The organism is Pantoea sp. LMR881, from assembly GCF_027157825.1.
Taxonomy (GTDB): domain Bacteria; phylum Pseudomonadota; class Gammaproteobacteria; order Enterobacterales; family Enterobacteriaceae; genus Pantoea; species Pantoea haifensis.
This window is the reverse complement of the sequence record NZ_JAPVOK010000002.1, coordinates 1902747-2133432: the sequence shown is the minus strand read 5'-3', so window position 1 is coordinate 2133432 and position 230686 is coordinate 1902747. Positions and strand designations below refer to the sequence as shown.

165 protein-coding genes, 8 tRNA genes, 6 rRNA genes, 34 pseudogenes and 2 riboswitches (2 of these 215 only partly in view) are annotated in these 230686 nt (G+C 52.0%); of the genes and pseudogenes, 139 read left to right on the top strand and 74 right to left on the bottom strand.

Annotated features, from left to right (window positions below):
• The 10 genes and pseudogenes from O3W44_RS11830 to O3W44_RS11790 all read left to right on the top strand — a co-directional run.
• A protein-coding gene (locus tag O3W44_RS11830) for a class I adenylate cyclase (RefSeq protein WP_269293225.1) crosses the window boundary here: on the top strand, nucleotides 1-974 show its end. Its footprint begins 1585 nt before the window's first position; the window shows 974 of its 2559 coding nt (coding positions 1586-2559); its start codon lies beyond the left edge, outside the window; it ends in the stop codon at nucleotides 972-974.
• 147 nt (nucleotides 975-1121) lie between these two features.
• The gene (lptM, locus tag O3W44_RS11825) at nucleotides 1122-1325 is read left to right on the top strand and encodes an LPS translocon maturation chaperone LptM (protein ID WP_269293224.1); all 204 of its coding nucleotides are present in this window, start codon (nucleotides 1122-1124) and stop codon (nucleotides 1323-1325) included.
• A gap of 28 nt (nucleotides 1326-1353) precedes the next feature.
• Nucleotides 1354-2177: pseudogene (gene dapF, locus O3W44_RS11820) on the top strand (diaminopimelate epimerase).
• The gene (locus O3W44_RS11815; protein ID WP_269293223.1) at nucleotides 2174-2878 is read left to right on the top strand and encodes a DUF484 domain-containing protein; all 705 of its coding nucleotides are present in this window, start codon (nucleotides 2174-2176) and stop codon (nucleotides 2876-2878) included. Before dapF ends, O3W44_RS11815 begins: the two are co-directional and overlap by 4 nt.
• Nucleotides 2875-3780 (top strand): tyrosine recombinase XerC, encoded by a 906-nt coding sequence (gene xerC / locus O3W44_RS11810; protein ID WP_269293222.1) that lies wholly within the window; start codon nucleotides 2875-2877, stop codon nucleotides 3778-3780. Before O3W44_RS11815 ends, xerC begins: the two co-directional genes overlap by 4 nt.
• Nucleotides 3777-4493: a 5-amino-6-(5-phospho-D-ribitylamino)uracil phosphatase YigB gene (gene yigB, locus O3W44_RS11805; RefSeq protein WP_269293221.1), complete on the top strand. Its 717-nt coding sequence runs from the start codon at nucleotides 3777-3779 to the stop codon at nucleotides 4491-4493. The genes xerC and yigB overlap by 4 nt, the downstream gene beginning before the upstream one ends.
• Before the next feature lie 167 nt (nucleotides 4494-4660).
• A pseudogene (uvrD, locus tag O3W44_RS11800) lies at nucleotides 4661-6822 on the top strand (DNA helicase II).
• Between the two features lie 67 nt (nucleotides 6823-6889).
• The gene (gene ysgD / locus O3W44_RS24975; RefSeq protein ID WP_419776112.1) at nucleotides 6890-6946 is read left to right on the top strand and encodes a YsgD/CorL family protein; all 57 of its coding nucleotides are present in this window, start codon (nucleotides 6890-6892) and stop codon (nucleotides 6944-6946) included.
• Nucleotides 6947-7134: 188 nt separating this feature from the next.
• Nucleotides 7135-8088 carry a magnesium/cobalt transporter CorA gene (gene corA, locus O3W44_RS11795; RefSeq protein ID WP_269293219.1) on the top strand — a complete coding sequence of 318 codons (954 nt, stop codon included), beginning with the start codon at nucleotides 7135-7137 and terminating at the stop codon, nucleotides 8086-8088.
• Nucleotides 8089-8185: 97 nt separating this feature from the next.
• Nucleotides 8186-9237, top strand: a pseudogene (locus O3W44_RS11790) (AbrB family transcriptional regulator).
• On the opposite strand, the gene rarD reads toward O3W44_RS11790, so the two are convergent.
• The gene (gene rarD / locus O3W44_RS11785; RefSeq protein WP_269293218.1) at nucleotides 9208-10107 is read right to left on the bottom strand and encodes an EamA family transporter RarD; all 900 of its coding nucleotides are present in this window, start codon (nucleotides 10105-10107) and stop codon (nucleotides 9208-9210) included. The pseudogene O3W44_RS11790 and the gene rarD sit on opposite strands and share 30 nt — an antisense overlap.
• Before the next feature lie 42 nt (nucleotides 10108-10149).
• Nucleotides 10150-10620, bottom strand: coding sequence for a thioesterase family protein (locus O3W44_RS11780; RefSeq protein ID WP_269293217.1), 471 nt, complete (start codon nucleotides 10618-10620; stop codon nucleotides 10150-10152).
• A gap of 184 nt (nucleotides 10621-10804) precedes the next feature.
• Here O3W44_RS11780 and pldA point away from each other — a divergent pair, with 184 nt between their 5' ends.
• The 3 genes and pseudogenes from pldA (at nucleotide 10805) to rhtC (ending at nucleotide 14169) form a co-directional block, all read left to right on the top strand.
• Complete coding sequence (gene pldA, locus O3W44_RS11775; protein ID WP_269293216.1) at nucleotides 10805-11683, top strand: phospholipase A; 879 nt, start codon at nucleotides 10805-10807, stop codon at nucleotides 11681-11683.
• 24 nt (nucleotides 11684-11707) lie between these two features.
• Complete coding sequence (gene recQ / locus O3W44_RS11770; RefSeq protein ID WP_269293215.1) at nucleotides 11708-13534, top strand: ATP-dependent DNA helicase RecQ; 1827 nt, start codon at nucleotides 11708-11710, stop codon at nucleotides 13532-13534.
• Nucleotides 13535-13546: 12 nt separating this feature from the next.
• Nucleotides 13547-14169, top strand: a pseudogene (gene rhtC, locus O3W44_RS11765) (threonine export protein RhtC).
• Nucleotides 14170-14316: 147 nt separating this feature from the next.
• Here the strand turns inward: rhtC and rhtB are convergent.
• Nucleotides 14317-14940 (bottom strand): homoserine/homoserine lactone efflux protein, encoded by a 624-nt coding sequence (rhtB, locus tag O3W44_RS11760; protein WP_269293214.1) that lies wholly within the window; start codon nucleotides 14938-14940, stop codon nucleotides 14317-14319.
• 115 nt (nucleotides 14941-15055) lie between these two features.
• Between rhtB and pldB the strand changes: the two genes are divergently transcribed.
• From pldB to O3W44_RS11745, 3 genes and pseudogenes are all read left to right on the top strand, one after another.
• The gene (gene pldB, locus O3W44_RS11755) at nucleotides 15056-16048 is read left to right on the top strand and encodes a lysophospholipase L2 (RefSeq protein WP_269293212.1); all 993 of its coding nucleotides are present in this window, start codon (nucleotides 15056-15058) and stop codon (nucleotides 16046-16048) included.
• A 56-nt stretch (nucleotides 16049-16104) separates the two neighbouring features.
• Nucleotides 16105-16904, top strand: a pseudogene (gene yigL, locus O3W44_RS11750) (sugar/pyridoxal phosphate phosphatase YigL).
• Between the two features lie 226 nt (nucleotides 16905-17130).
• The gene (locus tag O3W44_RS11745) at nucleotides 17131-17991 is read left to right on the top strand and encodes a carboxylate/amino acid/amine transporter (protein ID WP_269293211.1); all 861 of its coding nucleotides are present in this window, start codon (nucleotides 17131-17133) and stop codon (nucleotides 17989-17991) included.
• Nucleotides 17992-18201: 210 nt separating this feature from the next.
• Here O3W44_RS11745 and O3W44_RS11740 read toward each other — a convergent pair whose 3' ends face one another.
• Both O3W44_RS11740 and metR read right to left on the bottom strand, forming a co-directional pair.
• Nucleotides 18202-18681, bottom strand: a complete 480-nt coding sequence (locus O3W44_RS11740) for a DUF1456 family protein (protein ID WP_269293210.1) — start codon at nucleotides 18679-18681, stop codon at nucleotides 18202-18204.
• Nucleotides 18682-18763: 82 nt separating this feature from the next.
• Complete coding sequence (gene metR / locus O3W44_RS11735) at nucleotides 18764-19690, bottom strand: HTH-type transcriptional regulator MetR (RefSeq protein WP_269293209.1); 927 nt, start codon at nucleotides 19688-19690, stop codon at nucleotides 18764-18766.
• Here metR and O3W44_RS11730 point away from each other — a divergent pair.
• Entirely contained in the window at nucleotides 19689-19829 is a 141-nt protein-coding gene (locus O3W44_RS11730) for a hypothetical protein (protein WP_269293208.1), read from the top strand. The genes metR and O3W44_RS11730 overlap by 2 nt on opposite strands.
• Complete coding sequence (gene metE, locus O3W44_RS11725) at nucleotides 19826-22096, top strand: 5-methyltetrahydropteroyltriglutamate--homocysteine S-methyltransferase (RefSeq protein WP_269293207.1); 2271 nt, start codon at nucleotides 19826-19828, stop codon at nucleotides 22094-22096. The genes O3W44_RS11730 and metE overlap by 4 nt, the downstream gene beginning before the upstream one ends.
• Nucleotides 22097-22144: 48 nt before the next feature.
• On the opposite strand, the gene O3W44_RS11720 is transcribed toward metE, so the two are convergent.
• Entirely contained in the window at nucleotides 22145-22981 is an 837-nt protein-coding gene (locus O3W44_RS11720) for a dienelactone hydrolase family protein (protein WP_269293206.1), read from the bottom strand.
• A 304-nt stretch (nucleotides 22982-23285) separates the two neighbouring features.
• Here O3W44_RS11720 and udp point away from each other — a divergent pair, with 304 nt between their 5' ends.
• From udp to tatD, 10 genes and pseudogenes are all read left to right on the top strand, one after another.
• A complete protein-coding gene (gene udp, locus O3W44_RS11715; RefSeq protein WP_269293205.1) occupies nucleotides 23286-24047 on the top strand; it encodes a uridine phosphorylase in 762 nt (253 codons plus the stop codon).
• 98 nt (nucleotides 24048-24145) lie between these two features.
• Nucleotides 24146-25411, top strand: a complete 1266-nt coding sequence (locus O3W44_RS11710) for a tetratricopeptide repeat protein (RefSeq protein ID WP_269293204.1) — start codon at nucleotides 24146-24148, stop codon at nucleotides 25409-25411.
• Between the two features lie 85 nt (nucleotides 25412-25496).
• Nucleotides 25497-26996 carry a DNA recombination protein RmuC gene (gene rmuC, locus O3W44_RS11705; protein ID WP_269293203.1) on the top strand — a complete coding sequence of 500 codons (1500 nt, stop codon included), beginning with the start codon at nucleotides 25497-25499 and terminating at the stop codon, nucleotides 26994-26996.
• A 75-nt stretch (nucleotides 26997-27071) separates the two neighbouring features.
• Entirely contained in the window at nucleotides 27072-27830 is a 759-nt protein-coding gene (gene ubiE / locus O3W44_RS11700) for a bifunctional demethylmenaquinone methyltransferase/2-methoxy-6-polyprenyl-1,4-benzoquinol methylase UbiE (RefSeq protein WP_269293202.1), read from the top strand.
• 12 nt (nucleotides 27831-27842) lie between these two features.
• A complete protein-coding gene (gene ubiJ / locus O3W44_RS11695; protein ID WP_269293201.1) occupies nucleotides 27843-28448 on the top strand; it encodes a ubiquinone biosynthesis protein UbiJ in 606 nt (201 codons plus the stop codon).
• A pseudogene (gene ubiB, locus O3W44_RS11690) lies at nucleotides 28445-30081 on the top strand (ubiquinone biosynthesis regulatory protein kinase UbiB). Before ubiJ ends, ubiB begins: the two are co-directional and overlap by 4 nt.
• 111 nt (nucleotides 30082-30192) lie before the next feature.
• Nucleotides 30193-30447: a Sec-independent protein translocase subunit TatA gene (tatA, locus tag O3W44_RS11685; RefSeq protein ID WP_269293200.1), complete on the top strand. Its 255-nt coding sequence runs from the start codon at nucleotides 30193-30195 to the stop codon at nucleotides 30445-30447.
• 3 nt (nucleotides 30448-30450) lie between these two features.
• Nucleotides 30451-31020, top strand: a complete 570-nt coding sequence (tatB, locus tag O3W44_RS11680) for a Sec-independent protein translocase protein TatB (RefSeq protein WP_269293199.1) — start codon at nucleotides 30451-30453, stop codon at nucleotides 31018-31020.
• On the top strand, nucleotides 31020-31778 hold the full coding sequence (gene tatC, locus O3W44_RS11675; RefSeq protein WP_269293198.1) for a Sec-independent protein translocase subunit TatC: 759 nt from the start codon (nucleotides 31020-31022) through the stop codon (nucleotides 31776-31778). Before tatB ends, tatC begins: the two co-directional genes overlap by 1 nt.
• A 101-nt stretch (nucleotides 31779-31879) precedes the next feature.
• A pseudogene (tatD, locus tag O3W44_RS11670) lies at nucleotides 31880-32661 on the top strand (3'-5' ssDNA/RNA exonuclease TatD).
• Here the strand turns inward: tatD and rfaH are convergent.
• On the bottom strand, nucleotides 32658-33146 hold the full coding sequence (gene rfaH, locus O3W44_RS11665) for a transcription/translation regulatory transformer protein RfaH (RefSeq protein ID WP_269293197.1): 489 nt from the start codon (nucleotides 33144-33146) through the stop codon (nucleotides 32658-32660). The pseudogene tatD and the gene rfaH sit on opposite strands and share 4 nt — an antisense overlap.
• Nucleotides 33147-33354: 208 nt before the next feature.
• Here rfaH and pepE point away from each other — a divergent pair, with 208 nt between their 5' ends.
• From pepE to fre, 3 genes are all read left to right on the top strand, one after another.
• Nucleotides 33355-34080, top strand: coding sequence for a dipeptidase PepE (pepE, locus tag O3W44_RS11660; RefSeq protein ID WP_269293196.1), 726 nt, complete (start codon nucleotides 33355-33357; stop codon nucleotides 34078-34080).
• Between the two features lie 80 nt (nucleotides 34081-34160).
• Nucleotides 34161-35645 (top strand): 4-hydroxy-3-polyprenylbenzoate decarboxylase, encoded by a 1485-nt coding sequence (gene ubiD, locus O3W44_RS11655; RefSeq protein ID WP_269293195.1) that lies wholly within the window; start codon nucleotides 34161-34163, stop codon nucleotides 35643-35645.
• Nucleotides 35646-35686: 41 nt separating this feature from the next.
• Nucleotides 35687-36388, top strand: coding sequence for an NAD(P)H-flavin reductase (fre, locus tag O3W44_RS11650; protein ID WP_269293194.1), 702 nt, complete (start codon nucleotides 35687-35689; stop codon nucleotides 36386-36388).
• A 65-nt stretch (nucleotides 36389-36453) separates the two neighbouring features.
• Here the strand turns inward: fre and fadA are convergent, their stop codons facing one another.
• Nucleotides 36454-37617 carry an acetyl-CoA C-acyltransferase FadA gene (gene fadA, locus O3W44_RS11645; protein ID WP_269293193.1) on the bottom strand — a complete coding sequence of 388 codons (1164 nt, stop codon included), beginning with the start codon at nucleotides 37615-37617 and terminating at the stop codon, nucleotides 36454-36456.
• Between the two features lie 9 nt (nucleotides 37618-37626).
• Complete coding sequence (gene fadB / locus O3W44_RS11640) at nucleotides 37627-39810, bottom strand: fatty acid oxidation complex subunit alpha FadB (RefSeq protein ID WP_269293192.1); 2184 nt, start codon at nucleotides 39808-39810, stop codon at nucleotides 37627-37629.
• A gap of 186 nt (nucleotides 39811-39996) precedes the next feature.
• On the opposite strand from fadB, the gene pepQ reads away from it, so the two are divergent.
• The 10 genes and pseudogenes from pepQ (at nucleotide 39997) to birA (ending at nucleotide 51553) form a co-directional block, all read left to right on the top strand.
• On the top strand, nucleotides 39997-41328 hold the full coding sequence (pepQ, locus tag O3W44_RS11635; protein ID WP_269293191.1) for a Xaa-Pro dipeptidase: 1332 nt from the start codon (nucleotides 39997-39999) through the stop codon (nucleotides 41326-41328).
• Nucleotides 41328-41944 (top strand): annotated as a pseudogene (locus O3W44_RS11630) (IMPACT family protein). Before pepQ ends, O3W44_RS11630 begins: the two are co-directional and overlap by 1 nt.
• 32 nt (nucleotides 41945-41976) lie before the next feature.
• Nucleotides 41977-43426 (top strand): annotated as a pseudogene (gene trkH / locus O3W44_RS11625) (Trk system potassium transporter TrkH).
• Nucleotides 43427-43445: 19 nt separating this feature from the next.
• Nucleotides 43446-43982, top strand: a complete 537-nt coding sequence (gene hemG / locus O3W44_RS11620) for a menaquinone-dependent protoporphyrinogen IX dehydrogenase (protein WP_269294428.1) — start codon at nucleotides 43446-43448, stop codon at nucleotides 43980-43982.
• Between the two features lie 406 nt (nucleotides 43983-44388).
• Nucleotides 44389-45931: ribosomal RNA gene (locus O3W44_RS11615) — 16S ribosomal RNA — on the top strand.
• Between the two features lie 86 nt (nucleotides 45932-46017).
• Nucleotides 46018-46093: transfer RNA gene (locus O3W44_RS11610), tRNA-Glu, on the top strand.
• Nucleotides 46094-46308: 215 nt separating this feature from the next.
• Nucleotides 46309-49211, top strand: a 23S ribosomal RNA gene (locus tag O3W44_RS11605).
• An 85-nt stretch (nucleotides 49212-49296) separates the two neighbouring features.
• Nucleotides 49297-49412 (top strand): 5S ribosomal RNA (gene rrf / locus O3W44_RS11600).
• The 16S, 23S and 5S rRNA genes sit together here with 1 tRNA gene alongside, the layout of an rRNA operon.
• A gap of 147 nt (nucleotides 49413-49559) precedes the next feature.
• Entirely contained in the window at nucleotides 49560-50597 is a 1038-nt protein-coding gene (gene murB, locus O3W44_RS11595) for a UDP-N-acetylmuramate dehydrogenase (protein ID WP_269293190.1), read from the top strand.
• On the top strand, nucleotides 50594-51553 hold the full coding sequence (gene birA / locus O3W44_RS11590; protein WP_269293189.1) for a bifunctional biotin--[acetyl-CoA-carboxylase] ligase/biotin operon repressor BirA: 960 nt from the start codon (nucleotides 50594-50596) through the stop codon (nucleotides 51551-51553). Before murB ends, birA begins: the two co-directional genes overlap by 4 nt.
• 48 nt (nucleotides 51554-51601) lie before the next feature.
• Here birA and coaA read toward each other — a convergent pair whose 3' ends face one another.
• Nucleotides 51602-52549, bottom strand: a complete 948-nt coding sequence (gene coaA, locus O3W44_RS11585; protein ID WP_269293188.1) for a type I pantothenate kinase — start codon at nucleotides 52547-52549, stop codon at nucleotides 51602-51604.
• A gap of 663 nt (nucleotides 52550-53212) precedes the next feature.
• Here coaA and O3W44_RS11580 point away from each other — a divergent pair.
• From O3W44_RS11580 to O3W44_RS11510, 15 genes and pseudogenes are all read left to right on the top strand, one after another.
• Nucleotides 53213-53288 (top strand) — tRNA-Thr (locus O3W44_RS11580).
• Nucleotides 53289-53295: 7 nt separating this feature from the next.
• Nucleotides 53296-53380, top strand: a tRNA-Tyr gene (locus O3W44_RS11575).
• Between the two features lie 193 nt (nucleotides 53381-53573).
• Nucleotides 53574-53648 (top strand) — tRNA-Gly (locus tag O3W44_RS11570).
• Between the two features lie 5 nt (nucleotides 53649-53653).
• Nucleotides 53654-53729, top strand: a tRNA-Thr gene (locus O3W44_RS11565).
• Between the two features lie 109 nt (nucleotides 53730-53838).
• Nucleotides 53839-55023, top strand: coding sequence for an elongation factor Tu (gene tuf / locus O3W44_RS11560; RefSeq protein WP_269293187.1), 1185 nt, complete (start codon nucleotides 53839-53841; stop codon nucleotides 55021-55023).
• Nucleotides 55024-55252: 229 nt separating this feature from the next.
• Nucleotides 55253-55636 carry a preprotein translocase subunit SecE gene (gene secE / locus O3W44_RS11555; protein WP_269293186.1) on the top strand — a complete coding sequence of 128 codons (384 nt, stop codon included), beginning with the start codon at nucleotides 55253-55255 and terminating at the stop codon, nucleotides 55634-55636.
• Nucleotide 55637: 1 nt separating this feature from the next.
• A complete protein-coding gene (nusG, locus tag O3W44_RS11550) occupies nucleotides 55638-56183 on the top strand; it encodes a transcription termination/antitermination protein NusG (protein ID WP_012439920.1) in 546 nt (181 codons plus the stop codon).
• A 151-nt stretch (nucleotides 56184-56334) separates the two neighbouring features.
• Nucleotides 56335-56763: a 50S ribosomal protein L11 gene (gene rplK, locus O3W44_RS11545; RefSeq protein WP_013507401.1), complete on the top strand. Its 429-nt coding sequence runs from the start codon at nucleotides 56335-56337 to the stop codon at nucleotides 56761-56763.
• A gap of 3 nt (nucleotides 56764-56766) precedes the next feature.
• Nucleotides 56767-57470: pseudogene (gene rplA / locus O3W44_RS11540) on the top strand (50S ribosomal protein L1).
• A gap of 364 nt (nucleotides 57471-57834) precedes the next feature.
• The gene (gene rplJ / locus O3W44_RS11535; RefSeq protein ID WP_003848098.1) at nucleotides 57835-58332 is read left to right on the top strand and encodes a 50S ribosomal protein L10; all 498 of its coding nucleotides are present in this window, start codon (nucleotides 57835-57837) and stop codon (nucleotides 58330-58332) included.
• A 66-nt stretch (nucleotides 58333-58398) separates the two neighbouring features.
• Complete coding sequence (rplL, locus tag O3W44_RS11530; RefSeq protein ID WP_269293183.1) at nucleotides 58399-58761, top strand: 50S ribosomal protein L7/L12; 363 nt, start codon at nucleotides 58399-58401, stop codon at nucleotides 58759-58761.
• Nucleotides 58762-59090: 329 nt separating this feature from the next.
• Nucleotides 59091-63118, top strand: a pseudogene (gene rpoB, locus O3W44_RS11525) (DNA-directed RNA polymerase subunit beta).
• A 134-nt stretch (nucleotides 63119-63252) separates the two neighbouring features.
• Nucleotides 63253-67476: a DNA-directed RNA polymerase subunit beta' gene (rpoC, locus tag O3W44_RS11520; RefSeq protein WP_269293181.1), complete on the top strand. Its 4224-nt coding sequence runs from the start codon at nucleotides 63253-63255 to the stop codon at nucleotides 67474-67476.
• 165 nt (nucleotides 67477-67641) lie between these two features.
• A complete protein-coding gene (locus O3W44_RS11515) occupies nucleotides 67642-68667 on the top strand; it encodes a nucleoside deaminase (protein ID WP_269293180.1) in 1026 nt (341 codons plus the stop codon).
• Entirely contained in the window at nucleotides 68628-68882 is a 255-nt protein-coding gene (locus O3W44_RS11510) for a hypothetical protein (RefSeq protein WP_269293179.1), read from the top strand. The genes O3W44_RS11515 and O3W44_RS11510 overlap by 40 nt, the downstream gene beginning before the upstream one ends.
• Nucleotides 68883-68934: 52 nt before the next feature.
• On the opposite strand, the gene O3W44_RS11505 is transcribed toward O3W44_RS11510, so the two are convergent.
• The 5 genes from O3W44_RS11505 to O3W44_RS11485 form a co-directional block, all read right to left on the bottom strand.
• Nucleotides 68935-70209 carry a NupC/NupG family nucleoside CNT transporter gene (locus O3W44_RS11505; protein ID WP_269293178.1) on the bottom strand — a complete coding sequence of 425 codons (1275 nt, stop codon included), beginning with the start codon at nucleotides 70207-70209 and terminating at the stop codon, nucleotides 68935-68937.
• Nucleotides 70210-70218: 9 nt separating this feature from the next.
• Complete coding sequence (gene xapA, locus O3W44_RS11500; protein ID WP_269293177.1) at nucleotides 70219-71058, bottom strand: xanthosine phosphorylase; 840 nt, start codon at nucleotides 71056-71058, stop codon at nucleotides 70219-70221.
• 194 nt (nucleotides 71059-71252) lie between these two features.
• The gene (locus tag O3W44_RS11495; protein ID WP_269293176.1) at nucleotides 71253-71924 is read right to left on the bottom strand and encodes a LysR substrate-binding domain-containing protein; all 672 of its coding nucleotides are present in this window, start codon (nucleotides 71922-71924) and stop codon (nucleotides 71253-71255) included.
• Entirely contained in the window at nucleotides 71909-72136 is a 228-nt protein-coding gene (locus O3W44_RS11490) for a LysR family transcriptional regulator (protein ID WP_269293175.1), read from the bottom strand. Before O3W44_RS11490 ends, O3W44_RS11495 begins: the two co-directional genes overlap by 16 nt.
• A 196-nt stretch (nucleotides 72137-72332) precedes the next feature.
• Nucleotides 72333-72464: a DUF1127 domain-containing protein gene (locus tag O3W44_RS11485; protein WP_269293174.1), complete on the bottom strand. Its 132-nt coding sequence runs from the start codon at nucleotides 72462-72464 to the stop codon at nucleotides 72333-72335.
• Between the two features lie 233 nt (nucleotides 72465-72697).
• Here O3W44_RS11485 and O3W44_RS11480 point away from each other — a divergent pair.
• Nucleotides 72698-74245 (top strand): annotated as a pseudogene (locus O3W44_RS11480) (aminotransferase-like domain-containing protein).
• A 103-nt stretch (nucleotides 74246-74348) separates the two neighbouring features.
• Here O3W44_RS11480 and thiE read toward each other — a convergent pair.
• The 3 genes from thiE to rsd all read right to left on the bottom strand — a co-directional run bounded on the left by thiE (nucleotide 74349) and on the right by rsd (nucleotide 77686).
• Nucleotides 74349-74981, bottom strand: a complete 633-nt coding sequence (gene thiE, locus O3W44_RS11475) for a thiamine phosphate synthase (protein WP_269293173.1) — start codon at nucleotides 74979-74981, stop codon at nucleotides 74349-74351.
• Nucleotides 74978-76906: a phosphomethylpyrimidine synthase ThiC gene (gene thiC / locus O3W44_RS11470; RefSeq protein ID WP_269293172.1), complete on the bottom strand. Its 1929-nt coding sequence runs from the start codon at nucleotides 76904-76906 to the stop codon at nucleotides 74978-74980. Before thiC ends, thiE begins: the two co-directional genes overlap by 4 nt.
• Nucleotides 76907-76990: 84 nt before the next feature.
• A riboswitch (TPP riboswitch) is annotated at nucleotides 76991-77092 on the bottom strand.
• Nucleotides 77093-77179: 87 nt separating this feature from the next.
• Nucleotides 77180-77686, bottom strand: coding sequence for a sigma D regulator (gene rsd / locus O3W44_RS11465; protein WP_269293171.1), 507 nt, complete (start codon nucleotides 77684-77686; stop codon nucleotides 77180-77182).
• 212 nt (nucleotides 77687-77898) lie between these two features.
• Here rsd and nudC point away from each other — a divergent pair.
• The 6 genes and pseudogenes from nudC to O3W44_RS11435 all read left to right on the top strand — a co-directional run bounded on the left by nudC (nucleotide 77899) and on the right by O3W44_RS11435 (nucleotide 82296).
• Nucleotides 77899-78668, top strand: a pseudogene (gene nudC, locus O3W44_RS11460) (NAD(+) diphosphatase).
• Nucleotides 78669-78711: 43 nt separating this feature from the next.
• Nucleotides 78712-79778 (top strand): annotated as a pseudogene (gene hemE / locus O3W44_RS11455) (uroporphyrinogen decarboxylase).
• 2 nt (nucleotides 79779-79780) lie between these two features.
• On the top strand, nucleotides 79781-80449 hold the full coding sequence (gene nfi, locus O3W44_RS11450) for a deoxyribonuclease V (protein ID WP_269293170.1): 669 nt from the start codon (nucleotides 79781-79783) through the stop codon (nucleotides 80447-80449).
• Nucleotides 80450-80511: 62 nt separating this feature from the next.
• Nucleotides 80512-81102: a YjaG family protein gene (locus tag O3W44_RS11445; RefSeq protein WP_269293169.1), complete on the top strand. Its 591-nt coding sequence runs from the start codon at nucleotides 80512-80514 to the stop codon at nucleotides 81100-81102.
• 188 nt (nucleotides 81103-81290) lie between these two features.
• Nucleotides 81291-81563: a nucleoid-associated protein HU-alpha gene (gene hupA, locus O3W44_RS11440; protein WP_154754579.1), complete on the top strand. Its 273-nt coding sequence runs from the start codon at nucleotides 81291-81293 to the stop codon at nucleotides 81561-81563.
• A gap of 70 nt (nucleotides 81564-81633) precedes the next feature.
• Nucleotides 81634-82296: a DUF1481 domain-containing protein gene (locus O3W44_RS11435; protein WP_269294427.1), complete on the top strand. Its 663-nt coding sequence runs from the start codon at nucleotides 81634-81636 to the stop codon at nucleotides 82294-82296.
• Between the two features lie 31 nt (nucleotides 82297-82327).
• On the opposite strand, the gene purD is transcribed toward O3W44_RS11435, so the two are convergent.
• Complete coding sequence (purD, locus tag O3W44_RS11430) at nucleotides 82328-83608, bottom strand: phosphoribosylamine--glycine ligase (protein WP_269293168.1); 1281 nt, start codon at nucleotides 83606-83608, stop codon at nucleotides 82328-82330.
• Nucleotides 83609-83626: 18 nt separating this feature from the next.
• Nucleotides 83627-85216 carry a bifunctional phosphoribosylaminoimidazolecarboxamide formyltransferase/IMP cyclohydrolase gene (gene purH / locus O3W44_RS11425; RefSeq protein ID WP_269293167.1) on the bottom strand — a complete coding sequence of 530 codons (1590 nt, stop codon included), beginning with the start codon at nucleotides 85214-85216 and terminating at the stop codon, nucleotides 83627-83629.
• A 623-nt stretch (nucleotides 85217-85839) separates the two neighbouring features.
• Between purH and O3W44_RS11420 the strand changes: the two genes are divergently transcribed.
• The 10 genes and pseudogenes from O3W44_RS11420 (at nucleotide 85840) to tssD (ending at nucleotide 97833) form a co-directional block, all read left to right on the top strand.
• Nucleotides 85840-87381: ribosomal RNA gene (locus O3W44_RS11420) — 16S ribosomal RNA — on the top strand.
• Nucleotides 87382-87455: 74 nt separating this feature from the next.
• A tRNA-Ile gene (locus tag O3W44_RS11415) sits at nucleotides 87456-87532 on the top strand.
• A 105-nt stretch (nucleotides 87533-87637) separates the two neighbouring features.
• A tRNA-Ala gene (locus tag O3W44_RS11410) sits at nucleotides 87638-87713 on the top strand.
• A 205-nt stretch (nucleotides 87714-87918) separates the two neighbouring features.
• A 23S ribosomal RNA gene (locus tag O3W44_RS11405) occupies nucleotides 87919-90818 on the top strand.
• A gap of 85 nt (nucleotides 90819-90903) precedes the next feature.
• Nucleotides 90904-91019 (top strand): 5S ribosomal RNA (gene rrf, locus O3W44_RS11400).
• 343 nt (nucleotides 91020-91362) lie between these two features.
• A complete protein-coding gene (metA, locus tag O3W44_RS11395) occupies nucleotides 91363-92292 on the top strand; it encodes a homoserine O-acetyltransferase MetA (RefSeq protein WP_269293166.1) in 930 nt (309 codons plus the stop codon).
• Nucleotides 92293-92558: 266 nt separating this feature from the next.
• Nucleotides 92559-94156 (top strand): annotated as a pseudogene (gene aceB, locus O3W44_RS11390) (malate synthase A).
• Between the two features lie 17 nt (nucleotides 94157-94173).
• A pseudogene (gene aceA / locus O3W44_RS11385) lies at nucleotides 94174-95474 on the top strand (isocitrate lyase).
• A gap of 53 nt (nucleotides 95475-95527) precedes the next feature.
• A pseudogene (gene aceK, locus O3W44_RS11380) lies at nucleotides 95528-97260 on the top strand (bifunctional isocitrate dehydrogenase kinase/phosphatase).
• A gap of 139 nt (nucleotides 97261-97399) precedes the next feature.
• Nucleotides 97400-97833: pseudogene (gene tssD / locus O3W44_RS11375) on the top strand (type VI secretion system tube protein TssD).
• A 609-nt stretch (nucleotides 97834-98442) separates the two neighbouring features.
• Here tssD and O3W44_RS11370 read toward each other — a convergent pair.
• From O3W44_RS11370 to iclR, 3 genes are all read right to left on the bottom strand, one after another.
• Complete coding sequence (locus O3W44_RS11370; RefSeq protein ID WP_269294426.1) at nucleotides 98443-98529, bottom strand: hypothetical protein; 87 nt, start codon at nucleotides 98527-98529, stop codon at nucleotides 98443-98445.
• An 89-nt stretch (nucleotides 98530-98618) separates the two neighbouring features.
• A complete protein-coding gene (locus O3W44_RS11365; RefSeq protein ID WP_269293165.1) occupies nucleotides 98619-98822 on the bottom strand; it encodes a tlde1 domain-containing protein in 204 nt (67 codons plus the stop codon).
• 109 nt (nucleotides 98823-98931) lie between these two features.
• Nucleotides 98932-99762 (bottom strand): glyoxylate bypass operon transcriptional repressor IclR, encoded by an 831-nt coding sequence (gene iclR / locus O3W44_RS11360; protein ID WP_269293164.1) that lies wholly within the window; start codon nucleotides 99760-99762, stop codon nucleotides 98932-98934.
• Nucleotides 99763-99955: 193 nt separating this feature from the next.
• Here iclR and metH point away from each other — a divergent pair.
• Nucleotides 99956-103638, top strand: a pseudogene (gene metH / locus O3W44_RS11355) (methionine synthase).
• Nucleotides 103639-103671: 33 nt separating this feature from the next.
• Here metH and O3W44_RS11350 read toward each other — a convergent pair.
• The 5 genes from O3W44_RS11350 to pgi all read right to left on the bottom strand — a co-directional run bounded on the left by O3W44_RS11350 (nucleotide 103672) and on the right by pgi (nucleotide 109794).
• Nucleotides 103672-105762: a YjbH domain-containing protein gene (locus O3W44_RS11350; RefSeq protein ID WP_269293163.1), complete on the bottom strand. Its 2091-nt coding sequence runs from the start codon at nucleotides 105760-105762 to the stop codon at nucleotides 103672-103674.
• On the bottom strand, nucleotides 105762-106496 hold the full coding sequence (locus O3W44_RS11345; RefSeq protein WP_269293162.1) for a capsule biosynthesis GfcC family protein: 735 nt from the start codon (nucleotides 106494-106496) through the stop codon (nucleotides 105762-105764). Before O3W44_RS11345 ends, O3W44_RS11350 begins: the two co-directional genes overlap by 1 nt.
• Complete coding sequence (locus O3W44_RS11340) at nucleotides 106493-107140, bottom strand: YjbF family lipoprotein (RefSeq protein WP_269293161.1); 648 nt, start codon at nucleotides 107138-107140, stop codon at nucleotides 106493-106495. Before O3W44_RS11340 ends, O3W44_RS11345 begins: the two co-directional genes overlap by 4 nt.
• 190 nt (nucleotides 107141-107330) lie before the next feature.
• Complete coding sequence (gene yjbE, locus O3W44_RS11335; protein ID WP_269293160.1) at nucleotides 107331-107579, bottom strand: exopolysaccharide production protein YjbE; 249 nt, start codon at nucleotides 107577-107579, stop codon at nucleotides 107331-107333.
• Nucleotides 107580-108147: 568 nt separating this feature from the next.
• Nucleotides 108148-109794 (bottom strand): glucose-6-phosphate isomerase, encoded by a 1647-nt coding sequence (gene pgi, locus O3W44_RS11330; protein ID WP_269293159.1) that lies wholly within the window; start codon nucleotides 109792-109794, stop codon nucleotides 108148-108150.
• Between the two features lie 399 nt (nucleotides 109795-110193).
• Nucleotides 110194-110384, top strand: a riboswitch (Lysine riboswitch).
• A gap of 116 nt (nucleotides 110385-110500) precedes the next feature.
• Between pgi and lysC the strand changes: the two genes are divergently transcribed.
• Nucleotides 110501-111853 (top strand): lysine-sensitive aspartokinase 3, encoded by a 1353-nt coding sequence (gene lysC, locus O3W44_RS11325; RefSeq protein ID WP_269293158.1) that lies wholly within the window; start codon nucleotides 110501-110503, stop codon nucleotides 111851-111853.
• 296 nt (nucleotides 111854-112149) lie between these two features.
• Nucleotides 112150-113067: a ketopantoate/pantoate/pantothenate transporter PanS gene (gene panS, locus O3W44_RS11320; RefSeq protein WP_269293157.1), complete on the top strand. Its 918-nt coding sequence runs from the start codon at nucleotides 112150-112152 to the stop codon at nucleotides 113065-113067.
• Between the two features lie 40 nt (nucleotides 113068-113107).
• On the opposite strand, the pseudogene O3W44_RS11315 reads toward panS, so the two are convergent.
• From O3W44_RS11315 to O3W44_RS11290, 6 genes and pseudogenes are all read right to left on the bottom strand, one after another.
• A pseudogene (locus O3W44_RS11315) lies at nucleotides 113108-114732 on the bottom strand (Na/Pi cotransporter family protein).
• Nucleotides 114733-114842: 110 nt separating this feature from the next.
• Nucleotides 114843-115835 (bottom strand): ABC transporter ATP-binding protein, encoded by a 993-nt coding sequence (locus O3W44_RS11310; RefSeq protein WP_269293156.1) that lies wholly within the window; start codon nucleotides 115833-115835, stop codon nucleotides 114843-114845.
• A complete protein-coding gene (locus O3W44_RS11305) occupies nucleotides 115832-116623 on the bottom strand; it encodes an ABC transporter permease (protein ID WP_269294425.1) in 792 nt (263 codons plus the stop codon). The genes O3W44_RS11310 and O3W44_RS11305 overlap by 4 nt, the downstream gene beginning before the upstream one ends.
• A gap of 11 nt (nucleotides 116624-116634) precedes the next feature.
• Nucleotides 116635-117480 (bottom strand): ABC transporter permease, encoded by an 846-nt coding sequence (locus tag O3W44_RS11300; protein WP_269293155.1) that lies wholly within the window; start codon nucleotides 117478-117480, stop codon nucleotides 116635-116637.
• Nucleotides 117477-118289 carry an alkaline phosphatase family protein gene (locus tag O3W44_RS11295; protein ID WP_269293154.1) on the bottom strand — a complete coding sequence of 271 codons (813 nt, stop codon included), beginning with the start codon at nucleotides 118287-118289 and terminating at the stop codon, nucleotides 117477-117479. Before O3W44_RS11295 ends, O3W44_RS11300 begins: the two co-directional genes overlap by 4 nt.
• 20 nt (nucleotides 118290-118309) lie before the next feature.
• A pseudogene (locus O3W44_RS11290) lies at nucleotides 118310-119370 on the bottom strand (ABC transporter substrate-binding protein).
• A 214-nt stretch (nucleotides 119371-119584) separates the two neighbouring features.
• On the opposite strand from O3W44_RS11290, the gene O3W44_RS11285 reads away from it, so the two are divergent.
• The 4 genes from O3W44_RS11285 to ubiA all read left to right on the top strand — a co-directional run bounded on the left by O3W44_RS11285 (nucleotide 119585) and on the right by ubiA (nucleotide 122262).
• Nucleotides 119585-120292, top strand: a complete 708-nt coding sequence (locus tag O3W44_RS11285) for a UTRA domain-containing protein (protein WP_269293153.1) — start codon at nucleotides 119585-119587, stop codon at nucleotides 120290-120292.
• Between the two features lie 73 nt (nucleotides 120293-120365).
• Nucleotides 120366-120776 (top strand): phosphate-starvation-inducible protein PsiE, encoded by a 411-nt coding sequence (gene psiE / locus O3W44_RS11280; protein ID WP_269293152.1) that lies wholly within the window; start codon nucleotides 120366-120368, stop codon nucleotides 120774-120776.
• 77 nt (nucleotides 120777-120853) lie between these two features.
• Complete coding sequence (gene ubiC / locus O3W44_RS11275; RefSeq protein ID WP_269293150.1) at nucleotides 120854-121366, top strand: chorismate lyase; 513 nt, start codon at nucleotides 120854-120856, stop codon at nucleotides 121364-121366.
• Nucleotides 121367-121377: 11 nt separating this feature from the next.
• Nucleotides 121378-122262, top strand: a complete 885-nt coding sequence (ubiA, locus tag O3W44_RS11270; RefSeq protein WP_269293149.1) for a 4-hydroxybenzoate octaprenyltransferase — start codon at nucleotides 121378-121380, stop codon at nucleotides 122260-122262.
• A gap of 85 nt (nucleotides 122263-122347) precedes the next feature.
• Here ubiA and plsB read toward each other — a convergent pair.
• Nucleotides 122348-124769 (bottom strand): annotated as a pseudogene (plsB, locus tag O3W44_RS11265) (glycerol-3-phosphate 1-O-acyltransferase PlsB).
• Between the two features lie 128 nt (nucleotides 124770-124897).
• On the opposite strand from plsB, the gene O3W44_RS11260 reads away from it, so the two are divergent.
• From O3W44_RS11260 to O3W44_RS11245, 4 genes are all read left to right on the top strand, one after another.
• Nucleotides 124898-125266, top strand: a complete 369-nt coding sequence (locus tag O3W44_RS11260; protein WP_269293148.1) for a diacylglycerol kinase — start codon at nucleotides 124898-124900, stop codon at nucleotides 125264-125266.
• Nucleotides 125267-125371: 105 nt separating this feature from the next.
• Nucleotides 125372-125986 carry a transcriptional repressor LexA gene (lexA, locus tag O3W44_RS11255; RefSeq protein WP_269293146.1) on the top strand — a complete coding sequence of 205 codons (615 nt, stop codon included), beginning with the start codon at nucleotides 125372-125374 and terminating at the stop codon, nucleotides 125984-125986.
• Nucleotides 125987-126095: 109 nt separating this feature from the next.
• Nucleotides 126096-127418: an MATE family efflux transporter DinF gene (gene dinF / locus O3W44_RS11250; protein WP_269293145.1), complete on the top strand. Its 1323-nt coding sequence runs from the start codon at nucleotides 126096-126098 to the stop codon at nucleotides 127416-127418.
• A gap of 168 nt (nucleotides 127419-127586) precedes the next feature.
• The gene (locus O3W44_RS11245; RefSeq protein ID WP_269293144.1) at nucleotides 127587-127799 is read left to right on the top strand and encodes a CsbD family protein; all 213 of its coding nucleotides are present in this window, start codon (nucleotides 127587-127589) and stop codon (nucleotides 127797-127799) included.
• A 71-nt stretch (nucleotides 127800-127870) separates the two neighbouring features.
• On the opposite strand, the gene zur is transcribed toward O3W44_RS11245, so the two are convergent.
• Nucleotides 127871-128392: a zinc uptake transcriptional repressor Zur gene (gene zur / locus O3W44_RS11240; protein ID WP_269293142.1), complete on the bottom strand. Its 522-nt coding sequence runs from the start codon at nucleotides 128390-128392 to the stop codon at nucleotides 127871-127873.
• A 441-nt stretch (nucleotides 128393-128833) separates the two neighbouring features.
• Between zur and O3W44_RS11235 the strand changes: the two genes are divergently transcribed.
• The 3 genes from O3W44_RS11235 to pspG all read left to right on the top strand — a co-directional run bounded on the left by O3W44_RS11235 (nucleotide 128834) and on the right by pspG (nucleotide 131840).
• Entirely contained in the window at nucleotides 128834-130084 is a 1251-nt protein-coding gene (locus tag O3W44_RS11235; RefSeq protein ID WP_269293141.1) for a conjugal transfer protein TraF, read from the top strand.
• Between the two features lie 327 nt (nucleotides 130085-130411).
• Nucleotides 130412-131407, top strand: a complete 996-nt coding sequence (gene dusA, locus O3W44_RS11230) for a tRNA dihydrouridine(20/20a) synthase DusA (protein ID WP_269293140.1) — start codon at nucleotides 130412-130414, stop codon at nucleotides 131405-131407.
• Between the two features lie 166 nt (nucleotides 131408-131573).
• Nucleotides 131574-131840: an envelope stress response protein PspG gene (gene pspG, locus O3W44_RS11225; RefSeq protein WP_269293139.1), complete on the top strand. Its 267-nt coding sequence runs from the start codon at nucleotides 131574-131576 to the stop codon at nucleotides 131838-131840.
• A gap of 192 nt (nucleotides 131841-132032) precedes the next feature.
• On the opposite strand, the gene O3W44_RS11220 is transcribed toward pspG, so the two are convergent.
• Nucleotides 132033-133016 carry a quinone oxidoreductase gene (locus O3W44_RS11220; protein WP_269293138.1) on the bottom strand — a complete coding sequence of 328 codons (984 nt, stop codon included), beginning with the start codon at nucleotides 133014-133016 and terminating at the stop codon, nucleotides 132033-132035.
• 95 nt (nucleotides 133017-133111) lie between these two features.
• Here O3W44_RS11220 and dnaB point away from each other — a divergent pair.
• The 6 genes and pseudogenes from dnaB (at nucleotide 133112) to O3W44_RS11190 (ending at nucleotide 138112) form a co-directional block, all read left to right on the top strand.
• A pseudogene (dnaB, locus tag O3W44_RS11215) lies at nucleotides 133112-134519 on the top strand (replicative DNA helicase).
• A gap of 128 nt (nucleotides 134520-134647) precedes the next feature.
• On the top strand, nucleotides 134648-135139 hold the full coding sequence (locus tag O3W44_RS11210) for an Lrp/AsnC family transcriptional regulator (RefSeq protein WP_269293137.1): 492 nt from the start codon (nucleotides 134648-134650) through the stop codon (nucleotides 135137-135139).
• Nucleotides 135140-135366: 227 nt separating this feature from the next.
• Nucleotides 135367-135981: a YitT family protein gene (locus O3W44_RS11205; protein WP_269293136.1), complete on the top strand. Its 615-nt coding sequence runs from the start codon at nucleotides 135367-135369 to the stop codon at nucleotides 135979-135981.
• Between the two features lie 48 nt (nucleotides 135982-136029).
• Nucleotides 136030-137223 carry an amino acid aminotransferase gene (locus tag O3W44_RS11200; protein ID WP_269293135.1) on the top strand — a complete coding sequence of 398 codons (1194 nt, stop codon included), beginning with the start codon at nucleotides 136030-136032 and terminating at the stop codon, nucleotides 137221-137223.
• Nucleotides 137224-137369: 146 nt separating this feature from the next.
• On the top strand, nucleotides 137370-137789 hold the full coding sequence (locus O3W44_RS11195; RefSeq protein ID WP_269293133.1) for a secondary thiamine-phosphate synthase enzyme YjbQ: 420 nt from the start codon (nucleotides 137370-137372) through the stop codon (nucleotides 137787-137789).
• Nucleotides 137789-138112 carry an MmcQ/YjbR family DNA-binding protein gene (locus O3W44_RS11190; protein WP_269293132.1) on the top strand — a complete coding sequence of 108 codons (324 nt, stop codon included), beginning with the start codon at nucleotides 137789-137791 and terminating at the stop codon, nucleotides 138110-138112. The genes O3W44_RS11195 and O3W44_RS11190 overlap by 1 nt, the downstream gene beginning before the upstream one ends.
• A 51-nt stretch (nucleotides 138113-138163) precedes the next feature.
• Here the strand turns inward: O3W44_RS11190 and O3W44_RS11185 are convergent, their stop codons facing one another.
• Together O3W44_RS11185 and uvrA are read right to left on the bottom strand one after the other, a co-directional pair.
• Nucleotides 138164-139228: an NAD(P)-dependent alcohol dehydrogenase gene (locus O3W44_RS11185; RefSeq protein ID WP_269293131.1), complete on the bottom strand. Its 1065-nt coding sequence runs from the start codon at nucleotides 139226-139228 to the stop codon at nucleotides 138164-138166.
• 227 nt (nucleotides 139229-139455) lie between these two features.
• Complete coding sequence (gene uvrA, locus O3W44_RS11180) at nucleotides 139456-142284, bottom strand: excinuclease ABC subunit UvrA (RefSeq protein WP_269293130.1); 2829 nt, start codon at nucleotides 142282-142284, stop codon at nucleotides 139456-139458.
• Nucleotides 142285-142509: 225 nt separating this feature from the next.
• Here uvrA and ssb1 point away from each other — a divergent pair, with 225 nt between their 5' ends.
• From ssb1 to O3W44_RS11165, 3 genes and pseudogenes are all read left to right on the top strand, one after another.
• Nucleotides 142510-143055 carry a single-stranded DNA-binding protein SSB1 gene (gene ssb1, locus O3W44_RS11175; protein ID WP_269293129.1) on the top strand — a complete coding sequence of 182 codons (546 nt, stop codon included), beginning with the start codon at nucleotides 142510-142512 and terminating at the stop codon, nucleotides 143053-143055.
• 180 nt (nucleotides 143056-143235) lie between these two features.
• Nucleotides 143236-144062: pseudogene (locus O3W44_RS11170) on the top strand (AraC family ligand binding domain-containing protein).
• Nucleotides 144063-144139: 77 nt separating this feature from the next.
• The gene (locus O3W44_RS11165) at nucleotides 144140-145099 is read left to right on the top strand and encodes a DMT family transporter (protein WP_269293127.1); all 960 of its coding nucleotides are present in this window, start codon (nucleotides 144140-144142) and stop codon (nucleotides 145097-145099) included.
• 930 nt (nucleotides 145100-146029) lie between these two features.
• Here the strand turns inward: O3W44_RS11165 and O3W44_RS11160 are convergent.
• Nucleotides 146030-146425 (bottom strand): transposase, encoded by a 396-nt coding sequence (locus O3W44_RS11160; protein ID WP_269293126.1) that lies wholly within the window; start codon nucleotides 146423-146425, stop codon nucleotides 146030-146032.
• A 527-nt stretch (nucleotides 146426-146952) separates the two neighbouring features.
• Between O3W44_RS11160 and O3W44_RS11155 the strand changes: the two genes are divergently transcribed.
• Nucleotides 146953-148209: an oligosaccharide flippase family protein gene (locus tag O3W44_RS11155; RefSeq protein ID WP_269293125.1), complete on the top strand. Its 1257-nt coding sequence runs from the start codon at nucleotides 146953-146955 to the stop codon at nucleotides 148207-148209.
• A gap of 8 nt (nucleotides 148210-148217) precedes the next feature.
• Nucleotides 148218-149168 (top strand): ATP-grasp fold amidoligase family protein, encoded by a 951-nt coding sequence (locus O3W44_RS11150; RefSeq protein WP_269293124.1) that lies wholly within the window; start codon nucleotides 148218-148220, stop codon nucleotides 149166-149168.
• Between the two features lie 55 nt (nucleotides 149169-149223).
• Here the strand turns inward: O3W44_RS11150 and O3W44_RS11145 are convergent, their stop codons facing one another.
• Together O3W44_RS11145 and soxS are read right to left on the bottom strand one after the other, a co-directional pair.
• Complete coding sequence (locus O3W44_RS11145; protein WP_269293123.1) at nucleotides 149224-149505, bottom strand: YjcB family protein; 282 nt, start codon at nucleotides 149503-149505, stop codon at nucleotides 149224-149226.
• Nucleotides 149506-149775: 270 nt separating this feature from the next.
• Nucleotides 149776-150201: a superoxide response transcriptional regulator SoxS gene (soxS, locus tag O3W44_RS11140; protein ID WP_269293122.1), complete on the bottom strand. Its 426-nt coding sequence runs from the start codon at nucleotides 150199-150201 to the stop codon at nucleotides 149776-149778.
• A 170-nt stretch (nucleotides 150202-150371) separates the two neighbouring features.
• Between soxS and soxR the strand changes: the two are divergent.
• From soxR to O3W44_RS11120, 4 genes and pseudogenes are all read left to right on the top strand, one after another.
• A pseudogene (gene soxR, locus O3W44_RS11135) lies at nucleotides 150372-150854 on the top strand (redox-sensitive transcriptional activator SoxR); the annotation flags it as partial.
• Nucleotides 150855-150893: 39 nt separating this feature from the next.
• Nucleotides 150894-151559 carry a glutathione S-transferase family protein gene (locus O3W44_RS11130; RefSeq protein ID WP_269294424.1) on the top strand — a complete coding sequence of 222 codons (666 nt, stop codon included), beginning with the start codon at nucleotides 150894-150896 and terminating at the stop codon, nucleotides 151557-151559.
• 361 nt (nucleotides 151560-151920) lie between these two features.
• Nucleotides 151921-153270 carry an NCS2 family permease gene (locus O3W44_RS11125; RefSeq protein ID WP_269293121.1) on the top strand — a complete coding sequence of 450 codons (1350 nt, stop codon included), beginning with the start codon at nucleotides 151921-151923 and terminating at the stop codon, nucleotides 153268-153270.
• Between the two features lie 147 nt (nucleotides 153271-153417).
• Nucleotides 153418-155067, top strand: coding sequence for a Na+/H+ antiporter (locus O3W44_RS11120; RefSeq protein ID WP_269293120.1), 1650 nt, complete (start codon nucleotides 153418-153420; stop codon nucleotides 155065-155067).
• 57 nt (nucleotides 155068-155124) lie between these two features.
• On the opposite strand, the pseudogene O3W44_RS11115 reads toward O3W44_RS11120, so the two are convergent.
• Nucleotides 155125-156026, bottom strand: a pseudogene (locus O3W44_RS11115) (LysR family transcriptional regulator).
• A 101-nt stretch (nucleotides 156027-156127) separates the two neighbouring features.
• Between O3W44_RS11115 and O3W44_RS11110 the strand changes: the two are divergent.
• The 3 genes from O3W44_RS11110 to O3W44_RS11100 all read left to right on the top strand — a co-directional run bounded on the left by O3W44_RS11110 (nucleotide 156128) and on the right by O3W44_RS11100 (nucleotide 157937).
• Nucleotides 156128-156553 carry a CidA/LrgA family protein gene (locus O3W44_RS11110; protein WP_269293119.1) on the top strand — a complete coding sequence of 142 codons (426 nt, stop codon included), beginning with the start codon at nucleotides 156128-156130 and terminating at the stop codon, nucleotides 156551-156553.
• Nucleotides 156546-157241 (top strand): LrgB family protein, encoded by a 696-nt coding sequence (locus O3W44_RS11105; protein WP_269294423.1) that lies wholly within the window; start codon nucleotides 156546-156548, stop codon nucleotides 157239-157241. The genes O3W44_RS11110 and O3W44_RS11105 overlap by 8 nt, the downstream gene beginning before the upstream one ends.
• A 150-nt stretch (nucleotides 157242-157391) precedes the next feature.
• The gene (locus tag O3W44_RS11100; protein ID WP_269293118.1) at nucleotides 157392-157937 is read left to right on the top strand and encodes a YfaZ family outer membrane protein; all 546 of its coding nucleotides are present in this window, start codon (nucleotides 157392-157394) and stop codon (nucleotides 157935-157937) included.
• Nucleotides 157938-157982: 45 nt separating this feature from the next.
• Here O3W44_RS11100 and O3W44_RS11095 read toward each other — a convergent pair whose 3' ends face one another.
• From O3W44_RS11095 to acs, 3 genes are all read right to left on the bottom strand, one after another.
• Nucleotides 157983-159638: a cation acetate symporter gene (locus O3W44_RS11095; protein ID WP_269293117.1), complete on the bottom strand. Its 1656-nt coding sequence runs from the start codon at nucleotides 159636-159638 to the stop codon at nucleotides 157983-157985.
• Complete coding sequence (locus tag O3W44_RS11090) at nucleotides 159635-159964, bottom strand: DUF485 domain-containing protein (protein ID WP_269293116.1); 330 nt, start codon at nucleotides 159962-159964, stop codon at nucleotides 159635-159637. Before O3W44_RS11090 ends, O3W44_RS11095 begins: the two co-directional genes overlap by 4 nt.
• 136 nt (nucleotides 159965-160100) lie before the next feature.
• Nucleotides 160101-162056, bottom strand: a complete 1956-nt coding sequence (gene acs, locus O3W44_RS11085; RefSeq protein ID WP_269293115.1) for an acetate--CoA ligase — start codon at nucleotides 162054-162056, stop codon at nucleotides 160101-160103.
• A 585-nt stretch (nucleotides 162057-162641) separates the two neighbouring features.
• Between acs and gltP the strand changes: the two genes are divergently transcribed.
• The 3 genes from gltP (at nucleotide 162642) to O3W44_RS11070 (ending at nucleotide 166844) form a co-directional block, all read left to right on the top strand.
• On the top strand, nucleotides 162642-163943 hold the full coding sequence (gene gltP, locus O3W44_RS11080) for a glutamate/aspartate:proton symporter GltP (protein ID WP_269293114.1): 1302 nt from the start codon (nucleotides 162642-162644) through the stop codon (nucleotides 163941-163943).
• Between the two features lie 184 nt (nucleotides 163944-164127).
• Entirely contained in the window at nucleotides 164128-165042 is a 915-nt protein-coding gene (murQ, locus tag O3W44_RS11075) for an N-acetylmuramic acid 6-phosphate etherase (protein ID WP_269293113.1), read from the top strand.
• A gap of 257 nt (nucleotides 165043-165299) precedes the next feature.
• A complete protein-coding gene (locus O3W44_RS11070) occupies nucleotides 165300-166844 on the top strand; it encodes a methyl-accepting chemotaxis protein (protein WP_269293112.1) in 1545 nt (514 codons plus the stop codon).
• On the opposite strand, the gene O3W44_RS11065 is transcribed toward O3W44_RS11070, so the two are convergent.
• Nucleotides 166841-167806, bottom strand: a complete 966-nt coding sequence (locus tag O3W44_RS11065) for an AraC family transcriptional regulator (protein ID WP_269293111.1) — start codon at nucleotides 167804-167806, stop codon at nucleotides 166841-166843. The two genes, O3W44_RS11070 and O3W44_RS11065, sit on opposite strands and share 4 nt — an antisense overlap.
• A 106-nt stretch (nucleotides 167807-167912) precedes the next feature.
• On the opposite strand from O3W44_RS11065, the gene O3W44_RS11060 reads away from it, so the two are divergent.
• From O3W44_RS11060 to yncE, 3 genes are all read left to right on the top strand, one after another.
• Nucleotides 167913-169100, top strand: a complete 1188-nt coding sequence (locus tag O3W44_RS11060) for an MFS transporter (protein WP_269293109.1) — start codon at nucleotides 167913-167915, stop codon at nucleotides 169098-169100.
• Nucleotides 169101-169314: 214 nt separating this feature from the next.
• Nucleotides 169315-169524 carry a YdgH/BhsA/McbA-like domain containing protein gene (locus O3W44_RS11055; protein ID WP_269293108.1) on the top strand — a complete coding sequence of 70 codons (210 nt, stop codon included), beginning with the start codon at nucleotides 169315-169317 and terminating at the stop codon, nucleotides 169522-169524.
• 237 nt (nucleotides 169525-169761) lie between these two features.
• Nucleotides 169762-170808 carry a 7-bladed beta-propeller protein YncE gene (gene yncE, locus O3W44_RS11050; RefSeq protein WP_269293107.1) on the top strand — a complete coding sequence of 349 codons (1047 nt, stop codon included), beginning with the start codon at nucleotides 169762-169764 and terminating at the stop codon, nucleotides 170806-170808.
• 69 nt (nucleotides 170809-170877) lie between these two features.
• Here yncE and sbmA read toward each other — a convergent pair.
• A pseudogene (gene sbmA / locus O3W44_RS11045) lies at nucleotides 170878-172118 on the bottom strand (peptide antibiotic transporter SbmA).
• A 274-nt stretch (nucleotides 172119-172392) separates the two neighbouring features.
• Between sbmA and O3W44_RS11040 the strand changes: the two are divergent.
• The 3 genes from O3W44_RS11040 to O3W44_RS11030 are packed head-to-tail and all read left to right on the top strand — an operon-like array spanning nucleotide 172393 to nucleotide 176236.
• Complete coding sequence (locus O3W44_RS11040) at nucleotides 172393-173127, top strand: gluconate 2-dehydrogenase subunit 3 family protein (protein WP_269293106.1); 735 nt, start codon at nucleotides 172393-172395, stop codon at nucleotides 173125-173127.
• Between the two features lie 2 nt (nucleotides 173128-173129).
• The gene (locus O3W44_RS11035; protein WP_269293105.1) at nucleotides 173130-174914 is read left to right on the top strand and encodes a GMC family oxidoreductase; all 1785 of its coding nucleotides are present in this window, start codon (nucleotides 173130-173132) and stop codon (nucleotides 174912-174914) included.
• An 11-nt stretch (nucleotides 174915-174925) separates the two neighbouring features.
• Entirely contained in the window at nucleotides 174926-176236 is a 1311-nt protein-coding gene (locus O3W44_RS11030) for a c-type cytochrome (protein ID WP_269293104.1), read from the top strand.
• Nucleotides 176237-176303: 67 nt separating this feature from the next.
• On the opposite strand, the gene O3W44_RS11025 is transcribed toward O3W44_RS11030, so the two are convergent.
• Complete coding sequence (locus tag O3W44_RS11025) at nucleotides 176304-177716, bottom strand: MFS transporter (protein ID WP_269293103.1); 1413 nt, start codon at nucleotides 177714-177716, stop codon at nucleotides 176304-176306.
• Between the two features lie 374 nt (nucleotides 177717-178090).
• Between O3W44_RS11025 and yjdN the strand changes: the two genes are divergently transcribed.
• Nucleotides 178091-178516 carry a VOC family metalloprotein YjdN gene (gene yjdN / locus O3W44_RS11020; RefSeq protein ID WP_269293102.1) on the top strand — a complete coding sequence of 142 codons (426 nt, stop codon included), beginning with the start codon at nucleotides 178091-178093 and terminating at the stop codon, nucleotides 178514-178516.
• An 81-nt stretch (nucleotides 178517-178597) separates the two neighbouring features.
• On the opposite strand, the gene O3W44_RS11015 is transcribed toward yjdN, so the two are convergent.
• From O3W44_RS11015 to O3W44_RS11005, 3 genes and pseudogenes are all read right to left on the bottom strand, one after another.
• Nucleotides 178598-179464 (bottom strand): nucleoside-specific channel-forming protein Tsx, encoded by an 867-nt coding sequence (locus tag O3W44_RS11015; RefSeq protein ID WP_269293100.1) that lies wholly within the window; start codon nucleotides 179462-179464, stop codon nucleotides 178598-178600.
• Nucleotides 179465-179741: 277 nt separating this feature from the next.
• Nucleotides 179742-181096: pseudogene (locus O3W44_RS11010) on the bottom strand (sensor histidine kinase).
• Nucleotides 181093-181752 carry a response regulator gene (locus O3W44_RS11005; RefSeq protein ID WP_269293099.1) on the bottom strand — a complete coding sequence of 220 codons (660 nt, stop codon included), beginning with the start codon at nucleotides 181750-181752 and terminating at the stop codon, nucleotides 181093-181095. The pseudogene O3W44_RS11010 and the gene O3W44_RS11005 overlap by 4 nt, the downstream one beginning before the upstream one ends.
• Before the next feature lie 568 nt (nucleotides 181753-182320).
• On the opposite strand from O3W44_RS11005, the gene O3W44_RS11000 reads away from it, so the two are divergent.
• Nucleotides 182321-182689, top strand: a complete 369-nt coding sequence (locus tag O3W44_RS11000; RefSeq protein ID WP_269293098.1) for a helix-turn-helix domain-containing protein — start codon at nucleotides 182321-182323, stop codon at nucleotides 182687-182689.
• Nucleotides 182690-182738: 49 nt separating this feature from the next.
• Here the strand turns inward: O3W44_RS11000 and O3W44_RS10995 are convergent, their stop codons facing one another.
• Both O3W44_RS10995 and O3W44_RS10990 read right to left on the bottom strand, forming a co-directional pair.
• Nucleotides 182739-182999, bottom strand: coding sequence for a hypothetical protein (locus tag O3W44_RS10995; RefSeq protein WP_269293097.1), 261 nt, complete (start codon nucleotides 182997-182999; stop codon nucleotides 182739-182741).
• A complete protein-coding gene (locus O3W44_RS10990; RefSeq protein ID WP_269293096.1) occupies nucleotides 182974-183309 on the bottom strand; it encodes a hypothetical protein in 336 nt (111 codons plus the stop codon). Before O3W44_RS10990 ends, O3W44_RS10995 begins: the two co-directional genes overlap by 26 nt.
• 185 nt (nucleotides 183310-183494) lie before the next feature.
• Between O3W44_RS10990 and O3W44_RS10985 the strand changes: the two genes are divergently transcribed.
• Together O3W44_RS10985 and O3W44_RS10980 are read left to right on the top strand one after the other, a co-directional pair.
• Nucleotides 183495-184391, top strand: a complete 897-nt coding sequence (locus tag O3W44_RS10985; RefSeq protein ID WP_269293095.1) for a LysR family transcriptional regulator — start codon at nucleotides 183495-183497, stop codon at nucleotides 184389-184391.
• 111 nt (nucleotides 184392-184502) lie between these two features.
• Nucleotides 184503-185720, top strand: a complete 1218-nt coding sequence (locus tag O3W44_RS10980; protein WP_269293094.1) for an MFS transporter — start codon at nucleotides 184503-184505, stop codon at nucleotides 185718-185720.
• An 81-nt stretch (nucleotides 185721-185801) separates the two neighbouring features.
• On the opposite strand, the pseudogene O3W44_RS10975 reads toward O3W44_RS10980, so the two are convergent.
• Both O3W44_RS10975 and O3W44_RS10970 read right to left on the bottom strand, forming a co-directional pair.
• A pseudogene (locus O3W44_RS10975) lies at nucleotides 185802-188191 on the bottom strand (glucose/quinate/shikimate family membrane-bound PQQ-dependent dehydrogenase).
• A 269-nt stretch (nucleotides 188192-188460) separates the two neighbouring features.
• Nucleotides 188461-189063: a hypothetical protein gene (locus O3W44_RS10970; protein ID WP_269293093.1), complete on the bottom strand. Its 603-nt coding sequence runs from the start codon at nucleotides 189061-189063 to the stop codon at nucleotides 188461-188463.
• A 413-nt stretch (nucleotides 189064-189476) separates the two neighbouring features.
• Here O3W44_RS10970 and O3W44_RS10965 point away from each other — a divergent pair, with 413 nt between their 5' ends.
• Nucleotides 189477-190718, top strand: a complete 1242-nt coding sequence (locus O3W44_RS10965; protein ID WP_269293092.1) for an MFS transporter — start codon at nucleotides 189477-189479, stop codon at nucleotides 190716-190718.
• A 21-nt stretch (nucleotides 190719-190739) separates the two neighbouring features.
• Nucleotides 190740-191618: a BadF/BadG/BcrA/BcrD ATPase family protein gene (locus tag O3W44_RS10960; protein WP_269293091.1), complete on the top strand. Its 879-nt coding sequence runs from the start codon at nucleotides 190740-190742 to the stop codon at nucleotides 191616-191618.
• A 43-nt stretch (nucleotides 191619-191661) separates the two neighbouring features.
• Here the strand turns inward: O3W44_RS10960 and O3W44_RS10955 are convergent, their stop codons facing one another.
• Nucleotides 191662-192732: a tartrate dehydrogenase gene (locus O3W44_RS10955; protein ID WP_269293090.1), complete on the bottom strand. Its 1071-nt coding sequence runs from the start codon at nucleotides 192730-192732 to the stop codon at nucleotides 191662-191664.
• Nucleotides 192733-192817: 85 nt separating this feature from the next.
• Here O3W44_RS10955 and O3W44_RS10950 point away from each other — a divergent pair, with 85 nt between their 5' ends.
• From O3W44_RS10950 to O3W44_RS10940, 3 genes and pseudogenes are all read left to right on the top strand, one after another.
• Nucleotides 192818-193747: a LysR family transcriptional regulator gene (locus O3W44_RS10950; RefSeq protein ID WP_269293089.1), complete on the top strand. Its 930-nt coding sequence runs from the start codon at nucleotides 192818-192820 to the stop codon at nucleotides 193745-193747.
• A gap of 210 nt (nucleotides 193748-193957) precedes the next feature.
• Nucleotides 193958-194266: pseudogene (locus O3W44_RS10945) on the top strand (hypothetical protein).
• A 146-nt stretch (nucleotides 194267-194412) separates the two neighbouring features.
• Nucleotides 194413-195507: a YncE family protein gene (locus tag O3W44_RS10940; protein ID WP_269293088.1), complete on the top strand. Its 1095-nt coding sequence runs from the start codon at nucleotides 194413-194415 to the stop codon at nucleotides 195505-195507.
• Nucleotides 195508-195557: 50 nt separating this feature from the next.
• On the opposite strand, the gene O3W44_RS10935 is transcribed toward O3W44_RS10940, so the two are convergent.
• The 4 genes from O3W44_RS10935 to O3W44_RS10920 form a co-directional block, all read right to left on the bottom strand.
• On the bottom strand, nucleotides 195558-195851 hold the full coding sequence (locus O3W44_RS10935) for a DUF1330 domain-containing protein (protein WP_269293087.1): 294 nt from the start codon (nucleotides 195849-195851) through the stop codon (nucleotides 195558-195560).
• 11 nt (nucleotides 195852-195862) lie between these two features.
• On the bottom strand, nucleotides 195863-196726 hold the full coding sequence (gene yghU, locus O3W44_RS10930; protein ID WP_269293086.1) for a glutathione-dependent disulfide-bond oxidoreductase: 864 nt from the start codon (nucleotides 196724-196726) through the stop codon (nucleotides 195863-195865).
• 202 nt (nucleotides 196727-196928) lie between these two features.
• On the bottom strand, nucleotides 196929-197813 hold the full coding sequence (locus O3W44_RS10925; RefSeq protein ID WP_269293085.1) for a sugar phosphate isomerase/epimerase family protein: 885 nt from the start codon (nucleotides 197811-197813) through the stop codon (nucleotides 196929-196931).
• A gap of 18 nt (nucleotides 197814-197831) precedes the next feature.
• Complete coding sequence (locus O3W44_RS10920; protein WP_269293084.1) at nucleotides 197832-198872, bottom strand: Gfo/Idh/MocA family protein; 1041 nt, start codon at nucleotides 198870-198872, stop codon at nucleotides 197832-197834.
• Nucleotides 198873-199256: 384 nt separating this feature from the next.
• Between O3W44_RS10920 and O3W44_RS10915 the strand changes: the two genes are divergently transcribed.
• From O3W44_RS10915 to O3W44_RS10905, 3 genes are all read left to right on the top strand, one after another.
• A complete protein-coding gene (locus tag O3W44_RS10915; RefSeq protein WP_269293083.1) occupies nucleotides 199257-200285 on the top strand; it encodes a LacI family DNA-binding transcriptional regulator in 1029 nt (342 codons plus the stop codon).
• 149 nt (nucleotides 200286-200434) lie between these two features.
• On the top strand, nucleotides 200435-201364 hold the full coding sequence (locus tag O3W44_RS10910; RefSeq protein WP_269293082.1) for a TIM barrel protein: 930 nt from the start codon (nucleotides 200435-200437) through the stop codon (nucleotides 201362-201364).
• Nucleotides 201365-201368: 4 nt separating this feature from the next.
• Nucleotides 201369-202538 carry a Gfo/Idh/MocA family protein gene (locus O3W44_RS10905; RefSeq protein ID WP_269293081.1) on the top strand — a complete coding sequence of 390 codons (1170 nt, stop codon included), beginning with the start codon at nucleotides 201369-201371 and terminating at the stop codon, nucleotides 202536-202538.
• A gap of 550 nt (nucleotides 202539-203088) precedes the next feature.
• Here O3W44_RS10905 and O3W44_RS10900 read toward each other — a convergent pair.
• The 6 genes and pseudogenes from O3W44_RS10900 to aspA all read right to left on the bottom strand — a co-directional run bounded on the left by O3W44_RS10900 (nucleotide 203089) and on the right by aspA (nucleotide 208922).
• Nucleotides 203089-203164, bottom strand: a tRNA-Phe gene (locus tag O3W44_RS10900).
• 107 nt (nucleotides 203165-203271) lie between these two features.
• Nucleotides 203272-203850, bottom strand: coding sequence for a division control transcriptional repressor DicD (gene dicD, locus O3W44_RS10895; protein WP_269293080.1), 579 nt, complete (start codon nucleotides 203848-203850; stop codon nucleotides 203272-203274).
• A 65-nt stretch (nucleotides 203851-203915) separates the two neighbouring features.
• Nucleotides 203916-205619: pseudogene (locus tag O3W44_RS10890) on the bottom strand (protein-disulfide reductase DsbD).
• Nucleotides 205595-205909, bottom strand: coding sequence for a divalent cation tolerance protein CutA (gene cutA, locus O3W44_RS10885; protein WP_269293079.1), 315 nt, complete (start codon nucleotides 205907-205909; stop codon nucleotides 205595-205597). Before cutA ends, O3W44_RS10890 begins: the two are co-directional and overlap by 25 nt.
• Nucleotides 205910-206083: 174 nt before the next feature.
• Nucleotides 206084-207385, bottom strand: coding sequence for an anaerobic C4-dicarboxylate transporter (locus O3W44_RS10880; RefSeq protein ID WP_269293078.1), 1302 nt, complete (start codon nucleotides 207383-207385; stop codon nucleotides 206084-206086).
• A gap of 100 nt (nucleotides 207386-207485) precedes the next feature.
• Nucleotides 207486-208922, bottom strand: a complete 1437-nt coding sequence (gene aspA, locus O3W44_RS10875; RefSeq protein WP_269293077.1) for an aspartate ammonia-lyase — start codon at nucleotides 208920-208922, stop codon at nucleotides 207486-207488.
• A 329-nt stretch (nucleotides 208923-209251) separates the two neighbouring features.
• Here aspA and O3W44_RS10870 point away from each other — a divergent pair, with 329 nt between their 5' ends.
• From O3W44_RS10870 to O3W44_RS10855, 4 genes are all read left to right on the top strand, one after another.
• On the top strand, nucleotides 209252-209713 hold the full coding sequence (locus O3W44_RS10870) for an FxsA family protein (protein WP_269294421.1): 462 nt from the start codon (nucleotides 209252-209254) through the stop codon (nucleotides 209711-209713).
• Between the two features lie 236 nt (nucleotides 209714-209949).
• Nucleotides 209950-210243, top strand: coding sequence for a co-chaperone GroES (locus tag O3W44_RS10865; RefSeq protein ID WP_193405239.1), 294 nt, complete (start codon nucleotides 209950-209952; stop codon nucleotides 210241-210243).
• A gap of 48 nt (nucleotides 210244-210291) precedes the next feature.
• Nucleotides 210292-211941 (top strand): chaperonin GroEL, encoded by a 1650-nt coding sequence (gene groL / locus O3W44_RS10860; RefSeq protein WP_269293076.1) that lies wholly within the window; start codon nucleotides 210292-210294, stop codon nucleotides 211939-211941.
• Nucleotides 211942-212128: 187 nt separating this feature from the next.
• Nucleotides 212129-212476, top strand: a complete 348-nt coding sequence (locus O3W44_RS10855; protein ID WP_269293075.1) for a DUF4156 domain-containing protein — start codon at nucleotides 212129-212131, stop codon at nucleotides 212474-212476.
• A 60-nt stretch (nucleotides 212477-212536) separates the two neighbouring features.
• Here O3W44_RS10855 and epmB read toward each other — a convergent pair whose 3' ends face one another.
• Nucleotides 212537-213565, bottom strand: coding sequence for an EF-P beta-lysylation protein EpmB (gene epmB, locus O3W44_RS10850; RefSeq protein WP_269293074.1), 1029 nt, complete (start codon nucleotides 213563-213565; stop codon nucleotides 212537-212539).
• A gap of 43 nt (nucleotides 213566-213608) precedes the next feature.
• Between epmB and efp the strand changes: the two genes are divergently transcribed.
• The 3 genes from efp (at nucleotide 213609) to O3W44_RS10835 (ending at nucleotide 214595) form a co-directional block, all read left to right on the top strand.
• Nucleotides 213609-214175, top strand: a complete 567-nt coding sequence (gene efp, locus O3W44_RS10845) for an elongation factor P (RefSeq protein ID WP_269293073.1) — start codon at nucleotides 213609-213611, stop codon at nucleotides 214173-214175.
• Between the two features lie 50 nt (nucleotides 214176-214225).
• The gene (locus tag O3W44_RS10840) at nucleotides 214226-214357 is read left to right on the top strand and encodes an entericidin A/B family lipoprotein (protein ID WP_269293072.1); all 132 of its coding nucleotides are present in this window, start codon (nucleotides 214226-214228) and stop codon (nucleotides 214355-214357) included.
• A 103-nt stretch (nucleotides 214358-214460) separates the two neighbouring features.
• Entirely contained in the window at nucleotides 214461-214595 is a 135-nt protein-coding gene (locus O3W44_RS10835) for an entericidin A/B family lipoprotein (RefSeq protein ID WP_193405233.1), read from the top strand.
• A gap of 45 nt (nucleotides 214596-214640) precedes the next feature.
• On the opposite strand, the gene O3W44_RS10830 is transcribed toward O3W44_RS10835, so the two are convergent.
• Complete coding sequence (locus O3W44_RS10830; protein ID WP_269293070.1) at nucleotides 214641-215162, bottom strand: lipocalin family protein; 522 nt, start codon at nucleotides 215160-215162, stop codon at nucleotides 214641-214643.
• Between the two features lie 134 nt (nucleotides 215163-215296).
• On the opposite strand from O3W44_RS10830, the gene epmA reads away from it, so the two are divergent.
• The gene (gene epmA, locus O3W44_RS10825; protein WP_269293068.1) at nucleotides 215297-216274 is read left to right on the top strand and encodes an elongation factor P--(R)-beta-lysine ligase; all 978 of its coding nucleotides are present in this window, start codon (nucleotides 215297-215299) and stop codon (nucleotides 216272-216274) included.
• Between the two features lie 94 nt (nucleotides 216275-216368).
• Here epmA and degS read toward each other — a convergent pair whose 3' ends face one another.
• From degS to zapG, 3 genes are all read right to left on the bottom strand, one after another.
• The gene (degS, locus tag O3W44_RS10820; RefSeq protein ID WP_269293067.1) at nucleotides 216369-217430 is read right to left on the bottom strand and encodes an outer membrane-stress sensor serine endopeptidase DegS; all 1062 of its coding nucleotides are present in this window, start codon (nucleotides 217428-217430) and stop codon (nucleotides 216369-216371) included.
• A gap of 89 nt (nucleotides 217431-217519) precedes the next feature.
• Nucleotides 217520-218893: a serine endoprotease DegQ gene (gene degQ / locus O3W44_RS10815; protein WP_269293066.1), complete on the bottom strand. Its 1374-nt coding sequence runs from the start codon at nucleotides 218891-218893 to the stop codon at nucleotides 217520-217522.
• A 109-nt stretch (nucleotides 218894-219002) separates the two neighbouring features.
• On the bottom strand, nucleotides 219003-219404 hold the full coding sequence (gene zapG / locus O3W44_RS10810) for a Z-ring associated protein ZapG (protein ID WP_269294420.1): 402 nt from the start codon (nucleotides 219402-219404) through the stop codon (nucleotides 219003-219005).
• 188 nt (nucleotides 219405-219592) lie between these two features.
• Between zapG and zapE the strand changes: the two are divergent.
• From zapE to sspB, 5 genes and pseudogenes are all read left to right on the top strand, one after another.
• Nucleotides 219593-220719, top strand: a pseudogene (gene zapE, locus O3W44_RS10805) (cell division protein ZapE).
• 226 nt (nucleotides 220720-220945) lie between these two features.
• The gene (gene rplM / locus O3W44_RS10800) at nucleotides 220946-221374 is read left to right on the top strand and encodes a 50S ribosomal protein L13 (protein WP_004155066.1); all 429 of its coding nucleotides are present in this window, start codon (nucleotides 220946-220948) and stop codon (nucleotides 221372-221374) included.
• A 15-nt stretch (nucleotides 221375-221389) separates the two neighbouring features.
• Nucleotides 221390-221782: a 30S ribosomal protein S9 gene (gene rpsI, locus O3W44_RS10795; RefSeq protein ID WP_269293065.1), complete on the top strand. Its 393-nt coding sequence runs from the start codon at nucleotides 221390-221392 to the stop codon at nucleotides 221780-221782.
• A 330-nt stretch (nucleotides 221783-222112) separates the two neighbouring features.
• Nucleotides 222113-222753 (top strand): annotated as a pseudogene (sspA, locus tag O3W44_RS10790) (stringent starvation protein SspA).
• Nucleotides 222754-222756: 3 nt separating this feature from the next.
• Nucleotides 222757-223242 (top strand): ClpXP protease specificity-enhancing factor, encoded by a 486-nt coding sequence (gene sspB / locus O3W44_RS10785; RefSeq protein ID WP_269293064.1) that lies wholly within the window; start codon nucleotides 222757-222759, stop codon nucleotides 223240-223242.
• A 118-nt stretch (nucleotides 223243-223360) separates the two neighbouring features.
• Here the strand turns inward: sspB and O3W44_RS10780 are convergent, their stop codons facing one another.
• Together O3W44_RS10780 and O3W44_RS10775 are read right to left on the bottom strand one after the other, a co-directional pair.
• Complete coding sequence (locus O3W44_RS10780) at nucleotides 223361-225118, bottom strand: sulfite reductase subunit alpha (protein ID WP_269293063.1); 1758 nt, start codon at nucleotides 225116-225118, stop codon at nucleotides 223361-223363.
• A gap of 181 nt (nucleotides 225119-225299) precedes the next feature.
• Nucleotides 225300-230686 (bottom strand): annotated as a pseudogene (locus O3W44_RS10775) (glutamate synthase-related protein) (it continues 144 nt past the right edge of the window).

Here is a 230686-nt window from a genome sequence, read left to right as displayed (position 1 = left end):
TTTCCAGCCATTTCCCGTTGCGCTTGCCTGCACCTACGCCAAAAGCACTTTACAGCCCGTGTGAAATCCGTCACCTGGCGATTATCGTCAATCTGGAGCACGATCCGACTTCGGCGTTCCGTAATCAGGTGGTGCATTTTGATTTTCGTAAGCTGGATGTGTTTAGCTTCGGTCAACAGCAGCAATGCCTGATCGGCAGTATCGATCTGCTCTATCGCAATTCGTGGAATGAAGTACGCACGCTGCATTTCAGCGGCGAGCAGGCGATGATTGAAGGATTGAAAACCATTCTGGGAAAAATGCATCAGGATGCTGCGCCGCCAGATACGGTTGAAGTTTTCTGTTACAGCCAGCACCTGCGTGGCCTGATCCGTACCCGCGTGCAGCAACTGGTGTCTGAATGTATCGAGCTGCGTCTGTCGAGCACACGTCAGGAGCCGGGACGCTTCAAAGCGTTGCGTATGGCAGGCGAGACGTGGGGCTTGTTCTTTGAACGCATGAGCGTGTCGGTACAAAAACTGGAAAACGCCGTCGAATTTTATGGCGCGATCTCCAACAATAAGCTGCATGGCTTATCAATCAAAGTTGAAACGAACCAGACGCCGTTGCCGTCAGTGGTAAACGCCTACGCGAGTGAAGGCATCATCCAGTTCTTTTTTGAAGACACGACCGACGAGCGTGGCTTTAATATTTATATTCTGGATGAGACTAACCGGGTTGAGGTTTATCACCATTGCGAAGGAAGCAAAGAGGAGTTGGTACGCGACGTCAGTCGTTTCTACTCCTCTTCGCACGATCGCTTTACCTACGGCTCCAGTTTTATCAACTTTAACCTGCCGCAGTTTTATCAAATTGTGAACACGGGCGAGCGTTTCCAGGTGATTCCGTTCCGGAGTCAAACTCTGACGCAGTTGTGCGCATCCCAACCCGATAACGACCACGGCAATTATCAGCCACGTTATCAGATGCATTGATTTTGGCAGGCCGTGCGTGGTAAATGCCCGGCCGCCATCTTTGCTGCTTGTCACAACGCTCACGCTATTTGCGGGCATTTCCTGTTGCTTTTCCAACTTCAACTGCGATGATAAGCATCCAGGTAAAGGACACGAAGAGCATAAAGAATGAAGAAAGTAATTAGCCTGTTGGGGCTCGCCCTGGTGTTAACAAGCCTTGCAGGCTGTGGGTTGAAAGGACCGCTTTACTTCCCGCCACAGGATCAGCCCAAAAGCCAGAAAACGCCCACTGAGACGCAAAAAACAGAAGCCTCCAAAGCGGATGTAGGCGGATTGGTCACAGGCGATTCAGGCAGCACCCAAGCGAACTAACACAATGGCGCATTCGGCGGAGCAAAAAATGCAGTTCTCCAAAATGCACGGCCTCGGCAACGACTTCATGGTTGTGGACGCCGTCACGCAAAATGTCTTTTTTCGCCTGAACTGATTCGCCGTCTGGCCGATCGTCATTTGGGTATCGGCTTTGATCAGTTGCTCATCGTCGAGCCGCCTTACGATCCCGATCTCGATTTTCACTATCGAATATTCAATGCCGACGGGAGTGAAGTGTCGCAGTGCGGCAATGGCGCGCGCTGTTTTGCCCGCTTTGTTCAACTGAAAGGGTTGACCAACAAAAGCGACATTCGCGTCAGCACTCAGGCGGGCCGCATGGTATTAAGCGTCACGCCTGACGATCTGGTGCGCGTCAACATGGGCGAGCCTGACTTTGAGCCACAGCAGGTGCCGTTCCGCGCCAACAAAGCAGAAAATCTTTATCTGCTGCGCGTCGCGGAACAAACCGTGATGTTTGGTGCGGTGTCGATGGGCAATCCGCACTGTGTGATTCAGGTTGAAAGCGTAAAAACGGCACAGGTTGAGATACTCGGCCCGATTCTTGAAAGCCATGAACGCTTTCCGGAGCGCGTTAACGTCGGGTTTATGGAAGTGGTTAATCCTGAGCACGTTCGACTGCGCGTTTATGAACGCGGCGCAGGTGAAACTCAGGCCTGTGGCAGCGGCGCCTGTGCCGCTGTCGCTTGTGGCATTCAGCAAGGTATTTTGGCAGCCAAAGTGCGTGTTGATCTGCCTGGCGGTACGCTGCATATTGCCTGGAAAGGGCCGGGTCAGCCGCTGTTTATGACCGGCCCAGCCACACACGTCTACGATGGGTTTATTCATCTATGAAAAATATCGAAGAGCAGGCCGATAACACGGTTCTGCTGGACGATCAGGCCGTTACTGATTATCTGCGGCAAAATCCCGATTTCTTTATCCGCAACGCTCGCCAGGTAGAACAAATGGCAGTGCCGCATCCGGTGCGTGGTAGCGTATCGCTGGTGGAATGGCATATGGCGCGCCAGCGCAATCATATTCAGCAGCTGGAAGAAGAGATCACGCTGCTGATGGAGCAGGCGACCAACAATCATCAGCTGTTTGATCGTTTGCTGTCGCTGCAAAGCCATTTAGCCGCGGCCGACTCGCTGCAGGAAATGTTGAATCGCCTGCATCGCTGGGCACGTGAGTTGGGTTTAGCGGGCGCCAATATTCGTCTGTTTAGTGATAAATGGCAGCTCGGCGCGCCTTCTGACTTTATTCAGCTTGGCCTGTCTCGTCAGGCATTTGAGCCGTTACGCATTCAGCGTTTCGGTAACGAACAACATTACCTTGGCAATATCAATGGCCCGGAGCTGCTGCTGCTGCTGCCGCAAGCTAAAGCGATTGGATCGGTTGCCATGTCGCTGATGGGCGAAGGCGGTGATTTAGGCGTGCTGATTTTTAGCAGCCGCGACAGCCAGCATTATCAGTCCGGTATGGGAACATTATTGCTGCAGCATTTGTCGCAGATGATGCCCGACTTGCTAACGCGCTGGGTAGAACGCGCATGAGCAGTCCGCTGCAGGATGCTGTTGATGGTTTTTTGCGCTATCTGAAAGTCGAGCGCCAGCTCAGCCCGTTGACGCAAAGTAACTATGCGCGGCAGCTTGCGGCGCTGGTAGCCATCGCAGATGAGATGAAAATCACAGCCTGGGCGCAGCTGGAACCGGCTCAGGTACGCAGTATGGCGGCGCGCAGTCGCCGTACTGGTCTGTCGGCCAGCAGTCTCGCGCTGCGTCTCTCTGCATTGCGCAGTTTTCTTGACTGGCAGGTCAGCCAGGGCATGTTGAGCGCCAATCCGGCTAAAGGCATTGCAACCCCGCGTAAAGCACGGCATTTACCCAAAAATATTGATGTTGATGAAGTTAATCAACTGCTGGAAATCAACCTCGACGATCCGCTGGCGGTACGTGACCGCGCTATGCTCGAAGTGATGTATGGCGGTGGTTTGCGTCTCTCCGAACTGGTGAATATGGATTGCCGCCACGTCGATCTGGCGTCGGGGGAAGTGTGGGTAATGGGTAAAGGCAGCAAAGAGCGCCGCGTACCGATTGGTCGTACTGCCGTCACCTGGCTCGAACACTGGCTACCGCTGCGCGACAGTTTTAACAGCGAGACTGATGCCCTGTTTTTATCTTCTCGTGGGCAGCGCATTTCGGCGCGCAATGTACAAAAGCGTTTTGCCGAATGGGGTATCAGGCAGGGCGTGGCCAGCCATATCCATCCACATAAATTGCGCCACTCTTTCGCGACCCATTTACTGGAATCGAGTGGTGACCTGCGTGCAGTGCAGGAGTTGCTCGGCCACGCTAACCTGGCAACCACACAAATTTATACCCATCTCGACTTCCAACATCTGGCTTCGGTGTATGATGCTGCGCATCCCCGCGCCAAACGAGGAAAGAAAGAATGAAGTTTTACCGTCCCCTGCGTGCCATTAAAGCCATTACCTTCGACCTTGATGACACGCTTTATGACAATTATCCGGTGATCCGTAAAACCACTGCGGAATCTCACGCTGCGCTACAGGCTTACCATCCGTCATTGCGTGACTTTACGCCGGAAGCCTATCAGTTGCTGCGTGACGAACTGCTGCTGCGTGAGCCGGACATCGGTCATGATGTCTCTGAGTGGCGACGCCGTTCAGTTGAACTGGCCATGCTAAATGCCGGGCTATCGGCGGCAGAGGCCTTGACCGGAGCGGCGCAGGTGATGGAGGTTTTTCATCAGTGGCGTAGCCAGGTTGACATGCCGGAAGAGACCCATCAGACGTTGAAAATACTGGCTGAAAAAGTTCCCCTGGTGGCGATCACTAACGGCAATGCGCAGCCTGAAAAGCTGGGTATAGCGGATTACTTTCAATTTGCACTGCGCGCCGGCCCAGATGGCCGTGCAAAGCCGTGGATGGATATGTACCACGTTGCCGCAGAGCGGCTGAACATTGAGCCGCAGCATATCCTGCATGTGGGTGACGATCTCACCAGTGATGTGGCAGGATCGTTGCGCTGCGGCATGCAAGCCTGCTGGATTAACCTGCGTCAGGGCAACCTGATGCACATCAACGATGCGCGTTTACTGCCGCACGTTGAAATTTCGCGGTTGGCATCGCTGACCTCACTGTTATAATGGCTGTAAATATATCCAGTCGTATCCATTACCTTTAGCTTGCAAAGGCGTTAGCTTCGCGTGTTTATCCGGGTCACTTACCTTCCTGGCTGCACACGCTTTCTGCCTTGCTGCAAACCGAAAGATTCAGGATACAAACTACATTTTTTCTTTTGTACACGGTGCTTATGGACGTTTCTGAACTGCTCGACGGTTTGAATGACAAACAGCGTGAGGCCGTAGCGGCTCCACGCAGTAACCTGCTGGTGCTGGCAGGCGCGGGCAGTGGAAAAACGCGAGTGCTGGTACATCGTATCGCCTGGCTGTTATCGGTAGAAAACTGCTCACCTTATTCAATCATGGCAGTGACGTTTACCAATAAGGCGGCAGCGGAGATGCGCCATCGTATCGATCAGCTGATTGGCACCAGCCAGGGCGGTATGTGGATTGGTACTTTCCACGGCCTGGCGCACCGCTTACTCCGTGCGCACCACCTTGATGCTAATCTGCCGCAGGATTTCCAGATTCTCGACAGTGAAGATCAGCTGCGCCTGCTAAAACGCCTGATTAAAGCAATGAATCTGGATGAGAAGCAGTGGCCTGCTCGCCAGGGCATGTGGTACATCAACGGTAAAAAAGATGAAGGGCTGCGACCAAAGCATATTGAAAGCTATGGTAATCCGGTCGAGCAAACCTGGCTGCGCATCTATCAGGCCTATCAGGAAGCCTGCGATCGCGCCGGTCTGGTTGATTTTGCCGAGCTACTGCTACGTGCTCATGAACTCTGGCTCAATAAGCCTCATATCCTTAATCACTATCGCGAGCGTTTTACAAACGTTCTGGTGGATGAATTTCAGGACACTAACAATATCCAGTATGCGTGGATCCGCATGCTGGCGGGCGACAGCGGTCGGGTCATCATCGTCGGCGATGACGATCAGTCAATTTATGGCTGGCGTGGCGCGCAGGTTGAGAACATTCAACGCTTCTTACAGGATTTCCCTGCTGCGGAAACCATTCGTCTTGAGCAAAATTACCGTTCGACCAATAATATCCTGAAATCGGCTAATGCCCTGATTGCCAATAATAATGGCCGCCTGGGCAAAGAGTTGTGGACCGAGGGCAGCGACGGCGAGCCGATCTCAATTTACTGCGCCTTCAACGAACTGGACGAAGCGCGTTTTGTTGTCAATCGCATCAAAGCCTGGCATGAAAAAGGCAATGCGCTGGTAGACTGCGCCATTCTTTATCGCAGCAACGCCCAGTCGCGCGTGCTGGAAGAGGCCCTGCTGCAAAGCAGTATGCCGTATCGTATTTATGGCGGCATGCGCTTCTTCGAACGTCAGGAAATTAAAGATGCGCTGGCTTATCTGCGCCTGCTGGCCAACCGCAATGATGACGCTGCCTATGAGCGCGTAGTGAACACGCCCGCACGCGGCGTCGGCGATCGCACGCTGGATGTGGTACGCCAGACAGCACGCGAAAAACAGCTCACGCTGTGGCAAGCGACGCGCGAATTATTGCAGGCCAAAGCATTAGCGGGACGCGCTGCGTCGGCACTGCAACGCTTTTGTGAATTAGTCGATTCGCTGGCAACCGAAACCGCTGAAATGCCACTGCATGTGCAAACGGATCGGGTAATCAAAGACTCCGGCTTGTGGTTGATGTACGAGCAGGAAAAAGGCGAAAAAGGTCAGGCCCGTATTGAAAACCTTGAGGAACTGGTGACGGCGACGCGTCAGTTCAGCTATCAGGACGAAGATGAAGATTTGATGCCGCTGCAGGCCTTTTATCGCACGCCGCGCTGGAAGCGGGTGAAGGACAGGCCGATAAATGGCAGGATGCCGTACAGTTGATGACGCTGCACTCGGCGAAAGGCCTGGAGTTTAGCCAGGTATTTATCGTCGGGATGGAAGAGGGCATGTTCCCCAGCCAGATGTCGATCGATGAGGGTGGACGGCTGGAAGAGGAACGCCGCCTGGCCTACGTTGGCGTGACGCGAGCGATGCAGAAACTGACGCTGACCTACGCGGAAACACGTCGTTTATATGGCAAAGAAGTTTATCACCGGCCTTCACGCTTTATTGGCGAACTGCCAGAAGAGTGTGTAGAAGAGGTGCGTTTACGCGCCAGCGTGAGCCGTCCGGTGAGCCACCAGCGAATGGGTACGCCGCTAGCCAAAAATGACAGCGGTTTTGCGCTGGGTCAGCGCGTAAAACACTCGAAATTTGGTGAAGGCACCATCATTAATCTGGAAGGCAGCGGTGAGCACAGTCGGCTTCAGGTGGCGTTTCAGGGGCAGGGAATCAAATGGTTAGTGGCAGCTTACGCCAAACTGGAAACCCTTTAGCCACCGGTTGACGACTTTTTCGTCTCAGCGTAACATGCGCGCACTATTATCATGAGAGGACAATGCCTTGGACACGCCCAGTCGATGCTGGCTCGATTACCTGGTTAACAGGAATAACATCTAAGGCTACCTCTTTACGCGGGTAGCCTTAGCGGTTATCAGCGACCTCCCTTTCTTATCCCGTCGCATGAGTCAGCACTGATTTACCCTTGAAACGTGAGTTTCCGTGTTCAGGTGTAAGCCTTGCCCGTCCGTCTTTCGGCGCACGGTGTCATGGCTTGTCCCATTACATTTGCAATGGGGAGTATTGCTATGCTGAGCGCATTTAAACTGGATAACAGCCGCCTGACGCGCCTGGAACTGGAAGATGAAAACCACAAACTGACCACCTCGGTCTGGGTCGATTTAATCGAACCGGAAGAGGACGAACGTGAGCGCGTTCAAAGCGAGCTGGGTCAGAGCCTGGCGACTCGCCCGGAACTGGAAGACATCGAAGCCTCTGCGCGTTTCTTCGAAGATGAAGATGGCCTGCATATCCACTCGTTTTTCTTTTATGAAGATGCCGCCGATCACGCCGGTAACTCTACCGTGGCGTTTACCATTCGCGAGGGCCGTTTATATACGCTGCGTGAACGCGAGCTGCCCGCGTTTCGTCTCTATCGCATGCGCGCCCGTAATCAAACGCTGATGGATGGCAATGCCTTCGAACTGCTGCTTGATCTGTTCGAAACCAAAATTGAACAGCTGGCGGATGAAATTGAAAACATCTACAGCGCGCTGGAAAAGCTCAGCCGCATCATCATGGAAGGCCAGCAAGGCGAAGAGTACGATCTGGCCCTGTCGCGTCTGGCGGAGCTGGAGGATATCGGCTGGAAGGTTCGCCTGTGCCTGATGGATACGCAGCGCGCGCTGAATTTCCTGGTGCGTAAGGCGCGTTTACCGGGTAATCAGCTGGAGCAGGCGCGTGAAATCCTGCGCGACATCGAATCGTTGCTGCCGCATAACGAATCCCTGTTCCAGAAGGTTAACTTCCTGATGCAGGCCGCGATGGGCTTTATTAACATCGAGCAGAACCGCATCATTAAAATTTTCTCGGTAGTTTCTGTGGTATTTCTGCCGCCAACGTTGGTGGCATCAAGCTACGGTATGAACTTTGAGTTTATGCCTGAGTTGAAGTGGAGCTTTGGTTATCCGGCGGCAATTGGTCTGATGATCCTGGCCGGTTTAGCACCCTATCTCTATTTCAAACGTAAAAACTGGCTGTAATTTTTGTTACGGGCCGTTTATCGCGGCCCGTTTTGCTGGCTCCTGCTCGCGAATCTGCGTAATCTGAACGCTCTTTTTCTTAATAGATTCAATCCTTATGGCCTCTCTTTCGTTGCGTGCGCAGTGGATAGTGCTGTTGTCGGCATCCGTACTGTCAGGTGCACTGTTGCAGATTTTTCATGTACCTGCCGCGCTGTTGCTGGGACCGATGATTGTTGGCGTGGTAATGGGATTATCGGGCGCCACGTTACGTATTGATAAACGCTTTTTCTGCTGGCGCAGGCGGTTCTGGGCTGCATGATTGCACAAACATTATCGCCTTCGATCCTGACGCCATTGCTACAAGACTGGCCGGTGGTATTAGCCGTATTGCTACTGACGCTGGCTGCCAGCGGCTTATCCGGTTTTTTACTGGTGCGCTTCAGCCATTTACCCGGACCAACTGGCGCGTGGGGATCGTCACCTGGCGGCGCGTCGGCAATGGTGGCGATGGCGGGTGATTTTGGTGCCGACGTGCGGCTGGTGGCATTTATGCAGTACCTGCGCGTACTGTTTGTGGCGACAGCGGCGGCAATCGTTGCGCGCATCGGGCTTGGCGATGCGGCACATAGCGTTTCACTTGTCTGGTTTCCACCGCTGGATCGCGGCTTTCTGGTCACGCTCGGTGTCATGTTCGCAGGGGCGTGGCTGGGAACGAAATTACGCATCCCTTCGGGCGCGTTATTGCTGCCTGCACTGGTTGGTGCCGGGTTGCATTCAAGCGGTATCGCGATGTTACAGGTGCCGGAATGGCTGCTGGCGCTGGCGTATGCGCTGATTGGCTGGAGTGTCGGACTGCGTTTTACTCGCCCGGTTTTTCTGCTGGCGCTGCGCACTTTGCCGCAGATGATCATCTCGATTATTGGGCTAATGCTCTTGTGTGGCGGGTTAGCCTGGATGCTGACGCAGGTGCTGCATATTGATTTGATGACGGCTTATCTCGCCACCAGTCCCGGCGGGCTGGACACGGTGGCGATCATTGCAGCAGGCAGTCGGGTGGATATTGCTTTTGTGATGGCGCTACAAACGCTGCGCCTGTTCACCATTTTGCTTACCGGCCCGGCTCTGGCTCGCTTTATCTCACGCTATGCGCACGCGAGCGCGAACTGAATACATCAGGGCATCAAAGATAAAAACCAGTAACGCCAGCCAGATGAAGCCGAACGTCACCATTTTATCGGGCGTGATGGTTTCACCATAAAACAGCACGGCCAGTAAAAACATCAGCGTTGGGCCGAGATACTGGAAAAAGCCCACGGTAGAAAGACGCAGACGGGTGCAGGCAGCCGCAAACAACATAAGTGGAATGGTGGTGATGATGCCAGCAGCCACCAGTTTAAGATTGAGACTCAGCGGATTTGCGCTTAAATGGCTGGTGCTGCTGTCAGCGAAACCAAACAGGTAGATAGCGGCCAGCGGAAACAGCCACAGCGTTTCGATCAGCATGCCGCTTTGCGCATCGACCTGAATTTTCTTTCGCACCAGTCCGTAAAAAGCAAAACTCAGCGCCAGGCCAAGGGCAATAACCGGTAATGAACCAAACCGCCATAGCTGCACCAGTACGCCCGCCGCTGCCAGCGCAACGGCCAGCCACTGCAAGCGCCGGAAGCGTTCGCGCAGGAACAGCATGCCGAGCACCACATTAATCAAGGGATTAATAAAGTAACCGAGGCTGGCTTCCAGCATATGTTGATTGTTTACCGCCCAGATAAACAGCAGCCAGTTACCGCCAATGGTTAATGCGGTGACGGCCAGAATCAGCACTTTTTTCGGCTGGCGCAGCACGCTTCTGACGTGTCCCCAACTGCGACTCAGCGTAATTAACAGCAGCATAAACAGCGCAGACCAAATCACGCGATGCGTCATGATTTCTGCTGGCGGCACCTCTTTCACCAGCTTGAAATAAGCGGGTGCAATGCCCCAAATAAAATAAGCACCAAGAGCAAAGCCAATGCCCTGGCGCGTTTGTTGCGTATCCATAGACCATCCGAAAAACGGCGATTTTCGCACGCCGTGGGTGAGTTAACCAATTAAATAGGTAGCGGTTGCCGTGGCGATGTAATCGCCTTGCTGATTGTGCAATTCAACACGCGCTACCGCCACTTTGTTACCGGCACGCAGCAGGCTGCTGGTGGCGGTGAAGCGTTCGCCCCGGCCTGGCCGTAAGTAGTCGACGCGCATGTCAATAGTGCCCATGCGCGACAGACGCTGGCGCAACTCTTCTTCACTGATGCCTTCCTGACGCGTCAGCGCGTTACTGACGCATACCATACCCGCAGCCACATCCAGCACAGAGGCAATCACGCCGCCGTGGAGAATTTGCTGCGCCGCGTTGCCTACCAGCATGGTTTTATTGGCGAAGCTCAGTTCAGCGTAGTCCGGCTCAAGACGTTCCAGCTCCAGGCCTAACGCCTGGTTAAAGGGCATGTGATAAACAAAAATTTCGCCGATTAAACGGCGCGCTTCCTGCTGAGACAGCAGTACAGATGACATGATTTCTTATCCTGAAAACGTTCGCCAAAGGGGCGTGAAATGTTAATGAATTGTGTATTCTATGCCGCTCACGAAGGGCTTTCCAGTTTAGGAAAACAGCATTCATGTTCCATGCCATTTGCGTGTAGAATGACCTGCTTTTTACACCACCTCATTTCATGCGCAGTGTTCATCGGAGAATCTTATGCGTAAGTATCGCGCCTTACTGACGGCCATGTTGTTACTGCCTGCTCTGGCGCAGGCAGAAGAAGCCACAGTTAAAGAGGTGCATGATGCACCACAGGTTCGCGGCAGCATTATTGCTAATATGCTCGAAAAGCATGATAACCCTTTCGTGCTTTATCCTTATGAAAACAACTACCTGCTTTACACGCTTACCAGCGATATAAACAAAGAGGCCATTTCCTCTTATAACTGGGCCGATAAAGCGCGCAGGGATGAGGTAAAATATCAGCTCAGCCTGGCCTTTCCGCTCTGGCGTGGCATCTTAGGCGATAATTCGGTACTGGGTGCCTCTTATACACAGCGTTCATGGTGGCAGTTATCTAATCACGAACAATCTTCGCCGTTTCGTGAGACAAACTATGAGCCGCAGATTTTCCTCGGCTGGGCGACTGACTATTCATTCGCGGGCTGGACATTGCGCGATATTGAAATGGGTTTCAACCATCAATCGAACGGTCGCAGCGAACCCACATCACGTAGCTGGAACCGTATTTATGCGCGCCTGATGGCGCAGAACGGCAACTTTTTAGCAGAAGTAAAACCCTGGTATCGCATCAAAGAAAGCGAAACCAGCGATGATAACCCTGACATCACTAAATACATGGGATATTACCGCCTGAAGCTTGGCTACCTGATGGGTGAAAGTATTTTCAGCGTGGAAGGCACTTATAACTGGAATACGGGTTATGGCGGTGCGCAGCTGGGCTGGAGTTATCCCATCACGCAACATGTTCGCTTTTATACCCAGCTGTATAGCGGTTATGGCGAATCATTGATCGACTACGATCATCGCCAGACGCGTATCGGTGTAGGCGTGACGCTCAACGACCTCTTCTGATCAACGAATTAAGACAGGAATACAGTGGCAACCTCGGCAGTTCTTAATCAGGAAACGCTGGCGCAGCAGGTATTACAGGATACCTTCGGCTATCAGCAATTTCGCCCCGGCCAGCAGACGATTATCAATGCAGCACTGAACGGGCGAGACTGTCTGGTAGTGATGCCTACCGGCGGCGGAAAATCACTCTGTTACCAGATCCCTGCGCTGGTGCGCGAAGGGCTGACGCTGGTGGTCTCACCGCTCATTTCACTGATGAAAGATCAGGTTGATCAACTGCTGGCAAACGGCGTGGCGGCGGCCTGTCTGAATTCAACCATGACGCGCGAACAGCAACAAACGGTGATGGCAGATTGCCGCACCGGGCGTGTCAGGTTGCTCTATATCGCACCAGAACGTTTGATGATGGATAATTTCCTCGACAATCTGGCGCACTGGCAGCCGACGATGCTGGCGGTTGATGAGGCACACTGTATTTCACAATGGGGCCATGATTTCCGACCGGAATATGGCGCGCTGGGGCAAATGCGTCAGCGTTTCCCGCATCTGCCCGTTATGGCATTAACGGCCACTGCCGACGAAACGACCCGTAACGACATCGTAAACCTGCTGCATATGCAGGACCCGTTGATTCAGATCAGCAGTTTCGATCGCCCTAATATCCGTTATACGCTGGTGGAAAAGTTCAAGCCCACCGAACAGTTGCTGCGCTATGTGCAGGATCAGCGCGGCAAGTGCGGCATTATTTACTGTAACAGTCGGGCAAAAGTTGAAGATACTGCCGCGCGTTTACAGAGCCGTGGGCTGAGTGTTGGTGCTTACCATGCTGGCATCGACAGTGAGCAGCGTGCGCGCGTGCAGGAAGCCTTTCAGCGTGATGACCTGCAAATTGTGGTCGCGACGGTGGCGTTTGGTATGGGTATCAACAAACCCAACGTGCGCTTTGTGGTGCATTTTGATATTCCGCGCAACATTGAATCTTATTATCAGGAAACCGGGCGTGCCGGACGTGACGGCTTGCCGGCTGAAGCGATGATGCTATACGATCCGGCGGATATGGCGTGGCTGCGTAAATGCCTTGAAGAGAAAGCGCCGGGGCCTTTACAGGATATTGAACGTCACAAGCTCAATGCGATGGGTGCGTTTGCTGAAGCGCAAACCTGTCGTCGTCTGGTTTTACTGAATTATTTCGGCGAAGGACGCCAGCAGCCGTGCGGCAACTGCGATATTTGTCTCGATCCACCGAAGCGTTACGACGGTTTAGTTGAAGCACAGAAAGCCCTTTCCGGTATTTATCGCGTCGGACAGCGTTTTGGGATGGGCTATATCGTGGAAGTGCTGCGTGGTGCGAATAATCAGCGCATCCGCGAGCAAGGCCACGATAAGCTGCCGGTTTACGGTTTGGGTAAAGATCAAAGCCATGAACACTGGATCAGCGTGTTGCGTCAGTTAATTCATCTTGGACTGGTGACGCAAAATATTGCGATGCACTCAGCTTTACAACTCACAGAAGCGGCCCGGCCGGTATTGCGTGGCGAGGTGCCGTTAATGCTGGCGGTGCCACGCCTGGTGACGGCCAAACCGAAAAGCAACAGCTTCGCGAAGTTTCACGGTGGCAATTACGATCGCAAGCTGTTCGCCAAGCTGCGCAAGCTGCGTAAAGCCATCGCCGATGAAGAGAACATTCCGCCTTACGTGGTGTTTAACGATGCCACGCTGATTGAAATGGCGGAGCAAATGCCGGTGAGCGCATCAGAAATGTTAAGCGTCAATGGCGTGGGTCACCGCAAGCTGGAACGCTTTGGTAAGCCCTTTTTGGTGATGATCAAAGAACATCTTGATGAAGAATAAAGGATAGAGATTATGTTGATGCTGTTCGCCACGGTTGCGCTGGTCCATCTGGTTGCGTTGATGAGTCCCGGCCCCGACTTCTTTTTGTATCACAAACTGCAGCCAGCCGTTCGCGTAAAGAGGCGATGATGGGCGTGCTGGGCATTACGCTCGGTATCGTGATCTGGGCTGGCGTGGCACTGATGGGTTTACATCTGATTCTGCAAAAAATGGCCTGGCTGCATCAGATCATTATGGTCGGCGGCGGCCTCTATTTGCTGTGGATGGGGTGGCAGTTGATCGGTTCTGCCCGCCAGCGCCACAAACAACCACAGCAGGACGCGCCAGCCGTGTCGTTGCCCAAAAAAGGGCGCAGCTTTCTGAAAGGCTTTCTCACCAATTTATCTAATCCCAAAGCGATTATTTACTTCGGTAGCGTCTTTTCGCTGTTTGTTGGTAATGATGTCGGCAGCCTGGAACGCTGGGGTTTGTTCCTGCTGATTATTGGTGAAACATTTGCCTGGTTTGCACTGGTAGCGGCAATTTTTGCTATGCCCTGGATACGCAATAAATACCAGCGTTTGGCTAAATGGATCGATGGCATGGCGGGCGTGCTGTTTGCCGGGTTTGGTATTCACTTAATTATTTCGCGCTAAGGCCTGGTTTACTTGCCATTTCCCTGCCGGGCAGTGCTCAAAATCCTCACATACTATGTGTACGCTCCGGTTTTTGCGCGCTGACCGACAGTGAACTGGCTGCGACACCGACGGCCTTGGGCATTGTGCGGTGTTAAGGGAAGCTGACTAAGCGATTTTTCGGGCGCTGGCTAACAGGGCGCCAACTGCAATAAACATTCCACCGAAGGTGCGATTCAGCACTTTCATCTGCTTTGGTCCCTTAATCCACACGGCAATGCGTGTCGCTAAGGTGGCGTAACCAATCATCACAATGATATCGACCACCACGGTAGTGGTGCCGAGCACCGGGAACTGCGCAAGCTGCGGTTGATGCGGCAGGATGAACTGCGGAAACAGCGCGGCAAGAAAGACAATGCTTTTAGGATTGGTCAGATTCACCAGTACGGCGCGTTTAAACAGACGACGGCGCGGCATGGCTTTGGCGACCTCGTTAAGATCGATGCCACCGGCAGCGCGCCACTGCTGAATGCCGAGCCAGACCAGATAAGCCGCACCTGCCCATTTCAGAAGCTCGAATGCCAGCAGCGACTGTGAAAACAGTGCGCCCAGCCCAATCCCCACCAGCATAATATGCAGCGACAGACCAAGTTGCAGGCCCGCAATAGAGGCCACCGCACCACGATAGCCATGACTGATGCCCGTGCTCATGGTGTTGATTGCGCCAGAACCCGGCGAAAGGCTGAGAATTGTGGTGGTAAGAAGGTAGGTCAGCCACCATTCGATGGTCATGGGTTACGTTCCCTGTAGAGGCAGAAGTGTGACACAATACGCCACAAATAAGCGCGGCGCTATGGGCGATCGGCGCGGGGCAAAACTCTTTTTTTCTGAGCGAACAGGAGGGCAGATGGATCAACATAAAGCCAGTTGGCTGCGGCGTGAAAAAGCGTTTGCTGCCTTTGCAACTGGTCCGCTGCTTGACTTCTGGCATCGTCGTGAAGAGCATGAATTTACTGGCGTCGAAAATCTCACTTTGCGCTATGTGCGTTTCACCTCACCGCAACACAAGCGTGTCATTTTGATTGTGCCGGGCCGCATCGAAAGTTACGTAAAGTATCCTGAGCTGGCATACGATCTGTTCCACTGCGGTTTTGACGTCATCATTCTTGATCATCGTGGGCAAGGCCGATCCGATCGGTTGCTGGAAGATTCGCACCGTGGGCATGTGGATGAATTCACGCATTATGTTGACGATTTAGAAACGCTCTATTTGAAAGAGATTGTCGGTGGCCATTATCAACAGCGGTATGCTCTGGCCCATTCCATGGGCGGTGCGATTTTAACCCTGTTTTTAGCGCGTCAACCGCAGGCCTTTCATGCTGTTGCGTTGGTTGCACCGATGTTTGGTATTGCGTTGCCGCTACCGGACTGGATGGCGCACCGTATTCTGGACTGGGCAGAGAAGCGCCCAACGATGCGTGAGGGCTACGCATTAGGCACCGGACGCTGGCGTGCTCACCCTTTTGGCATTAACCGATTGACCCACAGTGCGGAACGTTATCGCCGTAGTTTGCGTTTTTACTCTGACGATCCGGCGATTCGCGTGGGCGGGCCCACTTATCATTGGGTGCGGGAAGGTGTTCATGCCGGGCGAAATATCATTAGCCAGGTGGATAAAATCACAACGCCGGTGCTGTTACTGCAGGCCAGCGACGATCAGGTGGTAGATAACCGCTCACAGGATCTTTTTTGTACCGCAATGGCGGCGGCAGGACACCCGTGTGAAGGCAACAAACCGCGGGTTATTCACGGTGCGCGACATGAGATCTTGTTTGAAAAAGACGAAATGCGCGCCGAAGCGTTAAATGCAGTGGTCGATTTTTTCTCGTCTCATCGCTAAATAATTTCATTTACCTTGCTGGCTGCGGCCACCTGAAACAGATACCCGAGGTTTTCATGTACCACATCGTTGCATCCGATCTGGATGGCACGCTGCTTTCTCCCGAACATCGCCTGACACCTTTTGCGCGTGAAACGCTGCAACAATTAATTCAGCGCGATATTCACTTTGTTTTTGCCACCGGACGCCATCACATTGATGTCGGCCAGATGCGTGACAAGCTTGGTATTCCGGCTTATATGATCACTTCAAATGGTGCACGCGTTCACAATGCCGATGGCGAACTGATCTTTACGCACAATCTGGATCAGGATATTGCGAGCGATCTTTTCGGCCTGCAATACACTCATCCAGAGATCCTGACGCACGTTTATCGTGATGATGAGTGGTTTATCAGTCGTTCACGCCCGGCTGAGCAAGACTATTTCCGCGAATCGGTATTCAATTATCAGGTTTATGAGCCGGGTATTTTACCCACCGATGGCATCAGCAAAGTCTTTTTTACCTGCGAAGAACCAGAACAGCTGATCCCGCTGGAGCAGGCAATCGAAGCGCGCTGGGGTGATCGGGTAAACGTCAGCTTTTCATTGCCGACCTGTCTGGAAGTGATGGCGGGTGGGGTGTCAAAGGTCACGCGCTGGAAGCGGTAGCAAAGCGACTCAACTACTCATTAAAAGAGTGCATTGCCTTTGGTGATGGCATGAACGATGTAGAAATGCTGAGTATGGCGGGTAAAGGATACATCATGCGTAACGCGCTTCAGCGCCTGAAAGATACGTTGCCGGAGCTGGATATCATCGGAAGTAATGTAGAAAATGCCGTTCCGCACACGCTGAGAAAGCTGTTTATGTCGTAACAGATGCAAGGCCGGTTATCTGGCCTGTTCCATGAGCGGCGCGTGGCGCATGAAACGCTGTTCCGCACCCGCGCTTTCGTCTGTATAAGGCGTTAGCGCGAAAAAAAAAATAACGGTCACCTGCTGTCTGGTTGCGTCTTTAATGCACAGTTGTCAACCAGATAACTCAGCCGCTGCTTCGTTCTTTGTTTACACTGGCGACTTCGTTTAAATCGGGGTCGTTACCGTGTTTTTATTGATTGTTACCACTATTCTTTGGGCTTTTTCATTTAGCCTTATCGGTGAATATCTTGCGGGTCAGGTCGATACCTGGTTCTCAGTGCTGATGCGCCTGTCACTGGCGGCGCTGGTGTTTCTGCCGTTTCTACGCTGGCGCGGTTATCGGCCATCTAAGTTGATGCTGTATATGCTGGTGGGCATGTTGCAACTCGGCATCATGTATTTGATCAGCTTTGAAGCCTATCTCTATCTTAGCGTGTCAGAATTTTTGCTGTTTACCGTGATGACACCGCTGTATGTCACCCTCATTTATGACCTGATCAGCAAACGTCCGCTGCGTATCGGCTATGTTTTTAGCGCATTGCTGGCTGTCGCAGGCGCGGCGATTATTCGCTACGACAAAGTTAGCGATCATTTCTGGTTTGGCTTGCTGCTGGTGCAACTGGCAAACATCTGTTTTGCCGCAGGAATGGTGGGCTATAAGCGTTTACAAGAGACACGTCCCATGCCGCAGCATACGGCGTTTTCCTGGTTTTACCTTGGCGCGGTTTTGATCGCAGCCATTGCCTGGAGTTTATGGGGAAATCCTGACAAGTTACCGACAACATCACTGCAATGGGGCATTTTGGTGTGGTTAGGCGTTGCAGCATCGGCCCTGGGATATTTTATGTGGAACTACGGCGCGACTCAGGTTGATGCGGGCACGTTGGGGATCATGAACAATATGCATGTGCCAGCGGGATTATTAGTCAATCTGGCAATTTGGCAGGAGCAGCCACACTGGCCGAGTTTTATTGCCGGGGCATTAGTTATTCTCGCCTCGCTGTGGGTCCATAAGCGTTGGGTGATAGGGCATAGCCCGAAATAGCACGTTGCTTTATGGCATGCGCAAGACAGAAATAGCCTGTCTGATCGCAAAGCCGGCCCATATTTTTTGTGGGTCGGCTGCACCCTCTCTGGCTCGGATGCTTTGCTATTCAGACAGGCCACTCCTTGCGGGAAAAGCCTGCTTACTGCACTCATCAACAAGCACTTTTCTGCACGAAAAAGCGAGTAATGAACGACATCCTGTCAGAACTTAAGCGGGCTTGCCGCTCTTCGGGCGATGTATCATCGCCAGGCCTTTAAGGAAATTACGCAGGATCTGATCGCCACATTCGCGATAATTCTTGTGGTCCGGTTTACGGAAAATCGCGCCAATTTCAGCCTGAGAAACGGTGAAGTTAGCGCGTTTTAATACGTCAGGAATGTCGGTGGTTTTCAAATCAAACGCGATGCGCAGCTTTTTCATAAAGATGTTGTTGTTCATCTTGCGTTCAACTGACGGGACGGGCGCGTCCTCGCTTTTACCGCGGCGATGGAAAATCAAACCATTCAAAAAATAGCCCATCAGCACATCAGGACAGGGACGAAACGCTGCATCGTCATCCTTTTTTAACCATGCCTGCACATCGGTTTGCGGCACATCGCAGTCTGCCAGTGCAAAAATCGCCACCATTTTGGCATCGCTCAAATCGAGCATGTAGCGCACGCTGCGCAGAATATCATTGTTAGTCATGGTGAAATCTTCTTATGGTCAATCGACAGGCTGCGCATTATAGGGGATTTTGCCTGCGCTCGCGCAGGTTTGTGGTCACGAATTATCGTTGCAACACCGCACCGGGATGCTGGGCATCACGCACAAACGGCAAATGCTCGCAGGCGTGCTGGCGGGCAAAACGAATAAATGCTTCCAGCACCGGCTGGCGCTGTTCGCCGTCGCGCACCGCTGCGTAAAGTCGGCTCCACAAGCCGTCTCCCAGCGTTTTGGTGACAATTAATCCCTGCTTTTCAAAACTTTCAACCACCCAGTGCGGCAGGGCGGCAATACCCATGCGCGCAGCGACCATCTGAATTAAGAGCAGGGTGTTATCGACACTTTTCAACGCCGGACTTACGCCTGCCGGTTGCAAAAAGTGACGCCAGATATCCAGCCGCTGGCGCTGCACCGGATAAATCATTAACACCTCATCCGCTAAAACCTCCGGCGAGATATGCACCGCCTGCGCCAGCGGATGATCCGGCGCCAGGACCAGCCGCACCTCAAAATCAAACATCGGTGAATAGAACAGGCCTGAGCGCGGCAGGATATCGGACGTCAGTACCACATCCAGTTCGCCCTGTTGCAGTGCCGGTTGCGGGTCAAAAGTCACACCAGATTTAAAATCCACGATCACTTGCGGCCAGCACTGGCGAAAGTTATTCAGCGCAGGCGTTAACCACTGAATACAGCTATGACACTCAATTGCAATGCGCAGCGTGGTCTGGTGCGGTTCATGGCACGCCTGCAGGGCCTGTTGAATTTGTGGCAGCACCTGCTCTGCCAGTTGCAACAAAATTTCTCCCTGCGGTGTGAATCGTAACGGCTGGCTTTTACGAACGAACAGGCGAAATCCCAGCCGCTGTTCCAGATCGCTGAACTGATGTGACAACGCCGATTGTGTCTGGTGAAGCTGGGCAGCGGCGGCGGCCAGTGAACCAGTGTTACGCAGAGCCTGAAGCGTCCGCAGGTGCTTGAGTTCGATCATGAGCGTCCTTCACATGGAGATTGAACAAATTGCGCTTGAGCAACATACACTACCCGCAGAATATAGCGGTGTAAACATCTGGACGGCTAAACATCTTTGGCTGCCCGCCTCAGTCAAAGATAAGGAGAGCAACGAATGACCATACTGAACCATACACTCGGCTTCCCTCGCGTGGGTCTGCATCGTGAACTCAAAAAAGCGCAAGAAAGCTACTGGGCAGGCAACAGCAGTCAGGAAGCGTTATTAGCCGTAGGCCGCGAATTACGGGCGCGCCACTGGCAGCAGCAGAAAGATGCGGGCGTAGATTTGCTGCCAGTAGGCGATTTTGCCTGGTACGATCATGTTCTCACCACCAGCCTGCTGTTGGGCAACGTGCCTGCCCGGCACCAGAATAAAGACGGCTCTGTTGATCTCGATACGCTGTTCCGTCTGGGGCGTGGTCGTGCGCCGACCGGTGAACCCGCTGCTGCAGCTGAGATGACGAAATGGTTCAACACCAACTATCACTATATGGTGCCGGAATTTACGCAAGGCCAGCAGTTCAAACTGACCTGGACCCAGTTGCTGGATGAAGTCGACGAAGCTCTGGCATATGGTCATAAAATCAAACCTGTGCTGCTGGGTCCGGTAACCTACCTGTGGCTGGGCAAAGTAAAGGGTGAGCAGTTTGATCGCCTGTCACTGCTGAAGGATATTCTGCCTGTTTATCAACACGTGCTGGCTGAACTGGCTAAGCGCGACGTTGAGTGGGTGCAAATTGATGAGCCAGCACTGGCGCTGGAACTGCCGCAAGCCTGGCGCGACGCCTTTCAACCGGCTTACGCTGCACTGGCAGGCCACATCAAACTGTTACTGACCACTTATTTTGACAGCATCGGTCAAAACATCGATGTGATCCGTGAATTGCCAGTGCAGGGGCTGCATGTTGACCTGGTGCATGGCCATGATGATATTGAAAAGCTCAGCCAGCAACTGCCTGCTTCCTGGCTACTTTCTCTTGGGGTCATCAATGGTCGTAACGTATGGCGTGCTGACCTGAGTCGCTGGTTTGCGCGTCTGCAACCACTGGTGAGTCAGCGTGAGCAACTCTGGATTGGCTCATCCTGCTCACTGCTACACAGCCCGATCGATTTAAGTGTAGAAACGCGCCTGGATGAGGAAGTCAAAAGCGGGTTCGCGTTCGCGCTGCAAAAGTGCACTGAACTTTCACTGCTGAGTGAGGCGTTGAATAACAACGATGCAGCATCACTCGAAGCCTGGAGCGCACCGATTCGTGCTCGTGCCTACTCCAGCCGCGTGCATAACGCTGCGGTGGGTCAACGTTTGCAGGCGATTAAGGCACAAGACAGCGAGCGTCAAAGCCCCTACAGCGAACGCGCCAAAGCACAACGCCAGCGTTTTAACCTGCCAGCATGGCCCACCACCACCATTGGTTCGTTTCCACAGACCACTGAAATTCGTGGCCTGCGCCTGGACTTCAAACAGGGGCGTCTGGACAGCAGCAACTATCGCACTGGCATCGCTGAGCATATCAAACAAGCGATTGTGGAGCAGGAGCGTTTAGAACTGGATGTGCTGGTTCACGGTGAAGCTGAGCGTAACGACATGGTTGAATACTTTGGCGAGCATTTAGACGGTTTTGTCTTCACGCAAAACGGTTGGGTGCAGAGTTACGGTTCACGCTGCGTAAAACCGCCTGTCATTATTGGCGATGTCAGCCGTCCTGCCGCCATCACGGTTGAATGGGCGACATATGCGCAGTCACTCACTGATAAGCCAGTGAAAGGCATGTTGACCGGCCCGGTAACGATTCTTTGCTGGTCTTTTCCCCGTGAAGATGTTTCGCGTGAAACCATCGCGAAGCAGATAGCCCTGGCGCTGCGTGACGAAGTGGAAGATTTGGAAAAAGCCGGTATCGGCATTATCCAGATTGACGAGCCGGCTTTGCGTGAAGGTCTGCCGCTGCATCAGTCCGACTGGGCAGCTTATCTGTCCTGGGCAGTAGAGGCGTTCCGTCTGAACGCTGCTGTGGCTCAGGATGACACGCAGATCCATACGCACATGTGTTACTGCGAGTTCAATGACATCATGGATTCTATCGCCGCACTGGATGCTGACGTCATTACTATCGAAACATCGCGTTCCAGTATGGATTTGCTGGAATCGTTTGAAGACTTCGAATACCCGAATGAGATCGGTCCGGGCGTATATGACATTCACTCGCCAAACGTACCGAGCGTAGAATGGATGGAAGCCCTGTTGCAGAAAGCGGCTAAGCGTATCCCGGAAAAGCGTCTGTGGGTTAACCCGGATTGTGGTCTGAAAACGCGCGGCTGGACTGAAACGCGCCAGGCATTAGCCAACATGGTAAAAGCGGCAAAAAATCTGCGGGGTAAAACCTGTTAGGTGCGTTGTGTTGCAGTAAAACTGGGGCGCTCAGGCGCCCCTTTTTGATCAGGCTGATGGCGCAACGCCATACAGTTTAAACCAGGCCAGCATACGCGCCCAGCCATCCTGAGCAGACTCTGCGTGGTAGCTCGGGCGATAGTCAGCATTAAATGCATGTCCTGCGTCGGGGTAGACAATAATTTCAGCTTTTGCATTGGCTGCATGCACCGCCTGGCGCATCTGCTCTACGCTTTCTAACGGAATACCCTCATCCTGACCGCCATATAAACCCAGCACCGGCGCGGTTAAATCAACGGCAATATCAATAGGGTGCTTTTGCTGTTTCATGGTCTTATCACCAATCAGACGGCCATACCACGCCACGGCAGCGCGGAGCTGTGGATTGTGAGCTGCGTACAACCAACTGATGCGGCCACCCCAGCAAAAACCGGTAATGCCCATACGGCGCATATCACCGCCGTTGCGCGAAGCCCAGTTAGCGGCGTGATCGAGATCGGACAACACCTGAGTATCGGGTACTTTACTGACCAGCTCTTTAAACAGAGTAGGAATATCGTGATAGTCATTCGGATCGCCTTCGCGGAAATAGAGTTCTGGCGCGATCGCCAGGTAACCTTCTATTGCCAGACGGCGGCAAATGTCACGGATATGTTCGTGGACACCAAAAATTTCCTGAACCACTAACACCACCGGTAAGGGTGCATTCGCCTCTTTCGGTTTAGCAAAGAACGCAGGCATATTTTCGCCCTGGCTGGGGACCGAGGTTTCACCGGATTGAATAGCAGGATGGTTAGTAATAATGGTGGTTGACGCTGTCGGCTGTACCGCAGGTGCAAAGCCGTCGTCAGCAGATTTTTGTGCCATATTATCTTCGGTTTTCATTGTTCTCTCCGTGCAAGCAGTAGCGCGATCGCGTAACTATAGCCTGGTCAGATTCTGCGCGGACCAGGCAAGGGGTAACAGAGTCAGCAACAGATAACATCACCTATCTCTTTAACATTGCCATGACAGGTTACACAGCACTGCTTGTAGCAGTGAGGGAAGGCTTAAACTCAATGCGTGATATTAGTCACATTGTTTCTCATTTTAAATGTAACTTTCATTTTTGAAGGTGAAGGTAATCACATATTTATCTGGCGCGCTCACGTAGAGTGACGCGCAACTTTCCTAAATTCAGGAGTCTGATATGACACAGTCTGACGTTTTCCACCTTGGTCTCACCAAAGCTGATTTACAGGGTGCAACGCTGGCTATCGTGCCTGGCGATCCGGAGCGCGTAAAGAAAATTGCCGGACTGATGGACGATGCGCAGCATTTGGCGTCTCACCGGGAATTTACCACATGGTTAGCCAAACTGGAGGGTAAGCCTGTTGTGGTCTGCTCGACAGGCATTGGCGGGCCTTCAACCTCCATCGCGGTTGAAGAGCTGGCGCAGTTGGGCATCCGGACCTTCCTGCGTGTCGGCACCACGGGTGCTATCCAGCCGCATATCAATGTTGGCGATGTGCTGGTCACTACCGCTTCTGTGCGTCTTGATGGTGCCAGCCTGCATTTTGCACCAATGGAATTCCCAGCCGTAGCAGATTTCGCCTGTACTACCGCGCTGGTGGCGGCGGCTGAAGCCTGCGGGGCCAGCACGCATATTGGCATTACGGCTTCATCTGATACCTTTTATCCAGGCCAGGAACGCTATGACACCTTTTCGGGCCGCGTGGTGAATCGCTTTCAGGGATCCATGAAAGAGTGGCAGCAAATGGGCGTCCTCAACTATGAGATGGAATCCGCTACACTGTTAACCATGTGCGCCAGTCAGGGACTACGAGCCGGTATGGTGGCGGGCGTCATCGTGAATCGCACGCAGAAAGAGATCCCGGATGCGGCGACCATGAAACAAACCGAAAGCGACGCGGTGAAGATCGTGGTAGAAGCGGCGCGACGCTTGTTGTAACGCGCACGACAGCAGGTTTTCAGGACTCTCCGTAGTCACTTTTAACCTGCTGCTCATTTCAAGACGTGCGCAATTTCAGCTAAACCTGAGAATAATTCATGCGCAATTCGATTCCTGTTCGTCGGCCTTCCTTTGGAACCCATCCCGCAGCCCTTCAGGCGCAGATGGAAAACAGCGCCGCGCGCTTTCGCGCCGCGATGAGCCAGAATGACTTTACGCAAACGATGAAATGCTGCGAAGACGTTTTGCGCTATATGCCCAACCAAATGCAGGTACTCAGCGATTATGCGCTCTGCCTGCTACGGCTGGGCCAGCATAATAAAGCGTATAAAACCTACCAAAAAATCTATCAGGCTCCGCCAGCGGTGCGTGCAACCGCATCGGAAACCTGGCTGGATGGCCTGACGGAAGTGTGTGGCTGGCTGGGAAAAGATCAGGAGGTTGCGCGATACGGACTCGAGTCATTAAACCAGTCCGATGCACGCTTTCGTCAGGGGCAGCGATATTCCTGCCCTGCACCGCAACCTGAACCGATCGATCTTACGCATCCGGAACAAAACGTGATCTCTTTTAGTCTCTACGGCGGTCAACCGCGCTATTGTGAAACGCTGATCAAAAACGTGGAAGTGGCGCAGGAACTCTATCCGGGCTGGGTGTGTCGGGTTTATCTTGATAACACTGTGCCGCAGCATGTCTGGCAACGCCTCGATCGGCCGCAGGTACAGCTGATCGATATGTCACATGAAAAAACACTTTTTCCCACGTTGTGGCGCTTTCTGGTCGTAGACGATCCTGGCGTTAAACGTTTTATCGTGCGCGATGCGGATTCGTTGCTTTCTGAACGCGAAGCGGCGGCGGTTAACGCCTGGCTGGCGTCGCCTTACTGGTTTCATCACATGCGCGATTACTATTCACATACGGAATTGCTGCTGGCGGGCATGTGGGGTGGATGCGGTGGCGTCTTTAACAATATTGAACAGGCAATGCGGGATTTTATTGCGCACTATAAAGGCAGCGAACGGTTTACCGACCAGTATTTCTTAAAAGTCGCCTTGTGGCCAACGGTACGTGAAAGCGTGCTTAATCATGATGACATATTCAGTTTTCATCAGGCACAGCCGTGGCCAGCACATGCTCCCGTGCGTTGGGAAAACAGCCGCTTTCACGTGGGTAGCAATGCTGGTTTTGCCAGCATGAGCGGAAAAAGCGTTATCAGTGAGGGTGAGCAACAGATTGAAATAAGCTGTGATGGTCATTCATGGCGTTATCCGGCGCAGGTAAGAAAAGGAGAGTGGGTGCTGCCGATGCCCTTTTTCCTGATTGATGACTGGCAAGCCGGAAAATTAACCGTTAACGCAGTGTAGCGCCTGCTTTCCGGGTAAATTTGTCTAGACATTCATACAGTGCAACTCTACCTTTTCCCTCAGCAACGCGTGTGGCGAGGGAAACATGGATCAGCACATCATCATTAGCGCCTGTCTGGCACTGGCCGGCCTGGGCATTGGCTGGATACTGGCGCAATTGCGTGCCAGCCAACAATCCGCCAGCTTTGTGACCGAGCGCCGTCTGTTGGTCGACGCGCAGCAGCATCAACAGCAACATATCGAGCAGCTTCAACAGCAAGGCCACCAGCGTGAGCAGGAACTGCGTCAGCTCCACGGTGCGTTGAGTGGGGCCAATGAGCGTCTGCAGCAGCTTGATTACTGGCGCGGCGAGAGTGAACAGCTTACCCGCGAACTGCGAAATCAGTTGGAAATCAACAGTGCACAGGAAGCGGAGCTGCGTGAAGTAACTATCCGCCTCGAAGAAACCCGCTTTGCTGCCGAAGAAAAGCAACGTCTGCTAACGCACAGCGAGCAACGCCTTAGCGCCCAGTTTGAAAACCTTGCCAACCGTATTTTTGAAAACAGCCATCGCCGCGTTGATGAGCAAAACCGTCAAAGTCTGAATAGCCTGATCGGCCCTTTACGCGAGCAGTTAGACGGTTTTCGCCGTCAGGTGCATGAAAGTTTTGGCCTGGAAGCGCGTGAACGCCACACGTTAACGCATGAGATCCGTCAGTTACAGCAGCTCAATGCGCAAATGGCGCAGGAGGCTATCAACCTCACTAAGGCCTTGAAGGGAGATAATAAAATTCAGGGTAACTGGGGAGAAGTGGTGCTGAGTCGCGTATTAGAAGCGTCCGGTTTGCGTGAAGGTTACGAGTATGAAATCCAGGTCAGCATTCAATCCGAGCAGCAGGGTAGAATGCAGCCAGATGTCATTGTCCGTTTGCCACAGGATAAAGATGTCGTGATTGACGCGAAAATGACCCTGATCGCGTATGAACGCTACTTCAATGCGGAAGATGATATTGAACGTGAACAGGCAATTCAGGAACATATCAGCGCCATGCGTGGCCATATTCGCTTGCTGGGACGTAAAGATTATCAACAATTACCCGGTTTACGGTCGCTGGATTATGTGTTGATGTTTATCCCCATTGAGCCAGCTTTCTTGCTGGCTATCGATCGTCAGCCAGAACTGATCGGTGAAGCGTTGCAGCAAAACATCATGCTGGTTAGCCCAACCACACTGCTGGTGGCGTTGCGTACTATCAATAATTTATGGCGTTACGAGCATCAAAGCCGTAATGCACAGCGGATTGCCGATCGTGCCGCGAGGCTGTACGACAAGATGCGACTGTTTGTTGATGACATGAGCGGCATTGGGCTGAGTCTCGACAAAGCGCAAAACAGTTATCGTGAAGCGATGAAGAAGTTGGCAGAAGGGCGGGGCAATTTAATCGCGCAAAGTGAAGGATTTCGCGACCTTGGCGTTGAGGTAAAGCGTCCCATTAATCCTTTGCTGGCAGAGCGCGCCAGGCCGGAACGTGAAACCAATGATGGCCTGGATGAAGAAAACGAAGCGGATGAGGGTAACTTACGTGTGAGACGCCTCCACGAATAACGCGGGCGTAGCGTGCCTGACTTCCGTGACTCTGATACACTTCGGGGAGTATTGTTTGTGGAGCAGGTAAAACCGATGGCAGATGAATCACAGCAGGAAACTACCCATTTTGGCTTTCAGACCGTCGCTAAAAGCGAAAAGGCCGATAAAGTCGCGGACGTGTTTCATTCCGTAGCGGCAAAATATGACCTGATGAACGACCTGATGTCGTTTGGCGTCCATCGTGTCTGGAAACGCTTTACCATTGACAGCAGCGGTGTGCGTCGTGGCCAACGCGTGTTGGATCTGGCGGGTGGTACAGGCGATCTGACTGCAAAATTCTCGCGCCTGGTTGGCGAAACGGGTCAGGTTGTCCTGGCGGACATCAACAGCTCAATGCTGAAAATGGGCCGCGAAAAGCTGCGTAATCTTGGCGTTGTGGGCAACGTTAATTATGTTCAGGCGAATGCAGAAGCCCTGCCTTTCCCTGATAACTATTTCGATTGCATCACCATCTCGTTCGGCCTGCGTAACGTCACGGATAAAGAAAAAGCGTTAGCATCAATGTTCCGCGTGTTAAAGCCAGGCGGGCGTCTGCTGGTGCTGGAGTTCTCTAAACCGGTGATGGAGCCGCTGAGCAAAGCCTACGATGCTTACTCCTTCCACATCTTGCCGCGTATTGGACAGCTGGTTGCGCAAGACGCTGAAAGTTACCGTTATCTGGCGGAATCCATCCGTATGCATCCCGATCAGGAAACCCTGAAGGCGATGATGAATGATGTCGGATTTGAAAACACCACTTACTCCAACATGACCGGCGGTATCGTCGCGTTACACCGTGGATTTAAGTTCTAATCGATTATGGTGATGACCTTAACGCCCCTAATTACTGCCGGTCTTGAGACCGCATTAAACCGCATGCTGTATCGCGATCGCGGTTTAAAAGTGGCCCGTCAAAGACTGGCAGGTAAAGTATTGACGCTGCGCCTGAGTGAGCTTTCCCATCCGTTGGTGCTGGTGTTTAGCGAACAGCAACTCGATGTGCTGGGTGACTGGCAAGACAGCAGTGACTGCACGGTGATCACCCAACTGAAAACGCTGCCCAAACTGCGCGATCGTCAGCAGCTTACTGGTTTGATTCGTAGCGGTGAGTTGCAGGTTGATGGTGATTTACAGGTGGTACAGCAGTTTTCTGCGCTGATGGATCTGGCTGAGTTCGATCCTGCTGAGTATCTGGCACCCTGGATCGGCGATATTGCCGCACAAGAGATCAGTCAACGTGCGCAGCGCGTGTTCCGCTTTGTTAAAGGCGAAGTGCAACGGCGTCAGGATTATCTGGGTCAGGCTATTACCGAAGAGTGGCGCGTCGCCCCTGGCGCGCTGGAGTTAGCCTGGTTTTCTGAGGAGATCGACGCGATGGAACGTTCGCTTGATGCGCTCAATGCGCGTTTGGCGCAGCTGGAGGCGAAATGAGTTTTGGAGAGATCCGCCGCTTATACTTCATTATCAAGGTATTTCTTACTTACGGCCTTGATGAATTAATCCCTAAAATGCGTATTACTCTTCCGCTTCGCCTGTGGCGTCGCGGCATTTTTTGGCTACCTAACAGACATGCGCAGGAGCCAATTGGGGCGCGCATTCGTCTGGCAATGGAGCAACTGGGGCCGGTGTGGATTAAGTTCGGACAGATGCTGTCCACCCGTCGCGACTTGTTTCCACCGACTATCGCCGATCAGTTGGCTATTTTGCAGGACCGCGTAGCCCCTTTTGACGGTGTCAAAGCAAAAGCCCAGATCGAACGTTCAATGGGCGCCCCTATTGAAACCTGGTTCGATGATTTCGACATCATACCGCTGGCATCAGCCTCGATTGCCCAGTGCATACCGCAACGTTGAAGTCCAATGGCAAGAAAGTGGTGATTAAAGTGATTCGCCCGGATATCTTGCCGGTGATCAAAGCGGATATGAAGCTGATCTACCGCCTGGCTCGTTGGGTGCCACGTCTGTTGCCAGATGGCCGACGTTTGCGCCCGGTTGAGGTGGTACGCGATTATGAAAAAACACTGATTGATGAACTGAATTTGCTGCGCGAAGCGGCGAATGCCATTCAATTGCGCCGTAATTTTGAAGAGAGCCGCATGCTGTATGTGCCGGAAATTTATTCCGATTATTGCAGCGAAACCATGCTGGTGATGGAGCGCATCTACGGCATTCCGATCTCAGATGTGGCGACACTTGAGCAGCACGGCGTCAACATGAAGCTGCTGGCCGAGCGCGGTGTTCAGGTATTCTTTACTCAGGTCTTCCGCGACAGCTTTTTCCATGCAGATATGCATCCCGGTAACATCTTCGTCAGTTACGATCATCCTGAAGATCCGCAATACATCGGTATCGACTGCGGGATCGTGGGATCGCTCAATAAAGAAGACAAACGCTATCTGGCTGAAAACTTTATCGCCTTCTTCAATCGTGATTATCGCAAAGTCGCGGAATTACACGTTGATTCAGGCTGGGTGCCGCCAGATACCAACGTTGAGGACTTCGAGTTTGCGATTCGCACCGTATGTGAGCCGATTTTTGAAAAGCCGCTGGCTGAGATCTCTTTTGGTCATGTGCTGCTGAACCTTTTCAATACCGCGCGTCGTTTTAATATGGAAGTGCAGCCTCAGCTTGTGCTGCTGCAAAAAACACTACTCTATATAGAGGGGATTGGTCGCCAGCTTTATCCGCAACTCGATTTGTGGAAAACAGCCAAGCCTTTTCTTGAAGACTGGATTAAGGATCAGGTCGGCATTCCAGCGATTATCCGTGCGGTAAAAGATAAAGCGCCGTTCTGGGCAGAAAAATTACCCGAATTACCGGAATTATTTTACGAGAGTATGCGCCAGCATAAGCTTTTACGGCATAGCGTCGATAAGCTAGTAGGCGATCTCAATGCACAACATACGCGACACCATCAGGCGCGTTATCTGTTCGGTGTCGGTGCCACACTTTTATTAAGCGGAACGGCAGTGTTGCTGAGCCGACCGGACTGGGATCTCTTTCCGGCAGTGTTAATGGCGGCGGGCATCGTCTCCTGGTTAATTGGCTGGCGTAAGACAAACTAATTGTCAGCTCAGCCTAAAACGCGGTAATGTCGCTGGTTCAGACCCGGGTGTGCAAGGGCTTTCTGTGGCACATTACTCAACAGTTTTTCACAGATTATTAGAGGCTATCTCATGGGCGGTATCAGTATTTGGCAATTGTTAATTATTGCCGTGATTGTTGTACTTCTGTTCGGTACCAATAAATTACGCAATCTGGGTTCGGATTTGGGTTCCTCAATCCGTGGTTTCAAAAAGGCCATGGGCGATGAGGACAACAAAAAGGATCAACCGAAAGAGCAGGACGCTGATTTCAACGCCAAAACGCTGGCAGACAAACAGCAAACCACGGCTAACAAAGAAGAAGCCAAGAAAGACAAGCAGGTGTAAACCGTGTTCGACATTGGTTTTAGTGAACTGGTATTGGTGTTCGTTATCGGGCTGATTGTACTCGGCCCGCAACGTTTACCGGTTGCGGTGAAAACCGTAGTCGGCTGGATCAGGGCGATACGTTCGCTGGCAGCCAATGTGCAAAATGAACTGGCGCAGGAACTGAAACTGCAAGAGTTGCAGGACAGTCTGAAAAAGGTGGAAGAAGCGGGCCGCGGTACGCTTTCGCCTGAGCTAAAAGAGTCCATGGATGAGCTGCGTAAAACCGCTGATTCGATGAAACGCTCCTGTCAACAGAGCATTGATATCGAAAAAGAGGAAGACGAAGCCAATACCATTCATGCTCCGCAGCAGAAACCTGTCGAAGCTCCTCACGCTTCTCAGCCAGTGACGCCTGCAACAGCCGACAGCCAGGCAACTGCACCTGCACAAGTGCCGGGTAATGCTGACGCAGCGCCTGCAAAAAAACCTGACGCGGCAGGCAGTGCTGATGCTGCCTCTGCAACAAAACCTGATGTGCCGGGTACTGTACGCAGCACCGCATCAACCTCTTCTGCAAGTGATGAACGATAATGGCCGTTGAAGATACCCAACCGCTCATCAGCCATCTGATTGAGCTGCGTAAGCGACTTCTGAACTGCATCATCGCCGTGTTAGTCATCTTTCTGGCGCTGATCTACTTTGCCAATGATATTTATCATCTGGTTGCGTCACCGCTGATTAGTCAGATGCCAGTGGGCGCAAGCATGATTGCGACTGACGTCGCCTCACCGTTTTTTACGCCCATAAAGCTCACCATTGTGGTTTCGGTGTTTCTTGCGGTGCCGGTGATCCTGTATCAGGTCTGGGCGTTTATCGCGCCGGCACTCTATCGGCACGAACGTAAGCTGGTGATGCCGCTGCTGTTTTCCAGCACCTTTCTCTTTTACATCGGCGTAGCATTTGCGTATTTCATCGTTTTTCCGCTGGCGTTTGGTTTTTTTGCGAAGACTGCGCCGCAAGGCGTAACTATCGCAACCGATATCACCAGCTATCTCGACTTTGTCATGACGCTGTTTATGGCCTTTGGTGTGGCGTTTGAAGTACCTGTTGCCATTGTGTTGCTGTGCTGGACCGGCATCACTAACCCTGACGATCTGAAAAAGAAACGTCCCTATATCCTGGTGGGTGCTTTTGTCGTGGGGATGTTACTGACGCCACCGGATATATTTTCCCAAACTTTGCTCGCTATTCCGATGTACTGCCTGTTTGAAGTCGGCGTATTCTTCTCCAGATACTATGTGGGGAAGGGCCGTCAGGCGCAGGATGAGGAACACAACACCGAATCCTGATGTCTCACTTCTGAGCGTCCCGCACTGGCGGGAGAAAGTTGAATCTGAACCGCCTTCTGGGCGGTTTTTGTTTATGACTTTTATACACAATGGGAAGAAATATGTTTGATATCGGTGTAAACCTGACCAGCACGCAATTCGCCTCCGACCGGGAAAAGGTGGTTAAACGCGCGCGTGAAGCGGGCGTCACCGGCATGTTAATTACCGGCACCAATGCGCTGGAAAGCCAGCAGGCACAACGGCTTGCAGCGGGGCACGTAAATTATTGCTGGTCAACGGCGGGTGTGCATCCCCATCATGCGAGTGAATGGTCGTCAGAGATTGCCAGCACGCTGCGCCGCCTGGCCGAAAAACCTGAAGTGGTGGCGATTGGCGAATGCGGACTCGACTTTAACCGCAACCTCTCTGCTCATCAGCAGCAGGAGTACGCTTTTGATGCGCAACTGGCGCTGGCGGCAGAACTAAACCTGCCGGTTTTTTGCACTGCCGTGAAGCGCACGATCGCTTTGTTGCGGTGCTGGAGCCGTGGCTGCCAAAATTGCCTGGCGCGGTAATGCACTGTTTTACCGGCACGCGTGATGAGCTGGAAGCGTGTCTGGCGCTGGGGCTGTCAATAGGAATTACCGGTTGGGTATGTGACGAGCGACGCGGGCTTGAACTGCGCGAAATGCTGCCGCTGATCCCGGCTGAGCGCCTGCTGCTGGAAACTGACGCACCCTATCTGCTGCCGCGCGATATGCGGCCACGTCCAACGTCACGTCGTAATGAGCCCTGTTTTTTGCCGCACCTTGTACAGCAGGTCGCCAGCTGGCGTGGAGAAGAGGTCGAGGCGTTAGCTGCTCGCGTGGACATAAACGCGCGCACCCTGTTCAGACTGGTTTAAACCTTACGGAACTGCTTGTTATCGACGCTGCGCATGACCTGTTTGTTAAGCAGGTTAAGCAGCAACATAGAACGCGTTTCGCCATCAGGCTCTGCGAAAATAGCGCGCAGCCCTTCAAACGTACCTTCGGTGATGATCACCTCGTCACCGATTTGTGGTGTTTCCGGGTCAAGCAGGGTTTGTGGTGCATCCGTCTGCAAGGCTTCAATGACCGACGACGGCACGGTCGCTGGCGCTGTGCCAAAGCGCACAAAGTGGCTGACGCCGCGCGTGCTGCTGATTGTGGTGGTGTGAATCGCTTCCGGGTCGAATTCGATAAACAGATAGTTAGGAAACAGCGGCTCACTTACGGTGGTGCGTTTTCCGCGCACGATCTTTTCCAGAGCGATCATTGGGCTGAGGCAATTCACCTCTTGCCGCTCCAGATGCTCTTTGGCGCGCATGAGCTGTCCACGTTTGCAATAAAGTAAGTACCAGGATTCCATAACTGCTCCCATCGAATGGACGCTAAGAATAGCAAACCTGCTGCCAGAGTTATAGCGCATCGGCGCGCTGAAGGGGGTGTCAGATGAAAATAAACTGAGACTTTTCTTAACCTGTGGGATTGCTTAAGAAAAGCAGATTGAAAATTGACGTCCCGCTATGCTCTGTATCAGACTCGTTGCCCATCACCTATGCAAAAAGGATCACCTGATGGAACTGTTTCTGTTGAGCAACGGCAAGCTGGCGGATGATGCACCTTTGCTGAGCTATGCGCAGCCGCAGCTACACGCCATGATTGCCCAACGCAGCATCACCTCGGCGCTACTCATTCCCTATGCCATCATTCTCGGCGACCATCAACAGCGTGCGGCTGATCTCAGCGCATCACTGGGTATTTCCGTAGCCTGCATTCAGGATTTTCCGTCACCGCAGGAGGCGATTGAGCAGGCAGAACTGATTTTAGTCAGTGGCGGCAATACCTGGTTTTTGAATCAGATGCTGCATGAAAACGGATTAATCGTTGCCATTCAACGTGCTGTACGTGAACGCAACGTGCCTTATGTTGGCTGGAGCGCAGGCTGTAACGTGGCGACACCCTCGATTCGTACCACTAACGATATGCCGGTACGCAGCAGCGTTGTGCTGCCCGCGTTGGGGCTGTTTCCGGTACAGATTAACCCGCACTACCTTGATGCTCACGTGAGCGGTCACAGGGGAGAAACGCGTGACGAACGGCTGGCTGAATTCTGCGCCGTCAATCCTGCTGAGTCGGTGATTGCACTGCGTGAAGGCAGTTTCCTGCATGTGAGCGGTAACCGTCTGCGCTATATCAGCGTGCGTGGCGAAGATTTTAAACTCTTCCGTCACGGCCAGCCGACTCAGGCTTATCACGACGTTAGTGCCTTGCAGTCGCTGGTTCCTTTTCGCTGCGACTAAGGTTGCCGCATAAACCTCAACACGCTGAGATAATCGGCCCTATAATGGCCGCTTCACTCTGGCCGGAAAGCTAAAGCCGCATGAAATATCAGGATTTAAGAGACTTTCTCGCGTTACTCGAACAGCGCGGTGAGTTAAAGCGTATTACCCAAGCCATCGATCCCGAACTGGAAATGACCGAAATCGCTGACCGCACTCTGCGTGCCGGTGGCCCGGCCCTGCTGTTTGAGAACCCAAAAGGTTACGACATGCCGGTGCTGTGTAACCTGTTTGGCACGCCGAAACGCGTGGCGATGGGAATGGGCCAGGAAGAGGTCAGCGCGCTACGGGAAGTCGGCAAATTGCTGGCGTTTTTAAAAGAGCCGGAACCTCCGAAGGGGTTCCGCGATCTGTTCGATAAAATGCCGCAGTTTAAGCAGGTATTGAACATGCCGACTAAACGTCTGCGCAACGCGCCTTGTCAGGAGATCGTGTTTAGCGGCGATGAGGTTGATTTATCGCGCATTCCAGTAATGAAGTGCTGGCCGGGCGATGCTGCACCCCTCATTACCCGGGGACTGACCGTGACGCGCGGTCCGCATAAAGAGCGTCAAAACCTGGGTATTTATCGCCAGCAGGTTATAGGTAAAAACCGTTTAATTATGCGTTGGCTTTCACATCGCGGCGGCGCGCTCGATTTTCAGGAGTGGTGTAAAGCCCATCCGGGAGAACGTTTCCCGGTGTCGGTGGCGCTCGGTGCCGATCCTGCCACTATTCTCGGCGCCGTTACGCCAGTGCCGGATACGCTGTCCGAATATGCGTTTGCAGGCTTGCTGCGCGGCAATAAAACCGAAGTGGTTAAGTGTCTTTCTAATGACTTAGAAGTCCCGGCCAGCGCGGAAATTGTTCTGGAAGGTTACATTGAGCCTGGTGATACTGCCCCGGAAGGGCCTTACGGCGATCATACCGGCTACTACAATGAAGTAGACAGTTTTCCGGTATTTACCGTTACGCACATAACGCAACGTCATCAGGCTATCTATCATTCAACCTATACCGGACGTCCGCCAGATGAACCTGCGGTATTAGGGGTGGCGCTGAATGAAGTGCTGGTGCCAATCCTGATCAAGCAGTTTCCAGAGATTGTTGATTTCTATTTGCCGCCGGAAGGCTGTTCATATCGCCTGGCAGTGGTGACGATTAAAAAACAGTACGCGGGACATGCCAAACGGGTAATGTTTGGCGTCTGGTCGTTTCTGCGGCAGTTCATGTATACCAAATTTGTTATTGTGTGTGACGACGACGTCAATGCGCGTGACTGGAATGATGTGATCTGGGCGATTACCACCCGCATGGATCCGGCACGTGATACGGTATTGGTTGAGAACACCCCGATAGATTATCTTGATTTCGCTTCCCCGGTTTCTGGCCTGGGATCGAAAATGGGGCTCGACGCCACTAACAAATGGCCGGGTGAAACGCAGCGTGAATGGGGCACACCCATTGTGAAAGATCCTGCGGTCACGGCGCGTATTGACGCCATTTGGGATGAATTAGGTATTTTCGATCAGTCGCCACAACGCTGACGGTAAGCACAACCATAAAGACGACCCGACAGAGGGAACGCATGACAACGTTAAGCTGTAAAGTAACTTCAGTTGAAGCGATTACCGACACGGTGTATCGCGTTCGCCTGATTCCAGAAGCGGATTTTAATTTTCGTGCAGGACAGTATTTGATGGTGGTGATGGACGAGCGTGATAAGCGCCCGTTTTCGCTGGCTTCTACGCCGATGGAAAAAGACATTATCGAGCTGCACATTGGTGCGTCAGACATCAATCTGTATGCCATGGCCGTCATGGATCGCATCCGAGACGATCGTCAAATCACCGTCGATATCCCGCATGGCGATGCCTGGCTACGTGAAGAGAGTACGCGTCCGCTGATTTTAATCGCGGGCGGGACCGGTTTCTCCTATGCGCGCTCTATTCTCCTGACGGCACTGGCGCAGCAGCCTGACCGCGATATCGCGATTTACTGGGGTGGCCGCGAATTAAAACACCTTTACGATCTGGAAGAGTTGAATGCCCTGGCGGTGAAACATCCGAATCTGAAAGTGATTCCGGTCGTTGAGCAGCCCGAAGAGGGCTGGCAAGGGCGCTCTGGCACTGTGCTGACAGCAGTCATGCAGGATTTCACCACGCTAAGTGAGCATGAAATCTATATTGCCGGTCGCTTTGAGATGGCGAAGATTGCGCGCGATCGTTTTTGTGCCGAGCGGGGTGCGGTCGAAGCGCAAATGTACGGTGATGCGTTCGCCTTTATCTGACGGCGGCAAGCAGGCAAAAAAAACCGCCCCTGACAGGCGGAATAGATAGCCACTTGATCAACGTATCAGAGACGTTCAAATACGGTAGCGATGCCCTGGCCTAAACCGATACACATGGTGGCCAGGCCGAAACGGGCATCGCGTCGTTCCATAATATTCAGTAACGTGGTGCTAATTCGCGCGCCGGAACAGCCCAGCGGATGACCCAGCGCAATCGCGCCGCCATTCAGGTTAACCTTGTCATCCATCTGATCCAGCAATCCCAAATCTTTAATGCACGGTAGCGTTTGAGCCGCGAAGGCTTCGTTCAGTTCGAAAATATCGATATCGCTAAGGCTCAACCCCGCCCGTTTTAATGCCAGTTTGCTGGCAGGAACCGGCCCGTAACCCATAACAGAAGGATCGCAGCCCACTACCGCCATGCTTTTAATGCGCGCGCGCGGCGTCAGGCCCCATTCACGGGCGCGGCTTTCACTCATCACTAACATTGCCGCTGCGCCGTCTGACAAGGCTGAAGATGTGCCGGCTGTTACCGTGCCGTTGACGGGATCAAAGGCGGGCTTAAGTGCTGCCAGGCCTTCAAGACTGGTTTCTTCACGAATCACTTCATCGAAGTCATACCGTTTCAACGCGCCATCCGCATCGTGACCGTAAGTTGGCACGATTTCACGCCGGAAGTCACCGCGCTGGGTAGCTTGCCAGGCACGCTGGTGCGATCGCAGAGCAAAAGCATCTTGCTGTTCACGGCTAATATGGTGCATTCGTGCCAGCATTTCGGCGGTTAATCCCATCATGCCAGCGGCTTTTGCTACGGTGCGACTCAAGCCAGGATGAAAATCGACACCGTGGCTCATCGGCACATGGCCCATATGCTCAACGCCGCCAATCAGGCAACAGCTTGCATCGCCGACCATAATGGCACGCGCTGCATCGTGCAGCGCCTGCATCGAGGAGCCACATAAGCGATTAACGGTTGTTGCCGGAACGCGATGCGGGATCTCAGCCAGTAGCGCAGCATTACGTGCGATATTAAAACCCTGCTCCAGCGTTTGTTGTACGCAGCCCCAGACAATGTCATCCAACGCGGCGGGTTCTACGGCTGGATTACGGTTCAGTAATTCTCGCATCAGATGTGCAGAGAGATCTTCAGCGCGTACATGGCGAAACGCACCGCCTTTTGAACGGCCCATCGGCGTGCGTACCGCATCGATAATCACCACATTTTCCATTTCATCACCTCAGGCGCTTTGCAGCGCGGCTTCGTCAATCGGTTTGGCGGAGGGATACCAGCTTTCGTGCTGATGAGCTTTGTCCAGCAGGAGTTCAGGTAATTCGTACAGCGCACCAAGCGCGGTATAGCGTTTCGCCTGATCGACCACGTTGCTGTTTCCAAGCGTGTCGAGATAGCGCAACGCGCCACCGCGAAATGGCGGAAAGCCCAGTCCGTAAACCAGTGCCATGTCAGCTTCGGCAGGGGAAGCGATAATCTTCTCTTCCAGACAACGCACCACTTCATTCAGCATCGGCAGCATCATACGATTGAGAATGTCTTCATCACTAAACAGACGTTTTGGCTGGCAAACCTGTTGCAACAGCGAGTCCACCTCAGCATCGGCGACTTTTTTCGGCTTACCGCTTTTATCCTCTTCCCAGCGCCAGAAACCTCTGCCGTTCTTCTGACCGTATCGACCCGCATCAAACAGCATATCGATAGCGTCACGATAATCTTTCTTCATGCGAAGTGGGAAACCCTCAGCCATGACGCGCTGAGCGTGGTGCGCCGTATCAATACCGACAACATCCAACAGCCAGGCAGGCCCCATTGGCCAGCCAAACTGCTTCTCCATCACCTTATCTATTTGACGGAAATCTGCGCCGTCGCGTAACAGCAGGCTGAAGGCGGCAAAGTAGGGGAACAGCACGCGATTAACGAAAAAGCCGGGACAGTCATTAACCACTATGGGGGTTTTGCCCATTTTGCTGGCCCATGCCACGACCTTGCCAATTGTGGCTTCACTGGTTTTCTCTCCGCGTACGACTTCAACCAGCGGCATGCGCGGTACGGGATTGAAAAAATGCATACCGCAGAAATTTGCGGGCCGTTGCAGTGACTGTGCCAGTTGGCTAACAGGAATCGTTGAAGTGTTTGATGCCAGAATGGCATCGTCACGCAGATGTTGTTCGGTTTCTGCGAGAACTTTTGCTTTCACTACCGGATTTTCAACGACCGCTTCGACTACTACGTCAGCCTGTTCAAAGCCAGAGTAATCCAGCGTGGGCTGAATGGTGGCGATCACATTGGCCAGCTGGCTGCCGTCGATTTTGCCGCGTTCCAACTGCCTGTTAAGCAGCTTGCTGACCTCTTTCATTCCCAGCGTCAGAGCCTGTGGATTGATATCTTTCATTTTGACCGGCACGCCTTTCCATGCGGACTGGTAGCTGATGCCGCCGCCCATGATCCCGGCACCCAGCACTGCGGCCTGGGTGGGACTTCCACTTTCGCCGCCGCGCTTTTTCGCCAGGGCTTTGACGTATTGATCGTTGAGGAAAATGCCTACCAGCGCGCGTGCTTCGTCAGATTGCGCCAGCGGAACAAAAGCAGCATTTTCCAGCTTCAGCGCATCGTTGCGGTCCAGTGTTGCGGCGGCTTCGATGGTTTTAATCGCGGTAATGGGCGCGGGATAATGTTTGCCCGCGGTTTGCATCACCATGCTTTTGGCAAGGGTGAAACTCATTGCGGCTTCGACCGGACTGAGTTTCAGTGGCATCAGTTTCGGTGCACGACGCTGGCGCCAGTTTCCTTCCCGCGCAGCCGCTTTTAACATAGCGATGGCGGCCTGGCGCAGCTTGTTGCTTTCAACCACAGCATCAACTAAGCCAAGTTTCAGTGCGCTGAATCCATCAACATCTTTACCTGCTGCGATAATTTCCATCGCACTGTCAGCGCCAATCAGGCGAGGTAAACGCACGCTGCCGCCAAAACCTGGCATGATGCCCAGTTTGGTTTCGGGTAAGCCTATGCGTGCATCTGGCGTGGCGACACGCAGATCGGTTGCCAGAATACATTCGCAGCCGCCACCCAGTGCGTAGCCATTGATAGCCGCGAGAGTGGGAACCGGCAAATCTTCCAGACGGTTAAAAATACTGTTGGCAAACGCCAGCCAGCGACTCAGCTTTTCACTGGGCGCGTCAAACAGTGACAGGAATTCAGTGATATCTGCGCCGACAATAAAGGCCGGTTTGGCTGAACTCAGCAGGACACCGCGTAACGTGGGTTGCTGTTCCAGCACTGTAATAGCTTCGCCCAGGCTGGCGACAGTTTGGGTATCCAGCTTATTCACCGAGCCGGATGCATCGAAAACCAGCTCGGCGAGACCCTCGTCCAGCCAGTAAAGTGAAAGGTTTGCGCCTTGGTAGAGCATGTGCGTCTCCTGAAACCGCGAAAGGTGATCTGGTCATACCAGATGATCGAGAGTGTGGGAGTGTTGTTATTTTTTTGCAAACGAGACTTTGGTTATTTGCTAACAAGATCACAGCTGTCCTGAACACGGCATCCCTTTTGCGGCTGTGCTAAACTGCCGCCATTTCGAGCCACTGGAGAAACGTCAATGGATTCACTGAAAACCTTGTATCACGCGCATATCGCTACCTTACAACAACGGGCGCAGCAGGTGCTGGCGCGTAATAAGCTTGATGCAATGCTGATCCATTCTGGCGAATTGCTGACGGTGTTTCTGGATGATCATCACTATCCTTTTAAAGTGAATCCGCAATTCAAAGCCTGGGTTCCGGTGACGCAAGTGCCGAACTGTTGGCTCTGGATCGATGGCGTAAACAAACCGAAGCTGTGGTTCTATTCGCCAGTGGATTACTGGCATAACGTTGAGCCATTGCCAGACAGCTTCTGGACAGATGATGTCGAGGTGGCAGGCCTGACAAAAGCGGAAGAGATTGCGCAATTGCTGCCTGCACAGCGCGACAATGTGGCTTATATCGGTCCGGTGGTTGAGCGAGCTGCACAGTTAGGCATTCCCGCGGGTAATATCAACCCGAAAGCGGTAATTGATTTCCTGCATTACCATCGCAGTATCAAAACAGACTATGAACTGGCTTGTATGCGTGAGGCACAAAAGCTGGCAGTTGCAGGACATCGCGCCGCGAAGGAAGCCTTTTCTGCAGGTCTGAGCGAGTTTGATATTAACCAGGCTTACCTGACGGCAACGGGTCATCGTGACACCGATGTGCCCTATGGCAACATCATCGCGTTAAATGAACACGCTGCGGTGCTGCACTACACCAAACTGGATCATCAGCCACCGGCGAAACGTCATAGCTTTTTGATTGACGCGGGGGCAGAGTATCTCGGCTATGCCGCTGATTTAACGCGCAGCTACGCTGCACAGAGCGGCTCATTGTACGCCAGCATGGTGGATGCGATGAATGCGGAAGAGCTGGCGCTGATCGCTACGCTAAAAACGGGTGTGCGTTACACCGATTATCATCTGCAAATGCATCAGCGCATCGCCAGGCTGTTGCTGAAGTTCGATCTGGTTCAGGGTTTGAGCGAAGAGGCCCTGGTGGCAGAGGATATTACGGGGCCGTTTATGCCACATGGTTTGGGCCATCCGCTCGGTTTGCAGGTTCATGACGTTGCCGGATTTATGCAGGATGACAGTGGAACCCATCTCGCCGCGCCGTCGCAGTATCCTTATCTGCGCTGTACCCGCGTACTGGAGCCAGGCATGGTGTTAACCATCGAACCGGGGTTCTACATTATTGAGTCTCTTTTGGCGCCGTTACGTGCAGGAAAATTCAGCCAGCACATCAACTGGCAGGCACTTGAAGCGTTGCAACCTTATAGCGGTATTCGTATTGAGGATAATGTGGTGATTCACGCGAACCGCATTGAAAACATGACACGTGATTTGCATCTGGCCTGATGGACGCTTTCGATATTCCTGCTGATGCGCTGAGCATCAGTGAGGAGACGATTAAAAAAGCCGCTTCGTCACACTGCTGGCGCATACCGACGGCGTGGAAGCGGCGCGCGCTTTTGTACAGCAAGTGAAAAATGACCATCCTGACGCGCGCCATCATTGCTGGGCGTGGGTTGCAGGTGCGCCGAATGATTCACAACAACTCGGTTTTTCTGATGACGGTGAACCGTCCGGCACGGCAGGCAAACCGATGCTGGCCCAGCTAATGGGTGCCGGAATCGGTGAAATCACGGCGGTAGTTGTGCGCTATTACGGCGGCATTATGTTAGGAACCGGTGGCCTGGTAAAAGCCTATGGCGGCGGCGTGCAGCAAGGGCTTAAACAGCTGGCCCGCATGCGTAAAGTGCCAATGCAACAGTTTTCATTGCTGTGTGATTATGCTCAGCTCAGCGATATCGAGCGGTTAGTACAACGCTATGATGGCAAAATTACAGAGAGCCAATATCTTGATCGCATCTCGCTGACGCTGGCGATTCCTTTTGGGCAAATCGACGGTTTCCGACAAAATCTGTCAGACTTTAGTCGGGGCATGTTAACGCTGGTCCTGCTCACCCCTTGATCTACTCATTCTTATATTAAAGGAACGGCTGAATGCATTTTCGCGCCATTACCCGCATTGTCGGTCTGCTGGTGATCCTCTTTTCGGTCACAATGATTTTGCCCGGACTTGTTGCACTGATTTATCGCGACGGTGCTGGCCGTGCTTTTAGCCAGACATTTATGATGGCGCTGGTAATTGGTTCACTGTTGTGGTGGCCGAACCGCAAGCAAAAGACCGAACTGAAACCGCGAGAAGGCTTTCTTATTGTTGTGCTTTTTTGGACAGTGCTGGGTAGCGTTGGTGCTATGCCCTTCGTCTTTGCTGAACAACCCCATCTTTCTGTTACCGATGCTTTCTTTGAATCTTTTTCAGGGCTCACCACGACCGGTGCAACGACGCTGGTGGGACTCGATTCTCTACCTAAAGCAATTCTGTTCTACCGGCAGATGCTGCAATGGCTCGGCGGGATGGGGATCATTGTGTTGGCGGTAGCCATTTTACCGATACTGGGCGTGGGGGAATGCAGCTGTACCGCGCCGAGATGCCGGGTCCGTTGAAAGACAATAAAATGCGGCCGCGTATTGCTGAAACGGCTAAAACCTTGTGGCTGATTTATGTCTTACTGACCATCGCCTGTGCGGTGGCTTTGTGGCTGGCGGGTATGCCGATGTTTGACGCTATTGGCCACAGTTTTTCAACTATCGCAATCGGCGGGTTTTCAACTCACGATGCCAGCCTCGGTTACTTCAACAGTGGAACGATTAATACTATCGTTGCGATTTTTTTGCTGATTTCTGGCTGTAATTACGGTTTGCACTTTTCACTGCTGAGCGGCAGAAATCTGCGTGTTTACTGGCGCGATCCTGAGTTTCGCATGTTTATTGGTGTGCAGCTCACGCTGGTGCTGATCTGTACGCTGGTCCTGTGGTTCCATAATGTCTATGCCAGCGGCTGGCAAACACTGAATCAGGCTTTTTCCAGGTTGTCTCAATGGCCACAACGGCCGGATTCACTACCGATAGCATTGCGCGTTGGCCTCTTTTTTTACCGGTGCTGCTTCTCTGTTCTGCTTTTATTGGTGGCTGTGCCGGCTCGACCGGGGGTGGCTTAAAAGTGATTCGCATCTTGTTATTATGCAAACAAGGTAACCGTGAACTTAAACGGTTAGTCCATCCCAATGCGGTTTACACCATCAAGCTGGGCAATCGTGCACTGCCCGAACGCATTTTAGAAGCGGTATGGGGCTTTTTCTCCGCTTATGCGCTGGTATTTCTGGTTAGCATGCTGGCCATCATCGCAACGGGGGTCGATGACTTCTCCGCTTTTGCTGCGGTTGCGGCTACGCTGAATAACCTCGGTCCGGGTCTGGGTGTGGTGGCAGACAATTTTACCTCTATGAACGATATCGCTAAGTGGATATTGATTTCTACTATGCTGTTTGGTCGTCTTGAAGTGTTTACGCTGCTGGTGTTATTCACCCCCACTTTCTGGCGAGAGTGATTAACTAAGGATGCTAATGATGAAAGCACTGATTCTTTTTTCCAGCCGCGACGGGCAAACGCAAAAAATCGCTTCCTATATAGCAAAAGAACTGAACGGGACGTTGCCTTGCGATGTATTCAATATCTCAGAGGTGAAAACTCTGGACTGGACGCAGTACGATCGTGTTCTGATTGGCGCATCGATTCGCTATGGACATTACCATCCAGCGGTTGCGGAGTTCGTAACGCAGCATTTACATGAACTCAAGCAACGTGCGAGTGGCTTCTTCTCTGTTAACCTGACAGCACGTAAACCTGAAAAGCGATCACCTGAGACAAATGCCTATACTGCTAAGTTTCTTCAGCAGTCGCCCTGGCAGCCTGACTGTTGCGCCGTGTTTGCAGGAGCATTGCGTTATCCGCGCTATCGCTGGTTCGATCGCATCATGATTCAGTTGATTATGCGCATGACAGGCGGCGAAACTGATTCAAGTAAAGAAGTTGAATATACCGACTGGGACCAGGTGGCGCGTTTTGCTCGGGAATTTGCTCAATTGTCAGGCAAATTGCGGTGAAATAACCCGATTTGATGAAATTTAAATCGAACAGTAATTTTTTTGCAATAAAGCCTTGTCAGCCCGCAGGAACTCCCTATAATGCGCCTCCACTGACACGGCACACCGGCTTACGGGATGACGGGTCGGGAGGTTCAGGAGACTGAGCCGCCGGAGAAAAACTTCGAAAAAAGAAGTTGACTCTGAAGGAGGTTAGCGTAATATACGCCACCTCGCGACAGACGGTTAACCCGCTGGTCGCACTGCTCTTTAACAATTTATCAGACAATCTGTGTGGGCACTCGCAGGATTGATATCAGCGTCTCCGGACGTAAAAAATATCAAGTCTCTGCTGGGTGAACACGTAATTCATTACGAAGTTTAATTCACAGAGCATCGCTTCACGGGTTGAAGCAAATCAAACTTTAAATTGAAGAGTTTGATCATGGCTCAGATTGAACGCTGGCGGCAGGCCTAACACATGCAAGTCGGACGGTAGCACAGGAGGAGCTTGCTCTTTGGGTGACGAGTGGCGGACGGGTGAGTAATGTCTGGGGATCTGCCCGATGGAGGGGGATAACCACTGGAAACGGTGGCTAATACCGCATAACGTCGCAAGACCAAAGTGGGGGACCTTCGGGCCTCACACCATCGGATGAACCCAGATGGGATTAGCTAGTAGGCGGGGTAACGGCCCACCTAGGCGACGATCCCTAGCTGGTCTGAGAGGATGACCAGCCACACTGGAACTGAGACACGGTCCAGACTCCTACGGGAGGCAGCAGTGGGGAATATTGCACAATGGGCGCAAGCCTGATGCAGCCATGCCGCGTGTATGAAGAAGGCCTTCGGGTTGTAAAGTACTTTCAGCGGGGAGGAAGGGATGAGGTTTAATACGCCTTGTCATTGACGTTACCCGCAGAAGAAGCACCGGCTAACTCCGTGCCAGCAGCCGCGGTAATACGGAGGGTGCAAGCGTTAATCGGAATTACTGGGCGTAAAGCGCACGCAGGCGGTCTGTTAAGTCAGATGTGAAATCCCCGGGCTTAACCTGGGAACTGCATTTGAAACTGGCAGGCTTGAGTCTCGTAGAGGGGGGTAGAATTCCAGGTGTAGCGGTGAAATGCGTAGAGATCTGGAGGAATACCGGTGGCGAAGGCGGCCCCCTGGACGAAGACTGACGCTCAGGTGCGAAAGCGTGGGGAGCAAACAGGATTAGATACCCTGGTAGTCCACGCCGTAAACGATGTCGACTTGGAGGTTGTGCCCTTGAGGCGTGGCTTCCGGAGCTAACGCGTTAAGTCGACCGCCTGGGGAGTACGGCCGCAAGGTTAAAACTCAAATGAATTGACGGGGGCCCGCACAAGCGGTGGAGCATGTGGTTTAATTCGATGCAACGCGAAGAACCTTACCTACTCTTGACATCCACGGAATCAGGCAGAGATGCCTGAGTGCCTTCGGGAACCGTGAGACAGGTGCTGCATGGCTGTCGTCAGCTCGTGTTGTGAAATGTTGGGTTAAGTCCCGCAACGAGCGCAACCCTTATCCTTTGTTGCCAGCGATTCGGTCGGGAACTCAAAGGAGACTGCCGGTGATAAACCGGAGGAAGGTGGGGATGACGTCAAGTCATCATGGCCCTTACGAGTAGGGCTACACACGTGCTACAATGGCGCATACAAAGAGAAGCGACCTCGCGAGAGCAAGCGGACCTCATAAAGTGCGTCGTAGTCCGGATCGGAGTCTGCAACTCGACTCCGTGAAGTCGGAATCGCTAGTAATCGTGGATCAGAACGCCACGGTGAATACGTTCCCGGGCCTTGTACACACCGCCCGTCACACCATGGGAGTGGGTTGCAAAAGAAGTAGGTAGCTTAACCCTCGGGAGGGCGCTTACCACTTTGTGATTCATGACTGGGGTGAAGTCGTAACAAGGTAACCGTAGGGGAACCTGCGGTTGGATCACCTCCTTACCTGAAGATACCTTCCCGCGAAGTGCTCACACAGATTGTCTGATAGAAAAGTAATGAGCAAGGCGTCTTGCGAAGCAGACTTCAGTGTCCCCTTCGTCTAGAGGCCCAGGACACCGCCCTTTCACGGCGGTAACAGGGGTTCGAATCCCCTAGGGGACGCCACTTGCTTGGTGACAGGTGAAAGGTGTTGCCCACGTATCTTAAAGATGACTTACGAGTCATGTTTAAGATATTTGCTCTTTAACAATCCGGAACAAGCTGAAAATTGAAACGACGCGTCGCGCCATTTCTCCGTAACAGGGAGTGGCACAGCGATGCGGACGAGTCTCTCAAATGCTTGCAGTCTGCACGCGTTGCAAAACGCCTGTGGGTTGTGAGGTTAAGCGACTAAGCGTACACGGTGGATGCCCTGGCAGTCAGAGGCGATGAAGGACGTGCTAATCTGCGTAAAGCGCCGGTAAGGTGATATGAACCGCTACAGCCGGCGATGTCCGAATGGGGAAACCCGGTGCACTCAGTGCATCATTGCAGCATGAATACATAGTGCTGCAAGGCGAACCGGGGGAACTGAAACATCTAAGTACCCCGAGGAAAAGAAATCAACCGAGATTCCCCCAGTAGCGGCGAGCGAACGGGGAGCAGCCCAGAGCCTGAATCAGCTTGTGCACTAGTGGAAGCGTCTGGAAAGGCGCAGGGTACAGGGTGACACTCCCGTACACAAAAGTGCATGAGCTGTGAGCTCGATGAGTAAGGCGGGACACGTGGTATCCTGTCTGAACACGGGGGGACCATCCTCCAAGGCTAAATACTCCTGACTGACCGATAGTGAACCAGTACCGTGAGGGAAAGGCGAAAAGAACCCCGGCGAGGGGAGTGAAACAGAACCTGAAACCGTGTACGTACAAGCAGTGGGAGCACCCTTGTGGGTGTGACTGCGTACCTTTTGTATAATGGGTCAGCGACTTATATTCTGTAGCAAGGTTAACCGTATAGGGGAGCCGCAGGGAAACCGAGTCTTAACTGGGCGTTAAGTTGCAGGGTATAGACCCGAAACCCGGTGATCTAGCCATGGGCAGGTTGAAGGTTGGGTAACACTAACTGGAGGACCGAACCGACTAATGTTGAAAAATTAGCGGATGACCTGTGGCTGGGGGTGAAAGGCCAATCAAACCGGGAGATAGCTGGTTCTCCCCGAAAGCTATTTAGGTAGCGCCTCGTGAACTCATCTCCGGGGGTAGAGCACTGTTTCGGCTAGGGGGCCATCCCGGCTTACCAACCCGATGCAAACTGCGAATACCGGAGAATGTTATCACGGGAGACACACGGCGGGTGCTAACGTCCGTCGTGAAGAGGGAAACAACCCAGACCGCCAGCTAAGGTCCCGAAGTCATGGTTAAGTGGGAAACGATGTGGGAAGGCACAGACAGCCAGGATGTTGGCTTAGAAGCAGCCATCATTTAAAGAAAGCGTAATAGCTCACTGGTCGAGTCGGCCTGCGCGGAAGATGTAACGGGGCTAAACCATGCACCGAAGCTGCGGCAGCGACGCTTAGCGTTGCTGGGTAGGGGAGCGTTCTGTAAGCCGCAGAAGGTGGTCCGTGAGGGCCGCTGGAGGTATCAGAAGTGCGAATGCTGACATAAGTAACGATAAAGCGGGTGAAAAGCCCGCTCGCCGGAAGACCAAGGGTTCCTGTCCAACGTTAATCGGGGCAGGGTGAGTCGACCCCTAAGGCGAGGCCGAAAGGCGTAGTCGATGGGAAACAGGTTAATATTCCTGTACTTGGTGTTACTGCGAAGGGGGGACGGAGAAGGTTAGGTCAGCCGGGCGACGGTCGTCCCGGTTTAAGCGTGTAGGCTGGTTATCCAGGCAAATCCGGATAATCAAGGCTGAGGCGTGACGACGAGGCTCCACGGAGCTGAAGTGACTGATACCCTGCTTCCAGGAAAAGCCTCTAAGCATCAGGTAACACGAAATCGTACCCCAAACCGACACAGGTGGTCAGGTAGAGAATACCAAGGCGCTTGAGAGAACTCGGGTGAAGGAACTAGGCAAAATGGTGCCGTAACTTCGGGAGAAGGCACGCTGGCGCGTAGGTGAGGGGACTTGCTCCCGGAGCCGAAGCCAGTCGAAGATACCAGCTGGCTGCAACTGTTTATTAAAAACACAGCACTGTGCAAACACGAAAGTGGACGTATACGGTGTGACGCCTGCCCGGTGCCGGAAGGTTAATTGATGGGGTTATCCGCAAGGAGAAGCTCTTGATCGAAGCCCCGGTAAACGGCGGCCGTAACTATAACGGTCCTAAGGTAGCGAAATTCCTTGTCGGGTAAGTTCCGACCTGCACGAATGGCGTAATGATGGCCAGGCTGTCTCCACCCGAGACTCAGTGAAATTGAACTCGCTGTGAAGATGCAGTGTACCCGCGGCAAGACGGAAAGACCCCGTGAACCTTTACTACAGCTTGACACTGAACATTGAGCCTTGATGTGTAGGATAGGTGGGAGGCTTTGAAGCGCGGACGCCAGTCCGCGTGGAGCCAACCTTGAAATACCACCCTTTAACGTTTGATGTTCTAACGTGGGCCCGTGATCCGGGCTGCGGACAGTGTCTGGTGGGTAGTTTGACTGGGGCGGTCTCCTCCCAAAGCGTAACGGAGGAGCACGAAGGTCAGCTAATCACGGTCGGACATCGTGAGGTTAGTGCAATGGCATAAGCTGGCTTGACTGCGAGCGTGACGGCGCGAGCAGGTGCGAAAGCAGGTCATAGTGATCCGGTGGTTCTGAATGGAAGGGCCATCGCTCAACGGATAAAAGGTACTCCGGGGATAACAGGCTGATACCGCCCAAGAGTTCATATCGACGGCGGTGTTTGGCACCTCGATGTCGGCTCATCACATCCTGGGGCTGAAGTAGGTCCCAAGGGTACGGCTGTTCGCCGTTTAAAGTGGTACGCGAGCTGGGTTTAGAACGTCGTGAGACAGTTCGGTCCCTATCTGCCGTGGGCGCTGGAAAACTGAGGGGGTTGCTCCTAGTACGAGAGGACCGGAGTGAACGCACCGCTGGTGTTCGGGTTGTCATGCCAATGGCACTGCCCGGTAGCTAAGTGCGGAAGAGATAAGTGCTGAAAGCATCTAAGCACGAAACTTGCCCCGAGATGAGTTTTCCCTGACCCCTCGAGGGTCCTGAAGGGACGTTGAAGACGACGACGTTGATAGGCCGGGTGTGTAAGCGCAGCGATGCGTTGAGCTAACCGGTACTAATGACCCGTGAGGCTTAACCTTACAACGCCAGAGGCGTTTTTGAGAGACTTTCAGCTTGTGACGGATAATTCTGCGCGGCCTGCGGGCGGCGCGGAGACAGAATTTGCCTGGCGGCACTAGCGCGGTGGTCCCACCTGACCCCATGCCGAACTCAGAAGTGAAACGCCGTAGCGCCGATGGTAGTGTGGGGCCTCCCCATGCGAGAGTAGGGAACTGCCAGGCATCCAACAGAAAAAGCCCCCTGCGTCTGCAGGGGGCTTTTTTACGTCTGCAGATTGGTATATTTTATGCCTTAGTCTACAAATTCACCCCAAAAACCTTTTACTGATGCGGTAAACTACACGCAGATTAATCAGTTAAGGCCGTTAAATGTCTAGCCAGTCTCCTTCCTTAAAAGCCGACAACACGCTTGGTCTTGATGTCAGCACTCAAACGCGCACTATTGCCGAAACGCCCAACGCTATTTTAGAGGCCTGGCAATCAAGCCGTATGAAAGATTCTCCATTTCTGATTTTAGGTGAAGGAAGCAATGTTCTTCTCTTAGAAAATTTCGCCGGCACCGTGGTACTCAACCGTATTAAAGGTATCAAGATCGATGAGGACGTTGAAGCCTGGAAATTACATGTAGGTGCAGGGGAAAACTGGCATCAACTGGTCAAAACGACGCTGGAAAAAGGCATTACAGGATTAGAAAATCTGGCTTTAATACCCGGCATGGTTGGCTCAGCACCGATTCAAAATATCGGAGCATACGGTGTTGAGTTAAAAGATGTTTGCGCTTATGTAGATGTGCTTAATTTGCACAACGGCAATATTGAGCGGCTTCATCGTGACGAATGCCAGTTCGCTTATCGTGACAGCATTTTCAAGCACCAGTATCAGTCTGGCTATGCCATCGTGGCGGTAGGATTCAGCCTGAGTAAGCAGTGGCATCCTGTCTTAACATATGGCGATTTAAAGACGTTAAATCCTGCCACCGTCACAGCCTGGGAAGTTTTTAACGCTGTATGTACGATGCGCCAAAGTAAACTTCCTGATCCAGCAATAACAGGCAATGTTGGAAGTTTTTTCAAAAACCCGGTGATCCCTCATGAACAAGCCGCAGAGTTATTAGCTCGTTTTTCTGATATGCCGCATTATCCACAACCTTCAGGTGAGGTTAAATTAGCTGCGGGGTGGTTAATTGATCGGTGCCAGCTAAAGGGGTTGCGGATAGGGGGCGCAGCAGTGCATCAACAGCAAGCATTGGTACTCATTAATGCTGAAAATGCGACGCCACAAGACTTTGTTGCACTGGCCAGAGAAGTGCGTGCCCAGGTCGGCGAAAAATTTGATGTATGGCTTGAGCCAGAAGTGCGATTTATTAAGGCCCAGGGCGAATGCAATGCGGTTGAGGTAATTTCATGAAAGACCATAGCGTACCGCTAAAACTGGTAGAAGCTTTATCTGACGGCGAATTTCACTCTGGTGAACAGCTTGGCGAGATGTTAGGCATGAGCCGGGCGGCGATTAATAAGCATATCCAGACGCTTAAAACGTGGGGGCTGGACGTCTTTACCGTCACAGGCAAGGGTTATAGCTTGCCCGCACCAGTCCAGTTATTAGACAAAGACATCATTCTGTCAAAGCTGGATACACCCAATCTGGCTGTCATCCCGGTTATTGATTCAACAAATCAGTACTTACTGGATCGAATGAATGAGTTAAGTTCTGGCGATGCCTGCATTGCTGAATATCAACAAGCAGGGCGTGGCAGACGAGGGCGCCAGTGGTTTTCTCCTTTTGGTGCCAATCTCTATATGTCGATGTATTGGCGTTTAGAGCAAGGGCCTGCCGCCGCGATGGGATTAAGCCTGGTGATTGGTATTGTTATGGCAGAGACGCTGCAATCGCTCGGGGCTGAAAAAGTCCGGGTAAAATGGCCAAACGATCTTTATCTTAATGACCGTAAACTTGCAGGTATTTTAGTTGAGCTAACGGGAAAAACAGGCGATGCCGCGCAAATCGTCATGGGGGCAGGTATCAATCTCGCCATGCGCTCTGCAGAAGCCGCTCAGATCAATCAAGGATGGATTAATTTGCAGGAAGCTGATGTTGAGATTGATCGTAACGAGTTAGCTGCCAGACTGATTAACAGCTTACGTACCGCCTTACCCGTCTTTGAACGTGATGGTTTAAAACCCTTCATAGAGCGTTGGGCAGCGTTAGATAATTTCATGAACCGTCCGGTTAAATTGTTGATTGGTGACAGGGAAATTCACGGCATTGCGCGAGGGGTTGATGATCGAGGCGGTTTAATGCTGGAACAAGATGGCGAAATTAAATCGTGGGTTGGCGGCGAAATATCGTTAAGACCAAATTAATGTAAAAAAGCCTGCTAATAAGCAGGCTTTTTTATTTCATCATAGAATTTATTTGCGCAGTCGGACTTTATCAACAGCATGATTGCCACTTTTTGTCATAATTAAGCTTGCGCGCTCTCTTGTTGGCAGGATATTTTCTTTTAAATTCAGCCAGTTGATCTCTTTCCACAGGTTGCTTGCCGTTTCGATCGCTTCCTGTTCAGAGAGTTGAGCATAATGATGAAAGTACGAGTCAGGATCGGTAAATGCGCCCTGACGGAATTTCAGGAAACGATTGATATACCATCTCTGTAATAAATCTTCCGCAGCATCCACATATATAGAGAAGTCTACAAAATCAGAAACAAATACATGGTGAGGATCGTGCGGATAATCCATGCCACTTTGCAGGACATTTAATCCTTCCAAAATTAGTATATCTGGCTGCTGCACAACTTTATCGCCGTCAGGAACCACATCATAAATCAGGTGAGAGTAAACCGGTGCCGTTACCTGACCAGCACCTGACTTCAAATCAGACACAAATTTAACCAGGCGGTGCATATCATACGATTGTGGAAAGCCTTTCTTCTTCATCAAGCCGCGTTCTTTTAATACCGCGTTTGGGTGAAGAAAGCCATCCGTGGTGATGAGCTCGACTTTACGGTGTTCTGGCCAGCGACTGAGTAAGGCCTGCAATACACGAGCAGTAGTACTCTTACCAACTGCTACGCTACCCGCAATACTGATTATGTAAGGGATTTTCTGCCCATTGGTTCCTAAAAATTGTTCCAGCACAGCCTGACGACGCAAATTGGAACTGATATAAAAGTTTAGCAAACGCGAAAGAGGCAAATAAATCTCAGCGACTTCTTCCAGAGAAAGATCCTCATTAATCCCTTTTAGTTGCGCAATTTCTTCTTCTGATAAAGTCATCGGAACAGAATTGCGCAGCATAGCCCACTGTTTACGCGTGAACTGCAAGTAAGGTGTCGTAAGGGGTGTTGTTTTATCCATAAGCGTGCTTCTGGCAGTAAGTTTTCATTCCGTCATGCTTTATAAGTCAAAAGCATTTTGGTACAGCCTAAGAATGAATTGCTGCTCACAGGGTTATTATTGGGAACAATGGATTGGAGGGTATCACCAGTATAGCTTTCAAAAGAAGCAAAAAGATAAGTACGTTTGTGCTTTCGTCGGCGCGCCCGCAATTTTGATAAGTCTCAGTAATTTGGGATTAAACGCACACCGTAACGCTTGTCAGACGTTCAAAAGCCTGTCTGTGTAATAAGGGATTACGGTAATCAAAGTATCCGGGCAGTTTTCTTACCGCCTGTTATGGCTTGCTCGTTCCGCCTCTGTTGTATGGCACTGTCGAAAGAATTTTAACCAAAACCGTTTTTGCAAAGTGCTGACCTCCTGCTCGACACCTCATTGATACCTGTAATGCAACTAATCCTGAAAATTTTTGCGCCTCATTTGTCACTAACCGCCTCGCAATTCGCTTTAAGCCTAAAGCGTTATGATTCTTTATACGCTGAAAAAAAGTACATCTCTGAGCATTTTTTCCGCAAGAAAATGCTAAATTGCGATGATTTGCACAAATAGTAAGCGATAGAACAATTTCTGCGATTTTTTTGTTGCATCCTGCAGCCGACCTTCCTAGAATGCGCGTCACTTGATGCCGGCTTAGCTCAGTTGGTAGAGCAACTGACTTGTAATCAGTAGGTCACCAGTTCGATTCCGGTAGCCGGCACCATCAAGTAGGTGGGATTCCCGAGCGGCCAAAGGGAGCAGACTGTAAATCTGCCGTCACAGACTTCGAAGGTTCGAATCCTTCTCCCACCACCATCTCAACAAAGAAGTTGAGAACAGGTAAACAATCAGTTTATCTGTCAGGTGAGTCACTTCTTCTCACCCTGAATTCAGATTGTGCAATAGCGCAATCAATGTCGGCCAGCTTCGCTGGCAGGCTAAGAATAATAGGGGAACTTCTCTTATTATTCACAAGCTACAGAAAGAACAGGTAGCCGAGTTCCAGGATGCGGGCATCGTATAATGGCTATTACCTCAGCCTTCCAAGCTGATGATGCGGGTTCGATTCCCGCTGCCCGCTCCAGATGTGCTGATATGGCTCAGTTGGTAGAGCGCACCCTTGGTAAGGGTGAGGTCCCCAGTTCGACTCTGGGTATCAGCACCACTTCCTTTATCTCCCTCCTGATTTTCTCTCTGTAATTTACTTGCAGTCAGGCACTGCCTGGTTAATGTCATGATATCTTTGATATATCCGTGTCTTAGAGGGACAAGCGATGGCTAAAGAGCAATTTCAACGTAACAAACTGCACGTAAACGTGGGCACCATCGGTCACGTTGACCACGGTAAAACCACCCTGACTGCAGCAATTACTACCGTTTTAGCAAAAACTAACGGTGGTCAGGCTCGTGCATTCGATCAGATTGACAGCACTCCTGAAGAAAAAGCGCGTGGTATTACCATCAATACCGCTCACGTTGAGTACGAAACCCCGAGCCGTCACTACGCACACGTTGACTGCCCAGGCCACGCCGACTACGTGAAAAACATGATCACCGGTGCTGCGCAGATGGACGGTGCTATCCTGGTTGTTGCTGCGACTGACGGCCCAATGCCGCAGACCCGTGAGCACATCCTGCTGGGTCGTCAGGTTGGCGTTCCTTACATCATCGTGTTCCTGAACAAGTGTGACATGGTTGATGACGAAGAGCTGCTGGAACTGGTTGAGATGGAAGTGCGTGACCTGCTGTCTCAGTACGACTTCCCAGGCGACGACACCCCAATTGTTCGTGGTTCTGCGCTGAAAGCACTGGAAGGCGAAGCTGAGTGGGAAGCAAAAATCGTTGAACTGGCTGACCATCTGGATAACTACATCCCAGATCCAGTTCGTGCTATCGATATGCCGTTCCTGCTGCCAATCGAAGACGTGTTCTCAATCTCTGGTCGTGGTACCGTTGTGACCGGTCGTGTTGAGCGCGGCATTGTTAAAGTCGGCGACGAAGTTGAAATCGTGGGTATCAAAGCCACTGCGAAATCAACCTGTACTGGCGTTGAAATGTTCCGCAAACTGCTGGACCAGGGTCAGGCAGGCGAGAACTGTGGTGTTCTGCTGCGTGGTATCAAGCGTGAAGATATCCAGCGTGGTCAGGTTCTGGCTAAGCCAGGCACCATCAAGCCACACACTCAGTTCGAGTCAGAAGTTTACGTTCTGTCTAAAGACGAAGGTGGCCGTCATACTCCGTTCTTCAAAGGCTACCGTCCACAGTTCTACTTCCGTACAACTGACGTGACCGGCTCAGTAGAGCTGCCAGAAGGCGTTGAGATGGTAATGCCGGGCGACAACATCAAAATGGTTGTTACCCTGATCCACCCAATCGCAATGGACGAAGGTCTGCGCTTCGCAATCCGCGAAGGCGGCCGTACCGTTGGTGCGGGTGTTGTTGCTAAAGTTATCGCTTAATTATCGATAACGTTTGACGCAATGCACACGGAAAGGGCATCATTTGATGCCCTTTTTGCACGCTGTTTTATAGAACCTGGCTCATCAGTGATTTTCGATCATAATCATTGCTGAGACAGGCTCTGTTATGCGGCGTTAAATACCGAGTTACGCCCCAAAAGCTCATTCGGTTTGGATGCCTCGCATTGCGGGGCAGAATAGTTCCTGAATTATTGTGGCAGGTTGGTTTATGAGTGCGAATACCGAAGCTCAAGGGAGCGGGCGCGGCCTGGAAGCGGTAAAGTGGCTGGGCGTAGCTGTATTGTTACTCGCAGCAATCGTGGGTAATTACTATTATCGCGACGTGACATTACCTCTGCGTGCGCTGGCTGTGGTTGTGCTGATCGCGGCGGCTGGCGGCATTGCGCTTTTGACGACCAAAGGCAAAGCGACCGTGGCTTTTGCACGTGAAGCAAGAACCGAAATGCGTAAGGTCATTTGGCCGACTCGCCAGGAAACGCTGCACACCACGTTAATCGTTGCCGCGGTTACCGCCGTGATGTCACTGATTTTGTGGGGGCTGGATGGTATTCTGGTCCGTCTGGTATCGTTTATCACTGGCCTGAGGTTCTGAGATGTCTGAAGCTCCAAAAAAACGCTGGTACGTCGTGCAGGCGTTTTCCGGTTTTGAAGGCCGCGTAGCACAGTCGCTGCGTGAGCACATCAAATTGCACAACATGGAAGAACTGTTTGGTGATGTCATGGTTCCAACCGAAGAGGTGGTTGAGATTCGTGGTGGCCAGCGTCGTAAAAGCGAACGCAAGTTTTTCCCCGGTTACGTTTTAGTTCAAATGGTGATGAATGACGCCAGCTGGCACCTTGTACGCAGCGTTCCGCGCGTAATGGGTTTCATTGGTGGTACATCAGACCGTCCAGCACCAATCAGCGATAAAGAAGTCGATGCGATTATGAACCGCCTGCAACAGGTGGGTGACAAGCCGCGTCCGAAAACGCTGTTCGAACCAGGTGAAATGGTCCGTGTTAATGATGGCCCGTTTGCTGACTTTAACGGTGTTGTAGAAGAGGTGGATTACGAGAAGAGCCGCCTGAAAGTGTCTGTTTCTATTTTTGGACGCGCAACACCGGTTGAACTGGACTTCGGTCAGGTGGAGAAAGGTTAACCCTCCACTGTTCACAATTTAGCTCTTGCAGCAGGCGCGAAATTTCAATACAATTTCGCGCCTTTTGTTTTTATGCGCTGTGATCAGCGTGTAAATCGTTATCACGGGGAGCCTGTCTGTTCAGGCGTTATAACCCATTAGAGGAAATATCATGGCTAAGAAAGTACAAGCCTATGTCAAGCTGCAGGTAGCGGCTGGTATGGCAAACCCAAGTCCACCGGTTGGTCCAGCTCTGGGTCAGCAGGGTGTTAACATCATGGAATTCTGCAAAGCGTTCAACGCTAAGACCGAATCTTTAGAGAAAGGTCTGCCGACTCCAGTTGTTATTACCGTATACAGCGACCGTTCTTTCACCTTCGTTACCAAAACGCCTCCTGCTGCCGTTCTGCTGAAAAAAGCAGCTGGCATTAAGTCTGGTTCTGGTAAGCCGAACAAAGACAAAGTCGGTAAAGTAACCCGTGCTCAGGTACGTGAAATCGCAGAAACCAAAGCTGCGGACATGACTGGTGCTGACGTTGAAGCGATGACTCGCTCAATCGAAGGTACTGCTCGTTCCATGGGCCTGGTAGTAGAGGACTAAGAAATGGCTAAGCTGACCAAGCGCATGAGCGTGATCCGTGACAAAGTGGACGCGACTAAACAGTATGACATCAACGAAGCTGTTGCTCTGCTGAAAGAACTGGCTACCGCTAAATTCGTAGAAAGCGTTGACGTTGCTGTTAACCTCGGCATCGACGCACGTAAATCAGATCAGAACGTGCGTGGCGCAACTGTGCTGCCACACGGTACTGGCCGTTCAGTACGCGTTGCTGTCTTTACCCAAGGCGCAAACGCTGAAGCTGCTAAAGCGGCTGGCGCTGAGCTGGTAGGTATGGAAGATCTGGCAGATCAGATCAAAAAAGGCGAAATGAACTTTGACGTTGTTATTGCTTCTCCAGATGCAATGCGCGTTGTTGGCCAGTTGGGCCAGGTTCTGGGTCCACGTGGCCTGATGCCAAACCCGAAAGTGGGTACTGTAACGCCTAACGTTGCTGAAGCGGTTAAGAACGCTAAAGCAGGTCAGGTTCGTTATCGTAACGACAAAAACGGCATCATCCACACCACCATTGGTAAAGTGGACTTTGACGCTGACAAACTGAAAGAAAACCTGGAATCCTTGCTGGTTGCGCTGAAAAAGCGAAACCATCTCAGGCGAAGGGCGTGTACATCAAGAAAGTTAGCCTTTCTACCACCATGGGCGCTGGCGTTGCCATCGACCAGGCTGGTCTGAACGCAGCAGCAAACTAATTGTTGCTTGAAACGGGCGAAAAATTCACCTAGAATCTTACGCCCGTTGTTCTGCTAATGCAGACTTCTACGCGAGCGAGCGCGATTGCAGCATGGCGACTATTGGCGCCGCATATCAAAAAAGACGCGTAGACAAGAATTTAGGTTGGAGCCAGGCCTTATCCTGGCCTCCGTCCAAGACCGCAGGAGCTGCACATTTTCGGATGTAACGCTTAATCCCCTGCGTAGACGGTGACAGAACCAAAAGAATTTTTTCTTAGCTGGATTCTGCTCACCGTGTAATAGCGCCTGATTTCCTTTGGGTTAACAGGTGAAGTGAGTTCCGGGGAAATCCTTCCCCGGTCAAATCCAGGAGCAAAAGCTAATGGCATTAAATCTTCAAGACAAACAAGCGATTGTTGCTGAAGTCAGCGAAGTAGCCAAAGGCGCGCTTTCAGCGGTTGTTGCGGATTCCCGTGGCGTTACCGTTGATAAAATGACCGAACTGCGTAAAGCAGGTCGTGAAGCTGGCGTTTACATGCGTGTTGTTCGTAACACCCTGCTGCGCCGCGTCGTTGAAGGTACTCAGTTTGAGTGCCTGAAAGACACGTTTGTTGGTCCGACCTTGATTGCATATTCTATGGAACACCCGGGCGCTGCTGCTCGTCTGTTCAAAGATTTCGCGAAAGCGAATGCAAAATTTGAGGTCAAAGCTGCGGCCTTTGAAGGTGAGCTGATCACGGCGGCTAATATTGACCGTCTGGCAACTCTGCCGACTTACGAAGAAGCACTGGCACGTCTGATGTCGACCATGAAAGAAGCCGCTGCAGGCAAACTGGTCCGCACTCTGGCTGCTGTTCGCGATGCAAAAGAAGCGGCTTAAGGCCAGATTCTTTTTCTTCGTACTTGCTAACGTATAAACTTTTTCTGATTCTTAGGAACAATTGTCATGTCTATCACTAAAGACCAAATTCTGGAAGCCGTTGCCGCTATGTCCGTAATGGAAGTAGTTGAGCTGGTTTCTGCTATGGAAGAAAAATTCGGCGTTTCTGCTGCTGCCGCTGTAGCTGTTGCTGCTGGCCCAGCTGAAGCTGTTGAAGAGAAAACTGAATTCGACGTAATCCTGAAAGGTGCTGGCGCGAACAAAGTTGCAGTAATCAAAGCTGTTCGTACCGCAACTGGTCTGGGCCTGAAAGAAGCCAAAGATCTGGTTGAAGCAACTGGCGTGATCAAAGAAGGCATCAGCAAAGATGACGCAGCTGCTCTGGAAGCTGCTCTGAAAGAAGCTGGCGCTGACGTTGAAGTTAAGTAAGACAACCTTCGGGTTGCAGTCTGAGTAGTTTCAGACTGATGGCTGGTGACTTTTTGGTCACCAGCCTTTTTGCGCTACAGGGCCTCAATGGGGTTTCGCACTGTTTGTCCATTGTTGCTCTTCAATATCTTTCTCTATCGACGACTTAATATACCGCTTTCCTGTGCGGGTTCCCTGCCCACGCAAAAGCGATGAAATGATTTAAGAGTGATAGAAAGAGGTATTGCACACCTGCCACGCAGGCTGTGAAACAAACAAAATCGTGTTGCATGAACTGTCCTGTCAGGACGGACAGCGTGGGTCGACTTGTCAGCTAGCTGAGGAACCCTATGGTTTACTCCTATACCGAGAAAAAACGTATTCGTAAGGATTTTGGTAAACGTCCACAAGTTCTGGACATACCTTATCTCCTTTCTATCCAGCTTGATTCGTTCCAGAAGTTTATCGAGCAAGATCCAGAAGGTCAGTACGGACTGGAAGCTGCATTCCGTTCCGTCTTCCCTATCGCGAGCTATAGCGGCAACTCTGAGTTGCAGTATGTTAGCTATCGCCTGGGTGAACCTGTCTTTGACGTAAAAGAATGTCAGATCCGTGGCGTGACCTATTCGGCACCGCTGCGCGTTAAACTGCGTCTGGTGATCTATGAGCGCGAAGCGCCAGAAGGCACCGTAAAAGACATTAAAGAACAAGAAGTCTACATGGGCGAAATCCCGCTCATGACTGACAACGGTACCTTTGTTATCAACGGTACTGAGCGTGTTATCGTTTCTCAGCTGCACCGTAGTCCTGGCGTGTTCTTCGACAGCGACAAGGGTAAAACCCACTCATCGGGCAAAGTGCTGTATAACGCACGCATCATTCCTTATCGCGGTTCATGGCTCGATTTCGAGTTTGACCCGAAAGACAACCTTTTCGTCCGTATTGACCGTCGTCGTAAGCTGCCGGCCAGTATCATTCTGCGCGCACTGCATTACACCACCGCTGAAATCCTCGATATCTTCTTCGAGAAAGTGGTGTTTGAAATCCGTGACAACAAACTGCAGATGGAACTGGTGCCTGAGCGCCTGCGCGGTGAAACCGCCACCTTCGATATCGAAGCAAACGGCACGGTCTACGTTGAGAAAGGACGTCGCATCACCGCTCGTCATATCCGTCAGTTGGAAAAAGATGGCATCCAGCACATCGAAGTACCGGTTGAGTACATTGCGGGCAAAGTCGTTTCTAAAGACTATATCGATGAGAGCACCGGTGAACTGATTGTTGCTGCCAACATGGAGCTGTCGCTGGATCTGCTGGCTAAACTGAGCCAGTCTGGTCACAAGCGCATCGAAACGCTGTTCACCAACGATTTGGATCACGGCCCTTACATTTCCGAGACCCTGCGTGTTGACCCAACCAACGATCGCCTGAGCGCGCTGGTTGAAATCTACCGTATGATGCGTCCTGGTGAGCCGCCAACGCGTGAAGCTGCAGAGAACCTGTTTGAGAACCTGTTCTTCTCAGAAGATCGTTATGATCTTTCCGCGGTAGGCCGCATGAAGTTCAACCGTTCATTGCTGCGTGATGAAATTGAAGGCTCAGGTATCCTGAGCAAAGAAGACATCATCGAAGTCATGAAAAAACTGATCGATATCCGTAACGGTAAAGGCGAAGTGGACGATATCGACCACCTCGGTAACCGTCGTATTCGTTCAGTGGGTGAAATGGCCGAAAACCAGTTCCGCGTCGGCCTGGTGCGTGTTGAGCGTGCAGTGAAAGAGCGTCTTTCTCTGGGCGATCTTGACACCCTGATGCCACAGGACATGATCAACGCTAAGCCGATTTCGGCGGCGGTGAAAGAGTTCTTTGGTTCAAGCCAGCTGTCTCAGTTTATGGATCAGAACAACCCGTTGTCAGAGATTACGCATAAGCGTCGTATCTCTGCACTCGGCCCAGGCGGTTTGACCCGTGAGCGCGCCGGCTTCGAAGTGCGTGACGTACACCCAACGCACTATGGCCGTGTTTGCCCGATCGAAACCCCGGAAGGCCCGAACATCGGTCTGATCAACTCCTTGTCTGTTTATGCACAGACTAACGAGTATGGCTTCCTGGAAACCCCTTATCGTCGCGTTATTGACGGTGTGGTTTCTGATGAAATTCATTACCTTTCTGCTATTGAAGAAGGTAACTACGTTATCGCTCAGGCGAACGCCCAACTTGATGACAACGGTGCGTTTGTTGATGACCTGGTAACCTGCCGTAGCAAAGGCGAATCAAGCTTGTTCAGCCGCGATCAGGTTGACTACATGGACGTTTCCACCCAGCAGGTGGTTTCTGTCGGTGCATCACTGATCCCGTTCCTGGAACACGATGACGCCAACCGCGCCTTGATGGGTGCGAACATGCAACGTCAGGCCGTTCCAACTCTGCGTGCGGATAAGCCGCTGGTTGGTACCGGTATGGAGCGTGCTGTAGCAGTCGACTCGGGTGTTACTGCCGTTGCGAAACGTGGTGGTACCGTTCAGTACGTTGATGCATCTCGTATCGTTATCAAAGTTAACGAAGACGAAATGCATGCAGGCGAAGCCGGTATCGACATTTACAACCTGACCAAATATACCCGTTCTAACCAGAACACCTGCATCAACCAGATGCCATGTGTTTCTCTGGGTGAGCCGGTTGAGCGCGGCGACGTGCTGGCAGATGGCCCGTCTACCGACCTCGGTGAACTGGCGCTGGGCCAGAACATGCGCGTAGCGTTCATGCCGTGGAACGGTTACAACTTCGAAGACTCCATTTTAGTCTCCGAGCGTGTGGTTCAGGAAGATCGCTTTACCACTATCCATATTCAGGAACTGGCGTGTGTGTCTCGTGACACCAAGCTGGGGCCAGAAGAGATCACGGCTGATATCCCGAACGTGGGCGAAGCTGCGCTCTCAAAACTGGATGAGTCTGGCATCGTTTATATCGGTGCGGAAGTGACCGGCGGTGACATTCTGGTGGGTAAAGTAACGCCTAAAGGCGAGACTCAGCTGACGCCAGAAGAGAAACTGTTGCGCGCTATCTTCGGTGAAAAAGCGTCTGACGTGAAAGATTCGTCACTGCGTGTACCGAATGGCGTTTCAGGAACTGTTATCGACGTTCAGGTCTTCACTCGTGATGGCGTGGAAAAAGACAAGCGTGCGTTAGAAATCGAAGAAATGCAGCTGAAGCAGGCGAAAAAAGACCTGTCTGAAGAATTGCAGATCCTCGAAGCAGGCCTGTTTAGCCGTATTCAGGCGGTCCTGATTGCTGGTGGCGTGGAAGCGGAGAAGCTGAGCAAGCTGCCGCGTGAGCGTTGGCTGGAACTGGGTCTGACTGACGAAGCCAAGCAAAACCAGCTCGAGCAGCTGGCCGAGCAGTACGACGAACTGAAGCACGAGTTTGAGAAAAAACTCGAAGGTAAGCGTCGTAAGATCACCCAGGGCGATGATCTGGCACCAGGTGTGCTGAAAATCGTTAAGGTTTACCTGGCGGTTAAACGTCAGATTCAACCGGGTGACAAAATGGCAGGTCGTCACGGGAACAAAGGTGTTATCTCCAAGATCAACCCGATCGAAGATATGCCTTACGATGAGAACGGCACGCCGGTCGATATCGTACTGAACCCGCTGGGCGTACCGTCACGTATGAACATCGGTCAGATCCTCGAAACCCACCTGGGTATGGCGGCAAAAGGTATCGGTGAGAAAATCAACGCGATGCTGAAGAAGCAGGAAGAAGTCGCGAAACTGCGCGAATTCATCCAGCGTGCTTACGATCTGGGTACCGATGTTCGTCAGAAAGTTGACCTGAATACCTTCAGCGATGACGAAGTCCTGCGCCTGGCTGAGAACCTGAAAAAGGTATGCCAATCGCAACGCCAGTGTTTGACGGCGCGAAAGAGAGCGAAATCAAAGAGCTGTTGCAGCTCGGCGGCCTGCCTTCTTCCGGTCAGATTACGCTGTTTGATGGCCGTACTGGCGAGCAGTTCGAGCGTCAGGTTACCGTTGGCTACATGTACATGCTGAAACTCAACCACCTGGTTGATGACAAGATGCATGCGCGTTCTACCGGTTCGTACAGCCTGGTTACTCAGCAGCCGCTGGGTGGTAAGGCACAGTTCGGTGGTCAGCGTTTCGGTGAGATGGAAGTATGGGCGCTGGAAGCATACGGCGCAGCTTATACCCTGCAGGAAATGCTCACCGTTAAGTCTGATGACGTCAACGGCCGTACCAAGATGTATAAAAACATCGTAGACGGTAACCATCAGATGGAACCGGGCATGCCAGAATCCTTCAACGTATTGTTGAAAGAGATTCGCTCGCTGGGCATCAACATCGAGCTGGAAGACGAGTAACCCGCAAACTCACGCTGTGGCCTATCGCGACAGCGTGAAAATGCCGGGTTTATGCGCCTGCAATTGTACTGGTTATGGGGCGTTCAATTTCGGTTGAACGCCCCTGAGAGTCTCACTCCGACGGGAGCTAATCCGTGAAAGACTTACTTAAGTTTCTGAAAGCGCAAACTAAAACCGAAGAGTTTGATGCGATCAAGATTGCGCTGGCTTCGCCAGACATGATCCGTTCCTGGTCTTTCGGTGAAGTTAAAAAGCCGGAAACCATTAACTACCGTACCTTTAAGCCAGAACGTGATGGTCTGTTCTGTGCCCGTATCTTCGGGCCAGTGAAAGACTATGAGTGCCTGTGCGGTAAGTACAAGCGTCTGAAACACCGTGGTGTGATCTGCGAGAAGTGTGGCGTTGAAGTGACCCAGACTAAAGTGCGCCGTGAGCGCATGGGTCACATTGAACTGGCGTCGCCGACTGCGCACATCTGGTTCCTGAAATCACTGCCATCACGTATCGGTTTGCTGCTGGATATGCCACTGCGTGATATCGAGCGCGTGCTTTATTTTGAATCTTACGTTGTTATCGAAGGTGGCATGACCAACCTCGAAAAACGTCAGATTCTGACTGAAGAACAGTATCTCGACGCGCTGGAAGAGTTCGGTGACGAGTTCGACGCTAAAATGGGCGCCGAAGCGATCCAGGCCCTGTTGAAAAACATGGATCTGGAGCAAGAGTGCGAACAGCTGCGTGAAGAGCTGAACGAAACCAACTCTGAAACCAAGCGTAAAAAGCTGACCAAGCGCATCAAGCTGCTGGAAGCCTTCGTTCAGTCTGGTAACAAACCAGAGTGGATGATTCTGACTGTGCTGCCTGTGCTGCCGCCAGATCTGCGTCCGTTAGTTCCGCTGGACGGTGGTCGTTTCGCAACGTCGGATCTGAACGATCTGTATCGTCGCGTGATCAACCGTAACAACCGTTTGAAGCGTCTGTTGGATCTGGCTGCGCCAGATATCATCGTGCGCAACGAAAAACGTATGTTGCAGGAAGCGGTCGATGCGCTGCTGGATAACGGCCGTCGCGGTCGTGCGATTACCGGTTCTAACAAGCGTCCGCTGAAATCGCTGGCTGACATGATCAAAGGTAAGCAGGGTCGTTTCCGTCAGAACCTGCTGGGTAAACGTGTCGACTACTCAGGTCGTTCGGTTATCACCGTAGGTCCATACCTGCGCCTGCATCAATGCGGCCTGCCGAAGAAAATGGCCCTTGAGCTGTTCAAACCGTTCATCTACGGCAAGCTGGAGCTGCGTGGCCTGGCCACCACTATCAAAGCCGCTAAGAAAATGGTTGAGCGCGAAGAAGCGGTTGTCTGGGATATCCTTGACGAAGTGATCCGTGAGCACCCGGTTCTGCTGAACCGTGCGCCTACGCTGCACCGTCTCGGTATTCAGGCTTTCGAACCGGTTCTGATCGAAGGTAAAGCGATCCAGCTGCACCCTCTGGTGTGTGCGGCCTATAACGCCGACTTCGATGGTGACCAGATGGCTGTTCACGTACCGTTGACGCTGGAAGCCCAGCTGGAAGCGCGTGCGCTGATGATGTCGACCAACAACATTCTGTCTCCAGCGAACGGCGAGCCAATCATCGTTCCTTCACAGGACGTTGTTCTGGGTCTGTACTACATGACCCGCGACAAAGTGAACGCCAAAGGCGAAGGCATGGTTCTGACCGGCCCGAAAGAAGCTGAGCGTGTATACCGCGCTGGCCAGGCCGAGCTGCATGCGCGCGTTAAAGTACGTATCACTGAATACAGCAAAAACGAGCAAGACGAGTTTGTGCCGAAAACCAGCCTGATCGATACGACCATTGGTCGTGCGATTCTGTGGATGATCGTGCCGCAAGGTCTGCCGTACTCCATCGTCAACCAGGCGCTGGGTAAAAAAGCTATCTCCAAAATGCTGAACACCTGTTATCGCATTTTGGGTCTGAAGCCGACTGTTATCTTTGCTGACCAGACCATGTACACCGGTTTCGCTTATGCGGCCCGTTCAGGTGCGTCTGTAGGTATCGACGACATGGTTATCCCGGCCAAGAAAGTGGAAATCATCTCTGAAGCAGAAGCCGAAGTGGCCGAAATTCAGGAGCAATTCCAGTCTGGTCTGGTTACCGCTGGCGAACGTTACAACAAAGTCATCGATATCTGGGCTGCCGCTAACGAGCGCGTTGCCAAGGCGATGATGGAAAACCTCTCAACTGAAACCGTGATTAACCGTGACGGCGAAGAAGAGAAACAGGTTTCCTTTAACAGCATCTTTATGATGGCCGACTCCGGTGCGCGTGGTTCTGCTGCTCAGATTCGTCAGCTGGCCGGTATGCGTGGCCTGATGGCGAAGCCAGATGGCTCGATCATTGAAACGCCAATCACCGCGAACTTCCGCGAAGGTTTGAACGTACTTCAGTACTTCATCTCAACGCACGGTGCGCGTAAAGGTCTTGCGGATACCGCACTGAAAACCGCTAACTCCGGTTATCTGACGCGTCGTCTGGTTGACGTTGCGCAAGACCTGGTTGTTACCGAGGACGATTGCGGCACGCACGAAGGCATCATGATGACGCCAGTTATCGAAGGTGGCGACGTTAAAGAGCCACTGCGTGAGCGCGTTCTGGGTCGTGTGACCGCAGAAGATGTGCTGAAGCCGGGCACCGCTGACATTCTGGTTCCACGTAACACGCTGCTCGATGAGCACTGGTGTGACGTGTTAGAACTGAATTCAGTCGACAGCGTGAAAGTGCGTTCTGTTGTAGGTTGTGAAACCGACTTTGGTGTGTGCGCGCACTGTTACGGTCGCGACCTGGCACGTGGTCACATCATCAACAAAGGTGAAGCGATCGGTGTTATTGCAGCACAGTCCATCGGTGAGCCGGGTACACAGCTGACGATGCGTACGTTCCACATCGGTGGTGCGGCATCGCGTGCGGCTGCTGAATCCAGCATTCAGGTGAAGAACAAAGGTACTATCAAGCTGACCAACGCGAAGTCGGTAACGAACTCTGCTGGTAAGCTGGTGATCACCTCACGTAACGTCGAACTGAAAATGATCGACGAATTTGGTCGCACCAAAGAAAGCTATAAAGTGCCTTACGGCGCGACAATGGCGAAAGGTGATGGCGAACAGGTTGCTGCAGGCGAAACCGTAGCGAACTGGGATCCGCATACCATGCCGGTTATCACCGAAGTAGGCGGTTTCATTCGCTTTACTGACATGATTGATGGCCAGACCATTACGCGTCAGACCGATGACTTAACCGGTCTTTCTTCGCTGGTGGTTCTGGACAGCGCCGAGCGTACTGCGGGTGGTAAAGATCTGCGTCCTGCACTGAAAATTGTCGATGCTAACGGCGACGACGTTCTGATCCCTGGCACCGACATGCCAGCTCAGTACTTCCTGCCAGGCAAAGCGATTGTTCAGCTGGAAGATGGTGTGAAGATCAGTTCTGGTGACACGCTGGCGCGTGTTCCGCAGGAATCTGGCGGTACCAAGGATATTACCGGTGGTCTGCCACGCGTTGCTGACCTGTTCGAAGCGCGTCGTCCGAAAGAGCCAGCGATTCTGGCGGAGATCAGCGGTATCATCTCCTTCGGTAAAGAGACCAAAGGTAAGCGTCGTCTGGTGATTACACCGCTTGACGGCAGCGAACCGTACGAAGAGATGATTCCGAAATGGCGTCAGCTGAACGTGTTCGAAGGTGAACGTGTTGAGCGCGGTGATGTTGTTTCCGATGGCCCAGAGTCTCCACATGACATCCTGCGCTTGCGTGGCGTGCATGCGGTTACCCGTTACATCACAAACGAAGTGCAGGACGTTTACCGTCTGCAGGGCGTTAAGATTAACGATAAGCACATCGAAGTCATCGTTCGTCAGATGCTGCGTAAAGCAACCATCATGAGCGCGGGTAGCACCGAGTTCCTGGAAGGTGAACAGGCAGAATTCTCTCGCATCAAGATCTCTAACCGTGATCTGGAAGCGAACGGAAAAGTTGGCGCAACTTATATGCGCGACCTGCTGGGTATCACCAAAGCGTCACTGGCAACCGAATCGTTCATCTCTGCGGCATCGTTCCAGGAGACAACACGTGTCCTGACCGAAGCAGCCGTGGCGGGCAAACGCGACGAACTGCGTGGCCTGAAAGAGAACGTGATCGTGGGTCGTCTGATCCCGGCCGGTACTGGTTACGCTTATCACCAGGATCGTATGCGTCGCCGTCAGGCAGGCGAAGTGCCAGCAGCACCGCAGGTTACTGCGGATGAAGCTTCAGCCAGTCTGGCTGAACTGCTGAACGCCGGTCTCGGCGGTAGTGACGACGAGTAATCGTTAACTGCGTAATAAAAAACCCTGCTTCGGCAGGGTTTTTTTTGCCTGAAGAGCGTGTTTTTGCGAGGCATCCCGAAACCTGTTAAGCGCAAAGTCAGCTTATATTGTGTTCATCGCAGCCGTTGCGCAGACTGACATCATCAACAATACAAGGAGATAAAAATGACATTACTTACCGGAAGAGGCGCGGTTTATACACGTATTGATGATGCTCTGGCACGCAGCGGTGAAATGGCAATGCAGGCTTATTGTCAGGAAACCTTCAGCGTAGGCGGCGTTTTACTTGATAGCAATGGCCAGGAATTGATGTTAATGCACAACAACGTGGTGATTGAGCGATTTACTTACGATCCAACCGCGCATGGTGAGAGGCAACTTGTTGACTGGTATTTTGAACAAATTGCGGCGGGAGTCGCTTTACCACCAGCCGAAGAGATGACGGTTGTCACCTCGCTTGATCCGTGTTGTATGTGTACCGGTGCACTATTGCGGGCGGGTTTTAAAGTCATCGTGGGTGCCTTTGATCGTTTTTCAGGTATCAATTACAACACGGAAGCAAATTATCCCAGCCTGACAAATGAGCAGCGTAGCAGAGCGTTAGCTAACTTTAGCTATCCGCAGGCAACTGGCGAAAGCTGTTTTGTGCGTCCGGCAACCTCCGCTCAGCCGCCGATGTTTTTCATCGATCAAGCCACAACCGATAAAACGCTGGCGCTATGCGAATCTATTTTTACCACCTCGCTGAACAGCGTTCAGCAACAGATCAGTAACGATCTGCCACCAGAGGCACTGTGCGATCCGGCAACATTGCCAGACGATCATCCTGTGGTAGCGGCACTGCGAGCTGTCTATCCGCAGTCACTGACATACCGTGCTCCATCGCGCGGGCAGCCTGATGTCGCGCTGGCAAACTTTATGATCCCGGTGATCGAACAAGATCGCCAGCGGGGCGGTAAGGGGATGCTGTGGCGCTGCTGGATATATTTGGCAATTTGCTGCTTTGCATGCCGGGCAATATCAGCCAGTCGCCAATACAAACTGCCTTTATGCAAACTACCCGTACCTGGGCGCAGCTACGTCATCAGCTGTTTCTTCAGCAAGGCGAAGCTGTACTGCCTTTTATTGGCCACTGTAAATATGGCACCCTGGTGCTGGCGCGTGGGCCAGACAGCAGTGATGAAGGCTTGATGACGCTGGGTGCCTACGGTTCGACAATGGAAGGCGCACTGCCGTCCGATAATCCTCGTCAGTTTCAGTACATCGTGCCGATGACAGATGATGCGGCTTTACAGGCGTATTGTCGCGGTCTGCCACCGCTGTACAGCGAGGAGATCGTTATACATCCGTGGCAGGTAGAAGATGAGAGTCTCATTGAGGCTATCAGCGAGGCGCTGAGTCGCTAACGTCAAAAACGAGGCTCATATGAGCCTCGTTTTTCAGGCAGGATCGAATAACTCAAAGCGACAGAAAAATCCCGGCAATGGTTGCACTCATTAAATTAGATGCTGTGCCTGCTGCCATAGCTTTAACCCCTGTTCGGGCAATAAAAGCGCGGCGTTCAGGTGCCAGTACGCTAAGACCTCCCATTAAAATAGCGATAGAGGAGAGATTGGCGAAACCACACAGAGCAAATGAAATAATCGCTGTGGTTTTATCAGATAAAGGTGTAAGCCCCTGCGCGATGATGCTTTGTGTATCCTGCAACCAGGGTGAAAAATTCACATAAGCGACAAACTCATTCAGGATAAGCTTTTGACCAATCAAATTCCCGGCAACAGCACTGTCTTGCCATGGCACGCCAAGCAGGAACGCGAGCGGTGAAAAAGCCCAACCTAAAATACGTTCCATTGATAGCGTAAGACCAAAAAGATCGCCGATGCCACCCAGTAGGCCATTTAACATTGCGATCAGACCGATAAAAGCCAGCAGCATCGCACCAATATTAACTGCCAGCTTTAATCCGCTGGCGGCCCCTTCGGCAGCCGCTTCAAGAATATTAACGGGTTGTCGGGCTGGTGGTGCATTTTCATCCGGCATATAACCCGGCGAACGAAAACCGTTTTCGGGCATCAGCAGTTTGGCAAATAGCAGACCGCCCGGAGCGGCCATAAATGATGCAGCGACCAGATAATCCATTTTTACGCCTAAGGCGGCGTAGCCTGCCAGTGTCGTACCGGAAATTGAAGCCATACCTCCTACCATGACAGCAAAAAACTCTGAATCGGTCATACGGGCTAAAAAAGGTTTAATTACCAGCGGCGCTTCACTTTGGCCCACAAAAATATTGGATGTCGCTGACATCGATTCAGTTTTGCTGGTGCCCAGGAGTTTTTGAATGGCGCCACCCAACAAACGGATAACCCATTGCATAATGCCGAGATAGTAAAGTACCGAGATAAGAGCGGAGAAAAAAATAACCAGCGGCAATACGTTTAATGCAAATACAAAGCCTTTACCCGAAAAGAGTGCTGACATTTGCGGGCTGACCAGGGGGCCAAACAAAAATGCCACGCCATCTTTACCGTAGTGAATGGCATTGTTTACACCGGCTGAAATATGCGCCAGCGCCTGTTTTCCCCACGGGAAGTAGAGTACAAAGCCGCCGATAGCGACCTGCAACGCCAGCGCACCAGCTACCGTCCGCAGACGAATGGCCTTACGGTCACTGGAAAAACACCAGGCAAGTACCAGCAGCAGTAACATACCCGACAAGCCAATCGCTGAGGACATAACGTCTCCTTACGCGTTCTGACGACCATAATGAGTGACGAAATCGCTGACCAGCCTGATGAGGTTGCCACTGGCAAGCTGTGCTGCGGAAAGTGTTTGCTCATGGGAAAGCGCAACATCAGACAAGCCTTCAGCCAGATTAGTGATAGCTGAGATCGCCAGCACCGAAAGTCCACAATGCCTGGCAGAGATAACTTCTGGCACGATCGACATACCGACCACATCAGCGCCCATATTAATCATCATGCGGATCTCAGCAGGCGTCTCAAAATTAGGGCCAGAGTAAGCGACAAAAACACCCTGATGCAGGGGAATGGCTGCGGCCTGCGCCACCTCTGCCAGCGTGCTGCGCAAGCCCGCATCATAGGCGTTTGCCATGCTGAAGAAGCGAGGCCCGAAGCGATCATCGTTAGGGCCAGCCATTGGCGAACCGGGCTGTAAATTAATGTGGTCAGTTAATACCACCAGCTCCCCAGGCCCAACCTCAGCGCGTAACGAGCCGGCGGCATTGGTCGCTAACATCAATTCACATCCAAGCAACTGGAAAAGCCGTACTGCATTCGTCATCACGCTGGCACCTTTTCCTTCGTAAAAGTGGCCGCGGCCCTTCATACATATGACCGCTACGCCATTTAGCCAACCGGCGAGCAGCTCACCGGCATGGCCTTCCACCGTACTGATCGGAAAACCCGGCAGGGTTTGGTAAGGAAAGACTGTGCTGTTAGTGAGCTGGCTGGCCAGGCCTCCAAGACCTGAGCCTAAAATTAAGGCAACGCGCGGGGAAAAATCAGGCATTGCCTTACGGATAAGTTCGGCGCATTCAAAGGGGGAGTTATCAAAAACAGACATCGCTATTTCCTTTCAGGTAAAAACATCAACCTAAAGCGCAGCGGCAGCGATAACCAATCGTCAGTTATGTCTGATTGATAGCGAAAGAGAAATGATATCGCTGCAAATCAGGGGGATCGGGCGCTGTGCATGAGAAAATTGTGCGTGAAATAGCAGTTATGGTACGGCCTGAACCCGGCTGCCAGATGCAAAAATTACGCGGCAGTCATGTTTTGTTGCAGAGCAAAATCGAGAAAAAGCCGGACGTTCGGCGTCAGGTGGCTGGGTTGCCAGCAAGCAAACAGATCGGCTGTAGGCTCGTCTTTGAGTTTCAGAAAGGAAACACCGGGCCAGTTAATGGTGGCATAGCTTGCCGGAATAAGGGCTACGCCCAATCCCATGCTGACCAGCGCCAGCTGGCTCTGGGGTTCAGCAATTTCAGCCACTGGCGGAGAAAAACCTGCCTGCTTCATCATGCTGCTCAGGTAACGGGCAAAACCAGACTGACTCAGGGGTAAAGAGATAAAAGGCAGGAACGATGCTTCTCTGAGCCAGATAACGCGGCGCTGTGTCAGCGCCTGAAAGGAGGCGACAGCTAACACCAGTGGCTCGCGGACTAAACAGAGGTGAGCCATTTCAGGAAACTCATCGGGCTGTAAACGGCATATTCCAAGATCGATCTGGCTGTTTGCAAGCTGCTGGCGCTGTTGGCTTGGATTCAGTTCTTTCAGGTCAATTTGCAGAGTAGGGTGCGCTTGCATAAACAGTGAGAACAATTTTTGTGGCTCACCCCAAAATGCGCTGCCAACGAGGCCAAGCTTGAGATGTTGCTGTTCGCGACACACCTGATGAATTTGCGCGATACCACTATCTACTGATGCCAGCATCTTTTTGCCAGCGGTAAAAGTCGTTGTGCCTGTGCTGTCATCTCAACGTGTCGACTGGTGCGAACAAAAAGCCGGGTATTTAAACGATCTTCCAGTTCGGCAATTTTTGCGCTAAGCGGCGGCTGTGAAATGTTTAAACGTCGCGCTGCGCGACCAAAATGCAGCTCTTCGCAAACGATCACGAACGCTTTTAGCAGCTTTAACTCCAGCACCTGCTCCCTCACACTTTTCCCTCTGCTGCTCTGTCCAACCGCTATAGTATGCAATTTGTGCATAAAAGGCGGCAACAGATTCGATAACGTCGGGATTGTGCCAGAAATTCATTTGATTATGTGATCGTTGTCATTAACGAATCAGCTTAAATACCCTGTTATTGCAGGGTATTTAAGCAAATAAAGCGATGCATATTTAACGATAACGGCGTACCTCTTCACGCGTCATCCCTATATCTTTGAGCTGATTGTCATTCAGGTGGGTCAAAATGCGTCGCGTTTGCTGCACTAAGCGCCAGTGAATGTACAGTTGAAGCAATCCTGCCACCAACCTGCGTATCTGTCTAAATGTGGCAGGCCTGGCGGTTCGATTTTCATGGAATTCCATTTTCATCTCCTCATCTGAATGTGTAGTGCTATCTTCTGATGAGAACAATTTTGAATACAGATTCAAAATCAACCTTTCTTTAACATACAGATTGCTCCTCAGGCGATCTGAATGGTAAAAAAAGATGTGATCTGTATCGGTTTTTTCTAATTCCTGTCAATGCGAGGCATACGATGACGCGTTATCAGCATCTGGCAACGCTGCTGGCACAGCGTATTGAGCAAGGCCTGTATCGCAGTGGCGAACGTTTGCCCTCCGTACGCAGCTTAAGCGTGGAGCACGGCGTCAGCATCAGCACCGTACAACAAGCCTATCATTTGCTGGAAGAGAAGCAGTTAATTACGCCACAGCCGCGTTCGGGCTACTTTGTCGCCTCACGTAAAGCAAATCCGCCGATGCCGGCATTAACGCGGCCTGCTCAGCGCCCGGTTGAAATTACCCAATGGGATGCAGTATTAGAGTTGCTTGATAGCCGACTCGAAGACAATGTATTGCAACTGGGCAGCGGTATGCCTGATCTGACCCAGCCAACGTTAAAACCCCTTTGGAAGGCCTTTAGCCGTCAGGCGCAAAAGCAGGACATTCTCTTACTCAACTACGATAATTTGTATGGCGTGGCCGCTTTGCGTGAACAGATTGCCCGTCTGGCCATTGATAGCGGCTGCCAGCTTATGGCTGAAGAAATTGTGATCACAACGGGCTGTCACGAAGCTTTATCGGTATCAATCCGCGCGGTATGTGAGCCTGGTGATATTATTGCCGTTGAGTCACCCTCTTTTCACGGCATTATGCAGACGCTTCGTGGCTTCGGCATCCGGGCCATAGAGATCCCCACCGATTCTGTTACAGGTATTAGTTTAGAAGCGTTGGAACTGGCCTTTGAGCAGTGGCCGATCAAAGCTGTGGTCGTTGTGCCTAACTGCAATAATCCGCTGGGCTTTATCATGCCGGAAAACCGTAAACGTGCACTGCTGACTTTAGCGCAACGTTTTGATGCTGCAATTATTGAAGATGATGTCTATGGCGAGCTGGCATGGGAATATCCGCGTCCGCCTACCATAAAAGCGATGGATATGGATGGTCGTGTTCTGCTTTGCAGCTCCTTTTCAAAAACACTGGCACCGGCTTGCGCGTTGGCTGGGTTGTACCGGGACGTTATCGCGATCGCGTGTTGCACATGAAATACATCGTTACTGGCTCGACGGCAACTCAGCCGCAACATGCCGTAGCTGAGTTTATTCGTCATGGGCACTATCTACCGCATCTGCGCCGTATGCGACAAATTTATCAACGCAACTATGAAACGTTTAGTTGCTGGGTGCGCCATTATTTTCCCTGCGACATTTGTGTTTCGCGCCCGCAAGGCGGTTTTTTAATGTGGGTTGAGTTACCGGAAGCGTTTGATGCTGTTCGCCTTAATCGTGAACTGCGTGAATCCCGCATTCAAATTGCTGTGGGGTCTCTTTTCTCCGCCTCGGGCAAATACCGTAACTGTCTGCGTCTGAATTATGGGCTGCCCTTAACTGAGAAAACCGAGAACGCGCTGGCCTTGTTAGGGGCTGCGATAGAACGGGCAATGGCGGCGTGTATGCATGAACCAGCACAAAATAAACAGTACACAGAAATTCTCCCGGCGAAGTAAAAAGGCAGGGCCAGAAAGAGGGGGAACCGGCCCTGACCGGGCAGAGCTTACCCGGCGAGAGCAACGTTACACGGCGTAAAAAAACCGCGCCAGCATGGATCTTTATTGCTGCGCGCGGTCTTCCAGCATGACTTGCGTCGTTGCGTACGTTACACGCATCGCTGCGTAACGGCTTCCAGAAATCAGGCGACAGGCTCTGGTTCCGCTAATGTCAGCAGAATACGTGTTGCTTCACGCCAGTCATCAGCCTGAGTAATCGCACTCACGACAGCAATGCTGCCTACGCCCGTTGCTAAGACTTGCGGAGCGCGTTCAATACTGATGCCCCCAATCGCAACGGTGGGGATATGCTGTAAACGCGCTAAATGACGCTTTAGCTCAATCAGTCCCTGTGGCGCAGAGGGCATCTGCTTGGTTTGCGTAGGAAAAATATGGCCCAGTGCAATGTAAGAGGGCTGTAAGGCCAGCGCCCGATCTAATTCAGCATCATCATGCGTCGATATCCCCAGGCGCAGCCCTGCCTGATTAATCAGCGCAAGATTAGCCACATCAAGATCTTCCTGGCCGAGGTGTACGCCATACGCATTGTGCCTGATCGCCAACTGCCAGTAATCATTGATAAACAGGCGCGCACGATAGCGTTTACCCAGCGCGATAGCCTGAACAATAGCCGGTTCTACCGCATCATCAGGCTGATCTTTAATACGTAACTGGAGCGTACGCACGCCCGCATCAAGCAAACGCTCAATCCACTCTACGTTATCAACCACCGGATAAAGCCCTAAACGCGGCGCGGTGGCAGGGAATGCATTCATATTTTGTCCTCCTGAACAGCATCCGCAGGATGATAAAGCTCACCGCCACGGTTGCGAAAATGGGCAGACATTTGCGCCATGCCAATATCAACCGGCTTCGCCTCGGCTTCCTGGCGAGCAGCATAGTCACGCACTTCCTGGGTAATTTTCATTGAGCAGAACTTTGGCCCACACATGGAGCAGAAGTGTGCCACTTTGCCCGATTCCTGTGGCAGTGTTTCGTCGTGATAAGCCCGAGCGGTATGAGGATCAAGGGCCAGATTGAACTGATCTTCCCAGCGAAATTCAAAACGCGCTTTAGACATGGCGTTATCACGAATCTGCGCGCCAGGATGACCTTTCGCCAGATCGGCTGCGTGCGCAGCAATTTTATAGGTAATCAAACCCTGCTTTACATCCTCTTTATTCGGCAGGCCGAGATGCTCTTTTGGCGTGACATAGCACAGCATCGCGCAGCCGAACCAGCCAATCATGGCGGCACCAATACCGGATGTGAAGTGATCGTAACCCGGTGCGATGTCAGTAGTAAGTGGGCCGAGCGTGTAAAAAGGCGCTTCATGACAGTGCTCCAGCTGTTCAGTCATGTTGCGGCGAATCATCTGCATCGGCACGTGACCAGGGCCTTCGATCATGACCTGCACATCATACTCCCAGGCAATCTTCGTCAATTCGCCCAACGTATGTAACTCAGCAAATTGCGCCGCGTCGTTAGCATCCTGGATCGAACCAGGACGCAAGCCATCACCCAAAGACAGCGAGACATCATAAGCCGCACAGATTTCACAAATGTCACGGAAGTGTTGATACAGAAAACTTTCTTTGTGATGCGATAAGCACCACTTCGCCATAATTGATCCGCCGCGTGACACAATACCTGTCAGCCGTTTGGCGGTCATTGGCACATAGCGCAGCAGCACGCCAGCATGAATAGTGAAATAATCAACGCCTTGTTCGGCTTGCTCCAGTAGCGTGTCGCGAAAGATTTCCCAGTTGAGATCTTCTGCCACACCATTTACTTTTTCCAGCGCCTGATAAATCGGCACGGTACCAATCGGGACCGGACTGTTACGCAAAATCCATTCACGCGTTTCGTGAATATAGCGGCCGGTAGAGAGATCCATCACCGTATCTGCGCCCCAACGTGTTGACCACACCAGCTTTTCAACTTCTTCTTCGATGGAAGAGGTAACGGCCGAGTTACCGATATTGGCATTGACCTTCACCAGAAAGTTGCGGCCAATAATCATGGGTTCAGATTCAGGATGATTGATGTTAGCGGGGATAATCGCGCGGCCTTCCGCCACTTCCTTACGGACAAATTCTGGCGTAATGTTTTGCGGCAGATGAGCGCCAAAGCTGTGTCCCGCATGTTGTTGCAGCAGTACCTCACCGCGAATGCGCTCGCGTCCCATATTTTCACGCAGGGCAATAAACTCCATCTCCGGGGTGATAATACCCTGACGCGCATAATGCAACTGAGTCACCCGGCGGCCTGGTTTAGCGCGGCGCGGCTCAGGCAGGTGTTCGAAACGTAAATGATCAAGACCGTCGTCGGCCAGACGTTGTTGAGTGTAAGTTGAACTGATTTGTTTAAGTGGCTCGCTATCATCACGTTCAGCGATCCAGCGGGCGCGCAGTTTTTCCAGACCGCGATGTACATCAATTTGCGCTGACGTATCGCCATACGCACCGGCTGTGTCATAGACCGGCACTGCTTCGTTATCTTCGTAGTGTGGATTGTCTTTGCTGCCGCCCGTCAGGGTTGGGCTGAGCTGAATTTCGCGCATCGGCACGCGAATATCTTCACGGCTGCCGGTGATCCAAATGCGTTTCGAACGAGGAAATGCGCTGCCGCTTTGTAGTGAATCGATGAATTCCTGTGCCTGAGCACGCTGTTCGCGACGAGTGGTTTTTGACAGAGACATAGCAATTTTCCAGTTAAAGGGGAACGTTGCTTGTCTGGAGCCGGAAGGAGTAACAGATACCGGGCAAAAGCCGCCCGTATACTGAACAAATTTACTCTTGTTCCCTACGCAGGTATTAACCTGGTCAGGTTCCGCGGATCCCGAATGAACGGTCTCAGCCCTAAAAGGGCACTCCGACAAGAATTTAAAAACAGGTTTATCAGACCGAAGTCGTCAAAACCCATTCAGCATAAAAGCGCCTTTCGATAATCACAAGTGATTATCTGGCTGATATTACGCCGGACGCGCCATTTGGCTGTCGTTTGCAACAGGCGGCCGCGCCAGGTGATTGTCCCATGCCAGCTGGATCAGCTTATCTTCAAGCGTGAAACGCGCTTCTAACACTTCGCCCACTTCGGATAATGCCTGCTGAAACGTCACGCAGTTATCATCATCAATCGACTGCTGTAAATGACCATCATAAAGCTGCATCAGCCGTTCAGTGTTTGCTTCGAGCGGCGGATAAATTTGCGCAGCGGCAATCAGCGGGCTGTCGCCACTCATTTCGCTAATAATGCGCTCATAAATACTAAAATGTCCTGCTGACAGATAATCTACCAGGCCGTGGCAAAAATTATCCAGTGCTTGTTCATCCAACGCGGTAAGGGCTTCTTTATTCGGTTTCATTCCTACCAAATGGTAATAGGCAACCAACAGTTGGCGTCGGGCTTCCAGCCACGAATCTACCAGTTCATTGCTGCCACCTACGCGCTCGGTCAGGACGTCTAACTGGTTAAGCATATCTAACTCCATGTGAGTCATATCCCTTCATACTTCAGGCTGCAAATGCGTTGGCTGCGCGTCTTCTTCTCCATCACTTATCTCTGTAAGCGCCTGGGGAGAGATCATCATGCCGCCTTCCTGCAATCCGAATTATTTGGGTATAGTTGTTTATCTACACACTTAACATCAGGACTTCAGCGTGCCATTTGACGCTAAGGATGACGAAAAAAATGCAATACGAGATTTCAAGCGTAGACGCTGGATGGTGGATTGTCAGCCATGAACAAAAACTTTGGTTACCGCAGGGCGAATTACCCCATGGAAGTGCGCAAAAATGGGGGCTGGTGGGCAGCAAAGCACAGGTGATTGGCGAGTGGTCAGGTGAGAAAGTCTGGCTCATCTGCGAGACGCGTCCGGACAGCATGTTATCGGTGCGGCAGCTGATTGATGAAGACGTTGGCCTGTTCCAGCTGGCGGGTCGGGGGTGCAACTGGCTGAGTTTTATCGTTCCCATCGCTGGTGTGGCTACTGCGGCCATGAGATGCAGCACAGCACCCGCGAGTTTGCCTGTCTGTGCACGCACTGCCGTGAACGCTACTATCCGCAAATCGCGCCTTGCATCATTGTCGCCATTCGTCGCGGAGAGGAGATCCTGCTGGCGAATCACTCCCGGCATCGTAATAGCATTTATACCGTGCTGGCAGGCTTCGTCGAAGTGGGCGAAACGCTGGAACAGGCTGTTGCGCGCGAAGTAATGGAAGAAAGCAATGTGCGGGTGAAAAATGTGCGTTATGTAACATCACAGCCGTGGCCGTTCCCACAATCACTAATGGTGGCGTTTATGGCTGAGTATGAGAGCGGTGACCTGCAACACGATGGCAAAGAATTGCTGGACGCCGGATGGTTCCGTTATGACGCACTGCCGTTGTTACCGCCAGCGGGGACGGTGGCACGCCGTTTGATAGAAGACACCGTTGCCATCTGCCGCGCCGGGGCGTGAGGAAAATGCTACACTACACGCCTGAAATTGAGAGAGCCTTGAAATGAGTGAACTGAAGAACGATCGTTATTTGCGCGCCCTGTTACGTCAGCCAGTTGATGTCACACCGGTATGGATGATGCGACAAGCCGGGCGTTACTTACCGGAATACAAAGCGACCCGTGCTGAAGCGGGGATTTTATGTCGCTGTGTAAAAATGCCGAGCTGGCCTGTGAAGTTACGCTACAGCCGCTGCGTCGTTACGCACTGGATGCGGCGATCCTCTTTAGCGATATTTTAACTATCCCCGATGCGATGGGGCTGGGTCTTTATTTCGAAGCCGGTGAAGGCCCACGCTTTTCAAATCCCATTACTTGCCGTGCCGATGTTGAACGTTTGCCGGTGCCGGATCCTGAAATGGAACTGGGCTATGTGATGAACGCGGTGCGCACGATCCGTAAAAACCTGAAAGGCGAAGTCCCGCTGATCGGTTTTTCTGGCAGCCCCTGGACGCTGGCAACCTATATGGTTGAGGGCGGCAGCAGCAAGGCTTTCACTAAAATTAAAAAAATGATGTACGCCGATCCAACGACGCTGCATGCGATGCTGGATAAACTGGCAGACAGCGTGATTCTCTATCTGAATGCGCAGATTCGTGCCGGTGCGCAGTCAGTGATGGTGTTTGATACATGGGGCGGAGTACTCACTGGTCGTGATTACCGTGAGTTTTCGCTCTACTACATGCACAAAATTGTCGACGGCGTATTGCATGAGAATGAAGGCCGCCGCGTGCCAATAACCTTGTTCACAAAGGGTGGCGGACAGTGGCTGGAAGCGATGGCAGAAACGGGCTGTGATGCGCTGGGTCTGGACTGGACCACCGATATCGGAGAGGCACGTCGTCGCGTTGGCGATAAAGTTGCGCTCCAGGGCAATATGGATCCCTCAATGTTATATGCGCCCCCTGCGCGTATCGAACAGGAAGTGGCTGGGATTCTGGAAAGCTTTGGTCGTGGAAATGGCCACGTCTTTAACCTCGGCCATGGTATTCATCAGGATGTGCCGCCAGAACATGCAGGTGCGTTTGTTGAAGCAGTGCACCGTTTGTCTCGTCCATGGCATCAGGAGTAATTATGGATATTGCTGCATTACGTGCTGAGCAGCTTCAGCGTGCCGCTGACGTGGTGCGGCATGACGATTTCGACGTACTGCCGCCGCGCTTTATCGGTGGGGCAGACGTGGGTTTCGAGCAAGAGGGCGCCGTTACGCGTGCCGCCATGGTCATTCTTGAATATCCTTCTCTCAGGCTGGTGGAGCACCGCATTGCGCGCATTGACACCACCATGCCTTATATCCCTGGCTTTCTCTCTTTTCGCGAATATCCCGCGCTGATGGCTGCATGGCAGATGCTTGAACAAAAGCCCGATCTGCTGTTTGTTGACGGTCACGGTATTTCGCATCCACGTCGCCTGGGCGTCGCATCACACTTTGGTTTGCTGGTGGACGTGCCAACCATAGGTGTGGCTAAACGTCGCTTGTGCGGGCGTTATGAAGAGGTCGATGCGCAACCTGGCAGTCGCCAGCCTCTGATCGACAAAGGCGAGCAGATTGGCTGGGTATGGCGCAGTAAGCAGCGTTGTAATCCATTATTTGTCGCAACCGGACATCGTGTCAGCCTCGACAGCGCGCTGCACTGGGTTGAAAACTGCACGCGTGGCTACCGTTTACCGGAACCTACACGCTGGGCAGATGCCGTTGCGTCGAACCGTACTGCGTTTCAGCGTTGGCAAAACACGCTTTAACGCTGTTTCAACGGCACTTTTGCGATACACTGCCGCCAGCGAAACGAATAAGAGCCACCGTCATGTTACAAAACCCCGTTCATTTGCGTCTGGCGAAGCTGGAAAGTTGGCAGCACCTGACCTTTATGGCCTGCCTGTGCGAACGCATGTATCCCAATTACTGGGCTTTTTGCGAACAGACGCAGTTTGCCGATCCCGCCTTGTATCGTCGTATTCTCGATTTGATTTGGGAAAGCCTGACGGTCAAAGATGCGAAGATCAATTTTGACAGCCAGCTTGAAAAGCTGGAAGCGGCAATCCCTGATGGCGATGCCTTTGAGGTTTACGGCGTTTATCCCGCTATTGATGCTTGTGTGGCCCTGAGCGAGGTGCTACACGCTCAGCTAAGCGGTGAGACGCTTGAGCATGCTATCGAAGTCAGCGAGAGTTCAATTACCACCGTCGCCATGCTGGAAATGACGCAGGCGGGCCGTGAAATGAGCGATGAAGAACTGCGTGAAAACTCAGCAATTATCGACGAATGGGACCTGCAATGGGAGATTTTTCGCCTACTCGCGGACTGTGAAGAACGAGACCTTGAATTGATCAAAGGACTTCGATCAGACCTGCGTGAAGCGGGAATCAGTAACATCGGTATAAAATTTCAGCAATAAGGCGAGAAAACGTGACTTCAGGCCTGAATTACCGCGCCTGAAGGCTTCACATCGGCCCCCTGTCTGGTCTACATTTGGGGGGCTGAAAATTGTGGCTATCGGTGCGTGCAGGCTGAAGAGTGCCAGAATATGGCTTTTCCCTCGCACTCGTTGCTTAGCAAGCGATAAATACACTTTAAGGATAACTTATGAACAAGACTCAACTGATTGATGTGATCGCGGATAAAGCTGACCTGTCTAAAACCCAGGCTAAGGCGGCGCTGGAATCTACTCTGGCTGCGATTACTGAGTCTCTGAAAGATGGTGATGCTGTACAACTGGTTGGTTTTGGTACTTTTAAAGTGAACCACCGCGCTGAGCGTACCGGTCGCAACCCGCAGACTGGCAAAGAGATCAAAATCGCTGCAGCTAACGTACCAGCATTCGTGTCAGGTAAGGCACTGAAAGACGCTGTTAAGTAAGTCGTCGCATTGCGGTCAAGCTTTAAAACAGGGGGCGTTTTCGCCCCTTTTGTTTAAGGGGCCAACCATGATGATTTCGCTGTTTCAGCGCCTTTCTGCCCTTAGTCTTATTTTATTTCTCTTTGGATGCAGTTCCACTCCGGATGTCCCGGCCTTTTCTGCCAGTGGTTATCTTGCCGATCGCGGCGCTGTGCGCATCTGGCGTAAGAACAGTGACCATCAGGCTGTTCATATCCGCACTCTCTTTACTCCCTTTAATGGCGATGTGGTTGAAACCACCGATTACATCTGGCTGGAAGACGCACTGATTAGCGTTCAACGCAAAGTCAGTGGCGCGCAGCCGGATGATGTCACGCTACGGTTCGACCAGGAGGGTGGTCTGAATTTCATGCAACGGCAGCTTGCAGGACGACGTGAAGCCGTCAGCCCGGATGCAGTCGAGCTGTATAAGTTTGACGCGCAACGCATGCGTAAAGTAAGCGATGCGCTATTAAGCGGTCGGGTATTTCTCAAACAGGGCCACTGGCTCGGTGGAAACCTTATTGAAACCTGTGAGGGACAGCGCGTCACTCCCGCATTTGATATGAATGCGCTACAGTCGTTAGCGCAGCAGCAGCGTAGCACCAGCGAGCCATTGATGGTTTCATGGCTTGAAGCTGAAGAAGGAGTCCAGTTATTGCGTGTCAGCCAGCAGGACGACTGCGCAGAGCAGCCTAAAGAAGCCGATTTTTAGTCAAAAAAAAGGGCGCGCTGGCCCCTGTATCTTATTTGCGGTTAATGGCGCGATAACCGATATCGCGGCGGCAGAAGCTGCCCTGCCATGAAATAGGCTGGGCGAGTTCATAAGCCCGTTTCTGCGCAGCGGCAACGTCCTCGCCCAGCGCCGTCACGCACAGTACGCGACCGCCGTTGGTCAGTACCACATCCTCTTCAAGACGCGTCCCGGCGTGGAACACTTTGCCATCCGCAACTTCTTCCAGCGGCAGGCCATGAATCTGGTCGCCATTGTTATAGCTGCCCGGATAGCCACCCGCGGCCAATACCACACCCAGCGACGGACGTGGATCCCACTGAGAATCTTTCTGATCCAACTTGCCTTCACAGGCCGCAAGGCAGAGATCGACCAGATCTGACTGTAAGCGCAGCATAATAGGTTGGGTTTCAGGATCCCCGAAGCGGCAGTTAAATTCGATCACTTTTGGCTGGCCCGCTTGATCGATCATCAGACCTGCATAAAGGAAACCGGTATATACATTGCCTTCTGCGGCCATGCCACGCACGGTTGGCCAAATGACGTGATCCATCACGCGCTGGTGGATCTCATCAGTGACCACCGGCGCAGGAGAATAGGCTCCCATACCGCCAGTATTAGGACCGGTGTCGCCATCGCCGACGCGTTTATGATCCTGGCTGGTTGCCATCGGCAGGACGTTTTCGCCATCCACCATAACGATAAAGCTGGCTTCTTCTCCTGCAAGAAACTCCTCAATCACGATGCGGTGACCGGCATCACCAAAGGCATTACCAGCCAGCATATCTTTCACTGCGTCTTCTGCTTCTTGCAGCGTCATGGCGACAATCACGCCTTTTCCTGCCGCCAGGCCATCCGCTTTAATAACGATCGGCGCGCCTTTCTCACGCAGCCAGGCTAATGCAGGCTCGACTTCAGTGAAGTTCTGATATTCCGCTGTGGGAATGTTATGACGGGCAAGAAAATCTTTGGTAAAAGCCTTTGAACCTTCCAACTGAGCAGCAGCCTGTGTTGGGCCAAAAATTTTCAGACCTGCCGCACGAAACGCATCCACCACACCAATAACTAAAGGCGCTTCCGGGCCGACAATTGTCAGGTCGATGTTTTCACGTTGGGCAAATTCCAGCAGGGCATGCACATCAGTCGGGCTAATGGCAACATTTTGCAGTGTTGGCTCAAGTGCCGTGCCGGCGTTGCCTGGTGCAACAAAAACGGTTTCAGCTAACGGCGATTGTGCCGCTTTCCATGCCAGCGCGTGTTCACGTCCACCATTACCGATGACTAAAATTTTCATTAACTACTCTCCAGACGATTAATGGCGGAAGTGACGCATATCAGTGAAAATCATCGCGATACCGTGCTCGTCCGCAGCGGCAATCACTTCATCATCACGGATAGAGCCACCCGGTTGAATCACGCAGCTTACGCCGACAGCCGCAGCGGCGTCGATGCCATCACGGAACGGGAAGAATGCATCAGACGCCATTGCAGAACCTTTTACTTCCAGACCTTCATCACCGGCTTTGATGCCAGCAATTTTGGCCGAGTAAACGCGGCTCATCTGGCCTGCGCCAATGCCAATCGTCATGTTGTCGCGCGCATAGACAATGGCATTAGACTTAACGAATTTAGCTACCTTCCAGCAGAACAGGGCGTCACGCAATTCCTGCTCAGTTGGCTGGCGCTTGCTGACCACACGTAACTGGCTGGCTTCAACCATCCCCAGATCGCGATCCTGAACCAGTAAACCGCCATTTACGCGTTTGAAGTCCAGGCCTTTCACACGATCCTGCCACTGGCCGCAAACCAGCACGCGAACGTTCTGTTTGCTGGCCGTGATTTTTAATGCTGCCTCAGTAGCGGAAGGGGCAATAATCACTTCAACAAACTGACGGCTGATAATTGCCTGCGCGGTCGCTTCATCCAGCTCGCGGTTAAACGCAATAATGCCGCCAAAGGCAGAAGTCGGATCGGTTTGATAAGCGCGCTCATAGGCAGCAAGAACAGAATCGCCGACTGCCACGCCGCATGGATTAGCGTGTTTGACGATAACACACGCAGGTTCGCTGAACTCTTTTACGCACTCCAGTGCCGCATCAGTATCAGCGATGTTGTTGTAAGAGAGCGCCTTGCCCTGAACCTGCTGTGCAGTAGCGACAGAGGCTTCCTGGACATTCTCTTCTATATAGAAAGCAGCATCCTGATGGCTATTCTCGCCGTAACGCATATCCTGCTTCTTAATGAAGTTAAGATTCAGCGTACGTGGGAAGCGGCCAGCCGGTTCTTTGCTCTGACCGTGATAAGCCGGCACCAGGCTACCGAAATAGTTGGCAATCATGCTGTCGTAAGCGGCTGTATGTTCGAAAGCTTTAATAGCCAAATCGAAACGCGTTTCCAGGGTCAATGAGTTTTCGTTGGCATCCAGCTCAGCCACAATGGCATCGTAGTCACTGCTCTTCACCACAATCGCCACATCTTTATGGTTCTTAGCGGCTGAGCGCACCATTGTCGGTCCGCCGATATCGATATTCTCGACGGCATCTTCCAGTGAGCAGCCTTCGCGCGCAACGGTTTGTGCGAAGGGATACAGATTGACGACCACCATGTCGATAGGGCTGATTGCATGCTGCGCCATGATGGCATCATCCTGACCACGACGACCCAGAATACCGCCATGCACTTTGGGGTGCAGCGTTTTGACGCGTCCATCCATCATTTCCGGGAAACCGGTGTAGTCAGAGACTTCAGTCACAGGAAGGCCAGCATCTGCCAGCAGGCGAGCAGTGCCGCCAGTGGAGAGTAACTCGACACCGCGGTTGGAGAGCGCCTGAGCAAATTCAAGGATACCGGCTTTGTCAGAAACACTAAGCAGAGCGCGGCGTACAGGACGACGATGTTGCATGGTGGTTTTATCCCTTGGCTTTGTTTCGCGTAAATAAGAGCGTTACATCAAGCTTTGCGATCTCTTCTTTTATAAAGAAAGAAAGAAAACTTCAGGTAACGCCCCGAAAAGGGGCGTCCGTTACGTCGCGGGGCATTGTAGCGAAAACGTTTGCGTGATGCTCGTCTAAATTCGTGATGCTGAATAATGTGGATAAGTTTGTGTGTAACTGCGTATAAAGCCGCATTTTGCTGTGGAATGCAGCGAACGGTTGTTTTTATTGAATTTAGTGGTTGCACGCGCCGAACAACTCCCTATAATGCGCCTCCATCGACACGGCACACCGGCTTACGGAATGACGGGTCGGGAGGTTCAGGAGACTGAGCCGCCGGAGAAAAACTTCGAAAAAAGAAGTTGACTCTGAAGGAGGTTAGCGTAATATACGCCACCTCGCGACAGACGGTTAACCCGCTGGTCGCACTGCTCTTTAACAATTTATCAGACAATCTGTGTGGGCACTCGCAGGATTGATATCAGCGTCTCCGGACGTAAAAAATATCAAGTCTCTGCTGGGTGAACACGTAATTCATTACGAAGTTTAATTCACAGAGCATCGCTTCACGGGTTGAAGCAAATCAAACTTTAAATTGAAGAGTTTGATCATGGCTCAGATTGAACGCTGGCGGCAGGCCTAACACATGCAAGTCGGACGGTAGCACAGAGAGCTTGCTCTTGGGTGACGAGTGGCGGACGGGTGAGTAATGTCTGGGGATCTGCCCGATGGAGGGGGATAACCACTGGAAACGGTGGCTAATACCGCATAACGTCGCAAGACCAAAGTGGGGGACCTTCGGGCCTCACACCATCGGATGAACCCAGATGGGATTAGCTAGTAGGCGGGGTAACGGCCCACCTAGGCGACGATCCCTAGCTGGTCTGAGAGGATGACCAGCCACACTGGAACTGAGACACGGTCCAGACTCCTACGGGAGGCAGCAGTGGGGAATATTGCACAATGGGCGCAAGCCTGATGCAGCCATGCCGCGTGTATGAAGAAGGCCTTCGGGTTGTAAAGTACTTTCAGCGGGGAGGAAGGCGATGAGGTTTAATACCGCCTCGTCATTGACGTTACCCGCAGAAGAAGCACCGGCTAACTCCGTGCCAGCAGCCGCGGTAATACGGAGGGTGCAAGCGTTAATCGGAATTACTGGGCGTAAAGCGCACGCAGGCGGTCTGTTAAGTCAGATGTGAAATCCCCGGGCTTAACCTGGGAACTGCATTTGAAACTGGCAGGCTTGAGTCTCGTAGAGGGGGGTAGAATTCCAGGTGTAGCGGTGAAATGCGTAGAGATCTGGAGGAATACCGGTGGCGAAGGCGGCCCCCTGGACGAAGACTGACGCTCAGGTGCGAAAGCGTGGGGAGCAAACAGGATTAGATACCCTGGTAGTCCACGCCGTAAACGATGTCGACTTGGAGGTTGTGCCCTTGAGGCGTGGCTTCCGGAGCTAACGCGTTAAGTCGACCGCCTGGGGAGTACGGCCGCAAGGTTAAAACTCAAATGAATTGACGGGGGCCCGCACAAGCGGTGGAGCATGTGGTTTAATTCGATGCAACGCGAAGAACCTTACCTACTCTTGACATCCACGGGATCGGGCAGAGATGCCTGAGTGCCTTCGGGAACCGTGAGACAGGTGCTGCATGGCTGTCGTCAGCTCGTGTTGTGAAATGTTGGGTTAAGTCCCGCAACGAGCGCAACCCTTATCCTTTGTTGCCAGCGATTCGGTCGGGAACTCAAAGGAGACTGCCGGTGATAAACCGGAGGAAGGTGGGGATGACGTCAAGTCATCATGGCCCTTACGAGTAGGGCTACACACGTGCTACAATGGCGCATACAAAGAGAAGCGACCTCGCGAGAGCAAGCGGACCTCATAAAGTGCGTCGTAGTCCGGATCGGAGTCTGCAACTCGACTCCGTGAAGTCGGAATCGCTAGTAATCGTGGATCAGAACGCCACGGTGAATACGTTCCCGGGCCTTGTACACACCGCCCGTCACACCATGGGAGTGGGTTGCAAAAGAAGTAGGTAGCTTAACCTCCGGGAGGGCGCTTACCACTTTGTGATTCATGACTGGGGTGAAGTCGTAACAAGGTAACCGTAGGGGAACCTGCGGTTGGATCACCTCCTTACCTGAAGATACCTTCCCGCGAAGTGCTCACACAGATTGTCTGATAGAAAGTAACAGAAGCAGTAAAACCCCGGCAGGCTTGTAGCTCAGGTGGTTAGAGCGCACCCCTGATAAGGGTGAGGTCGGTGGTTCAAGTCCACTCAGGCCTACCAGTTCTTGCGTACTCTTCGTTGTGACCCCGGAACGCACAGTTCAGCGTGCCTGGCGTCGCCACGTCCTGATTACAGAAGAATCATGGTCACGGGTTTTACCTATTTGGGGCTATAGCTCAGCTGGGAGAGCGCCTGCCTTGCACGCAGGAGGTCAGCGGTTCGATCCCGCTTAGCTCCACCATCAACCTGCGGTTGATACCCAAAACTTCAGAATGCATTTTCGAGTGCATTGCGAAGTTTTACTGCTCTTTAACAATCCGGAACAAGCTGAAAATTGAAACGACGCGTCGCGCCATTTCTCCGTAACAGGGAATGGCACAGCGATGCGGACGAGTCTCTCAAATGCTTGCAGTCTGCACGCGTTGCAAAACGCCTGTGGGTTGTGAGGTTAAGCGACTAAGCGTACACGGTGGATGCCCTGGCAGTCAGAGGCGATGAAGGACGTGCTAATCTGCGTAAAGCGCCGGTAAGGTGATATGAACCGCTACAGCCGGCGATGTCCGAATGGGGAAACCCGGTGCACTCAGTGCATCATTGCAGCATGAATACATAGTGCTGCAAGGCGAACCGGGGAACTGAAACATCTAAGTACCCCGAGGAAAAGAAATCAACCGAGATTCCCCCAGTAGCGGCGAGCGAACGGGGAGCAGCCCAGAGCCTGAATCAGCTTGTGCACTAGTGGAAGCGTCTGGAAAGGCGCAGGGTACAGGGTGACACTCCCGTACACAAAAGTGCATGAGCTGTGAGCTCGATGAGTAAGGCGGGACACGTGGTATCCTGTCTGAACACGGGGGACCATCCTCCAAGGCTAAATACTCCTGACTGACCGATAGTGAACCAGTACCGTGAGGGAAAGGCGAAAAGAACCCCGGCGAGGGGAGTGAAACAGAACCTGAAACCGTGTACGTACAAGCAGTGGGAGCACCCTTGTGGTGTGACTGCGTACCTTTTGTATAATGGGTCAGCGACTTATATTCTGTAGCAAGGTTAACCGTATAGGGGAGCCGCAGGGAAACCGAGTCTTAACTGGGCGTTAAGTTGCAGGGTATAGACCCGAAACCCGGTGATCTAGCCATGGGCAGGTTGAAGGTTGGGTAACACTAACTGGAGGACCGAACCGACTAATGTTGAAAAATTAGCGGATGACCTGTGGCTGGGGGTGAAAGGCCAATCAAACCGGGAGATAGCTGGTTCTCCCCGAAAGCTATTTAGGTAGCGCCTCGTGAACTCATCTCCGGGGGTAGAGCACTGTTTCGGCTAGGGGGCCATCCCGGCTTACCAACCCGATGCAAACTGCGAATACCGGAGAATGTTATCACGGGAGACACACGGCGGGTGCTAACGTCCGTCGTGAAGAGGGAAACAACCCAGACCGCCAGCTAAGGTCCCGAAGTCATGGTTAAGTGGGAAACGATGTGGGAAGGCACAGACAGCCAGGATGTTGGCTTAGAAGCAGCCATCATTTAAAGAAAGCGTAATAGCTCACTGGTCGAGTCGGCCTGCGCGGAAGATGTAACGGGGCTAAACCATGCACCGAAGCTGCGGCAGCGACGCTTAAGCGTTGCTGGGTAGGGGAGCGTTCTGTAAGCCGCAGAAGGTGGTCCGTGAGGGCCGCTGGAGGTATCAGAAGTGCGAATGCTGACATAAGTAACGATAAAGCGGGTGAAAAGCCCGCTCGCCGGAAGACCAAGGGTTCCTGTCCAACGTTAATCGGGGCAGGGTGAGTCGACCCCTAAGGCGAGGCCGAAAGGCGTAGTCGATGGGAAACAGGTTAATATTCCTGTACTTGGTGTTACTGCGAAGGGGGGACGGAGAAGGTTAGGTCAGCCGGGCGACGGTCGTCCCGGTTTAAGCGTGTAGGCTGGTTATCCAGGCAAATCCGGATAATCAAGGCTGAGGCGTGACGACGAGGCTCCACGGAGCTGAAGTGACTGATACCCTGCTTCCGGGAAAAGCCTCTAAGCATCAGGTAACACGAAATCGTACCCCAAACCGACACAGGTGGTCAGGTAGAGAATACCAAGGCGCTTGAGAGAACTCGGGTGAAGGAACTAGGCAAAATGGTGCCGTAACTTCGGGAGAAGGCACGCTGGCGCGTAGGTGAAGGGACTTGCTCCCGGAGCCGAAGCCAGTCGAAGATACCAGCTGGCTGCAACTGTTTATTAAAAACACAGCACTGTGCAAACACGAAAGTGGACGTATACGGTGTGACGCCTGCCCGGTGCCGGAAGGTTAATTGATGGGGTTATCGTAAGAGAAGCTCTTGATCGAAGCCCCGGTAAACGGCGGCCGTAACTATAACGGTCCTAAGGTAGCGAAATTCCTTGTCGGGTAAGTTCCGACCTGCACGAATGGCGTAATGATGGCCAGGCTGTCTCCACCCGAGACTCAGTGAAATTGAACTCGCTGTGAAGATGCAGTGTACCCGCGGCAAGACGGAAAGACCCCGTGAACCTTTACTACAGCTTGACACTGAACATTGAGCCTTGATGTGTAGGATAGGTGGGAGGCTTTGAAGCGCGGACGCCAGTCCGCGTGGAGCCAACCTTGAAATACCACCCTTTAACGTTTGATGTTCTAACGTGGGCCCGTGATCCGGGCTGCGGACAGTGTCTGGTGGGTAGTTTGACTGGGGCGGTCTCCTCCCAAAGCGTAACGGAGGAGCACGAAGGTCAGCTAATCACGGTCGGACATCGTGAGGTTAGTGCAATGGCATAAGCTGGCTTGACTGCGAGCGTGACGGCGCGAGCAGGTGCGAAAGCAGGTCATAGTGATCCGGTGGTTCTGAATGGAAGGGCCATCGCTCAACGGATAAAAGGTACTCCGGGGATAACAGGCTGATACCGCCCAAGAGTTCATATCGACGGCGGTGTTTGGCACCTCGATGTCGGCTCATCACATCCTGGGGCTGAAGTAGGTCCCAAGGGTACGGCTGTTCGCCGTTTAAAGTGGTACGCGAGCTGGGTTTAGAACGTCGTGAGACAGTTCGGTCCCTATCTGCCGTGGGCGCTGGAAAACTGAGGGGGGTTGCTCCTAGTACGAGAGGACCGGAGTGAACGCACCGCTGGTGTTCGGGTTGTCATGCCAATGGCACTGCCCGGTAGCTAAGTGCGGAAGAGATAAGTGCTGAAAGCATCTAAGCACGAAACTTGCCCCGAGATGAGTTTTCCCTGACCCCTCGAGGGTCCTGAAGGGACGTTGAAGACGACGACGTTGATAGGCCGGGTGTGTAAGCGCAGCGATGCGTTGAGCTAACCGGTACTAATGACCCGTGAGGCTTAACCTTACAACGCCAGAGGCGTTTTTGAGAGAGATTCAGCTTGTGACGGATAATTCTGCGCGGCCTGCGGGCGGCGCGGAGACAGAATTTGCCTGGCGGCACTAGCGCGGTGGTCCCACCTGACCCCATGCCGAACTCAGAAGTGAAACGCCGTAGCGCCGATGGTAGTGTGGGGTCTCCCCATGCGAGAGTAGGGAACTGCCAGGCATCCAACAGAAAAGGCCCCTGCGTCTGCAGGGGGCTTTTTTACGTCTGCAGAAAAGTGATCCCGTTCCAGACGGCGGACAGATTATCAATCCTGCTCTGGATCTCTATTAGGATCACGCATAGCCGGATCGTTTCAGTCATTTCATGGCAACTACGCCCAAATTTACTCCAACCCGTTTGCCGCTCAGCTTTGCTATTACACGTAGAAGCAAAAATCTTATCCCAAATAAAGCTGAAACATTTTCATTCACTGCATGAAAACATCGACAAGTGCAATGTACCAGGCTAATGTTGGGCATCTGGATGTCTAAACGTTTATATGGTTGTAAGAGGTAAGCAGGCTATGCCAATCAGGGTTCCCGACGAATTACCGGCAGTGAATTTTTTACGTAACGAAAATGTTTTTGTCATGACGTCGTCACGCGCCAGTGTTCAGGAGATCCGTCCGCTTAAAGTATTGGTACTCAATTTGATGCCAAAGAAGATTGAGACAGAAAATCAGTTCCTGCGTTTGCTTTCCAACTCGCCGCTGCAAATCGATATCCAGTTATTGCGTATCGACAGCCGCGAATCTCGCAATACGCCAACGGAGCATCTCAATAACTTCTACTGTAACTTTGATGATATTGAGCACGATAACTTTGACGGCTTAATCGTTACAGGCGCACCTCTCGGCCTGGTCGATTTTAATGATGTGGCTTACTGGCCTCAGATTCAGCGTGTACTGCATTGGGCAAAAGAGCATGTCACATCGACCCTGTTTGTCTGTTGGGCGGTTCAGGCTGCGCTTAATATTCTTTATGGCATTCCAAAGCAAACGCGGCAGAACAAACTGTCAGGCGTGTTTGAGCATCAAATTTGCCATCCTCATTCACTGTTGACGCGAGGTTTTGATGATAATTTCCTCGCACCGCACTCACGTTATGCAGATTTTCCTACGCAGCTGATTACTGATTACACTGATTTGGAGCTGTTTGCTGAATCGGAACAAACAGGCGCTTATTTGATGGCGAGTAAAGATAAGCGTCTGGCGTTTGTTACAGGTCATCCGGAATATGATGCGCTGACGCTATCGGGTGAGTATCACCGTGATTACGAAGCGGGGCTAAATCCTGATATTCCGTATAATTATTTTCCGCATGATAATCCTGAGTTGCCGCCCCGTGCCACCTGGCGCAGTCATGGCAACCTGTTGTTTTCAAACTGGCTCAACTATTACGTCTATCAGATCACGCCATTCGATTTGCGTCATATGAATCCAACGTTAGATTAAACGGTCAGTTCCTGCTCTTCATAACCGTGGCCGCTGTGCGCTGCCACGGTTTTTTTATGCCTGAAATTCATTTTCTGAAATTTATTCCACCCTTTCTCTAAATTTAAACCTCCTGAAAACAAGCCATTACATTGCTATTCAATTGAAAATGGAAATAGTTTTTGATTTTGAAAATTATTTGCATATGCTTTGATCCTGTAGGTTAAAAAATTAGCCTGCTTGCAGATCCCGGCTTTCGTTTCGCCAAGTAACAGGAGTATGCCACTATGACTGACTCGGTTATCAGCAATGCTCTTCATTTCACGCAACCCCTTGAAGCCATTGATAAACAGCTGCTTACACCAGAAACGATCATTTTTTTGCAAGATTTGATTATGCGCTTCGCGCCACAACGTGAGGATTTACTGCAAGCGCGCCTGGTACGTCAGCAAGATTATGACAATGGGCAGCTTCCAGGTTTCAATATGGAAACAGCTTCCATTAGGGAAAGTAACTGGAAGATCCTTAGCATACCGCAGGATTTATCAGATCGGCGGGTGGAAATCACCGGTCCGCCAGAACGTAAAATGATCATCAATGCATTAAATGCCAACGTAAAAGTTTTCATGGCCGATTTTGAGGATTCACTCTCGCCAGAGTGGCATAAGCTGCTCGAAGGGCAGCAGGCATTGCGCGAAGCGGTGAAAGGCACGCTGAGTTATACCAGTGAGAAGGGCAAGATTTATCAGCTACGAGCCGATCCTGCGGTGCTGATGTGCCGGGTACGTGGCCTGCATCTCTCTGAAAAGCATGTTACCTGGCAGGGTAAAGCCATTCCGGCTGGGCTATTTGATTTCGCGCTCTACTTTTTTCATAACGCTGAAGCTCTGTTAGCGAAAAAGAGTGGCCCCTATTTTTATTTGCCAAAAACAGAAAGCTGGCAGGAAATTGCCTGGTGGCGTGAGATCTTTCGCTTCACTGAAGATCGCTTTGATCTGCCGCGTGGCACCATCAAAGCTACCGTCTTGATAGAAACCTTACCGGCTGTATTTCAGATGGATGAGATCCTGTGGAATCTGCGCGATCACATTGTGGGTCTGAACTGCGGACGCTGGGATTACATCTTCAGCTACATCAAAACACTGCGGCAACATGATGATCGCATTTTGCCGGATCGCCAGTCAGTCAGCATGGCGCAGCCGTTCCTCGATGCTTATTCACGCTTACTGATTAAAACCTGTCATAAGCGTGGCGCGTTAGCCATGGGGGCATGTCAGCACTGATCCCGGATAAGGACGCGGCACGCAATGAATGGGTGCTACAGCGGGTCACCGAAGATAAGCAGCGAGAAGCACAAAACGGACATGACGGAACATGGATTGCGCATCCAGGCCTGGCGGATACGGCAATGGCAGTGTTCAACCAGGCGCTGGGCGATCAACCAAACCAGCTACACGTATTACGCGAAGATGATGCGCCCATAACAGCCGAACACTTACTGTCGCCCTGCGAAGGCCAGCGCACTGAAGCGGGTATGCGCGCCAATATCCGTGTTGCGCTGCAATACCTTACAGCCTGGATCAGTGGCAACGGCTGCGTACCGATTGATGGCCTGATGGAGGATGCCGCCACCGCGGAAATCGCACGTACCTCAATCTGGCAATGGATACGTCATCAGCAACGGCTGGTTGACGGAAGAGTGGTAACCGCCGAGCTGTTTCAACAGCTGTTAAGCGAGGAATTGCACCGACTTCAAACTTCATCTGGCGAGGCGCGTTTTAGTGCGGATCGTTATGGTGAAGCGGCCCGCTTAATGACGGAAATTACTCTCGAAAAACAGCTGGTTTCATTTCTCACCCTGCCAGGCTACCGCCTGATCCCTTGACTGAAGGAGCCGTTGCCATGATGCGTACCCAACAAATCCAACAGATTGAACAACAGTGGCAGGATGCGCGCTGGAAAGGTATTACTCGTCCTTACAGTGCCGCAGATGTAGTTAATCTGCGCGGGTCGGTGAACCCGGTCTGCACGCTGGCAGAGCGTGGCGCTGAAAAATTGTGGTCACTGCTCAACGGCGAAGCGAAGAAAGGCTACATCAATAGCCTTGGCGCCTTAACCGGCGGTCAGGCGCTACAACAGGCTAAAGCCGGCATTGAAGCGATTTACCTTTCCGGCTGGCAAGTGGCGGCAGATGCGAACCTGGCCGGGCAGATGTATCCCGACCAGTCGCTTTATCCGGTGAACTCAGTGCCGGAAGTGGTGACACGCATTAATCAGACCTTTCAGCGTGCCGATCAGATTCAGTGGGCGGGGGTATTGAGCCAGGCGACAGTCGCTATATCGACTATTTTTTACCCATAGTCGCTGATGCAGAAGCGGGTTTTGGCGGCGTACTCAACGCTTTTGAGTTGATGAAATCGATGATTAGCGCAGGTGCCTCGGCAGTCCATTTCGAAGACCAACTGGCGGCCGTGAAAAAATGTGGTCATATGGGCGGTAAAGTGCTGGTTCCTACTCAGGAAGCTGTGCAAAAACTGGTCGCAGCAAGGCTGGCTGCCGACGTGATGCATGTTCCGACAATATTGCTGGCCCGGACCGATGCCGATGCAGCAGATTTAATTACCTCAGACTGTGATGAATACGATCGTCCGTTTATTCGCGGCGATCGCACCGCAGAAGGTTTCTTCCGCACCCATGCCGGTATTGAACAAGCCATCAGCCGGGGGCTGGCTTATGCGCCTTATGCTGATGTGCTGTGGTGCGAAACCTCCACGCCTGATTTGACGATGGCGGCACGTTTCGCTGAAGCGATACATGCCCGGTTTCCAGGCAAGCTGCTGGCTTACAACTGCTCACCTTCCTTTAACTGGAAGAAAAATCTCAATGATAAAACCATTGCTCGCTTCCAGCAGGCACTCAGTGAAATGGGCTATCGCTTTCAGTTCATCACGCTGGCGGGCATTCACAGTATGTGGTTCAACATGTTTGATCTGGCCCAGGCATACGCGCAGGGTGAAGGAATGCGCCACTACGTCGAGAAAGTGCAGCAGCCCGAATTTGCTGCGCGTGAACGCGGCTACAGCTTCTCTTCGCACCAGCAAGAAGTCGGCACTGGCTATTTCGATCGGGTGACGACGGTAATTCAGGGCGGTCAGTCATCCGTCACGGCGCTGACCGGTTCGACTGAGGAGCATCAGTTTTAACGCTGCGTCTCCCGCCTGGCCTTTTGCAGGCGGGACTTTTCGGAGAGCAGGCTATGTCGCCACGCGAATCACTGATTGCGCATACCATTTTGCAGGGTTTTGACGCCCAGTATGGCCGCTTTTTAGATATTACTGCAGGCGCACAGCAACGCTTTGAGCAGGCCGAATGGCATGCGGTGCAGCTGGCAATGAAAGCGCGCATTCATCTCTATGATCATCACGTTGGGTTAGTCGCCGATCAGCTACGGGTGCTGAATGACGCCGATCACTGGGACGACGCGTTTTGGTTGCGAATAAAAAACCATTACGAAACCTTATTGCCGGGCTATCCACGCTATGAGATTGCCGAAAGCTTCTTTAACTCTGTCTATTGTCGGCTACACGGGCATACACATCTGCAACCCCAGCGGCTCTTTATTGTGAGTTCGCAGGCTGCGTCCCCCGCAGCTGTGCCTGCTCGTCCGCTGGCTCGCCGTTATCGACCACAACAAGGCTGGCTGCCGCTCATTCATCAGGTGCTAACAGACTTGCCGTTGACCTTGCCGTGGCAGGATCGGGCGCGTGATGAAGCGTGGATTATTCGGCATTTATTTGAGCACTTTTCCCCTGAGCAACTGAGTAAAGGCTGGCTGGATGTTAGCTGCGAGCTGTTCTTTCGTAATAAAACCGCATGGATAGTGGCGCGTTTACATTTACCGGATGGCATTCATCCCTGTCTGCTGCCGATTCAGCGCAGCGACAAAGGCGAACTGTGGATTGATACCTGCCTGACCACAACCGATGATGCCAGCATCGTGTTTGGCTTCGCGCGCGCGTATTTTATGGTGTATGCACCGGTGCCAGCCGCGCTGGTGGCCTGGCTGCAACCGATTTTGCCGGGCAAAACGCTGGCTGAACGTTACATGGCGATTGGTTGCCAGAAACACGGCAAAACAGAAAGCTATCGTGAATATCTTCAGGCGCTGGCGCACTCTACTGGCGCATGCGAAATCGCGCCAGGCGTGCGCGGCATGGTGATGACGGTGTTTACACTGCCTGGTTTTGATCGGGTATTTAAAGTGATCAAGGATCGCTTTGCCCCGCAAAAGAGGTGACCGAAGCGCAGGTCCGTGCCTGTTATCAACGTGTTAAAGAGCACGATCGCGTCGGTCGGATGGCGGACACGCAAGAATTTGAACACTTTTCTCTGCCGCTGGCGCGTATTTCCCCAACGTTAATGGCGGAGCTGAATGCGACCATTCCTGAAAAAATGCGTATTGAAAACGATCGGCTGATCATTCGCCATCTTTGGCTGGAGCGCCGGATGCAGCCACTGAATCTTTATCTGGCGCAGGCGAGTGCTGCACAGCGACAGCAGGCTATTGCTGAATATGGCAATGCGATCAAGCAGCTCGCGGCGGCAAACATTTTTCCCGGTGATATGTTGTTCAAGAATTTCGGTATCACGCGGCATGGGCGCGTGGTGTTTTATGACTATGACGAAATTCGGCCAATGAGCGAGCTGCAATTTCGCGATGTACCCCGGGCGCGCTATGAGGAAGATGAGTTAAGCGCCGAACCCTGGTATAGCGTAGGGCCGGATGATGTCTTTCCCGAAACCTTTCGCTACGCCTTATGCAGTGAGGCGGCAACCGGCGCGTTATTACAACAGCTGCATCCTGAGCTTTTTGATGCTGGCTGGTGGCGCAGGCAGCAGCAGCGTATTGCACAAGGCCACATAGAAGAGGTGATGGCCTGGCAACAGTCACAGCGGTTTAGTGTGCGCTACGGTGAGGCATTTGCTTAGGGGTATAAACGACGATGGAATAAAGACCACTTTTTATTATGGTTTAGCGTGTATTATTCCGCAGGGAAACATTAACAGTGGAGGTTACATTATGCCTGTTCCGGCTTATTTATAGTTAAAGGACAATGGCGGTGCGCTCATTAAAGGTTCTGTGGATGTGGAGAGCCGGGAATGCAGCATTGAGATTATCGGTTTTTCGCATAGCGTGTCGCTGCCAGTTGATTCATAACCGGACAAATCACAGGTAAACGGATACACTCGCTTGTCTCACTGGAAAAGGAATTTGATTCATCCAGCCCTTATCTTTTTAAAGCGGTAACAACTGGCCAGAAATTAATGTCAGCTGAAATTAAGTGGTACCACATTAACGATACAGGTCAGGAAGTTGAGTATTACAACATGCTGCTGGAAGGCGTAAAAAACGTTTCGTTTAATCCAGGCATGCCGAATGCAAAAGCGCCGGGCACGCAGCATATCAATCATACGGAATCGATCGCGCTGATGTATGAGAAAATCACGCATAAATTTTGTGATGGTAATGTGCAACACGCCGATAGCTGGCAGAATCGCTAATAAAAGGGGCTTAATGCCCATTACTTTTTTATAAATTTAATTGAAAATAAATAAATAGCAATCGTCAAGGATGTGTTTGTTAAGAGAAGCGTTGTTATATTTATTTTTTCGGTTGGTTTTAAATAAATCTCATAATTTATGAGTTTTGCCAGAGTGAAAAATATAAAAAAGAATAGCAGGCTTTTTGTTAATAATTGAGTCAAACCAGGCAAGCATCTTTAAAGTGGCTAATTAAATTACTGTTTTTCCTCTAATATATAAAAATATTTGCACACATGGCGAGTAGATTAACATGGCAATGATGAGTTGTAATGCCATGTCGTTTACCCGGTGAATATACTCATGTGAAGGGTTATTTACTGTCAGGTTAGCAATTTTAATTGCCATACTAAACGGGAAGACTTCAGACCAGATAATATGTTTATAGCTTAATTTCGCGACACGATAGAAGATTGAAAAGAAGAAGACTGTTTTCAGTAATTTACAAGCAAGAAAAAGCATTCTGTATTACCTCAATTGTGCCGTAGGTTGCGAATTGAGAGTTAGGGATGTTCTCTTTTTTTGGCCAAGAATTGCTCTTCGGATTTTAAGGGAATCTGAACGGTGAGGTCATGTTATGCAGCCTTCTGATCGCATTCCGGGATGTAGCCGAAATGCTCCACGTTCAATATTTTTTATGAAAGTCGTGTCATTAATTACCGCAGCTTCACGATATAGTGCGAGCCATTCTGAATGATCTACATAATAATCAGTACGGCTTTTAATAAAATCGATACCTGTAGCTCTTAATGAGTTAAAAAACTCCCGTGAGACCTGTCGACAATATAATACCTGCCTGCTGGAATCGGCCCTACATTAGGGATATGCTCGCAACCACTTTGGTTAAGGCAGCTGCCTTGCCCTGAAAACGCCAGAAAGGTGCCAACACCATAAATTGACAGAGGTGAATAGTGGGCACCGTTGATGATGAACTTTCCCTGTATAGCCACAACCCATCCCTTATTTGATAAACCTTGTTTATTATAGGGGTTTTATGGCATGAACAGCTTTTAATTATATAAGGCTGTTGCGCAGATCACGCTGTTTAAATTCACGACATTAACGCCCGCTATAGGCCAGTGTGACCTGGCGCGCTTCACGAATAACCAGCGCCCCTAACTCAGTAATGCGATCGTCTGTCATGCGGGCGATCGGTCCAGAAATAGAGAGCGCCGCAAAGGCTTCGCCGTGTTCGTCATAGATCGGCGCGGCGACGCAGCGCAAACCGAGTGCATGTTCTTCATCATCAAACGAGAAGCCGATTTTACGCACCTGTGCCAGATTCGCTTTCAGGCTTTGCGGTGACATCAGCGTATTTGGCGTGTAGTAATGCAGGCCTTTTTGATGCAGCAGTGCCGTAACCTGGTCGTCACTCAGATGGGCAAGAAACGCTTTCCCAGCGCCGGATGCATGCATCGGTAACTTACCACCAATCGGTGCTGACATACGCATAAGCTGTGTGCACTGTACTTGATCGATAATCACCGCCTGATGATCGCTCAGATCCAGCACCGCCAGGTTAACCGTTTCACCAGAGACTTCCATTAGCGTGCGCAGGACCGGATGCACCAGCGCCAGCAGATTGCGGCTCTGTAAAAAACTGCTGCCAACCACAAAGGCATGTGCTCCGATAGTCCAGAAGCCAAGATCGCCCACCTGACGCACAAAACCCTGTTGCTGCATCGTGCTCAGCAAGCGATGCGTTGTGGAATTAGGTAAGCCAGCTTGCTGCGCCAGTTCGGTGAGCGCCACGCTGCCGTGGGATTCAGCGATTAATTCCAGCAGCGTCAGGCCACGGGTTAAAGACTGAACCTGGCCGCCAGCAGGTGCGGCAGCGGCGAGTGTACCGCGAGGTTTCTTACCGCGCTTTGCGGTAACGGGCGTAGCCATTGCTGTTCTCCTTCTGAAATATGGAAATCATTTTCGTTTTAATTGGCTGATTTGCAAACAACGCTTTACTGGTCGGATCTGTATAGCCAGTCGCCTGAAAATGTCTCATATAAGGTTGCTTTGACCCTTAACGAAGTTATGACAGTATGACGGCGGGTATTTTAGCCAGCAGATTGACGTGAACGAGGCTTCAGTGAGCAATAAAATCGAAACGCTGCATCAGCAGCTCGCGCAACGCATTATGGTGCTGGACGGCGGCATGGGCACCATGATCCAGAGTTACAAGCTGGATGAGCCGGATTTCCGTGGCAGCCGTTTCGCTGACTGGCCCTGCGATCTTAAGGGCAACAACGATCTGCTGGTTTTAAGCAAGCCGGAGGTGATCCGCGCGATCCACAACGCCTACCTGGCTGCGGGTGCCGATATCCTCGAAACTAACACCTTTAACGCCACCACCATTGCGATGGCGGATTACCAGATGGAGGCGTTATCGGCTGAGATCAACTATGAGGCGGCCAGACTGGCGCGCGCCTGTGCAGATGAATGGACGGCAAAAACACCGGATCGCCCGCGCTACGTCGCAGGCGTGTTAGGGCCAACTAACCGTACCTGTTCGATCTCGCCTGATGTAAACGATCCGGCATACCGCAACGTCACCTTTAACCAGCTGGTAGAAGCGTACCGTGAATCCACCCGGGCGCTGGTGGAAGGGGGCGCTGACCTCATTATGATCGAAACGGTGTTTGATACCCTGAATGCCAAGGCTGCGATCTATGCGGTCCAGACTGAAATGGAATCGCTTGGCGTTAAGCTGCCGTTGATGATTTCTGGCACCATTACCGATGCGTCAGGCCGTACCCTTTCTGGACAAACCACAGAAGCCTTTTATAACTCGCTGCGTCATGCCGAACCGCTGTCGTTTGGCCTCAACTGTGCGCTTGGCCCTGACGAGCTGCGCCAGTATGTTGCAGAGCTGTCGCGCATCGCGGAAGGCTATGTCACTGCTCACCCGAACGCCGGATTACCGAACGCTTTCGGTGAATACGATCTCGATGCCGATATTATGGCGCAGCAGATTGGCGAATGGGCGACCTCTGGCTTCCTTAACATCATCGGCGGCTGCTGCGGCACGACGCCAGAACATATCGCGGCGATGGTGAAAGCAGTTGAGGGCGTTGCGCCGCGTAAGCTGCCTGATATTCCCGTCGCCTGCCGTCTCTCTGGCCTCGAGCCGCTGAATATCAGTGCTGAATCGCTGTTCGTTAACGTGGGTGAACGTACCAACGTAACCGGCTCGGCTAAATTTAAGCGCCTGATCAAAGAAGAAAAATATAACGAAGCTCTGGAAGTTGCGCTCCAGCAGGTTGAAAGCGGCGCACAGATCATCGACATCAATATGGATGAAGGGATGCTCGACGCCGAAGCGGCAATGGTGCGTTTCCTCAACCTGATCGCCGGTGAACCTGACATTGCCCGCGTACCGATCATGATCGACTCCTCAAAGTGGGAAGTGATCGAAAAAGGCCTGCAGTGTATTCAGGGCAAAGGCATTGTTAACTCTATTTCAATGAAAGAGGGCGAAGAGGCCTTTATTCACCATGCGCGTCAGGTGCGTCGTTATGGCGCTGCGGTCGTGGTAATGGCATTTGATGAGGTCGGTCAGGCGGATACCCGTGCGCGCAAGATTGAAATCTGTCGTCGCGCCTACAACATCCTCACCCAGCAGGTGGGTTTCCCGCCAGAAGATATCATTTTCGATCCGAACATTTTTGCCGTGGCGACTGGCATTGAAGAACACAACAACTACGCAGTGGATTTCATCGGTGCCTGTGAGGATATCAAGCGCGAGTTACCGCACGCGATGATCTCCGGCGGCGTCTCCAACGTCTCGTTTTCGTTCCGTGGTAATGATCCCGTGCGTGAAGCCATTCACGCGGTTTTCCTCTATTACGCTATCCGTAAAGGCATGGATATGGGCATCGTCAACGCCGGTCAGCTGGCAATTTATGACGACCTGCCTGCCGGGCTGCGCGATGCAGTGGAAGACGTCATTCTTAACCGCCGTGAAGATGGTACTGAACGCCTGCTGGATTTGGCTGAGAAATATCGCAGCAGCAAAAGCGAGGGTGCAGAGGACAAACAGCAGGCCGAATGGCGCAGCTGGGATGTGGTGAAGCGTCTGGAATATTCGCTGGTTAAAGGTATCACCGAGTTCATCGAGCAGGACACCGAAGAGGCACGCCAACAGGTTCCACGACCGATCGAGGTAATTGAAGGCCCGCTGATGTCAGGCATGAACGTAGTTGGCGATCTGTTTGGCGAGGGCAAAATGTTCCTGCCACAGGTAGTGAAATCGGCGCGCGTGATGAAGCAGGCGGTGGCTTATCTGGAACCCTTTATCGAGGCGAGCAAAGAAGCGGGCCGCAGCAACGGCAAAATCGTGCTGGCGACGGTAAAGGTGATGTACACGATATCGGCAAGAATATCGTTGGCGTGGTATTGCAGTGTAATAACTACGAAATTATCGACCTTGGCGTAATGGTGCCGGGCGAAAAAATTCTGAAAACGGCGCGGGAAGTAAATGCTGACATCATTGGCTTATCGGGCCTGATTACGCCGTCGCTGGATGAGATGGTCAACATGGCCAAAGAGATGGAGCGCCAGGGCTTCACGTTGCCGTTACTGATTGGCGGTGCGACAACCTCAAAAGCGCACACTGCCGTAAAAATTGAGCAGAACTACAGCGGGCCGACAGTCTATGTGCAGAACGCCTCACGCACCGTTGGCGTCGTCTCTTCGCTGCTGTCGCCAACCCTGAAAGATGACTTTGTGGCACGTACCCGTAAAGAGTATGAAACGGTGCGCATTCAGCATGCGCGCAAAAAGCCCCGTACGCCGCCGGTTTCGCTTCAGGCTGCGCGTGATAACGCCACCAGCATCGACTGGGAAAACTACACGCCACCTGTCGCGCATCGGCTGGGTGTCAGCACGGTGGGGGCGAGTATTGCTACGCTGCGTCACTATATCGACTGGACGCCATTCTTTATGACCTGGTCACTGGCAGGTAAATATCCCCGCATTCTTGAGGATGAAGTGGTGGGTGAAGAGGCGAAACGCCTGTTTGCAGATGCCAATGCCATGCTGGATATGCTGAGTGAAAAGGGCACATTAACGCCGCGCGGTGTGGTCGGCATTTTTCCGGCCAACCGTGTAGGTGATGATGTGCATATCTATAAAGATGAGCAGCGCGATCAGGTTTTGTGTGTGAGCCATCACTTACGCCAGCAGACTGAGAAAACAGACTTTGCTAATTATTGCCTGGCCGATTTTGTTGCACCTGAATCGAGCGGTAAAGCTGATTATCTCGGCGCGTTTGCCGTCACCGGTGGGCTGGAAGAAGACGCGCTGGCGGAGGCTTACGATCGCCAGCATGATGACTACAACAAAATTATGGTGAAAGCGGTCGCCGATCGCCTGGCTGAAGCCTTTGCGGAATATCTGCATGAGCGGGTACGTAAAGTCATTTGGGGTTTTTCACCCAATGAAAACCTCAGTAATGAAGAGCTGATTCGCGAAAACTATCAGGGTATTCGTCCTGCGCCAGGTTATCCGGCGTGCCCGGAACACACGGAAAAAGCAGCGATTTGGCAGTTGCTGGATGTCGAAACCCAGACGGGCATGAAGTTAACCGAATCGTTCGCCATGTGGCCTGGCGCCTCGGTTTCAGGCTGGTACTTCAGCCACCCTGACAGCCGCTATTTTGCCGTCGCGCAGATTCAGCGCGATCAGGTTGAAGATTATGCGGCGCGTAAGGGCATGTCAGTTACCGAGGTTGAACGCTGGCTGGCTTCCAACCTGGGTTACGATGCGGATTAAATAATAAGGGCGACCAACCGGTCGCCCTTGCGGTTAATTGAACCGCGCGTCGCGATCGGCGGTTAAGTCATAAAGCTGATATTTACGTCCCAGCATTTGACCGCCGTCACGCGTCAACGGCACCCAGTTGACCTGCGCCCGGCCACGGGTTGGCGTCACGGTAAACAGATCCATTGGTACAGAAATATAGAAGCCTTTGGTGAAATCTCCTTCGCCATACTCTTCAGACGACACATTGGTTTTGGTGGCATAGACGCCAACCATCACACCGCTGTCAAAGCGTTTGGAAACGTCCACCGTTACGCCTTTATCTTTCGCCAGATACTGACCGACGCTGGCTTTGACCACCACATTCTGCATAAACCACGGACGCCAGTAAGCGGTCAGATTACCGGTTGGCGCTTTGTAGTTAGTGAACTGCATCATGTTGTCCCAGTCGCGCTGGCGAACATAATTAGCGTCAACACCCACAGCCCAGTTACTGTCAACCGGGCGATAAAGCAGTTCGCCGCCCACGCCGCCATACATTGTTTCCAGATAACCGCCATACAGCTGGCCGTAGAAACCGTTACCGAGATAGCCCATATAATTGGCCTGCAGATCGTTAACGTAGACGTTGTTTTCGACGTAATCGCGAATATGGGTTCGCACGCGCGGCAAGGAGGAATCGGCAGGCGCGCCGTTATAATTAAACTTGTCGTAATTATTGGCGATGTTGCCAAACAGACTGCCGCCCACCAGCAAATGATCGGTAAGCCAGTAATCGACGTTGCCCATGACGCCAGCCTGATACATGTAGAAACTTTCCGGGCCACCCACTGACTGGTTCAGCACCGGCGATAAACTGTAGCTGAGGCGACTTTTACGGATAAACAAACCCTGTTCTGTTTGTCCGGCATCGACTGGATTTTTGCGCGTCTGTTGCAGCGGCTGCTCGTGACCCAGCGGGTAGCCGGACAGCTCATTACGCAGGCTGGCAACCTTCGTTTCCGTGGTGACCTGCGGCATGTTGAAGCGTGATTCAGTGACGTTAATAGTATCGATATTCGCGGGCAGGTCATTCATCACGATGCGATTGGCGCGATCAACGCCTTCACGTGTATCACGATATTTAGTCTGCTCGCCTGAAACGTAGAGCGTATGGCCTTTAGTCTGTATCTTTGGACCGTTCAGCCCGGCGTTGTATTTCAAATCGGTTAACTGCTTCGCCACCACGGTTGGCTCTAAGAGCTGCGGCTGCGGATGGGGATCGTAAGCCGGTTTAGCACTGTCGAGATGCGCCTGGCGCAGGTCATTAAAATTGGTCCGAATGGTCACGCCAAACATAAACGTGTTGCCACGCTCGTAGCTGGCGTTGATATCTGCCCAGTCGGTTACACGATAAATTGCGCCGACATTTAGCTTGCTGCGCTGCTCAAGACGACCGGCAAAATCGTTCTGATAATCGTTGCCTTCATATTCCATTTTGAGACGTAGCGGCTGCCACGGCGTTTGATACTCCACGCCGCCAAACAGCGCGCTCGGGCCATGAAACATTTGCGATCCGTTGATCGACCCCGCTTCGCCAACGCCGGGACGTTGACAATAGCTGTCGCTGTAAGAGCAGAAGGGGTTTTTCACCGTGCCGCTGTTGCCGAGATATCCCCAGCCGAGGCCCAGCGTAAAATCAAACGGTCCCCACGCTTTGCTGGCAACCAGATATTCACTGTCGAACAGGCCGGTTCCGCCGAGATCGCGTGTGCCCAGTGAGACTTCCGGTAACCAGTAACTTTCCTGCCACAAGCGTATTTTCAGATCGAAGGCTTTGTCTTTGTAGCTTTGATTACCACTGAAATTTTCAACTGCACTGTACTGGCGGGTACGCACATCGGTATAGCGCACGGTGGTTTCCAGCCAGGGAAAAAGCTGTAACGAAGCTGAATAGTAGCGATATTGATCATTATCGCGGAAATTAAGGCTGAACTCGCCTTCTTTGGCCATACGTGCAGTCGGCACCTGCAATAAGCCAACGCCCCCAAAATCTGATTGTGACGGGCCAACCGGTTCGGGCCAGGTGTCAGCCTGAGCCTGACAGGCCGTTGCGACAGAAACAGCCAACAGGCTGAAGAGATAACGTTTTTTCATCAGTCGGGTATCCGGTGAGTCAGTACGGAGAGAATGCGGCTGTTCAGGTCGTCAAAGGCAGCGGGCAGGCTCCATGAAGAGAAACCGAGCCAGATAATGCTGCCGGGTTCAACTTCGACATGACGATGATTCCAGTAAGCAATCGGCACCTGTCTGGTCGCACCGGAAGGGGAGATAACCGTAGCAAAATCACGCTCGGCATTCGCAAGGCGAGCGTGATCGGCAAGATAATGACGCACTGACTGTCCCGGCTGCCACCGCACTTTACCGGCACCAGCAAGTGCACCGAGTAGCAGCACGCTGTCAGGCTGGCTGGATAGATAAAGATCGTAGTGGCCTTCGAGACGGCGGTTATCCGTGGGATGCAGACGGATCCAGTCGGGATCGAGCGGCGTGAACTGACGTCCGGTAACGTTGATCGCTTGCAGTTGACGAATCACGTCATCAATCGCTGCGGCACTGTCGCTGCTGCTGTCGGCACGCCAGGCACGAAGTTGTGCCAGCGTCTGTTGATAGTGCTGCTGTGCCACCGCCGTTGCGCTACGTTCGGCAATGACGGCACCGTGGCTGTAGGGCATTAACGCAGGCTGTGTCATCAGCTGCGCAAGGTTTTTCACCCGATCAATAACAATGCTGTTTTGATTGCGCGGCAGATGTACTGTGACCTGACCTTCCGCTGAGGCCAGTGCGCTGAACAGGCTCAGCCCGGCCAGTATAAAGCGTCTTTTTTTCATGATTTTGCCGGCTTCAGAATGGTGGTTTCAACGGGGAAAGCGTCAGCCGCCAGCATTTGATGGGCCTGGACCACCTCACCGCTGCGGTTATCGATCCAGAAGGTGTTTTCCCATTCACGACCGCTGCTGTCGATGCGTGCCTGTTCATGCCAGACGCGGCAGGCAATACGGTTACCGGCAATCTCCAGTACTTCATCGTCGCCACGCTGAAAGCTGGAACTCACGGTCGCTGCCCGTACCTCACCGTGCTCCGTCCACTGAACGATGCGTGTCCAGCGTGCTCCAGGGCTGATATGTAAAGTGTCAGTCAGCGGATCGTGCTGCAAATTACTGACCTGATGAAGGTTATCGGGTAAGCCAACAGTTTTAATCAGACGACCCTGAGCGGTGACCAGCATCGCTTTATCCTGGGTCACCCATTTTTGTTGACCCTGTTCGTTATAACCCAGCACCACAAAAATACGTGGGCCGTTATTGATGCGGGCGTAGAGGCTGGCGTAAGGCAGCTCGTTCACCTGTTGATCGGTGACGGTGACATCATCCGGGCCGTTGATGGCGAGCATCACGGTCTGTTCCAGACCTTTTTGCGTTGGTGTGCAGGCCTGCAGCAGCAGGCAAGCGAGCAGCAGAGGAAGTTGGCGCACTGTATGTCCCTGATAAATAATGCCAAAGTAGAATAACCACACAAATGTGTGGTTATGTTTAACGTTGTTCACCCTGCATATTTCAGGCTGCAGATCCGCTGGCTCACCCGCTCAACCGGATCGCTTACAGCAGTAAGCTTCAGGATTCACTTGTTTACCGCTTCCTGCGCCGCGAATTATGTTGGGTATATCAACGAGTGGTGCTCGTTGTGGTTGTGGTTGTTGTACCGGTATTTGCCCCGTCACCACCGCCAGAAGCGGCAACGCCGAGTCCTACTAACGCGCCGAGTGCGCCGATACCGACAGCGGTAGACGTACCGGCAGAGATTGCTCCCGCCTGCGCGCCTGCTGCGGCACCTGCTTCTTCCGGCGCGGCAAAAGCACTGGAAGAGACAGCAACGAAAAGTAAGGCTGCACCGGCAACCCTGTATTTTTTCATAACAACACCTGCATTGAATGAATGAAGGATTTAAACCCGAAATGCTCACGCTGTAGAGGCAAAGCTTTACATCAGAAGCCGTTCAGATTTACCCGTTGCGGGCGCGCTCAGTATAGGGCAACAAATTACCAGAGTTCAGCGCCGGAAAAAGTCAGGTATTCAGTGAGTGCTAAGGGAGTAATATTGAGTTAATTCAGCGTTAACTGCTTTTAAAATCGCTATTTTTTGCGGTTGCGCGAAATCTTTAACTGGTACGGCAAATAATGCAAAGCGTTTTGTTCTTATTTAATTAATATTGGTACGGAATAAGAATAATCAGATTTTCCTTATTAATGGCAAATAAAAATAATATTAATTATCAAAGGTTAAGCGAGGCGAGGAGGGAGAATTAGATCCATTTTTAATAGAGGATAAGGCAATAAAAAAGGGCAGGTTCAGAATTATCTCAGGGTATTTTAAGAATTATCTAAGCAGAGAAAACAGGCATGACGGCGAATTCATAGTCAATTGAGCCTTTTCAGGCAGAAAAAAGGCGGCATACCCGCCGCCTGAGAAAATAAATAATGAATTAACGCCAGGCCTTGTAACGATTAATCAAGGCATTAGTGGAACTGTCATGGCTCTCAACTTTTTCATCATTTTCCAGTTCTGGCAGGATACGGTTCGCCAGCTGCTTACCTAATTCCACGCCCCACTGATCAAAGGTGAAGATGTTGAGAATCGCGCCCTGCGTAAAGATTTTATGCTCATAAAGAGCAATCAGTGCGCCAAGGCTGAACGGAGTAATTTCACGCAACAGAATTGAGTTCGTCGGACGGTTACCTTCGAAAACTTTAAACGGCACGATATGGGCCACTGACTCGGCAGATTTACCGGCATCAGTGAACTCTTTTTCCACCACATCACGAGATTTACCAAACGCCAACGCTTCGGTCTGGGCGAAAAAGTTCGACAGCAGTTTCGGATGATGGTCGGCCAGCGCATTATGGCTAATTGCCGGAGCAATAAAATCACACGGGATCAGTTTTGTGCCCTGATGAATCAGTTGGTAAAACGCGTGCTGACCATTCGTGCCTGGCTCACCCCAGATAACAGGGCCTGTCTGGTAATCAACAGGATTGCCATCGCGATCGACATATTTACCGTTGGATTCCATGTTGCCCTGCTGGAAATAGGCGGCAAAGCGATGCATATACTGATCGTATGGCAGAATGGCTTCGGTCTCAGCACCAAAGAAGTTGTTGTACCAAATGCCAATCAGCGCCAGTAATACGGGCAGGTTTTGCTCAGCAGGCGTTGTCGAGAAGTGTTTATCCATGGCGTGTGCGCCACTCAGCAACTGCTCGAAATTATCGAAGCCGATGGAAAGGATGATCGACAGGCCAATCGCTGACCACAGCGAGTAGCGACCACCCACCCAGTCCCAAAATTCAAACATGTTATCGGTATCGATGCCGAAATCGCCCACGGCTTTGGCATTAGTCGACAGCGCCGCAAAGTGTTTTGCCACATGCTGCTGATCGCCAGCGGTGTTCAGGAACCAGTCACGCGCGCTGTGGGCGTTGGTCATGGTTTCCTGAGTCGTAAAGGTTTTGGAAGCGACCAGGAACAGCGTGGTTTCCGGGCTGAGATCTTTCAGCGTTTCAGCAATATGCGTACCATCAACATTGGAAACAAAGTGCATGTTCAGGTGATTTTTATACGGGCGCAACGCTTCGGTTACCATGAACGGGCCGAGATCCGAGCCGCCGATACCGATGTTCACCACATCGGTAATCGGTTTGCCGGTATAGCCTTTCCATTCACCGCTAATAATGCGCTCGGAAAAGCCTTTCATTTTATCCAGCACCGCATTCACTTCCGGCATGACATCTTTGCCATCTACCATCACTGGCGTGTTGCTGCGATTGCGCAGCGCAACGTGCAGCACGGCACGATCTTCAGTGCGGTTAATTTTTTCGCCAGAGAACATGGATTTGATGGCACCGCTCAAATCTGTTTCTTTCGCCAGCGCCTGTAATTTATCGAGGGTTTCCTGGGTGATGCGGTTTTTGGAGTAATCCACCAGCATCTGATCATCAAAGGTGGCAGAGAATTTGGCAAAACGATCGGCATCCTGAGCAAACAAATCGGCGATTTCTACCGTTTTCATCTCTTCAAAATGCTGTTGCAGCTCTTTCCAGGCTGCGGTTTGTGTCGGATTGATATTTTTCATGGCAACACTCTTGTTGATATTAAGAACCGTCATTCCATCGGGGTCACATCGTACCCGGTTAGCGTTTCAGTATGACCATAGTTGCAACTGAAAGGAAAAATTTTGTCACCGCAGTGGGTATGCAGTCATCACGCACCCTGTTGTCGCCTGGCTTACTGCGGCTGTTCGCCAGATCTGGCTGGCATGAATTTTCGGCATAATGCGATGGGGGAAACAGCCTGTTGTGGTGTCAGGATTCTTAATTTTGCCGCTCCGGCTGAACCCGTTTAGCACTCTACTTGTTGTAGTAACGGCAAATTTGCCTCCGGGTGCGCAGAAAATGAAAATTCCTCAAACGCTCAACATTGACAGCAAGGCAAGAAACCGATATTTGTATGCGCCTACTTGCGCTACCAAGCGTAAGCCAGAAGAGGCGCGTCGCCCAGGCAGTGTGTTTGAGGAACCGTATCCGGTGAAAATACATCAGGGGAGCGACGCCGAGGTGGTCAACACGCGGTGTGTTGCCTGTCGGCTGCAGGGGCTGAATCCCTGGGTTGTCACCAGAAATGTTCGCAGTCGGACGTTTTACAAGGTGGGGCGCTTCTGGGTGACTCGTCTACCCGATCTGGTCTGCCCGTTTCTGCTCTTTCCTTGTGCCAAGGCTGATAGAATGTCTCTCGTCCGCAGTAAGCGTGCGGGAGCAAGATAACCTGACACGAGGTCGTATATGTCTCAAACTTTGATTGTGGCGAAATTTGGTGGCACCAGCGTTGCCGATTTTGAAGCCATGAACCGCAGCGCCGATGTGGTGCTGGCTGATGCCAATACGCGTCTGGTGGTGCTTTCCGCCTCTGCGGGTATCACCAATCTCCTTGTTTCTCTCGCTGAAGGTCAGGAACCGTCACAACGCGTTTCCTTACTGGATGAGATCCGCCGTATCCAATACGCCATCATTGATCGCCTGCAGCGTCCTGACGTCATCCGTGAAGAAATCGACCGGATGATTGAAAACATTGCCATGCTGTCTGAAGCCGCCGCACTGGCAACTTCGACGGCGCTTACCGATGAGTTGGTAAGCCACGGTGAATTAATGTCGACGCTGCTGTTTGTCGAAATCCTGCGTGAACGGCAGGTAAATGCAGAATGGTTTGACGTGCGTAAAGTCATGCGTACCGATGACCGTTTTGGCCGCGCAGAACCTGAAGTCGATGTACTGGCTGAGCAGGCAACTGCACAACTGCAACCGCGGATCGCCCAGGCGCTGGTCGTCACTCAGGGGTTCATTGGTAGCGAAAGTAAAGGGCGTACCACCACGTTAGGACGTGGCGGCAGCGACTACACAGCCGCCTTGCTGGGTGAAGCGTTACACGCAGCGCGCGTTGATATCTGGACTGACGTGCCGGGTATTTACACCACCGATCCACGTGTGGTGCCAACAGCGAAACGCATCGACGAAATTACTTTTGAAGAAGCGGCTGAAATGGCAACCTTCGGTGCCAAAGTGCTGCATCCGGCAACGTTGTTGCCTGCGGTACGCCGTGATATCCCTGTTTTTGTCGGTTCAAGCAAAGATCCGGCAGCGGGCGGAACGCGCGTCTGTAATGAAACGAAAAACCCGCCGCTGTTCCGCGCACTGGCGCTGCGCCGTAAGCAAACCCTGCTGACGCTGCACAGCCTCAATATGCTGCATACGCCAGGCTTCCTTGCCGAAGTGTTTAGTATTCTGGCGCGCCATAATATTTCTGTTGATCTGATCACCACCTCTGAAGTGAGTGTGGCGCTGACGCTTGATACCACAGGCTCTACCTCAACGGGTGACAGCCTGTTGACCCAGGCGTTGCTGACAGAGTTATCATCGCTGTGTCGGGTGGAAGTGGAAGAGAACCTGGCGCTGGTGGCATTGATCGGTAATCAGTTGTCGAAAGCCTGCGGTGTCGGCAAAGAGGTATTTGGGGTGCTTGAGCCTTTCAATCTGCGCATGATCTGTTACGGTGCCAGTAGCTATAACCTCTGCTTTTTGGTGCCAGGCGCTGATGCTGAAAGCGTGGTGCGAACGCTACACCATAATCTTTTCGAATAATCAGCAAGCAGTAAAAAAGCCGGGCAATGCCCGGCTTTTTTATTTTCAGAGACGCAAACTGCAGCGGATAAGTGGTGCGATCTACCGTGTTCAGGGCCAGTAAGCAGTGTAATTTCAGGGATTGGTAGCCGATCCGCAGCAGGCAATCTGCATTTTCCCTTCTGGCTGCATCTTCGCCTTTCGTCTTGATAATGAAATGTTATGATCCTGCGTCCGCTCGCGTAGTCGTTCCTGCGCCGCGTATTTCTATGGCAAATCTGCTTAAAAACACAACATTCTTATAAGGAAGTCTGGCCATGCTCGCCACCTTAACTCGCCTGTTCCCACTTTGGGCTGTGCTGTTATCCATCGCCGCTTACTCTTCACCCAACACCTTTCTCGGCATTGGTCCCTGGGTCACTTATCTGCTGATGCTGATTATGTTTGGCATGGGCGTGACGCTGAATATTGATGATTTCAAACGTGTACTGGTGCGTCCGGCCCCGGTCATTGCCGGTACTTTTTTGCACTATTTAGTGATGCCGCTCGCCGCCTGGGCGCTGGCAAAATTGTTTCAGATGCCACCCGATCTGGCTGCCGGAATGATTTTAGTCGGTAGCGTTGCCAGCGGTACTGCATCCAACGTCATGATCTATCTGGCGAAAGGGGATGTTGCGCTTTCGGTTACCATCTCATCTGTCTCTGCGCTGGTAGGCGTATTTGCGACACCGCTACTCACACGTTTTTATGTCGATACGCATATTCAGGTCGATGTGGTTGGCATGCTGTTGAGTATCGTGAAAATTGTCGTAATCCCGATCGGTTTAGGATTGATTATTCACCACACCATGAACAGCGTAGTGCGTCGCGTCGAGCCGTATCTGCCAGCGTTTTCAATGGTGTGTATTCTGCTTATCATCAGCGCGGTGGTTGCAGGTAGCCAGAGCTTTATCGGATCGGTTGGATTAGTCGTGATCGCTGCGGTCATTCTGCATAACGCCATTGGTCTGTTGGGCGGCTACTGGGGCGGAAAACTGTTTGGCTTCGATGAGTCAACCTGCCGGACTCTGGCACTGGAAGTTGGCATGCAGAATTCCGGTCTGGCGGCGACGCTGGGTAAACTTTACTTCTCGCCGCTGGCTGCACTGCCTGGCGCACTCTTTTCCGTCTGGCATAACCTGTCAGGATCGCTGCTCGCCGGTTACTGGTCAGGTAAGCCGATCAAGAAGAAATAAGAGGCGGCGGCCCTCTCCAGGCGGAAAGGGCCGCGTCTGTTTACTCATATTCCCGCTCATCATCCGGTTGTTCCAGCACCGTATAAGCCACGCTACAAAACAGCGAATTGAGTCGCTTCATATCGCCCAGCAAGCCTAAATGCAGTGAGCTGGTTTCAATGCTTTGCACATTTTTTTGGTGCAGCCTGTCCACATGCGTATGTGAATAGCGTCGGATAAGAATACGGAAGCGGTGTTTGGCGCGACGCAGGCGTTTGGCGCTGGTTATATCATGCGCCAGAAAAACGGACAGGCTGAGCCGCAGGTTGGTCGTTAACTGCTCCTGCAACACCTCAAGTTCCTTCATTCCCTCTGGCGAAAACGCACGTCGCGCCGCAAGAGATTTATCCGCAACGTCGCCGCTCATGCGCTCAATAATGTCACCCGCCTGCTCGAGGTTGAGCGACATTTCAATGATTTCACCCCAGCGTCGCGAATCCTCTTCGCCTAAATCTTCTTTTGGCATACGCGCCAGATAGAGTTTGATGCCGGTGTAAAGCACATCAACATCGTCATCCAGCCGTCGTACCGTGCGCTCTTCGGCCAGCTCACCGTGGATCACTTTACTAAACGTTTCCAGCATCTGTTCCAGCACATCGCCGATGCGTAACACTTCCCGCGCGGCATTCACCAGCGCCAGGGCGGGCGTATCCAGCGCGCTGCGATCCAGATGCTTTGGCTTAAGGTGCATTTCATTTTCGCTATCGTCACGAATCAGGCGGCGGCACAGGCGTCCCATCGGCTCGGCAAACGGCACCAGCACTACGCAGCGGATCAGGTTGTAGAAAACGTGAAAAAGATCACTAATTCTTCATCGTTAACCGGCAGTTTATCCAGCCACTCGGCGACAAGGTTGACGAACGGCAGAATAGCGATACAGCCAACCAGCTTAAACAGCAGGCTGCCGAGTGCAACACGTTTGCCCGCTGCGTTCGATCCGCTGGCATTGATCATCGCCAGCAATCCGCTGCCAAGGTTCGCGCCAATCACCAGGCAAAGCGCCACTTTAAATGAAATCACTCCTGTGGCGGTCAGGGTCGCCGTGATCAGCACTGCCGCCAGGCTGGAATAGCTGATAATGGCAAACACCGCACCAATCAGCGCATCCAGCATAATGTCGCCGGTCAGGCTGGAAAACAGCACCTGTACGCCAGAGGCCTGGGTAATGGGGCGGGTAGCTTCAACAATCAGGTGTAAAGCTAAAAGGATCAGCCCAAGGCCAATGCTGGCCCGGCCAAGTTGCCCCAAGCGCGTCTGTTTACGGCTAAGAAAAAACACCACGCCAAAGAAGATAAACAGCGGTGATAGCCAGGAGAGATCAAAGGTCAGGATACGCGCCATAACCGCGGTTCCGACATCTGCACCGAGCACGACGACAAGGGCTGGTGTCAGGCTGACCAGGTTCTGAGCGACAAAGGACGTGACAAGCAAAGTGGTGGCGTTGCTGCTTTGCACCAGGGCAGTCACGCCGATTCCGGCAAGAAAAGCCATGGGCTTTTGCTCAATGCTGCGGCTGAGCACGCGGCGCAAATCGGCACCGTAGACGCGCATAATTCCGGTACGCACGATGTGTGTGCCCCATACCAGTAACGCGACGGCAGAGAGTAAATTAAGCAGGGTTAACACGTATAAGGGCTCCTCAACCATCAGGCTTTAAGCAGCACAGACTGCCAGCCTGACGGAGAGAGCAATCTGTGGGAAGGATTGCCAGACGAAGCGTGAATTTTCCCTGTGTTTTAAGCCACCTGGCGCAACGTCGACATTTCTAACTGTAGACCAATCTGCTGCCCATCAGGGTGCAAATCCGCCGCTGTTCGGTTTAATACATCAACAGACAGCTCAACGCCTTGCGCCCTGACGCGATAGCGAATCACGTTGCCAAGCAGGCTGTGGCTGAGAATTTCAGCCGGAATACCGTTTCCGACCGCAGTAACGCTCACTGTTTCTGGCCGAATCGCGACCTGACCCTGGAACGTTTGCCCGGTCAACTGTTTGGCCTGTTCGGCGCTCAGCAGGTTGTAATTGCCAATAAAGCCCGCAGCAAACCGATCTGCCGGCTGGGTATAAAGCGATTCAGCATCACCGTTCTGCACAATTTTGCCGCGATTCATCAGCACGATGCGATCGGACAGGGTCAGTGCCTCTTCCTGATCGTGCGTGACAAAGAGCGTAGTAAGCCTGAGCTCCTGCTGAATGCGACGAATTTGATCGCGTAAATGGCGACGAATACGTGCATCCAGCGCCGACAGAGGCTCATCCAGCAGCAGCAAACGGGGACGCGTGACCAGAGAACGCGCCAGCGCCACGCGCTGACATTGACCGCCAGAGAGCTGATGCGGATAGCGGCGAGCAAAATCGGTCAGCTCCACCAGCTCCAGCACTTCCATCACCCGCTGTTGCACCTCATGCTTCGGTAGTTTTTGCATTTTCAGGCCGAAGGCGACGTTTTTTTCCACCGTCATATTGGGAAACAGCGCGTAGCTCTGAAATACCATGCCAATGGATCGCTTCTGCGGCGACAGCGGCACGATATCTTTGCCCTGAAGTAAAATCTGTCCGCTATCAACAGAGGTTAAGCCCGCCAGGCAGCGCAGCAGCGTCGATTTGCCGCAACCGCTGGGGCCAAGGAGCGTAACGAACTCGCCTTCTTCGGCGCTGAAATCAATATGCTGAAAAATCTGTGTCGGACCATAGCTTTTATTCAGTTGCTTGACGTCAAGATAACTCACGATCGGCCTCGTTCAGGATTCAGGGCGTTTGCCAGCCAGGTGACCAGCAGCACCACAAAGAAATAAGAGATCACCAATGCGCTGGTGAAATGCCCGCTTCCGTTACGCATGTTGTAGAGATAAACCTGAAGAGTTTCATAGCGGTTGCCGACCAGCAGGTTAGCGAATACAAACTCACCTATCAGAAACGAGAACGAAAGCAGCACCGCAATCAGCACACCTTTGCGCAGATTAGGCAGCACGACAAACAGAGCGGCCTGCCAGGTGCTGGCGCCTAAGAGGTGTGCGGCATCAATCAGCTCTTTTAAATTAATTGCCTGCATGTTGTTGGCGATGGCACGGTAAATAAAGGGCAGAGCAAGGGTGAAGTAGCAGCCAATCAGGATCCACGGCGTGCCGGTAAGCATCAGGGGTGATGACGAATAGAGTTGCAGTAATCCCACTGACGAAACCACCGGCGGAACGGCAAACGGTATTAAAATCAGCACGTTCATGACGGCATCAAGACGTGGGTAGTAGTAAGCAATTACAAACATTGCAGGCAGTACCAGCACTAACGAGAACAGCAGCGCGCCGAAGCAAATCAGTAAAGAATGGCCCAGTGCGGTCAGAAAGCGTCCATCACTCCATAGCTGAATAAACCATGTCAGTGAATAGCCTTCCGGCAGAATGGTATTACTCCATTCAGAAGAGATGGCATAGAGAAACGTTGCCACCAGCGGCAGCGCCAGAATAATAAACAGCAACCATACTATCAGGCGGTGAAAGACCTGTTCCGCGCGCGACATCATTGCTCCTCTCAGGGCTGTTTCGCGTTGAGATAACTACGACGCACCAGATATTGCTGTACCACGGTAATTAACCCCATGATCAGCACCAGCAACATGGCCAGCGCGCTGCCAGTATTCGGATCCAGTGAAATATCGCCCGACACTAATGCCGCAATGCGCACCGGTACCACGTTAAAATTGCCCGTGGTCAGGGCATAGATAGTGGCGTAAGCGCCGAGCGCGTTAGCCAGTAAAATAACAAAGGTGCCAAGCAGGGCAGGAAACAGAATCGGCAGGCCGATATGCCACCAGTAGTGCCAACGGCCCGCACCCAGCAAGGCAGCTGACTCCTGCCACTCCCGTTTCAGTCCGTCAAAAGCCGGATAGAGCAGCAAAACGCCGAGTGGGATCTGAAACCAGGTGTAAACCAGCACCATGCCGTCACGCGAAAAGAGTTTAAAACTCTCAATCAAATCGTAATGGCGCAGCAGCAGCGTCAGGCATCCATTCAGGCCGAGCAAAATGACAAAAGCGAACGCCAGCGGCACGCCTGCAAAATTGCTGGTCATGTTGGTGAATGACATCATGAAGCGTTGCAGGCGGCCACCGCCCACCTGATGGAGGGAGTAGCCTGCAACTAACGCAATCAGTAAGCCGTAAATACTTGACCAGATTGAAATATCCAGTGAAAAACGAAACGCCTGCAAATAGAAGGGTGAGGTCAGAATGTCGCGATAATTATCCCAGCCCCACGCTTCATTCATGTCGCTCCAAAAGCTGTTAATGGCTATCCATAGCAGCGGTGCGAACTGGAACGCCAGCCAAAACAACGTAAAAGGCAGTAGCAGCAACAGGGCTAACGCTTTCCCCTTCATGCGCGCGGCTCCGCCAGCAGATCGCGACAAACCGGTTTGTCATGCGCAATGCCCAGCAGTTCACATACCGTGCCGCACAGTTCAGTCTGCTGCGGTTTGGGATCGGGCTGCAGCGAAAACGCTTTGCCAAAGACAAACAGCGGCACCCGCGTCTCTTCTGGCAGCATGCCGCCGTGCGATCGATCGTCATTCATTCCGTGATCGGCGGTTACGATAACCTGATAGCCTTCTGCCAGCCAGGTGGGCATCCAGTGCGACAGATACCCGTCAGCCATGCGTGCCCGGTTGCGATATTGCGGAGACGACAAGCCATGTTTATGACCGACATCATCTACATTCATCGGATGGATCAGTAGAAAGTCTGGGTTGTAGCGCAGGCGCAGACTCTCTGCATCTTCGAACAGATGAGAATCGGGATAGCTGTCATCAGAATAAAAATGGCCGTACTGAATAGGCAGTTCCGGCGCGTCGGTGTGGCGATCGCGCGCCGGAACAAACGGCGTCTGGTTATAGAGTTCACTCACCCAGTGGTAGGCTGCTGCGGCGGTTTTCAGCCCAGCCGCGCGCGCATAGTGAAAAATGCTGCGTTCACGACTCAGGCGATTCACGCCATTATGAATAATGCCGCTTCTGACGGGTGGAATACCGGTCAGAATGCACTCATACAGCGGGCGGGACAGAGAGGGTAATTCGCAGGTCAGGGCGTAATATTGTCCCTTGCCTTGCGCGCACTCAGCATGCAGATAGCCCATCGCATGTTGTGCAACCTGATTACTTAACCCATCCAGCACCACCAGGATCGTCTTCATGGCTTTCTCCTTGTCAGGGCTTACTGCTGCATATTGATGATGACGTTTTCCTGCCACAGGCGCGGCAGCATTTTGGATGACTTGTCCCAGGCCGCCTGGTCTTTGACTGGACGGGCATTTTTGTACTCAGACTGTGGCAGCAGCTTAGCCTGGACGTCAGCCGGTAAAGTCAGATGTTCAGCACGAATCGGGCGGGCATAGCCTTTTGCCAGGTTGATCTGACCAGCGTCAGAGAAAATGTATTCACGAGCCAGTTTTGCCGCGTTCGGATGTTTGGCGTATTTGTTGATAATGGTGGTGTAACCAGACGTCACCGAGCCGTCGGAAGGGATAACGATTTCATAGCGGCTTTTATCAATCTGGTCACGATAGTTCAGGCCGTTGAAGTCCCACACTACCGCCATTTGAATTTCGCCTTTCTCGATGTTAGCAATCACCGGATCGGTTACGCCAAGACGGCCTTGTTTGGCTAAATCAGCGAAGAAGTTCAGCGCCGGTTTCAGGTTCTTTTCATCGCCGCCTAATGCATAATTTGCTGCCAGCACGCCGTTGGCCGCCTGAGCTGCCACACCAACATCACCGATAGTAACCACATACTTACCTTTTTTCAGGTCAGCCCAACTGTGCGGGATATCTTTGACTTGTTGTTTATCTACAAGGAAAGCAATAGTGCCGGTATAAGCCAACATCCAGTTACCCTCCTGGTCCTTTGCCCATGCCGGGATCTGATCCCAGTGGGTTGGCTTATACGGTTGCGCCACGCCTTTTGCCACAGCAATTGGACCAAAAGCGGCACCCACATCACCGATATCTGCACTGGCGTTTTCTTTCTCTGCATCAAACTTCGCCAGTTCCTGCGCCGAAGACATGTCAGTATCACTGTGCTTTAAACCATACTTACTGCTGATATCGTTCCGGTATCTTTCCAGTTGGCCCAGCTGTCTGGCATGCCGACGCTGTTCACCTGGCCTTCGCTGCGCGCAGCTTTTTCCAGCGCGGCAAGATCATTATCGGCAGCCTGCGCAACAGGCAGGGCGAGAAATACAGCACTGGCTACTACAGAGGCGATAAACGCTTTCATCTCAGTTGCTCCCGGTGTAAGTTGAAATGCCTGACTGGTCTAGTCCAGCAAGAACCGAGCCAATGTAGCCTGAGCGGATGAAGGATTTATGACAGCTGCGCAGCAGGCAAGATGAAGCATGACAGTCAACACCGAATCAACGCAGGGCAGTCAGATCTGAACGCTGTCACCGAACTGTCATAGTGCGAAGTCGCACCAAAATGAGGCTACTGTTGTGGAGTCGATAGCACTCAAAACGGCTGATATGATCGCTGAAGCCTTACTGGCGAGGATCAATGCGGGCGAATTTAATTGCGGAAAATTGCCTGGCGAGCGGGCATTAAGTGAAGCTTTTTCCACCACGCGCATTACGTTACGCGAAGCGTTGGGCAAACTGGAAGCGCAGGGCGTTATTTACCGCGAACTGCGCCGTGGCTGGTTTATTGCTCCCCCACGCCTGATTTATAACCCATTACATCACAGCCATTTTCACGCTATGGCTGCCGAGCAGGGGCGTCAGGCCAGCACGGAAGTCATTTCGGCAGAGCAGGTTCTGGCGCAGAGCGACATTGCAGCAGCACTGATGCTGGCGGAGGGTGACACCGTTTATTGCATTCGTCGTTTGCGTCGTATTGATGGACGCGCCGTGTTGTACGTCGAGCATTACCTCAACCCACGTTTTTTCCCTGGCTTATTAGCAGAAGACCTGACGCGTTCACTGACCGATCTTTATGACCAGCGTTATGGCATTCGTTACGGTGGCGCACGATTCACCATCCTGCCAGGCCCGTTGCCAAACGTTGCTGCCCCCGCGCTTAACGTGGCTCCCGGCAGTCCTGGCTTGCGCATCACACGTATCAACCGCGACCAGCAAAAGCAGGTCATTGACTGCGACTGCGAGTACTGGCGTTACGATGCACTCTGTGTCGATGTTGAAGCCTGATAGTCATATTGTGATTTGCGTCACACTAACGCATGATAGCGCCAGCGATTAATCGTTTCCTTTGAGGCGTAACATGAGTGAAAAAAGCACCACAGGTCAACACATTGCATGCGTGTTGCAATGGGTTCTTAATGCAGGCCTGGTGATTCTGGCGATCATTTTAGTGGTGTTTCTCGGTAAAGAAACTATCCACTTAGCTAACGTCCTGCTTAACACCGGTGAGCAGGCATCGTCTTATCTGCTTGTTGAGGGAATAGTAATCTACTTCCTCTATTTTGAATTTATTGCCTTGATTGTTAAGTATTTTCAGTCTGGCTATCATTTTCCCCTGCGCTATTTTGTTTATATTGGCATCACGGCGATTATTCGACTGATTATTGTCGATCATAAAAATCCGTTCGATACATTGTGCTATTCCGCCGCCATCCTGCTGCTGGTGGTTACGCTGTGGCTGGCGAACAGCAACCGTTTAAAACGCGAATAATCTGTCACGCGGAGAGTGGTGTTCACACGCCGTCTCTGCGTTAAACTAGCGCCCTGCTAATTATTGGGAGTGGTGCTATGTCACAAGATGCGCTCAGCTTATTACGCGCGCTCAACTGGCTTTCACCTGAGCAACCGGGGCTTTCACCTGCGTTGCTGAACTGGTTGCTGGAAGAAGACTCAATGACACGACGTTTTGAGCAACACTGTCAGCAGGTTACCGTGCAACCGGTGCGTGAAGGCTTTATTAACGCAGACGAGTTAACGGATGAAAAAGCATTGCTGCCAGATGACGAACGTTTCTGGCTGCGCGAAATCATTCTGTTTGGCGACGATGAACCCTGGCTGGCGGGGCGCACGCTGGTGCCTGAAAGCACACTGAATGGCCCGGAAATCATGCTGCAGCAACTGGGTACACGCCCGCTTGGTCGTTATCTTTTTTCTTCTTCTACCTTAAGCCGTGACTTTATCGAACCGGGCAAAATCCATGATTTGTGGGGACGCCGCTCGCGTTTACGCTTGTCAGATAAACCGTTGCTGCTTACCGAGCTATTTTTACCGGCTTGCCCACTTTACCGCGACCTGGTTTAAGGAATTACGCTGTGCAGAAGACATTGCAGTTAAATAAATGGCAGGCCTACAGCCGCCTGATGCGTATCGATAAGCCGATCGGCACCTTACTGCTCATGTGGCCTACGCTATGGGCATTATGGCTGGCGAATATGGCTGTGCCGCCGGTGTCGGTGCTGGTGGTGTTTGTAGCCGGCGTCATTATTATGCGCGCCGCAGGCTGCGTGATTAATGATTATGCTGACCGTAAGGTTGATGGTCACGTTCAGCGCACACAAAATCGTCCGCTGCCCAGCGGCGCTGTGAGCGCGAAAGAGGCGAAAATGTTGTTTGTCGGGTTGGCACTGGTCGCCTTTGTGCTGGTACTGACCATGAATCTGATGACGATTTTGCTTTCTGTCGTCGGGCTGGCGCTGGCCTGGGTTTATCCTTTTATGAAGCGATACACCCATCTGCCGCAGGTCGTGTTAGGCGCAGCATTTGGCTGGGCGATCCCCATGGCATGGGCGGCAGTTAGTGAGTCCTTACCATTGGTTTGCTGGCTGGTGTTCATCGCGAACATCTGCTGGACGGTGGCTTATGACACGCAATACGCGATGGTTGATCGCGATGATGATGTGAAAATTGGTGTGAAATCAACGGCGATTCTGTTTGGCCGTTTTGACAAATTAATCATCGGCCTGTTGCAGTTAGCCACGTTAGCTTTGATGGTCACTGTCGGTTTGCTGCTGCAACTCAATGGGGCCTTTTACTGGTCGCTTCTGCTGGCGGCGGCGCTGTTTGTGCACCAGCAAAGACTGATCGCTCAGCGTGAACGCCAGCCCTGTTTTCAGGCCTTTCTGAATAACAATTATGTTGGGCTGGTGTTGTTCATCGGTGTCTTAATGAATACGCCGCCGTTTAGCCAAATGTTTTGAGCAGAGGGTTAACCGGCAATAAAAAAGGCGACCCCCGCTGGCAGGTCGCCTTTTTTGATCGCTAATGACATCAACTCACTGGTCTTTACTCGTGCGCAACCGCACTTTCAATGGTCAGACGAACGTCACTGGTCACCAGATCGGCCAGAATGAGCCATGTAGCATGGGTCTGTGTAACATCTGCATCACCGCGGTCACTGATATACCCTTCGTCACGCAACGTGAGCACCAAAGAAGTAAATACGGCTTTATCGAAAAACTCTGGCGCATTGATTCCATGCAAAACCGACAGACGCTGTGCCAGCGTGCGGCTCTCTTTTTCCAGCGTACCGCGGTTAATGGCCGGTTTGGCACTGAGAATCGAGAAGGTAATGGCATAACGCTGCAGCGTTTCGCGAATACCGGCTGCCAGCAACTGCAACGTGCGGTAACGGGCGGCAGTAAAGCGCAACTGACCATTTTCCAGAGTGATCAGTCCCTGGCGCGCCATCTCCTGACAGAAATCTGACAGCAATTGTGGCAGTTCCTCTCTCTCCCAACGCAGGAACAATTCACTCTTCAGCATGGGGTAAATCAAACTGACCTGGCGTAGCAACTCAGCTTCGCTCAGATTCGGATGCTGCTGAATTATCGCAGCGATGAGCGACGGCATGACCAACATATGGTGAATGTTGTTGCGGTAATAGGTCATCAACACCGCTTGTTCACGCGGCAGGATGATGATGTCGCCAATATTGTCCTTTTCGCTCTCAAATTTGTTCATGCCCATCGCATGATCAAGCAGCGATTCAGCCGAAAGTTCTGGCACGGTCGCGTTTGGTGAATAAGGCACGTTGCGAAGTAGCTGGGTATAGCATTCAAGCTGTTCGATTAACTGTTCACGCGTTAGCGAACGCTGGCGCGAGGCAAGCAGAGCAGTAACACACAGATTCATCGCATTGGCTGCACCTGCTTCGTTGATGCGGACCATTAAACGTGCGGCAATGTCGTTTACGGTTGGCGTCAACCAGCTTGGGCGCTGCGGCTCAATAGGGTCAATTGCGTCACGCCACTCCGGCACGCGCTTGTTAAGGTAATTCACCAGCGGCAGCGGTTCGCCAAAGTTAACGTAACCCTGACCCAGGTTGCGCAGCTTACGTAACCCGCGCACCATCTGCATAAAGCCTTCTTTCTCTTTTGCCGCGCCGCGCAATTCTTTAGCGTAAGTACCCACTTCCATCACGTGCTCGTAGCCAATATAAATCGGCACCAGAGTGATAGGGCGATTGCCACCGCGCAGCATCGCCTGTAGCGTCATTGCCAGCGTACCGGTTTTCGGATCCAGTAAGCGGCCTGTACGTGAGCGCCCACCTTCAACGAAGTACTCCACTGAATAGCCACGTGTAAATAACTCGCCTAAATATTCACGGAACACGGTTGAGTAGAGCTTATTACCCTTGAAGGTACGGCGGATAAAGAAGGCACCGAGACGACGGAAAATCGGTCCGGCTGGCCAGAAGTTGAGGTTGATCCCAGCCGCAATATGAGGCGGCACCAGACCCTGATGATATAAAACATAAGAGAGCAGCAAATAGTCCATGTGGCTACGGTGGCACGGCACATAGACAATTTCATGACCATCCTGCGCCAGCTGACGCACCCGCTCGCCGCCGTTGACATTGATGCCCTGATAAAGGCGACTCCACAGCCAACCCATGACGCGATCTGTCACCCGAATCGCTTCGTAAGAGAAGTTAGCGGCGATTTCTTCCATCATCTCAACCGCATTCTGCTGCGCTTTTTCATGAGAGATTTTTTTGCTGCGCGCCTCATCTTCTACTGCTTTTTCAATGGCTTTTGATTGCAATAGCTTGTTAAACAGATCCTGACGAGCGGGTAAGCGTGGACCAACCGCCGCGAGACGCTGCCGGGCAAAGTGAATACGCGCCACGCGCGCCAGTTTTTGCGCAATGGATTGATCTGTTCCGTGCTCGGTCGCCATTCGGCGTAGCGAAACCGTGGGCGAAAAACGCACAAAGCTGTCACGTCCGTGCCAGAGCACGGCGAAAAACTTTGCACGCCATTCAGCACACGCAAATGCGGCGTGGCTTCTCCCTGAACCTCACGCCCCGGCGCGCGACCAAACATCACCGTTACCGGCAACATTTGAATGTCGAGGTCGGGATTGTTGCGATGCAGATCAAGATAATCGTGAAAGATTTTCACTGACTCGACGCTGGGCACAAAATAGGGAAACACGCGCGGGCCATCGTGAATAAAAACGTGGCGTGGCAGCAGTACCCCGTCAATCTCCAGGGAGAAAGTGGGTCGGGAAGATCGTGTTTGATACACTGCGCACGTAAAGTCAGTAAGTCGGCCTTCGAATCGTAAGGCAGAACATACATAATGGGCCGGGTAGGATCCAGACCATGTTCAGAAACAGGATCGGCCGGAATGGCCTTACTTTTTACCAAAAACGAGAGTGGTAAATTGAGTAATTTGTAATAAAGTTTACGCCAACCTGACATAGACAACATGAAGCCTCTTGTTAGCAAAGCGCCGCAAGCATACCAGAAAGTGCAGCGAAGATCTGTGGTGGTGCCAAATGCACGCAGCCCAGACATTGACGTCATTCCGTTAAAAGGGTTCCCTCAACATGGCAAATAACGCCACCGGTCTTATCAGAATTGTGAAAGCAGCCGGTTATTCCTGGCAAGGCCTGCGCGCCGCCTGGCAACATGAGGCTGCATTTCGCCAGGAAGCTATCGTTGCGCTTGTTGCTATCGGCGTGGCTTGCTGGCTGGATATCGATATTATTTCGCGCATTTTAATGATTGGAACGGTGATGTTAGTCGTCATCGTTGAGATCCTAAACAGTGCTATTGAATCGGTTGTTGACCGTATTGGCCAGGAACGTCACCCGCTTGCTGGCCGGGCAAAAGATATGGGCTCAGCGGCGGTATTGCTAAGTATCTTACTGGCGGTTTTCGTCTGGATCGCGCTGCTTTGGACACATTTGCGATAAGCTTTCCAGAAAGTGCCAACCGGCTGATTAATACCTGACTTTTGGTTTCCATTTCGCCAATACCTGTATATACTCACAGCGACTGTATAAACAACCAGGGGCGGGATGAAAGCGTTAACCAGCAGGCAGCAGCAGGTCTATGATCTGATTCGCGACCACATTAATCAAACGGGCATGCCGCCTACACGTGCAGAAATCGCTGCGCAACTGGGTTTTCGTTCACCCAACGCTGCTGAAGAGCACTTAAAAGCCTTAGCGCGTAAAGGCGTCATTGAAATTGTTTCTGGCGCATCACGTGGCATCCGTCTGTTAATGGAAGAAGAGACGTCAGAAGGCATTCCACTGATTGGTCGCGTGGCCGCCGGTGAGCCGATGCTGGCGCAAGAACATATCGAAACTCATTACAAAGTCGATCCCGGCCTGTTTAAGCCTTCAGCGGATTTCCTGCTGCGCGTTAACGGTATGTCGATGAAGGATATCGGCATCATGGATGGCGATTTGTTAGCGGTACACAAAACGCAGGATGTGCGCAACGGACAAGTGGTTGTGGCGCGTATTGACGATGAAGTTACGGTGAAACGCTGGAAAAAACAGGGTGCCATTGTGCATCTGTTGCCAGAAAATAACGAATTTGAACCCATCGTGGTTGATACACGCGCTCAGTCTTTGACCATCGAAGGTTTAGCGGTTGGCGTGGTTCGTAACGGTGAGTGGCTGTAATCCTGCTATAGCTGCTTTTGTTCGCTGGTCCTGATGCTATTCTGTCTGCCCGAATTTAGCCGCTGCTGTCTCGCCTGTTGACGCAGCGGCGTTGAGCACGGATCTGCGAATGCCATTTTTGACTACAGCCGACAAAAATCTTTGGCGGCTAGCTCTGCCAATGATCCTTTCTAATATTACTGTCCCGTTACTGGGCCTGGTTGATACAGCCGTCATTGGTCATCTTAATAGCCCGGTCTATCTCGGCGGCGTAGCTATTGGCACCACTATCACCAGCTTCCTTTTTATGCTGTTGCTTTTCCTTCGGATGAGCACCACGGGGTTAACAGCACAGGCATTCGGCGCAAATGACAAAGCAGCCCTGGCACGTGCGCTGACCCAGCCATTAATCATGGCGCTGTTGGCCGGCATAATCTTTATCTTCCTGCGCGATCCGATCTCTCTGCTCGCGACTCATCTGATGGGCGGTGATCCAGACGTGCTGGAGCAGGCCGCGCTCTTTATTCATATTCGCTGGCTCAGTGCCCCCGCAACCCTGGCAAACCTGGTGATTTTAGGCTGGTTGCTTGGTGTGCAGTATGCACGCGCACCGGTGATTTTGCTGGTGGTCGGTAATACAGTGAATATTTTACTCGATCTCTGGCTGGTGCCTGGGTTGCACTGGGGCGTAGCGGGGGCTGCAACAGCCACGGCGCTGGCAGAATATGTCACGCTGGCAGTCGGTTTAGCGATGGTCTGGCGCGTTTTGAAGCTTCGCGGTATTGATATGAATGTCATCAGACAGAGCTGGCGTGGGGATATGGGCCGCCTGCTGCGGCTTAATCGCGACATTATGTTGCGTTCGCTCATGCTGCAATCATGCTTTGCTTCCCTGACTCTGCTTGGGGCACGGATCGGGCCGGAAGTGGTAGCAGTCAACGCCGTGTTGCTGATGTTTATTACCTTCACTGCCTATGCGCTTGATGGTTTCGCTTATGCTGTTGAGGCATTTGCGGGTGAAGCGCACGGTGCGAAAGATAGCAGCAAATTATTACGTGTCTGGCGAGCAGCCTGTCGACAGGCATTGCTGGTCGCAATTATCTTTTCGCTGATATATGCCATTTTCGGTACGCAAATCGTGTCACTGCTAACGTCCATTGGCGCGTTACAGCAGATGGCGGATCGTTATCTGTTCTGGCAAATCGTTATTCCGATAGTCGGTGTAGGGTGTTATCTGCTGGATGGCATGTTTATTGGCGCAACGCGCGGTCGCGAGATGCGCAACAGCATGGCGGTAGCGGCGCTGGGATATTTTCTCACGTTATTGACGGTGCCCTGGCTGGGCAATCATGGCTTATGGCTGGCGGTAGCGGTTTTCCTGGCGCTCCGCGGTGTGTCGTTAGGCTTTCTATGGCGTCGCCACTGGCAGAACAACACCTGGTTTATGGGCTGATCTTTTCTTAAAATCCCCGGAGGCTACGGATTATTCTGTATTGTCCCGGCAAATTCCAAAACCTCTACTATAATTAACTCTGAATGGCGCAAACGACAGGCGCTTTATATCGTTATTGTCTTGCAAGGCAAGATATATGATGAAATCTAAAGGACGTGGAGGTCTGCAATGAATCAAGACGAAGCGAGTGGTAACTGGAAGCAGTTCAAAGGAAAAATGAAAGAAAAATGGGGCAAGCTGACTGACGATGATATGCAGGTCATTGAAGGGAAACGCGATCAGCTTGTCGGTAAAATTCAGGAACGTTATGGCTACGCTAAGGATGAGGCGGAAAAAGAAGTCACAGACTGGGAAGGCCATAACAAAGACTACCGCTGGTAATTTAGTCAATTTATGGATGATGCTCCTACCCCGCCGGTACGCTCATGCTGGCTGGCACAAGGATGTGCCGACTAACTTCTCTTTCCCCGCTTTTTAGTTTCTGTCTCATGGTCATGTTCACAGCTTCCATGACGGTTACAGGCCTCAACTTCAACGCAGTTTTCACACAAACCGTGTGCTTCAATCACGCTATGGCGTAGCGCAAAACGCGCCTCACTCGCTAATAACCCAATAATGTTTTCAACACCTTCGGCATGTTTTTCAATGACTGCCGCACAGCGATCACACACCAGCATAACGGAAGTATGAGCAGGTGCTTCAAAGTGGTGGCACATCACGTAACTGTTATTCGACTCAACGCGGTGAATAAAGCCTTGTTCAAGCAAAAAGTCTAAGGCACGGTAAACAGTCGGCGGTTTAGCTTGCGGTTCATTAATGCGCAGCTGATCCAGTAAATCGTATGCGCTTATCGATCCTCGCTGTTCTGCCATCAAACGCAAAACTTCCGCACGCTGCGAAGTCAGACGAACACCGCGCTGCAGACACAGTTTTTCAGCCTGGGACATAATTTGCTCTGAGGTCATCGTCGACATGAAAATTCTCCGCTAGACAAGTGATGTTATTTTATCACAGCTAATTTTCCTCCGCAGAGGTTGCTGCTCAAGCACAATACGCTATTTACCCTGCGATCTGCCTTCCCGATCCTGCTGTCTGACGCTAATTAACCCTGGATTCAGATCCAGCGCGTTTAAAAATAAATAAAGATTTTTTCATTTTTTCCCTTTGCAACTCACTGAGTTAAGCACTAATGTTCAAAAGCATTTAAGCAATATTTGGCAGTAATTTGCTTTTTTAACGCTTTTTTGAACAATAAAAACGCTTTTGCGTTGTAAAAACATCCAATCCGTTGAATTAAGACACTGTTCCCTTTGAATTCGCAGCAATAACGCGTTAGCCCTCGTTCACAATAGTGCTAACAACCTATTCAGCCGTTAAATGTTTTAACGGCACTTTTCTCAGGTAATGGCAGGTAAATGGTGAAAAAATTCGTACAGCGTTCTGCGCTGATTTATCCCGCTGTTTTGAATGCGCTCCTTTTTTCTTCTTCTGCCATGGCGGCAGGTACATGGTATGACGCACGTAATGACGCGATGGGTGGCACCGGCGTCGCTTCCTCAACCTATGGTTCTGCTGTTCTGGCCAACCCGGCATTAATGACAAAAGCCAAACCAGAGGATAATGTCAGCATTATTTTCCCGTCCGCAGGTGTGCAAATCACCGATAAAGACAAGCTGGCTGATAAAGTGGATGACATCTCTGATACCGTTGATCGCTATCAGGATGTGATTGATAACCTGACATTCGCTGATTATTTACGGGGTTATCCTGAGCTACGTGCTGCCTCAGGCGATGTGGCAAATCAGCTGCAAGATTTAAAAGGCAATAAGGCGGACGCCAGTGCTGGCGTAGCGTTAGCCGTCACTATTCCGAACGAGAACTTGCCCTTTGCTTTTGTGACCAAAGCTTACGGTACGGTTCACGTGCAGGCGAATGTTGCCCAGAGTGATATTGATTACTTACAGGGCGTAGCAAACGGGACGGTTATTCCGGTACCTGGGGATCAAGACAATTTGCGATCCAACGCTAACGGCCTTGCTGCATTAATCACCGATTACGGTATTGCAGTGGCGCATGAATTTTCCATTGCCGGACAGCCTGTATCAGTTGGCGTCACACCTAAACTTCAAAAGACCTGGCTCTACAACTATACCGACACGCTCTACAACTACGACAAAAATGATATCAACAGTGGACGCTATCGCAGTTCCGATACCGGTTTTAACATTGATGCGGGATTAGCAACCACCTTTGCTGAAAACTGGACCCTGGGTTTGACCGGACAAAACCTGATATCACGCGATCTTGATACCAAAGAAGTGAATGGCTATCGCGATACCTATCAAATTCGTCCGCTGGTTACGACAGGTCTCTCCTGGGATAAAGGGCCGTTCACCGTCACGGGGGACATTGATTTAACCGAGACGAAACGCTTTAAATCAGAAGAGAGTAGTCAGTATGTCGCCGTAGGCGGAGAATACCGCGTTCTGGATTGGTTGCAGCTGCGTGCCGGTTATCGCGCCGATATGCGCGGCACGGATGAAAATGTCGCGACGGCCGGTTTTGGCCTTTCTCCTTTCAACAACGCCGTGCATGTTGATCTGGCCGGATCGGTGGGAGCTAACAACACCTGGGGTGCCATGATGCAACTCGGGTTTAACTTCTAAACCCACGACGTCACCTTTGACAGAGGCGCTTTAAAACGGGATGTCAAAAACAACACAAAAGCAAGGCAGCGTCAGGCGGCCTTGCTTTTTTACTCTGCCAAAAAACGTTATGGCCATCAGCGCAGCTGAAGCAGATTAAGCTGTTCCAGCCGCCAGTTTTAACGCTATCCCGCGCTCTGCCAGTAACGTCGGTTCAGGCACGCCATCCGCACTGGTCCTAACGGCCCATACGGTGTAATCATCAGGCGGGCACTGCAATATCGGCCACCCTTGTGGTAGTATTGCGCAGAATTCCCTCACTTATAATCACCGGATTTACTGCGCTTCATGACCGATACCTTTTCTTCGCAACGTTTTTCCATCGCTCCAATGCTTGACTGGACCGATCGTCACTGCCGCTATTTTCACCGCCAGCTCACGGGTGACACGCTGCTCTATACCGAAATGGTCACGACTGGCGCGATTATTCATGGCAAAGGCGATTATCTGGCTTATAGCGAAGAGGAGCATCCGGTTGCGCTGCAGCTGGGGGGAAGCGATCCTGCGGCGCTGGCGCAGTGTGCCAGAATGGCCGAACAGCGTGGCTATGATGAAATTAACCTGAACGTAGGCTGTCCGTCAGACCGCGTACAAAACGGACGTTTCGGTGCGTGCCTGATGGCGGAAGCCGAACTGGTCGCCGATGCTATCAAAGCCATGCGCGATGTCGTCAACATTCCCGTTACCGTAAAAACCCGTATCGGTATTGATGAGCTGGATAGCTACGCGTTTCTGACTGACTTTATTGGAACAGTGGCAGAGCGCGGCGGCTGTGACACCTTTATCATTCACGCGCGTAAAGCCTGGCTTTCTGGTCTTAGTCCAAAAGAGAACCGTGAAATTCCGCCGCTCGATTATCCACGGGTTTATCAGTTGAAACGTGATTTTCCGCACCTGACGCTGGCGATCAATGGCGGGGTAAAAACGCTGGAAGAGGCGAAACAGCATTTACAGCACCTGGATGGCGTGATGATGGGCCGTGAGGCTTATCAAAATCCGGGCATACTGGCGCGGGTTGATGGCGAACTGTTTGGGCGTGACACGCCTGCTGCCGATCCGGTTGCCGTAGTGCGTGCCATGTATCCTTATATTGAGGCTGAACTGGCTAAAGGCACCTGGCTCGGCCACGTTACCCGACATATGCTCGGCCTGTTCCAGGGGATCCCCGGGGCGCGTCAGTGGCGTCGCTATCTTAGTGAAAATGCACACAAGCCGGGCGCAGATGTTCGCGTACTTGAGGCCGCGTTAGCTCTGGTTGCCGATAAAATTCCGCAGGAAGCCTGATAACAAAGAGGCCAGCCTTAACGGGCTGGTTTTTTTGAGCCAAAATTTGGTGAATTTCATTAGTTAATGCCCACGCTTTTTCCCCGGTCTGACGCAAAATCAATAGCTTAAATTCTGGCACGCTTCTTGTAATAACCAACCAGTCGTGAATGACAGGAGCGCAAAAGTGGAAATTTTATTTGTATTAGGCTTTTTCCTGATGCTGTTGATAACAGGTGTTTCGTTACTGGGCGTGATTGCAGCATTGGCAGTTGCAACGCTATTGATGTTTATTGGCGGATTTCTGGCAATGGTTATCAAATTGTTGCCATGGCTGGTACTGGCGGTAGTCGCAGTCTGGCTTTATCGCGCCTTTTTCTCTGACAGTGAAGCGCGAACGCGCAATAAACTCAGGCGTAAAATCAACCGTTTAAGCCGTAATGACTGGCGCTAAATGCGGTGACGATCACAGAGTCAGATATTATTCATAACAATTCTGCAATTAAACATACTTTTTACTTATGTTTTCTGTCAGGATGTTTTCGTTGAGTCGAAACAGTATCCATCGCCGCTGTCCCTACAACCAGCGCGAACGATAAAAAAGAAAAATGGGCTTCCTGCGGGAAGCCCTGTTTGCATCTGGGGATCAGGGGATCAGTAAACTTGAGCCTTGCGTCACACGGCTTTCCAGCGTTTGATGCGCTTTACTGGCCTCGTTAAGTGCAAACTTCTGTTGATCCGGCACGTTAATTTTGATCGCGCCACTGGCTATCAGTGAGAACAACTCCGCACTGGCTGTTTCCAGCTCTTCACGGTTAGTGATGTAACCGAAAAGCGAAGGGCGAGTCACGAAAAGAGAGCCTTTCTTATTCAGAATACCTAAATCGATGCCGGTTACCGGCCCCGACGCGTTACCAAAGCTCACCAGCAAGCCATGGCGGCGTAACGAATCGAGCGATACATCCCACGTATCTTTCCCTACTGAGTCATACACCACGGCCACTTTTTTACCGTTAGTTAAATCACTGACGCGCTGCGCAGTGTTCTCTTCGCGATAGTTGATCGTGGCCCAGGCACCCGCTTTTTTAGCCAGTTGCGCCTTTTCTGCTGATCCTACGGTGCCAATTAAATGCGCGCCCAACGCTTTCGCCCACTGGCAGGCAATCAGGCCGACGCCGCCCGCTGCGGCATGAAACAGGAAAATTTCGTCAGGTTTGACCTGATAAGTTTGACGCAGCAGATACTGCACGGTGAGCCCTTTCAAAAAGCTGGCAGCCGCTTGCTCAAAACTGATTTGATTAGGCAGCAGCATCAATCGATCTTCTGCCACATTGTGAAATTCACTGTAGGCGCCCTGCGTTGCCATGCAGTAAACCACGCGGTCGCCGGGTTTGAAGCGCGTAACCCGGCTCCCGACACTTTTCACTACGCCTGCGGCTTCGGTGCCCAGGCCCGAAGGAAAGTCACTTACCGGATAAAGTCCACTTCGCACATAGGTGTCGATGTAATTGATGCCGATGGCTTTATTTTCTATTTGTACTTCAAGCTCAGCAGGATCGGTAAGTTCAAAATCAACCCACTGTAAAACCTCGGGGCCACCGTGCGCGTTGAACTGAATACGCTTTGCCATTCTTACTCCTGTGATTGTTGAATCATGAGGGTGAGGCGCGCCTCACAACAAGGTATACTGGCGCGTCCCCACAAAAGATCGGTATTGCATTCACTATGGCAGGAAATAAACCCACCAACAAATCGAACGAAACGCAGGATCGCCAGCTGGAAGGCGTGAAAATGCCCCCGCATTCGCTGGAAGCGGAGCAGTCGGTGCTCGGTGGGTTAATGCTGGATAATGAGCGTTGGGATAACGTTTCCGAGCGCGTTGTCGCCAATGATTTCTTCAACCGTTCGCACCGTCTGATTTTTTTCAGAAATGCAGCGTTTACTTGAAGACAGCCAGCCCATTGACCTTATCACCCTGTCCGAATCTCTCGAAACGCGAGGCGAGCTGGAAATGGCGGGCGGCTTTGCTTATCTGGCAGAGTTAGCGAAAAACACGCCAAGTGCAGCCAACATCGGTGCTTATGCTGACATCGTGCGTGAACGCGCAGTCGTTCGCGAAATGATTTCAGTCGCTAACCAAATCGCCGATGCGGGTTACGATCCGCAGGGCCGTAGCAGCGAAGAGCTGTTAGATTTTGCCGAGTCAAACGTCTTTAAAATCGCCGAAGCGCGCGCGAATAAAGATGATGGCCCGCAAAATATTGAGCAAATCCTTGAAGCAACGGTATCGCGCATTGAGTCGCTATACCAAACGCCACATGATGGCGTAACGGGTGTCGATACGGGTTATCAGGATCTTAATAAGAAAACCGCAGGCTTACAGCGATCTGACCTGATCATTGTGGCAGCGCGTCCGTCGATGGGTAAAACCACTTTCGCCATGAACCTGTGCGAAAACGCGGCGATGCTGCATGACAAACCCGTATTAATTTTTAGTCTGGAGATGCCCAGCGAGCAGATCATGATGCGTATGCTGGCTTCGCTGTCGCGTGTTGATCAGACGCGCATCCGTACCGGGCAGCTTGACGATGAAGACTGGGCGCGTATTTCTGGCACCATGGGCATTTTACTGGAAAAAAAGAACATCTATATCGATGACTCTTCTGGCCTGACGCCAACAGAGGTCCGTTCTCGTGCTCGTCGTATCTATCGTGAAAATGATGGCCTGAGCATGATCATGATCGATTACCTGCAACTGATGCGAGTACCGTCACTTTCAGATAACCGCACGCTGGAAATTGCGGAGATTTCACGTTCACTCAAGGCGTTAGCAAAAGAGCTGAATGTGCCGGTCGTCGCACTTTCGCAGCTAAACCGCTCGCTCGAACAGCGTGCTGATAAACGTCCGGTAAACTCTGATTTGCGTGAATCTGGCTCAATTGAGCAGGATGCTGACCTGATCATGTTTATCTATCGCGATGAGGTTTATCACGAAAACAGCGATCTCAAAGGCATTGCAGAAATCATTTTAGGTAAACAGCGTAACGGGCCAATTGGTACGGTGCGCTTAACCTTTAACGGCCAGTGGTCACGTTTTGACAATTACGCTGGCCCGCAATACGACGACGAATAACCTTTCCTTTGTGCTGACATGCACAATCTGTGCATGTCACGCCTGTCATCAGAAAATAGTGTTGGACAACCCCGCTGATCATCAGGTTATCTGTAGCAAAGCGCCGCTTAACACGCTATGGAAGCAGAATGACTCACGTAGACGATTACGATCTTAAGATCCTGACTTTATTACAATCAAACGGCCGCCTCACGAATCAGGAGTTAAGTGATTTAGTGGGATTGTCAGCCTCACAGTGCTCACGCCGCCGCATTAATCTTGAACAGGCCAACCTCATCCTTGGCTATCATGCGCGCCTCTCTCCTGACGCCGTAGGATTAGGCATGGTGGGATTAATTGAAGTGCGCTTGATTAACCACACCGCGGAGTACGTTGAGAGCTTTCACCGTATGGTTGAACAGGAAGAGGCCATTGTGGATGCTTACAAAACCACGGGCGATGCCGATTACCTGTTAAAGGTTGCCGTTGCTGACCTGGCGTCGCTCAGTGCATTGATCAGCCAACTGGTGGCGGGCCATCAAAGTGTATCGCACGTCAAAACCTCGGTCGTGTTAGGGCGTTTGAAAGAAAATGGCTTAATGATGCTTCCTGAACAGAGTGCGCGCCAAAAGCGTGCGTGATGTGCGTTTTTGGTGCACACTGAGCGCAAGTAATGCAAAAAACGCGCACCAGAAAAGAATTTGTGCATGATTTGACGGCATGACATCAAATTTATGCATCAAAACCTGCAATAAAGCGCCTTAATTATCAATGGGATAATCGCTGGCACCAGCCAGCAGCCTGAAAAAGCTGCTGGTATGGTGCGTTTTTTGCATTTGAACCGCATCATTTGCAATGAGATAACTCCATGGATAACGTCGTTCAGCCTTCTCGTATTCCCCATTCCCGCCTTGAAGACGCACTGGCCATCGTGATGGGCACCTTAATGGTGTCGTTCGGTGTGATTATGCTTAAGCAGGCGGGGGCATTAACCGGCAGCACTGCTGGCATCGCTTTTTTGCTGAGCTACCTGTCGCCGCTCTCATTTGGTAGTGCTTTCTTTCTGATTAATCTGCCGTTTTACTGGCTGGCTGTACGCCGAATGGGGTGGGAATTTACGCTGAAAACCTTCTGCGCTGTGGGCCTGGTTTCACTGTTTACCCAGCTTCATCCGCTTTTTGTTCACTTTTCCAGTCTCAATCCTTTTTATGCGACATTGTTCGGTAACGTCATTATGGGGATTGGGTTTATAGTGTTGTTTCGTCATAAAGCCAGCCTTGGCGGCATCAATATTTTGGCGCTCTGGTTGCAGGATCGCTTTGGCATCCGCGCCGGAAAATTGCAAATGGCAGTCGACACCTGTGTGGTGCTGGCGTCGCTGTTTGTTGTAAGCCTGCCGGTATTGCTCGCGTCAGTTGCAGGCGCGGTGATCCTTAATTTGATTATCGCCATGAACCATCGTCCCGGACGATACACAGTTTAATGACACAACCTGACCCGCTTACTAAGACCAATCATGGAGATCTGCACCGTGTTTCAAAACGTTGATGCCTATGCCGGCGATCCGATTCTGTCGCTGATGGAAGCCTTCAAACAGGACCCACGCGAGCATAAAGTTAATCTCAGCATCGGGCTTTACTACAATGAGCAAGGTATCATTCCTCAGTTGCAGGCAGTAGCTGCGGCAGAAGAACAGCTGAATGCTGAGCCACAGCAGGTTTCGCTTTATCTGCCAATGGAAGGGCTGAACGCTTACCGTAACGTCATTGCACCCTTGCTGTTTGGCGCTGAACATCCGGTGTTAAAAGCGGGCCGCGTTGCGTCGATTCAGACGTTAGGCGGTTCAGGTGCGCTGAAAGTGGGTGCTGACTTCCTGAAGCGTTATTTCCCACAGTCGAATGTATGGGTGAGCGATCCAACCTGGGAAAACCACGTCGCTATCTTTAGTGGTGCAGGGTTTGAGGTCAATACTTACCCCTGGTACGATCCGGAAACCAACGGCGTGCGCTTTGACGCCTTTGTGGAAAAATTAAAAACACTGCCGAAGCAGAGCATCGTACTGCTGCATCCGTGCTGTCATAATCCTACTGGTGCTGACCTGACAAACGCGCAGTGGGACATTGTGACTGATGTGCTCAACGCTCAGGAGCTGATTCCGTTCCTGGATATCGCTTACCAGGGCTTCGGCGCAGGTATGGAAGAAGATGCTTATGCGATCCGCGCGATTGCGGCGGCGGGTCTGCCGGCATTAGTCAGCAACTCGTTCTCAAAAATTTTCTCTCTGTATGGCGAGCGCGTTGGCGGGCTGTCTGTTGTGTGCGACAGCGCAGAAGAGTCAAGCCGCGTGCTGGGTCAGCTGAAAGCAACCGTGCGTCGTAACTATTCCAGCCCGCCAAACTTTGGTGCACAGGTTGTGGCTCGCGTACTCAACGACGACGCGCTAAAAGCCAACTGGCTGGACGAAGTCGAAGCAATGCGTTTACGTATTATTGATATGCGTAAAGCTCTGGTGCAGGTGTTAAGCACGGCACTGCCGGGCCAGAACTTCGATTATCTGCTGAAACAGCGCGGTATGTTCAGCTACACCGGACTGAGCGCGCAGCAGGTTGATCGTCTGCGCGAAGAGTTTGGTATCTATTTAGTGGGCAGCGGTCGTATGTGCGTAGCGGGCCTCAACAGCAAAAACGTCCATCAGGTCGCAGAAGCCTTTGCTGCTGTGATGTAAAACAGAGTGACAGTCATAAACCGCCGACACTGTTCGGCGGTTTTTTTTGCTGAATTCCAGACGTAGCGGTTTTAATTTCCTGGTTGGGTTTACCTTTCCACCACATGTTGCACACTTAAAAGGTGTAAACGATTCAGGAAGGGACTATGTGGTATCAACAAACGTTAACGCTTAGCGAGAAACCGCGCGGGTTTCATCTGATAACCGATGAGATTGTCGGTAAGTTACCCGCGCTGGCTGACGTTAAAACCGGTCTGCTGCATTTGCTGTTACAGCATACGTCAGCCTCGTTAACGCTGAATGAGAATTGTGATCCGACGGTACGCAGCGATATGGAACAGCACTTCATGCGCCATGTACCTGAAGATGCGCCTTATCAGCACGATTACGAAGGGCGTGATGATATGCCCGCACACATTAAATCATCAACGCTGGGCGTTTCGCTGCTGCTACCGGTTCAGCGTGGACGGCTGGTACTTGGCACCTGGCAAGGCATCTGGCTGGGCGAGCATCGTATTCATGGCGGAGCAAGGCGAATTGTCGCGACTTTACAAGGGGAGTCATAATGAACACGTCGGAGTTATTAACGTATTGTATGAGCAAGCCGGGTGCGGAGCAGAGTGTGCACAGCGACTGGAAAGCCACACAAATTAAAAGCGATGGCATGCTGTTTGCCATGGTTCATGAGGTGAAAGGGCGACCCGCGGTGTCGCTTAAATCAACCCCGGCCCTGGCTGAACTGATGCGTGACGAACACAAAGACGTTTTTCCAAGCGAACACTTGAATAAATCGCACTGGAACACGCTGTTCCTGGATGGGTCGTTGAAAGATTCGCAGATCTACTATCTGGTCGATGCCTCTTATCAGCAGGCAGATGATGCGCGGTAATGCTCTGATGTCCACTGTCCTCGTCAACAGGCGAGGACAGTGGAAGCAGGCTTATGCTGCCGTTTCTTCACGCAGTGAATTGATATCAATGACGAAGCGGTATTTCACATCGCTTTTCAGCATACGCTCATAGGCCTCATTGATCTGATTCATTGCAATCATTTCAATGTCTGACGTGATGCCATGCTTGCCACAAAAATCCAGCATCTCCTGAGTTTCAGCGATACCACCAATCAGTGAACCGGCAATGCTGCGACGCTTGAAGATCAGATTGAAAACCTGCGGAGCAGGGTGATCGTGCTCTGGCGCGCCTACCAGCGTCATGTTGCCATCACGTTTTAACAGTGCAATGAAAGGATTGAGGTCATGCTGAGCCGCAACCGTGTTAAGAATAAAGTCGAAGCTGTTGGTGTGTTGTGCCATTTGATCGGCATCTTTGGAGACCACAACTTCATCTGCACCGAGGCGTTTGCCATCTTCAATTTTAGAGGGAGAGGTGGTGAACAGCACCACATGGGCACCCATCGCGTGGGCAATTTTCACACCCATATGGCCTAAACCGCCTAAGCCGACGATACCCACTTTTTTGCCCGGACCCACGTTCCAGTGACGCAGCGGAGAATAGGTTGTAATACCCGCGCACAGCAGCGGCGCAACGCCTGCCAGATCCAGGTTTTCTGGAACACGCAGCACAAAGTCTTCATTAACCACGACTGACGTTGAGTAGCCGCCGTAAGTAATCGCGCCTGTTTCACGATCTTCACCGTTATAGGTGCCGACAAAACCATTTTCGCAATACTGCTCTAACCCTTCCTGGCAGCTTGGGCAGCTGCGACAGGAATCAACCATACAGCCAACGCCGACCAGATCGCCCACCTTATATTTTTGAGTCTGCGCGCCAACAGCGGTTACGCGGCCAACGATTTCATGGCCAGGCACAACCGGGAAAATCGTGTTTTTCCACTCATTGCGCGCCTGATGCAAATCAGAGTGGCAAACGCCACAGTACAAAACGTCGAGTTGCACATCATGCGCGCGGAGTTCGCGCGGTTTGTAATCGAACGGTGCGAGTTTGGATTGAGCATCCTGAGCAGCATACGCATGCGTGATATTCATGGTGTCTCCAGTTTCGATGTGTCGTGAGTGTTTTTCGATGGTGCGGCAGACCGTGCTGCAGCAAACAGGGCGACGCCGGGCGTGCCAAAGAGGAACCGCTTAAGGATAGTCAGGGAAACGGCAGGCGTATATGCCTATACATGTCTGAATCTTGCCTGATTCTGCATTTTTCAGGTCGATCAGGCTGCGCATAAAACAAGGCCCGCACAGAGGCGGGCCTGAAAAGACTACTTCTTCAGTAACGGCTTAAGGAAGCGTGCGGTATGTGATTTATCGCAATCTGCTACCGTTTCTGGCGTGCCGGCAATAAGAATTTCACCGCCGCCGCTGCCGCCTTCAGGTCCGAGATCGACAATCCAGTCTGCGGTTTTGATTACATCAAGATTGTGCTCAATCACCACGATGGTGTTGCCCTGATCGCGCAGTTGATGAAGCACTTCCAGCAATTGCTGAATATCAGCAAAATGCAGGCCGGTGGTTGGTTCATCAAGGATATACAACGTCTGACCGGTTCCGCGCTTCGACAGTTCACGCGCCAGCTTCACGCGCTGAGCTTCACCGCCGGACAGCGTGGTAGCTGACTGACCAAGACGAATATACGACAGGCCCACATCCATCAGCGTCTGTAGCTTACGCGCCAGGGCTGGCACGGCATCGAAGAACTCACGGGCTTCTTCAATGGTCATCTCCAGCACTTCGTGGATGCTTTTGCCTTTGTACTTTATCTCCAGCGTTTCGCGGTTATAACGCTTACCTTTACACTGATCGCACGGTACATAGATGTCCGGCAGGAAGTGCATTTCTACCTTAAGTACACCGTCACCCTGACAGGCTTCACAGCGTCCACCGCGTACGTTAAAGCTGAAGCGGCCCGGATTGTACCCACGCGAACGTGATTCCGGCACGCCAGCAAACAGCTCGCGCACCGGCGTAAAGATACCGGTATAGGTTGCCGGGTTGGAGCGTGGCGTACGACCAATGGGGCTTTGGTCGATATCGATCACTTTATCGAAATGCTCCAGACCGTTAACTTCGCGGTAAGGCGCGGGTTCGGCAATCGTCGCACCATTCAGCGCGCGTTGAGCAATCGGGAACAGCGTATCGTTAATCAGCGTCGATTTACCTGAACCGGAAACGCCCGTAATACAGGTAAACAGGCCAACTGGTAGCGTTAAGGTGACATCTTTCAGGTTGTTACCGCGCGCGCCCGTGACTTTGAGCACTTTGCCCGGATCGCCTTTCACGCGCTCTTTCGGTACAGAAATTTCTCGCTTGCCGCTCAGGAACTGGCCGGTAAGCGACGCTTCCTCAGCCATGATTTCATCTACCGTACCTTCTGCCACAATCTGACCGCCATGCACACCAGCACCTGGCCCGATATCGATCACGTGATCAGCGGCGCGAATCGCATCTTCGTCATGCTCAACCACAATCACCGTATTGCCCAGATCGCGCAGATGAATCAGCGTGCTAAGCAAACGTTCGTTATCACGCTGATGCAAACCGATGGAAGGCTCATCCAGCACATACATGACGCCAACCAGACCAGCGCCGATCTGACTCGCGAGACGGATACGCTGCGCTTCACCGCCAGACAGGGTTTCAGCTGAACGCGACATCGACAGATAGTTCAGGCCGACGTTGACCAAAAAGCTGAGGCGATCGCTGATCTCTTTCAGCACTTTTTCAGCGATTTTAGCCCGCTGACCGCTGAGCTTGAGGTTTTCAAAGAAACTCATCGCGTGACCGATGCTCATCTCTGAAATAGTGGGCAGTGTAGTGTTTTCCACGTACACATGGCGCGCTTCACGACGCAGACGTGTGCCTTCACAGCTGGCGCAAGCACGGTTGCTGATGAATCGGGCTAGCTCTTCGCGCACCGCTGATGATTCAGTCTCTTTGTAGCGGCGTTCCATATTATTAAGGACGCCTTCGAAAGGATGACGACGTACCGAGGTATCACCGCGATCGTTGATATATTTAAATTCGATGCTCTCTTTGCCGGAGCCGTACAAAATCACTTTCTGCACATTCCCTGGCAGACTGCCAAATGGCGCTTCGATATCAAAATCGAGATGTTCAGCCAGCGAGCGCAGCATCTGGAAATAGTAGAAATTGCGACGATCCCAGCCGCGAATCGCCCCGCCAGCCAGCGACAGTTCATGGTTTTGCACCACGCGGTCCGGATCGAAATATTGCTGTACGCCTAAGCCATCACAGGTTGGGCAAGCGCCCGCTGGATTGTTAAAGGAGAACAGGCGCGGTTCCAGCTCGCTCATGCTGTAGCCGCAAATCGGGCAGGCAAAGTTAGCAGAGAACAGCAACTCCTCCGCTTCGCTGTCATCCATATCGGCCACGATCGCCGTGCCGCCGGAAAGCTCGAGCGCGGTTTCAAACGATTCAGCTAAACGTGTCGCCAGATCGTCACGCACTTTGAAGCGATCAATCACCACTTCAATGGTGTGCTTCTTTTGCAGTTCGAGCTTTGGTGGATCAGAAAGATCGCAGACTTCACCGTCAATACGCGCACGGATATAACCCTGCGTAGCCAGGTTTTCAAGAGTTTTGGTGTGTTCACCTTTACGATCTTTCACCACCGGTGCCAGCAGCATTAAACGGCGGCCTTCAGGCTGCTCCAGCACCTGATCCACCATCTGACTCACGGTTTGCGCCGCCAGCGGCACGTCGTGATCCGGGCAACGTGGCTCACCCACACGTGCAAACAGCAGACGCAGGTAGTCATGAATTTCCGTAATGGTGCCAACCGTCGAGCGCGGGTTGTGTGACGTGGATTTCTGCTCGATAGAGATCGCGGGCGACAAACCCTCGATATGGTCGACATCCGGTTTCTCCATCAACGAGAGAAACTGGCGCGCATAGGCAGAAAGCGACTCTACATAGCGGCGTTGACCTTCCGCATACAGCGTGTCAAACGCCAAAGAGGATTTACCGGAGCCTGACAGGCCGGTTACCACGATGAGTTTGTCACGCGGGATGATCAGGTTGATGTTTTTCAAATTATGGGTGCGGGCACCACGAACTTCGATCTTATCCATTCACCTTTCCCGGATTAGAAGCACTCGCCGCGCCTTGCCGACACGACCAGAATAAACGCATCATTATGGCACAAAAAATAGACTGAATAAATATCCAGTAGTTTTTTGCTTTTTGGCGACTAAATGGTCAAAATTGGAACCCCGCTCGAAAGTGGGAACAGCGTCCAGGACGTGTTAGAATTGATCGTTTAGACTTTTAGCATTAACTCATCGGGAGACAGCAACATGGCCAGTCGTGGCGTTAACAAAGTGATTCTTGTCGGGAATCTGGGTCAGGATCCGGAAGTGCGTTACATGCCAAATGGTGGCGCTGTTGCCAACATTACGCTGGCCACGTCGGAAAGCTGGCGCGATAAGCAGACCGGTGAAAATAAAGAGATCACGGAATGGCATCGTGTGGTGCTGTTTGGCAAGCTGGCAGAAGTGGCCGGTGAATATCTGCGTAAAGGTTCACAGGTGTATATTGAAGGCCAGTTGCGTACACGTAAGTGGCAGGATCAGGGCGGCCAGGAACGCTATACCACAGAAGTCGTGGTGAACGTTGGCGGCACCATGCAAATGCTGGGCGGCCGTCAAGGCAACGCAGGCGGTGCTTCAGCGGGCGGTGCGCCAGCCAATAACAACAATGGTTGGGGTCAACCGCAGCAGCCACAGGGTGGTAATAACCAGTTCAGCGGCGGCGCACAGTCTCGTCCACAGCAGCCACAGAGTGCGCCGGCAAGTAACAACAACGAGCCGCCAATGGATTTCGACGACGATATTCCATTCTGATAACGTTGATGATCAGTTCTGTGAAAGGCCCACTTGTTGGGCCTTTTCTTTATTGCCACTCAGCCAGAATCGCATCGCAGCTCAACACGCAAGGCTCGATTAAGCAAACCTTTGCATTTTGCTGCTTTCCACAGGCATGCTAGTAAACCCAGTGACTGAACTAAGAGGCGGAGGTGTGACGTGGAAGGGGTTCCGGCCATTTTTCCCTGTGAAAAGATCGCGCGCAGTTTCAACAGTTGTCGGAGCTGCCAGGCATTGAACTTTATCAGGCCCACATCTCACGCTACGCCTTTGAACCCCACACGCATGAAGCGTTTGGCATTGGCACCATTGAATCGGGCGCACAGCGTTTTCGCTATCGCGGTACGCAATATACGGCCCCGGTCAACTCGTTAGTGATGATGAACCCGGACGAGCTGCATACCGGCGAATCAGCGTGCAAGCAGGGCTGGCGCTATCAAATGATCTATATCCAGCCACAATTAATGGATGAGTTAACCGGAGACAGCGGCTGGTGGTTCAAAGATGCACTGTTAACCGATCCACGGCTGGCGAAGCCGCTTTCCCAGGTGCTGACAGCGTTATGGCAGGCTGATTCTGCTCTGGCGCGCCAGAGTTTACTCTCAGAAGTGTTACGGCAAATGCGTCCACTGGCGCGGATGGCTACGCAACGGAAGCCAGACGCCAGGCATCGCTTCGATAATGTCCGCGACTATTTGCGCACCAACCTGGCCGAACCGGTACGGCTGGACACGCTAGCGGCGCTGGCGTCATTGTCACCGTGGCATTTTTTGCGCGCCTTTCGCGAACATTTTCATGTGACACCACAGCAAATGTTAATGGCCTATCGTTTATATGAGGCCAAGCAGTTGCTGGCAAAAGGGGAGACACCTGCGGGCGTGGCGGCTGCGGTTGGCCTGACCGATCAGGCACATCTCACGCGCGCATTCGCCCAACGCTATGGCATTACGCCGGGCCGTTACCAAAAACAGGTGATGCGCGGCTAGCTCAATCGCAATTTGCTACAAGCAATCCTCACCTCATTTCGCGACACTGCGCCGGTTCATCTATAAAGGAAGAGAAAATGCTTGCTGGCGTATTGTTTGCTCTCACCGCAGGATTAATGTGGGGCTTAATTTTTGTTGGCCCGCTACTGGTGCCCGATTATCCTGGCACGCTGCAGTCGGCTGGGCGTTATGTGGCCTTTGGGCTAATTGCGCTGCCGCTTGCCTGGCACGATCGTCATCGGCTGCGCAAACTGGTTTCTGCCGACTGGCGAGAAGCACTGAAACTCTCACTGGTAGGAAATCTTCTTTATTATGCCTTTCTCGCTAATGCGATTCAGCGCACGGGCGCGCCAGTTTCAACCATGATTATTGGCACATTGCCGGTGGTTATCGCGGTGACCGCGAACCTCTGTTACGGCCACCTTGAAGGGCGGCTTGCCTGGCGGCGGCTGATCCCTGCATTAATCGTCATGGGAGGTGGTCTGTTATGTGTCAATGCAGCGGAGCTGCAAACGCAGGGGGCCGCTTTAGATCTGAATCGCTACCTGGTTGGCATTTTGCTGGCGATAATGGCGGTGGTATGCTGGACATGGTATCCGCTTCGTAATGCACGCTGGTTGCGCACCCACCCAGAGCTGAAACCTGCCACCTGGGCCACGGCGCAGGGCGTGGTGACGTTGCCACTGGCGTTAGTTTTTTACGGCCTCGTCAGCATGCAGCTTGCCTGGCAACGGCCTGACTTTAGCCTGCCATTCGGCCCGCATCCCCACATATTTATTCCGTTAATGCTGGCCATTGGTTTGTTGTGTTCCTGGCTTGGCACGCTGTGCTGGAACGCCGCAAGCCAGCGTTTACCCACGGTGTTGATGGGGCCCTTAATCGTTTTTGAAATCCTTTTCGGCCTGCTGTGGACGTTTCTCTGGTATCAACACTGGCCTCCGTTATTAACCGCAACGGGTATTCTGCTGCTGATTATTGGCGTGATCTGGGCGATGTTAATTAAACCCGAGCCAGTTGTAACCGCACTCGATCTCTGAATACCTGCGCTGGCAAAATATTATCGCCAGCGCGACTTCCTGATTTTGCTCAATTTTAAGAATTAGTCGCATCCCGTTTCAGGCTCTGTCAGCTGAAATTCTACGCCTGATACGTTGTTAAATCGGTTTTAACCCTCTCTGTTACGTCAGAAATCACTCTTCAGCTTTGATTTGGTTCTAAGCAATAGCCCTTTTGCGGGCCTTTTTTATGTCAGAAAGTGCATAAGCGTTATTATTTCATTCACCTTGTGCGCGATAAATAGCCAATTAAGTCTGCAATAACGGCTTGATTGTGCATATAAATGGGCTGCCGCTTCGCTTTAACGGATGACTGGACCTGAGAAAGCGGCGCAATAAACCAATTTTTACTTCATATATAAACAAGAGGCTAAGAAAAATTACCGCTTCGTTTATATTAAAAGTTTAGCTTCAGGCATCTTTATCTGCATTCTTTAACAAATAAAACCAGGCAAATGCACTGAAGTGTTAAGATTTTATAAACTATTAGATATGGGATTTTGCTGATGGACGCGGCAAAGATAGCTGATTTTCTGTGGCTGAAATGTCAGCTTACGGGAAAAGGGTTAGATCCACTATAAACTGAGAAAAAATAAGCGCAAAATTTAAGCGTGTTCAGTTAGGCTTAACTAAATTTGCTGGATTCAGTCCCGCTAATTAGCACGGTTAACGTAAATAATGAGAAGCCCCAATCTCACCGAAATGAGATTGGGCTGAGGGAAGTAGCGTAGAAAGCGAGACTTTTGCTGTTGCGAATCAATTTTACCGCAAAAAAGAAGCTTAGCCGCTCAATCATTCATTAGTAATAAATGGTGCGGAAAGGGTAGCCACAAATGTCCTGTTAAATGATCTTCATCTCTTCTGGTAAGAACAAATCTCAGCTTTAGTCCAGGAAACGCGGTAGTAATAGTATTAACGGTTCTCTGTACCTGAGGGATAGTGATAAACGCTGCGGCTAATATCTAATAAACGGCAGCTGCGGCGCGTACCAATTTCAAAGGTGTTCTGTAAAAAATTGACTGCCTGACGCTTTTCATTCGTTGTAAAGAAGTTCTTCAGTACGCTTTGTAGCATCTCCTTATCTGAGTTTAACGTTTGTAATTCGCGCGTAAGTGATTGCAGCTTCTCCTCCAGTTCCTTGATTTTTCTGCCCTCCTCGGAAGACAGCCCAGAAAACTTCTTCTTCCAGCTATAGAAAGTTGCTTCAGAGATGCCAAGCTCTTCACAAATCTCTCTGACTTTAACGCCTGATTCAGAAGCTTTAATGGCATTTGTGATTTGATCTTCGCTATATCGTGACTTTCTCATAAATGCTCTTACCTTTCTTATCGATTAATGGATGAGAATGACTTTATTAAATCCTGGCACTGTAAGTATTCTATTAATACAGTATCAAAGTGCTTGAATTGAATTGCGAAGGTTAAATTAAGATATTTGGAATAAATATCATCATGGGATAAATCTTATTTTATTCCGATCGGGTTGGCATACCTTCCTGGAAAAGGGTTTTTGATATAGATTCTTCACATCCCAAATACGAAAAAATTCTACGCACATTGGATATTTAGCATAACTGGCTTGATTATTACGCCGTTTGTGACTCTAAAAAAAACGCGCTTTTTTCTGCTTGAAATCGTTTTCACATCAAGTTATTCGCGCCAAATATAATAAGAATTATCCTGAATTTATTCTCCGGATTATGATCTGATTCTCAATTTTCGGACCAGACTGGTTTGAAGCCTTTAATTTTCGCCAGGCCCACTGTGCGCTTATTAATTCGTTAAAGGGACGTTTTACCGAAGCGGTAGTAGTTGAGTAATACTAAGGAAGAATCGATGAAATTGAGCGTAATGTCTAATGCCGCCTGGATGATGTCTGAGAAGATCATTTCCGTGTTTGGTGTCATATTCGTGACGTCTTACGTGGCAAAATCCTTTGGTCCAACTGTGTTTGGCCAGATGGCGTTTTCAACTTCCTTATTTGCTATGGTGCAAACCGTTGCGATATTCGGTACCGAAACTATCCTTTTCAAGCGCGTAAGTAAAAACGCATCTAAAGGCTTACGTTTAATGACCATCGCACGCACGATGCGGCTGGTTTTATTGTTGCTTACCTCCATTCCGGTGCTCATTTGGGTTTGGTACAACATGCAGGAAAACTTCCTGGTGTTTGCCCTGGCCTCATTTGTTGCCTCGGTCTTTGTCACACAAGATACCTTCAGCGTGTTCAACAATGCGCGTCTCGCTTCACGGTTAAATACCATTGCGAATGCCATTGGCATGCTGTTGAGCTTTGCTATCAGTTTTACCATTGCCTGGTTGCGACTTAATCCGCTGTGGCTCACGCTGTCGATTGTGGCGGTCACGCTGGTGCCTTATGCGATCAAACGCTACAACTTTTACCGTGAACACCAGGATCACATGCCACCACGTGAGAAGCGTAGCGCCTATTTGCGTTACCTCATGTATGCGGGCTTACCACTGGCCATTTCCAGCATCTTTATTTCTGTCCAGGTGAAAACTGCACAAATGTTTTTGGCAGGTATCGCTTCAGCACGCGATCTCGGCTTGTTTGCCGCAGCCAATACCATTGCAGCTTCGTGGATTTTTATCCCCGTAGCACTGATTACGTCATGCTTCACTGAGATTTTCAGAGAGCGCGGCGACATGGCGATTAAGCTGGCAGCACGGCTACACGGTTATGTCATGGGCGTTTCATTATTGATGCTGCTGATCGTTTCCCTGTTCGGCGAGCAGATCACTATTGCGTTATACGGTTCGGAATACACACAGTCAGGAGGGCTCATTACATTACTGTCGATAGCCACAAGCTTTTCGGCAATGGGGACTGTAGCGTATCGCTACATGGTAAAAGAGGGTGGTTTTAACTACTTACTGAGGAAAATCATCTGCTTGATGGTCATCAGTGTGCCGCTTTCCTGGTGGCTGATCCAAGACTACGGCATTATGGGAGCCGCCTGGAGCGTTTTCCTTTCAGAACTCTTGTCCCTTACCGTAATGAATTACTTCTTCAAAAACGGCGTCATTCAAAAGATTCAAGTTTCCTCACTCAACTACAAAACCTACAAATGAGGTCCGATATGCTCAAGTTGAAAGAAGAACTCAGAAGAAGTGTGCAGTATTTTATTAAGAAGATGCCCTGGTCTTATCAGGACCGCATCTACTACTTCCACAAGTTCAAATCATTGCCCAATCTGCGTCAGCCGAAGGTGTTTAACGAGAAGGTGCTGTACCGTAAATTTATCTACGGCGATTACCAGAGTTATGGCCGCTTGTCAGATAAGTTTTCAGTACGTGAATTTATTGCCGAGAAGATCGGTAATGAATACCTGATCCCACTGGTACATGAAACCACCGATCCGACTACGCTGAACAGTTTGCCGTGTTGGAAAGGAACGGTAATTAAGCCGAATCATGCTTCAAACATGGTGGAAATTTTGCTGGAAGAGCCAGATGCGCTGCGTAAACAGCAGATCATTCATGACTGTTATCGCTGGCTGAAAACCGATTTTGCTAACGAAGCCCGCGAAATTCATTATCGCTACATCAAGCCGCGCATTTTAGTTGAGCAATATATTGGCGACGGCAAAAGTGCACCGATTGATTACAAGTTTCACATGTTTAACAAGCGTGATGGCCGGTTTGAATATGTGCTGCAGGTTATCTACAACCGCTGCCAGCCGCTGTTGTCGATGAACTTCTATGTGAATAACCTTGACGAGGCATTCCATAAAATCCGTGATACTGGTTTAGACATTTCTGACGTTATGCCTTCGCTGCAACATGCGCTTGCTCTGAGCAAAAAGTTAGCCAGCGATTTCGATTATGTGCGCGTTGACTGGTATATCCATGAAGAGCGCATCTATTTCGGCGAACTGACATTCACGCCAGGCGCAGGTTTGGTGACCGGGTTAGATCGTGGATTAAATCAAATAATGGGAGACATGTGGATTCAGGATCGCCGCGGCACGCAGAGACCGGGCGTCACAGTAGGGGATGTTAATATTCCTGCCTTGTTGAAGAAAATTTAGGTATACACAGCAATGTAAAAAACCCCGCTTAGCGGGGTTTTTTATTGGGAAAAAATCAAGGCATTGGCCAGTCAGCAGGCGCCTGACTCATCGCCTGAATGAAGGCGTTTTTTGAAATTTCCATGAAGTTATGCACATTGTCCATGCTCAGGGTAATGCCCATCAAGCCGGTCACAAACCAGCAGGTCATTGCTAAACCAACGCCGCCGCACATAAATGCCATAACGTGATGGCTCTCCTGACGAAGTTTCGTTTTCAGGGTGCTGGCAAAAAACATCATGACGGCGCTCAGCAATTCCCAACGCATAACAAGTAGACTGGTGGTTAACGTAGCCATCGGCTGGACCTCAATAAATCAGTAGGAATTCCTGACAATCTGCGGACATCACCGGCGGCACAAAGAGATGTCAGGTAGTCTCTTTTTGTCGTCAACCCAAGGTCATAATGTGACTTGGCTCACATTATATCACTCGATTTTAAACTTTGAACAAAATTTGTATCTTGTATGGTAGAAAAAATTTGATTGAAGTTTAAGCGTAAAGCGAGAAGAGGGGAAAAGCTGAAGGAAAACAAAAGAAAGGCGCGCCCAGGGTAGGCGCACAGAAAATCACCGAACCGGGCAGCACTCACCGGTGGTCCGTTGAGTAAAACTGGCCATACTCTCGCTGCAATCAAAGTTGAACAGACGCGGACGCTGAATGGCCTGACGACGCATAGTGTGGCGATAAGCGGTAGGCGTTTGAGAGAACTGGCGACGGAAAACGCGCGAGAACGTTTGCTGCGAGTCATAGCCATACTGCATGGCAATATCAAAAACAGGGCGCTGCGTTTGGCGCAGGGCTTCCGCAGCCAGCGTCAGGCGGCGTTCACGAATATATCCACCCAGCGTCTGTTTCGTAACGCTACGGAACATACGTTGCAGATGCCATTTCGAATAACCTGATTTGGCTGCCACTTCATCAATAGACAAAGACTTGTCCAGGTTTTCGTCGATCCAGTGTGTCAGGGAATGAATGATCTCTTCTTGAATCATAGTCACATCCTTCTGGTGATTTTTCCCGTCATATTGGCTGTTTTCCAGACGTGGGTTCTGCTGATCCAGCGCCTGGCGAATACATCAATGATTAAAGGAAAAGGAGATTATGCCGTTCTGATGGGAAGCGAGTATAATTCCTCAAGTTAACTTGAGGTAAAGAGCCAAATGAAAAAGATCGCAACTACCCAAAACCGGTATTAACCCCAGGTGAAGTCGCACGACGTAGCGGAGTTGCTGTTTCGGCGCTGCATTTTTATGAAACGAAAGGGCTAATTTCCAGCACGCGTAACGGCGGCAATCAGCGGCGTTACAGCCGTGATGTGCTGCGTCGCGTGGCGATCATTAAGATTGCACAGCGCATCGGGATCCCTTTAGCTACGGTCAGCGACAGCCTGGAACATATTCCTGCCGATAAACGTATGTCGGCACACGAATGGGATGCGCTGACGCAGCACTGGCGCGAGGAGCTGGATAAACGCATCGAAACTCTGACGCGCCTTCGCAACGATCTGGATGGCTGCATCGGCTGTGGCTGCCTTTCAATGCGTGACTGCCCTTTACGCAATCCAGGCGACCGACTGGCGCAGCAGGGTTCAGGTGCGGTGCTGCTCAATCCTGAACAGGATGACAAGCTGGCGGAGCGTGAGTGATGTCTATACTTGGTTGATGTCGCTAAACAGGGAACCATGATGATCACTGTTCACCATCTTGAACATTCGCGTTCGCATCGCGTGTTGTGGCTACTGGAAGAGCTGGACGTCCCGTATCAGATTAAACGCTACCAGCGCGAATCGACCATGCTGGCCCCGGAAGCCTTGAAAAAAGTTCATCCGTTAGGCAAATCACCGGTGATTACCGATGAAAACCGGGTGATTGCAGAATCGGGTGCGATTCTGGAGTATCTGGAAAATAAGTATGATGCAGAATATCGGCTGAAGCTGGCCGATGAGCAAGAAGTGCTGCAGGCGCGCTACTGGCTGCACTATGCAGAAGGATCGCTCATGCCGCTGCTGGTAATGAAACTGATTTTTGGGCGGCTTGGTCAGGCACCGGTTCCCTGGTTACTGCGGCCCGTTGGCGGTGCGTTAGGTAAAGGTGTTCAGAAAGCGTTTCTCGATAAACAGCTTAAACCACACAGGGAAATGATTGAGCAGCATCTCGCTACGCATCTCTGCTTTGCCGGTAAGCGTTTCAGCATCGCTGATATTCAAATGAGTTTCCCGCTCATGGCGCTGAGTCAGCGCGGCGGACTTGCCGATATGCCTGCTACCCGACAATGGCTGGAAACAGTCCAACAGCGTGCTGCCTGGCACCGTGCCATTGAGCAGGGCGGCGATATCAGTCTGCCGGGTTGAATCCTCTCTTACGTTGCGTGGCCTCATCTGTTGCGCAACGCCCTTCATCATAAGAAAATCCTGTTACATCAATGCGCAAACCTTGCGTACAGTCTGTTGCGCAACAGAGCAAGCCGGTCTTCTTTAAACTCCAACGCAATCTTTATCCTGATTATTGACTATTAAGCAGTTGAAAATGTGCCAGCAAACGCCGGATAATCGTTTGCCTTTCTGTTTGCTCGTCTGAAGATGGGCAATGACTTGCGGCAAGGTAAACGTTTGCCCTCTCTCTTTTGCCGGTTGGTACAGAGATATTACCCAGGGAATTTCAGGGCGGCGGTCGCAGGGCGATCCACACAACAAAAATCTTTGAGGCTCAAATATGTCAATTGAATCACGCCCGGCCAGTGGAAAACTGGACGCCTGGTTCGCCATTTCTGCGCGTGGCAGCAGTGTACGTCAGGAAATCCTGGCGGGACTGACCACGTTTCTGGCCATGGTCTATTCGGTTATCGTCGTTCCCGGCATGCTGGGTAAAGCCGGTTTTTCACCGACGGCGGTATTTGTCGCCACCTGTCTGGTCGCCAGCTTTGGCTCCATCATCATGGGATTATGGGCTAACCTGCCGATGGCGATCGGTTGCGCTATCTCCTTAACGGCTTTTACCGCGTTCAGCTTAGTGCTCGGTCAGCAAATCAGCGTACCTGTCGCTCTCGGGGCGGTGTTCCTGATGGGGGTGCTGTTTACCTTTATCTCGGTGACCGGTATTCGCTCATGGATCTTACGCAATCTGCCAATGGGGGTGGCGCATGGTACAGGCGTCGGTATCGGTTTGTTCCTGTTGCTGATTGCCGCTGACGGTGTGGGATTAGTGGTGAAAAACCCGGCCCCTGGCTTACCGGTATCGCTTGGTGACTTTAACGCTTTCCCGGTGCTCATGACGCTGTCAGGACTGGCGGCTATTATTGGGCTGGAGAAGCGTCGTGTGCCTGGGGGCATTCTTCTGACAATCATCGCCATCTCCGTGCTGGGCCTGATTTTTGATCCCGCAGTTACGTATCAGGGGTTGTTTGCCTTACCCAGTCTTAGCGATGCCAGTGGTCAGTCGTTAGTTTTCAGCCTCGACATCACGGGAGCGTTGCAGCCGGTTGTGTTGCCCAGCGTACTGGCGCTGGTGATGACCGCCGTGTTTGATGCCACAGGCACCATTCGCGCAGTGGCTGGCCAGGCAAACTTGCTGGATAAAGAGGGGCAAATTATCAATGGTGGGCGTGCCCTGACTACCGATTCGGTCAGCAGCCTGTTTGCTGGTTTAGTGGGCGCATCACCGGCAGCTGTCTATATCGAATCCGCAGCGGGTACGGCGGCAGGCGGAAAAACCGGCCTGACGGCTATTGTCGTCGGTCTGCTTTTCCTGGTGATCCTGTTCATGTCGCCGCTGGCGTATTTAGTGCCAGCTTATGCCACCGCACCGGCGTTGATGTATGTCGGCCTGCTGATGCTAAGTAACGTAGCAAAAATTGACTTCAACGATTTTGTGGATGCGATGGCGGGTCTGCTCACGGCGGTCATTATCGTTCTTACCTGCAACATTGTTACCGGCATCATGCTGGGCTTTGCTGCACTGGTCGTTGGACGTCTGTTTGCCGGAGAGTGGCGCAAGCTGAATGCCGGCACCGTGATCATCGCTGTTGCCCTGGTAACCTTTTACGCTGGCGGCTGGGCGATCTGACTTCTCAACCGGGCGTGCAGCCGCACGTCCGGAATATTCCTCTTTTTCCTGTTTGCCGCACGTGTAGCAATCCCCGTTGCTGGCGGATTGTTTTACACTTTAGCGTCACAACATTGACTGAAAGAGTTGAAGGCGCTTAAGGAAAGCATGGAAATCTTTTTTACTATTCTCATTATGACGCTGGTCGTGTCGCTTTCTGGCGTCGCTGCTCGCATTCTCCCTTTTCAAATTCCCTTGCCGTTGGTCCAGATTGCCGCCGGTGCGCTACTCGCCTGGCCGACCTTTGGTTTACATGTCGACTTTGACCCGGAACTGTTTCTGGTGCTGTTTATTCCGCCGCTGCTGTTTGCTGACGGCTGGAAAACGCCGATCAGTGAGTTCCTGCATCACGGTCGCGAAATCATCGGTTTAGCTCTGGTTCTGGTATTGATCACCGTGGTTGGCATCGGTTACCTGATTCACTGGATGGTGCCTGGCATTCCCTTGATCCCCGCTTTCGCTCTGGCAGCGGTGCTCTCTCCGACCGATGCCGTGGCGCTTTCTGGCATTGTGGGCGAAGGTCGCATCCCGAAAAAAATCATGTCGATATTGCAGGGCGAAGCGTTAATGAATGACGCTTCCGGCCTGGTTTCGCTTAAGTTCGCCGTCGCCGTCGCGATGGGAACCATGGTGTTTAGCTGGGGCGGGGCCAGCGTTGAATTCCTGAAAGTTGCGGTGGGCGGCTTAGTCGCCGGTGTTGCCGTTTGCTGGTTGTATGGTAAATCGTTGCGCCTGCTGAGTCGCTGGAGCGGTGACGATCCGGCTACGCAAACCGTATTACTGCTGCTGCTGCCGTTTGCTTCTTACCTGATTGCCGAGCATTTAGGTGTGTCTGGCATCCTTGCCGCCGTTGCGGCGGGTATGACGATTACGCGCTCCGGTATTATTCGTCAGGCCCCGCTGGCGATGCGTTTACGTGCGAACAGCGTGTGGCAGATGCTGGAATTCGTGTTTAACGGCATGGTATTCCTGATGCTTGGTCTGCAACTGCCAGACATTCTCCAGACGTCCATCGACACGGCCAATGCCGATCCTAACGTCGAATTATGGGTACTGTTCGCTGATATCGGGCTGGTCTACCTGGCGCTAATGGTGGTGCGTTTTGGCTGGTTGTGGATCATGCAGCGTTTCAGTAAGCGTCTGCTAAAGAAAAAACCGATGGAGTTCGGCAACTATTCTCTGAAAGAGCTGTGGATTGCCTCTTTCGCTGGCGTCCGTGGTGCGATCACCCTGGCGGGTGTGCTTTCTATTCCGCTGCTTCTGAGCACCGGTGAACCGTTCCCGGCACGCTATGAGCTGGTGTTTATCGCCACCGGCGTCATTCTGCTCTCGCTGCTGGTTGGCGTCATTATCCTGCCGATACTGCTGCGCGGTTACGACGGCATTGATAAATCAAGCCATCGTCGCGAACTGCAAAATGCCCGCGCCGTGATGGCCAGTGTGGCAATTGAAAGTCTGCATAAGATGGAGTCACGGCTGGAAAATGATACTAATGAAAACATCGATCCTGAACTGCTTAAAGAGGTCAGTCTGCGTATCATTGGTAACCTGCGACGCCGGGCGGAAGGCAAAAATGATATGGAACATGCGCTGTTTGCTGAAAACCTTGAACGGCGTTTCCGTTTGACAGCACTGCGCGCCGAACGCGCGGAAGTTTATCATTTACGTGCCACTCAGCAGATTTCCAACGAAATCATGCAGAAGTTACTGCACGATCTCGACCTGCTGGAAGCGTTACTGGTGACGAAAGAAGAGTGATCCTGAGCCTTCAGGCTGTAGAAAAGGACCCCGTTTCCCTGTTTACAGCCTGGAGATTCAGACAGAAAGGCGCGGTGCATTATCCGGCCAGTACTCCCGACAGCAGGCAATCCACGCCTGTGCGCTGCGCGACAAATAACTGCCTTCGCGCCAAATCAGCCCCAGACTCCACTTCAGTTCTGACTCCAGCGGCAGCCAAAGCAGCGATTGCTTGTCCAGCCGCTGGCAGATAGGCTCCGGCAGGATCGCCAGCCCCATCTCTGCCTGTACCATTGCCGCCAGAAAATCCCACTGACCGCTGCGCACGGCAATATTTGGGGTAACGCCGAGGCGCTGAAACGCCTTCATAAGCTGCCGGTTAAGTGAAAACTCTTCGTTGAAAATCAGTAGCGGATGTTCGGCCAGTTCAGGCAAGGCAAGGTGAGTACGGTTCAGCCATTCGGCACGACGGGGTAAAAGCACACAGAGCGGATGGTGCATCAGTGGCAGGGTATTCAAAGGTAATTCAGCATCGACTGGCAACGCAGTAAGCGCAATATCCAGGCTGCCTGCCAGAACCGCCTGCTGCACGGTTAAACCGCCAAACTCAGAAATTTTTAACTCAACGCCAGGATAGCGACGGCGAAATGCTGAGATCGAACCGGCAATTTGCATGCCGACCATGGGGGAATGCCCAGCCGTAGCTCTCCGGTTTTAAGCTGATTAATGTCGCCAATTTCAGCTTCTAGCTGGTGAAACTCCTGCAAAATTGCCAGTCCGCGCTGATACACCGCCTGGCCACTGTCGGTGAGGTGCAGTCGACGACCATCACGCAGGATCAAGGTGCAGCCTAACTCCTCTTCTAACTGACGCAACATTTTGCTGATGGTCGGCTGAGTAACAAACAGCTTTTGCGCGGCGCGGGTAAAACTTTGCTGGCGTACCACTTCAGTGAAGTAGCGCAGGGCGCGGACATCCATAAACTATTCCTGTTTGGCATGATTTGAATAATATTAATTCATTTTTTTCACCTTCTGTCTGCGATTTATACTGGGCTGGTTAAATTTAACGGGGAGAAAAAATGGCGTTAGCCTTGAGTCCGCGCAGAACGGACAAGCTGCAACGATTTAGCCTGCCGCTACAGTTAGCCTTGTATATCGGCGTCTTTATCGCCTGCGATCATCTGGTGAGCTGGCTGCAGTTGCCGCTACCGGCCAATATCGTGGGCATGCTGCTGATGCTGGTACTGATTGTGACGCGCATCGTGCCGCTGAGCTGGGTAAAGGCGGGTTCAAACTGGCTTCTGGCTGAAATGTTGCTGTTCTTTATTCCTGCCGTGGTGGCGGTGGTTAATTATGGCGATCTGCTGCGGGTAGAAGGCTGGCGCATCTGTGTGGTAATCGCTATCAGTACGCTGTTGGTGCTGGCCTCAACAGCATGGGTGGTTGATCGCATCTATCGCTATGAAGTGGCGCGTGCGGCGCGTAAGCAGGGCAATGATGCGTGATTTGATAATGAGCCTGCTGTGTGTCGCGGTGACATTACTGATCTACTATCTCAACAAACGGCTCTATCGCCGCTGGCGTACGCTGATATTGATGCCGCTGGTGATGACACCGCTGCTGCTGGTGGCGTTGCTTCTGGTCACGCACATTAGCTGGCAGGATTATATTGCCGAAAGCCACTGGCTGCTGTGGCTGCTGGGACCGGCTACGTTGGCTTTTGCTGTGCCGGTGTATGAAAACATGGCGATCATCAAACGTCACTGGCTTTCGTTAAGTGCGGGCGTGTTAACCGCAACCGTTGTCGCCGTGTGTAGTTCAGTCTGGCTGGCACGGCTGTTAATGCTGCCAGAGTCCATTCAGCGCAGTTTGGCGGTACGATCTATTACAACACCTTTCGCGCTGGCCGCGGCTAAGCCGATCGGCGGACAGCCCGATTTGGTGGCATTGTTTGTGGTGATTACCGGCGTGTTTGGCATGGCGGTGGGCGATGTGCTGTTCCTGCGCATTGCGATCAAACAGGGCGTCGCAAAAGGTGCGGGTCTGGGCGCGGCGTCACACGGTGCCGGAACGGCGCGTGCCTATCAACTTGGTCAGCAGGAAGGCGTGGTTTCCAGCCTGGTGATGATGCTGTCGGGCGTCGTCACCGTGCTTCTGGCACCGCTTATTGGTCATTTGATGTGGGCGCTTTAACCTTCTTCCGCTAAGGCAACAGCCACTTTCTGGCTGTTGTCTCCTCTCTGAGACATGTCCGTTTACGTAAAGCTTGTCAAAATAAGTTGTCTCTCTGTTTCAGGCTGTTACCCTTTCCGCCGAATTAATTGTCCTTCACGGAGTGGAATCATGTTAAAGCAACTTGTTACTGGAAGCGCACTGGGGCTGGTTTTATTGAGCGGTGCAGCACAGGCAATCGAAGGCAGTGTGGATGTGGGTGAGCACAACACTAACCTGAACCTTGGTCTTGGCACTGCGTCGCCGGGCTTGTTTCTCAAAGGTAACTGGCTGCGTAGCGATCATGATGGCAGCACTTACGGTGCAGGTCTGGGTTATAACCTGGATATCGGTCCGCTGCGTCTGGCGCCGACCGCAAAAGCAATCTTCACCCATCCTGAAGATGGAAAAGATGGTTTTGCGCTGGCGGTCGGTGCAGGTGCCGCCTATAACTTCAACACCATGTGGGGCCTGTACGGCGAGTATTACTATGCGCCAGAGGGCTTTACCGATCATCTCGACAGCTATCAGGAAGCGGCGGGTGGCCTGAGCTTCACACCGATTTCAATGCTGAATCTGCGTGTGGGTTATCAGTACATTGAGCTGAACAACAAAGGTAACCGTAAAGATAACGTACTGGTCGATGGCCCTTATGTCGGCGCGTCACTGCGTTTCTAACGGCGTTTAAGAAAAAGGCGGCTCACCATCAGGTGAGCCGCCTTTTTAGTGCGCTTTGCCTTGCTGAACACCGACACCCGTCTGTGAACGAACAAACTGTGCCTGGAAGCGACCCCGTTCTTCTGTACCCTGTGCTGAATTATCAGTAAGAGAGAAAAACCAGGTGCCCGCAAACGCGATCAGCATTGAGAACAGCGCCGGATACTCATACGGATAAACTGGCGTAGCATGTCCTAATACCTGCACCCAAACTGTTGGACCGAGAATCATTAATACCACTGCGGTAATCAATCCTGACCAGCCACCCACCATTGCTCCGCGCGTGGTCAGTTTTGACCAGTACATTGACAGCAGAATAATCGGGAAGTTACAGCTTGCTGCAATGGAGAACGCCAGGCCAACCATAAATGCAATATTCTGTTTTTCAAACAAAATACCCAACGCGATAGCCACTACGCCTAATACCAGCACGGTGATTTTCGACACGCGCAGTTCATCACGTTCATTCGCCTGGCCTTTACGGTAAACGCTGGCATAGAGATCGTGTGAGACTGCTGATGCGCCCGCCAGCGTCAGACCCGCGACAACAGCCAGAATAGTGGCGAAGGCAACTGCAGAAATGAAGCCAAGGAAAGTGCTGCCACCAACTGCATTAGCCAGATGCACTGCCGCCATATTGGTGCCGCCAATCAAAGCGCCCGTAGCGTCTTTGAATGCGGGATTAGCGCCAACCAGCAGAATCGCACCAAAGCCGATAATAAAGGTCAGGAAGTAGAAGTAGCCCATAAAGCCGGTGGCCCAGAACACACTTTTACGCGCTTCTTTGGCATCTGCGACGGTAAAGAAACGCATCAGAATATGCGGCAACCCGGCAGTGCCGAACATCAAGCCAAGGCCGAGTGACAGCGCAGAGATGGGATCTTTGACCAGCCCGCCGGGTTGCATAATCGCAACGCCTTTCGGATGCACCGCCATCGCCTCAGTAAACAGCGTGTTGAAGCTAAAGCCCGTCGCCTTCATCACCATAACCGCCATAAAAGTGGCACCAAACAGCAACAGCACCGCTTTGATGATCTGCACCCAGGTTGTGGCAAGCATGCCGCCAAACAGCACGTACATCACCATCAAAATACCGACCAGCACCACTGCCACGTGATAATCGAGGCCAAACAGCAGTTGAATCAGCTTACCGGCACCGACCATTTGCGCAATCAGATAGAGCGCCACAACCACCAGCGAGCCGCAGGCTGAAAGCGTGCGAATCGGTTTCTGTTTCAGGCGATACGACGCAACATCAGCGAAGGTGTAGCGGCCCAGATTACGCAAGCGTTCAGCAATCAAAAACAGGATCATCGGCCAGCCGACAAGGAAGCCGAGCGAATAGATCAGCCCGTCATAACCCGAGGTGTAAACCAGCGCCGAAATACCGAGAAAGGAGGCCGCTGACATAAAATCACCCGCCATCGCCAGACCATTCTGGAAACCGGTGATATTGCCGCCTGCGGTGTAGTAATCACTGCGCGAGCGGGTACGTTTCGACGCCCAGTAGGTGATCCCCAGCGTTGCCGCCACAAACACCACAAACATGATGATTGCCTGATAGTTGGTGGACTGTTTTTGTACCGCGCCGGTGATCGCATCAGCAGCCAGTACCGATGAAGGCAGCAGCGCGGTCAGCAGCCAAAAAGCGTAACGCATCATGATTTCACCTCGCTGAGGATCTGTCGGGTCAGACGATCAAACTCGCCGTTGGCGCGCCAGACATACACACCGGTCAGCACAAACGAGATGACAATCAAACCGACACCAATGGGGATCCCGCGCGTCACGTTGGTGCCGGCATGCAGTGGGGTGCCAAGCCAGGCGGGGGCAAAAGCAATCAGCAAAATAAAGCCGACATACAACACCAGCATGATCAGCGACAGCAGCATCGCGAAAGCCTGGCGTTTGTGGACCAACTCCTGAAAACGAGGGTTGCGTTCCATCTGTTGGTAAATTGCATCCTGATTAGAAAGGGCGTCATTCATCACATTTTCTCCAGAGGGCTTGCAGGCGTGAACCTCACGCAGGCGCGCGGATTTATTTTGTTTTGTGACTACAGAAACAGACTACGTAGGGATGGATGGCGGGAGACGTGAACCCTCCCGCCGGCTAACAACCGTGTTAAGGCATTTTGATCGACTGCTTTTCCTCAAGCAGTTTATCAACCACGCCCGGATCGGCGAGGGTTGAAGTATCACCTAAATTGCTGGTATCACCTGTCGCAATTTTGCGCAGAATGCGCCGCATGATTTTGCCGGAGCGGGTTTTCGGCAGTGAATCAGTCCAGTGCAAAACATCTGGCGTGGCGATTGGGCCAATCTCTTTACGCACCCAATTGCGCACCTCGGTATAGAGTTCCGGCGACGGTTCTTCACCGTGGTTCAACGTAATGTAAGCATAAATCGCCTGGCCTTTAATGCTGTGCGGAATGCCAACCACTGCCGCTTCGGCAATTTTGGGATGGGAAACCAGCGCCGATTCAATCTCTGCTGTGCCGAGGCGGTGACCGGAAACGTTGAGAACATCATCCACGCGCCCCGTGATCCAGTAATAGCCATCTTCATCACGTCGGGCGCCATCGCCACTAAAATACATATTTTTGAAGGTAGAGAAGTAGGTCTGCTCAAAGCGATCGTGATCGCCAAAAAGCGTTCGTGCCTGGCCTGGCCAGGAGTCGGTGATCACCAGATTGCCTTCGCAGGCACCCTGTTGTGGATTTCCTTCGTTATCCACCAGAGCGGGCTGTACGCCAAAAAACGGTTTGGTGGCCGAACCGGCTTTCAGTTCGGTTGCACCCGGTAAAGGCGTGATCATGAAACCGCCAGTCTCTGTTTGCCACCAGGTATCGACGATTGGGCAGCGACTGTCACCAATCTTTTTGTAATACCATTCCCAGGCTTCGGGGTTAATCGGCTCACCGACGGAACCCATGATGCGCAGCGTGCTGCGATCGGTGCCTTCAATGGCTTTATCACCTTCCGCCATCAATGCCCGAATCGCGGTTGGCGCAGTATAGAGCAGCGTCACCTTATGCTTATCCACCACTTCTGCCATACGGCTTGGGGTCGGCCAGTTTGGTACCCCTTCAAACATCAGCGTGGTGGCACCACAGGCGAGCGGCCCGTACAGCAGATAGCTGTGCCCGGTGATCCAGCCGACATCAGCAGTACACCAGTAGACATCATCCTGGTGATAATCGAAGACAAATTTAAACGTTGTCGCGGCATAAACCAGATAACCGCCAGTGGTATGCAACACACCTTTCGGCTTGCCGGTAGAACCGGAGGTATAAAGAATAAATAAGGGATCTTCTGCCTGCATTTCCACAGGTGAATGATTGTGGCTGGCATCTTTCATCAGATCGTGCCACCACACATCGCGGCCCTCTTCCCAGCCAGTCACTTTACCGGTGCGCTGAAAGACCACTACATTCGTCACGCTGGTCACTTTCGGGTTTTTCAACGCATCATCAACATTCTTCTTCAGCGGAATACTGCGTCCGGCGCGAATGCCTTCATCAGCGGTAATCACCAGTTTGGCGCTGGAGTCGACAATGCGGCCCGCCACTGCTTCAGGAGAAAATCCACCAAAAATAACCGAATGCACAGCGCCGATACGTGCGCAAGCCAGCATGGCGACAGCCGCTTCAGGCACCATCGGCATGTAAACGGCGACCACATCGCCTTTCTGCACACCGAGCAGCTGAAGCACATTAGCAAAACGGCACACATCAGCATGCAGCTGGCGGAAGGTAAGGGTTTTACTTTCGCTGGCGTCGTCACCTTCCCAGATAATGGCTGGATGATCGCCACGGGTCGGCAGGTGTCGGTCAAGGCAGTTTGCCGCCAGATTAAGCGTGCCATCTTCGTACCAACGGATAGAAACATTGCCTGGTGCAAAAGAGCTGTTTTTCACCTTGCTGTAGGGTTTCATCCAGTCGAGGATTTTGCCTTGCTCGCCCCAAAAGGCGTCCGGGTCGTCAACGGATTGCTGATACATCGCCTGATACTGCTCAGCAGTAATCAGCGCGTTTGCTGCAATATTGTCTGGAACGGGATGTTTGTGTATTTGGCTCATGGCGGATCTCCTTGAAGTTGTTAATGATATGTCAATCAAAGGTTAAGTGAACCCCAGCCGGAAGCTTTGTTTCTTTTTTGCGCCATAGATCACGCGCTGATTATCGGGACACAAATCTGTCATTCGAAACGCGAAAAAACAGTAAGTCCCTGCTTCGGTTAAGGATTTATTAAGGGAAAACAGCTGATAAATATTGTTTAAAATAGCAGCAAACGAACCCGGCGTATTTTTAGCCATTCATGCATAGCTATGCGTAATTTCATCGAAGTAATACTTTTCATAACAGCAGGTTAGGGTTTTAGCGAAGAATCAGCATTTTATGCTGGCAAGGTGGTGAAGTTTTAAACGAAGACGCCAAGGGTTGCATTTACCTTAGTGAAAATGGTACTTATCTCGCCCCTGTTCTACAGGTATCAACTCAGACCGCGTCTGAAAATGGGTATGGGAATCGTCGCATTCTCGTGCGAGGCGCTGTCTACAAACACCCTCTAATTTACCGGGCTTTTTGCTCACTTCCCTGTGTGTATTGTCTTCTGCACCTTCGCAGTAGAGAGAAAAGGGTTTTGACTGAGGAAATAACGCGTTATGAAAGGTTTTAAAATCAGCCTTGCCTGGCAGATTCTGATTGCACTGGTGCTGGGCATCGTGGTTGGCACTGTGTTGCATAATCAGCCAGACGATCGTGAATGGTTAATCACCAATATTCTCAGCCCGGCTGGCGATATCTTTATTCATCTTATTAAGATGATTGTTGTGCCCATTGTGATTTCATCTCTGGTTGTCGGCATCGCTGGCGTCGGTGATGCAAAAAAACTGGGACGCATTGGTGTGAAAACCATTGTCTATTTTGAAGTGATCACCACCCTCGCCATTGTGGTAGGGATCACCTTAGCTAACGTCTTCCAGCCAGGCAGTGGCATTGATATGTCTACGCTGGTTTCCGTCGACATCTCAAAATATGAAGCCACCACCGAAGCGGTACAGAACGGCCCGCACAGCTTAGTGACCACCATCCTGTCACTGATCCCACAAAATATCTTCGCCTCGCTGGTGAAGGGTGACATGCTGCCCATCATCTTCTTCTCGGTGCTGTTTGGTATGGGACTGTCGGCACTTCCGTCAGAACAACGCGATCCGCTGGTCAACGTATTCCGTGGCATTTCAGAAACCATGTTCAAAGTGACGCACATGATCATGCGCTATGCGCCGATTGGTGTGTTTGCCCTGATTGCTGTGACTATCGCTAACTTTGGCTTCGCGTCACTTTGGCCGCTGGCGAAGCTGGTGCTGCTGGTATACGCAGCCATTCTGTTCTTTGCTTTCGTGGTGCTGGGTGCGGTGGCGCGTTTGTGCAAGCTGCGCATTACCACCCTGATTCGCATTCTGAAAGATGAGCTGATTCTGGCGTATTCGACATCCAGTTCAGAAACCGTTCTGCCGCGTATCATGCAGAAGATGGAAGCCTATGGCGCACCGAAATCCATTACCAGCTTTGTTGTGCCGACCGGCTATTCGTTCAATCTCGATGGTTCGACCCTTTATCAGAGCATTGCCGCCATCTTTATTGCTCAGCTCTATGGTATTGATCTGTCGCTGACCGACGAGATCATTTTGGTGCTGACGCTGATGGTGACCTCAAAAGGTATTGCGGGCGTTCCGGGCGTATCTTTCGTGGTGCTGCTGGCAACGCTGGGCAGCGTGGGCATTCCACTGGAAGGCCTGGCCTTTATCGCCGGTGTGGATCGCATCATGGACATGGCGCGCACCGCCCTGAATGTCATTGGTAACGCACTGGCGGTGCTGGTTATTGCTCGCTGGGAAAACCAGTTCGACGCAAAACAGGCGGCTGAATATGAGCTGAAACTGCAGATGCAGACAGCGAATTAATATTCGCGTGCAGGTTTACAAAAAGGCTCAACAGATGTTGGGCCTTTTTTATATCCTTTATTCCGGGTAAATCGCCTGCGTTTCATATCGGTATACGCATGCGGAAAAAATTATCACGCATGGAATTAATCATTCGCTATGATAATGAACAAATCGAATATTTTATTCTTATACGGAGCGTGCGATGAAAATCGATCTTAGCCAGATGATTACCGAAGGTCGTAATCCAGCCAGCCAGCATATTGATGAGTTACCGACCGAAGCAATGCTGCGCGTCATTAATAATGAAGACAAAAAAGTGGCCCTGGCGGTTGAAGCGATTGTGCCGCAGATCGCTAAAGTTGTAGATGCCATATGCGCGGCATTCCAGGCGGGTGGCCGGCTTATTTATTGCGGTGCAGGAACATCCGGGCGTCTGGGTATTCTTGATGCCAGTGAATGCCCACCTACCTTTGGCACACCGCACAGTCAGGTTATTGGCCTGATTGCGGGCGGGCATCGCGCTATTTTACAGGCGGTTGAAAACGCCGAGGACAACCGCGAGCAGGGCGCGCAGGATCTGAAAGATATTCACTTCAGCCAGAATGATGTGCTGGTTGGCATTGCAGCCAGCGGACGCACACCTTATGTGCTGGGGGCGCTGGAATATGCTAACGGTTTGGGTGCCACAACCGCTGCGCTCACCTGCAATCCTGACAGCGCCATGGCGCACATCGCGACGATGGCGTTGACACCGGTTGTTGGCCCGGAAGTGGTTACGGGTTCGTCGCGCATGAAAGCGGGCACGGCGCAAAAGCTGGTGCTGAATATGCTGACGACAGGCGCAATGATCCGCAGTGGCAAGGTGTATGGCAATTTAATGGTTGATGTGGAAGCCACTAACCAAAAGCTGGTGCAGCGCCAGGTAAATATCGTCATGCAGGCGACAGAGTGCGATGAGGCGACGGCCAGCGCCGCTCTGGCAGCCTGTTCGGGCCATTGCAAAACGGCCATCGTCATGGTGTTGGGCGAACTGAACGCTGACGAAGCAGCATCCATACTCGGTAAGCACCAGGGCTTTATCCGCCTGGCGCTGCACGATGCAAAAACAGAGCAATAAAAGCGCATGGTGACAGCCAACATCAGTTAACCATTTTTCTTAAAAATTCTGTTTCCGGCAAAAGATTGATTTTATTTACCCTAAAATATTCTTAACCCTTTTAAAGATGACAAAAATGTGAAAGCCGCTACAAAGCGGCTTTTTTCTTAATGAAAAATAACCAAGATCATTAAAGTGTCGGTCCTGTGATGCCGAAAAGGTAAAAAAACGTAATGGATTTTTCCCGAATCCATTGGCTTGCCTCAAGGACCTTTGTCATGCGTAACAACCAACCCGTTTCTCAGCGTGAGTATGTATTCGACGATCATGCGACATTAATGTCGACCACCGATCTTGATAGCTACATCACTTATGCCAACGATGCGTTTATCGAGGCTAGCGGATTCTCGCCGGAAGAAGTAAACGGCCAGCCGCATAACATGGTACGCCATCCAGATATGCCTCCAGAAGCCTTCGCCGACATGTGGGCGACGCTGAAGCAGGGTGAACCCTGGACCGCTCTGGTGAAAAACCGCCGCAAAAATGGCGATCACTATTGGGTACGTGCCAACGCCATCCCGGTGGTACGCAACGGCAAAGTACAAGGCTACATGTCGGTACGCACCAAACCGGATGCGGAAGAGGTGCGTCAGACTGAGGCGTTATATCGTGATTTTCGCGAAGGCCGCGCTAAAGGGCGGCGCTTTCATAAAGGATTGATCGTGCGCACGGGCTGGCGTCGGCTGGGGTCGCTTTTTAAAACACTGCCACTGCGCTGGCGTATTCGCTCTACGTTACTCACGCTGCTGCCGCTTTCCGTTGTCAGCGTCTGGCTGCTGGGCATGGCACCGATGGCGCTTGGCTGTTTTGCTGGCGGTATGGCAATTTTACTGCTGCTCGCCAGTCTGTGGCTGGAGCAGCAAATTTCCCGTCCCATCGAACGCATGTGCAAACAAGCACTGAGCGTGGCAACCGGTGCCAGCCACAAAGTTGAGCAGATGGATCGCGTCGATGAAGTAGGTGTGACGCTGCGCGCTATCGGCCAGCTCGGTTTAATGTTCCGCTGGCTGGTGGACGATGTGAGCGGGCAGGCGATTAACGTCCTGAGCGCCAGCGATGCGATTGCACGCAGCAACAACGAGCTGAGCCGACGCACCGAGCAGGCAGCCGCTAACGTGCAGCAAACTGCCGCGACCATGAACGAAATGACCGCAACGGTAAAAAGTAATACTGAAACTGCCAGTGAGGTTAATTCGCTCTCCGCTGATACCAGCGGCGCAGCCATCAAAGGCGGTGAAGTGATGAAAGAGATGATGGAGATGATGGGTGAGATCGCTGACAGCTCTAAGCGCATCGCCAACATCACCAGCGTGATCGACGGTATCGCGTTCCAGACTAATATCCTGGCGCTCAATGCGGCAGTAGAAGCCGCGCGAGCCGGTGAGCAGGGCAAAGGATTTGCTGTGGTAGCAGGTGAAGTGCGTAATCTGGCACAGCGCAGCGCCAAAGCAGCCAGCGAAATCAAAACGCTGGTGGAGACCAGCGCCAGCCGCGTGAAGTCGGGTAGCGATCACGCCGATGCTGCGGGCCGTACCATGCAGGATATCGTGTCTCAGGTACAAAACGTAACGTCGTTAATCGCCCAGATCAGTGCTGCCACGGCTGAACAATCTATCGCGCTGAGCGAAGTGAGCACCGCCGTTGAAGATCTGGATGACATCACGCATCAAAATGCCGCCCGTGTACAGGAAAGCGCGGAAGCCTCTGGCCGCATGACACATCAGGCTAACCGCCTGGTGGAAGCGATCAGCGTATTTCGCTAAGACGCCACTGCCTGCGTGCTGACACGACCAGCACGCAGTGCCCCTGGCGACTGGCCCACGATGCGCTTAAAAGCGCGGCTGAACGCCGCCAGCGAGCCGTAGCCAAGCTGCCAGGCAACAGCTTCCACTGCTTCACCATTGTTAACGATACGCTGAACCGCCAGCCGCATACGCAATTCGGTAAGATAACGCAGCGGCGTCATCTGAGTCGCACTGAGAAAACGCCCGGCAAAGACCGATCGCGAACAGCCCGCCACGCGCGCCAGACGTTCTACCGTCCAGTTTTCCCCCGGCTCCCGATGCATGGCCGCAATGGCCTGGCTCAGGCGCGGGTCGCGCATTGCCTGCACCAGACCACTGCTTTGCCCACACCCGTTCTCTACCCAGCCGCGCACGATCAGGGCAGCAACCACATCAGCCAGACGCGACAAAATCCCTGCAAATCCCGCCTGACGTGTACGCGACTCTCGTTCCATGGCTGTAAGAATGGGACTGATCTCGGGATACTGCGATAACAGCGTGCTGACCAGCATCACGTCAGGCATGGTGTTAATCAGAGGCTGCATGCCGCCCAGTTCAAAAGCCATGCAGGCGCTGAATAAAATCACGCTGTGCGCGTCCTGACAGGCATCTGCAGGCGCAGCAATGGCGCAGACGCTGTCACAAATCGGCTTACTTTCCAGCTTGTTAATGCACTCGCACTCTGCATCTTCGCTGGAGATCAAACTGTGCGGTTTGCCGTGCGGCACCAGTAACGCATCACCGCTGTTAAGCGAGAAAATCTCACCGGATGCGCCACGCACCAGCAGCGAACCACGTCCGACAAAGTGAAACTGCGCGCGGCCCGGCGCGTTATCGAAGCGCAACCCGAACGGTGCACAGACGTCAATGCGTTGGTAATTGACACCGTACAGGCGCATTCCCATCAGCAGCTCGCTGGTCAGATCTTCATATTGGCTCATGTTAATCCAGACGAATAATCAATAAAGGCGGTGTAAGCATCATAGATCGTCTTTTGTCTGCCCACTATGATCACACTTACTTTTTTTTACTCTCTGGAGAAGCAGCATGAGTCTGACGACCGAAGTGGCTGATGAGGTTTCCTCGCCCGCCCGTCCTGCATGGGGCGCGGTGTTTGCGATGGCGTTTGGCGTTTTTAGCCTGATTACCGCCGAATTTTTACCGGTTAGTTTGCTTACACCGATGGCAGCCAGTCTGAATGTTTCAGAAGGGCAGGCGGGACAAACCGTAACGGTCACCGCATTAGTGGCACTGTTCACCAGTCTGCTCACGGGAAGCGTGACGCGAAGAGTCGATCGCCGCATAGTCATGCTGGTCTTTTCGCTGCTGCTGATTGCATCGGCCCTGATGGTCGCTCTGGCCGAAAACTTAACCGTAATCCTGCTGGCGCGTGTGCTGCTGGGCATGGCGATAGGCGGTTTCTGGACGCTCTCTACCGCAATTACTATGCGCCTGGTGCCAGGCGATCAGGTGCCGCGCGCCTTATCAATTGTGTTTAGCGGGATCTCGCTGGCTACCATTATCGCTACACCGCTCGGCAGCTACCTCGGTGGCTTAATTGGTTGGCGTAATATTTTCTTGCTGACCGCAGGCCTGGGCAGCGCCGCTTTGCTGTGGCAGTTCTTCACCCTCCCGGCCATGCCTGCGGAAAACAAAGCGCGTAACGGCGGCGTGTTGGATCTGCTGCGCATTGGCGTGATGCGTTGGGGCATGCTGGCGGTGATCATGATGTTTACTGGCCACTTTGCCTTTTTTACCTATCTGCGGCCTTTCCTGGAAAGCGTGGCGTTGCTCAACCTGAATCAGTTGTCGTTAGTGCTGCTGGCATTTGGTGTTGCTAACTTTTTTGGCACCTCACTGGCTGGCTATCTGGTCACACGCAGCGTGTCGTTAACCCTGAGCGGCATGGCTTTGCTGATGAGCGCAACGGCGCTGCTGCTCGTTATGTTGGGTGATGTGAGCTGGATAGTCGGCGCAGGCGTGGCGCTATGGGGCATGGCATTTGGATCAATGCCGACTGGCTGGTCAACCTGGATTTCCCGTGCAGTGCCAGACGATGCCGAATCGGGTGGGGGTTTACTGGTAGCAACTATTCAGTTGGCTATTACCTTCGGCGCGGCGGCAGGCGGATGGGTGTTCGATTTACAGGGCGCAGGCGGCGTATTTCTTGCCAGTGGCGTATTGATGCTGATGGCAGCGATAACCATTTATCGCTGTGTCAGGCATCACGGTTAAAAACGACAAAGGCAGCGATAAATGCTGCCTTTTTTAAGGTGTATGGATAATTAACCTTTTGAGTGATAACTGTGCGAAATGTGCTTTTTTAAATCAGTTATTTTGAATGAGTTAACCAAATCTCTCCGCTTTTTACTGAGTAACATGCGGTCTATTATCTCTTTCAACAAGGCAATGCGCCTTACCTGATCAAAAATCGACTGAGGAATTGACCATGAAATCTATCAAAACTTTTGCTGCTGTAGTTGCGCTTACCGTTCTGCCTTTCGCCAGCTTTGCACAAACTATCACCGCAACAGACACCACGCTTGATGGCGCAGAAGCGAAAATTGCTGCACAGGCGCAAGAAACTGGTGCTTCCTATAAAGTTACCGAAGCCTATTTTAACAATGGCGTGCATATGACCGCTGAATTAACCAAATAAGTTTACCCTCGCGGTATTACCGAACTTTAATAGTTAAAGTAGTTGCTGACAGGACGCTCTTGGGCGTCCTGGCGGCGTTGTAAAAATAATAATTCTGTTACTTTCCCGCCTAAATAATTATTATTCTCAAAAAAAATCCTTCGTCGGCCCGTAACAGGCTGTTTGCTTTATTTATCTGGTTGCAATGGTGAGCTTTCTTTTCACTGCTGTTTGCAGTGAATTCACTCTGGAGATGTTATGAAAGCTTTAACGAGTAAACCGTGGGCGCTGCGTCCGCTGCTGCTGGCAACAGCCCTGTTTTCTGGCGCAGTCGCTGCGCAGACTGAACAGCTGAATCAACCGATCAGCAAAGGCGCTTATGAGCTGGCGGTAAGCCAGAAAGATAACGCGCTGTTTCTTGCCACTGCCCAGAGCAGCGACGGCAAGGGCGGTACTGTTTTCCGTCTCGATCCTCAGAGCCTGGCGGTGAAGCAGTCTATCAATACCGAGCTGAAGACCTTCGGCGCGGCAATCAATCCGCAAACCAATATTCTCTATTTTGGCAACACCGTTAATGGCTCAGTGACCGCCATTGATGCCAGCAGCGGCAACGTGCTGAATACCTTAGTGCTGGACGGTCGTAAGCGCAGCGAGACTGTCCGGCCAATGCAGCCGCGTCAGGTGGCAGTGGATGTGAAAACTGATCGCGTTTATATCACCGGTTTAGGGCCAGAAAGCGTCGTATGGGTGGTTGATGGCAAAACGCTGACGCTGCTCAGCACCGTGCCGAACACGGGCAAAATGGGAACCGGTTTAGCTGTCGACGCTGATGCGCAAAAAGTTTATGTGACAAACGCCGAGGGTGAGTTGGTGACAATCAACTCCCGCACCAACGCCGTCGAGAAAAAACAGAAAATCGATGGCGATAACGCGCATTTCTTCCTGAATATTTCGCTGGATACCCAAGGTCAGCGCGCATTCCTCAGCGACTCAAAACAGCCACAAGTACTGGTGGTTGACCTACGCGATCAAAAAGTGATTCATAAAATTGACGTGCCGGAATCACTGGCGGTGCTGTTCAATGCCGACCGTGATGAGCTGTATGTGACCCACCGCAAAGCAGGCGAAGTCAGTATCATTGATGCCAGCAGCTATAAAGTGAAGCGCACAGTGAAAACGCCTGGCTTACCAAACAGCCTGGCGCTGTCAGCGGATGGTAAAGCCCTGTTCGTCAGTGTGAAACAGCCGGGTTCGCGTAAAGAGCCACCTAAAAATCCAGACAGCGTCATGCGTATTGCGCTGTAAGGGCTGAGCCGACGATAGCCATCCTGTTCTCTCTCCCGCCTGTGGGAGAGAGAACGTCAGCACCATTGATTACACCTCTTCTGAAGCCTCGCGCATCATCTCCTGGTGCGGAATATCCTGCAAAATCTGCTCAAAACTGCGTAAACGTTTATAAATCGACATCAGTTCAATCAACGTTGACCACGACTTAATCAAATACTGAAATGCCTCGCGTACCTGATCGAACACATTGGTAATCTGATTCAACAGACCCAGCGTGATGGTGCCTGCCACAATCGACGGAAACAGCAGAAGCAAGCCAAAGACGTTATCGAGTTGCAGATAAAGTATGCGGGTAATGTTGAAATACAAATAGTGAAAGTAAAGACGGAAATAGTTAAAACGCACCCGACTAAACAGCGCCTGCACCGTGGGTGGTGAGGCGCGTGACGCATCATCCTCGCCGTATACCAGCTCTTTACGGTACGCCGCTTCTACGCGCTGATTACGAAACTCCAGACCAGGTAATTTAATACCCACCAGCGCCAGCAGCCCGGTACCAAAGATTGACCACAGCACAGCGGCAATCACCAGCGCATAAGGAATGTTGCCGAGAATCGGTATATTTTCAACGTGACGCGACAACGCCACCAGTACCGGCAGAAACGCGACCAGGGTCATAATCGCCTGAATAAAACTCACGCCCCAGTCTTCAAGCGTAGTGGCGAAGCGCATGGTGTCTTCCTGCACACGCTGCGCGGCCCCTTCAACATGACGCAAACGCTGCCAGTTGTGCATGTAGTAGTTATTCATTGCGGTACGCCAGCGAAAAACCCAGTGGCTGATGAAAAAGGCGTTCATCACTGCTATCACCACGGCGATCAGTGCAATGCCTAAAAAGGCAAAAACCTGCGTATAGAATTCACCGATCTGCACCGAACCGGCTTTGGTCAACGCTTTCTGGATCAAATCATAAAAAGGCCCATACCAGGCATTAATGGCGACGCCAACCTGCACGCCAAACCAGGTGACAAAAATGATCAAGGCTGAACCCCAGACCGACCAACGCTGCCACGGATGATTATCGATAATGCGCCAGGCAAGCGCGAAAATCGCCACCATAATCCAGTAATAAGCGTAAAACCAAAGCTCACCGGGCGCGATAAAGCGTGCTGCTGTCGCCGGTAAAGGCTGCTTCATGGCAGCCTCAAAAGCTGGCCATAAGCCAGGCAAACTGTCAGCAAAGCCGAACCAGGCAAAAATCGCCAGCAAACTCCAAATGGCCGCAGTGCTGAAAAACAGCGCCGGCCGGGGGAAAATGACTTAAACATAGGCTCTCCGCTGTTGTAGGTAGTCTGTTATAGCCTCTTCGCTGATAACAATCTGTTGAGTGATGTTTCTGGCGATGACAGGCATGTGATAAATGTTAATGAAATTGTGCGATTTTGTTTCTGCCAGCTAAATATTTCTTTTTTAGGGTGTTACAATAATTTCCATTGTTACCGGTAACAATAAAGCTGTAACCCTAAAACCGCAGATAAAAACCATTACAACGCACTCATTTTTCCTTTCAGGCCGCACAACAGGCGGCACTAAGGCAATGTCATGTCAGAACAAAAACAGGGTCATTCACGCAGAGATTTTTTGCTGAAGACCATCACCCTGGCGCCAGCAATGGCGGTAGGTAGTGCGGCAATGGGCGCATTAAGCGCACCGCTGGCTGCACAGGCTGCGGAAACCTCTCATCAGCCGCAGCAGGCGCGCGACTATCAGCCTGACTGGTTTACTGCCGAAGAGTTCGCGTTCATCAAGGCGGCGGTGGCACGTTTAATTCCTGCTGACGAGCGCGGCCCCGGCGCGCTGGAAGCTGGCGTGCCAGAGTTTATCGATCGTCAAATGAATACGCCTTACGCTACCGGTGCTAACTGGTATATGCAGGGCCCTTTCAATCCCGATCTGCCTAAAGAGTTAGGTTACCAGCTACCGCTGGTGCCGCAGCAAATCTATCGTTTAGGCCTGGCGGATGCAGATGACTACAGCAAACAGCAGCACGGTAAAGTGTTCGCTGAGCTGAGCCACGAACAGCAAGACAGCTTGTTACAGGCGATGGAAAGCGGCACAGCCGAATTCAAACAGCTCCCCAGCAAAACCTTCTTTGCGTTTCTGATTCAAAACACCCGCGAAGGCTTCTTTAGTGACCCCATCCACGGCGGCAATCAGGGCATGGTGGGCTGGAAGCTCATTGGCTTCCCTGGCGTGCGCGCTGATTTTATGGATTGGGTAGAGCGCGGCGAACGTTATCCGTTCCCGTCCGTTTCGATTCGCGGGGAGAGAACATAAGCATGGCCAGTGAAATGAAAAAAGTAGATGTGGTGATTGTCGGTTTCGGCTGGGCGGGTGCCATTATGGCGAAAGAGCTGACCGAAGCGGGCCTGAATGTCCTGGCGCTGGAGCGCGGTCCGCATCGCGATACCTATCCTGATGGATCTTATCCGCAATCCATTGATGAACTGACCTATAACATCCGTAAAAAGCTGTTCCAGGATCTCTCAAAAAGCACCGTCACGATCCGTCACAATGCCTCGCAAACAGCAGTGCCATATCGTCAGCTTGCGGCCTTCTTACCTGGAACCGGTACTGGCGGCGCGGGTCTGCACTGGTCAGGCGTACACTTCCGCGTCGATCCTACAGAATTGCGTATGCGCAGCCATTACGAAGAGCGTTACGGCAAAAAATTCATTCCAGAAGGGATGACAATCCAGGATTTCGGCGTCACCTATGATGAGCTGGAGCCGTTCTTCGACAAAGCTGAAAAAGTATTCGGCACCTCCGGTAGCGCATGGAGCATCAACGGCAAGATCGTGGGTAAAGCGCAGGGCGGTAACCCTTTCGCGCCGGATCGCTCCGACAAATTCCCACTGCCTGCGCAGAAGCGCACCTATTCTGCCCAGCTGTTTGCGCAGGCGGCAGAATCAGTGGGTTATCACCCTTACGATCTGCCCTCCGCTAATACATCAGGCCCTTACACCAATACTTACGGCGCGCAAATGGGGCCATGCAACTTCTGTGGCTATTGCAGCGGTTACGCCTGTTACATGTATTCCAAAGCGTCACCGAACGTGAATATCCTGCCTGCGCTACGCCAGGAGCCGAAATTCGAGCTGCGCAATAACGCCTACGTGCTGCGCGTTAACCTTACCGATGATAAAAAGCGTGCCACCGGTGTGACTTACGTTGATGCACAGGGCCGTGAAGTAGAGCAGCCCGCCGATCTGGTGATCCTTTCGGCCTTCCAGTTCCATAACGTGCATTTGATGCTGCTGTCCGGCATCGGCAAGCCGTACAACCCTATTACCAACGAAGGCACCGTAGGGCGTAACTTCGCCTATCAGAACATCTCTACCCTGAAAGCCCTGTTCGACAAAAACACCACCACCAATCCCTTTATTGGTGCGGGCGGTGCAGGCGTAGGTGTGGATGATTTTAATGCCGACAATTTCGATCATGGTCCGCACGGCTTCGTTGGCGGTTCACCTTTCTGGGTCAACCAGGCGGGGACGAAACCGATTTCTGGTCTGCCAACGCCAACCGGCACGCCAAACTGGGGGAGCAAGTGGAAAGCGGCCGTCGCCGATACTTATACGCACCATGTGTCTATGGATGCTCACGGCGCGCATCAGTCTTATCGTGCTAACTATCTGGATCTCGATCCCAACTACAAAGATGCACATGGCCAACCGCTGCTGCGGATGACGTTTGACTGGCAGGAAAATGACATCAGGATGGCGCAGTTTATGGTCAGCAAGATGCATAAAATTGCCGAAGCGATGAACCCAAAATTGATCATGGGTGCAGCCAAAAACGCCGACAGCCATTTCGATTCTACCGTGTATCAAACCACGCACATGAACGGCGGAGCGATCATGGGTGAGGATCCCAAAACCAGCGCAGTGAACCGTTATCTGCAAAGCTGGGATGTGCCGAATGTGTTTGTACCGGGCGCGTCAGCCTTCCCGCAAGGGCTGGGCTACAACCCGACAGGAATGGTGGCGGCGCTGGCGTACTGGTCAGCAAAAGCCATTCGTGAGCAGTACCTGAAAAACCCGGGTCCACTGGTACAGGCATAAGGAAAATGGCGATGAAAGCAGGCATTTTGGCCCTGGTACTGGGCACGATGACGTTCGCCGCCTGGGCGAGCGACAGCAATGGCGATTTGGTAAAGCGCGGCGAATATCTGGCCCGCGCCGGTGACTGTGTGGCGTGTCATACCAGCAAAGATGGCAAGCCGTTTGCGGGTGGATTGCCCATGGCCACGCCGATTGGCACCCTTTATTCCACCAATATCACGCCGGATAAATCGACGGGCATTGGCGACTACAGCTACGACGATTTTCAAAAAGCGGTACGTCACGGCGTAGCGAAAAATGGCGATACGCTCTATCCCGCGATGCCATTTCCTTCTTACGCGGTGGTAAGCGATGACGACATGAAGGCGCTGTATGCCTATTTCATGCATGGTGTTGCGCCGGTTGATCAGGCAAACAAAGAGAGCGACATTCCGTGGCCGCTGTCGATGCGCTGGCCGCTGGCGATTTGGCGTAACCTGTTCGCGCCTGAGGTCAAAGCGTTTCAGCCTGCCACCCAGGAAGATCCCACGCTGGCACGCGGACGTTACCTGGTTGAAGGTCTGGGACACTGCGGCGCTTGCCACACGCCACGCAGCGTTACCATGCAGGAAAAAGCCCTGACCAACAGCGAAGGAAACGACTATCTTTCGGGCAGCGGCACGCCCGTTGATGGCTGGACCGCCAGTAATCTGCGCGGTGATAACCGTGATGGATTAGGTCGCTGGAGCGAAGAAGATCTGCGCCAGTTCCTGCGCTTCGGTCGTAACGATCACACCGCCGCTTTTGGTGGTATGACGGAAGTGGTAGAGCACAGTCTGCAACATCTGAACGATGACGATATCACAGCCATTGCGCGCTACCTGAAATCGCTTGGCGCGAAAGATCCTAATCAGGTGGCCTTCAGCGTTGATGACGCCACGGCAAAAGCGTTGTGGAAGGGAGATGACAGCCAGACCGGTGCATCCGTGTACGTCGACAGCTGTGCGGCATGCCACAAAACGGACGGCAGTGGTTATCAGCGTTTCTATCCCGCGCTGCGCGGCAACCCGATCGTGCTGGCTGACGATCCCACTTCGCTGATTCACATTGTGCTGGTGGGTGGCGAGTTGCCTGGCGTGAAGGGCGCACCCTCGACCATTAATATGCCTGCGTTTGGCTGGCGTCTGAACGATCAACAGGTGGCAGATGTGGTGAACTTTATTCGCACCAGTTGGGGAAATAAATCTGATAAGCAGGTAAGCACGAAGCAGGTTGCGGAACTGCGTAAGGATATGAAAGATCGCCTTGGCAGTGCGGATATCAAGGTGCTGGAAGGAAAGTAAGTTAGCCTCTGCGCGTTGAGCTGTCCCTCTCCCGCTCGCGGCGAGGGACAGCATACGCTTTGCCAAATTAAATATTTTCCAAATCAATCCCGCGCGTTTTCGGCCCGTAAATGCCGACTGACAGCATGACCATCAGCATACTTAACACGATAAAGGCGATCACGCCCTGGCTGCCGGCGTATTGCAAAATCAACCCAATCAAAATGCTGCTGAACACGGTAGACAAGCGACTAAACGAATAACAAAAACCGACCGCACGGGCGCGAATGTGCGTAGGGAAAATCTCGGTTTGATAAGCGTGATAGCTGAAGGTCAGCCAGGCATTAGAGTAGGTGATCAGGAAGCCACACATAACCAGCAGCACCGGGTTGGTCTGGAAGGCAAACAGCGTACCGAACACCACCGTCATCAGCGATGAAAGGACGATTTGCCATTTATTTTCGATTTTATCAGCGTAGCGGCTGCAAATCAGTGAACCCAGCGGATAGGCCAGCGTGATAAAAAAGGCATAAAGTAAGCTGTGCGTGACGGTGGTGCCTTTGCCAGACAACAACGCTGGCAGCCAGTTTCCGAAGCCGAAAAAGCCGATAGCCTGGAAAAAATTCATCACCACCAGCATTACCGTGCGCTTGCGCCAGGCCGGTGCCCAAATTTCACTGAAACGGCCTTTTTTGGGCAGCTGTGCAGCGGCGTCATCTGGCGGGAAGTCAGCACCCGGCGCGATCCCGCAACGTTTTTCCATGGCTGAGAGTACCTGATGAGCTTCCTGATGACGGCCCTGCTGCGCCAGCCAGCGTGCCGACTCTGGCAGATTTTTACGAATAAACCAGATCACCAGCGAACAGACCGCCCCGGCGATAACCACCCAGCGCCAGCCTTCAAGGCTGAGAAAGGTATGCGGGATCAGCCACCATGACATCAGCGCCACGGTGGGTACCGACAGAAACTGCACGAAAAATGAGAAGGCAAAAGCTTTGCTCCGCAAATGCGTAGGCACCCATTCAGATAAATAAGTATCAATGGTCACCAGCTCAATCCCTAAACCGATACCGACCAAAAAGCGGAACAGGATAATCATCTCGGCGCTCTGCTGAAAAGCCATCAACAGTGAAAACAGCCCATACCAGGCCAGCGCGCACATAAAGGTAAGGCGACGACCAAAGCGGTCAGCGTAGGGTGCCAGCAGGCTGGCACCGAAGAAAAGCCCAAGGAAGGTCGCTGAGGCGAAAGCAGCCTGGTCGGCAATGCCAAACACGCCCGCGCTGCCGGTGTGAAAGATGCCCGCCGCGATAAGCCCGGAGCTGATGTAGCCCGTCTCAAACAGATCGTAGAGTTCAAAGAAGCCGCCAAGAGCAAGCAGTGAAATAAACCGCCATAAACCGCCGGAAGCAGGTAAGGCATCAATGCGTCCCGCTAAGCTGTTGTTGGGTGCCGACGAAGCGTGCGTCGGCGTCATCCCTGTGGTGCAGGCTGTTGTCATATTTGAATGAACCTCGACAGTGTTTGCAAAACGTATTAACGGCCGCATCTGTTGTTAAAGTAATTAACCGTTAGCAAGCGAAGAGATAGCAGGATAATAAATTCGCGGATCGTTGCCGAGGGGCAACATGGTGACTATTTAGCAACGTACGTTGCAGTTTTCGCCGTCCATCGCGCAACGGCCAATAAACGTCTGGGCCAGTCGCTCATCCTGGCGCATTTCAGGCGAAGAGCAGAGCGAGCCAGTGAGCCGTTAAATAGCGCAGCTTTTCCGGCGATATTGTCAATTAAAGTAAGGTTGAGGCCCGGCTCTCAGGGAGAAATTTAGCGCGCACTACACTCATAGGCGGCGGTTTTTTTTATCAGGAGCGCATCATGCAAATCACACCTTATCTGTTTTTTAACGGCAACTGCGAACAGGCGATTGCGTTTTATCTGCAGGCTACCGAAGGTGAGTTGCTGTTTAAAATGACGTTTGGTGATATGCCAGACGATGACGATGCATTTGGCTCTGATTCTGAGATCACTTTTCCGGCAGAGCTGATCATGCATGCCCACCTGCGCATTGGGCAGGGTGAAATCATGATGAGCGATGGTAAGCCCTCAGAGAGACATGCAGGTTATGCGGTGAGTTTATCGACGCCTGACCAGGCGCAGGGCAAACGCTGGTTTGATCATTTGTCAGAAGGGGGAACCATTACCAAAGCCTGGGCACCAACGTTCTGGGCGAACGGTTTCGGCATGTTTATCGATAAGTTCGGCATTCCGTGGATGGTAAATGCGTATAAAGCGCGGAACTGATTCAGGCATGTTTCCCTTGCCTGGCGGCCATATCAGCCCTCACCTGTAAACAGGAGAGGGCTGGCGAGCGCACAATTACACTCAGAAGTTGTAACCCACGACCAGATAATAACCCCAGCCAGTTGATTTCACTTCAAACGGACCGTTGCCAAAATTCAGCTCCTGTCCATCGGCCCACTGTCCGCCATTGTGGAAATAACGCGCCACGGCAGAAAAATGCCAGTGATCGTAACCCAGTGACAGGATATGGCTGGACGCAATTGAATTGCTGGTACGTGAAGAACCGCCTTTTTCGTTCAGGTCGGAACCCCAGTCGAAGTTGGTAAAGCCAACGTAACCGAGGTTGCCGCCCCACAGTGTGGTGATGGGCACGAAATATTTGATTTTGAAGCGATAGCCATCCCAGCTGTTTTCGTTCGCCGCACCGTAGTTTTCCCACTGGTATTTGGCATAGACGTTCAGTGACAAGCCAATATCACTGTGCGTATCAATATCGGTACCTAAACCCATATACCAGGTATTCTGACGATTAGCCTTGTTGCGGCCCATGTCATAAATGTAGTTGTTGGCAAAATACCACTCTTTGAACGGGCCAAACGCCAGACTGGTGCCGGTCAGTTTATCGATAGAGAAACGTGGCTCAATCTCCATAAACATCGGCGAGCCGTGGTCAAAAATGCCGTTAGCATTGCTGTTGCCGACACCGAAAAAGTTGGTCAGATCGAGGTAGCCGTAGAAATCGAACCACTCTTTTTTCGCAAAGGCTTCATATTCCAGATAGACGTCGTTATTAAACTGCGGTCCGAAGCGCGTGTGATAGCTACCTACCACGTTTACGCTCTGATGCCACCAGTCGGAGACATACTGCGGATCGCTTTCGGCGGCTTGCGCAGCACCGGTCCAGGAACATGCCAGCAAGGCACCTGCTATCAACGTTTTAAATTTCATTATCATTAACCACATGCTTTTGACCGCAGCCCGACGGCGCGACCAGAGTGAAATCAATCCCAGGGGATGGGCAGTGAATTGTTTAATTTGTAAAAGTCGTTTGAAGCTCGCTTAGCGTGCCTGTCACAGACCGATAGAAAATAGATTTTGCTCACGTTTGTCAAAATGTGTTGCATTACAATTCAATGAAAATGTGATGAAGTTCACATTAATTTACGTAAGCGAACGGAACCAGGCAACCGTTTACGTTGTCTGGTTCGGATTCGAACGGACAAGATCAGGGAAGAGTGACGCGCACCTGCAAGCCGCAAATGGCACCTTGTGGGTTAAAGCAGTTCGATAACGCGACGTGAATACGATTTTTTTCTGCCACGCTGCGTACGATGGATAAACCGAGACCGCTGCCCTGGGCTTTAACATCGGGCGATCGGGTAAAGCGATCAAAAGCACGCTCAATAAACGATTCCGGCATGCCTGGACCGTTATCAACAATATCCACCACTGTATGTCCGGCGACGCGATGTAACAGCACATCCACCAGACTTCCTTCTGGCGTATGCAGCATGGCATTACCAATCAGGTTATCAAACAGGCTGCGCAATTCTGAACGGCTGGCCTGCAGCCGGTAGTGCGTTGAGCCGGTAAAGCCGATGTCGATACCGCGTTTATCCGCCACAACCATGAGCTGCTCAATGCTCTCTTTCAGTAAATCTTCCAGCTCAATATGCTCAACGCTGGCGACGACGGTCTGATCTTCGTGACGTGCAATATTAAGCAACTGAGTGACCAGATGGCGTGTGCGCGTCACGCCAGCTTCAAGCTGATTAAACTGACGACTGGCTTCGCCAGGCTGAATATGCTGACGCAGGTTTTCCAGCTGCAGCGTAACGGCAGTCACTGGCGTGCGCAGTTCATGCGCGGCATCTTCCAGAAACTGGCGCTGCGCCGACCAGGCGGCTCGTAGCTTATCTAACAGGGAATTATAAGCCGCAACCAGCGGCAATATTTCATCCGGCAGACCATCGGGAGAGACGTTATGAGGATGGTGGGTTTCCTGGGCCGCGATTTGGCGCGACGCTACGCGAAGATCGCGGGTGATCTTTCGGACCACCAGCCAGATCACCAGCAGCGAGAGCGGCATCATCAGGATCAAAGGAATGATCGCCGACAGTGCGCGTTTTACCATCAACGTTTTCATGTAGCTCAGGTTATGCATAACCTGAATGGTTTTGATGTCGCTGCCAGGTTGCCCAGGGCGCGTATAAATGCGCCATTCACAATCGTGACAACCGCCGACATCGGCATCGTGATAGCCATTTTCCACCTGTAGTGGTGCATGCAGCTCCGGCCACGAACTGGCGCGCAGCTGGCCGTTGCTGTCCCAGAGTTGAACCACAAAGGCACTTTTTAACTTATCGGCAGGCACCATCAGCGGCATTAAAGCCGGGATCTGGCGGTTGGTGGCCCAGGCATCGGCAATTTTCGAAAGCTGATCGTCTTTCATTGAGCCGATCATGTCGCCATAGCAGCTAAAAAATACCAGCTGACGCCGCCAATCATCATCAGATGAATCACCAGCAGCGTGCTGAGTAATTTGTTGCGCAGCGAGCGCATAAACGTGAAGGGTTTCATATTGCAGGTACTCGCCATCCGAGTCCGCGAACGTTGCGAATGGCATCATTATCTAGTTTGCGACGCATCCCGTGAATCAGGACATCCACTGCGTTGCTGGTGACTTCTTCGCCCCATCCGTAGATGCGATTCTCCAGCTGCTCACGTGAAAGAATCGCACCCGGACGTTCGAGCAGGGCATAAAGCAAAGCATATTCGCGTGCGGTAAGCTGTTCGCGGTGGCCTTTGTACAGCACTTCGCGCGTCATCATGTCCAGTTGAACATCGCCGCTGCCGAGCAACGAATCCGCAGCCCCATGACGACGCCGGGTAATGGCGCGCATCCGTGCAAGCACCTCTTGTAAATCAAAGGGCTTAAGCAAATAATCATCCGCGCCGCTGTCCAGGCCCTGAACACGCTGCGCTACCGTATCGCGTGCCGTAAGAATTAACACAGGAGTTGAATCGCCACGGCTGCGCGCCCGACGTAACACATGCAGGCCATCATCACGCGGTAATCCAAGATCGAGCAACACACAGCTGTAGCCACCTTCGCTCCAGGCATTGTGTGCAAACACGCCATCGCGTACCCAGTCAACTGACCAGCCTGCGGCTTCCAGTGCTTGCTGCAAATTAGCACCAATCATTTCATCATCTTCAACCAACAGGACGCGCATGGATGAACTCCTTCAAAAGATGGGGCCAGTGTAGCGCCGGATTCTTAGCGCAAAATTATTTCCCCGTCATACTTCGCGCTGCAGGTGCGTTGGCTGCACTTTTTCACACCGGTCACTTACTTATGTAAGCTCCCGGTGACGTAAAAGTTTGGCCGCCTTCCTGCAACACGAATTATTTAGGGATCCCCCGCCACACCAGGCGCTGCAGGTGCGTTGGCTGCACTTTTCCACACCGGTCACTTACTTATGTAAGCTCCCGGTGACGTAAAAGTTTGGCCGCCTTCCTGCAACACGAATTATTTAGGGGTTCCCCCGCCACACCAGGCGCTGCAGGTGCGTTGGCTGCACTTTTTCCACACCGGTCACTTACTTATGTAAGCTCCCGGTGACGTAAAAGTTTGGCCGCCTTCCTGCAACACGAATTATTTAGGGGTTCCCCCGCCACACCAGACGCTGCAGGTGCATTTTGGCGCTTTGCTAATTCTGCGCTAATTTTCTGCTAATTAAGGGATAAATTTTAGGCGTTAAAGTGGGTTCACTGCACATCAGGCCATATCAGGAGGACCCCATGAATCAGCGCGAGTTTATTCGTAGTTTGCTGGAGTGGATAGAAGGCAATTTAGGACACGATCTGCATCTGGATGAGGTGGCACGGCGTGCCGGTTATTCTCGCTGGCATCTGCAACGATTATTCCGCCAACATACCGGATTCTCGCTGGCTGAGTATATTCGTCAACGACGTCTGACCGAATCTGCGTTGACATTACTCAGCAGCAACGAGGCTATCTTACAGGTGGCAATGAATTACGGCTTCGATACGCAACAGGCGTATACGCGCACCTTTAAGAACTATTTTCTGGTCACGCCGGGTCAGCTACGCCGTCAGCGTCGGGTCGAACCTGACCGACTTTTGTTTCCGCTGGCGATGGCGAGTTAAACATTCCGACGTTCTTGTGAAAAGAAAGCAACATGAACGTCGGAATTATTCATTTACGCCAAAAAGATAAAAGCCATACAGCCGCACGTATACAAAAAACATGACACATTATAATAACCAGCATACGGGAAAATGATTCAGGTGCCGCATACCAGTTGTGATAAGCAATACCGCTGCCACTTAAAACTGTGGCGCTAATTAAAACTGCCGGGCAGGCAATTAAATAAGTCCACGGGCTTTTCTTCTGGTCTGTTTTTTTATCACCACTGCTTGGCGTTTTATTATCAGGGTCGGTTACAGGTTCCACCATAATTACCTCCTGCGCTGTTGCCTCTGCTGCCATTATTTGATGAATTGCCGCTGAAGCAGCCACCTGAAATGGCACCGCCAATTGCGCCGCCAACGGCCCCAGCTGCCATGCCTTTGGGGCCGCCGACACTACCGCCGATCGCACCACCAATCATTCCACCCAGCACGCTATTTTTGCAGGCGGCACTAAATCGGCTACCGTTGCTATTATGGCCTGCGTTTCGACTGCTATTATTACCCGGCCCATGTTTGTCAGAATAATTACCGGCGCCAGAGATAAGGGTAATTTCTTCCAGGGTCAATCCTCTCATTATGTCTCTCCTTGAGGGGTGTTCTCTCACCCTATTAATAATTTTCTCTGAAGTAAACCGCTCGATTACAGATAAGTTTATTGCCCTGAAAAGAATATATTCACTGAAATTAATCGTAATTGAGTGATTGAAATATGATATTTTTATTTAGAATAACCTGTAACTGAACGGAGCTGAAAAGCGTAATGGATAACAGCGATAACCTGACCGCCATGATGTTATTTGCGCGCGTGGTGGAGTTGCAAAGTTTCAGTGCGGCAGCGCGGGCGCTGGGCTTATCAAAATCACACGTCAGTCGCGAAATTGCCCGACTTGAAGTGCGACTCGGCATCAGACTGTTGCAGCGCACCACCCGTAAGATGGCGCTGACTGAACTGGGCCAGGCTTATTATCCTTTCTGTGTACGCATGCTGGCCGAAATGCATCAGGCCGAAGCCTTTGTACAGCAAGTACATCAACAATCTTCAAGCAATGTGCGGTTACAGGCACCGGTTACTTACGGTTGTCAGTGTGTTGTGCCGCCACTGAACCGCTTTTTACGCCGTCATCTGCACATTAATGTCGATCTGGATTTAACCGATCGTAACAGTGATGTCATCAGTGAACGGGTTGATGTCGCCATTGTCATTCGCGCGCGAGCGCCGCAGCAGGGCAATTTTCGGGTACTCAGCGATATCGAGTGGGGGTTATATGCCACACCGGGTTATCTGGCGCAGCGCCCGACAATAAATCATCCTGATATGTTGCCTCGCCACGATTTACTGATGTTTCATGGGCCGGCACACACAGCCGCGTTGCCTTTTCGCCGCGATAAGCAGCGATTAGCCGTGGAGGTTCGCAGCCGTTTTCGCGCAAATAATAGTATGGCGTTGTTAAACGCCGCCCTGGCGGGTAGCGGTATCGCCTATCTGCCATCTTATATGGCGCAGGATGCGGTGATACGCGGCGACATTCAGCCGTTATTGCCTGAGTGGCAAATGGATCGTTTGCAAAGCTATTTGCTGTTGCATGAAGCCACACAGCCATCTTCGCCGATTGGCTTACTGTGCGATACGCTGGTTGCAGCATTAGCCACCCCTTGATTGTTGCCATATGACAACAGTAATGGCCAGCAGGTAATTATCTTGCCCTTACTGTTGTTGCGGAACCGCTATTGTTAGCCTGAATCCCTGATCATTATCGGGAAATTTGTTATGGAACAGATACCGGCGGCACCAGAATTTCAGCACTGGCAACGTAACCTGTGGGTATGCGTGTTGGGATCGTTTAGCACAATTGTGGCGATGACGTTGCTGCTGCCATTTTTGCCGCTTTATGTTCAGCAGCTCGGTATTAAAGAACCTGCTGCAATAGCGCGCTGGTCAGGTGCTGCTTATGGTGCCACTTTTTTCAGCGCCGCACTGACCGCGCCATTGTGGGGAAAACTGGCGGATCGCTATGGTCGCAAGTTGATGCTGATCCGCGCCAGTCTGGGTATGGCGGTTGCGATGTCACTGATTGGCATGGCAACCGCGCCGTGGCAGTTAGTGGCGCTGCGTTTGCTGGCTGGCTTACTGGGCGGTTACGCCTCGGGTTCAACAATTTTAGTCGCCTCGCAAACCCCTAAAGCGCAGACCGGCTGGGCGCTGGGCATCTTATCTTCCGGCATTATGGCCGGGAATGTGGTTGGGCCACTGCTCGGCGGTGTATTGCCTCCGCTGATTGGGATTCGGCACACCTTCTGGCTAACCGGTGCGGTGATTTTTCTCGCTTTTCTGGCGACCACATTTTTACTCAAAGAGGTGCCGCAACAGAAGGGGGCTAAGAAAGCGAGTGCGGCGTCCGCCGAACGCACACCACCAGTCAATCACAGAGTTGTGCGATTAATGTGGCTGTCGGGCATGCTGCTTATTTTTGCCAGCATGTCGATTGAGCCGATCATAACGCTGTATATCGGTGAATTTGTGCAGGGCGACCACGCCATTACCTTAATGGCGGGCTTAGTGATGTCTGCTGCTGCGCTGGGCAGCATTCTTTCTGCACCACGCCTGGGAAAACTGGCCGATCGTATTGGTCACTGGCGGGTGCTGACGGCGGGTTTGCTGATTTGCGCACTGTTGTTGATTCCACAGGCCTTGATTACTGCAGCATGGCAGCTGGTGGTGCTGCGATTTCTCATGGGAATGGCGCTGGGAGGCTTGCTGCCCTGCATCACCGCGATTATTCGTCACAACGTACCCGAGGCCCGGGTCGGGCGGATGTTAGGGTATTCAACATCAGCGCAATATATTGGCCAGGTCAGCGGCCCGCTGTTTGGCGGATTTGTTGGCGGTGCGTTTGGACTGCGGCCCGTGTTTTTCGCAACCAGCCTGGTGATGGCTCTCTGTGGCTGGCTGAACTGGCGCCGCAGTCAAAAAATTGATGAAAAGTGAGCGGGGAAGGCACAAACGTGATTCACTAAAAAACGAAAAAGGCGGACCGAAGTCCGCCTTGTCTACTCGCTTAATGCAAGATTATTTGCTGTCTGGCAGCGCGTAGGCAATCACATAATCACCCAGCTTAGTCCCAAACGAGCCATGACCACCTGCCGCAATGACAACGTACTGCTTGCCATTCACTTCATAGGTCATTGGTGTCGCCTGGCCGCCTGCTGGCAGACGTGCTTGCCACAGCATTTCACCGGTATCGGTGCTGAATGCGCGCAGGTAGTTATCCGCAGTCGCACCAATGAAGAATACCTTGCCGGCGGTGGTGATTGGCCCACCCAGCATTGGCATACCCATCTTGAACGGTAACGGAACTGGTGCGCTGTCGCGAACGGTACCGATACGTTTTTTCCACACGACATCATTGGTTTTCAGATCAACGGCTGAAACGTAACCCCACGCTGGTTGCTTACACGGCAGACCAAACGGTGACAGGAACGGGTTCAACTCAACGCCATAAGGCACGCCGTACTGTGGCTGAATACCGGTTTCAGTACCTGAACCGCCTTCGGCACCTTTCGGTGGCTCGATAGGGTTGCCCGGACCGCGTGGGATCAGTTTTGAAACAAACGGCAGCGCCATAGGGTTAGCAATCGCAATCTGACGATGTGGATCAACCGCAATACCGCCCCACTCGAACATGCCGAGATTACCCGGGAACACCAGGGTTCCTTGCTCTGACGGTGGCGTGAATGGCCCTTCGTAGCGCAGGCGCTTGAAGATAACGCGGCAGACCAGTTGGTCATACATTGTCGCGCCCCACATATCCTTGTCCGTCAGGTTCTGTTTTGGACGGAAGGTCAGCTCAGAGTAGGGCTGAGTAGCGGAAACGTAATCGCCTTTAGCTGCACCTTGTGGAACCGGGGTTTCCGGTGCCGGAACAACAGGCTTGCCGGTACGGCGATCTAACACGAAAATGTTACCGGTTTTGGCTGGAGCATAAACAACCGGAACCGTGTTGCCCGCTTTGTCGGTGATATCAGCCAGGGTTGGCTGTGAAGGCAGGTCCATATCCCACAGATCGTGATGCACAGTCTGATATGACCACACCAGTTTACCGGTGGTTGCATTCAGCGCCAGCACGCTACTTGCGTAACGCTCCTGCTCTGGTGTGCGATTGCCACCCCAGATATCTGGCGTGGTAACGCCCATCGGCAGGTAAACGATATCCAGTTTCGGATCGTAAACCGCAGGTGCCCACGAGTTCGGCGAGTTCATGGTGAAGGTGTGTTCATCCGCCGGAATCGCGTTTGGATCTTTCGCGCCTGGATCAAACACCCACAACAGCTTACCGGTGTTCACGTCAAAGCCACGGATCACGCCTGAAGGTTCGCGGGTTGAGTAGTTATCGGTTACCGCGCCCGCCATCACAATCGTGGTATCGGTAATGACTGGCGGAGAAGTTGGCTCATACTGGCCCGGTGTGGTTACTGGCTGCTTGTGCTGCAGATCCAGTTCGCCGTTGTTGCCGAAAGCGGGGCAACGCGCGCCGGTGTCTGCATCGAGTGCGAACAGGCGACCATCGTTCACCGGCAGGTAGATGCGACGTGAGCACAGCGCAGGCTGGCTGTTTGCTGCATCGGCTGCGGCCGGAGCTTCATGGTAAGACACGCCACGGCAGGTAATATGCTGGAAGGTCGGGTTCGGCTTCAGGCCGGGATCAAATTTCCACTTCTGCTTACCGGTGGTCGCATCCAGCGCAAACAGGATTTGGTGCGGAGAGCAGAGATAAAGCGTGTCGCGAATTTTAATCGGCGTCACTTCATCAGTAATTTCACCCGGATCGTTTGGCGTTTTCAGATCGCCGGTCTGGAACTGCCAGGCAACCTGAAGCTCTTTCACGTTTTCATTGTTGATCTGCTTCAACGGAGAGAAACGTGTGCCCTGCTGATCACGAGCATAAGCTGGCCAGTCTCCATCGGGGATATTGCTCAGTGGCTGTGCCTGTGGTGCATTGTCAGCAGTGGCGGGCAGTGAACCGTTAACGACCTGTGGATCGTTAAAGACTGAGTAAGCCAGAACCACAACGCTGGCAATTAACGCCACGCCCATTGCGCCCAGCGCGCCTTTACCGATGCTGTTAAAGCTACGATAAACAAACGGCAAGACCAGCCAGATGCCGAAGATCACTAACACGTCGGTACGGGGGCCAGCGCCCAGAAGTCAGTACCGACTTCCCAGACACCCCACGCCAGTGTGGCGAGCAGCAGCAGAGCATAAACGATCAGCGCAGCACTGTTGCGACGCCAAATCAGGAAAGCGGTAATCAGCATTACTGCACCGCCGATGATGTAATACCAGGAACCTCCAATGGCGGCTAACCAAATACCGCCAATCAGCATAAACGCGCCCGTCAGTGCCGCAAACAGCACCGTCAGGAAACGAATTACGCCGTAAGATGAGGAGTTTTTCCCCATAATGTCGACCTCGTTTCGTTGCCATAAAACACAAGAAAACAACCAGTTAGATTATTTTCAGTCATAAAAGTACGGATGGTTTAGGGTGTTCTTTTGTGACTCTTCCGCTAAGTCTGACTATCCCTGTGAAGTAAATGTTATAGCAAAAACGTTAAAAGGTTTGATCTTTTTAGCTTATTGCTCTTGGAGCTAAGAGTTCTACAACATTTTATGGGGTTATATGGTGTTTAAGAGCACGGCTGTGCCCTTTTAACGCAACGGCGTAGCATTTACTTATTGTCCAACAGTTCACCTGCCGAACGCTGATGTTGCCAGCCACTAATATTTAGCGTAGCAAACTGTTCGGGTGACAAAGTGGGTTCATGACTGCGCACAATGACTTCTGCACCACGTTCACGAAACGGCTCCATAAAAAAAGGAAAAGTAAACTTTTGATAATTCTCATTAAAGAAACTTTCACTGAGCACGATGCCTGAAAACGGAAAATTTTTGAGTAAACGCCAGTCCGCGCCTGGTGGCGCAAAATCATAAAGCCAAAAGCTAAATTTCTTTGTTAATTCAAGCAGTGCCATTGAATGTGCTTTTAAACTCAGATAATTAATTCCCAGGCGAACCCGGGGATTTTGTAAATGAGCATAGGCGTCAGGCACCTTTAAAAGGCCCTGTAACCTCATTTCATCAAACGGAATAATCATTAATGCCGCTTCAGTGGCAAGTTGATTATGTAAGGAAATAATGTTGCATGTATTAAGTATATTTGAATTCCCTGAGTCTAAAGAAATATAAGGCACGCTATAGCATATGCCAGCGACATTTCTGTTAACGTGATGAATGGCTTCGGTAACATAAGGGTTGTATAAAGTGTTTTTCATTATCTCTATGAAAATATTATTAAAATTTACTGGTTATTTATTATTGATATAAGCGAGGTGTTAAATAAAAAAAGCGGGTAAATATAGATCACTTCTCTAAATTAAATCACTCTTTTTTAAAAGTTGTATAGCGATGACATCTTTTTAACGCGCACGATAAATAGAAAGTGAGTGTCCGAATGATTACGCGAAATAGAGGCAAAAAGCAGGATGGCCAGACGGTTAATAATGCATAAGCGGCCAGCGCGTTTAACTGCGTGAATTTTAACGCGACTCGCACAACCTGCTGTTGCCTGTTTTGGTAAATTGACGCACCCTAAAAACCACGTTATTGCGCCTGAGCAAAAAACAGATAACACCGCACGACGATGCGGGAAAGGCCGTTATGGCTCGCGTTCAAAAGGGATAAAAATATGGGATTTATGGCATCGGCAGCGGAAGATTCACTGCTGCGACATCGTGCGTTTGTGGCGTTTTGGCTGGCGCGCACCTGCTCATCGTTTGGCTTTCAGATGTTCTCGGTCGCGATTAGCTGGCAAATTTATGCACTCACTAACAGTGCCTTAGCACTGGGGATGATTGGTTTAATGCAGTTCCTGCCGTCAGTTTTACTGGCGCTGCCTGCCGGACATCTCGCCGATCAGTTTGATCGGCGTCGCATTGTACTGCTGAGCCAGATGATTGAATTTGCGGCGTTAGTTGCACTGGTGTTATTAGCCCTGTTTGACGGGGCAGATAAAATGGCGTTGTGGGGGCTGGTATTTATGATTTCCGTGGCGAAGGCGCTGGAATGGCCAGCCATGTCCTCAATGTTGCCTGCGCTGGTGCCGCCCTCAATGCTGGCACGCGCCATGGCCTCCAATGCTGTCGGCGGGCAAGCTGCGGTTATTGTCGGCCCGACGCTGGGCGGGTTGTTGTATGTCGCCGGGCCGGATGTCGTGTATGGCGTGTCCGGGCTGTTTTATTTGATTTCGTTGATTCTGGTCAGCTGTCTGCGCTATGAACGTCCACCGCAAACCCGTTTGCCGATGAACATGAAAAATTTGTTTGCTGGCGTACGTTTTATTCGTGAGCGTAAAGATGTGCTTGGCGTAATCTCACTCGATCTGTTTGCTGTGCTGCTGGGCGGTGCCACGGCGCTATTGCCGATCTTTGCCAAAGACATCCTGCATACTGGCCCGTGGGGATTAGGTATGCTGCGTGGCGCACCGTCGGTCGGCGCACTGCTGGTTGGTTTATGGCTGAGCCGTAATAAGCTTGAAAAGCATGTCGGTATGATTATGTTTGGCTCGGTTGCGGGCTTTGGCGTTGCCACGCTGGTGTTTGCGCTTTCCAGCCAGCTCTGGCTGTCGCTGATTGCCCTGGCGGCGCTCGGTGGGTTCGATATGGTGAGCATGGTTATTCGCGGTTCGCTGGTGCAGTTGGATACACCGGATGATATGCGTGGGCGTGTGAATGCCGTGAACGCCATCTTTATTAATACCTCTAATCAGTTGGGTGAGTTTGAATCCGGTCTGCTGGCGGCGTGGCTGGGCGCAGCACCCGCAGCGGCAGTGGGCGGTATTGGTACGCTGATTGTGGTGGCGCTGTGGATGAAGCTGTTTCCACATTTACGTAAACGACAAAAGCTTGAAAACGAAGGCACAGTAAACTGACAAAATGAACAGGATCACACCATGAAATTGCCGTTACTTCTCGGTATTGATGGCGGCGGAACGCGCTGTCGGGCGCGATTAACAGACAGTAAAGGCGCATGGCTGGCAGAGGCAGAGGGCGGTTCGGCAAACGTTTTTTCTGGCTTTGACGCTGCCATTAACGTCATGGAAGCATTAATTGCAGATGTCATACAACAGGCGGGATTGTCTGTCGCGCACTTGAGCGAAACCCATATTGTTGCAGGCTTAGCGGGCGCGAATGTGGATTCGGTTGCACAGCGTTTAAAAGCCTGGCGGCCAGCCTGTGCGTCATTGCGTCTGTTAACGGACGTCGAAACTGCCTGCCTGGGCGCGCATGGCGGTCAGCCTGGTGCAGTATTCATTGTCGGCACCGGCAGCCAGGGAGCCTGTTGGGACGGCAGCGAATTTACCTTATCAGGCGGATGGGGATTTGCACTTTCTGACCTGGGCTCGGGTGCAGCGTTAGGGCACCGGGCGCTGCGGCTCGCATTGCTGGCGCATGAAGCCATCGTTGCGCCTTCGCCATTAACCCATAACATCATGGCGCACTATCAACACAGCGCCGAGGCAATGCTTTTATGGACGCAGCAGGCGACACCAGCAGACTGGGCGCGAATTGTGCCCGAGGTGTTCAGTGCAGCGCAACAGGGCGATGTTCATGGCGAGGCGCTGGTAAAACAAACGGCGCAGGATATTGCGCTGATGGTTCAACCGCTCCTTCAGCGCCAGCCGGGAAAACTGGCGTTGATGGGAGGATTAGCGCAGCCGATTAAGGCGTGGCTTCCGGCTGATATCCAGGACGTTTTAGTCATGCCGCAGCAGGATGCGTTAACCGGGGCGTTGTATCTGGCACAGCAGCACGCCAGCAACAGTCTGTAAAAGTCTTTACGCTGCCAGGCTTTTCTTCTGGCAGCGTAAACCATCAGAGTGCAGCAGCAATGGCGGCACCCAACTCTTCCGTGCTGGCTGAGCCACCCAGATCGCGCGTCAGATTTTCACCTGACGCCAGCGTGCGCTCAATCGCATCCAGCACCGCGTCACCCGCCTCTTTATAGCCAAGATGTTCAAGCATCATCGCGCCACACCAAATCTGGCCGATTGGGTTAGCGATGCCTTTGCCGGCAATATCTGGTGCGGAGCCGTGAACCGGTTCGAACAGGCTGGGGAAATGGCCTTCCGGATTGATATTGGCTGAAGGCGCGATACCAATGGTGCCGGTACAGGCAGGCCCCAGATCCGACAAAATATCGCCAAACAGGTTGCTGGCCACCACCACGTCAAACCAGTCGGGATGCAGCACAAAGTTAGCGGTTAAAATATCGATGTGATACTTGTCGACCTTCACTTCGGGATAGTGCTCGCCCATTGCTTCGACGCGGCTGTCCCAGTACGGCATAGTGATAGCGATGCCGTTGGATTTTGTCGCTGAAGTGAGATGTTTTTTCGGCCGACGCTGCGCCAGTTCATAAGCAAATTTCAGGATGCGATCAACGCCGGTGCGGGTCATGACCGTTTCCTGAATCACCACTTCGCGCTCGGTGCCGGGAAACATGGTGCCGCCAACGCTGGAATATTCGCCTTCGGTGTTCTCACGCACCACATAAAAGTCGATGTCGCCGGGCTGACGGTTAGCCAGTGGCGCTTTGACGCCTGGCATCAGGCGCACCGGGCGCAGATTGACATACTGATCAAATTCGCGGCGGAACTGCAACAGCGATCCCCAGAGCGAAACGTGATCGGGTACGACATCTGGCCAGCCGACCGCGCCAAAGTAAATCGCATCAAACGTTTTCAAATGGGGAAACCAGTCATCCGGTAACATTTTGCCGTGCTGCTGCCAGTATTCAGCACTGGCATAGTCAAACCATTCCCAGCGCAGCGGAATGTTAAATTTTTCTGCCGCGGCGTTCATGACGCGAATGCCTTCTGGCATCACTTCTTTACCAATACCGTCGCCGGGAATAACCGCAATACGATGAATTTTCGTTGTCACAGGGTTTCTCACAGGTTGATGTTCGAATAATAAGCGCAGTATAACGGTGCATTCCGGGGAAATAATTAGCCTGAAATTTAAACCAATGTTGAATCAAAGTAGAGCATCACGCACATCAACTGACGATTTGGCTTTCTTTGTACGCATCGCCACGCTGGGAAGTTTGACCGCAGCCGCCAGAGAGTGGGGCTTATCGCTGGCAGCCGTCAGCAAACGGCTCAGTTTGCTGGAACAGCGGTTAGGTGTGCAGCTATTACGCCGCACCACGCGGCGGCTGGATCTGACGCCTGAAGGGAAGCGTTATCTTGAGGGTGCACGCCCGTTGTTAGATCAATTGCTGGCGCTGGAAGAAACCGTAAGCGGAGAAACGGCACAGTTGCGCGGCACGCTGAACATCAATGCATCATTTGGCTTTGGCCGCCGCCATATCGCGCCTTGCGTTTCGGCATTTGCGGCGCAGCATCCTGAACTGGCACTCTCGCTGCAACTCAGCAGTCAGCCGCTTAACTTTCTTGATGCGCATGTGGATGTCGATATCCGCGTAGGCGTGCCGCCAGATTCGCGGCTGGTGGCACGCAAATTGCGCACCAATCCTCGTGTACTGTGCTGCTCCCCGGCTTATGCGGCGCAACGGGGTTTGCCGCAGACGATTAGCGAACTGGCGCAGCATAATTGTATTTTGCTGCGTCAGTATGAAAGTGATTTTGCGCTGTGGCGCTTCATATCGGGCGAGGAGAGTATTACGCAGAAAGTGCGGGGTAGCCTGATCACGAATGATGGCGAAGTTGCGATGCGTATGGCGCTGGATGGTCACGGTATTTTGTTGCGCTCATGGTGGGATGCGCAGCACAGCATTGTGTCAGGCGATCTGCTGCATCTCTTACCGGAGTGGCATGCCCCGGATGGTGACATTTTTGCTGTCTGGCAGTCACAGCGCCAGCTTCCGTCACGTATCAGCATGTTTGTTGATTTTTTGCAGCAGGCGCTGAGCGAAGAGAGAGAAGAGCTGGCCTGACAACATTTCCCGGCAGCAAACCCTGTGCAGGGTTCCGCACTGTGAGTGTCAACGGTGGAGCAAGCTGCGATAACCTCTTCTGGTGCTCAGTGCGGCGCTTCTGTTCATTCGCGCGCCCGACGGTTTTTTCGCGTTATTGCGTGAATTAACCCGTTGCGCCTGACATTTTTCTCTACACTGGACGCACTTAAACATCACAGGGCACATGTTATGAACGACAAGAAGATGATATCCATCGATCAGTTCGACGCTGCTGAACAGCTTGAGGTGGAAGAGACGCTACAGGCACTGACGCAAAAATATCGTCTCAAAACAGGAAAAGAACCGGACAGCAAAAAGAAAAAGAATTGAGTGCGCAAGCGCGTCAGGTGGTCATGACAGCAAAGCTGGCGCGAGAAAAAGAGAAAGCGGAACGCGCCGTCAAAAAGCCCCTGCGCAAAGAAACCCGCTGCGCTGGCAGAAAGTGAAGTGCGTGATTTTAACTGGTCAGCCTCAGTGGCGCGCGGTAAGCGGCGCTGAAATAGTCTGTTTCGCTGGCGCAGCGCGTTGGGCTAAAGCGTTGCGTTTACATCGTTTTTAGTAATGCGTATGATTCTCATTCTTTTTGAGACTTCCCGCCGCGCTGCGGCCTGACGGGAGCCGTTCGTCCATTGATGGAGTTAAGAATGAAATCTTTGTTCAGCCCGCGTAAAGCTGCACTCGCCCTGGCAGTCGTGGCGACCTTTAGTTTGACTGCCTGTCAGACACCCGCAAAAAAAGCTGAAACGCCTGTAGTTGCTGCTGCCCAGGCCCCTGCAAATACGAACCTGACGCAGCGCGAGCTGGGCGACGGCTTGTATGAAATGGCTTACCTGCCCGCAAAAAATGCACTGTATGTTGCCAGCGCACAGGGTTTCAAAGATGTTAGCGGCGGCATGATCTATCGCCTGGATGCGACCACGCTGAAAACCACCGGCGAAGCGCACACCGACCTGAAAAACTTCGGTATGTTGATCGATCCAGAGGGTAGCGCGCTGTATGCCACTAACTCACTGGACGGCGGCATCTCTAAAATCGATCCTGAAAACGGTAAAGTGCTGAAGCGTTTGATGTTCAGCGAAAAGAATGACAAAGGTTTTCCATTTGGCGCGCGTGAGATCTTCTGGCATCAGGGCCAGCTTTATATCGGTGGTGTAGGCGATCCGGGCGTCATTTGGGTGGTTGATGCGAAAACCATGAAGCTGAAAACGCGCATCAAAAACGCCGGTAAGTGGGTCACCGGTATCATCTATTCACCTGTTACCGATCGCATCTATGCTGCAAATGGCGGCGGTGAAATTCTGGTGATTAACCCACGCAGTCATAAAATCGAAAAACGCCTGACAGCGGGTGACGGCAAAGCCTATCTGTTCCTGAACATGGCGGAAGATCCGGCTACCGGCCGCCTGTTTGTTACCGACAACTCCAAAGCCAAAAACACGCTGGTGTTCGATGAGCGCAGCGGAAAAGTGATTAAACGTCTGGATTTAGGCGACTCGCTCGGCATCAAATTCAACGCTAAACGTAATGAGATCTATATCAGTCAGCGCGAGTCGAAGAAAGTGTTGCAGTTGGATGCCACTACCTATGCTGTGAAAAACAGCTGGTCTTTCGACAGCCATCCGAACAGCCTGCTGGTATCCCCTGATGGGCAAACGCTGTACGTTACCGTGAAGCAAGGCTTCAACAAAGATCACAGCACCAAAGGGCCAGACAGTGTGGCGCGCATTGCACTGAAATAAAAAAAGCGGCATCGCTGCCGCTTTTGACACAGGGCGCTGCGGCGTCCTGTTTACTGTTCTACGCCCTGAACCAGCACCACGCGATAGTTGGCACCTTTCAGGCGATGCGCTTTAGCAGCCTGATATTCCGGGCTGTCGTACCAGGCGTGTGCGGCTTCTGCGGTCGGAAACTCCAGCAGCACCACGCCTTCCGCTTCGGTTCCTTCCAGCGTTTCCAGCGCGCCATAAAAGGCGAGTGCATTAATTGGATGATCGCCGCGCGCCTTGCCCGCTTTCTCAGCATAGGTCGCCATTTCGTCGGCATTCAGGGTTTCATCGCGAATAAATATTACGTAAGCACTCAACAGAATTCTCCTCAGGCTTTTTTATCTTCAGTGTTGGTATCAAAATCTGCGGCATCATGACGTTCATGAAGCTGATCGGCCGGTTCGCCCATCACGCGATTCACTTTGCGTCCACGAATAACAGCGGGGCGCTGCGCGACCTCTTTCGCCCAGCGCACAACATTTTTATAGGACTGCACATCCAGGAATTCTGCAGCATTGTATTGATCGTTCAGCACCAGGTTGCCATACCAGGGCCAGGTAGCGATGTCGGCAATGGTGTAATCGTCACCCGCCAGGTAACGATTTTCTGCGAGCTGGCGATCCAGCACGTCGAGCTGACGCTTGGCTTCCAGCGTAAAACGGTTGATGGCGTACTCAATTTTTTCCGGTGCGTAATGATAGAAATGGCCCAGGCCGCCCCCGAGATAAGGCGCAGAACCTTGCAGCCAGAATAGCCAGTTCAATGTTTCGGTGCGTTTAGCGATATCTCTTGGCAGGAAATGACCAAATTTTTCTGCCAGATAGAGCAGGATGTTGCCCGATTCAAACACACGAATCGGCGGGGTAGCGGAATGATCGCTGAGCGCCGGAATCTTTGAGTTAGGGTTAATGTCGACGAAGCCACTGGAGAACTGATCGCCTTCACCGATGCGGATCAGCCAGGCATCGTACTCGGCATCATTCACGTTAAGCGCCAGTAACTCTTCCAGCAGAATTGTCACTTTTTGACCATTAGGCGTACCCAGCGAATAGAGCTGAAGCGGATGTTTACCAACTGGCAGGCTTTTTTCATGCGTAGGACCAGCGAAAGGGCGGTTGGTTTGTGCTCCGTTACCTTTGGCTTCGGGGTCCCAGGTCCAGACTTTCGCGGGCTGATAAGTGTTTTCCGACATGGTGAAGTTTCGCCTTGTTGTGATTGAGTTTTCTCTGGAGTGTAGCAGGTGGCGAAAAGCTGGTTTAACTCTGCTGGCGGTGGCGATGAGCTGCCAGACAGTTTGCACAGCGGATCGCTGGCGCGGCGTGTGAAGCGTTAAGGCGTTGACGTTTGCAGATTAGCGCAGAGATAAAAGGCGGCTAATACACCGCCTTGTTCTTTTACTGGCTCAGCAGTTCGCGTTCAATCAGTTCCCGCGTTTCAACGGCCTGTACCTTCATTTTTTCCGGGTAACCGAACAGTGAAGAGGCGATGATCGATTCGCCACCCACTTTATAATTGCGGTTAGCAAAATTCATGTCGCGCAGCGTCTGAAACAGAGCAGGGAAATCGACTTCACCTTCGCCCACGCCGACGTGCTGGTGGATTGTGGCATCGACACCCGGCGGGTTAACAATATAGCGGCAATGTTTGGTGTGGTTCATGGTATCGGCAATCAAAACGTGTGACAGATCTTCACCGGCGTATTCGAGCATGCTTTTCACATCGCCTTTGCCTTTGTCATAGAAAAAGGTATGCGGCACGCTGTAAACGTATTTGATGTTATCGCTGCGGAAGGATTTAACGATATCTGACGTTTCGTTGTTCTGTTCGCAAAAATCCCACGGGTGTGACTGAATTTCGACGCGGATACCTTCACGTTCGATGATCGGCAGCAGCTCTTCCATAGAGCGGTAAAACATCTCTTCACAGATTTCTGGTTCGTTCGGCGTGCCGGACAGCTCGGTATTGATAACCTGAACCCCCATTTCTACCGCAATCTCAATCATCCGCTTCCAGTTTTTCACCGCAGCCTGACGACGCAGCTCATCAGGGCCGGACCAGCGATACACCACGATAAATGAGGAGATCTCAACGCCGGTTGATCGCAGAGCGTTTTTATACTCCGTCATGATTTCGCGGCTGGCTTTAGGGTGTTTGTAAAACGGGTTGATCTGCGGATGCGGTGACTGCTCGATGTATTTATATCCCCAATCGGCCACCTGATTGACCATGCGGGTGATACCCATCTCTTTAATCACATCCACATCAAAAGCAATTTTCATCTGTCTACTCCGGGGCGTTTAAGGTTGCTGTTCTTCATTGAATATCACGCCGATCTGCTTTCTCACCTCATCCATCGCGGCCAGAGTCGTTATCGCGCTGTTAAGGGAGTGGACTGGCGAATCAGTGAGGTTCTGCCCGATACACCAGGCAAAGTGGTTAATTTCGTGACACAGCTGAACGTAACGATTTGAAGGCTCCTCCCAGTACAGCGTATGGCGGCCATCGCTGGATCTCAGGCGGAAATTCCCTGGGGCATAAAACTGGCCGTCCAGCACTAGCGTGGCATCCCGACCGGCAATCAGGGCGGTGCCGGGTGTGTTGCTAAACAGGGTTGTATGCAGCACGGAGTGCATGCCCTGAGGATGGGTAAACAGCATGGAAGTCTGGCCGTTTACACCGCCTGACGCAGCTTGCCCTTTTGCCACAATGCTGTCTGGCGCGCCACCCGCGACAAAAACGCTGAAGCCTACTAAATAACTGCCGAGATCCAGCATCGGGCCACCGGCAAGATCGGCATTAAAGATGCGGTGATCTGGCGTAAAAAACTCACCATGATCGGCAATCAGCGTATGAAGCTCGCCGAGCACACCATCGTGCAGTAACTGACGAATAACGTCATATTTCGGCGAAAAATTGCACCACATCGCTTCCATACAGAGCAGATTACGCTCAGCGGCGGCCTGCTTAAGCTGTTGCGCCTGTCCGGCATTAAGTGCCAGCGGCTTTTCGATCAACAGATGTTTACCGGCTTCGATAACCCTTAAGCCATCAGGAAAGTGATGATTGTGCGGAGTGGCAATGTAAACCGCATCAACATCATCACGCGCCAGTAGCTCATCAATACCGGCGCAGGCATATGCAATTGACCATTTATCAGCAAAAGCCTGCGCTTTATCACGGCTGCGTGAGGAAACGGCGACCAGTTGTTGATCGGTATGGTGGCGCAACGCATTAGCAAAGTGATCGGCAATCCAGCCGGGACCAACAATGCCCCAGCGCAGTACCGGGATCTGTTTTGCATCAGGTAAACGCGCAGCAGGCAGCACAGAAGGGAACATAACTTCTCCATTTTTATCTGTTCGCAGAGAGGGGAAAACGGGCATCAGATTAAGCGACTCTGTTTGTTAGCCTTTACGGCAGAAAGCGCACCGTTATCATCTCTGATCTTTTACCGATCGCTTTCCATCAACCTTTTACGCAGGATCGGATCTCTTTTTAGCAAATGTTCATTCTGTAATGAACCCAAAAAGAAATGAATGTTTCATTTTGCGAGAGGGATCAAACTTATGAGATGTTTTTTATCAAAAGCGTGACAGGAAAGGAGAGATCCTGGAGGAGAATGCACAGCAACGCGCGCAGCCTGACCGCGTGACAGACACCGCTGTATTTAGCGTGTGGATCTTGCAGGCTGATGAAAACATTATTTATTTAAGGTGAACTGAATGTCAAAAGTAACCATGACCGCTATTGCGCGTGAAGCAGGCGTAGGCGTGGCTACCGTGGATCGCGTCCTTAACCGGCGTGCGCCTGTGCGTGGCGTAACAGAACAGAAAGTGCTGGCTGCTGTCACTCGTCTCGGCTATCGGCTGGAGCAGTCACGCATTTTGCAGGCAGGTCAGTCTCATGCGACCGCACAGCTCCGTATGGGGTTTATCCTGCTCTCAGCCAGTTACTCATTTTATCAACCGCTAAGTGATGCGTTACGCAGCCGGGCAGCGCCTCATCAGCCGCCGGGAAGCGAAGCCGAATTTTGCTGGCACGATATTAATGACGTCGAAGCCGTTGCCACTTCGCTGCGTCATCTGGCTAAACGTGTTGAAGCCATTTGCATAGTGGCGCTTGATCATCCCTTGATTCGCCACGCTATCCAGGATGTTTCGCGTAAAGGGGTGCGGGTATTTGCACTGTTTTCCGATTTCTCACCGTGCGGCCACGCGGGCTACATTGGACTTGATAACCAAAAAGCGGGACGTAGCGCCGCGTGGATGGCTCAGTACCTGCTGCGTCAGTCCGGCAGTGTAGGCGTGCTGCTCGGCGATCATCGCTTCACCTGTCAGGAAAGCTGTGAGATCAGTTTTCGTTCTTTTCTGCGTGAAGCGGGCATCAGTCAGCGTGTGCTGGAACCGTTAAAAACCCATGAGTCGATTGAAGGGGGTTATCTGGCTACCCAACAGTTGCTGAAAGAACATGATGACTTAGTGATGATCTATGCACCCTGTGGCGGCATTGAAGGCGTGGTGCGTGCGTTACGTCAGGCTGAAAGAAAAGAGGTTGTGCTGGTGTGCCACGGTCCATTCCAGGGCGATGAACTGGCTTTGATTGATGGCACCATTACGCTGATGCTGCGGCATCATATTAATCTGTTAGCCGAAGCAGTCATAAACATTTGCGTCAGCGCACAGGCTGAAAACAGCGCACATTTTTCTCAGATCACCGTACCGTTTGAAATGGTAACGCGGGAAAATTTTTAAAACCAAGGGGTTAGAGATTTTATGATATAAAACTATCAATAAATGAAATAAATTAACGCGATCTCTATCAAAAAATAAAACTTTCATTGTTGTTTGTTATGAAATTTTCATTTGATACTGCCGTCAACTTTCCCGCACGGACAGAGATTATGACGATTCATATTGCCAGTGCGCCTTGCAGTTGGGGCGTTGATGACCCGAAAAATCCTTTTTTACCGCCGTGGCAAAAGGTGCTGAGCGAAGCGGCACAGGCGGGCTACAAAAGTATTGAGCTAGGGCCGTGGAATTACTTACCCACTGAGCCTGATGAACTCAGCAAACAGCTTAAGGAACACGGTTTATCGCTGGTAGCAGGAACAATATTTGATGATTTAGTCAGCGAAGCCAATTTTCCGGCAATAACAGAACTGACCCATAACATCTGTCGCACCCTTTCACTGGCTCCTACTGCTGAAAAATCGCACGGCGATAATGCGCCTGCACCCTATCTGGTGATTATCGACTTCGGCAATCCCGAACGCGCGAAATACGCTGGACAATCCGATAAAGCTCCTCGCCTTTCTGCCGACGACTGGCAGCGCATGATGCAGCACATCACTACTATAAGCGACATCGCCTGGAAAGAGTATGGCGTGCGTCCGGTCATTCATCCGCACGCAGGCGGCTGCATTGAGTATGCCGACGAACTGGCGCAACTGGTGGAAGACATTCCGCATCAGATAGCCGGTTTATGTCTCGACACCGGGCATCTTTACTACTCCGGCATGGACCCGATTCCTTATCTGCAACGCTACTGGAATCGTATCGATTATTTGCATTTTAAAGACGTCAACGAGGCGGTGTGGCGTGATGCGATTGCCCGTGGCCTCGACTTCTTTACTGCCTGTGCTGAAGGCGTTATGTGCCCGATTGGTAAAGGCGCGATTGATTATCCGGCGGTGCGTGCTTTTCTTGTAGAACGTCGCTATCAGGGATGGATCACCATTGAGCAGGAGCGCGATCCGCGTAATGCCGACACCAGCCTGCGCGATGTAACTGCCAGTCTTCACTATCTCCAGTCCGTTGGATTCCAGGAGTAAACAAATGATTAACGGTAAAAAAGTTCTTGATCGCTCGCTGCGCTGGGGCATGGTCGGCGGTGGCGGCACCAGTCAGATCGGCTACATACATCGTTCATCCGCGTTACGCGATGGTAACTTTTCACTGCTGGCCGGGGCGTTTGATATCGATGCACAACGCGGCCGTGATTTTGGCGTCTCGCTTGGCGTCGCCAGCGATCGCTGTTATCCCGATTATGCCGCGATGTTTGCAGCGGAAGCGGCGCGTGAAGATGGCATTGAAGTGGTCTCGATTGCTACGCCAAATAACACCCATTTTGCTATTTGCTGTGCGGCAATCAACGCAGGCCTGCATGTGGTGTGTGAAAAGCCGCTCTGCTTTACCACCGTTGAAGCAGATGAGCTGGAACGGCTGTGCAAAGAGAAAAATAAAATTATCGGTGTGACTTACGGTTACGCCGGGCATCAGTTGATTTATCAGGCACGAGAAATGATCGCTGCGGGCTTACTGGGCGAGATCCGCATCATCAATATGCAGTTTGCCCATGGCTTCCATAACGAAGCGGTCGAGTTGCAGAACGAGAGCACCAAATGGCGTGTCGATCCGCGCTTTGTTGGCCCGAGCTACGTACTGGGCGATCTGGCGACCCATCCGCTGTTTATTGCTGAAACCATGGTGCCGCAACTGCGCCTGAAGCGTCTGCTCTGTGCGCGACAGAGTTTTGTTCCGACGCGCGCGCCGCTGGAGGATAACGCTTTTGTGATGATGGAGTATGACAACGGCGCAGTGGGAACAATGTGGGCTTCTGCAGTGAATGCGGGTTCGATGCACGGTCAGAAAGTACGTGTAGTGGGATCAAAAGCCAGCCTTGAATGGTGGGATGAACAACCTAATCAACTGCGCTATGAGATTCAGGGCGAACCGGTGCGGATTATGGAGCGCGGCATGGGTTATCTCAGCGAACGTGCGCTGGAGGACGATCGTATTGGTGGCGGGCATTCTGAAGGATTATTTGAAGCCTGGTCCAATCTTTACCGACGATTTGCCCAGGCCATCGACGCTACCGATCGTCAGGACAAGGCGTTCCTGCACGATTTCTGGTATCCCGATGTACACGCGGGTTTGATGGGTGTGCGTTGGGTAGAACAGTGCGTGAAGTCAGCCGATGCCGGTGCGGTCTGGGTGGATTGTTAAAATTTTTTCAAATCAACAAAAGCAAAAACCCGCCGTAAGGCGGGTTCTTTAAATAGGGTGCCCGAACCCGGACAAAAATGCCGGGAGCATTTTTGCATAGCGCGCCTCGTGCGCTAACCCGCAGGGCGAGCCACAGGGAAGTGGCGAGTTCATCGAACCTTCGATTATGGGTTCGGCTCTACAAAAGCAAAAACCCGCCGTAAGGCGGGTTCTTTAAATAGGGTGCCCGAACCCGGACAAAAATGCCGGGAGCATTTTTGCATAGCGCGCCTCGTGCGCTAACCCGCAGGGCGAGCCACAGGGAAGTGGCGAGTTCATCGAACCTTCGATTATGGGTTCGGCTCTACAAAAGCAAAAACCCGCCGTAAGGCGGGTTCTTTAAATAGGGTGCCCGAACCCGGACAAAAATGCCGGGAGCATTTTTGCATAGCGCGCCTCGTGCGCTAACCCGCAGGGCGAGCCACAGGGAAGTGGCGAGTTCATCGAACCTTCGATTATGGGTTCGGCTCTACAAAAGCAAAAACCCGCCGTAAGGCGGGTTCTTTAAATATGGTGCCCGAACCCGGAATCGAACCAGGGACACGGGGATTTTCAATCCCCTGCTCTACCGACTGAGCTATTCGGGCAACGGGGCGCATTAAACCGTAAAGGCTTAAGGTCGTCAACGGCTTTCATGAAAAAACCGCAGGAAACGTGATTGATTGCCTGAATTTCAGGCAAAGAAGGTGAAGTCTTAGGCTAATGCGCCATTTTTACGGCATAGCGCGATGCTCAGCACATCTTCTGCTAAACCCTGAGCAGTAGCGACATCCTGCACGTTGCGTTTTACCAGCAGCCTGCTCAGGCAGCCTTCGAGGATTAATTCAATTTGATCGGCCACCATTGTCGGATTATCCAGCGCCAGTGATACCAGAATATCGTGGGTAAATTGCCATGAAGCGCGCTTTTGCTGCTCGGCGAGCTGATGAATCGGCTGATCGGGTTGAGGATAGAAGCTACAGGCGGCGATAAACAGGCAGCCGGGGAAACGCCCAATCGAGACCTGTTCACTTAATACCTGATAACGCGCCATCAATTTCTGCTCAGGGCTTAACATGCCGTTCAGTAAAATCTGGCGTCGCCAGGTATCAATTTGCTGGCCGTGATAACGCAACGCGTCGTAAAGCAGGGCATCACGGTCTGGCCAGAATCGTTGCAGCTGGTCAACGGAAAGGGTGCTGTTGCCCGCCAGCTGTTGCAGCGATGTGGTCGCCGCAAGGCCATTTTGTTCAAGCACATTCAGTGCGTGCTCAAGTATCTGTTCTCGTTGCAAGTCGTTCTCCTCTGCTATGCAGGTTTGCCCGCCTTCGACGGGCAGTGTCCTGTTTCCAGTTTTGTTTACTGGCTAAGTTTCTGCAAATGCGTATGGAACTCGCTGGCATCAAGAAATCCGGTCACGCGTGAGTCGGGGATCTCTTTGCCGTTTGCATCAAAAAAATAAAATGGTCGGCAATCCCAGCACCTGAAGGCGCTTTAACAATGCGTTATCGCTGGCGCTGTTGGCGGTCACATTGGCTTGCAGTAGCTGCAAGCTGCTCAACGCCTTGCGGACTGAGACATCGCTGAAGGTGTATTTTTCAAATTCCTTGCAGGCCACGCACCAGTCAGCGTAAAGATCCACCATCGTCACGCGGCCTTGTGCCTGCTGTAAGGCGTGGTCGAGTTGTGATGCGCTACTGATAGCGGTAAAGGCAGATGCGCTTCGCTCTGTTGATAGGGTATTTCACCAAAAACCCAGTCCTGTAAAGGGCGCGCGCTGATCAAGGCTGCGGCAAGCATCACAATTTGTACCACCCGCCATTTACCGCTGTGGGCGCGCAAACTAACGCTAAAGGCCCAGGCGAAAAATGCGACACCAAGCAGGCTCCATAAACGTAATCCCCATATCTCGCCTGCTATGCGCTCCAGCAAAAAGACCGGCAGGGCGAGAATAATAAAACCGAAACCCTCTTTGACGCTCTGCATCCACGGCCCGCTCTTTGGCAGCAGTTTATTGCCAAACACCGTCACAGCGATCAGTGGCAAGCCCATGCCAACAGCATACAGCCACAGCGTCCCTGCGCCGGCCCACATGTTTCCGCTCTGCGCGATATAAAGCAGGATGGCACTGAGCGGTGCCGTGGTGCAAGGCGAGCAGATCAATCCTGCCAGTGCGCCCATTAGCAGGACGCCAATTAGCGATCCTCCTTGCTGACGGTTACTCCACAGCGTCAGTCGGGTTTGCAGGCTGGCGGGTAACTGCAATGAAAACAGGCCAAACATCGACAGCGCCAAAATAACAAACAGCACTGACAGGCCGGTTAATACGTACGGATGTTGCAGTGCAGCCTGAAAACGGAGCCCGGCAGCGGCAACCACTACGCCGAGTAAGGTATAGGTCAGCGCCATACCCTGTACATATACCATGGCTAATGCAAATAACCGGCCGAATGAATAGCGGCGTTGGCCGCCAAGAATAATGCCTGAGATCAGGGGATACATTGGCAATACGCACGGGGTAAATGCAACGCCAATACCGATCAATAAGGCCCACAGCGGCGAAAAGGGCAGCGGAATGGCTGCTGTGGCAGGTGGCGAACTGACAGTCGGCGGCACACTGCTGGCTACAACCGGGCTAAGCGGGATGGTTTGCGTCTCTGGTGGATAGCAAAAACCGGCGGCCGCACAGCCCTGCCAGGTCACGCTAAGCGTTGCACCATTTGCAGCCTGTTGCAGCGTGATCGGTATCGCTAAATCGTCCGGATAAATCTCGCTTTTACCGTAAAATTCATCTTCATGCGGCTGGCCAGGCGGCAACGCGACAGGAGCAATTTTTGCCTGTTGCGGTGTGATATGTATTTGCTGGCGATAAAGGTAATAACCCGACTTTACCTTCCAGTTGAGAGTAAGCTGAGAGCCTTGTTGGTTAAAGTCGAAGACAAATGCCTGATTAACAGGAACAAAGCGATTAGTGCTGGTCGGTGAAAACAGCGATGCCTGTGCCTGCAGGCAGAGCAACAGCGTAAATAAAAGCGCGATCAGGTGAGAGATGCGTGCAGCCATGACAAGTATTCACTGTCTCCATTTTGAACCGGCAGTGCCAGTAATTCAGGCACATCATAAGGATGCGCGCGCTTAAGCAGATCCATGAGGGCGTGCTGGTGTTCGCTATCGCACTTCAGCAACATTTGAACCTCTTCAGCCTGCTCCAGTTTGCCTTGCCAGACGTAATAAGAGGTTGCGCCAGGCAACAGCGTCACGCAGGCAGCCAGTCTGGCTTCCAGCGCCAGCGTGGCAAGCTGTTGCGCACAAGGCTTATCAGGCGCAGTGCAAAGAACGATGACAGCATTCATCCGGGTGCTCCTGAAGAAAATAACGCCGATGATAGCACGCCCTTACCCTTCATACTTCACGCTGTCTGTGCGGAGACTGCTCTCGCCAACCCAAATCACATATTTCAGTAAGCGCATCGGGGCTTCGCTCACTTGCCGCTTTCATGCCACTTAATAACACACGTTGCCAGAGTGCTATAACACCAGCCCGCCAAACAGAAAGCCAAACAGCACTGACAGCGTAATGGCGAGGATACCTGGAATAATAAAGGAGTGGTTAAACACATATTTGCCGATCCGGGTTGAACCCGTGTCATCCATTTCAACTGCCGCCAGCAAAGTAGGATAAGTGGGTAGGACAAACAGCGCCGATACCGCAGCAAACGAGGCAATGGCGGTGAGCGGGGAAACGCCCAGCAGCAATGCTGCGGGCATTAATGCTTTGGTGGTCGCCGCTTGTGAATAGAGCAGCGTAGCTGCGAAGAAAAGCACCAGCGCCAGCATCCACGGATAGGTTTGTAGTGTATCGCCAGCCAGCATCTGGATCTCTGTCAGATGCGCTTTTACAAAGGTATCGCCCAGCCAGGCAACGCCCATCACGCAGATGCAGGCGCTCATACCCGATTTAAACGTGCTGGCGCTGAGAATTTCACCCGTATCCACTTTACAGGTTAAACAGATCAAGGTGGCGATGGTCAGCATAAACACCACAATCGCTTCATTACGCGGTAGCAGTGGATGAGCAATCAATCCAACGCTTTCACTGGTAAAAGTGGCATACAGCACCACCGCCACGATACCGGTTACAAACCACAGCACCGATCTCTTTGCGCCGGGTTTAGCGACAAAGACATTTGCACCGCGCAAAATTACGTCACCTTTCGCCAGGCGTGCCTGATAAATCGCGTCATCCTTAAGCTCTTTGCCAAGAAAATTAGTCACTAATGCCGCAAGGAAAATGCCTGCCATAGTGGCCGGAATGGCAATAGCCAGCAACGCGAGATAGCTGACCCCGCGCGGCTCGAGTAAGGTGGCGAAAAAGACGACCGCAGCGGAAATCGGAGACGCGGTAATGGCAATCTGCGACGAGACAACCGCAATCGACAAAGGACGAGAAGGGCGCACACCTTGCTCTTTTGCCACTTCAGCGATCACTGGCAGCGTCGAAAAGGCGGTGTGACCTGTACCCGCCAGCAGCGTCATCATATACGTGACCAGCGGCGCGAGCAGCGTCACGTAACGGGGATGGCGGCGCAGCAGACGTTCGGCCAGGCTCACTAAATAATCCATGCCCCCAGCCACTTGCATAGCGGCAATTGCGGCAATTACCGCCATGATGATCTCAATCACATCGAAGGGGATCGCGCCAGGCTTGATGCCACAAAACAGCGTCAGGATGAGTACGCCCAGGCCGCCAGCGAACCCAATCCCGATGCCGCCGAGGCGCGCACCTAACCAGATCGCTATCAGCACAATGGCCAGTTCGATAAATACCATCCCGTCACTCCTAAAATTAAGCTGCGTTGAGGGTGTGTAGCTGTAGCAAAAAAAAGGCACGCTACGTTGATCGTAGCGTGCCTTTAAAGCGTTTTATCTTTTATTGTTCACTTTCGTCAGTATAACGTTTGGCTTTGTAGACCGGATACATCAGGTTTTGCATAGAGAAAATGTCATCCAGCTCGCTTTCAGTCAGCAAGCCGCGCTCCAGCACAACTTCACGCACGCTTTTGCCCGTCTCGGCACAAATTTTACCCACGATATCGCCGTTGTGGTGACCGATGTAGGGATTGAGATAGGTGACGATACCGATAGAATTGAAGACGTAAGCCTCGCATACCGCTCTGTTAGCCGTAATGCCGTTCACGCATTTTTCCAGCAGGTTGTAGCAGGCGTTGGTCAAAATGCTGATTGATTCAAACAGCGCCTGGCCAATCACTGGTTCCATAACGTTGAGCTGCAGCTGGCCTGCTTCAGCCGCCATCGTGACGGTGGTATCGTTGCCGATGACTTTAAAGCAGACCTGATTCACCACCTCGGGCACCACAGGGTTCACTTTGGCGGGCATGATAGATGAACCGGCCTGAAGTTCTGGCAGATTGATTTCATTCAGGCCCGCGCGTGGGCCTGACGAGAGTAAACGCAGGTCATTACAGATTTTCGACAGTTTTACCGCCAGACGTTTCAGCGATGAATGCACCATCACGTAAGCGCCGCAGTCAGAGGTGGCTTCAATCAAATCTTCCGCAGGCACCACAGGCAGATTGCTGACTTCAGCTAAACGCTGCACCGCCAAATGTTGATAACCATCAGGGGTGTTCAAACGTGTGCCGATAGCGGTTGCGCCGAGGTTCACTTCCAGCAGCAGCTCGGCGGTGCGTAAGATGCTTTTGGTCTCTTCATTTAACAGAACGCGGAAAGCGTGAAATTCCTGGCCCAGCGTCATGGGCACCGCATCCTGCAACTGGGTGCGGCCCATTTTCAAAATGGTTTGAAACTCGACGGCTTTTCGTTCAAAGCCTTCGCCAAGCTGGCTGATGCCATCCAGCAGCTTAAGAATGGAACTGTAGACCGCAATACGAAAACCGGTGGGATAGGCGTCGTTGGTTGACTGGCATTTGTTGACGTGATCGTTAGGGTTCAGATACTGATATTCCCCTTTCTGGTGACCCATCAGCTCCAGCCCGATATTGGCCAGCACTTCGTTGGTATTCATGTTCACCGAGGTTCCCGCTCCGCCCTGATAGACATCTACCGGGAACTGATCCATACAGCGGCCTTTGTTTAATACCTCGTCACACGCCTGAATGATGGTATTAGCGATGTTACGTGGAATGGTTTGCAGCTCTTTATTCGCCATAGCTGCTGCTTTTTTTACCATTACCATGCCACGAACAAATTCGGGGATGTCACTGATTTTACTGTTACTAATGTAAAAGTTTTCAATCGCACGCAGAGTATGAACGCCATAATAGGCATCCGCCGGAACCTCGCGCATACCTAACAGGTCTTCTTCGATACGAATGTTGTTCGCCATGATAACCTTCTTGTTATTGCCGCTAACCATCACAGATGATGTGATTTATTTTGCCGTGGTGTACCAGAGCCGACATTTTAACCGTCTTCGAACTGGTGAGCACGATCATATTCTGATGCATCAAAAAAGCATTAATGCAGATCACTTCCTGATGCCGTCTTGTTAACGATATGTGATGTTGGTTACAAAATTAACCCCAAAGCAAAAATTTGGCAGGATCGGTTGAAATCGACGCATCGGATGCCCATCTCTTTTCATATCATCATTCAGATGAACGCTTTCTGCTACCCGACATGATGCCGGGTAGCCATAACTCACAGGAGTATTCGGTGCGCTGGTTACCGTTAGTGATCTTTTTCGTACTGGCCTGGATTGAAATCACCATCTTTATTCAGGTTGCGCATGTCATGGGCGTGCTGCTCACCATGCTGCTGGTGATTTTCACCTCATGTATTGGTGTGTCGCTGGTGAAGAATCAGGGCATGAAAAACTTTATGCTGATGCAAGAGAAGCTGGCTCGCAACGAAAGTCCGGCAAAAGAGATGCTCAAAAGCGTTTCGCTGATCATCGCCGGTTTTTTGCTGTTGCTGCCCGGTTTTTTCACCGATTTGCTGGGCTTGCTGCTGCTGTTACCGCCGGTTCAAAAACATTTGACCCTGAAGCTGATGCCACATCTGCGGGTATGGCGCGGGCCGGGGGCCGGACCTGACAGTGGCTACACCATGGATGGCGAATTCGAACGCAAAGAGAGCGATCGAATCGAACATCATGACGATCCAAAAGATCGTTAACAATGACGCGACAGAAATGTCGCGTTTTTTGTTTTTCGGACGGCCATTTTTTTACGCAAAAACGCCATTTTGTGCAAAAAAGCAGCACTCATCACGCTTGAGTAAAAAATTTGTTGTTGGGGCCCTTGAAAGCCGTTGGCTACGCCCCTACTTCTTCGGTCACAAGGCCGGTAGCCATGTAGCCCGGCGTTCAACCCAAAAATGAATGATTGGACTTCTCAAAGGAGAGCTATCAAATGAAAATTCGTCCATTGCACGATCGCGTTATCGTCAAGCGTAAAGAAGTTGAATCCAAATCAGCTGGCGGCATCGTTCTGACCGGCTCAGCAGCGGCTAAATCAACCCGCGCTGAAGTACTGGCTGTCGGCAATGGCCGTATCCTGGAAAGTGGCGAAGTGAAGCCGCTGGACGTGAAAGTGGGTGACGTAGTCATTTTCAACGAAGGTTACGGCGCGAAAACCGAGAAAATCGACAATGAAGAAGTGCTGATTATCTCTGAGAGCGACATTCTGGCAATTGTTGAAGCGTAAGTTTTACGCGTAATTCACTGAACGAAACGAATTTAAGGGATATTAGAAATGGCAGCTAAAGACGTAAAATTCGGTAATGACGCACGCGTAAAAATGCTGCGTGGCGTAAACGTACTGGCAGATGCAGTAAAAGTTACCCTGGGTCCAAAAGGCCGTAACGTAGTTCTGGATAAATCTTTTGGTGCACCGACCATCACTAAAGATGGTGTTTCTGTTGCGCGTGAAATCGAGCTGGAAGATAAGTTCGAAAACATGGGTGCGCAGATGGTTAAAGAAGTTGCCTCTAAAGCGAATGACGCGGCAGGCGACGGCACCACTACGGCAACCGTTCTGGCGCAGGCTATCGTTAACGAAGGCCTGAAAGCTGTTGCTGCCGGCATGAACCCAATGGATCTGAAGCGCGGTATCGATAAAGCGGTTATCGCTGCGGTTGAACAGCTGAAAACCCTGTCTGTACCTTGCTCTGACTCTAAAGCTATCGCTCAGGTGGGTACCATCTCTGCTAACTCCGATGAAAGCGTGGGTACGCTGATCGCACAGGCGATGGAAAAAGTAGGCAAAGAAGGCGTTATCACCGTTGAAGAAGGCACCGGCCTGCAAGACGAGCTGGACGTGGTAGAAGGTATGCAGTTTGACCGCGGTTACCTCTCTCCTTACTTCATCAACAAGCCAGAAACAGGCGCAGTTGAACTGGAAAGCCCATTCATCCTGCTGGCTGACAAAAAAATCTCTAACATCCGCGAAATGCTGCCAGTGCTGGAAGCCGTTGCGAAAGCAGGCAAACCACTGCTGATCATCGCTGAAGATGTTGAAGGTGAAGCTCTGGCTACGCTGGTTGTTAATACCATGCGCGGTATCGTGAAAGTGGCTGCGGTTAAAGCACCAGGCTTCGGCGACCGTCGTAAAGCCATGCTGCAGGATATCGCTATCCTGACTGGCGGTACTGTGATTTCTGAAGAGATCGGCATGGAGCTGGAAAAAGCAGCTCTGGAAGATCTGGGTCAGGCAAAACGCGTTGTTATCAACAAAGATACCACCACCATCATCGATGGCGTGGGCGAAGAAGCGACTATTCAGGGCCGTGTAACCCAGATTCGTCAGCAGATCGAAGAAGCAACGTCTGACTACGACAAAGAAAAACTGCAGGAGCGCGTAGCGAAACTGGCAGGCGGCGTAGCCGTACTGAAAGTTGGTGCAGCCACTGAAGTTGAAATGAAAGAGAAGAAAGCACGCGTTGAAGATGCTCTGCACGCAACCCGTGCTGCGGTAGAAGAAGGCGTGGTTGCTGGTGGTGGCGTGGCGCTGGTTCGCGTTGCAGCACAGCTGGTTGATCTGAAAGGCCAGAACGAAGACCAGAACGTGGGTATCAAAGTTGCGCTGCGCGCAATGGAAGCGCCACTGCGTCAGATCGTTTCTAACGCCGGTGAAGAGCCATCTGTTGTAGCTAACAACGTGAAAGCGGGCGACGGTAACTACGGTTACAACGCGCAGACTGAAGAATATGGCAACATGATCGACTTCGGTATCCTGGATCCAACCAAAGTGACCCGTTCTGCACTGCAGTATGCGGCATCTGTTGCGGGTCTGATGATCACCACCGAATGTATGGTCACTGACCTGCCAAAAAGCGACGCGCCTGACTTAGGTGCTGGCGCTGGCGGCATGGGTGGCATGGGCGGTATGGGTGGCATGATGTAATTGCCGTTGACTGCCTGAGTCACAGAGAACCCCCGATCGGAAACGGTCGGGGGTTTTTCTTTGGCAGAGAAAATAGTATAAGTACAATGGCTCGGCTTAACGGGATTAGGGCAATGAATGTTCAGAAAAAAGTGCGCTTTTCTGCTACGCTGCCACCCGACTCTGATGATAATAAATGGGGATTACAATGCGGATTAACCTCTTGCTCGGACTGACAGCTGGCGCGTTATTGCTGGCGGGCTGTAGCAGCTCTACTCAACTGAATGCCGGTGGTCAACGCGTAACGTTCACCGATCAGCAGCCTGGTAGTGAATGTCAGCTTCTGGGTAACCTTACTGGCTCACAAAGTAACTGGCTGAGCGGTGCAGGTGGTGAGACGAGTGCGCTGCGCGGTGCGGCAAACGATCTGCGTAATCGCGCAGCAGAAATGGGCGGAAATGTCATTTATGGCGCAACCAGCCCGACACAAAATCTGCTGTCCGCTTTCGCGCCACTCGACAGCAAAATGAGCGGCCAGGTCTATAAGTGTCCCTGAGCTAAGATTCGCCCAGGCGAATTGATTTGTTTCAGACGGCCGGCATCACGCCGGCCGTTTTTACTCCTGCCTTAACTGTAAATCCAGCGGCGTTTTACTCGGCTCTCCGCCAATCTCACGCGCCAGCTTAGGAACCAGATAGCCTGAGACGCGTGGCAGCAGATCGCGCACCAGCGCCCGCGCTTCTTCATCTGAGACAAAGAAATGCGCCGCACCCTGGACTTTATCCAACACGTGCAGGTAATAGGGCAGAATTCCGGCATCAAATAACGCATTGCTTAAGGTTGCCAGCGTTTGTGCGTTATCGTTAACGCCACGCAGCAAAACGCTTTGGTTAAGCAACATTACGCCCATGCGCTTTAGCTTGCGCATCGCATCGTGCAGATCATCGTCAATTTCCTGTGCATGGTTGATATGCGTAACCAGCAGCACCTGCAAACGTGTTTCGCTGAGCAGATCGCACAGTTTGTCGGTGATACGTGCAGGGATCACCACGGGTAAACGACTGTGGATGCGTAATCGTTTCAGATGTGGAATGTTCTCCAGCGCCGCAATTAACCACGCCAGTTCATGATCTTTAGCCATCAGCGGATCGCCACCAGAGAAAATAATTTCATCCAGTTCCGGGTGCGCGGCGATATAATCCAGCGCAGCCTGCCAGTTGCGCTTGTTGCCCTGGTTATCCTGATAAGGAAAATGGCGTCGGAAACAGTAGCGGCAGTTTACAGCACAGCCGCCTTTGACCAACAGTAACGCACGGTTTTTATACTTATGCAGTAAACCGGGCACAACGCTGCTTTGTTCATCCAGAGGATCGGTGCTGTATCCTGGCGCATCGATAAATTCCTGACGACGGGTCAGCACTTGCAGCAGCAGCGGGTCCTGTGCATCGCCTTTTTTCATTCGGGCAATGAACGCACGTGGGACTCGCAACGCGAAAAGGCGACGCGCATCTGCGCCCTGCGCCAGTTCAGCATGCTGTTCGAGTGCTAAAATTCGCAGTAATTCATCAGGTTCAGTGACAACATCAGCAAGTTGCTGCAACCAATCTTCTCTGGAAGGGGTTTTTAGGGTTACAATGTGTGCCATTTTTTTGGCTTAGTACCAGTATCAATTTTCGTAGAGGGCCTTCATGGCGACTTATTCTAGCAACGATTTCCGTCCCGGTCTTAAAATCATGTTCGAAGGCGAGCCATATGCCATCGAATCCAGTGAGTTCGTTAAACCGGGTAAAGGCCAGGCTTTTGCACGCGTTAAAATGCGTCGCCTGCTGACGGGTTCTCGCGTTGAGAAAACTTTTAAATCCACCGACTCCGCCGAAGGCGCAGACGTAATGGATACCAACCTGAACTATCTGTACAACGACGGTGAGTTTTATCACTTCATGCACCCGGAAAGCTTTGAGCAGTTCCAGGTTGAAGAGAAAACGGTCAACGATGCGGCGAAATGGCTGCAGGACAACGCCGAGTGTATCGTAACGCTGTGGAACGGTCGTCCAATCGCCGTTCAGCCGCCGAACTTTATCGAAGCTGAAATCGTTGAAACCGATCCAGGCCTGAAAGGCGACACCGCAGGTACCGGCGGTAAACCAGCCAAGCTGTCTACTGGCGCAGTGGTAAAAGTACCGTTGTTCGTTCAGGAAGGCGAAGTGGTCAAAGTTGACACCCGCTCTGGCGAATACGTGTCACGCGTAAAATAAGTGCCGCAGGCGCATCTCTGATGCGCCTTTTTCTTGTGTGAGTTGAAAAAATGAAAAAACTGGCAAAACTTGTCGCGTTCGCGTTGCTGGTCTCTTCCGCATTGAGCGCCTGCAATACTTTCCACGGCTTTGGCGAAGATGTCTCCCATCTGGGCGGCGCTATCTCACGCGCAGCGAATTAATTTCTTTTACTCTTTCCTTTTACGGTACTGGCAGCAGCAACGGGCCAAATTCCGGCTATGCTTAAAACGCTGTACTTTTACTGTAATCAACAAGGAAATAATCATGTTAAAGAAAAGTATTGTCGCTATCTTCTCTGTGCTGGTGCTCTCTTCACTGCTTTCAGCTTGTAATACCACGCGTGGCGTTGGTGAAGATGTGGAAGCGGGCGGCCAGGCTATTCAGCGCAGCACGCAATAATCTCAACCGGTACGAAACGCGGTTTCGTACCGGCTTTTTTCACTATCACTGCTTCACCCAGATTAAATCCTCCACCGGAAAACCTGCCCGACGCGCCTGATCGACTAACTTTTCTTTAACAGCGGGGTCAAGTTGCGGCGTACGCGACAAAATCCATAAATAGTGCCGGTTAGGGCCGCAAACCAGCGCGTAACGGTAATCTTCATCCAGCGCGATAACGTTATAGCCGCCATAGAATGGACCAAAGAAAGAAACTTTCAGCGAGGCGCGCTGTTTATCCCCGGTGAAATAAGCTTTACCGACGCTCTCCTGCCAACGCTGTTTTTGCGGATTGTAGCCACGATTAATCACCTTTAAGCCGCCATCTTCACGCGGACTGTAGTTTGCTGTGACCTGTTCCAGTCCACGTTCGAACCGATGATTAAGCCTGGCGATTTCATACCATTGACCGAGATAACGCTGGCTGTCGAAATTCTCGACGACGGTAACGTTCTTCGGCGGAGAGGTGCTGCAGGCTACTGAGAGAAAAGCGCCAATGCTGGCAGCGAATGTTTTCCATGGAGACATAAGCGATTCCTTTGTGATTTAACCGGTTAAGTATAGAAGGCCAAACGGCTTTTCGACCCCTCCCGACGTGAGATTGTTTGCCGCAGATATTGCAGGTAGACTTCCATCCCTTATTTGTATGAGGAGTCATCACCATGAGCGAAACGGCAAGCTGGCAACCTAGCGCATCCATTGCCAATTTATTGAAACGCGCCGCTATTATGGCGGAAATCCGACGTTTCTTTGCCGATCGCGGCGTGTTAGAGGTTGATACACCCGCCATGAGCCAGGCAACTATTACCGATATTCATCTGGTGCCGTTTCAGACACGATTTGTCGGGCCTGGCGCTGCGCAGGGGCGCGATCTCTGGCTGATGACCAGCCCGGAATATCATATGAAACGCCTGTTAGCAGCAGGAAGCGGGCCAATCTATCAAATGAACCGCAGCTTTCGCAATGAAGAGGCTGGGCGTCATCACAACCCAGAATTCACCATGCTGGAATGGTATCGTCCGCACTATGATATGTATCGTCTGATGAATGAGGTCGACGACTTAATGCAGCAGGTGCTGGAGTGCGACAGTGCGGAATCCCTTTCCTATCAGCAAGCCTTTATTCGTCATCTTGAAATTGATCCGCTGTCGGCTGATAAAGCGCAACTGCGTGAAGTCGCCGAGAGGTTGGGCGAGGGCGAACTGGCGCGGGCTGAAGAAGATCGCGATACGCTGTTGATGCTGCTGTTTATGCTGGGTGTTGAGCCGAAAATTGGTCAGGATAAACCCTGCTTCGTGTATCACTTCCCAGCCAGCCAGGCGGCGCTGGCGGAGATCAGCACCGAAGATCACCGGGTAGCAGAGCGTTTCGAGGTGTATTACAAAGGCATTGAGCTGGCAAATGGCTTCCGCGAATTAACTGACAGCCGTGAACAGCGTCAGCGTTTCGAACAGGATAATCGCCGCCGTGCAGCACGTGGCCTGCCGCAACATCCTGTTGATACCAATTTGCTGGACGCATTAGCGCATGGCATGCCAGCTTGTTCTGGCGTTGCGTTAGGGGTAGATCGATTGATTATGCTGGCGTTGAAAGCGACGTCGTTGAGTGAAGTTATCGCGTTCCCGGTCGATCGCTGTTAATCAAGACGGAGACCAACAGAAAAGTAGGTCTCTTTTTAGAGCGGTTGCAGAAACTTGCAGCCAGCGGAAAGCGTTTAGCGGTTTAGCCTGAGCCTTACTCGCTGTTGTCCGGGAATTCCTGAATCGTGACCGGTAGCGTCAATGTTTTATCGTTGCGCAAAATCTGTACGTCGATCACCGAGCCTGGGCGAATCTCTGCAACCTGATCCATGGTTTCCTGCGCTGATACGGCAGGTTTACCGTTCACGCTTAACAGCACATCATTAGCCTGGATGCCCGCTTTCTCTGCTGGCCCTTCCGGCGCAACCGCGCTGACAATAATGCCCTGGACGCGATCAAGATTGCTGCCTTGTCCGTGAAGGGGAGGAATTTCCCGGCCCGTAATACCGATAAAGCCGCGAATAACGCGGCCATCGCGGATCAGCTTATCCATGATTTTTGTGGCCAGCGCCGTAGGAATCGCGAAACCAATTCCTTCCGGCGTTTCTCCGTCGTTACTTTTATCGAAGGTTAACGTATTGATGCCCATCAACTCGCCCAGTGAGTTGATTAACGCTCCACCGGAGTTGCCCTGATTGATTGAGGCGTCGGTTTGCAGGAAATTTTGCCGACCTGATGAACTCAGGCCCACACGGCCGGTTGCGCTAATAATGCCTTGCGTCACAGTCTGACCGAGATTATAGGGATTGCCGATCGCCATCACCACATCGCCGATATGAGCTAATCGTTTCGGATTGATAGGAATTACTGGCAAACTTGACGCGGTAATTTTCAGCACCGCCAAATCGGTCATTGCATCTGAACCTACCAGTGTGGCTTCAAAAAAGCGCCCATCCTGCAAGGCTACAATGATCTGATCGGCATTATTAATGACGTGCTTGTTGGTGAGAATGTAGCCTTTTGCGTTCATGATAACGCCAGAGCCCAGCGTGGTAATACCACGATTATTACTGCCATGCGCGCTGCGGTTATAAACGTTAACAACAGCAGGCACAGCACGACGCACACCCTGGTTAAAACTAAAAGGCGTTTCGTCGTTGCTGTCATCTTGAATATGCAGGGCGTCGCTGCCCATACGCAGTGCAGGTAAGGCCACGAGTAAGATACCCGCCACAATCAGGCCCAGCACTACAGAACGCAAAAGTTTAAGAAACATGGTGTTAAATCACGCCAGGGGAGATCGCTGGGGAGAATAACATGAGAGCGGCGGACACACACGCGCTTGTGTCCGCCTTAATGAGAGGTTTATCTCAACAACAGATAGATACTTTCATCGCCACGCACGACATTCAGCGCCAGAACAGGCGGTTTGCCGTCCAGCACCTTGCGCATTTCAGCAATAGACTGAACGCGATTACGATTAACGCCAACGATCACATCATCTTTTTGCAAACCGACCTGCTCAGCAGGGGTGCCTTTTTCGATGGTATCAATTTTCACGCCTTTATCGCCGGTTTTGGTCTGACCATCGCTCAGCGTAGCGCCTTGCAGTGCCGGAGACATGAGCTGGGCACTGGCAGTGGTTTGCGCGCTTTGCTCCAGCGTCACGTTAAGCGTTAAAGGCTTACCTTCGCGCAGCAGGCCCAGCTTGACTTGCTCGCCCGGTGGCGTTGTACCGATTTTAACGCGCAGTTCAGCAAAGCTGCTGATCGGTTTGTCGTTCACTGACGTAATGATATCGCCAGATTTAATCCCGGCTTTCTGAGCGGCTGACTGAGGCAGAACTTCCGAGACGAATGCGCCACGCTGAGCATCAACGTTAAAAGCTTTCGCCATATCAGCGGTCATTTCAGTGCCTTTAATGCCCAACTGACCACGCTTCACTTCGCCAAATTTGATCAGCTGCTGCGCAAGGTTCATCGCCATATCGCTTGGGATTGCAAAGCCGATGCCGATGTTGCCGCCGCTTGAGGCCAGAATCGCGGTGTTAATACCAATCAACTCGCCGTTCAGGTTCACCAGCGCACCGCCTGAATTTCCCCGGTTAATCGCGGCGTCAGTCTGGATAAAGTTTTCCAGTCCTTCCAGATTCAGGCCGCTACGGCCAAGCGCGGAGATAATACCTGAGGTTGCGGTTTGACCGAGCCCAAAAGGGTTACCAATCGCAACGGCGAAATCGCCTACTTTTAGCTGATCTGAATCCGCGATTTTTATCTGCGTCAGGTTTTTTGCGCCTTCGATTTGGATCAGCGCGATGTCGGTTTGCTCATCATGGCCAATTAATTTGGCGTCATATTCGCTGCCGTCACCAAGTTGAACATTAATCTTATCCGCGCCGTTAACCACATGGTTATTCGTCAACACGTAACCTTTGGCGGCATCGATAATCACGCCGGAGCCGAGACCTTCAAACGGCTGCGGCTGTGCATTGCCGCCAGGCAGCTGGCCGAAGAAGCGTTTTAACGGCTCGGGAATGTCCTGTTCCTGAGCCGCTGTCTGGGTGCCTTCGACATGAACGCTAACCACGGCGGGCAGCACTTTCTCCAGCATCGGTGCCAGGCTTGGAAGCGGCTGTCCCTGAATTTGTGCTGGCAGTGTTGCCATCGCAGTTGGCGCGGCGGCAAGACTCATCCCAATACTCAAGGCTAATGCGCTAAACAGTCGTGCTTGTTTTTTCATTGCTACAACGCTCTCGCTGCAAAAAGTGGGGGAATAAAAGAGTGTGACAGTCGTTTGAGGTCAGGGTTCGCAAAAACAGAGGGCGCAGTATTGCTGCGCCCCAAAAAGATTAATCGCGTGCTGCTCGCTCACCGCGCAACAAACCGGAAGCGCCTTCCGAATAGTCGCGTGGTATCTGAACCGGCGCCTGGTCGTTATCAGCTTCCGCTTCGGTAAGTTGATAAGCAAACGGATTTTTTTCGCCCGGCAGATTCGGCAACAGATCGTTTGATCCTTTTGCCATGTGTTGATAAAGCTGGCGATAGTCGCGCGCCATGTTATCCAGCAATTCTGCGCTTTGCGCAAAATGGTTAGTCAGTTCCTGGCGATAATCTGCCAGTTCAGCTTTCGACTTTTCCAGTTCATATTGCATGCTGCGCTGCTCACGCAATTTCTTGTTGCCGAAACGCATTGCAACCGCGCCGACAATAATACCAACCACTAAACCAATTAGCCCGTATTCCCAGGTCATAATGACTCCCATGTAATTTCCGTTGTTCCGTCCGTTGTACCGTAGGGCAGTGCACCTTTCCAATAACAGCCACTATACCCGTTAATCTTATGGATGTGGAACTCTGGAGCGGCATGGCTTAGTGTAGAGCGGCCTTTTTTCGACAATCGATGTGTGAATAAGACAATTTCAGGGACTGTGAGAGAACAATGCAAACCTCATCTCCGCTTGCACGTTACGAGCAGGCGCTATCGCAAGGCGATTTTAAACCGGATGCTGTACAACGCGACGCCATCACCCGATTAGACGCGCTCCAGCAAGGCTTAATCGCACGCCAAAAAACAGCCGCACCCGCGACTCAGGGTCTGTTTGGTCGTCTGTCAAAACTGATGGGCAAAGAGAAAAATGAGGCGCAACCGCCGGTTCGCGGTTTGTATATGTGGGGGGTGTAGGACGCGGGAAAACCTGGGTAATGGACCTGTTTTTTCAGTCAATTCCTGGTGATCGCAAGCTGCGCTTACATTTTCACCGCTTTATGCTGCGCGTGCATGAAGAATTAACGACACTGCAAGGCCAAAGCGATCCGTTGCTCATCATTGCTGATCGATTCAAAGCAGAAACCGATATTCTCTGTTTTGATGAATTTTTTGTCTCCGATATTACCGACGCCATGCTGCTGGGCACCTTAATGGAAGCACTTTTTGCGCGTGGCATCGCCCTTGTAGCGACATCCAATATTCCGCCTGATGAGCTGTACCGCAACGGCCTGCAACGCGCACGCTTCCTGCCAGCCATTGAGCAGATTAAAAAATATTGCGATGTGATGAATGTCGATGCGGGCATTGATTACCGCTTGCGCACGTTAACATCGGCTCACCTGTGGAAATTTCCGCTTAACAACGAAACCCATGCCGATATGGAGCGAATGTTCCAGGCGCTGGCGGGCAACCAGCGTGAAGAGGCCCCCGTTCTGGAGATCAATCATCGCCAGATGGCAACTCTGGGTGTCAGCGAGGGCGTGTTAGCCATTGATTTTATGACCTTGTGCGGCGAGGGGCGTAGCCAGCACGATTACATTGAATTGTCGCGTCGTTTCCACAGTGTCTTGCTGTATAATGTGCCGGTGATGATTTATAAAACTGAAGATCAGGCGCGGCGTTTTTTGGCGCTGGTTGATGAATTCTATGAACGTCATGTCAAACTGGTGGTCGCGGCAGAAACGTCGCTGTTTGAAATCTATCAAGGCACGCGCCTGAAATTCGAATATCAGCGTTGCCTGTCGCGTTTGCAAGAGATGCAGAGCGAAGAGTATCTGCGTCTGCCCCATCTGCCCTGACAATAAAGTGGATTAATGGTGAAATAGAGTTCGATTTTTGTAATCGACTTCTCTATAATCTTGCGACCCCACGTTACAGCAAAGGATTTTTTCCCAAATCCTCTGTGTTCCAGTAACTCTATCCGAAGGGGTGGCTTGCTGGTCAAAATGGTCGTGTGAGCCTCAATCGTTTACTTAAGCGTTTGGGATTTCACCAACGTGTAACTTAATTTGGGTAAGCTTTTCGATGAAAACTTTTACAGCTAAACCAGAATCCGTCCAACGTGACTGGTATGTTGTTGACGCAACTGGCAAAACTTTGGGTCGCCTGGCGACTGAACTGGCGCGCCGTCTGCGTGGTAAGCATAAAGCGGAATACACTCCGCACGTTGATACTGGTGATTACATCATCGTTCTGAACGCTGAGAAAGTTGCTGTAACCGGCAACAAGCGTTCTGACAAGATTTACTATCACCACACTGGTCACATCGGTGGTATCAAACAGGCGACCTTTGAAGAGATGATTGCTCGCCGTCCTGAGCGTGTGATTGAGATCGCGGTTAAAGGCATGCTGCCGAAGGGCCCGCTGGGTCGTGCAATGTACCGTAAACTGAAAGTTTACGCAGGCAACGAGCACAACCATGCGGCACAGCAACCGCAAGTTCTTGACATTTAATCGGGATTAAAGGCAATGGCTGAAACTCAAAACTACGGCACTGGTCGCCGCAAAAGCTCTACCGCTCGCGTATTTATTAAGCCGGGTAGCGGTAACATCGTTATCAACCAACGTTCTCTGGAACAGTACTTCGGTCGCGAAACTGCCCGCATGGTCGTTCGTCAGCCGCTTGAACTGCTGGACCTGGTTGGTAAATTCGATCTGTACGTCACCGTTAAAGGTGGTGGTATTTCTGGTCAGGCAGGTGCGATCCGTCACGGTATCACCCGCGCGCTGATGGAATACGACGAATCTCTGCGTTCAGAACTGCGTAAAGCGGGCTTCGTTACCCGTGACGCGCGTCAGGTTGAACGTAAGAAAGTCGGTCTGCGTAAAGCACGCCGTCGTCCACAGTTCTCCAAACGTTAATTGCTGCTGCTTCGGCAGCGTCAGTTGGCACAAAAAACCCGCTTCGGCGGGTTTTTTGCTTTCTGCTGTTTTACCGGTGCTGACGTTAAAAACCTCCACGCTGCTCGCAAATTACCCTCAAAAATTCAATCCTCACCCACAAGCAGCTCAAAATCTGGTAAACTCTCTGTCACTTTGCGCCCGTTAAGCTGGCGCGTTATACGCCGTCCATTTCTCGGGACGTCAGTACAACGCAGTGAACGCGGGCTGCGTGCGAGTTCTATAAGCAGGTGAGTCGCCGAGTGGTTGGCTATTCGCAGTAACTTTTTGTGAACAAACTTGGAGGTTTTCATGGCTGTCGCTGCCAACAAACGTTCGGTAATGACGCTGTTTTCTGGTCCTACTGACATTTTCAGCCATCAGGTGCGTATTGTACTGGCCGAAAAGGGAGTCAGCGTAGAGATCGAGCAGGTCGAAATGGATAACCTGCCGCAGGATCTGATTGACCTCAACCCGTATCGCACTGTGCCGACGCTGGTAGATCGTGAACTAACGCTTTATGAATCACGTATCATCATGGAATACCTTGATGAGCGTTTTCCGCATCCGCCGCTGATGCCGGTTTATCCGGTTGCGCGTGGTGAAAGCCGCCTGATGATGCATCGCATTGAGCAGGACTGGTATAGCCTGATGAAAAAGGTTGAGAACAGCAGTGGTCAGGAAGCGGAAGCTGCGCGCAAGCAATTACGCGAAGAACTGCTGGCGATCGCCCCCTGTTCGGGCGCACACCCTTTTTCATGAGCGAAGAGTTTAGCCTGGTAGATTGCTATCTGGCTCCGCTGCTCTGGCGTCTGCCGTCAATGGGCATCGACCTGATTGGTTCGGGTTCTAAAGAGCTGAAAGGCTATATGAATCGTGTGTTTGAGCGTGACTCATTCCTCGCTTCGCTGACTGAAGCTGAACGTGAAATGCGCCTGCAAGCCCGGGGCTAATTTATGGAAATGTCGCAACTCTCCGCACGTCGCCCCTATTTGCTGCGCGCCTTTTATGACTGGTTACTCGATAATCAGTTAACGCCGCATTTGGTCGTCGACATCAATCTGCCCGGTGTGCAGGTGCCGCTCGAGTATGCGCGTGATGGCCAGATTGTACTGAACATCGCGCCGCGCGCGGTCGGTAACTTAGAGCTGGCCAACGACCAGGTGTCGTTCAATGCCCGTTTTGGCGGGGTTCCGCGCCAGGTTAATGTGCCAATGGCAGCCATCCTGGCGATTTATGCCCGTGAAAACGGTGCTGGCACGATGTTCGAACCTGAACCCGCTTATGAATTATCTGCTGAGGATGGTTCAGAAGGGCAGGAAGAGACGGTCATGTCAGTTATTGATGGCGATCGTCCTGACGATGCCAGCGATGACGAAACACCGCCTGACGATGATCCGCCACCTCGCGGTGGACGACCATCACTGCGCGTAGTGAAATAAACGCAGAATAAAAAAGCCCGTCATTTAATGGCGGGCTTTTTTTATGCCGCACAGGCAAACGGCATAAAAAATCCGGGAACCTGCGTTACCCGGATTTTTGCGTTAAATACTGTGTTGATTAATAGACGTCGCGAAGATAACGCTTCTCTTTTCTCAACTGATCGATGTAATCAGCCGCGCGTTCGCTGGAAAGACCGCCAAACTGACGCACCACCTCATACAGTGCGCTGTCGACATCTTTCGCCATGCGCGAGGCATCGCCACATACGTAGAAATAAGCCCCTTCCTGAAGCCAGGCATAGAGCTCTGCACCTTGCTCCAGCATACGATTTTGCACGTAGATTTTCTTTTCCTGATCGCGTGAGAAAGCCAGATCAAGGCGCGTCAAAAGGCCGCTTTCCTGCCAGGCTGTCAACTCATCGCGATAAACAAAGTCATGTTCCTGATGCTGATCGCCGAAGAACAACCAGTTTTTGCCTTGCGCACCCGTTGCCTGACGCTCCTGCAGGAAGGCGCGGAACGGCGCAATACCGGTGCCTGGGCCAACCATGATCAGCGGAGCATTGTTATTTGAGGGCACACGGAACGCTTTGTTTGGCGAAATAAAAATTGCGGGCTTTTCACCACGACGAACACGCTCAGCCAGGTAGGTTGAACATACGCCGCCACGGTTACGACCACCGCTGTGATAACGCACGGAAGCCACCGTCAGATGCACCTGATTCGGATGAGCTTTCGAGCTTGACGAGATTGAGTAAGCGCGATGTTGTAAAGGACGTAGCAGAGCAACAAATTCCGGCACGGACAGTGAGCGGGTCAGTTCCAGCTGCAGCAGATCCAGCGTGTCTTTACCCCATAACCAGACGCCCAGCGCGTCTTTATCGTCATGCTGTAATACGTGGCGCAGCTCCTGGTTGGTGGTGTTTTGTCCCGCCCACTCAATCAGCTTGCGCGAAGGCTCAGAAATTTCAAACTGATAGGTCAGCAGATCACCCAGGCTTCTGTCGAAACCCGGAACCGGCGTTTGATAATCAGCATTCAGTTGCGTTAACAGCAGGCTAACCAACGCAGGGTCATTGACAGGGATAACGCCAAGCGCATCACCGGCTTCATATTTAAGACCGCTATCGGTTAAATCAAATTCAAAATGACGAATATCTTTAGCAGACTGCTCACCTGACAGGCGCTTGTTAGTGATAAACGCTGCAGCATACGGATTCGATTTATTGCTGCCAGGGATCACCGGCGCTTCGGGGGCGCTTTCCAGCACTGTGCCGCTGCTACCTGCGCTGGCTGCAAACTGAGGCATGGAGCTGTTTAACCACTCGTTAGACGGCTCTTCGTAATCGATATCACAATCGATACGGTCCACTACGCGCTTCGCACCCAGCTGCTCCAGGCGCATATCGATAAATTTACCGGCCTGGCAGAAACCATCATAGCCAGTATCACCAATGGCCAGCACGGCAAAATGCATCTGCTCCAGGCGCGGCGCGGTACTGGCAGAAATCGCATTCCAGAACAGCTGGGCGTTGTCTGGCATCTCACCTTCACCATAGGTAGAGGTGACGATAAGGACATGGCGCATGGTGGTGAAAAGATCGATGTCGACTTCACCTAACGCCTGAACCACCGGCACCAGGCCTTTAGTACGCGCTGATTTTGCCGCCGTTTGCGCCAGGGCTTCTGCGTTACCGGTTTGCGAACCGTAGAGAATATGCAGCTGAGTCGTTGCAGCAGCACCTGTTCCTGCGGCAACTTGCTGTTTGTCTTCTAACACCAACAGACGGGAGTGGAGACCAGCGAGAAAGCCCGCCAGCCAGTATTTCTGCTCACCATTAAAGGGTGCATCTTCAGGAATGTAAGGAATTTTCATGGATACTTTTACTCAATCCCGTGTTTACCCCTCCTGTTTCGTACCGCAGGTACATCGGTAGCGTCCGTTTATCCCCAGTCGCAGATCCCTCTCTGCGCCTGGGGCGGCACGGCGTTGCCACTTTCCTGCAATACGAACTATTTAGGGCAATTGTTAATGTTCATAGTCAGATAGTTTGCTTTCAGGATAATTTGCCAACAGCAGCAGCGATTTCTGGCAACGCAGCGCGGGCAAACAGCTCTTCAAAATCAGGCAGATGGCCTAACACCTCACGGTTACAGGCGTCCTGATACATGATCCAGCCATACGTTGCCAGGCTGTCCATTGAGCGGATGTTGCGTTGCGTCAGCGCCGCTTTGTAATCTGACATACGCTTAGTGCCAATCAGGCTGGCTAACTCGTCATCGCTGTAACTTTCGATGGCGGAGCGAGCATGACGTTGCAGCTTGCTAATCAGCGAGAAATCCTCTGTCATCAGCAGATTGCGCACGGCTTTCTCAACCGCAGGATCTTCTACTGAAGTGCCTTTCGGCAATTTACCCAACGCCAGCTGTTGTGCAAAGCTCAACACGGTGTAGTTATTCAGCAGAACAAACATTTCTAACGTATCAGTTGCACCATAAGCAGGTACAGCGCCATTCGCGATGGTTTTACCTTCACGCCATGCCGATTTAAACTTGGCAACCTGATGGCCTGCCAGCGCGGTTGAAAGTTCTTCCAGCAAATCTTTACGCGATTTAGCCTTCAGGATCTCGCCGCCGTCCTGATAAAGCAGCAGTGAGCGTGGCATGACGTAGACAAAGTGCTGGCATTCGGTTTCCCAGTTTTCCAGCAGCCAGGCTGCACGCGGCGAATGAGTCGTTTCCAGATGCCAGTTCAGCATGGTCAGCACTGCTTGCTTATGCACCTGCGCCATTTCATCCTGATCGGCAATGGAGCCGAACAGCACGGAATCGCCTGCGGCATGGCTGGCCAGCGAACCATACGGGTCGTACTGGTAAGCGAAACCGCCGCTCATGCCGTTGCCGAAACCTTTACCGAAAGTCCCCAGGTTCAGGATGGCGCCGTTAGTCATGTACTCGCAGCAGAAATCACCCACGCCTTCGACCACTGCCGTTGCGCCGGAGTTACGCACGGCGAAGCGGTCACCCGCCTGACCCTGCACAAACAAGCGTCCGCCTGTCGCACCAAATAGCGCAAAGTTACCAATCAGTACGTTGCCGTCGCTGTCTTGTGCGCCGCCGCCCGGCGACATAACAACCAACTCGCCTCCGCACTGACCTTTGCCTACGCCGTCGTTACAGGTGCCATAATGCTTCATCTGCATACCGTCGTTGCAGAAAGCGCCAAATGACTGACCGGCTGAGCCAGAAGTGGTGATTTTCACGGTTTCAGGTGCCAGGTAACGGCGGCCACGATCGTCCTGCAGAACCGCTGGCATCAGTTTCAGTTGTTCAGCAGTCAGCGTATGGTTCAGCATGCGTTCGATGTCGATCGCTAACTGTCCGCCCACGCTCTTGTTACGGTTGTTCAGCGTCACGTTATTGCCCAGGGCAATTTCATGCTTACCACGCGCAACCAGTTCGCTGTTCAGCTGCTCAATCCAGCCATCATCCAGTTCGAAATCTTTTTCCAGATAAACCGGCTGATCGATTTTCAGCTCTGGCACAACAGTCAACATTGCGCGCAGGTCGAGCTTGCCAACTTCCAGCGGATGATCCATCAGGTGCAACAAGTCAGAACGCCCCCGTGCTTCACGCAATGAACGCAGGCCCATGCGCGCCAGAATTTCACGCACTTCATGCGCAACGTTCATGAAATACTGCGCCAGCTGACGCGGATCACCGTCGAATGCTTCGGCATTGGTGGTTAAACCGGCCGGGCATTTAACGTTACAGTTTTTCGCCATCACGCATTTCAGCATCATCAGCGCGGTAGTGCCGAACTCAAAGCTGTCACCACCCAGCAGCGCCGATTTCACAACATCGCTACCGGTTTGCTGTGCGCCAGAACAGCGCAGCTGCACTTTTTCACGCAAGCCGTTAGCACACAGAGCCTGGTGTACTTCTGCGATACCGATTTCTGCTACACGTCCGGTATATTTCAGGCTGGTTACGGACGCTGCACCGGTTCCGCCTGTGTTGCCCGCGACGTTAATGACGTCTGCACCCGCTTTCGCGACGCCAACAGCGATGGTGCCAATCCCTTCAGAAGAAACCAGTTTAACGATGACGCGGACACGTGCAGCTTTGCAGTCGTGAATCAACTGCGCCAAATCCTCGATGGAATAGGTATCGTGATGCGGTGGCGGTGATACCAGTTCAACACCCGGTGTACCGCCGCGCGCTGCCGCGATTTCAACGGTTACTTTCGGTGCCGGTAACTGACCGCCTTCGCCAGGCTTCGCACCCTGACCAATTTTAATTTCCAGCTCTTCCAGCATCGGATCGGCAAGATAGGCCGCCCAGACGCCAAAGCGGCCTGATGCCAGCTGCTTGATACGTGATGCGCGGATGGTGCCATGACGTGAATAGTGCTCACCACCTTCACCACAGTTGCTCATGCCGCCAACCATATTAGTCCCGTGTGCAACGGCTTCGTGTGCCGGGGCTACCAGCGCACCATGGCTCATTGCACCTGAAGCAAAGGTGCGCGTGATTTCACAGGCTGGCTGGATCTCGCTCAGCGGCAGTGAGGGCAGGGTAGTGAAAATACGCGACAGATACTCTGCGGCTTTGCCGTAAGCGATAACATTTAAGCCGCCGTTGACCACTTCGGTGCTTTCGATTTCGGCGTTGAAACGTGACTTCAGCGCACGTGACAGCGCGGCCAGGCGCTCATTTTCTGGCTTAAGACCGCTGATAGCATCAGTCAGGCGCAGCGTAAAATGATTGAGACTGCCATCAACGGCTTCACAGACTAAGCCGCGGGTTGCAAATCCGTTGTTGGTCAGCGAATAGCGGCCCAGCTTGCGACGGAATTCTGCTTCGCTGTCGATGTGGGTCAAATCAGCCGGGAAAGCCAGAATATCACGCAGCGCAGCCGGACGACGTTTACGTTCTTCATACATCAGGCTGGAGAACTGGCGATAATCCGCCGTGATGGCGAAATTATTGATCACCTCATTTGGAATGCGCTCAAAGCTGCTGTCTTTAAACGACTCCGCTTTGATACCGAATGCGTTATCCAGCTTGGCCAGCGTCATCAGGCGGATAAAGTTATCCTCTTCACGCGCTTTATCCGCAAAACGGATCGGCTCTTCGGTCATATCAATAAAGGTACGTACGGCGATGGTGCCGTAAGAGTGACCAGCACCTTCAGCACGTTCTTTAAACAGGCCGAGCAACGGTACTTCAGACTCGCCCTGAATTTTCAGGGCGCTCTGATGCCAGTCCACCGCCATCTGCGCGATGGTTGCAAAGCCCGCCCCACCCACTGGCGTTTTGATATTCGGAAAATATTTTTTCAGCACCGGATCGTCGGTGTTAAGGAAGTTAGGCTCAAAAAACTCACCGCAGCTGTAGCTTTCCACCGTACACAGGCCGACTTTGCCCATGGTTTTCATCAACGCTTTTTCAGCCGCTTTGGCATAGCGTTTAAAGGCTTTATTGCCTTCTTCGCCTTCGCCATATTTCTCTTCCGCCCGCATTTGCACGCCAAGCGGATAAATAGCAGATGCGCCGAAGCCCAGCGCCGCCGCAATGTGATGCGAAGAGATGCTCTGGCCGCTTTCCACAACCAGCGAGACATCGAGACGCAACCCTTCCTGCACCAAACGCTGGTTGATGGCAGAAACCACCAGCAGCATTGGAATTGCCGCGTGGGTTGACGAGATGTGGCGATCGGTAATCACTGCGATGCCACCCTGCGACCGTGCAAAATCGACAACCTGCTGTGCTAAATCATCAATGGCTTTTTCCAGCGCATCGGCGTTAGCCGTACGGCTCAGCAAATCTTTACCGGTAACTGGTTCATACAACATGTCGAAACGTGCATAAGGTGCAACGTTCTGCTCACGCAGTTTCAGCATGTCGAGGTGGTTGAGAATAGGCGAAGCCACAATGATCTGACGGCCTTTACTGCGGCCCAGATGCGGTTTTGCACCCAGCGCCACGCGCAGCGTCATGCCGTCAACTTCACGAATTGAGTCGAGCGGCGGGTTGGTTACCTGCGCAAACCGCTGCGAGAAATAGTGAGCCATGCCGCCTTCATGATCGGACAAACCGTTAATGGCGTTGCCGTAACCCATCGCTGAGATCTTCTCTGCGCCGGTTGCCAGCATCGGGTCCATCATGAATTTGAAGCTTTCCTGGTTGTAGTAGTAAGCCACGAAACGCTGATAGGCTTTCAGGTCACCACGATAGCGCAGCGGCGAACCTTGCTGCTCAGCCGGAATCGCCGGCAGGTCTTGCAAATCGATGCGTGCTTTAGCCAGTAATGCAGAATAATCTTTTTCAGCAGCCAGTTTTTCCAGTGCCTGCAGCGTGGTGTAGCTGCGTTTTTCGCGATGATCGAAGTAGAGCATACCGCCCGCTTCAATACGGCCACGACGCAGGACGCTTTCCGGTGGGAAAGCAATCTGGCCCGCTTCCGACATCGCACCAATATAGTCTGCTGTTTCAACTGAACGCAGCGGACGCAGGCCGAGGCGATCAAGGCGTGCGCCAATCACTTCACCATTACCAAAGATTAATGCCGCAGGGCCATCGTTCTTCTCTTCGTACAGCGAAAAGTATTCCAGCATGTTGCGCACTTCAGGAGATAACGACGTATCGTTTTCCCAGGCTGGCGGCATCATAGAGACCACGGCGGTGATCAGGTCGAGGCTGTCTTCCATCAAACGGCTGTGGATGCTCTGATCGAGACGTGAACTGTCTGACTGTCCTTTCGGGCGCACAATCGTTTTACCGCGCGCCAGCGCCAGTGCAGACTCCGCAATACGGTTTTTACGGTCAGTGTTCAGTTCGCCATTGTGCGCCATCAGGCGGAACGGCTGCGCCATCGTTGTGTGAGGATCGGTATTGGTCGAGAAACGGGTATGGAAAAACAGCCCGCGTACCTGATGATCGGGATCGGTCAGATCTTTGAAGTAAGGGATCACTTCATTCGAATTCAGGCGCGCTTTGAAAACCTGAGTACGTGACGAGAGTGACAGCGGATAAAGTCCGCCAAATTCACTTTCAGTAAAGGCACGTGCTTCAATGGTCAGCAGGGCGCGATAGATACGCTGTTCAAAATCATTTTGATCAACGACATCCTGCGGCGCGGTAAAAATCCACTGCACAATCGGCAGCTGGAACTGCACGGCAGCCGGACGCGTTACGCTGCTGTCTAGCGGCATATCACGTTTTTGGATAATCGACAGATTGAAGCTGTTCAGCGTCTCTTCGACCAGCTGTTCGGCGTTGGCACGCAGGGTTGCATCTTTTGGTACAAAGAAGTTGCCGACGCCAAAGCGACCGGCTTCCAGCGCCTGTCCGGTAATTTTGCGGAAGAAGTGCAAAGAGAGATCGACGTTTACCCCAGCGCCGTCACCGACGCCTTCAGCCGACATGCCCCCCGGTGAGG

Coding starts and splice junctions, on each gene's coding strand:
- ubiC (WP_269293150.1), top strand. CDS start 120,854: ATGTCACAAGATGCGCTCAGCTTATTACGCGCGCTCAACTGGCTTTCA.
- tatA (WP_269293200.1), top strand. CDS start 30,193: ATGGGCGGTATCAGTATTTGGCAATTGTTAATTATTGCCGTGATTGTT.
- O3W44_RS11070 (WP_269293112.1), top strand. CDS start 165,300: ATGCGTAACAACCAACCCGTTTCTCAGCGTGAGTATGTATTCGACGAT.
- rmuC (WP_269293203.1), top strand. CDS start 25,497: ATGGATCAGCACATCATCATTAGCGCCTGTCTGGCACTGGCCGGCCTG.
- degQ (WP_269293066.1), bottom strand. CDS start 218,893: ATGAAAAAACAAGCACGACTGTTTAGCGCATTAGCCTTGAGTATTGGG.
- hemG (WP_269294428.1), top strand. CDS start 43,446: ATGAAAGCACTGATTCTTTTTTCCAGCCGCGACGGGCAAACGCAAAAA.
- O3W44_RS11245 (WP_269293144.1), top strand. CDS start 127,587: ATGAATCAAGACGAAGCGAGTGGTAACTGGAAGCAGTTCAAAGGAAAA.
- pldB (WP_269293212.1), top strand. CDS start 15,056: ATGGATCAACATAAAGCCAGTTGGCTGCGGCGTGAAAAAGCGTTTGCT.
- O3W44_RS11060 (WP_269293109.1), top strand. CDS start 167,913: ATGAGTCTGACGACCGAAGTGGCTGATGAGGTTTCCTCGCCCGCCCGT.
- ubiD (WP_269293195.1), top strand. CDS start 34,161: ATGAAATATCAGGATTTAAGAGACTTTCTCGCGTTACTCGAACAGCGC.
- fre (WP_269293194.1), top strand. CDS start 35,687: ATGACAACGTTAAGCTGTAAAGTAACTTCAGTTGAAGCGATTACCGAC.
- O3W44_RS11305 (WP_269294425.1), bottom strand. CDS start 116,623: ATGTCGCGCGCGGAACAGGTCTTTCACCGCCTGATAGTATGGTTGCTG.
- O3W44_RS11105 (WP_269294423.1), top strand. CDS start 156,546: ATGCGTGATTTGATAATGAGCCTGCTGTGTGTCGCGGTGACATTACTG.
- rarD (WP_269293218.1), bottom strand. CDS start 10,107: ATGGATACGCAACAAACGCGCCAGGGCATTGGCTTTGCTCTTGGTGCT.
- murB (WP_269293190.1), top strand. CDS start 49,560: ATGTCTAGCCAGTCTCCTTCCTTAAAAGCCGACAACACGCTTGGTCTT.
- rplM (WP_004155066.1), top strand. CDS start 220,946: ATGAAAACTTTTACAGCTAAACCAGAATCCGTCCAACGTGACTGGTAT.
- lexA (WP_269293146.1), top strand. CDS start 125,372: ATGAAAGCGTTAACCAGCAGGCAGCAGCAGGTCTATGATCTGATTCGC.
- O3W44_RS11145 (WP_269293123.1), bottom strand. CDS start 149,505: ATGGCTACGTTAACCACCAGTCTACTTGTTATGCGTTGGGAATTGCTG.
- ssb1 (WP_269293129.1), top strand. CDS start 142,510: ATGGCCAGTCGTGGCGTTAACAAAGTGATTCTTGTCGGGAATCTGGGT.
- pepE (WP_269293196.1), top strand. CDS start 33,355: ATGGAACTGTTTCTGTTGAGCAACGGCAAGCTGGCGGATGATGCACCT.
- ubiE (WP_269293202.1), top strand. CDS start 27,072: ATGGCAGATGAATCACAGCAGGAAACTACCCATTTTGGCTTTCAGACC.
- O3W44_RS11195 (WP_269293133.1), top strand. CDS start 137,370: ATGTGGTATCAACAAACGTTAACGCTTAGCGAGAAACCGCGCGGGTTT.
- O3W44_RS10830 (WP_269293070.1), bottom strand. CDS start 215,162: ATGTCTCCATGGAAAACATTCGCTGCCAGCATTGGCGCTTTTCTCTCA.
- psiE (WP_269293152.1), top strand. CDS start 120,366: ATGAGTGAAAAAAGCACCACAGGTCAACACATTGCATGCGTGTTGCAA.
- O3W44_RS11095 (WP_269293117.1), bottom strand. CDS start 159,638: ATGATGCGTTACGCTTTTTGGCTGCTGACCGCGCTGCTGCCTTCATCG.
- O3W44_RS11165 (WP_269293127.1), top strand. CDS start 144,140: ATGCTTGCTGGCGTATTGTTTGCTCTCACCGCAGGATTAATGTGGGGC.
- O3W44_RS11815 (WP_269293223.1), top strand. CDS start 2,174: ATGAAAAATATCGAAGAGCAGGCCGATAACACGGTTCTGCTGGACGAT.
- yghU (WP_269293086.1), bottom strand. CDS start 196,726: ATGTCGGAAAACACTTATCAGCCCGCGAAAGTCTGGACCTGGGACCCC.
- O3W44_RS11210 (WP_269293137.1), top strand. CDS start 134,648: ATGACTCACGTAGACGATTACGATCTTAAGATCCTGACTTTATTACAA.
- O3W44_RS11345 (WP_269293162.1), bottom strand. CDS start 106,496: ATGAAAAAAAGACGCTTTATACTGGCCGGGCTGAGCCTGTTCAGCGCA.
- fadA (WP_269293193.1), bottom strand. CDS start 37,617: ATGGAAAATGTGGTGATTATCGATGCGGTACGCACGCCGATGGGCCGT.
- cutA (WP_269293079.1), bottom strand. CDS start 205,909: ATGAATGCTGTCATCGTTCTTTGCACTGCGCCTGATAAGCCTTGTGCG.
- murQ (WP_269293113.1), top strand. CDS start 164,128: ATGAAAATCGATCTTAGCCAGATGATTACCGAAGGTCGTAATCCAGCC.
- panS (WP_269293157.1), top strand. CDS start 112,150: ATGCTCGCCACCTTAACTCGCCTGTTCCCACTTTGGGCTGTGCTGTTA.
- pldA (WP_269293216.1), top strand. CDS start 10,805: ATGCGTAAGTATCGCGCCTTACTGACGGCCATGTTGTTACTGCCTGCT.
- O3W44_RS11035 (WP_269293105.1), top strand. CDS start 173,130: ATGGCCAGTGAAATGAAAAAAGTAGATGTGGTGATTGTCGGTTTCGGC.
- epmB (WP_269293074.1), bottom strand. CDS start 213,565: ATGGCACACATTGTAACCCTAAAAACCCCTTCCAGAGAAGATTGGTTG.
- O3W44_RS11710 (WP_269293204.1), top strand. CDS start 24,146: ATGCGCAATTCGATTCCTGTTCGTCGGCCTTCCTTTGGAACCCATCCC.
- O3W44_RS11350 (WP_269293163.1), bottom strand. CDS start 105,762: ATGAAAAAACGTTATCTCTTCAGCCTGTTGGCTGTTTCTGTCGCAACG.
- O3W44_RS11040 (WP_269293106.1), top strand. CDS start 172,393: ATGTCAGAACAAAAACAGGGTCATTCACGCAGAGATTTTTTGCTGAAG.
- O3W44_RS11000 (WP_269293098.1), top strand. CDS start 182,321: ATGAATCAGCGCGAGTTTATTCGTAGTTTGCTGGAGTGGATAGAAGGC.
- iclR (WP_269293164.1), bottom strand. CDS start 99,762: ATGGCTACGCCCGTTACCGCAAAGCGCGGTAAGAAACCTCGCGGTACA.
- rfaH (WP_269293197.1), bottom strand. CDS start 33,146: ATGGAATCCTGGTACTTACTTTATTGCAAACGTGGACAGCTCATGCGC.
- efp (WP_269293073.1), top strand. CDS start 213,609: ATGGCGACTTATTCTAGCAACGATTTCCGTCCCGGTCTTAAAATCATG.
- tuf (WP_269293187.1), top strand. CDS start 53,839: ATGGCTAAAGAGCAATTTCAACGTAACAAACTGCACGTAAACGTGGGC.
- nfi (WP_269293170.1), top strand. CDS start 79,781: ATGGATATTGCTGCATTACGTGCTGAGCAGCTTCAGCGTGCCGCTGAC.
- O3W44_RS11295 (WP_269293154.1), bottom strand. CDS start 118,289: ATGAAGACGATCCTGGTGGTGCTGGATGGGTTAAGTAATCAGGTTGCA.
- O3W44_RS11030 (WP_269293104.1), top strand. CDS start 174,926: ATGAAAGCAGGCATTTTGGCCCTGGTACTGGGCACGATGACGTTCGCC.
- O3W44_RS10780 (WP_269293063.1), bottom strand. CDS start 225,118: ATGAAAATTCCTTACATTCCTGAAGATGCACCCTTTAATGGTGAGCAG.
- sspB (WP_269293064.1), top strand. CDS start 222,757: ATGGAAATGTCGCAACTCTCCGCACGTCGCCCCTATTTGCTGCGCGCC.
- soxS (WP_269293122.1), bottom strand. CDS start 150,201: ATGATTCAAGAAGAGATCATTCATTCCCTGACACACTGGATCGACGAA.
- gltP (WP_269293114.1), top strand. CDS start 162,642: ATGAAAGGTTTTAAAATCAGCCTTGCCTGGCAGATTCTGATTGCACTG.
- O3W44_RS11220 (WP_269293138.1), bottom strand. CDS start 133,016: ATGGCAAAGCGTATTCAGTTCAACGCGCACGGTGGCCCCGAGGTTTTA.
- rsd (WP_269293171.1), bottom strand. CDS start 77,686: ATGCTTAACCAGTTAGACGTCCTGACCGAGCGCGTAGGTGGCAGCAAT.
- O3W44_RS10990 (WP_269293096.1), bottom strand. CDS start 183,309: ATGAGAGGATTGACCCTGGAAGAAATTACCCTTATCTCTGGCGCCGGT.
- birA (WP_269293189.1), top strand. CDS start 50,594: ATGAAAGACCATAGCGTACCGCTAAAACTGGTAGAAGCTTTATCTGAC.
- zur (WP_269293142.1), bottom strand. CDS start 128,392: ATGTCGACGATGACCTCAGAGCAAATTATGTCCCAGGCTGAAAAACTG.
- epmA (WP_269293068.1), top strand. CDS start 215,297: ATGAGCGAAACGGCAAGCTGGCAACCTAGCGCATCCATTGCCAATTTA.
- O3W44_RS11120 (WP_269293120.1), top strand. CDS start 153,418: ATGGAAATCTTTTTTACTATTCTCATTATGACGCTGGTCGTGTCGCTT.
- O3W44_RS11055 (WP_269293108.1), top strand. CDS start 169,315: ATGAAATCTATCAAAACTTTTGCTGCTGTAGTTGCGCTTACCGTTCTG.
- tatC (WP_269293198.1), top strand. CDS start 31,020: ATGGCCGTTGAAGATACCCAACCGCTCATCAGCCATCTGATTGAGCTG.
- O3W44_RS10855 (WP_269293075.1), top strand. CDS start 212,129: ATGCGGATTAACCTCTTGCTCGGACTGACAGCTGGCGCGTTATTGCTG.
- O3W44_RS11720 (WP_269293206.1), bottom strand. CDS start 22,981: ATGAAAACCGAAGATAATATGGCACAAAAATCTGCTGACGACGGCTTT.
- corA (WP_269293219.1), top strand. CDS start 7,135: ATGCTGAGCGCATTTAAACTGGATAACAGCCGCCTGACGCGCCTGGAA.
- O3W44_RS10880 (WP_269293078.1), bottom strand. CDS start 207,385: ATGGTATTTATCGAACTGGCCATTGTGCTGATAGCGATCTGGTTAGGT.
- groL (WP_269293076.1), top strand. CDS start 210,292: ATGGCAGCTAAAGACGTAAAATTCGGTAATGACGCACGCGTAAAAATG.
- O3W44_RS11300 (WP_269293155.1), bottom strand. CDS start 117,480: ATGAAGGGGAAAGCGTTAGCCCTGTTGCTGCTACTGCCTTTTACGTTG.
- O3W44_RS11185 (WP_269293131.1), bottom strand. CDS start 139,228: ATGAATATCACGCATGCGTATGCTGCTCAGGATGCTCAATCCAAACTC.
- O3W44_RS11005 (WP_269293099.1), bottom strand. CDS start 181,752: ATGCGCGTCCTGTTGGTTGAAGATGATGAAATGATTGGTGCTAATTTG.
- purH (WP_269293167.1), bottom strand. CDS start 85,216: ATGCAACATCGTCGTCCTGTACGCCGCGCTCTGCTTAGTGTTTCTGAC.
- secE (WP_269293186.1), top strand. CDS start 55,253: ATGAGTGCGAATACCGAAGCTCAAGGGAGCGGGCGCGGCCTGGAAGCG.
- O3W44_RS10985 (WP_269293095.1), top strand. CDS start 183,495: ATGGATAACAGCGATAACCTGACCGCCATGATGTTATTTGCGCGCGTG.
- O3W44_RS11190 (WP_269293132.1), top strand. CDS start 137,789: ATGAACACGTCGGAGTTATTAACGTATTGTATGAGCAAGCCGGGTGCG.
- O3W44_RS11235 (WP_269293141.1), top strand. CDS start 128,834: ATGGTGAAAAAATTCGTACAGCGTTCTGCGCTGATTTATCCCGCTGTT.
- rpsI (WP_269293065.1), top strand. CDS start 221,390: ATGGCTGAAACTCAAAACTACGGCACTGGTCGCCGCAAAAGCTCTACC.
- rplJ (WP_003848098.1), top strand. CDS start 57,835: ATGGCATTAAATCTTCAAGACAAACAAGCGATTGTTGCTGAAGTCAGC.
- rplK (WP_013507401.1), top strand. CDS start 56,335: ATGGCTAAGAAAGTACAAGCCTATGTCAAGCTGCAGGTAGCGGCTGGT.
- O3W44_RS11205 (WP_269293136.1), top strand. CDS start 135,367: ATGGATAACGTCGTTCAGCCTTCTCGTATTCCCCATTCCCGCCTTGAA.
- metA (WP_269293166.1), top strand. CDS start 91,363: ATGCCAATCAGGGTTCCCGACGAATTACCGGCAGTGAATTTTTTACGT.
- rplL (WP_269293183.1), top strand. CDS start 58,399: ATGTCTATCACTAAAGACCAAATTCTGGAAGCCGTTGCCGCTATGTCC.
- lysC (WP_269293158.1), top strand. CDS start 110,501: ATGTCTCAAACTTTGATTGTGGCGAAATTTGGTGGCACCAGCGTTGCC.
- acs (WP_269293115.1), bottom strand. CDS start 162,056: ATGAGCCAAATACACAAACATCCCGTTCCAGACAATATTGCAGCAAAC.
- O3W44_RS11155 (WP_269293125.1), top strand. CDS start 146,953: ATGAAATTGAGCGTAATGTCTAATGCCGCCTGGATGATGTCTGAGAAG.
- O3W44_RS10915 (WP_269293083.1), top strand. CDS start 199,257: ATGTCAAAAGTAACCATGACCGCTATTGCGCGTGAAGCAGGCGTAGGC.
- O3W44_RS11495 (WP_269293176.1), bottom strand. CDS start 71,924: ATGCTGGCATCAGTAGATAGTGGTATCGCGCAAATTCATCAGGTGTGT.
- dinF (WP_269293145.1), top strand. CDS start 126,096: ATGCCATTTTTGACTACAGCCGACAAAAATCTTTGGCGGCTAGCTCTG.
- O3W44_RS11780 (WP_269293217.1), bottom strand. CDS start 10,620: ATGTCATCTGTACTGCTGTCTCAGCAGGAAGCGCGCCGTTTAATCGGC.
- metR (WP_269293209.1), bottom strand. CDS start 19,690: ATGATCGAACTCAAGCACCTGCGGACGCTTCAGGCTCTGCGTAACACT.
- O3W44_RS10950 (WP_269293089.1), top strand. CDS start 192,818: ATGTTGAATCAAAGTAGAGCATCACGCACATCAACTGACGATTTGGCT.
- O3W44_RS11130 (WP_269294424.1), top strand. CDS start 150,894: ATGATCACTGTTCACCATCTTGAACATTCGCGTTCGCATCGCGTGTTG.
- O3W44_RS11065 (WP_269293111.1), bottom strand. CDS start 167,806: ATGAGCCAATATGAAGATCTGACCAGCGAGCTGCTGATGGGAATGCGC.
- O3W44_RS10835 (WP_193405233.1), top strand. CDS start 214,461: ATGTTAAAGAAAAGTATTGTCGCTATCTTCTCTGTGCTGGTGCTCTCT.
- coaA (WP_269293188.1), bottom strand. CDS start 52,549: ATGGATAAAACAACACCCCTTACGACACCTTACTTGCAGTTCACGCGT.
- udp (WP_269293205.1), top strand. CDS start 23,286: ATGACACAGTCTGACGTTTTCCACCTTGGTCTCACCAAAGCTGATTTA.
- O3W44_RS11740 (WP_269293210.1), bottom strand. CDS start 18,681: ATGACTAACAATGATATTCTGCGCAGCGTGCGCTACATGCTCGATTTG.
- nusG (WP_012439920.1), top strand. CDS start 55,638: ATGTCTGAAGCTCCAAAAAAACGCTGGTACGTCGTGCAGGCGTTTTCC.
- thiE (WP_269293173.1), bottom strand. CDS start 74,981: ATGAATGCATTCCCTGCCACCGCGCCGCGTTTAGGGCTTTATCCGGTG.
- xerC (WP_269293222.1), top strand. CDS start 2,875: ATGAGCAGTCCGCTGCAGGATGCTGTTGATGGTTTTTTGCGCTATCTG.
- yigB (WP_269293221.1), top strand. CDS start 3,777: ATGAAGTTTTACCGTCCCCTGCGTGCCATTAAAGCCATTACCTTCGAC.
- O3W44_RS10925 (WP_269293085.1), bottom strand. CDS start 197,813: ATGAAAATTGCTTTTGATGTGGATGTGATTAAAGAGATGGGTATCACC.
- rhtB (WP_269293214.1), bottom strand. CDS start 14,940: ATGACCATCGAATGGTGGCTGACCTACCTTCTTACCACCACAATTCTC.
- O3W44_RS10840 (WP_269293072.1), top strand. CDS start 214,226: ATGAAAAAACTGGCAAAACTTGTCGCGTTCGCGTTGCTGGTCTCTTCC.
- O3W44_RS10970 (WP_269293093.1), bottom strand. CDS start 189,063: ATGAAAAACACTTTATACAACCCTTATGTTACCGAAGCCATTCATCAC.
- thiC (WP_269293172.1), bottom strand. CDS start 76,906: ATGTCTCTGTCAAAAACCACTCGTCGCGAACAGCGTGCTCAGGCACAG.
- O3W44_RS10995 (WP_269293097.1), bottom strand. CDS start 182,999: ATGGTGGAACCTGTAACCGACCCTGATAATAAAACGCCAAGCAGTGGT.
- O3W44_RS11090 (WP_269293116.1), bottom strand. CDS start 159,964: ATGAATGACGCCCTTTCTAATCAGGATGCAATTTACCAACAGATGGAA.
- O3W44_RS11125 (WP_269293121.1), top strand. CDS start 151,921: ATGTCAATTGAATCACGCCCGGCCAGTGGAAAACTGGACGCCTGGTTC.
- O3W44_RS11110 (WP_269293119.1), top strand. CDS start 156,128: ATGGCGTTAGCCTTGAGTCCGCGCAGAACGGACAAGCTGCAACGATTT.
- pepQ (WP_269293191.1), top strand. CDS start 39,997: ATGGATTCACTGAAAACCTTGTATCACGCGCATATCGCTACCTTACAA.
- O3W44_RS11100 (WP_269293118.1), top strand. CDS start 157,392: ATGTTAAAGCAACTTGTTACTGGAAGCGCACTGGGGCTGGTTTTATTG.
- lptM (WP_269293224.1), top strand. CDS start 1,122: ATGAAGAAAGTAATTAGCCTGTTGGGGCTCGCCCTGGTGTTAACAAGC.
- O3W44_RS10920 (WP_269293084.1), bottom strand. CDS start 198,872: ATGTTCCCTTCTGTGCTGCCTGCTGCGCGTTTACCTGATGCAAAACAG.
- O3W44_RS11435 (WP_269294427.1), top strand. CDS start 81,634: ATGATTTCGCTGTTTCAGCGCCTTTCTGCCCTTAGTCTTATTTTATTT.
- dusA (WP_269293140.1), top strand. CDS start 130,412: ATGACCGATACCTTTTCTTCGCAACGTTTTTCCATCGCTCCAATGCTT.
- O3W44_RS11445 (WP_269293169.1), top strand. CDS start 80,512: ATGTTACAAAACCCCGTTCATTTGCGTCTGGCGAAGCTGGAAAGTTGG.
- O3W44_RS10980 (WP_269293094.1), top strand. CDS start 184,503: ATGGAACAGATACCGGCGGCACCAGAATTTCAGCACTGGCAACGTAAC.
- purD (WP_269293168.1), bottom strand. CDS start 83,608: ATGAAAATTTTAGTCATCGGTAATGGTGGACGTGAACACGCGCTGGCA.
- O3W44_RS11515 (WP_269293180.1), top strand. CDS start 67,642: ATGACATTACTTACCGGAAGAGGCGCGGTTTATACACGTATTGATGAT.
- uvrA (WP_269293130.1), bottom strand. CDS start 142,284: ATGGATAAGATCGAAGTTCGTGGTGCCCGCACCCATAATTTGAAAAAC.
- fadB (WP_269293192.1), bottom strand. CDS start 39,810: ATGCTCTACCAAGGCGCAAACCTTTCACTTTACTGGCTGGACGAGGGT.
- O3W44_RS11260 (WP_269293148.1), top strand. CDS start 124,898: ATGGCAAATAACGCCACCGGTCTTATCAGAATTGTGAAAGCAGCCGGT.
- metE (WP_269293207.1), top strand. CDS start 19,826: ATGACCATACTGAACCATACACTCGGCTTCCCTCGCGTGGGTCTGCAT.
- O3W44_RS10865 (WP_193405239.1), top strand. CDS start 209,950: ATGAAAATTCGTCCATTGCACGATCGCGTTATCGTCAAGCGTAAAGAA.
- yjdN (WP_269293102.1), top strand. CDS start 178,091: ATGCAAATCACACCTTATCTGTTTTTTAACGGCAACTGCGAACAGGCG.
- O3W44_RS10965 (WP_269293092.1), top strand. CDS start 189,477: ATGGGATTTATGGCATCGGCAGCGGAAGATTCACTGCTGCGACATCGT.
- xapA (WP_269293177.1), bottom strand. CDS start 71,058: ATGTCTGTTTTTGATAACTCCCCCTTTGAATGCGCCGAACTTATCCGT.
- yncE (WP_269293107.1), top strand. CDS start 169,762: ATGAAAGCTTTAACGAGTAAACCGTGGGCGCTGCGTCCGCTGCTGCTG.
- pgi (WP_269293159.1), bottom strand. CDS start 109,794: ATGAAAAATATCAATCCGACACAAACCGCAGCCTGGAAAGAGCTGCAA.
- O3W44_RS11505 (WP_269293178.1), bottom strand. CDS start 70,209: ATGTCCTCAGCGATTGGCTTGTCGGGTATGTTACTGCTGCTGGTACTT.
- O3W44_RS10940 (WP_269293088.1), top strand. CDS start 194,413: ATGAAATCTTTGTTCAGCCCGCGTAAAGCTGCACTCGCCCTGGCAGTC.
- hupA (WP_154754579.1), top strand. CDS start 81,291: ATGAACAAGACTCAACTGATTGATGTGATCGCGGATAAAGCTGACCTG.
- O3W44_RS11025 (WP_269293103.1), bottom strand. CDS start 177,716: ATGACAACAGCCTGCACCACAGGGATGACGCCGACGCACGCTTCGTCG.
- O3W44_RS10905 (WP_269293081.1), top strand. CDS start 201,369: ATGATTAACGGTAAAAAAGTTCTTGATCGCTCGCTGCGCTGGGGCATG.
- O3W44_RS11150 (WP_269293124.1), top strand. CDS start 148,218: ATGCTCAAGTTGAAAGAAGAACTCAGAAGAAGTGTGCAGTATTTTATT.
- O3W44_RS10910 (WP_269293082.1), top strand. CDS start 200,435: ATGACGATTCATATTGCCAGTGCGCCTTGCAGTTGGGGCGTTGATGAC.
- ubiJ (WP_269293201.1), top strand. CDS start 27,843: ATGACCTTAACGCCCCTAATTACTGCCGGTCTTGAGACCGCATTAAAC.
- O3W44_RS11730 (WP_269293208.1), top strand. CDS start 19,689: ATGAGCGTCCTTCACATGGAGATTGAACAAATTGCGCTTGAGCAACAT.
- zapG (WP_269294420.1), bottom strand. CDS start 219,404: ATGACCTGGGAATACGGGCTAATTGGTTTAGTGGTTGGTATTATTGTC.
- degS (WP_269293067.1), bottom strand. CDS start 217,430: ATGTTTCTTAAACTTTTGCGTTCTGTAGTGCTGGGCCTGATTGTGGCG.
- yjbE (WP_269293160.1), bottom strand. CDS start 107,579: ATGAAAAAATACAGGGTTGCCGGTGCAGCCTTACTTTTCGTTGCTGTC.
- O3W44_RS11160 (WP_269293126.1), bottom strand. CDS start 146,425: ATGAGAAAGTCACGATATAGCGAAGATCAAATCACAAATGCCATTAAA.
- aspA (WP_269293077.1), bottom strand. CDS start 208,922: ATGGCGAACAACATTCGTATCGAAGAAGACCTGTTAGGTATGCGCGAG.
- O3W44_RS10960 (WP_269293091.1), top strand. CDS start 190,740: ATGAAATTGCCGTTACTTCTCGGTATTGATGGCGGCGGAACGCGCTGT.
- O3W44_RS11015 (WP_269293100.1), bottom strand. CDS start 179,464: ATGAAATTTAAAACGTTGATAGCAGGTGCCTTGCTGGCATGTTCCTGG.